General features: G+C 67.2%; 219 protein-coding genes, 2 tRNA genes and 2 pseudogenes (2 of these 223 running past the window's edge). 121 read left to right on the forward strand and 102 right to left on the reverse strand.

Going from position 1 to position 225,420, the window contains the following annotated elements; translation table 11 throughout:
• Positions 1–156, forward strand: partial view of an ABC-F family ATP-binding cassette domain-containing protein gene (locus ACYVN4_RS00260; protein ID WP_460717169.1) — the final stretch only. 1,641 nt of this gene lie to the left of the window's left edge; 156 of the gene's 1,797 nt are visible here — the last part of the coding sequence; the start codon falls outside the window, past its left edge; the stop codon is at positions 154–156.
• Positions 157–199: 43 nt separating this feature from the next.
• Here ACYVN4_RS00260 and ACYVN4_RS00265 read toward each other — a convergent pair whose 3' ends face one another.
• The 5 genes from ACYVN4_RS00265 to ACYVN4_RS00285 all read right to left on the reverse strand — a co-directional run bounded on the left by ACYVN4_RS00265 (position 200) and on the right by ACYVN4_RS00285 (position 5,099).
• Positions 200–1,102, reverse strand: coding sequence for an endonuclease domain-containing protein (locus ACYVN4_RS00265; protein ID WP_460717170.1), 903 nt, complete (start codon positions 1,100–1,102; stop codon positions 200–202).
• Between the two features lie 43 nt (positions 1,103–1,145).
• The gene (locus ACYVN4_RS00270) at positions 1,146–1,340 is read right to left on the reverse strand and encodes a DUF397 domain-containing protein (protein WP_460717171.1); all 195 of its coding nucleotides are present in this window, start codon (positions 1,338–1,340) and stop codon (positions 1,146–1,148) included.
• Complete coding sequence (locus ACYVN4_RS00275; protein ID WP_460717172.1) at positions 1,330–2,223, reverse strand: helix-turn-helix domain-containing protein; 894 nt, start codon at positions 2,221–2,223, stop codon at positions 1,330–1,332. Before ACYVN4_RS00275 ends, ACYVN4_RS00270 begins: the two co-directional genes overlap by 11 nt.
• 672 nt (positions 2,224–2,895) lie before the next feature.
• Complete coding sequence (locus tag ACYVN4_RS00280) at positions 2,896–3,786, reverse strand: Abi-alpha family protein (RefSeq protein WP_460717173.1); 891 nt, start codon at positions 3,784–3,786, stop codon at positions 2,896–2,898.
• Complete coding sequence (locus tag ACYVN4_RS00285) at positions 3,777–5,099, reverse strand: hypothetical protein (RefSeq protein ID WP_460717174.1); 1,323 nt, start codon at positions 5,097–5,099, stop codon at positions 3,777–3,779. The genes ACYVN4_RS00280 and ACYVN4_RS00285 overlap by 10 nt, the downstream gene beginning before the upstream one ends.
• Positions 5,100–5,448: 349 nt before the next feature.
• Here ACYVN4_RS00285 and ACYVN4_RS00290 point away from each other — a divergent pair, with 349 nt between their 5' ends.
• A complete protein-coding gene (locus tag ACYVN4_RS00290; RefSeq protein ID WP_460718312.1) occupies positions 5,449–6,333 on the forward strand; it encodes an Abi-alpha family protein in 885 nt (294 codons plus the stop codon).
• A gap of 104 nt (positions 6,334–6,437) precedes the next feature.
• Entirely contained in the window at positions 6,438–6,959 is a 522-nt protein-coding gene (locus ACYVN4_RS00295; protein WP_460717175.1) for a nuclear transport factor 2 family protein, read from the forward strand.
• 37 nt (positions 6,960–6,996) lie between these two features.
• On the opposite strand, the gene pth is transcribed toward ACYVN4_RS00295, so the two are convergent.
• Positions 6,997–7,578, reverse strand: a complete 582-nt coding sequence (gene pth, locus ACYVN4_RS00300; protein WP_460717176.1) for an aminoacyl-tRNA hydrolase — start codon at positions 7,576–7,578, stop codon at positions 6,997–6,999.
• 25 nt (positions 7,579–7,603) lie between these two features.
• Complete coding sequence (locus tag ACYVN4_RS00305) at positions 7,604–8,191, reverse strand: 50S ribosomal protein L25/general stress protein Ctc (RefSeq protein WP_460717177.1); 588 nt, start codon at positions 8,189–8,191, stop codon at positions 7,604–7,606.
• Between the two features lie 394 nt (positions 8,192–8,585).
• Here ACYVN4_RS00305 and ACYVN4_RS00310 point away from each other — a divergent pair, with 394 nt between their 5' ends.
• Positions 8,586–9,062, forward strand: coding sequence for a hypothetical protein (locus ACYVN4_RS00310; RefSeq protein ID WP_460717178.1), 477 nt, complete (start codon positions 8,586–8,588; stop codon positions 9,060–9,062).
• 278 nt (positions 9,063–9,340) lie between these two features.
• A complete protein-coding gene (locus ACYVN4_RS00315; protein ID WP_460717179.1) occupies positions 9,341–9,643 on the forward strand; it encodes a hypothetical protein in 303 nt (100 codons plus the stop codon).
• Between the two features lie 70 nt (positions 9,644–9,713).
• On the opposite strand, the gene ACYVN4_RS00320 is transcribed toward ACYVN4_RS00315, so the two are convergent.
• Positions 9,714–10,376: a lysophospholipid acyltransferase family protein gene (locus ACYVN4_RS00320; RefSeq protein WP_460717180.1), complete on the reverse strand. Its 663-nt coding sequence runs from the start codon at positions 10,374–10,376 to the stop codon at positions 9,714–9,716.
• A gap of 105 nt (positions 10,377–10,481) precedes the next feature.
• Between ACYVN4_RS00320 and ACYVN4_RS00325 the strand changes: the two genes are divergently transcribed.
• Both ACYVN4_RS00325 and ACYVN4_RS00330 read left to right on the forward strand, forming a co-directional pair.
• A complete protein-coding gene (locus tag ACYVN4_RS00325) occupies positions 10,482–11,045 on the forward strand; it encodes a TetR/AcrR family transcriptional regulator (RefSeq protein ID WP_460717181.1) in 564 nt (187 codons plus the stop codon).
• A 117-nt stretch (positions 11,046–11,162) separates the two neighbouring features.
• Positions 11,163–12,788 (forward strand): peptide chain release factor 3, encoded by a 1,626-nt coding sequence (locus ACYVN4_RS00330; protein ID WP_460717182.1) that lies wholly within the window; start codon positions 11,163–11,165, stop codon positions 12,786–12,788.
• 3 nt (positions 12,789–12,791) lie between these two features.
• Here ACYVN4_RS00330 and ACYVN4_RS00335 read toward each other — a convergent pair whose 3' ends face one another.
• Both ACYVN4_RS00335 and ACYVN4_RS00340 read right to left on the reverse strand, forming a co-directional pair.
• Positions 12,792–14,438 carry a fatty acyl-AMP ligase gene (locus ACYVN4_RS00335; RefSeq protein ID WP_460717183.1) on the reverse strand — a complete coding sequence of 549 codons (1,647 nt, stop codon included), beginning with the start codon at positions 14,436–14,438 and terminating at the stop codon, positions 12,792–12,794.
• Positions 14,439–14,543: 105 nt separating this feature from the next.
• Positions 14,544–15,716, reverse strand: coding sequence for an aminotransferase class V-fold PLP-dependent enzyme (locus tag ACYVN4_RS00340; RefSeq protein WP_460717184.1), 1,173 nt, complete (start codon positions 15,714–15,716; stop codon positions 14,544–14,546).
• 126 nt (positions 15,717–15,842) lie between these two features.
• On the opposite strand from ACYVN4_RS00340, the gene egtA reads away from it, so the two are divergent.
• The 4 genes and pseudogenes from egtA (at position 15,843) to egtD (ending at position 20,989) form a co-directional block, all read left to right on the forward strand.
• Positions 15,843–17,282, forward strand: a complete 1,440-nt coding sequence (gene egtA / locus ACYVN4_RS00345; protein WP_460717185.1) for an ergothioneine biosynthesis glutamate--cysteine ligase EgtA — start codon at positions 15,843–15,845, stop codon at positions 17,280–17,282.
• A 133-nt stretch (positions 17,283–17,415) separates the two neighbouring features.
• On the forward strand, positions 17,416–18,759 hold the full coding sequence (gene egtB, locus ACYVN4_RS00350; protein WP_460717186.1) for an ergothioneine biosynthesis protein EgtB: 1,344 nt from the start codon (positions 17,416–17,418) through the stop codon (positions 18,757–18,759).
• A pseudogene (locus ACYVN4_RS00355) lies at positions 18,759–19,212 on the forward strand (class II glutamine amidotransferase domain-containing protein); the annotation flags it as partial. The gene egtB and the pseudogene ACYVN4_RS00355, both read left to right, overlap by 1 nt.
• Positions 19,213–20,017: 805 nt before the next feature.
• On the forward strand, positions 20,018–20,989 hold the full coding sequence (gene egtD / locus ACYVN4_RS00360) for an L-histidine N(alpha)-methyltransferase (RefSeq protein WP_460717187.1): 972 nt from the start codon (positions 20,018–20,020) through the stop codon (positions 20,987–20,989).
• Positions 20,990–21,078: 89 nt separating this feature from the next.
• Here the strand turns inward: egtD and ACYVN4_RS00365 are convergent, their stop codons facing one another.
• The 6 genes from ACYVN4_RS00365 to ACYVN4_RS00390 form a co-directional block, all read right to left on the reverse strand.
• Complete coding sequence (locus tag ACYVN4_RS00365) at positions 21,079–21,717, reverse strand: DUF2461 domain-containing protein (protein WP_460717188.1); 639 nt, start codon at positions 21,715–21,717, stop codon at positions 21,079–21,081.
• Between the two features lie 13 nt (positions 21,718–21,730).
• Positions 21,731–22,276: a DUF4190 domain-containing protein gene (locus ACYVN4_RS00370; protein WP_460717189.1), complete on the reverse strand. Its 546-nt coding sequence runs from the start codon at positions 22,274–22,276 to the stop codon at positions 21,731–21,733.
• Between the two features lie 75 nt (positions 22,277–22,351).
• Complete coding sequence (locus ACYVN4_RS00375) at positions 22,352–22,684, reverse strand: hypothetical protein (protein WP_460717190.1); 333 nt, start codon at positions 22,682–22,684, stop codon at positions 22,352–22,354.
• Positions 22,685–22,915: 231 nt separating this feature from the next.
• Positions 22,916–23,896 carry a ribose-phosphate diphosphokinase gene (locus ACYVN4_RS00380; protein ID WP_460717191.1) on the reverse strand — a complete coding sequence of 327 codons (981 nt, stop codon included), beginning with the start codon at positions 23,894–23,896 and terminating at the stop codon, positions 22,916–22,918.
• Positions 23,893–25,395 (reverse strand): bifunctional UDP-N-acetylglucosamine diphosphorylase/glucosamine-1-phosphate N-acetyltransferase GlmU, encoded by a 1,503-nt coding sequence (glmU, locus tag ACYVN4_RS00385; RefSeq protein WP_460717192.1) that lies wholly within the window; start codon positions 25,393–25,395, stop codon positions 23,893–23,895. The genes ACYVN4_RS00380 and glmU overlap by 4 nt, the downstream gene beginning before the upstream one ends.
• A gap of 76 nt (positions 25,396–25,471) precedes the next feature.
• Positions 25,472–25,542, reverse strand: a tRNA-Gln gene (locus ACYVN4_RS00390).
• A 207-nt stretch (positions 25,543–25,749) separates the two neighbouring features.
• Between ACYVN4_RS00390 and ACYVN4_RS00395 the strand changes: the two genes are divergently transcribed.
• Both ACYVN4_RS00395 and ACYVN4_RS00400 read left to right on the forward strand, forming a co-directional pair.
• A complete protein-coding gene (locus ACYVN4_RS00395) occupies positions 25,750–26,379 on the forward strand; it encodes a TetR/AcrR family transcriptional regulator (RefSeq protein ID WP_452399303.1) in 630 nt (209 codons plus the stop codon).
• A gap of 214 nt (positions 26,380–26,593) precedes the next feature.
• Positions 26,594–27,241 carry a TetR family transcriptional regulator gene (locus ACYVN4_RS00400; RefSeq protein ID WP_460717193.1) on the forward strand — a complete coding sequence of 216 codons (648 nt, stop codon included), beginning with the start codon at positions 26,594–26,596 and terminating at the stop codon, positions 27,239–27,241.
• A gap of 52 nt (positions 27,242–27,293) precedes the next feature.
• Here ACYVN4_RS00400 and ACYVN4_RS00405 read toward each other — a convergent pair whose 3' ends face one another.
• Positions 27,294–27,683, reverse strand: a complete 390-nt coding sequence (locus ACYVN4_RS00405; protein WP_460717194.1) for a DUF1801 domain-containing protein — start codon at positions 27,681–27,683, stop codon at positions 27,294–27,296.
• A gap of 109 nt (positions 27,684–27,792) precedes the next feature.
• On the opposite strand from ACYVN4_RS00405, the gene mfd reads away from it, so the two are divergent.
• The 3 genes from mfd (at position 27,793) to ACYVN4_RS00420 (ending at position 33,411) form a co-directional block, all read left to right on the forward strand.
• On the forward strand, positions 27,793–31,410 hold the full coding sequence (gene mfd, locus ACYVN4_RS00410; RefSeq protein WP_460717195.1) for a transcription-repair coupling factor: 3,618 nt from the start codon (positions 27,793–27,795) through the stop codon (positions 31,408–31,410).
• Between the two features lie 220 nt (positions 31,411–31,630).
• Positions 31,631–32,311, forward strand: a complete 681-nt coding sequence (locus tag ACYVN4_RS00415; protein WP_460718313.1) for a nucleoside triphosphate pyrophosphohydrolase — start codon at positions 31,631–31,633, stop codon at positions 32,309–32,311.
• A gap of 119 nt (positions 32,312–32,430) precedes the next feature.
• Positions 32,431–33,411 carry a hypothetical protein gene (locus tag ACYVN4_RS00420; protein ID WP_460717196.1) on the forward strand — a complete coding sequence of 327 codons (981 nt, stop codon included), beginning with the start codon at positions 32,431–32,433 and terminating at the stop codon, positions 33,409–33,411.
• An 11-nt stretch (positions 33,412–33,422) separates the two neighbouring features.
• Here the strand turns inward: ACYVN4_RS00420 and ACYVN4_RS00425 are convergent, their stop codons facing one another.
• The 3 genes from ACYVN4_RS00425 to ACYVN4_RS00435 are packed head-to-tail and all read right to left on the reverse strand — an operon-like array spanning position 33,423 to position 34,758.
• Positions 33,423–33,719 carry an MTH1187 family thiamine-binding protein gene (locus ACYVN4_RS00425; protein WP_460717197.1) on the reverse strand — a complete coding sequence of 99 codons (297 nt, stop codon included), beginning with the start codon at positions 33,717–33,719 and terminating at the stop codon, positions 33,423–33,425.
• Complete coding sequence (locus tag ACYVN4_RS00430) at positions 33,716–34,291, reverse strand: TerD family protein (RefSeq protein ID WP_379359672.1); 576 nt, start codon at positions 34,289–34,291, stop codon at positions 33,716–33,718. The genes ACYVN4_RS00425 and ACYVN4_RS00430 overlap by 4 nt, the downstream gene beginning before the upstream one ends.
• Positions 34,292–34,308: 17 nt before the next feature.
• Complete coding sequence (locus tag ACYVN4_RS00435; protein ID WP_460717198.1) at positions 34,309–34,758, reverse strand: pyridoxamine 5'-phosphate oxidase family protein; 450 nt, start codon at positions 34,756–34,758, stop codon at positions 34,309–34,311.
• Positions 34,759–35,310: 552 nt separating this feature from the next.
• On the opposite strand from ACYVN4_RS00435, the gene ACYVN4_RS00440 reads away from it, so the two are divergent.
• The 8 genes from ACYVN4_RS00440 (at position 35,311) to ACYVN4_RS00475 (ending at position 44,221) form a co-directional block, all read left to right on the forward strand.
• Entirely contained in the window at positions 35,311–36,744 is a 1,434-nt protein-coding gene (locus tag ACYVN4_RS00440; RefSeq protein ID WP_460717199.1) for a stealth family protein, read from the forward strand.
• An 82-nt stretch (positions 36,745–36,826) separates the two neighbouring features.
• Positions 36,827–37,633 carry a DUF4389 domain-containing protein gene (locus ACYVN4_RS00445; RefSeq protein WP_460717200.1) on the forward strand — a complete coding sequence of 269 codons (807 nt, stop codon included), beginning with the start codon at positions 36,827–36,829 and terminating at the stop codon, positions 37,631–37,633.
• A 57-nt stretch (positions 37,634–37,690) separates the two neighbouring features.
• Complete coding sequence (locus ACYVN4_RS00450; protein WP_460717201.1) at positions 37,691–38,071, forward strand: hypothetical protein; 381 nt, start codon at positions 37,691–37,693, stop codon at positions 38,069–38,071.
• Between the two features lie 217 nt (positions 38,072–38,288).
• Complete coding sequence (locus ACYVN4_RS00455) at positions 38,289–39,353, forward strand: substrate-binding domain-containing protein (RefSeq protein ID WP_460717202.1); 1,065 nt, start codon at positions 38,289–38,291, stop codon at positions 39,351–39,353.
• Complete coding sequence (locus ACYVN4_RS00460; protein ID WP_460717203.1) at positions 39,340–40,869, forward strand: sugar ABC transporter ATP-binding protein; 1,530 nt, start codon at positions 39,340–39,342, stop codon at positions 40,867–40,869. The genes ACYVN4_RS00455 and ACYVN4_RS00460 overlap by 14 nt, the downstream gene beginning before the upstream one ends.
• A complete protein-coding gene (locus tag ACYVN4_RS00465; protein WP_460717204.1) occupies positions 40,866–41,897 on the forward strand; it encodes an ABC transporter permease in 1,032 nt (343 codons plus the stop codon). The genes ACYVN4_RS00460 and ACYVN4_RS00465 overlap by 4 nt, the downstream gene beginning before the upstream one ends.
• Entirely contained in the window at positions 41,894–43,078 is a 1,185-nt protein-coding gene (mtnK, locus tag ACYVN4_RS00470) for an S-methyl-5-thioribose kinase (RefSeq protein ID WP_460717205.1), read from the forward strand. The genes ACYVN4_RS00465 and mtnK overlap by 4 nt, the downstream gene beginning before the upstream one ends.
• A 318-nt stretch (positions 43,079–43,396) precedes the next feature.
• The gene (locus ACYVN4_RS00475) at positions 43,397–44,221 is read left to right on the forward strand and encodes a glycosyltransferase family 2 protein (RefSeq protein ID WP_460717206.1); all 825 of its coding nucleotides are present in this window, start codon (positions 43,397–43,399) and stop codon (positions 44,219–44,221) included.
• Positions 44,222–44,240: 19 nt separating this feature from the next.
• On the opposite strand, the gene ACYVN4_RS00480 is transcribed toward ACYVN4_RS00475, so the two are convergent.
• The 6 genes from ACYVN4_RS00480 to ACYVN4_RS00505 all read right to left on the reverse strand — a co-directional run bounded on the left by ACYVN4_RS00480 (position 44,241) and on the right by ACYVN4_RS00505 (position 51,631).
• On the reverse strand, positions 44,241–45,194 hold the full coding sequence (locus ACYVN4_RS00480; RefSeq protein WP_460717207.1) for a metallophosphoesterase: 954 nt from the start codon (positions 45,192–45,194) through the stop codon (positions 44,241–44,243).
• 177 nt (positions 45,195–45,371) lie between these two features.
• Positions 45,372–46,787 (reverse strand): MATE family efflux transporter, encoded by a 1,416-nt coding sequence (locus ACYVN4_RS00485; RefSeq protein ID WP_460718314.1) that lies wholly within the window; start codon positions 46,785–46,787, stop codon positions 45,372–45,374.
• Positions 46,787–48,127, reverse strand: a complete 1,341-nt coding sequence (locus ACYVN4_RS00490; RefSeq protein ID WP_460717208.1) for a PLP-dependent cysteine synthase family protein — start codon at positions 48,125–48,127, stop codon at positions 46,787–46,789. Before ACYVN4_RS00490 ends, ACYVN4_RS00485 begins: the two co-directional genes overlap by 1 nt.
• Before the next feature lie 52 nt (positions 48,128–48,179).
• A complete protein-coding gene (locus ACYVN4_RS00495; RefSeq protein WP_460717209.1) occupies positions 48,180–49,508 on the reverse strand; it encodes an alanine racemase in 1,329 nt (442 codons plus the stop codon).
• 60 nt (positions 49,509–49,568) lie between these two features.
• Positions 49,569–50,558, reverse strand: coding sequence for an ornithine cyclodeaminase family protein (locus ACYVN4_RS00500; protein WP_460717210.1), 990 nt, complete (start codon positions 50,556–50,558; stop codon positions 49,569–49,571).
• Positions 50,555–51,631, reverse strand: a complete 1,077-nt coding sequence (locus ACYVN4_RS00505; RefSeq protein ID WP_460718315.1) for a TauD/TfdA family dioxygenase — start codon at positions 51,629–51,631, stop codon at positions 50,555–50,557. Before ACYVN4_RS00505 ends, ACYVN4_RS00500 begins: the two co-directional genes overlap by 4 nt.
• Positions 51,632–51,875: 244 nt before the next feature.
• Between ACYVN4_RS00505 and ACYVN4_RS00510 the strand changes: the two genes are divergently transcribed.
• The 7 genes from ACYVN4_RS00510 (at position 51,876) to ACYVN4_RS00540 (ending at position 58,672) form a co-directional block, all read left to right on the forward strand.
• Positions 51,876–52,607: a lytic transglycosylase domain-containing protein gene (locus tag ACYVN4_RS00510; RefSeq protein ID WP_460717211.1), complete on the forward strand. Its 732-nt coding sequence runs from the start codon at positions 51,876–51,878 to the stop codon at positions 52,605–52,607.
• 165 nt (positions 52,608–52,772) lie between these two features.
• Entirely contained in the window at positions 52,773–54,059 is a 1,287-nt protein-coding gene (eno, locus tag ACYVN4_RS00515; RefSeq protein WP_452396407.1) for a phosphopyruvate hydratase, read from the forward strand.
• A 103-nt stretch (positions 54,060–54,162) separates the two neighbouring features.
• Entirely contained in the window at positions 54,163–54,804 is a 642-nt protein-coding gene (locus tag ACYVN4_RS00520; protein ID WP_460717212.1) for an FtsB family cell division protein, read from the forward strand.
• Positions 54,801–55,349: a DUF501 domain-containing protein gene (locus tag ACYVN4_RS00525; RefSeq protein WP_460717213.1), complete on the forward strand. Its 549-nt coding sequence runs from the start codon at positions 54,801–54,803 to the stop codon at positions 55,347–55,349. Before ACYVN4_RS00520 ends, ACYVN4_RS00525 begins: the two co-directional genes overlap by 4 nt.
• A 221-nt stretch (positions 55,350–55,570) precedes the next feature.
• Positions 55,571–56,587, forward strand: a complete 1,017-nt coding sequence (locus ACYVN4_RS00530) for a Ppx/GppA phosphatase family protein (RefSeq protein WP_460717214.1) — start codon at positions 55,571–55,573, stop codon at positions 56,585–56,587.
• 155 nt (positions 56,588–56,742) lie between these two features.
• Positions 56,743–58,209 (forward strand): peptide MFS transporter, encoded by a 1,467-nt coding sequence (locus ACYVN4_RS00535; protein ID WP_460717215.1) that lies wholly within the window; start codon positions 56,743–56,745, stop codon positions 58,207–58,209.
• 94 nt (positions 58,210–58,303) lie between these two features.
• The gene (locus ACYVN4_RS00540) at positions 58,304–58,672 is read left to right on the forward strand and encodes a nuclear transport factor 2 family protein (protein ID WP_460717216.1); all 369 of its coding nucleotides are present in this window, start codon (positions 58,304–58,306) and stop codon (positions 58,670–58,672) included.
• 9 nt (positions 58,673–58,681) lie between these two features.
• Here the strand turns inward: ACYVN4_RS00540 and ACYVN4_RS00545 are convergent, their stop codons facing one another.
• Positions 58,682–61,453, reverse strand: a complete 2,772-nt coding sequence (locus ACYVN4_RS00545; protein WP_460717217.1) for an AAA family ATPase — start codon at positions 61,451–61,453, stop codon at positions 58,682–58,684.
• A gap of 288 nt (positions 61,454–61,741) precedes the next feature.
• On the opposite strand from ACYVN4_RS00545, the gene ACYVN4_RS00550 reads away from it, so the two are divergent.
• Complete coding sequence (locus ACYVN4_RS00550; RefSeq protein ID WP_460717218.1) at positions 61,742–63,220, forward strand: MDR family MFS transporter; 1,479 nt, start codon at positions 61,742–61,744, stop codon at positions 63,218–63,220.
• Positions 63,221–63,276: 56 nt separating this feature from the next.
• Here the strand turns inward: ACYVN4_RS00550 and ACYVN4_RS00555 are convergent, their stop codons facing one another.
• On the reverse strand, positions 63,277–64,032 hold the full coding sequence (locus ACYVN4_RS00555; RefSeq protein WP_460717219.1) for a sulfite exporter TauE/SafE family protein: 756 nt from the start codon (positions 64,030–64,032) through the stop codon (positions 63,277–63,279).
• Positions 64,033–64,203: 171 nt separating this feature from the next.
• Here ACYVN4_RS00555 and ACYVN4_RS00560 point away from each other — a divergent pair, with 171 nt between their 5' ends.
• Positions 64,204–64,620: a nuclear transport factor 2 family protein gene (locus ACYVN4_RS00560; RefSeq protein ID WP_460717220.1), complete on the forward strand. Its 417-nt coding sequence runs from the start codon at positions 64,204–64,206 to the stop codon at positions 64,618–64,620.
• 20 nt (positions 64,621–64,640) lie between these two features.
• Here the strand turns inward: ACYVN4_RS00560 and ACYVN4_RS00565 are convergent, their stop codons facing one another.
• From ACYVN4_RS00565 to ACYVN4_RS00580, 4 genes are all read right to left on the reverse strand, one after another.
• The gene (locus ACYVN4_RS00565; protein ID WP_460717221.1) at positions 64,641–65,054 is read right to left on the reverse strand and encodes a DUF805 domain-containing protein; all 414 of its coding nucleotides are present in this window, start codon (positions 65,052–65,054) and stop codon (positions 64,641–64,643) included.
• A 116-nt stretch (positions 65,055–65,170) separates the two neighbouring features.
• Entirely contained in the window at positions 65,171–66,256 is a 1,086-nt protein-coding gene (locus ACYVN4_RS00570) for a beta family protein (RefSeq protein ID WP_460717222.1), read from the reverse strand.
• 215 nt (positions 66,257–66,471) lie between these two features.
• Positions 66,472–66,909: a hypothetical protein gene (locus tag ACYVN4_RS00575; protein WP_460717223.1), complete on the reverse strand. Its 438-nt coding sequence runs from the start codon at positions 66,907–66,909 to the stop codon at positions 66,472–66,474.
• Positions 66,910–67,035: 126 nt separating this feature from the next.
• Positions 67,036–67,623 carry a TetR/AcrR family transcriptional regulator gene (locus tag ACYVN4_RS00580; protein ID WP_460717224.1) on the reverse strand — a complete coding sequence of 196 codons (588 nt, stop codon included), beginning with the start codon at positions 67,621–67,623 and terminating at the stop codon, positions 67,036–67,038.
• A 115-nt stretch (positions 67,624–67,738) separates the two neighbouring features.
• Here ACYVN4_RS00580 and ACYVN4_RS00585 point away from each other — a divergent pair, with 115 nt between their 5' ends.
• The 3 genes from ACYVN4_RS00585 (at position 67,739) to ACYVN4_RS00595 (ending at position 70,405) form a co-directional block, all read left to right on the forward strand.
• The gene (locus tag ACYVN4_RS00585) at positions 67,739–68,587 is read left to right on the forward strand and encodes a CoA transferase (protein WP_460717225.1); all 849 of its coding nucleotides are present in this window, start codon (positions 67,739–67,741) and stop codon (positions 68,585–68,587) included.
• Positions 68,588–68,596: 9 nt separating this feature from the next.
• Positions 68,597–69,757: an acyl-CoA dehydrogenase family protein gene (locus ACYVN4_RS00590; RefSeq protein ID WP_460717226.1), complete on the forward strand. Its 1,161-nt coding sequence runs from the start codon at positions 68,597–68,599 to the stop codon at positions 69,755–69,757.
• A gap of 123 nt (positions 69,758–69,880) precedes the next feature.
• Positions 69,881–70,405 carry a nuclear transport factor 2 family protein gene (locus ACYVN4_RS00595; protein ID WP_460717227.1) on the forward strand — a complete coding sequence of 175 codons (525 nt, stop codon included), beginning with the start codon at positions 69,881–69,883 and terminating at the stop codon, positions 70,403–70,405.
• Between the two features lie 70 nt (positions 70,406–70,475).
• Here ACYVN4_RS00595 and ACYVN4_RS00600 read toward each other — a convergent pair whose 3' ends face one another.
• Both ACYVN4_RS00600 and ACYVN4_RS00605 read right to left on the reverse strand, forming a co-directional pair.
• The gene (locus ACYVN4_RS00600; protein ID WP_460717228.1) at positions 70,476–71,321 is read right to left on the reverse strand and encodes a 3-hydroxybutyryl-CoA dehydrogenase; all 846 of its coding nucleotides are present in this window, start codon (positions 71,319–71,321) and stop codon (positions 70,476–70,478) included.
• Between the two features lie 104 nt (positions 71,322–71,425).
• A complete protein-coding gene (locus ACYVN4_RS00605) occupies positions 71,426–72,316 on the reverse strand; it encodes an RNA polymerase sigma-70 factor (protein WP_460717229.1) in 891 nt (296 codons plus the stop codon).
• A gap of 166 nt (positions 72,317–72,482) precedes the next feature.
• Here ACYVN4_RS00605 and ACYVN4_RS00610 point away from each other — a divergent pair, with 166 nt between their 5' ends.
• From ACYVN4_RS00610 to ACYVN4_RS00625, 4 genes are all read left to right on the forward strand, one after another.
• Positions 72,483–72,974 (forward strand): carboxymuconolactone decarboxylase family protein, encoded by a 492-nt coding sequence (locus ACYVN4_RS00610; RefSeq protein ID WP_460717230.1) that lies wholly within the window; start codon positions 72,483–72,485, stop codon positions 72,972–72,974.
• 124 nt (positions 72,975–73,098) lie between these two features.
• Positions 73,099–73,311 (forward strand): hypothetical protein, encoded by a 213-nt coding sequence (locus ACYVN4_RS00615; protein ID WP_460717231.1) that lies wholly within the window; start codon positions 73,099–73,101, stop codon positions 73,309–73,311.
• Between the two features lie 92 nt (positions 73,312–73,403).
• Complete coding sequence (locus tag ACYVN4_RS00620; RefSeq protein ID WP_460717232.1) at positions 73,404–73,799, forward strand: PPOX class F420-dependent oxidoreductase; 396 nt, start codon at positions 73,404–73,406, stop codon at positions 73,797–73,799.
• A gap of 94 nt (positions 73,800–73,893) precedes the next feature.
• The gene (locus ACYVN4_RS00625) at positions 73,894–74,637 is read left to right on the forward strand and encodes an SDR family oxidoreductase (RefSeq protein WP_460717233.1); all 744 of its coding nucleotides are present in this window, start codon (positions 73,894–73,896) and stop codon (positions 74,635–74,637) included.
• A gap of 69 nt (positions 74,638–74,706) precedes the next feature.
• Here the strand turns inward: ACYVN4_RS00625 and ACYVN4_RS00630 are convergent, their stop codons facing one another.
• Both ACYVN4_RS00630 and ACYVN4_RS00635 read right to left on the reverse strand, forming a co-directional pair.
• Positions 74,707–75,459 carry an SDR family oxidoreductase gene (locus ACYVN4_RS00630; protein WP_460717234.1) on the reverse strand — a complete coding sequence of 251 codons (753 nt, stop codon included), beginning with the start codon at positions 75,457–75,459 and terminating at the stop codon, positions 74,707–74,709.
• A 61-nt stretch (positions 75,460–75,520) separates the two neighbouring features.
• Positions 75,521–78,823, reverse strand: coding sequence for an AfsR/SARP family transcriptional regulator (locus tag ACYVN4_RS00635; protein ID WP_460717235.1), 3,303 nt, complete (start codon positions 78,821–78,823; stop codon positions 75,521–75,523).
• Positions 78,824–78,908: 85 nt separating this feature from the next.
• Between ACYVN4_RS00635 and ACYVN4_RS00640 the strand changes: the two genes are divergently transcribed.
• Positions 78,909–79,937, forward strand: a complete 1,029-nt coding sequence (locus ACYVN4_RS00640; protein WP_460717236.1) for an alpha/beta fold hydrolase — start codon at positions 78,909–78,911, stop codon at positions 79,935–79,937.
• A gap of 30 nt (positions 79,938–79,967) precedes the next feature.
• Here ACYVN4_RS00640 and ACYVN4_RS00645 read toward each other — a convergent pair whose 3' ends face one another.
• Positions 79,968–80,747 (reverse strand): alpha/beta fold hydrolase, encoded by a 780-nt coding sequence (locus tag ACYVN4_RS00645; RefSeq protein WP_460717237.1) that lies wholly within the window; start codon positions 80,745–80,747, stop codon positions 79,968–79,970.
• Between the two features lie 179 nt (positions 80,748–80,926).
• Between ACYVN4_RS00645 and ACYVN4_RS00650 the strand changes: the two genes are divergently transcribed.
• Both ACYVN4_RS00650 and ACYVN4_RS00655 read left to right on the forward strand, forming a co-directional pair.
• Positions 80,927–82,006 carry an alpha/beta fold hydrolase gene (locus tag ACYVN4_RS00650; RefSeq protein WP_460717238.1) on the forward strand — a complete coding sequence of 360 codons (1,080 nt, stop codon included), beginning with the start codon at positions 80,927–80,929 and terminating at the stop codon, positions 82,004–82,006.
• A gap of 78 nt (positions 82,007–82,084) precedes the next feature.
• The gene (locus tag ACYVN4_RS00655; RefSeq protein ID WP_460717239.1) at positions 82,085–82,600 is read left to right on the forward strand and encodes a DUF7691 family protein; all 516 of its coding nucleotides are present in this window, start codon (positions 82,085–82,087) and stop codon (positions 82,598–82,600) included.
• A 29-nt stretch (positions 82,601–82,629) separates the two neighbouring features.
• On the opposite strand, the gene ACYVN4_RS00660 is transcribed toward ACYVN4_RS00655, so the two are convergent.
• The 3 genes from ACYVN4_RS00660 to ACYVN4_RS00670 form a co-directional block, all read right to left on the reverse strand.
• Entirely contained in the window at positions 82,630–83,112 is a 483-nt protein-coding gene (locus ACYVN4_RS00660) for an NUDIX hydrolase (RefSeq protein WP_460717240.1), read from the reverse strand.
• Between the two features lie 289 nt (positions 83,113–83,401).
• Positions 83,402–84,316 (reverse strand): Gfo/Idh/MocA family protein, encoded by a 915-nt coding sequence (locus ACYVN4_RS00665; RefSeq protein WP_460717241.1) that lies wholly within the window; start codon positions 84,314–84,316, stop codon positions 83,402–83,404.
• A 288-nt stretch (positions 84,317–84,604) separates the two neighbouring features.
• Positions 84,605–84,796, reverse strand: coding sequence for a DUF4177 domain-containing protein (locus ACYVN4_RS00670; protein ID WP_460717242.1), 192 nt, complete (start codon positions 84,794–84,796; stop codon positions 84,605–84,607).
• 1,278 nt (positions 84,797–86,074) lie between these two features.
• Here ACYVN4_RS00670 and ACYVN4_RS00675 point away from each other — a divergent pair.
• Positions 86,075–86,593, forward strand: coding sequence for an HD domain-containing protein (locus ACYVN4_RS00675; protein ID WP_460717243.1), 519 nt, complete (start codon positions 86,075–86,077; stop codon positions 86,591–86,593).
• Here the strand turns inward: ACYVN4_RS00675 and ACYVN4_RS00680 are convergent.
• Both ACYVN4_RS00680 and ACYVN4_RS00685 read right to left on the reverse strand, forming a co-directional pair.
• Complete coding sequence (locus ACYVN4_RS00680) at positions 86,579–87,247, reverse strand: YdcF family protein (RefSeq protein WP_460717244.1); 669 nt, start codon at positions 87,245–87,247, stop codon at positions 86,579–86,581. The two genes, ACYVN4_RS00675 and ACYVN4_RS00680, sit on opposite strands and share 15 nt — an antisense overlap.
• Positions 87,248–87,258: 11 nt before the next feature.
• On the reverse strand, positions 87,259–88,023 hold the full coding sequence (locus ACYVN4_RS00685; RefSeq protein ID WP_460717245.1) for a GntR family transcriptional regulator: 765 nt from the start codon (positions 88,021–88,023) through the stop codon (positions 87,259–87,261).
• Between the two features lie 144 nt (positions 88,024–88,167).
• Between ACYVN4_RS00685 and ACYVN4_RS00690 the strand changes: the two genes are divergently transcribed.
• On the forward strand, positions 88,168–88,653 hold the full coding sequence (locus ACYVN4_RS00690; RefSeq protein WP_460717246.1) for a hypothetical protein: 486 nt from the start codon (positions 88,168–88,170) through the stop codon (positions 88,651–88,653).
• 82 nt (positions 88,654–88,735) lie between these two features.
• On the opposite strand, the gene ACYVN4_RS00695 is transcribed toward ACYVN4_RS00690, so the two are convergent.
• From ACYVN4_RS00695 to ACYVN4_RS00710, 4 genes are all read right to left on the reverse strand, one after another.
• Positions 88,736–88,812: transfer RNA gene (locus ACYVN4_RS00695), tRNA-Leu, on the reverse strand.
• A 60-nt stretch (positions 88,813–88,872) separates the two neighbouring features.
• Positions 88,873–89,718 (reverse strand): universal stress protein, encoded by an 846-nt coding sequence (locus tag ACYVN4_RS00700; protein WP_460717247.1) that lies wholly within the window; start codon positions 89,716–89,718, stop codon positions 88,873–88,875.
• A 318-nt stretch (positions 89,719–90,036) separates the two neighbouring features.
• Entirely contained in the window at positions 90,037–90,525 is a 489-nt protein-coding gene (locus ACYVN4_RS00705; protein WP_460717248.1) for a hypothetical protein, read from the reverse strand.
• Positions 90,522–91,769 carry a hypothetical protein gene (locus tag ACYVN4_RS00710; RefSeq protein ID WP_460717249.1) on the reverse strand — a complete coding sequence of 416 codons (1,248 nt, stop codon included), beginning with the start codon at positions 91,767–91,769 and terminating at the stop codon, positions 90,522–90,524. The genes ACYVN4_RS00705 and ACYVN4_RS00710 overlap by 4 nt, the downstream gene beginning before the upstream one ends.
• A 179-nt stretch (positions 91,770–91,948) precedes the next feature.
• On the opposite strand from ACYVN4_RS00710, the gene ACYVN4_RS00715 reads away from it, so the two are divergent.
• Entirely contained in the window at positions 91,949–92,290 is a 342-nt protein-coding gene (locus ACYVN4_RS00715; RefSeq protein ID WP_460717250.1) for a hypothetical protein, read from the forward strand.
• A gap of 56 nt (positions 92,291–92,346) precedes the next feature.
• Here ACYVN4_RS00715 and ACYVN4_RS00720 read toward each other — a convergent pair whose 3' ends face one another.
• From ACYVN4_RS00720 to ACYVN4_RS00730, 3 genes are read right to left on the reverse strand one after another with little or no spacing between them, the layout of a single operon-like run.
• Entirely contained in the window at positions 92,347–93,663 is a 1,317-nt protein-coding gene (locus ACYVN4_RS00720) for an NtaA/DmoA family FMN-dependent monooxygenase (protein WP_460717251.1), read from the reverse strand.
• Positions 93,660–94,796, reverse strand: a complete 1,137-nt coding sequence (locus ACYVN4_RS00725) for an LLM class flavin-dependent oxidoreductase (RefSeq protein WP_460717252.1) — start codon at positions 94,794–94,796, stop codon at positions 93,660–93,662. Before ACYVN4_RS00725 ends, ACYVN4_RS00720 begins: the two co-directional genes overlap by 4 nt.
• Positions 94,797–94,841: 45 nt before the next feature.
• A complete protein-coding gene (locus ACYVN4_RS00730) occupies positions 94,842–95,120 on the reverse strand; it encodes a hypothetical protein (protein WP_460717253.1) in 279 nt (92 codons plus the stop codon).
• A 12-nt stretch (positions 95,121–95,132) separates the two neighbouring features.
• On the opposite strand from ACYVN4_RS00730, the gene ACYVN4_RS00735 reads away from it, so the two are divergent.
• From ACYVN4_RS00735 to ACYVN4_RS00765, 7 genes are all read left to right on the forward strand, one after another.
• Positions 95,133–95,930, forward strand: a complete 798-nt coding sequence (locus tag ACYVN4_RS00735; RefSeq protein WP_460717254.1) for a hypothetical protein — start codon at positions 95,133–95,135, stop codon at positions 95,928–95,930.
• 98 nt (positions 95,931–96,028) lie between these two features.
• Positions 96,029–97,354, forward strand: a complete 1,326-nt coding sequence (locus tag ACYVN4_RS00740) for an MFS transporter (protein WP_460717255.1) — start codon at positions 96,029–96,031, stop codon at positions 97,352–97,354.
• 212 nt (positions 97,355–97,566) lie between these two features.
• Complete coding sequence (locus tag ACYVN4_RS00745) at positions 97,567–99,609, forward strand: ArnT family glycosyltransferase (protein ID WP_460717256.1); 2,043 nt, start codon at positions 97,567–97,569, stop codon at positions 99,607–99,609.
• 209 nt (positions 99,610–99,818) lie between these two features.
• The gene (locus ACYVN4_RS00750; protein WP_460717257.1) at positions 99,819–100,955 is read left to right on the forward strand and encodes a BTAD domain-containing putative transcriptional regulator; all 1,137 of its coding nucleotides are present in this window, start codon (positions 99,819–99,821) and stop codon (positions 100,953–100,955) included.
• Positions 100,956–101,103: 148 nt separating this feature from the next.
• On the forward strand, positions 101,104–103,776 hold the full coding sequence (locus ACYVN4_RS00755; protein WP_460717258.1) for an alkaline phosphatase family protein: 2,673 nt from the start codon (positions 101,104–101,106) through the stop codon (positions 103,774–103,776).
• A gap of 79 nt (positions 103,777–103,855) precedes the next feature.
• The gene (locus ACYVN4_RS00760) at positions 103,856–105,091 is read left to right on the forward strand and encodes a cytochrome P450 (RefSeq protein WP_460717259.1); all 1,236 of its coding nucleotides are present in this window, start codon (positions 103,856–103,858) and stop codon (positions 105,089–105,091) included.
• A 104-nt stretch (positions 105,092–105,195) separates the two neighbouring features.
• Positions 105,196–105,765: a TetR/AcrR family transcriptional regulator gene (locus tag ACYVN4_RS00765; RefSeq protein WP_460717260.1), complete on the forward strand. Its 570-nt coding sequence runs from the start codon at positions 105,196–105,198 to the stop codon at positions 105,763–105,765.
• 10 nt (positions 105,766–105,775) lie between these two features.
• Here ACYVN4_RS00765 and ACYVN4_RS00770 read toward each other — a convergent pair whose 3' ends face one another.
• On the reverse strand, positions 105,776–106,693 hold the full coding sequence (locus ACYVN4_RS00770) for an alpha/beta hydrolase (RefSeq protein WP_460717261.1): 918 nt from the start codon (positions 106,691–106,693) through the stop codon (positions 105,776–105,778).
• 7 nt (positions 106,694–106,700) lie between these two features.
• Entirely contained in the window at positions 106,701–108,164 is a 1,464-nt protein-coding gene (locus ACYVN4_RS00775) for a flavin-containing monooxygenase (protein WP_460717262.1), read from the reverse strand.
• A gap of 140 nt (positions 108,165–108,304) precedes the next feature.
• On the opposite strand from ACYVN4_RS00775, the gene ACYVN4_RS00780 reads away from it, so the two are divergent.
• The 4 genes from ACYVN4_RS00780 (at position 108,305) to ACYVN4_RS00795 (ending at position 111,872) form a co-directional block, all read left to right on the forward strand.
• Positions 108,305–109,345 (forward strand): NAD(P)-dependent alcohol dehydrogenase, encoded by a 1,041-nt coding sequence (locus tag ACYVN4_RS00780; protein ID WP_460717263.1) that lies wholly within the window; start codon positions 108,305–108,307, stop codon positions 109,343–109,345.
• Between the two features lie 168 nt (positions 109,346–109,513).
• On the forward strand, positions 109,514–110,182 hold the full coding sequence (locus ACYVN4_RS00785; RefSeq protein WP_460717264.1) for a hypothetical protein: 669 nt from the start codon (positions 109,514–109,516) through the stop codon (positions 110,180–110,182).
• A gap of 17 nt (positions 110,183–110,199) precedes the next feature.
• The gene (locus ACYVN4_RS00790; protein ID WP_460717265.1) at positions 110,200–111,021 is read left to right on the forward strand and encodes a hypothetical protein; all 822 of its coding nucleotides are present in this window, start codon (positions 110,200–110,202) and stop codon (positions 111,019–111,021) included.
• Positions 111,022–111,032: 11 nt separating this feature from the next.
• Positions 111,033–111,872: a hypothetical protein gene (locus ACYVN4_RS00795; RefSeq protein ID WP_460717266.1), complete on the forward strand. Its 840-nt coding sequence runs from the start codon at positions 111,033–111,035 to the stop codon at positions 111,870–111,872.
• A gap of 2 nt (positions 111,873–111,874) precedes the next feature.
• On the opposite strand, the gene ACYVN4_RS00800 is transcribed toward ACYVN4_RS00795, so the two are convergent.
• Positions 111,875–112,747: a hypothetical protein gene (locus tag ACYVN4_RS00800; RefSeq protein WP_460717267.1), complete on the reverse strand. Its 873-nt coding sequence runs from the start codon at positions 112,745–112,747 to the stop codon at positions 111,875–111,877.
• Between the two features lie 285 nt (positions 112,748–113,032).
• Between ACYVN4_RS00800 and ACYVN4_RS00805 the strand changes: the two genes are divergently transcribed.
• Together ACYVN4_RS00805 and ACYVN4_RS00810 are read left to right on the forward strand one after the other, a co-directional pair.
• Positions 113,033–114,553: an amino acid permease gene (locus ACYVN4_RS00805; RefSeq protein ID WP_460717268.1), complete on the forward strand. Its 1,521-nt coding sequence runs from the start codon at positions 113,033–113,035 to the stop codon at positions 114,551–114,553.
• Between the two features lie 156 nt (positions 114,554–114,709).
• Positions 114,710–114,997, forward strand: a complete 288-nt coding sequence (locus tag ACYVN4_RS00810; protein WP_187703184.1) for a hypothetical protein — start codon at positions 114,710–114,712, stop codon at positions 114,995–114,997.
• 84 nt (positions 114,998–115,081) lie between these two features.
• Here ACYVN4_RS00810 and ACYVN4_RS00815 read toward each other — a convergent pair whose 3' ends face one another.
• Together ACYVN4_RS00815 and ACYVN4_RS00820 are read right to left on the reverse strand one after the other, a co-directional pair.
• The gene (locus tag ACYVN4_RS00815) at positions 115,082–115,729 is read right to left on the reverse strand and encodes a DUF305 domain-containing protein (RefSeq protein ID WP_460717269.1); all 648 of its coding nucleotides are present in this window, start codon (positions 115,727–115,729) and stop codon (positions 115,082–115,084) included.
• Between the two features lie 61 nt (positions 115,730–115,790).
• Positions 115,791–116,210 (reverse strand): DUF6153 family protein, encoded by a 420-nt coding sequence (locus ACYVN4_RS00820; protein ID WP_460717270.1) that lies wholly within the window; start codon positions 116,208–116,210, stop codon positions 115,791–115,793.
• A 98-nt stretch (positions 116,211–116,308) separates the two neighbouring features.
• Between ACYVN4_RS00820 and ACYVN4_RS00825 the strand changes: the two genes are divergently transcribed.
• The 6 genes from ACYVN4_RS00825 (at position 116,309) to ACYVN4_RS00850 (ending at position 123,707) form a co-directional block, all read left to right on the forward strand.
• Positions 116,309–117,226: a ribonuclease Z gene (locus ACYVN4_RS00825; RefSeq protein ID WP_460717271.1), complete on the forward strand. Its 918-nt coding sequence runs from the start codon at positions 116,309–116,311 to the stop codon at positions 117,224–117,226.
• Positions 117,227–117,249: 23 nt separating this feature from the next.
• Positions 117,250–118,926 carry a DUF885 domain-containing protein gene (locus ACYVN4_RS00830; RefSeq protein WP_460717272.1) on the forward strand — a complete coding sequence of 559 codons (1,677 nt, stop codon included), beginning with the start codon at positions 117,250–117,252 and terminating at the stop codon, positions 118,924–118,926.
• Positions 118,927–119,027: 101 nt separating this feature from the next.
• Positions 119,028–120,455 (forward strand): MDR family MFS transporter, encoded by a 1,428-nt coding sequence (locus ACYVN4_RS00835; RefSeq protein ID WP_460717273.1) that lies wholly within the window; start codon positions 119,028–119,030, stop codon positions 120,453–120,455.
• Between the two features lie 120 nt (positions 120,456–120,575).
• Positions 120,576–121,724, forward strand: a complete 1,149-nt coding sequence (locus ACYVN4_RS00840; protein WP_460717274.1) for a class I SAM-dependent methyltransferase — start codon at positions 120,576–120,578, stop codon at positions 121,722–121,724.
• A 14-nt stretch (positions 121,725–121,738) separates the two neighbouring features.
• A complete protein-coding gene (locus ACYVN4_RS00845; RefSeq protein ID WP_460718316.1) occupies positions 121,739–122,665 on the forward strand; it encodes an LLM class F420-dependent oxidoreductase in 927 nt (308 codons plus the stop codon).
• A 157-nt stretch (positions 122,666–122,822) separates the two neighbouring features.
• On the forward strand, positions 122,823–123,707 hold the full coding sequence (locus ACYVN4_RS00850) for a Bax inhibitor-1/YccA family protein (protein ID WP_460717275.1): 885 nt from the start codon (positions 122,823–122,825) through the stop codon (positions 123,705–123,707).
• 94 nt (positions 123,708–123,801) lie between these two features.
• Here ACYVN4_RS00850 and ACYVN4_RS00855 read toward each other — a convergent pair whose 3' ends face one another.
• From ACYVN4_RS00855 to ACYVN4_RS00880, 6 genes and pseudogenes are all read right to left on the reverse strand, one after another.
• On the reverse strand, positions 123,802–124,143 hold the full coding sequence (locus tag ACYVN4_RS00855) for a DUF1330 domain-containing protein (protein ID WP_460717276.1): 342 nt from the start codon (positions 124,141–124,143) through the stop codon (positions 123,802–123,804).
• Between the two features lie 66 nt (positions 124,144–124,209).
• The gene (locus tag ACYVN4_RS00860) at positions 124,210–125,004 is read right to left on the reverse strand and encodes a succinate dehydrogenase/fumarate reductase iron-sulfur subunit (RefSeq protein WP_460717277.1); all 795 of its coding nucleotides are present in this window, start codon (positions 125,002–125,004) and stop codon (positions 124,210–124,212) included.
• Positions 125,001–126,905, reverse strand: a complete 1,905-nt coding sequence (locus tag ACYVN4_RS00865; protein ID WP_460717278.1) for a fumarate reductase/succinate dehydrogenase flavoprotein subunit — start codon at positions 126,903–126,905, stop codon at positions 125,001–125,003. Before ACYVN4_RS00865 ends, ACYVN4_RS00860 begins: the two co-directional genes overlap by 4 nt.
• Positions 126,886–127,671 carry a hypothetical protein gene (locus ACYVN4_RS00870; protein WP_460717279.1) on the reverse strand — a complete coding sequence of 262 codons (786 nt, stop codon included), beginning with the start codon at positions 127,669–127,671 and terminating at the stop codon, positions 126,886–126,888. Before ACYVN4_RS00870 ends, ACYVN4_RS00865 begins: the two co-directional genes overlap by 20 nt.
• Positions 127,668–129,074: an aspartate ammonia-lyase gene (locus tag ACYVN4_RS00875; RefSeq protein ID WP_460718317.1), complete on the reverse strand. Its 1,407-nt coding sequence runs from the start codon at positions 129,072–129,074 to the stop codon at positions 127,668–127,670. Before ACYVN4_RS00875 ends, ACYVN4_RS00870 begins: the two co-directional genes overlap by 4 nt.
• Positions 129,075–129,242: 168 nt before the next feature.
• Positions 129,243–129,515 (reverse strand): annotated as a pseudogene (locus tag ACYVN4_RS00880) (cyclic nucleotide-binding domain-containing protein); the annotation flags it as partial.
• Between the two features lie 186 nt (positions 129,516–129,701).
• Here ACYVN4_RS00880 and ACYVN4_RS00885 point away from each other — a divergent pair.
• The 5 genes from ACYVN4_RS00885 (at position 129,702) to ACYVN4_RS00905 (ending at position 135,271) form a co-directional block, all read left to right on the forward strand.
• The gene (locus ACYVN4_RS00885) at positions 129,702–131,012 is read left to right on the forward strand and encodes an anaerobic C4-dicarboxylate transporter family protein (protein WP_460717280.1); all 1,311 of its coding nucleotides are present in this window, start codon (positions 129,702–129,704) and stop codon (positions 131,010–131,012) included.
• An 81-nt stretch (positions 131,013–131,093) separates the two neighbouring features.
• On the forward strand, positions 131,094–131,861 hold the full coding sequence (locus tag ACYVN4_RS00890; RefSeq protein ID WP_460717281.1) for a DeoR/GlpR family DNA-binding transcription regulator: 768 nt from the start codon (positions 131,094–131,096) through the stop codon (positions 131,859–131,861).
• Positions 131,858–132,823 (forward strand): 1-phosphofructokinase family hexose kinase, encoded by a 966-nt coding sequence (locus ACYVN4_RS00895; protein WP_460717282.1) that lies wholly within the window; start codon positions 131,858–131,860, stop codon positions 132,821–132,823. Before ACYVN4_RS00890 ends, ACYVN4_RS00895 begins: the two co-directional genes overlap by 4 nt.
• A 10-nt stretch (positions 132,824–132,833) precedes the next feature.
• A complete protein-coding gene (locus ACYVN4_RS00900) occupies positions 132,834–134,984 on the forward strand; it encodes a PTS fructose transporter subunit IIABC (RefSeq protein ID WP_460717283.1) in 2,151 nt (716 codons plus the stop codon).
• A gap of 29 nt (positions 134,985–135,013) precedes the next feature.
• Positions 135,014–135,271 (forward strand): HPr family phosphocarrier protein, encoded by a 258-nt coding sequence (locus tag ACYVN4_RS00905; protein WP_460717284.1) that lies wholly within the window; start codon positions 135,014–135,016, stop codon positions 135,269–135,271.
• Positions 135,272–135,328: 57 nt separating this feature from the next.
• Here the strand turns inward: ACYVN4_RS00905 and ACYVN4_RS00910 are convergent, their stop codons facing one another.
• The gene (locus tag ACYVN4_RS00910) at positions 135,329–136,546 is read right to left on the reverse strand and encodes an acetyl-CoA C-acetyltransferase (RefSeq protein ID WP_460717285.1); all 1,218 of its coding nucleotides are present in this window, start codon (positions 136,544–136,546) and stop codon (positions 135,329–135,331) included.
• A gap of 129 nt (positions 136,547–136,675) precedes the next feature.
• The gene (locus tag ACYVN4_RS00915; RefSeq protein ID WP_460717286.1) at positions 136,676–137,140 is read right to left on the reverse strand and encodes a hypothetical protein; all 465 of its coding nucleotides are present in this window, start codon (positions 137,138–137,140) and stop codon (positions 136,676–136,678) included.
• A gap of 81 nt (positions 137,141–137,221) precedes the next feature.
• Here ACYVN4_RS00915 and ACYVN4_RS00920 point away from each other — a divergent pair, with 81 nt between their 5' ends.
• Positions 137,222–138,610, forward strand: a complete 1,389-nt coding sequence (locus tag ACYVN4_RS00920) for a cystathionine beta-synthase (RefSeq protein WP_460717287.1) — start codon at positions 137,222–137,224, stop codon at positions 138,608–138,610.
• Positions 138,611–138,799: 189 nt separating this feature from the next.
• Positions 138,800–139,933 carry an AbrB family transcriptional regulator gene (locus tag ACYVN4_RS00925; protein WP_460717288.1) on the forward strand — a complete coding sequence of 378 codons (1,134 nt, stop codon included), beginning with the start codon at positions 138,800–138,802 and terminating at the stop codon, positions 139,931–139,933.
• Here the strand turns inward: ACYVN4_RS00925 and ACYVN4_RS00930 are convergent.
• Complete coding sequence (locus tag ACYVN4_RS00930; RefSeq protein ID WP_460717289.1) at positions 139,863–140,426, reverse strand: DUF6529 family protein; 564 nt, start codon at positions 140,424–140,426, stop codon at positions 139,863–139,865. The two genes, ACYVN4_RS00925 and ACYVN4_RS00930, sit on opposite strands and share 71 nt — an antisense overlap.
• A gap of 850 nt (positions 140,427–141,276) precedes the next feature.
• On the opposite strand from ACYVN4_RS00930, the gene ACYVN4_RS00935 reads away from it, so the two are divergent.
• Positions 141,277–141,891, forward strand: coding sequence for a transglycosylase SLT domain-containing protein (locus ACYVN4_RS00935; RefSeq protein WP_460717290.1), 615 nt, complete (start codon positions 141,277–141,279; stop codon positions 141,889–141,891).
• 227 nt (positions 141,892–142,118) lie between these two features.
• On the forward strand, positions 142,119–143,189 hold the full coding sequence (locus ACYVN4_RS00940; protein WP_460717291.1) for a mechanosensitive ion channel family protein: 1,071 nt from the start codon (positions 142,119–142,121) through the stop codon (positions 143,187–143,189).
• A gap of 59 nt (positions 143,190–143,248) precedes the next feature.
• Here ACYVN4_RS00940 and ACYVN4_RS00945 read toward each other — a convergent pair whose 3' ends face one another.
• Positions 143,249–143,593: a DUF6401 family natural product biosynthesis protein gene (locus ACYVN4_RS00945; RefSeq protein WP_460717292.1), complete on the reverse strand. Its 345-nt coding sequence runs from the start codon at positions 143,591–143,593 to the stop codon at positions 143,249–143,251.
• Positions 143,594–143,667: 74 nt separating this feature from the next.
• On the reverse strand, positions 143,668–144,843 hold the full coding sequence (locus ACYVN4_RS00950) for an acyl-CoA dehydrogenase family protein (RefSeq protein ID WP_460717293.1): 1,176 nt from the start codon (positions 144,841–144,843) through the stop codon (positions 143,668–143,670).
• Positions 144,844–144,912: 69 nt separating this feature from the next.
• Between ACYVN4_RS00950 and ACYVN4_RS00955 the strand changes: the two genes are divergently transcribed.
• Complete coding sequence (locus ACYVN4_RS00955) at positions 144,913–146,058, forward strand: cystathionine gamma-synthase (RefSeq protein ID WP_460717294.1); 1,146 nt, start codon at positions 144,913–144,915, stop codon at positions 146,056–146,058.
• Positions 146,059–146,164: 106 nt separating this feature from the next.
• On the opposite strand, the gene greA is transcribed toward ACYVN4_RS00955, so the two are convergent.
• Positions 146,165–146,656 (reverse strand): transcription elongation factor GreA, encoded by a 492-nt coding sequence (gene greA / locus ACYVN4_RS00960; protein WP_460717295.1) that lies wholly within the window; start codon positions 146,654–146,656, stop codon positions 146,165–146,167.
• 244 nt (positions 146,657–146,900) lie between these two features.
• On the reverse strand, positions 146,901–147,317 hold the full coding sequence (locus tag ACYVN4_RS00965) for a DUF4307 domain-containing protein (RefSeq protein ID WP_460717296.1): 417 nt from the start codon (positions 147,315–147,317) through the stop codon (positions 146,901–146,903).
• 155 nt (positions 147,318–147,472) lie between these two features.
• Here ACYVN4_RS00965 and mca point away from each other — a divergent pair, with 155 nt between their 5' ends.
• The 3 genes from mca (at position 147,473) to ACYVN4_RS00980 (ending at position 149,674) form a co-directional block, all read left to right on the forward strand.
• A complete protein-coding gene (gene mca / locus ACYVN4_RS00970) occupies positions 147,473–148,354 on the forward strand; it encodes a mycothiol conjugate amidase Mca (RefSeq protein ID WP_460718318.1) in 882 nt (293 codons plus the stop codon).
• Positions 148,351–148,644 (forward strand): hypothetical protein, encoded by a 294-nt coding sequence (locus ACYVN4_RS00975; protein WP_460717297.1) that lies wholly within the window; start codon positions 148,351–148,353, stop codon positions 148,642–148,644. Before mca ends, ACYVN4_RS00975 begins: the two co-directional genes overlap by 4 nt.
• Before the next feature lie 130 nt (positions 148,645–148,774).
• Positions 148,775–149,674, forward strand: a complete 900-nt coding sequence (locus ACYVN4_RS00980; RefSeq protein ID WP_460717298.1) for an alpha/beta hydrolase — start codon at positions 148,775–148,777, stop codon at positions 149,672–149,674.
• Positions 149,675–149,687: 13 nt separating this feature from the next.
• Here ACYVN4_RS00980 and ACYVN4_RS00985 read toward each other — a convergent pair whose 3' ends face one another.
• The 3 genes from ACYVN4_RS00985 to ACYVN4_RS00995 are packed head-to-tail and all read right to left on the reverse strand — an operon-like array spanning position 149,688 to position 151,839.
• Complete coding sequence (locus ACYVN4_RS00985) at positions 149,688–150,143, reverse strand: VOC family protein (RefSeq protein ID WP_460717299.1); 456 nt, start codon at positions 150,141–150,143, stop codon at positions 149,688–149,690.
• A 36-nt stretch (positions 150,144–150,179) separates the two neighbouring features.
• Positions 150,180–151,136, reverse strand: a complete 957-nt coding sequence (locus ACYVN4_RS00990) for an ADP-ribosylglycohydrolase family protein (RefSeq protein ID WP_460717300.1) — start codon at positions 151,134–151,136, stop codon at positions 150,180–150,182.
• Between the two features lie 4 nt (positions 151,137–151,140).
• A complete protein-coding gene (locus tag ACYVN4_RS00995; RefSeq protein ID WP_460717301.1) occupies positions 151,141–151,839 on the reverse strand; it encodes a hypothetical protein in 699 nt (232 codons plus the stop codon).
• Between the two features lie 69 nt (positions 151,840–151,908).
• Here ACYVN4_RS00995 and ACYVN4_RS01000 point away from each other — a divergent pair, with 69 nt between their 5' ends.
• The 7 genes from ACYVN4_RS01000 to ACYVN4_RS01030 all read left to right on the forward strand — a co-directional run bounded on the left by ACYVN4_RS01000 (position 151,909) and on the right by ACYVN4_RS01030 (position 160,289).
• Entirely contained in the window at positions 151,909–153,165 is a 1,257-nt protein-coding gene (locus ACYVN4_RS01000) for a serine/threonine-protein kinase (RefSeq protein WP_460718319.1), read from the forward strand.
• Positions 153,153–153,815 (forward strand): hypothetical protein, encoded by a 663-nt coding sequence (locus ACYVN4_RS01005; protein WP_460717302.1) that lies wholly within the window; start codon positions 153,153–153,155, stop codon positions 153,813–153,815. The genes ACYVN4_RS01000 and ACYVN4_RS01005 overlap by 13 nt, the downstream gene beginning before the upstream one ends.
• Positions 153,816–153,911: 96 nt before the next feature.
• Entirely contained in the window at positions 153,912–154,121 is a 210-nt protein-coding gene (locus ACYVN4_RS01010) for a hypothetical protein (protein ID WP_460717303.1), read from the forward strand.
• Positions 154,122–154,130: 9 nt separating this feature from the next.
• The gene (locus ACYVN4_RS01015) at positions 154,131–155,582 is read left to right on the forward strand and encodes a flotillin family protein (protein ID WP_460717304.1); all 1,452 of its coding nucleotides are present in this window, start codon (positions 154,131–154,133) and stop codon (positions 155,580–155,582) included.
• Between the two features lie 148 nt (positions 155,583–155,730).
• Positions 155,731–156,459: a TetR/AcrR family transcriptional regulator gene (locus ACYVN4_RS01020; RefSeq protein WP_460717305.1), complete on the forward strand. Its 729-nt coding sequence runs from the start codon at positions 155,731–155,733 to the stop codon at positions 156,457–156,459.
• Between the two features lie 5 nt (positions 156,460–156,464).
• On the forward strand, positions 156,465–159,218 hold the full coding sequence (locus ACYVN4_RS01025) for a helix-turn-helix transcriptional regulator (protein ID WP_460717306.1): 2,754 nt from the start codon (positions 156,465–156,467) through the stop codon (positions 159,216–159,218).
• Between the two features lie 33 nt (positions 159,219–159,251).
• Positions 159,252–160,289, forward strand: a complete 1,038-nt coding sequence (locus ACYVN4_RS01030) for a helix-turn-helix domain-containing protein (RefSeq protein ID WP_460717307.1) — start codon at positions 159,252–159,254, stop codon at positions 160,287–160,289.
• Positions 160,290–160,346: 57 nt separating this feature from the next.
• Here ACYVN4_RS01030 and ACYVN4_RS01035 read toward each other — a convergent pair whose 3' ends face one another.
• Positions 160,347–160,781: an SRPBCC family protein gene (locus tag ACYVN4_RS01035; RefSeq protein ID WP_460717308.1), complete on the reverse strand. Its 435-nt coding sequence runs from the start codon at positions 160,779–160,781 to the stop codon at positions 160,347–160,349.
• A gap of 1 nt (position 160,782) precedes the next feature.
• Positions 160,783–161,187: a tautomerase family protein gene (locus ACYVN4_RS01040; protein ID WP_460717309.1), complete on the reverse strand. Its 405-nt coding sequence runs from the start codon at positions 161,185–161,187 to the stop codon at positions 160,783–160,785.
• Between the two features lie 163 nt (positions 161,188–161,350).
• Between ACYVN4_RS01040 and ACYVN4_RS01045 the strand changes: the two genes are divergently transcribed.
• The gene (locus ACYVN4_RS01045; protein ID WP_460717310.1) at positions 161,351–162,361 is read left to right on the forward strand and encodes a helix-turn-helix transcriptional regulator; all 1,011 of its coding nucleotides are present in this window, start codon (positions 161,351–161,353) and stop codon (positions 162,359–162,361) included.
• A 141-nt stretch (positions 162,362–162,502) separates the two neighbouring features.
• Here ACYVN4_RS01045 and ACYVN4_RS01050 read toward each other — a convergent pair whose 3' ends face one another.
• Positions 162,503–162,949, reverse strand: coding sequence for a MarR family winged helix-turn-helix transcriptional regulator (locus ACYVN4_RS01050; RefSeq protein ID WP_460717311.1), 447 nt, complete (start codon positions 162,947–162,949; stop codon positions 162,503–162,505).
• A gap of 84 nt (positions 162,950–163,033) precedes the next feature.
• Here ACYVN4_RS01050 and ACYVN4_RS01055 point away from each other — a divergent pair, with 84 nt between their 5' ends.
• A complete protein-coding gene (locus tag ACYVN4_RS01055; protein WP_460717312.1) occupies positions 163,034–163,408 on the forward strand; it encodes a cupin domain-containing protein in 375 nt (124 codons plus the stop codon).
• Between the two features lie 32 nt (positions 163,409–163,440).
• Complete coding sequence (locus ACYVN4_RS01060) at positions 163,441–163,815, forward strand: cupin domain-containing protein (RefSeq protein WP_460717313.1); 375 nt, start codon at positions 163,441–163,443, stop codon at positions 163,813–163,815.
• 7 nt (positions 163,816–163,822) lie between these two features.
• Here ACYVN4_RS01060 and merB read toward each other — a convergent pair whose 3' ends face one another.
• Complete coding sequence (merB, locus tag ACYVN4_RS01065) at positions 163,823–164,485, reverse strand: organomercurial lyase (protein WP_460717314.1); 663 nt, start codon at positions 164,483–164,485, stop codon at positions 163,823–163,825.
• Between the two features lie 72 nt (positions 164,486–164,557).
• The gene (locus ACYVN4_RS01070; RefSeq protein WP_460717315.1) at positions 164,558–164,761 is read right to left on the reverse strand and encodes a hypothetical protein; all 204 of its coding nucleotides are present in this window, start codon (positions 164,759–164,761) and stop codon (positions 164,558–164,560) included.
• Positions 164,762–164,972: 211 nt separating this feature from the next.
• Between ACYVN4_RS01070 and ACYVN4_RS01075 the strand changes: the two genes are divergently transcribed.
• Entirely contained in the window at positions 164,973–165,746 is a 774-nt protein-coding gene (locus ACYVN4_RS01075; protein WP_460717316.1) for an SDR family oxidoreductase, read from the forward strand.
• Between the two features lie 30 nt (positions 165,747–165,776).
• Here the strand turns inward: ACYVN4_RS01075 and ACYVN4_RS01080 are convergent, their stop codons facing one another.
• Entirely contained in the window at positions 165,777–166,328 is a 552-nt protein-coding gene (locus tag ACYVN4_RS01080) for a hypothetical protein (protein ID WP_460717317.1), read from the reverse strand.
• A 132-nt stretch (positions 166,329–166,460) separates the two neighbouring features.
• Positions 166,461–167,519 carry a zinc-dependent dehydrogenase gene (locus tag ACYVN4_RS01085; RefSeq protein ID WP_460717318.1) on the reverse strand — a complete coding sequence of 353 codons (1,059 nt, stop codon included), beginning with the start codon at positions 167,517–167,519 and terminating at the stop codon, positions 166,461–166,463.
• A gap of 204 nt (positions 167,520–167,723) precedes the next feature.
• Here ACYVN4_RS01085 and ACYVN4_RS01090 point away from each other — a divergent pair, with 204 nt between their 5' ends.
• Entirely contained in the window at positions 167,724–169,700 is a 1,977-nt protein-coding gene (locus ACYVN4_RS01090; RefSeq protein ID WP_460717319.1) for a PTS mannitol transporter subunit IICBA, read from the forward strand.
• Between the two features lie 46 nt (positions 169,701–169,746).
• Here the strand turns inward: ACYVN4_RS01090 and ACYVN4_RS01095 are convergent, their stop codons facing one another.
• Positions 169,747–171,432, reverse strand: a complete 1,686-nt coding sequence (locus ACYVN4_RS01095; protein WP_460717320.1) for a putative PEP-binding protein — start codon at positions 171,430–171,432, stop codon at positions 169,747–169,749.
• A 146-nt stretch (positions 171,433–171,578) separates the two neighbouring features.
• Between ACYVN4_RS01095 and ACYVN4_RS01100 the strand changes: the two genes are divergently transcribed.
• Complete coding sequence (locus ACYVN4_RS01100) at positions 171,579–172,343, forward strand: DeoR/GlpR family DNA-binding transcription regulator (RefSeq protein ID WP_460717321.1); 765 nt, start codon at positions 171,579–171,581, stop codon at positions 172,341–172,343.
• Between the two features lie 19 nt (positions 172,344–172,362).
• Here the strand turns inward: ACYVN4_RS01100 and ACYVN4_RS01105 are convergent, their stop codons facing one another.
• Positions 172,363–173,205: an acyl-CoA thioesterase gene (locus ACYVN4_RS01105; RefSeq protein ID WP_460717322.1), complete on the reverse strand. Its 843-nt coding sequence runs from the start codon at positions 173,203–173,205 to the stop codon at positions 172,363–172,365.
• Positions 173,206–173,351: 146 nt separating this feature from the next.
• Between ACYVN4_RS01105 and ACYVN4_RS01110 the strand changes: the two genes are divergently transcribed.
• Together ACYVN4_RS01110 and ACYVN4_RS01115 are read left to right on the forward strand one after the other, a co-directional pair.
• On the forward strand, positions 173,352–175,028 hold the full coding sequence (locus tag ACYVN4_RS01110; RefSeq protein WP_460717323.1) for a CocE/NonD family hydrolase: 1,677 nt from the start codon (positions 173,352–173,354) through the stop codon (positions 175,026–175,028).
• 66 nt (positions 175,029–175,094) lie between these two features.
• The gene (locus ACYVN4_RS01115) at positions 175,095–175,832 is read left to right on the forward strand and encodes a TetR/AcrR family transcriptional regulator (protein WP_460717324.1); all 738 of its coding nucleotides are present in this window, start codon (positions 175,095–175,097) and stop codon (positions 175,830–175,832) included.
• Here ACYVN4_RS01115 and ACYVN4_RS01120 read toward each other — a convergent pair.
• From ACYVN4_RS01120 to ACYVN4_RS01130, 3 genes are all read right to left on the reverse strand, one after another.
• Positions 175,829–176,722, reverse strand: coding sequence for a M24 family metallopeptidase (locus ACYVN4_RS01120; protein ID WP_460717325.1), 894 nt, complete (start codon positions 176,720–176,722; stop codon positions 175,829–175,831). The two genes, ACYVN4_RS01115 and ACYVN4_RS01120, sit on opposite strands and share 4 nt — an antisense overlap.
• Positions 176,723–176,748: 26 nt before the next feature.
• The gene (locus ACYVN4_RS01125) at positions 176,749–177,897 is read right to left on the reverse strand and encodes a lipase family protein (RefSeq protein ID WP_460717326.1); all 1,149 of its coding nucleotides are present in this window, start codon (positions 177,895–177,897) and stop codon (positions 176,749–176,751) included.
• Positions 177,898–177,991: 94 nt separating this feature from the next.
• Positions 177,992–179,536 carry an acyl-CoA synthetase gene (locus tag ACYVN4_RS01130; protein ID WP_460717327.1) on the reverse strand — a complete coding sequence of 515 codons (1,545 nt, stop codon included), beginning with the start codon at positions 179,534–179,536 and terminating at the stop codon, positions 177,992–177,994.
• A 139-nt stretch (positions 179,537–179,675) separates the two neighbouring features.
• On the opposite strand from ACYVN4_RS01130, the gene ACYVN4_RS01135 reads away from it, so the two are divergent.
• The 6 genes from ACYVN4_RS01135 to ACYVN4_RS01160 are packed head-to-tail and all read left to right on the forward strand — an operon-like array spanning position 179,676 to position 185,014.
• Positions 179,676–180,872: a lipid-transfer protein gene (locus ACYVN4_RS01135; protein WP_460717328.1), complete on the forward strand. Its 1,197-nt coding sequence runs from the start codon at positions 179,676–179,678 to the stop codon at positions 180,870–180,872.
• A gap of 4 nt (positions 180,873–180,876) precedes the next feature.
• The gene (locus ACYVN4_RS01140; RefSeq protein WP_460717329.1) at positions 180,877–181,335 is read left to right on the forward strand and encodes a MaoC family dehydratase N-terminal domain-containing protein; all 459 of its coding nucleotides are present in this window, start codon (positions 180,877–180,879) and stop codon (positions 181,333–181,335) included.
• Positions 181,332–181,745: a MaoC/PaaZ C-terminal domain-containing protein gene (locus tag ACYVN4_RS01145; RefSeq protein ID WP_460717330.1), complete on the forward strand. Its 414-nt coding sequence runs from the start codon at positions 181,332–181,334 to the stop codon at positions 181,743–181,745. Before ACYVN4_RS01140 ends, ACYVN4_RS01145 begins: the two co-directional genes overlap by 4 nt.
• Positions 181,746–181,768: 23 nt before the next feature.
• Positions 181,769–182,599 carry an SDR family NAD(P)-dependent oxidoreductase gene (locus ACYVN4_RS01150; RefSeq protein ID WP_460717331.1) on the forward strand — a complete coding sequence of 277 codons (831 nt, stop codon included), beginning with the start codon at positions 181,769–181,771 and terminating at the stop codon, positions 182,597–182,599.
• A gap of 9 nt (positions 182,600–182,608) precedes the next feature.
• Positions 182,609–183,760: an acyl-CoA dehydrogenase family protein gene (locus tag ACYVN4_RS01155; RefSeq protein ID WP_460717332.1), complete on the forward strand. Its 1,152-nt coding sequence runs from the start codon at positions 182,609–182,611 to the stop codon at positions 183,758–183,760.
• Between the two features lie 54 nt (positions 183,761–183,814).
• On the forward strand, positions 183,815–185,014 hold the full coding sequence (locus ACYVN4_RS01160) for a TetR/AcrR family transcriptional regulator (protein ID WP_460717333.1): 1,200 nt from the start codon (positions 183,815–183,817) through the stop codon (positions 185,012–185,014).
• A 23-nt stretch (positions 185,015–185,037) separates the two neighbouring features.
• Here ACYVN4_RS01160 and ACYVN4_RS01165 read toward each other — a convergent pair whose 3' ends face one another.
• The 8 genes from ACYVN4_RS01165 to ACYVN4_RS01200 all read right to left on the reverse strand — a co-directional run bounded on the left by ACYVN4_RS01165 (position 185,038) and on the right by ACYVN4_RS01200 (position 190,735).
• On the reverse strand, positions 185,038–185,256 hold the full coding sequence (locus tag ACYVN4_RS01165) for a hypothetical protein (RefSeq protein WP_460717334.1): 219 nt from the start codon (positions 185,254–185,256) through the stop codon (positions 185,038–185,040).
• A 101-nt stretch (positions 185,257–185,357) separates the two neighbouring features.
• Positions 185,358–186,167: a tryptophan synthase subunit alpha gene (gene trpA / locus ACYVN4_RS01170; RefSeq protein WP_460717335.1), complete on the reverse strand. Its 810-nt coding sequence runs from the start codon at positions 186,165–186,167 to the stop codon at positions 185,358–185,360.
• Positions 186,164–187,405, reverse strand: a complete 1,242-nt coding sequence (gene trpB, locus ACYVN4_RS01175) for a tryptophan synthase subunit beta (protein ID WP_460717336.1) — start codon at positions 187,403–187,405, stop codon at positions 186,164–186,166. The genes trpA and trpB overlap by 4 nt, the downstream gene beginning before the upstream one ends.
• Positions 187,406–187,498: 93 nt before the next feature.
• Entirely contained in the window at positions 187,499–187,663 is a 165-nt protein-coding gene (gene trpM, locus ACYVN4_RS01180; RefSeq protein WP_460717337.1) for a tryptophan biosynthesis modulator TrpM, read from the reverse strand.
• A 23-nt stretch (positions 187,664–187,686) separates the two neighbouring features.
• Positions 187,687–188,478: a maleylpyruvate isomerase N-terminal domain-containing protein gene (locus ACYVN4_RS01185; protein WP_460717338.1), complete on the reverse strand. Its 792-nt coding sequence runs from the start codon at positions 188,476–188,478 to the stop codon at positions 187,687–187,689.
• 60 nt (positions 188,479–188,538) lie between these two features.
• The gene (locus ACYVN4_RS01190; protein ID WP_460717339.1) at positions 188,539–189,177 is read right to left on the reverse strand and encodes a TetR/AcrR family transcriptional regulator; all 639 of its coding nucleotides are present in this window, start codon (positions 189,175–189,177) and stop codon (positions 188,539–188,541) included.
• Positions 189,178–189,237: 60 nt separating this feature from the next.
• Positions 189,238–190,062 carry an alpha/beta fold hydrolase gene (locus ACYVN4_RS01195; RefSeq protein WP_460717340.1) on the reverse strand — a complete coding sequence of 275 codons (825 nt, stop codon included), beginning with the start codon at positions 190,060–190,062 and terminating at the stop codon, positions 189,238–189,240.
• 46 nt (positions 190,063–190,108) lie between these two features.
• Positions 190,109–190,735 carry a TetR family transcriptional regulator gene (locus ACYVN4_RS01200; RefSeq protein ID WP_460717341.1) on the reverse strand — a complete coding sequence of 209 codons (627 nt, stop codon included), beginning with the start codon at positions 190,733–190,735 and terminating at the stop codon, positions 190,109–190,111.
• 118 nt (positions 190,736–190,853) lie between these two features.
• On the opposite strand from ACYVN4_RS01200, the gene ACYVN4_RS01205 reads away from it, so the two are divergent.
• On the forward strand, positions 190,854–192,623 hold the full coding sequence (locus tag ACYVN4_RS01205; RefSeq protein ID WP_460717342.1) for an AMP-dependent synthetase/ligase: 1,770 nt from the start codon (positions 190,854–190,856) through the stop codon (positions 192,621–192,623).
• A 37-nt stretch (positions 192,624–192,660) separates the two neighbouring features.
• On the opposite strand, the gene ACYVN4_RS01210 is transcribed toward ACYVN4_RS01205, so the two are convergent.
• Complete coding sequence (locus ACYVN4_RS01210) at positions 192,661–193,479, reverse strand: alpha/beta fold hydrolase (RefSeq protein ID WP_460717343.1); 819 nt, start codon at positions 193,477–193,479, stop codon at positions 192,661–192,663.
• A 128-nt stretch (positions 193,480–193,607) separates the two neighbouring features.
• Here ACYVN4_RS01210 and xylA point away from each other — a divergent pair, with 128 nt between their 5' ends.
• Together xylA and ACYVN4_RS01220 are read left to right on the forward strand one after the other, a co-directional pair.
• Positions 193,608–194,786, forward strand: coding sequence for a xylose isomerase (xylA, locus tag ACYVN4_RS01215; RefSeq protein ID WP_460717344.1), 1,179 nt, complete (start codon positions 193,608–193,610; stop codon positions 194,784–194,786).
• A 131-nt stretch (positions 194,787–194,917) separates the two neighbouring features.
• Positions 194,918–196,093 (forward strand): GGDEF domain-containing protein, encoded by a 1,176-nt coding sequence (locus ACYVN4_RS01220; RefSeq protein WP_460717345.1) that lies wholly within the window; start codon positions 194,918–194,920, stop codon positions 196,091–196,093.
• 28 nt (positions 196,094–196,121) lie between these two features.
• Here the strand turns inward: ACYVN4_RS01220 and ACYVN4_RS01225 are convergent, their stop codons facing one another.
• The 3 genes from ACYVN4_RS01225 to ACYVN4_RS01235 all read right to left on the reverse strand — a co-directional run bounded on the left by ACYVN4_RS01225 (position 196,122) and on the right by ACYVN4_RS01235 (position 198,532).
• Positions 196,122–196,703 carry a hypothetical protein gene (locus ACYVN4_RS01225; RefSeq protein ID WP_460717346.1) on the reverse strand — a complete coding sequence of 194 codons (582 nt, stop codon included), beginning with the start codon at positions 196,701–196,703 and terminating at the stop codon, positions 196,122–196,124.
• A 155-nt stretch (positions 196,704–196,858) separates the two neighbouring features.
• A complete protein-coding gene (locus ACYVN4_RS01230) occupies positions 196,859–197,632 on the reverse strand; it encodes a helix-turn-helix domain-containing protein (RefSeq protein WP_460717347.1) in 774 nt (257 codons plus the stop codon).
• Between the two features lie 63 nt (positions 197,633–197,695).
• Complete coding sequence (locus ACYVN4_RS01235; protein WP_460717348.1) at positions 197,696–198,532, reverse strand: hypothetical protein; 837 nt, start codon at positions 198,530–198,532, stop codon at positions 197,696–197,698.
• A gap of 104 nt (positions 198,533–198,636) precedes the next feature.
• Here ACYVN4_RS01235 and ACYVN4_RS01240 point away from each other — a divergent pair, with 104 nt between their 5' ends.
• A complete protein-coding gene (locus ACYVN4_RS01240) occupies positions 198,637–199,245 on the forward strand; it encodes a DUF2867 domain-containing protein (RefSeq protein WP_460717349.1) in 609 nt (202 codons plus the stop codon).
• A gap of 124 nt (positions 199,246–199,369) precedes the next feature.
• On the opposite strand, the gene ACYVN4_RS01245 is transcribed toward ACYVN4_RS01240, so the two are convergent.
• Complete coding sequence (locus tag ACYVN4_RS01245; protein WP_460717350.1) at positions 199,370–199,963, reverse strand: TetR/AcrR family transcriptional regulator; 594 nt, start codon at positions 199,961–199,963, stop codon at positions 199,370–199,372.
• 11 nt (positions 199,964–199,974) lie between these two features.
• The gene (locus ACYVN4_RS01250) at positions 199,975–201,732 is read right to left on the reverse strand and encodes an N-acyl-D-amino-acid deacylase family protein (RefSeq protein ID WP_460717351.1); all 1,758 of its coding nucleotides are present in this window, start codon (positions 201,730–201,732) and stop codon (positions 199,975–199,977) included.
• A gap of 124 nt (positions 201,733–201,856) precedes the next feature.
• On the opposite strand from ACYVN4_RS01250, the gene ACYVN4_RS01255 reads away from it, so the two are divergent.
• A complete protein-coding gene (locus tag ACYVN4_RS01255; RefSeq protein ID WP_460717352.1) occupies positions 201,857–202,450 on the forward strand; it encodes a QsdR family transcriptional regulator in 594 nt (197 codons plus the stop codon).
• Positions 202,450–203,586: a serine hydrolase domain-containing protein gene (locus ACYVN4_RS01260; RefSeq protein WP_460717353.1), complete on the forward strand. Its 1,137-nt coding sequence runs from the start codon at positions 202,450–202,452 to the stop codon at positions 203,584–203,586. Before ACYVN4_RS01255 ends, ACYVN4_RS01260 begins: the two co-directional genes overlap by 1 nt.
• A gap of 9 nt (positions 203,587–203,595) precedes the next feature.
• Here ACYVN4_RS01260 and sigJ read toward each other — a convergent pair whose 3' ends face one another.
• Positions 203,596–204,486, reverse strand: a complete 891-nt coding sequence (gene sigJ / locus ACYVN4_RS01265) for an RNA polymerase sigma factor SigJ (protein ID WP_460717354.1) — start codon at positions 204,484–204,486, stop codon at positions 203,596–203,598.
• A gap of 135 nt (positions 204,487–204,621) precedes the next feature.
• Between sigJ and ACYVN4_RS01270 the strand changes: the two genes are divergently transcribed.
• Together ACYVN4_RS01270 and ACYVN4_RS01275 are read left to right on the forward strand one after the other, a co-directional pair.
• On the forward strand, positions 204,622–205,203 hold the full coding sequence (locus ACYVN4_RS01270) for an NADPH-dependent FMN reductase (protein ID WP_460717355.1): 582 nt from the start codon (positions 204,622–204,624) through the stop codon (positions 205,201–205,203).
• A 10-nt stretch (positions 205,204–205,213) separates the two neighbouring features.
• Positions 205,214–205,630 carry a YybH family protein gene (locus tag ACYVN4_RS01275; protein WP_460717356.1) on the forward strand — a complete coding sequence of 139 codons (417 nt, stop codon included), beginning with the start codon at positions 205,214–205,216 and terminating at the stop codon, positions 205,628–205,630.
• On the opposite strand, the gene ACYVN4_RS01280 is transcribed toward ACYVN4_RS01275, so the two are convergent.
• On the reverse strand, positions 205,627–206,931 hold the full coding sequence (locus ACYVN4_RS01280; protein ID WP_460717357.1) for a class I SAM-dependent methyltransferase: 1,305 nt from the start codon (positions 206,929–206,931) through the stop codon (positions 205,627–205,629). The two genes, ACYVN4_RS01275 and ACYVN4_RS01280, sit on opposite strands and share 4 nt — an antisense overlap.
• 102 nt (positions 206,932–207,033) lie before the next feature.
• Here ACYVN4_RS01280 and ACYVN4_RS01285 point away from each other — a divergent pair, with 102 nt between their 5' ends.
• From ACYVN4_RS01285 to ACYVN4_RS01330, 10 genes are all read left to right on the forward strand, one after another.
• Positions 207,034–207,654 carry an alpha/beta fold hydrolase gene (locus tag ACYVN4_RS01285; protein ID WP_460717358.1) on the forward strand — a complete coding sequence of 207 codons (621 nt, stop codon included), beginning with the start codon at positions 207,034–207,036 and terminating at the stop codon, positions 207,652–207,654.
• Positions 207,655–207,768: 114 nt separating this feature from the next.
• A complete protein-coding gene (locus ACYVN4_RS01290; RefSeq protein WP_460717359.1) occupies positions 207,769–207,912 on the forward strand; it encodes a hypothetical protein in 144 nt (47 codons plus the stop codon).
• A gap of 113 nt (positions 207,913–208,025) precedes the next feature.
• A complete protein-coding gene (locus ACYVN4_RS01295; RefSeq protein WP_460717360.1) occupies positions 208,026–208,571 on the forward strand; it encodes a YceI family protein in 546 nt (181 codons plus the stop codon).
• Between the two features lie 120 nt (positions 208,572–208,691).
• Positions 208,692–210,341, forward strand: a complete 1,650-nt coding sequence (locus ACYVN4_RS01300) for an amidohydrolase (RefSeq protein ID WP_460717361.1) — start codon at positions 208,692–208,694, stop codon at positions 210,339–210,341.
• Between the two features lie 57 nt (positions 210,342–210,398).
• The gene (locus ACYVN4_RS01305) at positions 210,399–211,859 is read left to right on the forward strand and encodes a hypothetical protein (protein ID WP_460717362.1); all 1,461 of its coding nucleotides are present in this window, start codon (positions 210,399–210,401) and stop codon (positions 211,857–211,859) included.
• Positions 211,860–211,936: 77 nt separating this feature from the next.
• Positions 211,937–213,007, forward strand: a complete 1,071-nt coding sequence (locus ACYVN4_RS01310) for a hypothetical protein (protein ID WP_460717363.1) — start codon at positions 211,937–211,939, stop codon at positions 213,005–213,007.
• A gap of 144 nt (positions 213,008–213,151) precedes the next feature.
• Entirely contained in the window at positions 213,152–213,964 is an 813-nt protein-coding gene (locus ACYVN4_RS01315; RefSeq protein WP_460717364.1) for an SAM-dependent methyltransferase, read from the forward strand.
• Positions 213,965–214,038: 74 nt separating this feature from the next.
• Positions 214,039–214,524: a hypothetical protein gene (locus tag ACYVN4_RS01320; RefSeq protein ID WP_460717365.1), complete on the forward strand. Its 486-nt coding sequence runs from the start codon at positions 214,039–214,041 to the stop codon at positions 214,522–214,524.
• Positions 214,525–214,539: 15 nt separating this feature from the next.
• Positions 214,540–215,277 (forward strand): ABC transporter ATP-binding protein, encoded by a 738-nt coding sequence (locus ACYVN4_RS01325; protein WP_460717366.1) that lies wholly within the window; start codon positions 214,540–214,542, stop codon positions 215,275–215,277.
• Positions 215,274–216,113 (forward strand): ABC transporter permease, encoded by an 840-nt coding sequence (locus ACYVN4_RS01330; protein ID WP_460717367.1) that lies wholly within the window; start codon positions 215,274–215,276, stop codon positions 216,111–216,113. The genes ACYVN4_RS01325 and ACYVN4_RS01330 overlap by 4 nt, the downstream gene beginning before the upstream one ends.
• Here the strand turns inward: ACYVN4_RS01330 and ACYVN4_RS01335 are convergent.
• Positions 216,099–217,355 (reverse strand): cytochrome P450, encoded by a 1,257-nt coding sequence (locus ACYVN4_RS01335; protein WP_460718320.1) that lies wholly within the window; start codon positions 217,353–217,355, stop codon positions 216,099–216,101. The genes ACYVN4_RS01330 and ACYVN4_RS01335 overlap by 15 nt on opposite strands.
• 577 nt (positions 217,356–217,932) lie before the next feature.
• Between ACYVN4_RS01335 and ACYVN4_RS01340 the strand changes: the two genes are divergently transcribed.
• Entirely contained in the window at positions 217,933–219,285 is a 1,353-nt protein-coding gene (locus ACYVN4_RS01340; RefSeq protein WP_460717368.1) for an 8-oxoguanine deaminase, read from the forward strand.
• 75 nt (positions 219,286–219,360) lie between these two features.
• On the opposite strand, the gene ACYVN4_RS01345 is transcribed toward ACYVN4_RS01340, so the two are convergent.
• Entirely contained in the window at positions 219,361–220,599 is a 1,239-nt protein-coding gene (locus tag ACYVN4_RS01345; RefSeq protein WP_460718321.1) for a nucleobase:cation symporter-2 family protein, read from the reverse strand.
• A gap of 9 nt (positions 220,600–220,608) precedes the next feature.
• Positions 220,609–220,776 (reverse strand): hypothetical protein, encoded by a 168-nt coding sequence (locus ACYVN4_RS01350; protein WP_460717369.1) that lies wholly within the window; start codon positions 220,774–220,776, stop codon positions 220,609–220,611.
• Positions 220,777–221,022: 246 nt separating this feature from the next.
• Between ACYVN4_RS01350 and ACYVN4_RS01355 the strand changes: the two genes are divergently transcribed.
• Both ACYVN4_RS01355 and ACYVN4_RS01360 read left to right on the forward strand, forming a co-directional pair.
• Positions 221,023–221,658 (forward strand): MspA family porin, encoded by a 636-nt coding sequence (locus ACYVN4_RS01355; RefSeq protein WP_460717370.1) that lies wholly within the window; start codon positions 221,023–221,025, stop codon positions 221,656–221,658.
• Positions 221,659–221,717: 59 nt separating this feature from the next.
• Positions 221,718–222,410: an MspA family porin gene (locus tag ACYVN4_RS01360; RefSeq protein WP_460717371.1), complete on the forward strand. Its 693-nt coding sequence runs from the start codon at positions 221,718–221,720 to the stop codon at positions 222,408–222,410.
• Between the two features lie 61 nt (positions 222,411–222,471).
• Here the strand turns inward: ACYVN4_RS01360 and ACYVN4_RS01365 are convergent, their stop codons facing one another.
• Positions 222,472–223,257, reverse strand: a complete 786-nt coding sequence (locus tag ACYVN4_RS01365) for an IclR family transcriptional regulator (RefSeq protein WP_460717372.1) — start codon at positions 223,255–223,257, stop codon at positions 222,472–222,474.
• Positions 223,258–223,490: 233 nt separating this feature from the next.
• Between ACYVN4_RS01365 and ACYVN4_RS01370 the strand changes: the two genes are divergently transcribed.
• A protein-coding gene (locus ACYVN4_RS01370; protein ID WP_460717373.1) for a thioredoxin domain-containing protein crosses the window boundary here: on the forward strand, positions 223,491–225,420 show its 5' portion. The gene runs 143 nt beyond the window's last position; 1,930 of the gene's 2,073 nt are visible here — the first part of the coding sequence; the start codon lies at positions 223,491–223,493; the stop codon falls past the right edge of the window.

Raw genomic sequence — 225,420 nt, forward strand, 5'->3', positions numbered from 1 at the left:
AAGCTCACCGACCGCGAAGCGAAACTCCACACCGCCCTAGCCGAAGCCGCCACCAACCCCGACAAGCTGGTCTCCCTCGGCACCGAACTCAAGCAGGTCCAATCCGAAAAGGAAGCCACCGAGGAGCGCTGGCTCGAACTCGCCGACGGCGCCTGAACAATCAGGGATGGGGAGCACTCACTGCGGGAATTTGTCCGAATCACGGCGCTGAGTACTCCGGACCCCCTTCGTAAACCGGAATTCCACGAGTGGCCAGCGCATCCTGGAGGCGAGTGAGGATGCGTTCGGGGTGGGTGCGGAGGTGCGCGGCGGTCAAGCGGATGATGATCCACCCGAGGGTTTCCAGCGCGGCGAGGCGGTCGATGTCTCGGGCGCGCTGTTTCGGGTCGGTCCAGTGTTGGGCGCCGTCGTATTCGATGCCGATGAGCCACTCACGCCAGCCCATGTCGACGCGGGCGACGAAGTTCCCATACTCGTCGCGAACCACGATCTGGGTCTGCGGTTTCGGGAATCCATTGTCCATCAAGAACAGTCGAGTTCTGGATTCCTGGGGTGACTCGGCACCCGGGTCCACCAGTGCGAGAATCGCGCGAATCTTCGCCACGCCACGGCCCAAATCATGCGTTGCCGCGAAGTCCAGCACCTGCTCGGGTCGGATTCCAGTAGTGGCGCAATGCGAATCCAGCAGTGGCACTGCCACATCCCGCGAATTTCGACGCGCAATGTCATAAGCAGTCCGGACCGGTGTCGTCACCCGAAACCCGTCGACCTCACACCATTCATCATCGGCAATCCGGCCGCGCACCACCCGCACCCCGCGCGGCGCATGCCGCGAGCTGTCCAATGCGATCTCAGCCGGAAGCCCTTCATCCACATAGGGACTCCCAAACATAGCCATCGCGGAAGCACCCACCAGCACCCCCTGCTTCTTGGCCCAGCACCCCACCGCCATCGCCTTCTCGCGCACCCCGACTCGATACCCCCGCGGCACATACACATCCGGCAACACCCGCACGTACGCCCCACCCCGCAACCCCCACGTCGTCACGACCCCCGCCGCCACCGCCCACGACCCCACAAAGGGCCCCACCAATTCCCCCATACCCCCAAATCCTCCCTCACCCCACCGACACTCCCGCCCTATGTCAGCGCGCCCAGACTCCGCTGCTCAGGAAGTGGTCCCACTGTTCACCCGAGAACACGAGTGCGGGGCCGGCGGGATCCTTCGAATCCCGCACCCCGACACTGGCCGCGCCCAGGAACGCGACCTCGACGCATTCCTGACCTCCGCCGGAGTAGCTTGACTTGAACCAATTCGCTAGAGCCAGTTCATCGTTCACTGTCGAATCTCCTCGCAGCTTCTCGCAGTAGCATCCGGCTGGATTCCGGATCGAGCGCCGAATCCGTGAGTGCCCGATGCGCCCCACGGTACCGATCGACGTCGTTGTGCTCCTCGAAGTACATTCCGCCGGTGTAGTTCTCGGCGAACACAACCGTCGGCTCCGCGCTTCCTCGCGCGTCGGGCGCGAAGTCGAGGATCACGAACGGGGCCATGCCGACTCCGAGTGGCAGTCCGGAGCGGAACGGCAGCACCCGCACGGCGATATTGTCGGCGGTCCCCAGGTCGGCCAGCCGCCTCAGCTGTGCGGTCATGATCTTCGGCGAGCCGACGACCGTCCGGATCACGGACTCGTGCAGTACGACATTCGCGAGGGCGGGATTGCGCGGGCGTCGCAGGATCGCCTGCCGCCGGGTTCGGAGTTCGATGCGACGGTCGCTCTCGGCGGGGCTGTCGTCAGGGAAGTAAGCGGTGTCCAAAGCCCGTGCGTACGCCGCGGTTTGGAGTAGCCCCGGCATTACCAGGGGTTGATAGAAGGACAGGCACGCCGCCTCGGCCTCCAGCCCGAGATAGACATTGAACCCGGCCGCGATCAAATCCGCGAACGGATACCACCAGGATCGCGTGCTCGCCTGGGAGGCAAGGGCCTTCAGCACCTCGGTCCGCTCGTCGGAGAGCCCGTAAAGCTGGCACAGTCCGTTCACCTCACGGGTGCGTACCCGCTCGGCCTGCCCCTTCTCCATCCGCCCGAGCGTGGATTTGCCCCACTCCATATGCTTCGCGGCCTGCTCGAGGGTGAGTCCCAGACCTTCGCGGGCCTCCCTGAGCGCGCGGCCGAGCTGGCGCCGCGGCAACGTCGACCCAACGCCGGTGTCATCGGACATGGCCTGCCCTCCCTTGGTCCGCCACGGCCCCGGGTTTTTCCCATCCTGGGAAATACGTTAGGTCCGGAGCGGGACGGGAGCTGGGGATTCGCAGGGATTTTCCGGGTTCCGCGAGGCACGGCACCACGACCCACCGTCGCGACGACCCTGGCGTCATCACCGATCGAGGAGGCGACGCCATGCAACTCAACTCTCGAACAGCGTCTCGGTCCCAGCGGGGGTGGTCGTAATGGCGTGGGACTCATGGGCACTGCTTTCGATCGCCATCCTCTGCGGCGGCGTGATCCTCTGGTCCTGGTGGGGATTCCGTACCCAGCTCGGCCCAGCCGACCTCCCTACCCTCCGCCTGACGATCATCGGCGGCGGTTACGTGGAAGTCCCGAACCCGAGTGGGTATCCATCTGGGCGACACCGCCTCATGCCAACGCACCGAGCATGACTCCAGCCGAGGTGGCGGTGTTGGATGCGCTCGCGCCCGACCACATCCTTACTCCCGCTCAAATCCGGCAAGTGTCGAACCTGACCGGTTGGCGTACTCGGAATGCGCTGGTCCACCTGCGATCTCGGGGCTTGATTACCGCGAGTCATCTTCCCGGCCGCTGGCGCATTACACACCGCGGCCGCTTGGCCCTGGCCGTGAAGTCGCGCCGCTTTCGCTGACGCCCCGGATGTCTACCCGTGCTGTTCGAGGGCTTGGGCGTCGAGGGTGGGGACCGGGAGGCAGGTGCGGACGAAACCTGCTCCGAAGGAGCTCAGTTCGATGGTGCGGTAGAGGACCTTGGTGCCGAAGCTGGCGCGCTTGAGAAGGCGGCGGACTTCGGGGAGGGCTTCCAGGAGTTGGTAGCGGTTGGGGTTGCCTAGGGCCTCGCGGGTGAGGTGGATGAGGCCGAGGCGGTCGAGGTTGGTGACGTAGTCGTCGATGCGGTTGGGGTAGCGCAGGGCGGCGTCTTCGCCGAGGAGATTGAAAGTGCCTCGGTAGGAAGTTCTTCCGGTGCGGACCTCGACTGCGGGCTGGGGGCCGTCCAGATAGAGGTAGCGCACGATGCGTGCCTCGTCGGGTGCGAGCTCGCCCAGGATGCGGGCGTAGGCGGTGTGGTGGTGGTTGTCGTCCTCGGCGTGGAAATCGGCGGAGCGACGGAGCAATTCGGCACCGCGGGCACGCAGGACGCTGGTGGGGCTGGGCTCGGACGCGGTGGCGTCGACGGCCTCGCCCGCGGTGACACCGAGGGCTTGACGCACCGAATGCCGCACCTGCGCACCGGCTTCGGACAGGATCGTGCGCGGCGGCTGCCCGGCCATGCTGCCGCGCAGCACCACCGAGGTGACCCCGAGTGCGGTGTGCAGACTCCAGAAGCTCGCCTCGACCGCGGCGGACATCGCGACCGCGACCACACCCGCGGTCGCGCGCACCGGACCCGCGGATGCGCGTTTGTCGTTGGGGGACACCGGCACCGGCAGCGCGGACTGTTCGCGAACCACGAGGTCAGCGCCGTCACGGACGGCGATTTCGGTGCCGATCTCGTCGAGATCGTCGTCGCCGCTGCCGGATTCGGTTATAGCCATGCGCTCGCCACTCCTGTTCCGAAGATCAGGAGGTGAGCGTAACCGGCGAAGAGCCCCAGCGCGCCGCCATGGACGAACAAAAGCCATTCATCTTGTTTGATGGCCGATCGCAGCATGTCCACGAACTCCGGCGGGGACAGCGCCGACATTTGTTTGGCGATGTACTCCTGCACCTGCCGCCCCTGCTGGGCGTTGAACGCCGGGTCGGCGAAGGCGATGGGCGCGATGGTCATCGCCTCGGAGGTGAACGAGTCCTGCAGCGAGTCGTATTCGCGGTTGCCGAGGGCGAACTTGACCACCGACTTGGCCGGGCCGAGCGCTCGGTCGGCGGCGGGCTTGAGGGTGTCCTGCAGCATCTGCATGGTGCGGTCGGCGCGCGGCCCGTTGAGCAGCTCGTCACCGATATTGGCCACGGTCATGATCTCGCTGGCCACCAGCGCCGCGTACCCCTCGGTGATCTCGTCCTGCCGCTTGATCAGCAGACCCTGCCGCCACGGGCACCACCACTTCGGGTAGGCCGGTTCGAAGATCAGGTTGATGCCGATCCAGTTGACCACCCAGCCGATGATCACTCCGCCGACCGGCAGCACCACCAGCGACGACCAACCGGTGAAATGCAGGATCGCTACCAATACCAGACCCATGGGCGCGCCGAAGTAGAAGCCGAAGTTCTGCATGAATCGCAGTTCCTTGGCGCCCAGCACCTGGAACACCGAGTTCAGCATCTGCGGCCGCGCCTGGAAGTAGCGGATGGTCATCGACTTCACGTCGAGTAGTTGATCGATGTTCTTGCCGAGTTCATCGGTGAGTTCGCGCAGAATATCGGGCAGCTGTTCCTTCACCCGGCTGTGGATCATCTCCCGGACCCCGGTCGGGAGGTTGTACCAGAGCTGCGGATGTTCGCGTTTGAGGATGTCCTCGACAATGTCGCGAATCTGGAGGTCCGCAATTTCAACAAAATGTTCAGCGAGCTTGTCGGGTTCGAGTTCCCGATAGAAATCCGCGACGCTACCGAGTTTCGCGAGCCCCTTGTCCACCGCGATGCTGGCCATCTTGTCCGCGCGCGACGGCACGATCCCCTGCCAGCCGATACGCCCGTCGTACTGCAGCAGCGGCAGCACCTGAATCCGCTTGGGCAGGAACGGAAAAACCGCCGCCAGACCGGGCAGCCGGAACCCGTGGAACCGGATCGGCTTGAACAGCATCAGTACGCCGGTCCAGTTGGTGATGTAGCCGATCACGCCCGTGAACAACGGGATGGTGATCAATTCCATGAGGATGGTCGGATGTACCCCAAAGACACTCTCTAGCACGACACCCTCCTGCCGACCCGCAACGCACCGCCGTCGGCGTTGACTACCCCATCGGCGATTCGGACCTTACTGGCTATTAAGGAAGGGAGTCCAGCGGCGGAGTGTCTGAGTCGGAGATCTCGGTCACAGTGTCCGGGCAGGATGTTCCTTCCTCTCGATGGGACCACGAGAATGGCGGGGGCCACATCCATATCGTGCCTTGTGCTTGGGGTGTTGGGGGTCATGCGCGTCGTTAGTTGACGAACATGGACTGGGGTAGCCTTCGTCTGACTCGCAGGTTCAAGGTGCCTGAAGGTCCGTCGGGGGCAATAATCTGTGGACGATTGTGTTCACCTGGCGATATTCGGAGATGGACGTGGCGGAAGACAGGATCCCGGGGCAGGACGTGGCCCGTCCGGGACCTCGTGCCGTGGAACGCAGTTCGGACGTGGAGCAGCGGCAGATCAGCAATGAGGCCCGCCTGATCCGAGGGGCGTTCCGAGCGGCCGGACTGGCGGTCGGCACCGCGGTGCGGGGGACCGAGTGGGCGGTCGGCACCAGCTTCGAGATCACCAAGCAGTTGACCCAGGCCGCGCTGGACGGCGAATCCTCGGCCGATATCGCGGAGCGCACCGGGGCCGCGCTGCGGTCCATCGCGCGCAGCGCGCTCGGCGTCACCGAGGGTTCGGTGCGCGAGATTGTCAGCTACGTACCGACTCCCATGGGCGCGCCGCAGCAGGCCATCACCAACGGGGCGCTGCTGCGCTCGGCCACCACCGACGAACTGCGTCGCCGCGGCGATGCGCTGCTGGCTCGCTCGGCCGACGTTTATTTCACCGAGGACGTGCACCCGGCCTACGACCGCATCCTCGATCAGCTCGCCCCCGACGAGGCCCGCATCCTGCGCTTCATGGCGTTGCAGGGCCCGCAACCGGCGGTCGACGTGCGCACCAACCGGCCGCTGGGCATCGGCTCCGAACTGGTCGCGGGCGATCTGACCTCGGTGCCCGAGCAGTCCGGCGTCCGCTACCCGGACCGCGCCCGGCACTACCTGATCAACCTCAACCGCCTGGGCCTGACCACCACGTCGGAGGATCCGGTGGTGCTGTCGCGCTACATGGTGCTCGAGGTGCAGCCGGTGGTCGAGCAGGCGCTGAAGAAGGCCGGTCGGGTGCCCAAGATCGTGCGAAAGAGCCTGCGCCTGACGGAGTTCGGCGAGGACTTCTGCAGCACCTGCTTCAGCATCAACGGCTGACCCCCGGAACTCGCGGAGGCGTTCGGTACCGGGCTGATAGCGATCCGGTACAAATCCGTGCCGATCCCTGAAGGTTTCCTTCACCTGATGGGATTGTGGATGTTATGGATCCCGATGCGGTCGCGGCGATCAGCCGGCTGAAGTTCCGCTACCTACGTGCGCTGGACACCAAGACGTGGGACGAGTTCGCCGACACCATGATTCCGGAGGCCACCGCCACCTACAGCGAGTACCTCCAGTTCGAATCGCGCGACGCCTTCCTGGCCTTCATGCGCAACACGCTGGGACCGCACGTCATCACCGAACATCGTTGCGACCACCCGGAAATCGACGTGGACGGCAACGAGGCGACCGGCACCTGGTACCTGGCCGACACCGTCTTGATCCCGGGCCACAACATGCTGTTGCGCGGCGCGGCCTTCTATACCGACCGCTACGTGCTGTGCGATGACGGTCAATGGCGGATCGCGCACACCGGGTACGAGCGCACCTACGAGGTCGTGCTCTCGCTCTCGGACCTACCGAGCCTGCGCCTGACCTCGAGCCGCTGGGGCCTCATCGCCCGCGACCCGGCCGACACGCCGCGCATGGACCCCAGCAGCGACGGGTCGGGCACGCTCGGCTGACCGGAACTCACTGGGCAGACCGGAATGTGACTGCGGCTCAGTGCAATTGGTTCTGCGCGGGCTCGAGGCCGACGCGCAGCAACAGTTCGACCGCGTCCGCGGTCTGCTCGACGATCACCGGAACTTCTTTGCGTTCCGGCGCGGAGAAGGGCTTGAGGACATAGTCCGCGGGATCCTGACGCCCCGGCGGGCGGCCGATGCCGAAACGGACGCGCAGATAGTCCTTGGTGGTGAGGGCCTGCGAGATGGAACGCAGCCCGTTGTGTCCGCCCTCGCCGCCGCCGCGCTTGAGGCGGATCTGGCCGAAGGGGAGGTCGAGCTCGTCGTGCACGACGATCACCTCGGTGGCGGGCACGGAGAAGAATTTGGCCAGCGCCGCGACGGGCCGCCCGGACAGGTTCATGTAGGTGCGCGGCTTGGCCAGCAGCACCTTGCGACCGTCCAGGCGGGCCTCGAGCAGATCCGCGCCGGACTTCTTGTGCACGGTGAAACGGCCGCCGACGCGCTCCGCGAGCACATCGGCGACCATGAAACCGACATTGTGCCGGGTGCGCTCGTATTCGGATCCGGGATTACCCAGACCGACCACGAGCGCGGGACCGGCAGTTGCCTCGGTCATCGAAAACCGTTACGGGAGTAGGGAGTTACTCCGCGGCGGCCTCTTCGGCAGCATCCTCGGAGGCGGCGGACGGGGCCGCGACGATGTTCACGATCAGGGCCTCGGGATCGCCCGCCAGGGTGACGCCCTTCGGCAGCGCGATGGTGCCGGCCAGGATCTGGGTGCCGGCCTCGATGCCCTCGATGGAGATCTCGATGGACTCGGGGATGGACAGGGCGTCGGCCTCGATGGACAGCACGATGGTGTCCTGCTGGACCAGGGTGCCGGAGGCGGCGTCGCCGGTCAGGACGATGCTCACGTCGGCGGTGACCTTCTCGCCACGACGCACGATCAGCAGGTCGGCGTGCTCGATGTAGCGGCGGATCGGGTGGACCACGACCGACTTGGTCAGCGCCAGCTGCTTCTTGCCGGCGATGTCCAGGTTCAGCACGGCGTTGGTGCCGTGCTCACGCAGGATGGCGGCGAACGCCTGGGCGTTCACGGACAGGTGCTGCGGCTCCTCGTTGTGGCCGTAGAGCACGGCCGGCACATTGCCGTCGCGGCGGGTACGGCGGGCAGCGCCCTTGCCGAACTCGGTGCGAACAGTGGCTTCGAGAAGGTTGGCGTCGGACATGATTGTCTACTCCCTACGGCTCGTCCGGGCTGTAATGTCAGCTTGTCGCCAGGCGACTGGGCCGCCCTGGCAAAGGTTGGTCTGCTCGTCGACGAAGAACCAACATGGACGGCCGAATGGGCCGAGCCGCGTCGATCACGGTGGGCAGTTTGGGGTGCCGCACCCTCGCCGAGACAACCTGAAGACTCTAACACGCGGTGGAAACGGTCCTGCCGTACCCCCTTCGAGGGCGGTTGCCGTAGCGGATTCTCGGGGATTTGTCCCGGGTTTCCCGGCCGACGGACCAAGATTCTGACAAACTGGCTTTTCGCATGGCCCGACTCCGGGGGAATGCTTTGCATCATAAGGAAAAGCCCGTGAAGACGTGTCCGTCTTCCGAGTAAGGAACAGTTGCATGACGAACATCCGCAGCATCGGTGTGAGCGCCGCCGGCATCGCCGCCCTCTCCGCCTCCGTCGCCTTCACCGCCCCGTTCGCCGCGGCGGATACGACCGCCAGCGGTCTGACCGTTTCGGGTAGCTCCTACACGGTGGGCCAGACCTACACCATCACCGTCGTCACCGGTTCGCCCAGCACCACCGCGAACATCTTCGACACCGTCGGCGGCCAGACCGTGTCGCTCGGCACCGCCACCCCGGCCGGTACCAGCACCTCGGCCGCGATCTACTGGACCCCGTCCGCCGCGGGCGCGCACCACATCTCGGTCACCGTGAACGCCGCCAGCCAGGGCCTCACCCTCGGCCCGGTGGATGTCACCGTCGCCGCGGCCTCGACCTCGACGGACTCCGGCAGCGCGAGCTCCATCGTCCCGATCCTGTCCGGCTTGTCCGGAATGTTCAGTGGCTCCAGCGCGAATTCGCGGGTCAGCTGAGCACTTTCGGTCGCCTGGCGTCCGACCGAAAACGGCCGATCGTTCGGATTCCATAGCGAGTCCGAATGGCGGCCGTTTTCTTTTGCATGGATCTCTGTGAAAACCTTGTCCCGAATACTCTGAAGTATTACTGTTTCACAAGTTCCCCGCGGGAGGGAACGCCCTGCACAACAAGGAAATTGCGCGCCGTCGGTCCCCCTCCTCGACGGCACGATCCGCTTCTGGTGCGGGCACTGTGATCGGCTCCCGGCGGCCGGTCTGAATGTAAGGAACTGTGTATGAAGAGCATTCGCCGCTACGGTCTGGGCGCGGTGGGCATCGCCGCCATCGCCGTCAGTATCGCCGCCCCGATCGCCTCCGCGGATGTCGTGGGCCAGGACGGCGGCATCGCCGCCATCGCCACCAACGACTGCGGGCCGACCCCGACCCCCACCCCGACGCCCACCCCCAAGCCGACCCCGTCGCCGTCCGGCACCGGCAGCTCCAGCAGCAGCCTGGGCACCCTGCTCGGCGGCCTCCTGGGCGGCCTCGGCGCCGGACAGGGCGCCACCTCCAGCGGAACCGGTGCCGCTGTCAGCTGACAGCTCGACGGCCGGTTGTTCGGAGCTCGGGGCCGAACAACCGGCCGTTTTCTGTTCTACGCCGCATGTTTTACGCGGCGTTTGCCTTGAAAGTGGCTGCGTAGCAATCGACATAGGGGCGGCCGGAGCGACGCACGATATCGGCCATCAATTCATCGGTGGCCAGGCGCACGGCCTGCTGATCGGCGGGCAGGAAATAGCGGGGGCGGCCGAAGGAGATGCGCACCTGGGCCGGGCGCAGGAAGCGCCGATCGCGCGGATTGACCCGATCGGTGCCGGACAAGACGACCGGGATGACCGGAGCGCCGGTCTGCATGGCCACCCGGATGGCACCGGTCCGCCCGCGATAGATGCGGCCGTCGGGTGAGCGCGTGCCCTCGGGATGGATGCCCCAGATGCCGCCCGACTCCAGAATGTGCACAGCCGCGGTGAGTGAATCCGATCCCGCGCCGCCGCCGCTGCGGTCCACCGGCACCTGGCCGGTGGCGTTCATGACGAAGCGATTGATCCGGCCGCGGAAGCCGCCCTCGGTGAAGTACTCCTGCTTGGCGATGAAGGTGACCTTGCGGCGCAGCACCAGGCACAGGTAGAGCGAATCCACCACGGCCAGATGGTTTGCCGCGATGATGACCGGCCCCTGCGCCGGAACATGCTGCAGTCCTTCGATCTTCGGCCTGCCGAGCAGTCTCAGTACCGGTCCGACCAGCACGTGCTTCAGCAGCCAGTACCACATGAAAAGCCCTCCCGAGCGGCGCGGTAGACAGTGTCTACGGTTACGTTCACCCTGTCTACCGCACCCGAGTAGACGATGTCTACCCTTGCCGTGAGAATGTGAGGCATGACTTCGGTTGAGCCACTGCGGGAACGGTTGGTCGCCGCGGGCGTCGACATGCTCGAGCAGACCGGTGCCGGACAATTGGGACTGCGCGCCATCGCGCGCGAAGCGGGTGTCTCGCACGGCGCTCCACGCCGCTACTTCCCGACGCACAATGCGCTGCTGGCCGCCATCGCCGCGCGCGGGTACGCGGATCTGCGCGCCGACATCGAAGCGGTCCGCGCGAAAACGCCACGCGCGCAACTGGACCGCACGGCCCTGGCCTACGTCACCTTCGCGCTGCGCCGCCCCGAGATGTTCACCCTGATGTTCCGGCACGACCTGCTGGAGGGCTCCGGCGAGAACCTCCGTGAATCGGTGTCGCTGCCGCTGTTCCGGCACTGGCGCGTGCTGGTCGCCGACTGTGTGCCCGACCCGACCGGGGAACGCGCCATGTGCCTGTGGACCAACCTGCACGGGCTGGCCGTCCTGGCCGCCAACCGCAGCCTCGAGGCCGTCGCGCCCGAGGCCGACCTGCTCGCCCTCATCGCCCGCGCCATCGCTCAATACCTGGGCAGCCCGGCCTGAACATCGAGGCAGCACAGCCTGGACATCGGGGCAGCACAGCCTGAACCTGCCGGTCGGGCGCACGGGCCGGTCGCGTACCCTGGTGCGGTTGCCTCGTCCGCACAAAAGGAGTCCCCGTTGAGTTCCCCGACTGCCAGCGCGACCTCAGCTACCTCCGGGCGGCTGGCCGACGAGGCGGCGCGGCGGCGCACCTTCGCGGTGATCTCGCACCCGGACGCCGGTAAATCCACCCTGACCGAGGCGCTCGCGCTACACGCGAAGAAGATCTCCGAGGCCGGTGCCATCCACGGCAAGGCCGGACGCAAGTCCACCGTCTCCGACTGGATGGAGATGGAGAAGGCGCGCGGCATCTCCGTCAGCTCCACGGCCCTGCAGTTCGAGTACGGCGACTGTGTCATCAACCTCGTCGACACCCCCGGCCACTCCGACTTCTCCGAGGACACCTACCGCGTGCTGACCGCGGTCGACGCGGCGGTCATGCTCATCGACGCCGCCAAGGGTCTGGAACCGCAGACGCTCAAGCTCTTCCAGGTCGCGCGCGATCGTGGCATCCCGGTCATCACCGTCATCAACAAGTGGGACCGGCCGGGTCAGGCCCCGCTGGAACTGCTCGACGAGATCATCGAGCGCATCGGCCTGACGCCGACCCCGTTGTTCCTGCCCGTCGGCATCGCGGGTGACTTCCGCGGTCTGATGCGGCGCGGCGAAGAGGGCGTGCCCACCGACTACATCCACTTCACCCGTACCGCGGGTGGCGCGACCATCGCTCCCGAAGAGCACTTCACGCCCGAGCAGGCCGCCGAGCGCGAAGGCGACGTGTGGACCACCGCCGCCGAGGAGAGCGAACTGCTTTCCGCCGCCGGGCAGGACCACGATCAGGAACTGTTCCTGGCCGGGCACACCTCGCCGGTCATCTACGCCTCGGCCATGCTGAACTTCGGCGTGCGCCAGATCCTCGAGACGCTGGTCGAACTCGCGCCGCCGCCGCGCTCCCGCAAGGATGTGAAAGGCACCGAGCGCGAGACCACCGCGCCGTTCAGCGCCGTCATCTTCAAGGTGCAGGCGGGCATGGACACCGCGCACCGCGACCGGCTGGCCTTCATGCGCATCGTGTCCGGCGAGTTCGAGCGCGGCATGGTCGTGACGCACGCGCAGACCGGGCGGCCCTTCGCCACCAAGTACGCGCTGACCGTGTTCGGCCGCGAGCGCACCACCGTCGACACCGCCTACCCGGGCGATGTGGTCGGTCTGGTCAACGCGACCGCGCTGGCCCCGGGCCACACGCTGTTCGTGGACAAGAAGGTCGAGTTCCCGCCGATCCCGTCCTTCGCACCCGAGCACTTCGCCTCACTGCGCGCCAAGACCGCCGACAAGTACAAGCAGTTCCGCAAGGCCATGGATCAGCTCGACTCCGAGGGCGTGGTGCAGGTGCTGCGCAACGACGCCCGCGGTGAGCAGTCGCCGGTGCTGGCGGCGGTCGGCCCCATGCAGTTCGAAGTCGTCACGGCCCGAATGCAATCCGAGTTCAATGTCGAGACGCAGCTCGATCATCTGCCCTACCAGCTGGCGCGGCGCACCGATGCCGAATCGGCCGAGGAGCTCAGCCGTCAGCGCGGTGTCGAGGTCTTCACCCGCACCGACGGCGCGATCCTGGCGTTGTTCAGCGACAAGTGGCGGTTGCAGTACATCACCAAGGAAATGCCGAAGCTGACCCTCGAATTGCTGGTTGCCGGAACGGAATAGCGTTCAGGACAGCTGCGTCGCGGTCGCGGAGCGGCGCAGCTTGCCCGAGGAGGTCTTGGGCAGTGCGCCCGGCCCCAGCACGGTGACGCTGCGGGGGCGGACCCCGACCTCCGAGAACACGGCGTGCACGATGTCGTGCTCGATGCGGCGCACCTCGTCCGGATCCTGGTGATCGTTGGATTCGACGACGACGGCGAAGCTTTCCCGCTTCTGACCCGCGTCCAGGCGGACGGCGACCGCATTGCCGGGGCGAACGCCCTTGACCCGCAAGGCCGCCCGCTCGATATCGGTCGGGAAGATATTGCGGCCCGCCATGATGATGACGTCCTTGATGCGGCCGCAGACGACGACCAGGCCGTCCTCGGTGAGATAGCCGATATCGCCGGTGTCCAGCCAGCCCTCCGGGTCCTGCGCGGGGCGGAAGCCGTCGACCGTCACATAGCCGGAAGTGACCGCGGGGCCGCGCAATTCGATGACGCCGACGCTGCGGGTCGGCAGCGGCCGATGCTCCGCGTCGACGACGCGGCCCTCCAGATTGTCGACCAGATAGCCCAGCGTCGGCAGCCGCCGCACACCGCCGTGATGGTGTTCGGGATCGCGCACCGGCACCGCCTTGCCGAGGGCTTCGAGCAGATCGGCGTCGACGGTGTCGAGGACCTGCCCCAGGCCCGGGTCGGGAATCGACACGGCCAGCGTGGTTTCGGCCATACCGTAGACCGGCGTCAACGCCATCGGGTTGAGGCCGAAGCGTTTTCCGGCCTCGGCGAGGGTGTCCATTGTGTCGGCGTCGACGGGTTCCGCGCCGTTCCACATGTAGCGCACGCTGCTCAGATCGAGCGTGCCGTCCGCGGCATTGCGCAGGCGGCGGGCCAGCAGCGAGTAGGCGAAGTTCGGTGCGGCGGTGACGGTTCCGCGATACTTCGAGATGAGTTCGGCCCACAGGATGGGCCGGGTCAGGAAGTCCAGCGGCGTCACGCACACCACTTCCGCGCCGAATTGCATGGGGACGCTGAGGAATCCGACCATGCCCATGTCGTGGAACAGTGGCAGCCAGCTGATCATCACGTCGTCGTCGAGCTGGAATTTCACCCGATCGAACATGGCGTAGGCGTTGACATAGAAGTTGCCGTGCGTGATCCGCACGGCCTTGGGGGAGCCGGTGGAGCCGGATGTCAACTGCTGCAGGGCGATCGCGTCCTCGCCGGTCGGCACCGGCTCGACGGGTTCGCCGTCGCGCATGGCGTCGATGGTGATGACCGTGATGCCGCGTTCGCGCAGCAGCGGTTCCGCGATCATGAACGGCTCGCCCAGGATCACCGCCCGCGCCTCGATCATGCCGAGCACCGTCTCGGTGTCGCGGGTCCACACCTGCAGATCGGTGCGCGGCGTCGGCTGATGCAGCATGGTGATGGCGGCCCCGCGCATCCAGACCGCCTGGCAGGCGGGCGCGATATCGACCGGCATGCCCGCGAGCACGCCGACCGCGTCGCCCGGGCCGATCCCGGCGGCGGCCAGCCCGCCCGCCATTCGGCATGCGGTGTCATGGATTTCGCCCCAGGTGTGCCGCACCGGGGTATCCGGTTCGCCGGTCACCAGCCCCCGCAGGGACGCCCGGGCAGTCGCGTACATCTCTTCGGTGAAGCGGCTCACGATCGACTCCTCAAACGCGTAACCAGCATCTCCAATATCTCGCGTGGAGTGAGCCCTGTTAACCGTTTCGGAGTTATGCGGCCGGTTATGCGAGGGTTCTGACGGCTATGCGAGGGTCCTGACGGCACCGACGAAGCGATCGAGGTCCTCGAAGCTGACGAAGGCATGCGGGGAGGCCCGCACCACCGAGTTCAGTTCGCGCGCGGACATATCCAGCAGGGTGGAACTGCGGAAGCTGGCCGTCACGGTGATCGACTCGGCGGCCAGCCGCTCCTTGACCCGGATCGGCTCCAGCCCGTCGATGGTGAAGGACACGATGCCCGCGTGCTGGGTGCCACGGTCGCGCACATCCACGCCCGGGATCTCCTGCAGTTCCTTGCGCAGGTACTCGGCGCGCTCGGCGATGGCGGCGTAGACCTGCGCCGGACCCAGCTCGAGCAGGTAGCGCACGGCCGCGCCCAGGCCGAGGCGGGCGGCGACACTGCATTCCCAGAATTCGAAGCGGCTGGCGTCGGGGGAGAGCACGTAGTCGTCGGGCGCGGTCCACTCGGCGCTGTGCAGGTCCAGGCGGGTGGGTTCCAGGCTCAGGGCCAGTTCGGGGCGGACGTAGAGGAAGCCGGTGCCGCGCGGGCCGCGCAGCCATTTGCGTCCGGTGGCCGAGAGCGCGTCCACCTCGAGTTCGGCGACATCGAGCGGCAGCTGCCCGGCCGACTGGCAGGCGTCCAGCAGGGCCAGCGCGCCCACCCGGTGCACGATGCGGGCGGCCTCGGCGACCGGGTTCACCAGTCCGCCGTTGGTCGGAACATGTACCAGCGACACCAGTTTCACGCGTTCGTCGATCATGGCGTCGAGCGCGTCGAGGTCGAGTTGGCCGCTGGAGTCGCTGGGAATTGCCTCGACGGTGGCCCCGGTCTGCCGGGCGCGCTGCAGGGCGGCGATGGCATTGCTGCCGTAGTCGGCGCCGGAGATCAGGATGCGATCGCCCGGGGCGAGCGGGATCGAATAGAAGAAATCGCTCCATGAGCGGCTGGCGCTGTCACTGAGGGCGATCGCCCCGGGATCCGCGTTCAGCAGTTCGGCAATGGCCGTCTTGACGCCGTGCAGGTCGTCGATGCGTTCATTCGCCGCCCGGTAGCCACCGATCTCGGCCTCGCGGCGCAGATGGTCGATGGTGGCGTCGAGGACCACATTCGGCGGGAGCGAGGAGCCCGCGCTATCGAGAAAAACCTGATTTTCACAACCGGGGGTTTCGGCCCGCAACGCCGCGATATCGAGCATACGAACGACCATATCGGTTGGTGTGTTCTCCATTTCGTCAGATTTCTTGTCACCCCCACTCGTTACCCTGGTTTGGGTCGCCGTGCGTCCCCTGCATCGGCGATCCGCATCAGACGGAGGTTGGCAATGGCTGTCACGGCGTCACCGACCGATGTGCTGCACAGTGGCCTGGCCGCATCGGAGCCGGGCGGTGAGTTCTCCTCGAGAGCCGCCGCCGAGGCTTACATCGGCAAAGTTTGTTTCAAACAGGGACCACCGCTGCTCATCGGTGCCGAACTGGAGTGGCTCACCGCGCAAGGTGAACTTTCGGCAACGAATTCGCGTCCGGACCTCAGGGTTCTCGCGGACGCACTCGGACCACATGCGCCACGGTCCATATCCCCTGATTCCCCGGCCGTTCCCTTGCCGGGAGGCAGCCGGGTCACCATCGAGCCCGGCGGCCAGATCGAACTGTCCAGCGCCCCGTTCGGCACCGCCGCCGAACTGTGTGAGCGCTTGCGGGCAGACACGATGCGCCTGCGGGAGCTGCTCGAATCCCGCGCAATCCGAACCTTTTCCGGGGCCGCCGACGCGGTCCGGCGGCCCGCGCGCGTGCTGAAGCTGCCGCGCTATCGCGCCATGGAGCGTTCCTTCGCCGGTATCGGCCCCTTCGGCGCACTCATGATGTGCAATACCGCCGCCACCCAGGTGAGCGTGGACGCGGGCGCGAATCCCGCCGAGATCGCCGCCCGCTGGCACGTCCTGCACGCGGTCGGGCCCGCTCTGCTGGCCGCCTTCGCCTGCTCGCCCGATCTGCACACCGCGCCGCCCGGCGAGTGGGCGTCGCAGCGCATGCGGGCCTGGCAGCGGCTCGACCATCTGCGCACCCGTCCGCCCCTGCTGCAGGACCGGGCCGATCCGATCACCGGCTACGCGCGCTGGGCACTGGATGTGCCGCTGCTGTGCGTCCGTCCCCGGGCGGCCCCCGCGCAGTCGACCCGGAACGGGGCCGCCCCGCGCAATCGGCTCGCGGCGGCCCCGCTGGATCGGGCCATGGCGTCCAGGCCGAATCGGCTCCGGTCGGCTCCGCAGACTCCCGATGCCGCCGATTGGAGCGCACCGCCGGGTGCGACATTCGCCGACTGGCTGTGCGGCGCGCTCGACGCGGAGATCGGCCGCCGTCCCGACCGCACGGATCTGGACTATCACCTCACCACCATGTTCCCGCCGGTCCGCGCGGCGGGGCACCTCGAGGTCCGCTACCTCGACGCGCAACCGGGTGACGGCTGGTCGGTCCCGATCCACGTGTTCGACGCACTGTTGTCGAGTCCTGAAATCGTCACGGAGGCAACGGCTCTGGCCGTTTCCACGGCGGACGCCTGGTCGGAGGCCGCCCGCCTCGGCCTGGCCGACCCGCAGTTGCGTGCCGCCGCGGTGAGCCTGCTGGAGCTGGCCACCGCGCACGCCCCTACCCCGCGAGCGGTCGCGGAACTGGCTGCGGCCACCGACCGATGTCGCCGCGGCCGACCGCCCGGTGCGGGCGATTACCCGACGCCCGGGGAGGGCGAATCCGGGGGCGGCGCATGACATTCCCCCTCGGCCGCAGCGCCCGCGTCAGCGGGATTCATCGGCCGGGGCAGCGCCCGCTGCGCACTATCCGACACTTCGGCGCGGCGGGTGCGGTTCCGGCGCGCCCGATTCACGAATTGGAAGTTCTCTCATGACTGTTCAGCATTTGCCGGGTAGCGATCGGGCGGAGACCGAAGCGCTGCGCGGACGCATTGCCGAGACCCTGGAACGGGCCCGGCGGCGGACCATCGGCTTGACCGAGTGCGTGGACGAGGCCGAGCTGGTGGCTCAGCACTCGCGCATCATGAGCCCGCTGGTGTGGGATCTCGCGCACATCGGCAATCAGGAAGAGCTGTGGCTGGTGCGCGATGTCGGCGGGCGGGAACCCGTGCGGCAGGACATCGATCAGCTCTACGACGCGTTCAAGCACGCCCGTGCCGACCGGCCCGCGCTGCCGCTGCTGAACCCGGTGCAGGCTCGCGAGTATGTCGGCACGGTGCGCGAGAAGGTGTGGGATGTGCTGGAGCACAGCCCATTACGTGGGGACGGCCTCGTCGAGGACGGTTTCGCCTTCGGCATGATCGCTCAGCACGAGCAGCAGCACGACGAGACCATGCTCGCCACGCATCAGCTGCGCACCGGCGACGCGGTGCTGTCCGCGCTGCCGGCCCCGCCCGCGCAGGTGCGGGTGAGCGGTGAAGTCGTCATTCCCGCAGGCGAATTCAGCATGGGCACCGACACCGACCCGTGGGCGCTGGACAACGAGCGCCCCGCCCACCCGGTGCACGTCGACGGTTTCGCGATCGATGCCGCGCCCATCACCAACGAGCAGTACCTCGCGTTTCTCGACGACGGCGGCTACGAGCGATCGGAACTGTGGTCCGAGGCGGGCTGGGCGCACCGCGTCGAGGCCGGGCTGACCGCACCCCAGTTCTGGGAGCAGGACGGCGGCGGCCGTTGGTGGCGACGGGTTTTCGGCACCATGCAGCCGCTGCGCGCGCACCAGCCGGTAGTGCATGTCTGCTGGTTCGAGGCCGAAGCCTTCGCCAACTGGTCGGGCAAACGCCTGCCGACGGAGGCCGAATGGGAGAAGGCCGCCCGCTTCGACCCCGCCACCGGCCGCTCTCGCCGATACCCCTGGGGCGACACCGATCCCACCGACCAGCTCGCCAATCTCGGCCAGCACCACCTGGAACCGGCCGACATCGGCGCATATCCGTCCGGTGCCTCGCCATCCGGTGTCCACCAGTTGATCGGCGACGTCTGGGAGTGGACCGCCTCCGGCTTCGACCCCTACCCGGGCTTCCACGCCTTCCCCTACCGCGAATACTCCGAAGTCTTCTACGGCGGCGACTACCGAGTCCTCCGCGGCGGCTCCTTCGGCGCCGACCAGGTTGCCGCCCGCGGCACCTTCCGCAACTGGGATCACCCCATCCGCCGCCAAATCTTCTCCGGCTTCCGCCTGGCCAGAGACCTGACCCCGGACGAACGCTGATGTGCCGCCACCTCGCCTACCTGGGCCCACCCGCCCCCGTAGGCGAAATCCTCACCCGAGGCCCGCATTCCCTACGCACCCAATCCTGGGCCCCGCGTGAAATGCGCGGCGGCGGCACCATCAACGCCGACGGCTTCGGCGTCGCCTGGTGGCACCACCCCGACGCCGCCACCCCCGACGGCGGCCCGGGCGTCATCTGGCACGGCGGCGCACCCCCGGATGCGCACGCCACACCCGAAACCCCGGTCACGCCAGGCGATCCGGTGGTCAGCCGGTACCGCAACGCGGCACCGATCTGGACCGACCCGGCCGTCGACGAAGTCCTCCCGCAGATCCGCTCCACCGCGGTCCTGGCCGCAATCCGTTCGGCCACAGTGGGAATGCCGATCGAACGCTCAGCCTGCGCCCCCTTCACCCACGGCCGCTGGGCCTTCAGCCACAACGGCGCGATCCCGGACTGGCGGCGAGTACTCACGGAGGTGGCCGCCGAATTCGGCTCACCCCCACTGCTCGAGGCCGAATCCCTCACAGATTCAGCCGCCCTCTGGGTGATCATGCGTGGCCTGCTCGACGGTGATGGCGAGGTGCTTCCCCGATCGGCGGGTCGCCTCACGAACCAGGCTGATCCACACGGTGCTGAACCGCGACAGCGGGCGGGACAACAAGCTGCCACCGCTGCGAGCTCTGGTGCGAGCGCGGAGGATTCGAGCGGCGCGGGATCCGTGCCCTGGGGCCGAGCTGACAAGCGGGCAGGGGCGCAGAGCATCGGTTCGGCGGTGGCGTTCGGGTCGACGGTCAGCATTACGTCGACTTCCGGTGTACCGCCGGAGGTTCGGGCGTGGGGGTGGGCTGCCACATCGGAGGGTGGCGAGGCCGGGTTTGGCGCTACCGGCGGGGGTGTCACGTCGGCCGCCTCCTCGACTGCGTCCGGAACGGGCGGATCTGGTTCCGTTGCGCGGGATTCGGTGACCGGTGGGATGGAGCCGGCGGAGGCGTTGCGGCGGGTCAGTGCGGCGGTGTTGGCGCGGTCGCCCAAGGCGCGGTTGAACCTCTTGTTGGGGGATGGATCGGGGGTTTGGGGGAGTACTTGGCATCACTCGTTGGCCGTGTTGGAGGGCGACGGGTTTGTTGTGGTGGCTTCGGAGCCGTTCGATGACGATTCGCGGTGGCGGCCGGTGGGGGATCGGCAGTTGGTGCGGGTTGTTGGTGGGCGGGTTGCGGTGGAGCCGCTGGAAATCGAGATCGGAAGGGCTGGTTCATGAATACGGCGACTGTGGAGATTCACCTCACCGATGAGGATTTGACTACCGCGCTGCGGGAGGATGTGCGGCGCGGGCTCACGGCGGAGCCGAAGTGGTTGCCGCCGAAGTGGTTCTATGACGCTCGGGGTAGTGAGCTGTTCGAGAAGATCACCGAGCTGCCCGAGTATTACCCGACGCGGACCGAGCGGGCGCTGTTGGAGCGGGTGGTCGGGGAGATCGCGGAGGTCGCTCAGGCCGAGGTGCTCGTCGAGCTCGGGGCGGGATCGGCGGCCAAGACTCGGCTGCTGTTGAACGCGTTGAGCGCCGCCGGTCCGTTGAAGAAATATGTGCCGCAGGATGTTTCGATCTCCGCTTTGCGGATGGCAGCGGACGAGGTGGCCTCGGAGTTCCCAGGGCTGAGCGTGCACGGTGTGGTCAGCGACTTCACCGACGCGCTGGACAACCTGCCCGGCGGTGGGCGGCGCATGGTCGCCTTCCTGGGCGGGACCATCGGCAATCTGGTGCCCGCCGAGCGCGCCGAATTCCTTGGCGGCATCAGGGATGTGCTGGAGCCGGGCGAGCAACTGCTGCTGGGCGCGGGCCTGGTCATCGACGCGGCGGTGCTGGTGCCCGCCTACGACGATGCCGCCGGTGTCACCGCGGAGTTCAATCGCAATGTGCTGCATGTGCTCAACGCCCGCTTGGGCGCGAACTTCGAGCCGGAGAAGTTCGCGCATGTGGCGATCTGGGATGCCGAGCAGGAGTGGATCGAGATGCGCCTGGAAGCCACCGAGGCCATGACCGTCCGCATCCAGGACCTGGATCTGACCGTCGATTTCGCCGCCGGTGAGCAACTGCGCACCGAGATCTCGGCCAAGTTCCGCCGCGAGGTCCTCGAATCCGAGCTGGACGCAGCAGGTTTCACCACCGAGCGCGTCTGGACGGATCCTGAGGAGCGCTTCGCCTTGGTTCTCGCCGAGCGCCGCTGACGTTCGTCATCCCGGCATGCTTTTGGCCGGGATCCACACCGGCAAGGGTGGATTCCGGCCAAAGGCGCGCCGGAATGACGTGGGCGGGTCTACTTCTGGTCGGTGACTGCGGCCAGCCACGCGATGAGTGGCCGCATCTGTTCCCAGGCCGCCCGGATTTCCTTGGCGGCGCGCGGCGTGCTCAGCCACTTGGGCGCGCCGAAATCCTTTCCGGCGGTAATGGATTTGTGCCGCAGCAGTTCGATGCGCGGGTGGTCGATCTCGTAACCCTTGGGTTTGGTGGCCAGCTTGTCGCCGCCGATCCCGTATCCGGCCGAGACGAGTTGCGCGATCAGCCTTTCCAGTTCGGTGCCGCGCACCTCGTCATCGATGGCCACCCGCAGCGCGGTCAACTGAGCGGGCGAGGCGGCGTACATGCCGCCCGCCACCCGCAGTCCGGCCGCGCCGATCTGCACGTACCACCCGGAGTACTGCGCGCTGTACACCACCGCGCCCTGATGGTTCTTGTACGGCGACTTGTCCTTGGCGAAGCGCACGTCCCGGTGCGGCCGGAACATCTTGGCCTCGCCGAAGTCCGGCTCCAGTTCGGCGACAAGGGCTTTCATCGGGTCCCGCACGGACTCCTCCCACACGTGCTTGTGGGCGTTCCAGAAGGCCTTGGAGTTATCGGCTTCCAGGTCTTCGTAGAAATCCAGTCCGGCGAGCGGGAACCCGGTGAATGCGGTCATGGCTAGCCATTATTCATCGTGAGGAATTGAAGACCGCCAGCGATACACCGATTCCGATGACCATGCACACGCCGGCGGCGATGGCGGCCCACTTACCCAGCGGTTCACCCTTGTTGTTGCCGATGACGCCGAGCACGATGCCGACGATGCCGATCAGCGGACACAGCAGCAGGGCCACGCCCGCGCAGACGAATCCGATGATGGAGAAGGTCTGGGTGCCCGACCGCACCGGCGCGCCGTACGGATCGCCCGGATACGGCTGGCCGTAGGGCTGTTGACCATAGGCGGGCGGCTGACCGTACGGCTGCTGCCCGTAGGGCGGCTGCTGACCGGGTCCGAACTGTTGCGGGTAGGGCGGCGGGTTGCCCTGCGGATACGCGGGATACGGCTCGTTCGCGGGCGGAGTTCCGTAGCTCTCACCGGCCGGATACTGTGGCGCGGCGGCGGGATTGAACTGGGTGGGCTCGGGTGGCGGCGGGATCGGGCTGTCGGACTTGGATAGTTCGACCGGTTCGTCGTCGCCGCGTGGCGTGCCGGGTTCGTTCGGTGGCGTGCTCATGTCGCGCCCTCCTCGTTCGGGTGTGGTGACGCCTCTGTACGGGGTATCCCTGAACTGGACTCGCTACGCGTCGATCTAGTCGCCGGGTTCGTCCACGATGTCCATGGCGGCGAGTTCCGCGGGCCGATCGTCCTCGGCCGCGTTGCCCTCGCGCTGCCGGCGTCGCGTCCACTCTTGATCCAGTTCGGCTCCTATCCCCAGCCGCCCGGTGTCCTCGTTCTCGCGATTGCGGATCACCAGGTCTTCGGGGGGATCGGAGATGTACCGCTCGTACTCGCGGATGTCGTCTTCCTGATCGTCGTCGCCGAGGTCGTAGTCGAGATTGTCGACATCACTGTCGAAGACCTGATCGGTGTCGAAGACCTCGTCCATGATCCGGGCGTCGTCCTCGTCGGGCCGGTCGGCCATTCGGCACCACCTCTCCGCGCCATCAGCGCACCAGTAGCAAACCGCGAGTCCGCGTCCAACGCTACCGCGTGTTGTCCGAATCGGGCATCCATTGCCACCCCCATTTCACACAGAAGCGCCCCTCCCGCAGTGCGGAAGGGGCGCTGTTACTCCGTCATCCCAGCGTGCTTTTGGCTGGGATCCATGCTCAGGGTGTGGATTCCGGCCAAAAGCACGCCGGAATGACGAGGGTTATGCGTTCCCGTTGAAAAGGCCGGTGACGGAACCGTTTTCGAAGACCTCGCGGATGGTCATGGCCAGCAGCGGGGCGATCGACAGCACGGTCAGCGTGGGGAACTTCTTCTCCTCGTCGATCGGCAGCGTGTTGGTGACCACGACCTCCTTGGCCCCGCAGTTGGCGAGACGCTCGGCGGCCGGGTGCGACAGGATGCCGTGGGTGGCGGCGATGACCACGTCGACCGCGCCCGCCTCCTTGAGCACCTTGACCGCGCCGGCGATGGTGCCACCGGTGTCGATCATGTCGTCGATCAGGATGCAGGTGCGGCCCTCGACCTCACCGACCACGCGGTTGGACACGGTCTGGTTGGGCACCAGCGGGTCGCGGGTCTTGTGGATGAACGCCAGCGGCGCGTCGGCCAGCGAGTTGGCCCACTTCTCGGCGACCTTCACGCGGCCCGCGTCGGGGGACACGACCGTGATGTTGGACAGGTCGTAGTTGGTGCGGATGTGCTCGGCCAGCTGCACCTGCGCGTGCATGTGATCGACCGGGCCGTCGAAGAAGCCCTGGATCTGATCGGTGTGCAGGTCGATGGTGATGATCCGGTCCGCGCCCGCGGTCTTGAGCAGATCCGCGATCAGACGAGCCGAGATGGGCTCACGGCCGCGGTGCTTCTTGTCCTGGCGGGCGTACGGGTAGAACGGCAGCACCGAGGTGATGCGCTTGGCCGAACCACGCTTGAGCGCGTCGATCATGATGAGGTGCTCCATGACCCACTGGTTCAACGGGGCCGGGAAGCTCTGCAGCACGAAGGCGTCGGAGCCGCGGACCGATTCCTCGAACCGGACGAAGGTCTCACCGTTCGCGAAGTCGCGGGCGGTCTGGGGAGTGACGTGAACGTTGAGTTCCTTGGCCACTGCCTCGGCGAGCTCAGGATGAGCGCGCCCCGAGAACAGCATCAGATTCTTCTGGTTATCGGTAGAGAACGCGGTCACTGACGTTCGCCATCCTTTTTCTCGTCGGATATCTCGGTGGTTCCCGGTTTGTCCGGGAGCTCCGCGAGGGCCACTTCGGCCGCGCGGGCTGCATCGGTGCCGGGGCGATTGCGCTGCACCCAGCCTTCGAGGTTGCGCTGTGCACCACCCGAGACCGCGAGCGCTCCCGGTGGAACATTTCTGCGCAGTACAGTACCCGCCCCGGAGTACGCGCCATCACCCACGGTGACCGGGGCGACGAACATATTGTCGCTGCCCGTGCGAACATGCGAACCCACGGTGGTGTGGTGCTTCTTGACCCCGTCGTAATTGACGAAAACGCTGGACGCCCCGATATTGCTGTATTCGCCAATGGTGGCGTCGCCCACATAAGTCAGGTGCGGAACCTTGGAGCCGGTGCCGATCGTGGCGTTCTTCGTTTCCACGAAGGTGCCGATCTTGCCCTTCTCGCCGAGCGAGGTGCCGGGCCGCAGATAGGCGAACGGGCCGACGCTGGCGCCCGGTCCGATATTGGCCTTCTCGCCGTGCGTGCGGACCACCTTCGCGCCGTCGCCGACGGTCACGTCGGTGAGCGTGCAGTCCGGTCCGATCTCGGCGTCCTCACCGATCACGGTGTCGCCCAACAGTTGTACGCCCGGGCGGATGACGGCGTCGCGGCCGATCACCACGTTCCCGTCGATCCACGTTGTGCCCGGATCCATGATGGTGACCCCGGCGCGCATGTGCCGTTCCAGGATGTAGCGGTTGAGGGTGCGCGCGGCCCCGGCCAGCTGCACCCGATCGTTCACGCCGGTGACCTTGGCGTGGTCGAGCAGGCGCGCGCCGTGCACCGGATGCCCGGCCTCGCGGGCCAGCTTGAGCACATCGGTGAGGTAGAGCTCATGGCGAGCGTTGGCGGTATCGATGCGCGAGATCATGATTCGCAGCACGGCCGCGTCGAAGACGTAGACGCCGGAGTTGACCTCGGTGATGGCGGCCTGCGCCGGAGTGGCGTCCGCGTGCTCGACGATCTCCATCATGCGACCCTCGTCGTCGCGCACGATGCGGCCGTAGCCGTTGGGGTCCTCGGGCTCGAAAGTCAGTACGGTGACGGCGGATCCGTCGGAATAGCTGCGGTGCTCGTCGAGCAGCGCGTTGAGGGTGTGCCCGTCCAGCAGCGGCACATCGGCGTAGGTGACGAGCACGTCGCCGGCGAAATCATCGGGCATGACCTCGAGCGCGCATTGCACGGCGTGCCCGGTGCCGCGCTGTTCTTCCTGCACCGCCAGGGTGATTTGGCGGCCCAGTTCCGCCCCTACCTTGCCGACCGCGTCGCCCACCGCTTCGCGGTCATGGCCGATCACGGTGATGAGCGACGTCGGATCGATCTCGTGCGCGGCATGCAACGCGTGAGCGAGCATGCTTCGACCGGCGAGCGGGTGCAACACCTTGGGTGTCTTGGACCGCATTCGGGTTCCGGCTCCGGCGGCGAGAACGACGACGGCGGTCTGCTGTGGCATGGATCTCCCTCGGCTGCCGGTCATCGTGTGCTGGAAAGCAATGTGCGGGTCAAACCATATAGACCCTGCCTGTGAGCTCCGCCGCCAGGACTCGAACCTGAACTAACTGAACCAAAATCAGTTGTGCTGCCATTACACCACGGCGGATCGCAGCGTCATGCGGGTCTGATCCTCGCATGAACTACCCCTCAACGTCGAACCGCTTACATAGATTCGGACGTGTCTGTCGATAGGCTACCTACCGACACGCGGTGGCCTCGGTCCCCGCACCCCTGGCAGTGGAGCTCGGGGGCAGGGCGAAAGGGCAGGTGGGCGATGACGGGTAGCGAGGGAGCTCGGCCTGCGCGGGCGCGCATGACCGGTACCCAGCGCCGTCAGCAGCTCATCGAGATCGGGCGGGCGCTGTTCGCGGAGCGGGGGTACGACGCGACTTCGATAGAGGAGATCGCGGCTCGGGCGCAGGTGTCGAAACCGGTGGTGTACGAGCACTTCGGGGGTAAGGAAGGGCTCTACGCGGTCGTGGTCGATCGCGAGATGTCGATGTTGCTGGCGATGATCACGGCCTCGCTGAGCAACAACCGGTCGCGGGTGCGGCTCGAGCAGGTGGCGCTGGCGTTGCTTACATATATGGAGGAACGCACCGACGGGTTCCGGATTCTGATGCGGGATCAGCCGGTGTCGGCGGCGGAGGGGACGTATTCGTCTCTGCTCAATGAGGCCGTGAATCAGGTGGCACACATTCTCGCCGGGGATTTCGAGCGACGCGGTCTGGATCCGAATCTGGCGACGCTGTACGGGCAGGCGCTGGTGGGAATGGTTGCGACGGCGGCGACCTGGTGGCTGGACGAGCGCCAGCCGTCCAAGGAAGTGGTGGCCGCGCATCTGGTGAACCTGTGCTGGAACGGCCTCACACATTTGGAGGCCGAGCCCGTACTGAAGTCGGAATGGCCGAGCGGCAAGGGGTTATCGAACCCGGCGGTCTGAACTTTGGTCTGATATGTCTGTCCTAGCGGGGCAGAACTGGACAGTTAACCAGCGAATTGCGAAGGAGGACGGGTCGAATGCTCGAATCGGCTGGCAGCGCGCAGCCGGGTGGTACGGTTCACCCATCCTTCGAGTGCTGTTCGAACTGTGATGTCGGTCAACTTCGGGATGTCGGTCTACTTCAGGATGGCTGGTTTGATGACAGGCGGATCTGATGGCTAGGCAAGCGCGTGCGGAGATCACTCGCGATTCCGTGCTCGCGGGCGCGGCGGATGTCTTTTTGCGACTCGGCTACGCGAACGCGTCCCTGTCGGAGATCATCGCGCAGTCGAATGTGACCAAGGGCGCCTTGTACTTTCACTTCGGCTCCAAGGAAGAACTGGCCCGCGCGGTTGTCGATCAGGGCAACGAGCGACTGGTCAGCGCCTGCCAGGGATTCTTCGATCCCCGGGTGCCCGCGCTCGAGGCGTGCATCGGGATCACCTACGTGGTGGCGGATCTGACGATGAACGATCCGATGGTCGGGGCGATGCTCAAGCTCACCCATCAGATCGGCGACTATCGCGGCGCGACGGGCGACAATATCGCCAAGACGTGGGGTGAGACGCACCGTTTGCTCGCCGAACGCGCTATCGCCCAAGGTGATTTGAAGTCCGACCTGGATCCGGAAACCATCGGCCTGCTGCTGCAGGAGATGACCACCGGCGTCCACATCGTCGCGGTCAGCACCGAATCCATCGACCAGATGGCGACCCGGATGGAGCGGGCGTGGTTCTTCCTGCTCCCGAGCATCGTCCCGGACGAGAAGGTCGCCTACTTCCGCGAATTCGCGGCGCGCCGCCTCCGCCGCTACGTGCAATAACCAACTCTCGGGACTCTCAGGGGCAAGCCCCTGAAACGCCGAGAGTCCGGCCTCAGCCCTTCAGTTTTCGCCAGCCACCCGCACGGTTGTTGGCGATGATCGCGCGGAACATGGCGAGTAGGGCTGGGGCGTTGAGGGTTTCGCCCTCGGCGACGGCGATCATGCGGGCGGTCTTGTTGTCGTGGCCGCCGGTGATGATGCCCTCGGGATCGGGGACGATCGCGCCGTCGTAAAGGAAGATGTCGACAGCCTTCTTGGTGCCGAGCAGCGCGCAGATATTGCCGTCGAGCACGAAGTAAGGGCGGTAGGTGCGCTTGATCGTTTCCTCGACAGCCGGGTCCGCTTCGTGGACGAGGTCGCGGACCTGAAGGCAGATCTCCTGCTGCCAGTCGGGCAGCGTGTCGATGTAAGCGTCCACCCGCGGATCGGTCGCATAGGACATACCAACCATCCAAGCACTGCCGGAGCGTCTGCGTGCGGAACCTGTCATTGTGGGTGACTAGACTCGGTTGGTCGTCTGGAACGCCTGTCTGCGCCGAGGAGTCCGCCGCATGTCCACTCAACGTCCACCCCTGGCTGGCCTGGCTGCGGTGGCCGCTGAAGACGCCGCATTGCAGCAGGTCACGAGCCTGATCGGGCGGGAGTCCGCGATGCTGGTCGCGCCCTCGGCGGTGCGGCCGTTCGTGGCCTCGACCATTGCCGGGCAGCGGCCGCTGCTGGTGGTGACGGCCACCGGGCGCGAAGCCGATGATCTTGCAGCCGAGCTCACCGAGATCCTCGGGGATACCGTCGCGCTGTTCCCGTCGTGGGAGACGCTGCCGCACGAGCGGCTGTCGCCGGGCGCGGACACGGTCGGGCGGCGCATGCAGGTGCTGCGGCGGCTGGCGCATCCGGAGGATCCGGGTACGTCGGGTCCGCTGCGGGTGGTGGTCACCACGGTGCGTTCGCTCATGCAGCCGATGGCGGCGGGGCTGGGCGATGTCGAGCCGATCGTGCTGCGCAAGGGCGCGGAGTTCGACTTCGACGAATTGCTGCTGCGGCTGGTGGAATTCGCCTACGAGCGGGTCGACATGGTCGGCAAGCGCGGTGAGTTCGCGGTGCGCGGCGGCATCCTGGACCTCTTCCCGCCGACGGCGGATCACCCGGTGCGCGTGGAGTTCTGGGGTGATGAGGTCTCCGAGTTGCGGGCCTTCTCGGTCCAGGATCAGCGCTCCATTCACGAGGTGCCGGTCGAGCTGGTGGTCGCCCCGCCGTGCCGGGAACTGTTGCTCACCACCGCACTTCGCGAACGCGCCGCCGAGGTGGCGGAGGAGAACGCGGCCGACGCCGCCCTGGTGGAGATGCTGGAGAAGATCTCCCAGGGTATCCCGGTGGAGGGCATGGAGGCACTGCTACCGGTGCTGCAGCCCGGCGAGCTGCAACTGCTGGTCGACGTGCTGCCCCCGGAAACCCATGTGCTGCTGTGTGATCCGGAGAAGGTCCGCACCCGCTCCGCCGATCTGGTGCGCACCGGCGAGGAATTCCTGGAGGCGTCGTGGACGGCGGCCTCCTTCGGTGGGGCCGCGCCGTTGGGCGCGCACGGCCTGGATCTCGCGGCCTCCGGCTATCGCGGCCTGGATGTGGTGCACGCCGACGCCGAGCGTCGCGGCCTGCCCTGGTGGACGCTGAGTCCGCTGGCCGCCGACCATCCCGACGAGATCGTGCTGCCGGTGCTGGCCGCCGCCTCCGCGCGCGGGTCCGAGGAACTGGTCGCCACCATCTTCGCCTCGCTGCGCGCACAGGTCGTCACCGGCGGCCGCGCGGTCATCGTGGTGGCGGGACACGGTACGGCGCAACGCATTCTGGAACGCCTCGCCGACGCCGAGGTGCCCGCCGCGGCCCTGGAGCCCGGTACCGGTCCGGTGCCCGGCGTGGTTGGCGTGCTGTGCGGTTCCCTACACGACGGCATCGTTTTCGACGACGCCAAACTGGTGGTGATCGCCGAATCCGATCTCACCGGCAACCGGGTCACCGCGCCCGGCGAGGGTAAGCGGCTGCCCGCCAAGCGGCGCAACCAAGTCGATCCACTGGCGCTCACCGCCGGGGACATGGTGGTCCACGATCAGCACGGAATCGGCCGTTTCGTGGAGATGATCGAGCGCACCATTGCCGGTGCCCGGCGTGAATACCTGGTCATCGAGTATGCGCCCAGCAAGCGCGGCCAGCCGGGGGACCGGTTGTTCGTGCCGATGGACTCGCTCGATCAGCTGTCCCGGTATGTGGGCGGCGAGCTACCGAGCCTGTCCAAGCTGGGCGGGTCGGACTGGCAGAACACGAAACGCAAGGCGCGCAAGGCGGTTCGCGAGATCGCCACCGAGCTGGTGCAGCTCTACGCCGTGCGCCAGGCCGCGCCCGGCCATGCCTTCGCTCCGGATACGCCGTGGCAGCAGGAGATGGAGGACGCGTTCGCGTTCACCGAGACCGTCGATCAGCTCACCGCCATCGCCGAGGTGAAGGCGGACATGGAGAAGACGGTGCCGATGGACCGGGTGGTCTGCGGTGACGTCGGCTACGGCAAGACCGAGATCGCGGTGCGCGCGGCGTTCAAGGCGGTGCAGGACGGCAAGCAGGTGGCGGTACTCGTGCCGACAACGCTGCTGGCGCAACAGCATCTGCAGACCTTCACCGAGCGGATGGCCGGATTCCCGGTGGTGGTGAAGGGCCTGTCGCGCTTCACCGACGCGGCCGAATCGCGCGAGATCCTGGAGGGCATGACCACCAAGGATGTCGACATCGTGGTCGGCACCCACCGCCTGCTGCAGACCGGCGTCCGCTGGAAGGACCTGGGCCTGGTCATCATCGACGAGGAGCAGCGCTTCGGCGTCGAGCACAAGGAGCACATCAAGGCGCTGCGCACGCACGTGGACGTGCTGACCATGTCCGCCACGCCGATCCCGCGCACCCTGGAGATGTCGCTCGCGGGCATCCGCGAGATGTCGACGATTCTCACCCCGCCCGAGGAGCGGCATCCGGTACTCACCTACGTGGGCGCGTACAACGACAAGCAGGTGGCCGCGGCCATCCGCCGTGAACTGCTCCGCGACGGCCAGGTGTTCTACGTGCACAACCGGGTGGCCTCGATCGACAAGGCCGCCAAGCGGATTCGCGATCTGGTCCCGGAGGCGCGAGTGGTGGTCGCGCACGGGCAGATGAACGAGGACATGCTGGAGAAGACCGTGCAGGGCTTCTGGGAGCGGGAATTCGATGTGCTGGTGTGCACCACCATCATCGAGACCGGCCTGGACATCTCCAATGCCAATACCCTGCTGGTGGAACGCGCGGACGCCCTTGGCCTTTCGCAGCTGCACCAGTTGCGCGGCCGCGTCGGCCGGTCCCGGGAGCGCGGCTACGCCTACTTCCTGTACCCGCCGGAGAAGCCGCTCACCGAGACCGCCTACGACCGCCTCGCCACTATTTCGCAGAACTCGGATCTGGGCGCGGGCATGGCGGTGGCCATGAAGGACCTCGAGATTCGCGGCGCGGGCAATGTGTTGGGCGCGGAGCAGTCCGGGCATGTCGCGGGCGTCGGCTTCGACCTGTACGTGCGCCTGGTCGGCGAGGCGGTGGAGGCGTATCGGGCCGCCGCCGACGGCCGCCCGATCACGGTGGACGAGGAGGTCAAGGAGGTCCGCATCGACCTGCCGGTGGACGCGCACATCCCGCCGGACTACATCGCCTCCGACCGGCTGCGCCTCGAGGGCTACCGCAAACTTGCTGCCGCTCAGGATGATTCGGCCCTCACCGCGGTCGTCGAAGAGCTCGTCGACCGCTACGGTCCGCTGCCCGTCGAGGTAGCCCGCCTGGTCTCGGTAGCCAAACTCCGCCTCCTGGCCCGGGAGTACGCCATTGCCGAAATCGGCGTTACCGGAACCACGCTGAAGGTGTCGCCGCTGCAACTGCCCGACTCCAAACAAATGCGCCTCAAGCGCCTGTACCCCAACGCCACCTACCGGCCGACCACCGGCATCGTCCAGCTCCCGCTGCCCCGGGTCGAGGACAGCGTAGGCGCGTCGCGGGTCCGCGACGTCCAGGTCCTCCAGTTCGTCGCCGACTTCCTGCTCGCGCTGGACGGAAAGGCCCCGGGCGCAGTCGATGTCAAGGTCGCCCCGGAGGTGCTCGCCCCGCGATGAGTGCTGTGCGCCCGACCGGACATTCTCCCCGTCCGCCCCGACCTTCTCGTCATTCCGGCGTGTTCTTGGCCGGAATCCAGACTGTGGGTGTGGATCCCGGCCAAAAGCGCGCCGGGATGACGGAATGGCGGATGGGGGCGTTGGGATGACGGATGGGCATACGCGTGTCGAGGATTCCGTGAGTGGCGGGGACAGCGGCGAGGCGGCGGATATCGCTCGGATGACCGAGGCGCTGGGCGAGGCGGTCGATGTGATGGATCGGCTGTGGAACTTCGGCGGCTGGGAGGTGACGCAGACGCACGATTCGCTGCGGCCCTACCTGCTGGAGGAGACCTACGAACTGCTCGACGCCATCCAGGCCGAGGACGCCGAGACGATCAAGGAAGAGCTGGGGGACCTGCTGTTGCAGGTGCTGTTCCACTCCCGGATTGCCGAGGCCGCAGGCGAATTCACGCTGGCGGAGGTGGCCGCGGCGCTGGTGGCGAAGCTGGTGCATCGCAGCCCGCATCTGGCGGGGGAGCGCGACGCCTACGGTTTCGATCCGGCCGCCGCGGTGGCCGACAAGATCGCGGCGCAGGAAAAGGCTTGGGAGGAGCGGAAATCCGCGGAGAAGGCGCGCCGCTCCTGCCTGGACGGCATCGCCATGGCGCAACCGGCACTGGCCTTGGCGGAGAAGGTTCGCTCACGAGGTATCAAGGCCGGTTTACCCGAGGATCTGATTCCGGACGCGCTGCGGGTGGTCGAGCTGGGCGGCCCGGACAGCGCCGAGGAACGGCTGCGCAAGGCCACTCTCGGCTTCGCGGAACGCATTCGCGCCGCCGAGGACGCCGCCGAACTCGCGCGGAGTGAGCGTCGGGCGCTGGTTGCCGCGGACTGGCGGGAGTACTGGCCGCACCGCTGAGCGAAATCTCGCTACGGCCGAGCTGAATCCATTGCGGTGGCCAAAACGGGCATAGCGGAAGCGAAACCGAGCGATAACGGCGGTGTTGCCTTCGGCTCGTTTCGGCTAGCGTCAGAGGGGTGCAAGCTTCGGGGCGCGAACCGATCACCGAGTATTACCCGTCGAGAGCGGGTGCGGCAGTCGCGCTGGTCTTCTTCCTGCTGATGACCGCGCTGCCCGGATTCGTGGTGTTCGATGGTGATGAGCATGTGGTCATGCGGGTGCTGGGCGGTGTTGCCATGGCGTTGTTCGGTTTCGGGGTGTACGCCATGCTCGACGATCTGCTCAGACCGCAGCCGACGCTGCTGATCACCGATCAGGGCTTCACGTATCGCGGCTATCCGCATGTGGCGTGGGCGGAGGTGGAACGCCTGCGCCTGGGCATCGGCCGGCTGCGCAAGGGCGGCCACACCGAACGCTTCGCGGAAGTCGTGCTGCGCGATCCCGCCGAATTCCACGATCGGGTGCGGGCTCTCGGTGATGTCACCGCGCGCAAGCATCCGGACCGTCCGCTGTACATCGTGCCCGAGCGACTAGCCGTCCCGGTCCCGGCCGTGGTGGAGGCCATGCGCCGCCATCATCCGGACCTGGTGGTGCGGGCCCTCGAGGACGAACCCGCCGAGGCGCCGGACACGCCCGCCATGCCGCGCTCGGCCGACCGCGACATGGTCGAAAGCGCCTTGGTCAGTGCGCTCACCGATGCGCTTCCCGAGAACTGGCAGCTCGCGGTGCTGTGGTTCTGCCTGGTCGGCGACGACGGCCACACCGGCATCCAGGTCGACATCACCGATGCCGACCCCGAGGAATTGCAACCCTCCGAGGAGACCCTGATGCTCCTCAACCGCCTCAAGGAAGTCTGCTACGACCAGATGACCGGCACCTGGCTCAGCGGCCAGGTGGTGCTGCAGGCGTCGTCTTCCAAAGCGCAGTTCACCCTCTCCTTCAAGGAGATCCCCGACTGGCTCCCGCTGCCCGAGCCGGATGAATGCCGTCGCGAACTCGCCACCTACCCCCGAGCCGGTGACGAAATCCCGGACTGGCTGCGCGAACGCATCTCCTGACCCGGCCGGTTTCAGCCTTCGGCGAGGTAGCGCTCGACCGTGTCGACCTTGGCCTGCATGGCATTGGTGACGCCGGGCCGGATATCGGCCTTGATCACCAGGCTGCACCGCGGGGCGACTGCCGTGATGGCATCGGTGGCCTGTTTGACCACGGCCATGACCTCGTCCCATTCACCTTCGATCATGGTGAACATGGCGTTGGTCTCGTTCGGCAACCCACTGGCTCGGACGATCCGAACCGCTTCGGCGACAGCGCGGCCCACGTCCGCGCCGACGCCGAGCGGGGTGACGGAGAAGGCGACGATCAAACGTTCACGCCGTAATCGCGGGCGATACCGGCCAGACCGGAGGCGTAGCCCTGGCCGATGGCGCGGAACTTCCACTCCGGGCCGTGCCGGTAGAGCTCGCCGAAGACCATGGCGGTTTCGGTGGAGGCGTCCTCGGTGAGGTCGAAGCGAGCCAGTTCGGAATTGGTCACCGCGTCGATGACACGAATGTAGGCGTTGCGGACCTGACCGAAGGACTGGCGGCGAATGTCGGCCTCGTGGATGGAGACCGGGAAGAAGATATTGGTGATGGTCGGCGGCATGGCGGCCAGGTCGACATTGATCACCTCGTCGTCACCGTCGCCCGCGCCGGTGAGGTTGTCACCGGTGTGCTCGATGGTGCCTTCGGGGGAACGCAGGTTGTTGTAGAAGATGAAGTGCGCGTCCGAGAGCACGCGCTGGTTGGATCCGCACGCCATGGCGCTGGCATCCAGGTCGTAGTCCGCACCGGTGGTGGTGCGCACATCCCAGCCCAGTGCCACGGCGACCTTGGTCAGGTTCGGGGCTTGTTTGGACAGCGAAACGTTTCCGCCCTTGGCCAAGCTGACAGACACGCGGTCTCCTTAGTTCCTCAGTTCTGATCGGCCGCCATTGCCTTCAGCGTCGCGACCCGTTTCTCCAGATAGCGTAGTTCGGTGGCGTCCTGGACGGTGCGTTGAATTCCCGTGGCGACCTGGAAAGCCGATTGCCGATGGTCGTCGATCACCTCGACGGTCAATTCCACGCCGACATAATCGTCGGCGTCCGGCAGCGGGTCGGCGATCACGCGGGCTTTGCCGCGCGCGCACAGCGCCACATTGCCACCGCCCAGAATCAGCAGGGCCACCTCGGGTCGTTCGCGCAGCCGGGCCAGGGAACCGCGATCGGACTTGAGGCTCAGCAGGATTCGGCGATCCCCGGCGCGCACCGGCCAGGAGACCGGGATGGCGTGCGGTGCGGGATCGGTGGTCACCAGGACCGCGATGGTGTCGAGCGGCCACTCGGGGAGTACGTTGAGCTCAGGGTGTTCCTGTTGGTTCACTGTCGAGGGCTCCTGACGTTCCCGCGCGTCGGCTACCATCCGCGTCACCTCACCATCGGGGTTGCGCACAGCGGGCTGGACTGTGCTGTCGCAAGTGTATGCCGTTGCGCCGCTGGCTCGCTGGCGTCCGAATCGGGCATGCGATACGCCGGACTCGTCGGTTTCGTCGGTTACGTCTGTGAAAACACAGCCGGACCTGCGGGGAAACAGATTGACGAGAGGCGATAACGGTTGCATCATTCGTTACAGTCCCTCGTCTGAACGAGGTCATGCGAGTAACCGGCCGATGACCGCCCGGTGAAGTACGCAGCAGTTTTCCCACCGACGCGACAGGCGTCACCCAACCGAGTGAGGTGAGTGCGAATGGCATACCGGCCGTATCAGCGACGACCGTGGACCATGCCCCGCACCACCCTGTCAGCTCCGTTCTTCTGACTGCACAACGGTTTTCACGGTACGCGCCGCCTCCGGAACCCCGCCGGGCCGGCGCGGGGCCGTGTCGGCGCGCGGGGTGCAGGCGTGTGGTGCAGTGCGAACAGAGCGGAGACGGTGATGGTGGATGAGTTGGTGGGTCGGGCGACCGTGGCGAATCTGGTGGTTTCGAGCGCGGTTTTGGACGATCTGCGCTATCTGCGCGGCGAGCTGACGATGGCCGAGGTGCCGTACCTGCTGGTACGCGACGCCGACCATCGATTGGTGCTGGCCGTGGACAGCGGTCACCGGGCGGCCCTGAGACGGGTGCTGGGGGCCGCGATGGTGTCCGGATTCCGCTTCAATGAGAAGCAGCACAATGTTTTCCGGCTCAGCCGGGATCTCGATCCGGCCCACCACGTGGATATCGAGCTGTGGGAGTACCACGGTGACACGGTGGAGTGCCCGCGGCCGAATGCGTTGACCCGCATGGTCTTCGACGTGGCCGATGTGGAATCGACCACGGTGTTGCTCTACGACGCCAGCTGGCCGACCCTGGCCGGGATGTTCACCCCGCATCCGACCGATGTCGGCTTCGATATCGACCTGGTGTTCTCCTGGGTGGACGGCACCGACCCCGAATTCCGTGCTCGCCGTGCGGGAATGCTGGCGCAGGTGGTGGTCGGCGAGGGTGACGAGGCGGATGCCCGGATCCGTCAGATCGACGAATTGCGGTACGCGCTGCGGTCGGTGTACAAGAACGCGCCGTGGATCCGTCGCATCTTCATCGCCACCGATTCCCGCGTGCCGGACTGGCTGGCCGAGGACCCGAGGGTGACCGTGGTGCGGGCCGTGGATCACTTCTCGGATATCAGTGGGCTGCCGGTGTTCAATTCCCATGCGGTGGAATGCCAATTGCAGCACATCGAGGGTCTGTCGGAGCATTTCCTGTATTCGAACGACGATATGTTCTTCGCGCGGCCCGTCCGCCCGTCCATGTTCTTCACGCCCGCGGGTATCAGCCGGTATATCGAGGCGGGTACGCGAATCGGCCCGGGTACCAATAACGAACGGCGCAGCGGCTTCGAGAACGCGGCCCGCGTGAATCGTGCGCTGCTGACCAGTCGGTTCGGTCACATCATCACCCGCCACCTCGAGCACACGCCGGTTCCCTTGCGCCGCAGCGTACTGCTGGAGATGGAGCAGGTTTTCGCCGAAGACTTCGCCCGCACCCGCGCCAGCCGTTTCCGCGCGGCCACCGACATTTCGGTCACCAATTCCCTCTACCACTACTACGCCCTGCTCACCGGCCGCGCGGTCCCGCAGGAGGCGGCGAAGGTCCGCTACGTCGACACCACCATGTATACCGGCCTCGCGCTCCTCGACGGCCTCGCCAAGCGCCGCAATGTCGATTTCTTCTGCCTCAACGACGGCAGTTTCCCGGAGGTCCCGGAGGCCGAACGGGTGCGCGCCGTCTCCGAATTCCTGGACACCTATTTCTCGGAACCGGCGCCCTGGGAGAAACCCGATACCACCGCGGGGACCATGACGGCTTTCGAATCGGGCGCTGCCTAACGGGGATGAGCCACACCCTGTGAGACGCTGACCGTGAAACGTCACCTTTCCGTCTTTACGGACCAGGAAGCGAGTGCGTGTCATGGATCAGTACCAGGGTGTGCAGCAGTGGCCGGAACCCATTGTCGGGCTCGATGTCTTTCCGCCCGAGCAGCATCGACGCTGGACGGTGCTGCTGCGCGCGATCCTGGCCATTCCGCAGCTGCTGGTCCTGGTCGTCCTGGGTTTGGCGACGGCGGTGGTGGCCGTGATCGGCTGGTTCGGCGCGCTGTTCCTCGGCGCGCTCCCGGCCTGGTGTGGTGATTTCCTGCGCTCCACCCTCGCCTACACCATCCGGGTGCTGGCCTACATGTACCTGCTGGTGGACGTCTACCCGCCGTTCAGCCTCGATGTGGACGCGAATTATCCGGTGCGCGTGCAGTTCCCGGCGCCCACGCCGTTGAACCGCTTGGCCGTGTTCTTCCGCTTCATCCTGGCCATCCCGATCCTCGCGCTGTCCAGTTGGTTCAGCACCGGCTGGACGGTGATCGCCGTAATCATCTGGTTGATCATGCTGATCACCGGCCGCATGCCCGCCGCGGTCTTCCAGGCCACCGCGGCGGTGCTGCGCACCCAGGTCCGCACCGACGCCTACTGGCTGATGCTCACCCCGGCCTACCTGACCGGCGCCTTCGGCGACGGCCCCACCCCGGAACCGGGCATGCTCCCCGCCCCCGGCTACGCCCCCGCCTCCCCGACCCGCCCGCTCCTGGTCTCGCAAGCCGCAAAGGTCCTGCTCTGGATCATCCTGGTACTGGGCATCCTCTGGAGCTTCTTCAACCCCACCGGGAACTACTCCTCCGACGACACCCAGTCCTCGGCCGTGACAATGACCGACAGCGGGCTGTGACGAGCCCCAATAGTCTTCTGTTGGAATCCGATTGGTGGCGCCCGCGACCCTTTGGTCATGAACAAGAAATTCCTCGCCGCCGCCGTCCTCGCCGCCGCCTCCACCGCCACCATCCTCGGCACCGGTCCCGCCTCCGCCGACGACGTGCACCAGATCTACTTCGCCTACAACACCGACAACGGCTACGTCTCCGGCCACCTGCAGGGCTTCAGCCACGACACCTACCAGGTCGACGCCCGCGGCGGCCAGGTCATGATCGTCGACGCCGGCCCCGACTGGTCCGACACGGTAGTCACCATCACCGGCCCCACCGGCACCCTCTCCTACGAGCACCAGTGGTCCCGAGTCGTGTTGCCGTGCGACGGCTCCTACCAACTGCGCGTCTCCTCCCCCCACCACAACACCACCGACTACGGCATGAGCGTCAAGATCGACTGAATTCCCCTGACTCCAAACCGAAGTGGAGCGCACCCCGGGTGTGCTCCACTTTCGCGCGAGCTGGATATGGCCGTCGCCGCGTTTGGGACGTTGTGTCACGGGTTCGGATCACGGGGAGTGAATTCGGGGTCAGGTGGGGTGGGGGCGGGTAGTTTGCCGGGGGTTGCCCATCTAGTGTTCGGAGCCTTCTGTGACTCGCTTTTCGGCTGGTTTGGCCGTGTCTGTGGTGGCCGTGGGGTTGGTGGCTAGCGGGTGCTCGCAGTCGTCGTCGAACTCCGGTGCGCCGCAGGCGTCTACGGCGGCGGTGGTGCAGGCGAGCGGGAAGAAGCCTGCGCCGTTCGATCAGGGTGGGGTGAAGGTGGCGTTGGTGCGGCAGAGTGGGGCGGGGGACTACTTCGAGCAGTGGGGGAATGGGGCCAAGGCGCAGGCCAAGGCGGTGGGGATTGATCTGACCGTGTATGACGCGCAGGCGGATAACGCGAAGCAGGCGACCGATTTGTCCACGGCCATCAACTCGGGGGCCAAGGCGATCATTGTTGATCATGGGTTTCCGGCGACCATCGCGCCGTTGATCGATCAGGCGGTCGACAAGGGGATCACAGTGGTGACCTATGACGTCGAGTCGAGCAATCCCAAGGTGATCGCTACTCGGCAGAACGATGCCGATATCGCATCGGTGGCCATCACTGCGCTGGCGGCGGCAGTCGGCAAGAACGTGCCGGTGGGGTATGTGAATGTGGCCGGGTTTGCGCCGTTGGACAAGCGGGATGCGGTGTGGCAGCAGGCGGTTGGGGCCAACGGCTGGAATCAGGTCTTCAAGGTTGGCAAGGTGACGGACTCGACGGCTACCGACACCGTGCCGTTGGTCAGTGCCGCGTTGACGCAGCACGGTGAGGTGAAGGGGATCTTCGCGCCGTACGACGAGTTGGCCAAGGGCACGGTGCTCGCGGTGCAGAACAAGCATCTGGAGAACTCGGTGAAGGTGGTGGGTGCGGACATTTCGAACGCCGACATCCAGATCATCACGGCCGACAACAGCCCGTGGGTGGCGACCGCGGGGACCGATCCGTCCGCGGTCGGCGCGGCGGTGGTGCGGACGATCGCGTTGCAGATCGCCGGGCAGCTCGGTAAGCAGACGGTCGAGTTCCCGGCCGTCGCGGTGAGCCGGGATCTGCTGGTGTCCAAAAAGATTCAGAACCTGGATCAGCTGCGGGCGGCGTTGCCCGAGTTGAACCTCGGGCAGGTCAGTGCTGCCGACTGGATCACCGTTGTCGCTCACTGACGGTGGTGTGGCGGGGGTTTCGCTGTGTGATATCGGAATGTCCTTCGGCGGCAAGACTGTTCTGGACGGGGTGAGTCTCGATCTCGCGCCGGGCCGTGTGGTTGCGCTGCTCGGCGCGAACGGGGCGGGGAAATCCACGCTGATCAAGGTGCTGTCCGGCGTGCACCCCGGTCACCGTGGGCAGGTTGCTGTCGACGGTGTCGCAGCGCGGCTGCACAATCCGCTGGCCGCGCGGCGCCTCGGTATTCGCACCGTGCACCAGCACGTCGCCGCCGGAGTGGTGCCGGGGCTCTCGGTGGCCGAGAACCTGGTGTTCGAGGAGTTGGCGACGGGTCGCGGCACCCCGCTGCTGAGTGGACGGCGAATCCTGGCTCGGGCCAGGGAGATTCAGTCCACACTCGAACTGGGCTGGGACGACCGCACGCTCCGCCGCGATGTCGCCGAATTGGGCATCTCCGATCAGCAACTATTGATCCTGGCACGAACCTTGACCACCAGGCCCCGGCTCTTGATTCTCGACGAGCCCACCTCGGCCCTATCGGCGGCGGAGGCGAGCCGCCTGTTCGCGATCGTCGAACGCCTGCGCGCGGACGGCATCGCCGTCCTGTACGTCTCGCATCGACTGGGCGAAATCGATTCGCTCGCAGACCGATTGGTGGTGCTGCGCGACGGTCGGGTGACCGCTGATCTGCCGCGGCCCTTCGACTGGGACACGGCCCTGCGCGCGATGCTCGCCACCGCGCACACCGCGACGACACAACGCCCCGACAGCGCCGGGGCGAGCGGCGGCGAGGTCGTCCTGTCGGTGCGCGGGGTCGAGCTGCTGCCCGACCGCCGCCCACAGGATCTCGATGTGCGCGCGGGTGAAGTGACCGGTGTCGTCGGGCTGCTCGGGGCAGGGAAGACCGAGTTGGCCGAAGGGCTGTTCGGGGCACAGCCTTTCGCGAGCGGAGTGGTCGAGCTGGATGGCAAGCCGTACCGGCCCCGGCATCCCGCGGACGCGATCCGCGCGGGCGTGCACCTGGTCCCGGAGGACCGGCATGCGGATGCGCTGATACCGGGATGGTCTCTCGCCCAGAACCTTTCGCTGCCGTTCCTGCGCTCGATCTCCGGTGTCACCGGGTTGATCGCCCGGGGACGGGAGGCCGAATCGGCCCGCCGGACCATCGAGCGGCTCGGCGTCGTGACGCGCGACGAGCACAGCCTCATCGAGGAGCTGTCCGGCGGCAATCAGCAGAAGATCGTGGTGGGCCGCTGGCTGGCCCACCGCCCGCGAGTGCTGGTGCTGGACGAGCCGTTCCGCGGCGTCGACATCGGCGCCCGCCGCGATATCGGCCGCCAGGCCCGCGCGCTCGCGGGTGACGGCGCTGCCGTGCTGGTGCTCTCCGCCGACATCGACGAGGTGCTGGAAGTGGCCGACCGGGTGATCGTGCTCGTGGACGGCGACATCCGCCTCGACACCTACGATCCCGAACCCGACCGCATCCTGCACGCACTCACCGGAGAGGTGCGATGACCACCACCGACCGACCCGTACTCGCCATCGCCACAACGGATTCGACAACACGGATTCGTGAGGGCGTCGTCAAGTACGGCTTCATCGTCGTCACCCTCGCCCTGTTCGCCTACTTCCTGGCGAGCGAACCCACCTTCCGGAATTCCGCGACCCTGCTGGACATCCTGCGCTACGTCTCCGTGGCCGCCATTCTCGGTTTGGGCGTCACGCTGACCATGGCTGCAGGCGGGCTGGACATGTCGGTCGGCGCGGTCGCCGGTCTCGGTGTCTCCGTCGCCGCCGAAACAATGGTGGTGCACAACCAGGTAGGAGCAATTGCGGTCCTGGTCGTACTCGGCGCCGGTGCGCTGGCCGGGCTGGTGAATGCCGCCCTCGTGGTGCTGCTGCGCGTGCCGGACATGCTGGCCACCCTCGGCACCATGTTCGTCATCCAGGGCCTGAAGCTGATCATCGTTGACGGACAGTCGATCTCGCCGGGTATGACCTTGTCGGACGGGACGACCGCACCGGGCAAGTTCACCGCCGGATTCCTGTCCATCGATCGCGGCAGCGTTCTGGGAATCCCCGCATCCGTGCTCATCTTCGGGTTGTTGACCGTACTCGCCTGGATCTTCCTCGCCCGAACCCGGTGGGGGAGAGTGTTGTACGCGATCGGAGCCAATCGAGAAGCGGCGCGCCTCGCAGGCATCCGTGTCGGCGCGTACCGAAGCCTGGCCTACGTCCTGTCGGGCGTGCTGGCCTCGATCGGCGGGCTGATCCTGGCCGCCCGCATCGGCCAGGGCGATGTGTCCGCCGGTAATTCGCAATTGCTCGAGGCGGTGGCGGTCGCCCTGGTCGGCACCTCGGTGCTCGGACGCGGCAAGCCGAATGTGTGGGGCACGGCCCTGGGCGCGGTGCTGATCGGCATCATTTCCTCGGGCCTCACCATCGCCGGATTGCCTTATTACACACAGGATGTCGTCCAGGGTGGAGTGCTGGTGCTGGCGCTGATATTCAGTTTCACACTGTCGGGAGGCAAACGCGCATGACCGTGGACTATCGAATTCTGGAACCCGGCGATATCCCTGGTTATTTGCGCGAGCGTGGGCATTTCGCCGGAAAACCCTTCGAGGACAGCGATATCGACGTCCACGAGGTGTCAGACGGAAATCTGAACCGGGTATTCATCGCCACCCATCGTGGAGACGGCCGCAGTCTCGCGGTGAAGCAGGCCCTGCCCTGGGTGCGAGTAGCGGGACCGTCCTGGCCCATGAGTCCCGCCCGCGCGACCGCGGAGGCCCGCGCCTACCGCCGCGTCGCCGCCGTCGCACCGGAAACCATTCCGACAGTGCACGGTTACGACGCCGAGAACTACGCCCTCACCATGGAGAACCTCTCGGATCTGCGGGTGCTGCGCACGGTCCTCAACGAGGGCGGTGGCTTCGGCGGCGCATCCACCGCGGTCGGCGTCTTCGTCGCCCGACTCGCCTTCGCCACGAGCGATTTCGGCATGACCTCGGCGGAACGCAAAGCGCTGCTGGCGGAATCGGTGAACCCCGAGCTCTGCAAGATCACCGAAGACCTGGTGCTCGCCGAGCCCTACGTCGGCCATGAGCACAACCACTGGCACGAATCGGTCGCCGACCTCGCCGCCGCCTACCGTGTCGACAAGCAGCTGCGCACCGAAATCGCTGACCTGCGACACACTTTCATGTCCGGAGCGCAGGGCCTGGTCCACGGCGACCTGCACACCGGCAGCATCATGATCGGCGAGCGTGACGGCGCGGAAGTGGTCCGCATCTTCGACCCGGAATTCTCCTTCGTCGGCCCCGTCGGCTTCGATCTCGGCCTGTACTGGGGCAATGCGATCGTCGCCGAGACCCGAGCCCGCGCCCTCGGCAGCACCGGCACCCACACCGACGAAATCGACCATGCCTGGCGGGCCTTCGACTCCGAGTTCCGCGCCCTCTGGCCCACCCGCCTCGACACCTTCTTCGACGACGCCTACCTCGACCGCTTCCTGGCCCGCGTCTGGACCGACGCCCTCGGCTACGCGGGCGCCGAAATCATCCGTCGCATAGTAGGTTTCGCCCATCTGTCGGATCTGGACTCGCTCCCGGATCCGGGCCCAGCCACTCGCCGTGCACTGCTGATCGGCCGCGAACTGGTCCTGCAACGCGCCGGGCTACCGGACCCCCACGCCGTGCGAAAGCTCATCGACCAGTACTAGCGGGCTTTCGGGAACGGGCATCGTCGCCGCCACCGCGCCGCGTCCGGCGATCGAAACCGTGCCACGCGCCACAATCCGATTGCTCATCACCGGGGATCCCTTCATCGAGATTTCGGACACTCGACCAGTTTGTGTCTCGACGGTAGAAACCGCCGCTTGGCAGGGATTATCGGATTTCCAATGGCACGAAGAGGAATGCCAGTATTTATCACGGCTTGCTGGAGTCCGCGTCCCGTTGCAGGATCGCTGCAACATCTTTCGCCGCACGAAAGCCTTTGACTCCCAATGACTGTCCCAGCAAGACAGATTCTGTCCGTCGTGATCCCGGTATTGAACGAGGCGCAGAGCATCCGGGCCACCCTCGACCGGCTCACCGCGCAGGACGCCATCGACGAAATCGTGGTGGTGGACAACGGCAGTACCGATGAAACCCCCGACATTCTCGCCGCCTACGCCCTCGACAATCCGAAGGTGACGGTGGTCGACGAACCCGAACGCGGTGTCGCGCGCGCCCGCAACACCGGATTCGACAAGGCCCGAGGCGATTTCCTCGCCCGCACCGACGCCGACACCATCGTCGCCCCCGACTGGGCCGAGGTGATCCGGAGCAACTTCACCGACCACCCGGAGTACGCCGCCCTCACCGGCATCACCCGCTACTTCGATTCTCCGGTCGGCTTCTTCCTCGACCTCGGCTACTGGCTGCAGGCCAAGCGCGGTCAACTCGGCGGCCGCGTCGGCAATATGCACGGCCCGAACATGGCCATCCGCGCCACCGCCTGGGACCAGGTCCGCGCCGACACCTCCGTCACCCCCGACGTCATCGACGACCTCGACCTGGCGCTCTGCCTCACCAAGCACGACCTGCACATCGAGCAACTGACCACGATGCGCGCGCAAACCTCGGCCCGCCGTCGCCGCACCAGCCCGGCGAAATGGTGGCAGTTCCAGCTGACCGGTCTCAACACCATCAGCAAGCACGGCTACCACGTGCGGCCCTATCACCGCGTGATCATCAGCGGCGCTTGGCTGTCACACACCGTCCAGTGGCCGATCTACCGCCTCTGGGATTTCGACCGCCGCCGCTTCACCTTCCGCCCCGGCAAGGAGCGGATGTACCCGCTCGCCCACGGCGCGGCCTGACGTCAGATCCGGTGGCCTCTCACAGAACCGTCTCGCCGTCGGACTCGGAGGCCTCGGTCCGGCGGCGGAGGACGTGTGGGATGCGGGCCGCGGGGGGAATCACGATGCCGGCGTCGGCCAGGCGGTGGGCCGCCTGCTCCGGATTCGCGGGCTGGCCGACGGTGGGGCCGTGGCCGATGGGAACCACCGAGTGGACGATGGTGTCCGGGTAGATGTGCACGTAGTTGAAGGCCTGCGCGCCGTCGCGGCCGCGCTGACCGCCCTCGGCGGCGGCCATGTCCTGGCTGTAGCAGGTCGCCGAGGCCACCGAGACCGGGATGCCCGCGAAGGTGGCGTGGCTCGAAAGATGTAGGTGCCCGGCCAGAATCGCGCGGACGTCGGTGCCGTCGAGCACGTCGGCGAGGCGGCGCTGGTCGCGTAGCTCGACCAGGACGGCCAGGTCCTGCACGCAGGGGATGGGCGGGTGGTGCATGGCCAGCACGGTGCCGAAGGGCGCGGGTTCGGAGAGAACGTCACTGAGCCAGGCCAACTGGTTGTCGGTGATCTCGCCCCAGTGGTGGCCGGGAACGGTGGTGTCGAGCGCGATCACGCGCAGGCCGTCGAACATGTGCACGGCGTCGAACGGTGCGCTGGAAGGCTTTTCGTCGAGCAGGTGCTGCCGCAGCGTGCCCCGCTCGTCGTGGTTGCCCGCCACCCACACCACCGGCGCGCCGATCCGCTCGGCCCACGGCTCCACCAGATCGCGCAGCTTGCGGTACGCGTCCGCCTCGCCGCGGTCGGTGAGGTCGCCGGTGAAGACGATGGCGGTCGGCGCGATGCGGCTGGCCTCGGCCTGACCCAGCAGGCTCTCGAGGCGCGCCTCGGCGTCGACCGCACCGTAGAGCTCGGTGTCGGCAGCGATCAGATGGGTGTCGCTGAAGTGGAAAAGCACGTGATCCGGCTTGGGATACTCGGCCACTCGCGTGATGTACACGGACATCCTCCCCGGCGTTGGTGTTGCGCCGTTGCTTGCCAACTCTGTCGTCACAGCTTTGCGATGCTGACGATTGCGCTTGCCGATATCGTCGCCAGAATAGCCAAACCCGTTTCTTTCAGGTTGCCCGCGGCCAGTGACGGCATGCTTGCGAGAAGGTGAGGTTTGGGTGTCGGGCTAATGCCCCGGGCTACCCGCCAGCACCGGAAGATGTTCCTGCTCACGCACATGCAGCAGAGCCCGGAATCGGCGCAGCATCAAGGTAGCGGTGGTGGCGAGACCGGCCGTCAACCCGAGCCAGACGCCCACCGCGCCCCAATGCAAGGGGAAGGCGAACAGCAACGCAGTGGGCAATCCCACACCCCAGTAGCCGACCAGGGAGAGCCGGAACCCGGCCTTGGTGTCCTTGAGCCCGCGAAGCAGACCGACCGCAATGTTCTGTGCCGCGTCGAAGAACTGCAGCGCGATGGCGACCCACAGCAGCGTGTGCGCCACGTGTTCGGTCGCGGAATCACCGTCGGTCAGCAGCGGCCGCAACACCCAGTTCGGGACCAGCACGTAGACGACACCGGTCACGAGCGCGACCACCAATGCGTACTGCAGCGCCAGCCGCGCCACCGACCGCGCGTGCGCGAACTCGTCGCGCGCCACCGCCCGGCTCACCAGGATCGACGCCCCGTGCGAGAGCCCGATCGCCACCTGGAACACGATGTAGGTGATCTGATAGACGACATTGTGGGCGGCCAGCGCCGCCGCGCCGATACTGCCCATGACCAGCGCCAGCACCGAGAACATGCCCGCCTCGGACCCGTAGGTGAGCGCGATCGGCGTCCCCAGTCGCAGCTCCTCCCACACCGTCGCCCGGTGCACCGGCCACATCCGGACCGGCAGTGTCGCACCGAGTTTCGGGTCGCGGCGCACCATCGCCCAGAACACCCCGAAGGTGATCAGGAAGACCAGCGAGGTCGCCACGCCGACCCCGGTCAGCCCCAACTCCGGCAGCCCCGCCCAGCCGTGCATGAGCGTCAGCGCCAGCACCAGGTTCAATGCCACCGACCCGACCGTGACCAGCAGCAGCGCCTGCGGCCGCTGCATCCCGACCGTGTACTGCCGCAACACTTGAAACCACAGGCACGGCAACAGACCCGGCGCCAGCGCCACCATCATCGGCCGCGCCTCAGACAGCACCGCCGCGTCCTGGCCGAGCCATTGCAGCGCCCACCCGAGCCCGATCAGCAGCAGCCCGCCGAGCACCCCGGCCAGCGTCGCGATCAGGAAACTCGACCGCACCACCCCGAGCACCTGCGTCTCATAGCGTCGGCCCTGCTTCTCGGCGCGGCTCACCACGGTCGCCACCTGATTGCCGGTCCCGGTGATCAACCCGACGCACATGGTCCGAATCTGGTTGAACAACACCAGCGCCAGGCCGCCGGCGGCCACCTGCTGCACCCCGAGCGTCCCCATCAACGCGATATTGGTGGTGGATACCGCCACTTGAGCCAGCTGAGTCAAGGCAATGGGCGTGGCGAGCGAAGTCAGCTGTCGCCCATCGGATTGCCGGTGCCGTCGAGCGGATTCCCGGGCCGTTCCCATCATTTCGCGGCAGCCCCGCTCACGGCCGCGTCGGGGACATGAATGGTGTGCGTGGTGGCGGACGTGCCACGCAGGACCGAGATGAACTGCGTCAGCAGGGTGGCCTCGTCGGCCAGCCGCTGCCGATGCTTCTCCAGCGCCAGGCAGACCTGGTCGTCGGTGCGGGCCAGCAACTCGCCGATCTCGTTGGCGGGCAATCCGATCGCGTGCAGCGTGTGGATCAGCGCGACCTGCTCGGTGTGATCCTCCCCGCCGGGGTGTGGCAGCGCGGTATCGAGATGCCGCAGCACCTCGATCTCGTGCGGATCGATGCGCCGCGGCGGCCGATGCCGCTCCAGCAGGCCGACGATCTCGAGCTCCCGCGTCCGGTCGAGCAGATGCCGGTCGTTCATCCACTTCTCGTCGAAGACGGTGTCCAAGTACTTCTCGCCGTCGTCATTGATGATGACGACCACGTTCGAATGCGGCGGATACTCGTCGAGGCGCTGTAGCGCCGCGAGCACCGAACTCCCCGACGAACCGCCGATCAGCAGGCCGAGTTCCGCCGCGAGCGCGCGGGCGGTCGCGAAGGCGTCGACATCGGAGACCTTGATCCGGTCCCGCTCGTCGATCAACCGCAGGTCCCGGTCCACATGGAAGCCGGGCGACGCGCCCTCGGGCGTGCCGGTCCCGGACTGCCAATAGTCGTGCGCCGGACCGCCGAACGCGATCGACCCCTCCGGCTCGACACCCACCAGGCGCGGTTCGCAGCCGCGATCCCGCAGCCCACACGCGGTGCCGAACAGTGAACCGCCGGTGCCGACCGCACCCACCAGGATGTCGACCTTCTCGAGATCCCCGAGCAGCTCCTCGGCCAGCGCGTAGTAGCCGATGCCATTGGCCGGATTGTCGTGCTGCGCCGGGAAGAACGCGGTCGGACCCTCCTGCTCGGCCAGTTCGGCCGCGCGCTCCTCGCGGGCGGAGGTCGACAACCCGTCATCGCCCTCCTCGGACACGAACACCAGCTCGGCCCCCATGGCGCGCATGGCATTCAACTTGGCCGCGGACGCGTGATGATCGACGACCGCGGTGAACCGGTACCCGCGTTCCCGCGCCACCACCGCCAGCCCCAGCCCGGTATTGCCCGACGTCGATTCGATGATGTGCCCGCCCGTCGGTAGCACCGCCCGCCGCTCGGCATCCAGCACCATGGCGCGCGCCATGCGAATCTTGGCGGCCCCCGTCGGGTTCATGGTTTCGAGCTTGAGGAACAACCGAGAACCGGTGGTCCGGCTGACGGCCAGCTCGAAAAGCGGTGTCCGTCCGATCAGATCGGACACGCGCCTGGCGATAACCGGCATCGAGGGCTTCTCCTTAGCAGAATCGTGAAACGCTGGTCGGGGATGAACGCCGCTATCGGGCGTCGCGTCGATCGGGCTCACGTACCCAATCGAATTGTGGCCCACTCGCCGAATAACTCAAAATAACCTTCGGCGGTACGGGCAATTCGTGAAATTCCGACTCATTCGAGTCCATCTGATATCCGGCCGTATTCGGGTAGACGAGCAGATCGCCGACCACCGCGGCCCGGGGGAGTGGGATGCGCCGCCAACTGAGCATGTCCGATTCCAGGCAGGAGGCGCCGCCGACACAGGTCGGCGTTGTCGATCCTGGCCGCTCTGGCCAAATGACCGGGTCCGGAAGGTATTCGGTGTCGAACCACTGTTCGGACAGGCTGAGGCTGGTGCCGTCGACGGTGAGAATGTCGTACGGAATGCCCTGAGCGTGCCTGGTTTTGCTGCCCTGTACCCGGAATACGGTGCTGCCCGCGCGGTCCAGCAGAGCGCGACCCGGTTCGATGGCGAGGCGAATATCGGCCGCTCGCAGGCGATCTCCCAGCCCGCCGTATTCGAGAATGGCGGTCAGCATCGCCGGTCCGGGTACCGGGCAGTGATACGGATAGTAGGAGTCCGGGCGTGGGGTGCGTCCCGAATGGAACCAGTCGGGCCCGACCCCGGCGAGAAACGATTCCCACTGTTCGGCGGCAAGGTAATTCACGCTGAAGCCGCCCCCGATGGAGATCAGGTCGGTGTCGTGGCCGCGTTCACGGGCCTCGAGGCAGCGGTCGATCAACAGCGCCGCGAGTTCGGCGCGGGGGGACACCTGGTAGCCGCCGAGGTGAAAACTGAAGCCCCGCAGTCGGATTGCGGCGGTGTCCAGCAGCCTCCAGGCGCTGTTCAACTCCGCGTCGGTCATGCCGAACCGGCTGGCGGAATCGGCGGGAAGTACGCGCAGGACGACGCGGGCCACGACGCCGCGATGGCGTGCGAGCCGACTCAACCGCGCGAGCTCGTCCGGGCTGTCGATGGCGATGGTGGCGTTCACGTCCGCGGCCAGCGTCAGCAGTTCATCCGATTTGGCCGGTCCCGTGACCATGATGTCGATCCCTTGGATGCCCTCGCGCAGGGCGGCCTCGAGTTCGGGACCGCTGGCGACATCGACCCCGATCCCGGCCCGGGCGCAAGCCGCTGTCACACAAGCGGATTTGTTGGCCTTCTTGCCGTAGTAGATGACCCCGTCCACCTCGCTACCGGTGAAAGCGTCCTGGAATCCGCGGATGTTCTCGACGATCTGCTCGGGGAACATCACATGGAACGGGCCTGCGACGGCGTCGGCGATTTCCCGCAACGGCCCGTCGTCGGCCAGCAGCCTCTTCTCCCATTCGCGTCGGTCCGCGCGCATAGGCGCCGCGGTAATCCCGGTGCCGGACAGGGGAGTTCCTTTCGTCGAATCAGGGGGAAATCAGTCCCAGAGCGAAACCTCGGTGCCGCGACCCTCCGCGATGGCCCGATTGGCGAGGGCGTGTGCTACCGCGATATCGGTGAGCACCAGCCCGCTGTTGTAGACGAAAATGCGCTCGTCATCGGTTAGTCGGCCGACGGCGCGGTGGTCGAGAATCTGGGGTAGCTCGGCGTCCACCCTGCGTAATCGGCCGTCCGGGCCCGCCATATCGGTTCCGGTCAGCGCCATCTGCTCGGCGCTGGTGGCCACCACCCGGTCGGCCTCGGTCAGCGTCGAGGGTGCCAGCCCATAGCCGACCAGCACCACGGTCGCGCCGGGCGCGACATCCTTGGCGTCGATGGCGACCTGTGTGCCCGGTCCTGCGGTGGCCAGAATGACATCGGCCTCCCGCGCGGCGACGTTCGGATCGCTCACGATCTCCAGCTCCGCCTGCGGATGATGCTGCAGCAGTTGCTGATACACCGCCTCCAGCCCCTCAGGATGGGTGCCGTAGAGCATCAGCCGATTGAGATTCGGATTCGCGGCCAGCAGATGCGGCAGCGCGTTGCGGCCCTGCGTGCCGGTGCCGATCAACAGCACGCTGCGCGCGCCCGGGCGGGCGCATTCGCGCACCAGCAGCGCCGACACCGCGGGCGTGCGCAGCGCCCCGACCCGCGCACAGTCCATCAAGGCGATGGGTGTGCCGGTGGCGTCGTCGTAGAGCGAGATGGTGGTGAAGTAGCGCTTGTTCGACCGATCGTGATGTGGGTCGAACTTGTAGCTGGTCTTCATGGCCACCACCCGGCGGCGACCGTCGCGGCCCAGCATGGCGTAGGCCACCGACCAGCCGTCGGGATGCGCCACGCTGAGCTTGCGGGGGTTGTCCGAATCACCGCCCGCCAGTGCGAGATACGCGTCTTCGACGGCGCGCACCACCTCGGCGGGGGAGATCGGGACATCGGCCAGATCGCTGCGCGAAAGGACCCGCAGCGGGGTTAGTCGAGCATTCACGTTCTGCTTCCTCGGCTCGTGCGGAACGGCGCCACCACGTGCTGGCCGTATCCGTCCTCGGCCGCTTCCGCCGTCCGCCGACGCTGCGGCAGCCGGATGTTCACCCGCTTGAGCCAGCGGTCGGTGCCGTCGTAGCGCGGGGTGAAGGGCACACGCCCGTGCACCACCACGTCATTGTCCACCAGCAACAGTTCACCGGGGGCCAAAGCGGCGGTGATGCAGACCCTTTCGAGCTCGTCGGCCAGGTGCCGGTACGCGGAGCGGAATTCGGGATCGGCGGCGTCGAGCGGGGTGTAGGCGGGGTCGAAGCGCAGGGTCAGCTGCCCCTCGTCGCTGCCGAGGGTGGCGACCGCCGGTGCCGGGGCATCGTCGAAGCCGGTGCCGTAGGAGACGTCGGGCAGGATCGGCAGTTGCGGTCGCAGCAGCGTGTCCCGTTGTGCCGCACTGAGTTCGGCATTGCGCACCGAGGACACCGTGGTCCCAACCCGGTCCGGGTTGCGCAAGCAGCCCAGCATGAGCAGGTTGGCGCGGTCGGGATGGAAGGCGTCCTCGGTGTGCGGGCTGAGCAGCGTGGTGCTGCTCGCCCCCGACTGTTCGTGCTCGTGTCCGGGCGTCGGCACGATGTTGTTGACCAGCCGTCCGCCCTGCTGCCCCTGCCAGCCGAAAGGCTCACCGGCACAACGGGCCAGCAGCAGCATGGCGATGTCGAGTTCGAAGGACGCCGAGCGGTGCGCGCGGTCACCGGCCTGGGTCGCGGCCTCGCGCCAGTCGTGCGGGGTGGCGGCGAGTTCGTCGTCGCTGATGGGCAGCGGGCGGACGATCGTCACGCCCGAGGCGGTGGCGGGCGGCCGCATGGCCTCGTGCACGGCGTCGGGCAGCCGCCCGTACTTGGCGTCGATGTGGCGCAGCAGGACCGGATGCGAGAGCGTGGCAGCTATCTCCGGATGGGCGCCGACTGTGACCGCTATCTCAGCCGCCATGTGGCGGATCGCGCGGGCGGCGGATTCCGGCAGGTCGCGGCGTTCGAGGTTCGAGGGGTGAAGCGTGTGACGTTCGGAGAGAACGCTTTTCACCAAGGGAAGGGCCTTCCTGGCTCGGTGGTGACGAGGTGATCTAGCTCCGGCCAACGACCGTATTCGGCCCCGGTTAATTTGGCAAGGCTTACCTAAAGGCGTGTTGAAGAAATAGCTGATCGGTATCAGACGGTAGCCGGGAGATTAGCTGAAGCGGATCGGTAGCCACGATTCGGGCGAGCCGCGTTCACGTTCCTCGCCCCGCGACCGATCCATCTGGATGATGAGAGGAGTGCGAATCCGAATGGCCGACCTCCGGGCCCGATCGACCCGCGCCGGCCTGTTGGGCACGGCGGCCGCGCTGGTATTGCTGACCGGTTGCGGCGCAGTGCATCTCACCCCGGTACCCGACGATATGCCGCCCCCGGTGGGTGCGCCGATTCCGGCGATCGACCTGGATGCGCCGGGGCGCAGCGCGATTCAGCTGGAGGGTTGGGCGAAGGAACAGCACTCGACGACCGGGATTCCGGTGACTGCGCTGGAGGCGTACGGCTACGCGGCGGCGGTGCTCGCCCGCTCCAAACCCGAATGCGGCATCGGCTGGACCACTCTCGCCGGGATCGCCAGCGTGGAGAGCCAGCACGGTTCACACGGCGGGTCCCATCTCGCCGACGACGGGACGGTGTCGCCGCCGATTCGCGGACTGCCGTTGGACGGTTCGCCGGGCCGGGCGCGCATCCTGGATACCGGTTCGACCGAAGCGAATCCGGTCTACGTGCGCGCCATGGGCCCGTTCCAGTTCATCCCCGAGACCTGGCAGCGTTGGGGCGTCGACGCCAACGGCGACGGCAAGATCGACCCGGACAATATCGACGACGCCGCCCTCACCGCCGCCCGCTACCTGTGCGCCATGGGTGGCAACATGACCACCGTCGACGGCTGGCAGAAGGCCCTGCTCACCTACAACCAATCGACCAGCTACATGAGCACCGTCCGGTACCGCGCCGCCGCCTACAGCGTCGGCCGTAGCGCCTGATCCGATTCGGGCCCGGCCCGATCCGGTCCGGGCAGCCCAGCCGGTTTATATCTTGTGGCCACGCCGATGGGGGGATGCGCAGGCCCGATTCCGGCACAGTAGGCTCGTCAGCGCACGGGTTCGCCGTGCGACCTGCCGAGTCAGCAGCCGAAGGAGTGTCGTTTCGTGGCCATCATCGAACAGGTCGGAGCTCGCGAGATCCTGGATTCGCGTGGCAACCCCACCGTCGAGGTCGAGATCGCTCTCGACGACGGCACCCTCACCCGCGCGGCCGTGCCTTCCGGCGCGTCCACCGGTGAGCACGAGGCCGTCGAGCTGCGGGATGGCGGCGACCGCTACCAGGGCAAGGGCGTGCAGAAGGCCGTCGAGGGTGTCCTCGACGAGATCGCCCCGGCCGTGATCGGTCTCGACGCCGTCGAGCAGCGCACCGTCGACCAGACCCTGCTGGATCTGGACGGCACCCCGGACAAGTCGCGTCTGGGCGCGAACGCCCTGCTGGGTGTTTCGCTGGCGGTGGCCCGCGCGGCCGCCGAGTCCTCGGGCCTGGAGCTGTTCCGCTACGTCGGCGGCCCGAACGCCCACGTCCTGCCCGTCCCGATGATGAACATCCTCAACGGTGGCGCGCACGCCGATTCCGGTGTCGACGTGCAGGAATTCATGATCGCCCCGATCGGCGCGCCGACCTTCAAGGAGTCGCTGCGCTGGGGTGCGGAGGTCTACCACACGCTGAAGTCGGTGCTGAAGGCTCAGGGCCTGTCCACCGGTCTGGGCGACGAGGGCGGTTTCGCGCCGTCGGTCGCCAACACCCGCGCCGCGCTGGACCTGATCGCCTCGGCGATCGAGAAGGCCGGTTTCAAGCTGGGCAGCGAGATAGCGCTGGCCCTGGACGTGGCCGCCACCGAGTTCTACACCACCGGTGAGGGTTACAAGTTCGAGGGCAAGCTGCACACCGCGGCCGAGATGTCGGACTTCTACGCCAACCTGCTGACCGCCTACCCGATCGTCTCGATCGAGGACCCGCTGTCGGAGGACGACTGGGACGGCTGGGTCTCGCTGACCGACTCGATCGGCGACAAGGTGCAGATCGTCGGCGACGACCTGTTCGTCACCAACCCGGAGCGCCTGGAAGAGGGCATCGCCAAGGGTGCGGCCAACGCACTGCTGGTGAAGGTCAACCAGATCGGCACCCTGACCGAGACCCTGGACGCGGTCGACCTGGCCCACCGCAACGGCTACAAGACGATGATGTCGCACCGGTCCGGCGAGACCGAGGACACCACCATCGCCGACCTGGCCGTGGCCGTCGGCTCCGGTCAGATCAAGACCGGCGCCCCGGCTCGCTCGGAGCGCGTCGCCAAGTACAACCAGCTGCTGCGCATCGAGGACGCCCTGGGTGACTCGGCTCGCTACGCCGGTGACGTGGCGTTCCCGCGTTTCGCGTTCGAAGGCTGACATAGTCGAAAGCTGAGCCCTTACGGGCTCCAAGGGAATTCAGGGGGCCGTGCCCCCTGAAACCCCGGGAGTTTGGGCAATCGGCCGATATTCGAGGTGTGACATGACGGAGCGACGGGCGCGCGGTACCAGTCCGGCAGGACGCGGTGATCGCCGCCCGTCGCGCTCGTCGCGGGCCACGCCGAAGAAGACCACGAAAACGGCTCGGTCGGAGTCGGGTTCCGGGAGCATCGGGCAGCGGGTGAGCAAGCGCCGCGCCGCCGCCAAGGCGACCCGTGCCGCGAATTCCGAACGGCACGAACGCAAGATCCTCGGCCTTTCCACGGGCCGGGCGGTGCTGCTGGCCGCGGTGCTGTGCGGGCTGGCGCTCACGCTGGCGGTGCCGCTGCGCACCTACTTCACCCAGCGCTCCGACGCCCACGAACTGGCCCTGCAGCATCACCAGCTGGAGCAGGACGTCGCGGATCTGCGCGATCGCCGTGCCCAGCAACAGGATCCGAACTACATCCGGGCCGAGGCGCGTGACCGCCTGCGCCTGGTCATGCCGGGTGAGACGCCCTATATCGTGCAGATCCCCGATATCGAGCAACCGGCCATCCCGCCCCCGGCCACCAAGGCCAAGGCGCCCGACCCCTGGTACACGCAGGTGTGGCACAGCATTTCGTCGCCACAACCGGCTGCCACCCCGGGCGCCGCCGCCACCCCGAACCCCCCGCCGCCCACTCCGGAAGGACAACCCAGGTGACCGCAGCCGAGAACGAACCCAGCGAGCGCGATCTCGCGATCGTCGCCGAACAACTGGGCCGGACTCCGCGCGGCGTACTGGCCGTGGCCTACCACACCCCCGACGGTCGGCCCGCGGTCGTGAAGACCGCGCCGAAGCTGCCCGACGGCACCCCCTTCCCGACCCTGTACTACCTCACGGACCCCCGCCTGACCGCCGAGGCGAGCCGCCTCGAGACCACCGGCCTGATGCGTGACATGTCCGAACGCCTCACCCGCGACCCGCAACTGGCCGCCTCCTACCGCGCCGCGTACGACAGTTACCTGTCCGAACGCAACGCCATCGAGGACCTCGGCACCGACTTCGCCGGCGGCGGCATGCCCGACCGCGTGAAGTGCCTGCACGTCCTCATCGCCCACTCCCTGGCCAAGGGCCCCGGCCTCAACCTCCTCGGTGACGAAGCCGTTGCCCTCGCCGCCGACCACGGCCTGCGTGGCACCGCGATCCCGGCCGACTGGCCGAAATCCGAGGAATACAACACTGATTCGCCCGCCGACGGCGAATAGGCGTCCAGCCGCGGTGGCAGCTGCCTCCAGCGGCTGCCCCGAGGTTCGATTTGCTCACAGCGGCGGCATGGGACCGTCGGGTCGGTAGGCTGCCTGATGTCCGAGACGGGCGTACCTGGCGTGCCGAAGTGGCGGCGTGGCCGCTGGCAGTCGCAGGGCCGCGGCGGTGCGGGCGGGTCCGGCGGAATGTGTTCAGAACTAGTCGAATTCAGAGGTCAGGCATGAGCAACGCGGAATTCGCCCAGAGTGCGGCCGGGGCCGGGAGTGCGGCGGCCGAGGGGCACGAGCGGATCGCGGCGGTCGACTGCGGGACGAATTCGATTCGGTTGCTGATCGCCGACGTGACGCGGGACGCGGACGGCAAGCCGTATTTGATCGATGTGCATCGGGAGATGCGGATCGTGCGGCTCGGTCAGGGCGTGGACGCGACCGGCGAGCTGAATCCCGAAGCGATCGAACGCACTCGGGTGGCCCTGCACGACTACGTCGAGCTGATGTTGAAGCACGGCGTGGCGCGGGTCCGGATGACCGCAACCTCGGCGACGCGGGATGCCGCCAATCGCGAGGACTTCTTCACCATGACCGGTGTGGAGCTGGGCCGCGTGGTGGAGGGGGCGCAGGCCGAGGTCATCTCCGGAGATGAGGAGGCGCGGCTGTCTTTCTCGGGGGCGGTGGGCGAACTCTCCAGTGCCGATGGGCCTTTCGTGGTGGTGGATCTCGGCGGCGGGTCCACCGAGGTGGTGCTCGGCGACGCCTCCGGAGTGCAATCCGCGTACTCGGCCGATATCGGCTGCGTGCGGATCACCGAGCGCTGCCTGCACGGCAATCCGCCGACCCGCGAGGAGGTCGCGTCGGCACGGTTCTTCGCCTCGGAGCGGCTGGCGCAGGCGTTCGGCGTGGTGCCGGTGGAGCGGGCGCGGACCTGGGTGGGCGTGGCCGGGACCATGACCACGATCGCCGCGGTGTCGCTGGATCTGCCCGAATACGATTCGGAGCGGGTGCATCTCACCCGGCTGCCGCTGGCCGAACTGCGCAAGGTGTGCGATCGGCTGATCGGCATGAACCACGACGAGCGGGCCGCGCTCGGGCCCATGCATCCGGGCCGGGTCGATGTGATCGGCGGTGGCGCGGTGATAGCCGAAGTGCTCGCCGATGAGCTGGCGCGGCGGGCCGGAATCAGCGAGCTGATCGTCAGCGAACACGACATTCTGGACGGCATCGCGCTCTCCATTGCCTGATCAGGGCGGGCTGATCGCCCGATCAGGGCACTTATCAAGCAGATTGAGGGCTTTTGTCCTTCGCCCTGCTCGTCCTCGGCTTTCCCCGGGCAATTGTGACGTAGGTTAATACCTGAGGTTGCTGTCAGATTGCCCTATATGGGAGGGTCTCGGGTATGTCAGGAGTAGCTAACCCCGCGAAACCGGCCACCGAACGGACCTTGTTCGGCCACCCCATCGGTATCGCGAATCTGTTCGGTGTCGAGCTGTGGGAACGATTCTCGTTCTACGGCATGCTCACGATTCTCGGCTACTACCTGTACTACACGGCCGCCGACGGCGGTCTCGGCATCTCCAAGTCCACCGCCACCGGCATCGTCGGCGCGTACGGCGGTCTCGTCTATCTCTCGACCGTGCTGGGCGCGTGGGTCGCCGACCGCATCCTCGGCTCGGAGCGCACCGTCTTCTACGGCGGCGTCATCGTCATGGCGGGTCACATCGCGCTGGCGATCCTGCCCGGCCTCACCGGCGTTGGCGTCGGTCTGGTGCTGGTCGCGCTCGGCTCGGGCGGGTTGAAGGCGAATGCCTCCTCGTTGCTGGGCACCCTCTACGACAAGGACGACCCGCGCGCGGACGGCGGCTTCACGCTGTTCTATCTGGGCATCAACCTGGGTGCTTTCGCCGGTCCGCTGATCACCGGTCTGCTGCAGGACCACGTCGGCTTCCACTACGGCTTCGGCGCGGCCGCCGTCGGTATGGCCATCGGCCTGACCCAGTACGTTGTCTTCCGCCGCAATCTCGGCGAGCACGGGCGCGATGTGCCGAACCCGCTGCCGCGCACCGCGATTCCGAAGGTGGTCGCGGCCTTCGCGGCCATCCTGGTGGCCATCGCCATCGCCTGGGCGGTCAAGCTGGTGACCCTGTCGAATCTGCCCGACGCCACCACCGTGGTGATCATCGCCGCCTCGATCGCCTACTTCGCCATCATGCTGACCAGCGAGAAGGTATCCGCGATCGAACGCACCCGGGTGCGCGCGTACATGCCGCTGTTCGTCGCCAATGCCGTGTTCTGGTCGCTGTTCCAGCAGATCTTCACCGTCCTCGCGGTGTACTCCGACGAGCGCATGAACTGGTCCATCTTCGGCTGGACCGCGCCCTCGAACTGGATCGGCTCGATGGAGCCGGTGTGGATCATCGCGCTGTCGCCGCTGTTCGCGGTCATGTGGACCCGCCTGGGCCGCCGGGCCCCGAGCACCCCGCGCAAGTTCTCGCTCGGCGTGATCGGCATGGGCGCGGCGTTCCTGCTGTTCACGCTGTTCTCCGGCAGCCACGGCAAGTCGGTGTCGTTCGTGATCGTGTTCTTCATCCTCGGCGCGTTCGCGATCTCGGAACTGATGCTCTCCCCGATCGGCCTCTCGGTCACAACCAAGCTGGCCCCCAAGGTCTTCCGCTCGCAGATGATGGCCCTCTACTTCTTCTCCGTCGGCATCGGCACCTCGATGTCGGGCGTGCTCTCGAAGTTCTACGACCCCTCCCACGAGCTCGCCTACTTCGGCATCACCGGTGTGGTGGCCATGATCGTCGGCGCCTGCGTCTGGGCCGTCGCGCCCTGGATCACCCGTCACATGGAGGGCGTGCACTGAGACCGGTCGTCAGTACTTAAGTACGACAGATTCCGGGGCGCTCGGATCTTCATAACGTTGTTCTCATCAAGTTCGGAACAACGAGGAGAACACCATGAGCGACATGAACGAGCTGGTCGAGCGCTACCTGACCGCCTGGAACACCACCGATGCGAGCGCCCGGGCGGCCCTGGTGGCCGAGCTCTTCACCGAGGACGCGGAATACACCGACCCGCTGGTTTCGGTGCGCGGCCACGCCGGACTCGACGCCACCATCGCGGCCGTGCAGGGCCAGTTCGCGGGCCTGGAATTCAGCCTCGGCGCGGCGGTCGACAGCAACCACCACATTGCCCGGTTCACCTGGAACCTGGGCGCGCCCGGCGCGGAGCCGCTGGTCGTCGGGTTCGATGTGGCGGCCATCGCCGAGGACGGCCGCATCGAGCGGGTGTACGGGTTCCTCGATCAGGTGCCCGCGGGGCTCTGAGACCGGATGTCACCTCAATTGCGCGGCAAGCTCTTTCAGCTCGCCGCGCGAGGTGACACCGAGTTTCGGATACGCCTTGTAGAGGTGATAGCCCACGGTGCGGTGGCTGAGGAACATCTGCGCGGCGATATCCCGATTCGACAACCCCTGGGCGGCCAGCCGGACGATCTGCAACTCCTGCGGAGTAAGTCCGGTGGCCGCGTTGGGGGTTGGCGTCGTATCGGCCCCCACGGCATCGACGGCCTCGGCAGCTCCCGCGGCGGTCAACTCGTTGCGCGCCCGCCGCGCCCACGGGGCCAGTTCCAGTCGCTCGAAGACTTCGAGGGCCTCGTAGAGCCGGGTGCGGGCCTCGGATTTGCGGCGGGCCCGGCGCAGCCATTCGCCGAACAGCAAAGCGGTGCGGGCGAATTCGATCGGCCGGGCCTCACGATCGTGAATCTCGAGCGCCCGCAGGTACAGTTCCTCGGCTCGCTCGTCCTCGAGCAGTGCGCGGCAGCGCAGCGCCAGGGCCTCGGCCCAAGGCTGGCCTACCGACTGCGCCCAGCCTTCGAAGTTCGCGGCGGGCGTCTCGGCGCGCTCGGCGGCACCGAGCCGAACCGCCGCCTCCACCAGGTCGGGGATCGAGCGGGTCGCGCAAATGTGATGGTTGAAGGGCGATTTCGTCAAGCGCTCGAAGCGTGACAGCGCCGCTTCGGCGCGTCCGGCTCCCAATTCCAGCAGCCCCAATGACCAATGCGCCCACGGCGCACCGGGTGCGGTGGCTCCCGGGGTGTCCCCGGTGAGCCCGAGTTCCGCATACGCCCGGCACTCGTCCTCGTCCCCGCGCAGGGCCGCCAGCTGCGCCAGGACACTGCTGAGTTGGCGTACCCACTGCTGCTGCCCGGTGTCGCGCGCGAGATCGCGGGCCTCGATCGTGGTGGCGCGCGCATCCCGCAGCCGCCCGGTGAATATCTCGGCCTCGGCCGCGAAGAACAGCACGGTCGGCAGCCGCCCGGCCGCACCGGCGGCGCGATACCCGGCCTCCAGCGACCGGGCGAGTTCCGAAGCCGGCCCATCCTGCCCGCGCGAGAGCGCAATCCCGCACAGGATCAGCAGAACCTGATCCGAAACCGTTCCCCGAGCGCGGATCTCGCCGAGAATATCGTCGAGTGCCAGGGGAGTGCCGGGGCCGCGGCCGAAGAGTCCGCCGATGAAACGCACCACCGGCGTCACCGGCAACTCGTCCGAGAGCCGCAGCTCGGCAAGCTGTTTCAAGACCTCCCGCAACTCGGCCTCGCCCAGATACCATCCGGTGTGCATGGCCTGCACCAGCATGTCCGCCGCCTGCTCGGGCGCGGTGGCCGCGATGCTCGCCGCCGCGTCGGTCAACAGCCGGTGTGCGTCGGGAAACTCGCCCTGCCAGAAGCGGGCCAGCGCCTGTACCTGGGAGAGGCTGGCGCGCAATGCATCCGAGTCGACCTCGCGTGCGGTGCGCCGGGCCAGCTCACCGGCGCGTTCCAGCTCACCCGACTCCAGCGCGGCCTGCGCGGCGAGGGTCTGCCGCCGGGTCCGATCCGCGGCCTGCTCGCTGAGCCGGGCCGCTCGCTCGTAGGCGGCGGCCGCGGCCCGGAATCCACCGCGCTCGCGAGCCCGAATCGCATTGCGCTCCAGGGCATTCGCCACCTCGGCGTCGGGGCCGACCGCGGCCGCCGCGCGATGCCACGCCTGTCGGTCGGCCTGTTCGGGTGCGTCCAGGGCGTCGGCCAATGCGCGGTGCACCGCCATCCGCATTCCCAGCGGGGCGCGCTGGTAGACGGCGGCGCGAATCAATGGATGCCGGAAGGTGATCGGCGAATCGATGCCCACGCCCCGGTGTAGCAGCCCGGCCGCCTCGGCGGGTCCGAGGTCGTCCACACCGGAGCCGAGCGCGGTGGCGGCGCGCAGGATGACGGCGGGTTCGCAGCTCTCGTCGACGGCCATCACCGTCAACAGAGTCCGGGTCGGCTCGGGCAGGCGGCTGATGCGGCCGTGGAAGGCCAGCCGCAGCCGATCGGTCAGCGGCAGTGCACCGGCGCTGAGGTCGGCGGTCGGCTCGGCCGCCATGGCCACCGGCAGTTCGCGCAGGGCCAGTGGATTGCCCTGAGCCTCGGCCAGCAGCCGATAGCGCACCGCCGGGGTGAGCGCGTGCTCGTCCAGCAGCGCCGCCGACGCCTCGGGCGACAATCCCGTCAGAGGTGTTTCGGGGAGGCCGGTCGTTTCGAAGGAGCCCTCGCCCTCGCGGACGCCGAACAGCAGCGCCACCCCCTCGGCCTGCAGACGGCGGGCCGCGAACAGCAACGCGTGCTGCGATGCCCGGTCCAGCCATTGCGCATCATCGACGACGACCAGCAACCCGGTGCCCTCGGCGTACTCGGTGAGCAGTGAGAGCACCGCCAAACCGGTCAGCATGGGCTCGCCGCCGCCGGGGCCCAGCCCCAGGGCGCCGGTCAGCGCGACCCGCTGGGGTTCCGGCAGACCCGGCAGCCGGTCGAGGGCGGGGCGCAGCAGCAATTGCAGCCCGGCGAACGGTAATTCGGCCTCGGCCTCGATGCCGGTGCCGCGCAATACCCGGAGGTCACGCGCGTGCGCGACGGCGTAGTCCAGCAGGGCGGTCTTGCCGATGCCCGCTTCGCCGCGCAGCACCAGCACGGCGCTGTGCCCCTCGCGCGCGCCCGCGATCAGTGTCTCGAGTGTCTGTTGCTCGCGCTCGCGTCCCCGCAGCTGCGGAATATGTACGGCCACGGTCGTTCTCACATCCTCCATCGGTCACCATCATGGCGGTTTCCGGTCGCGGCGGACGTGATCTGGCTCACCAAGCGATCTTGATGATGGTGATATCACCTGATAGGGGCCGGTTTTCGGGGTGGTAGCTGGTTGTCGAGCCCGCATTAATCGGGTGAAATTTGTCGGACCCCGACGGAATACTGGGTCGCGACCGATGAGTTGTGCGTGCTGTCCCCGTCTGTACCGGTGTGGCACCGGACAGTGCAGTCGCCGACTCGACATCGGTCCACGTAACCCCTCGAACACGATTAGCCGGAGGTTCTTCCGATGCCCGACATATCCGCTAGCTCGACCAAGCAGCGGACGCCAACCGTCATCCGGTTGTTGGTGCTCGCGACCTTCACGGTGATCTTGAACGAGACCATCATGATCAATGCGATCCCGCGTCTCATGAAGGATCTGCACGTCTCCAGCGAACTGACCGCCCAGTGGGTTTCTACCGCGTTCATGCTCACCATGGCGGCGGTCATCCCGGTCACCGGTTGGTTCCTGCAGCGGGTCACCACCCGCCGCGCCTACGCCCTCGCCATGGGAACCTTCCTGGTCGGTACCGCGCTGGCCGCGGTCGCGCCGACGTTCGCGGTGCTGCTGGTCGGCCGTGTGATCCAGGCGGGCGGCACCGCGGTCATGATGCCGCTGCTGATGACCACCCTGATGACCGTCGTCCCCGAGAACGATCGCGGGCGGGTCATGGGCAATGTCACCCTGGCCATCTCGGTGGCTCCGGCCATGGGCCCGGTCATCTCCGGCCTGGTGCTGCAGATCGGCTCCTGGCGTTGGCTGTTCGTGCTGGTGCTCCCCATCGCCGCGGCGGTGACGGCCTTCGGCCTGCGCAATCTGGAGAATGTCGGTGAGCCGCAGCCAGGTTCGATCGACTGGCTCAGCGTGCTGTTCGCGGCCTTCGGTTTCGGTGGACTGGTGTACGGCCTGAGCAAGTTCGCCGGTGGCAGCACGGCCGTTCCGGCGCTGATCGTCGCCGGTGGTGCGGCCCTGATCGCCATCTTCGCCTTCCGGCAGATTTCCCTGCAGCGCAAGGGCACTCCGCTGCTGGACCTGCGTGTCCTGCTGGCCCCCACCTACACCAAGTCGCTCATCCTCATGGCGGTGGCCTTCCTGGCCATGATGGGTTCGATGATCCTGCTGCCCCTGTACCTGCAGAACCTGCGCGAGCTGACCCCGCTGAAGACCGGTCTGCTGGTCATGCCGGGTGGTCTGGCGATGGGTCTGCTCGGCCCCACGGTCGGCAAGATCTTCGACCGGTTCGGTGGCCGGGTGCTGGTGATTCCCGGCGCGATCGGCATTACCGCCGCGCTCGCGGGCTTCACCCAGCTGTCGCTGACCTCGCCGTACGTCCTGCTGGTGGCGATGCACGTGCTGCTCATGGTGTCGCTGGCGGCGACCTTCACCCCGGTCTTCACCCTGGGCCTGGGCGCGCTGCCGATGCACCTGTACTCGCACGGCAGTTCCATGCTGGCGACCCTGCAGCAGGTGGCGGCCGCGTTCGGTACCGCGCTGGTGGTGACGGTCATGACCTCGCGGGCCAAGGATGTCGCCCAGACCGTCTCCAACCCGCTGGAGGCGCATCTGTCCGGTATGCGGATGGCGTTCGCGGTCTCCGCGGCCCTGTCCATCGTGGTGATCGTGATGGCGGTGCTGCTGCCCAGTCGTTCGGCGACGGGGCATCACGGTGCCGAGATCCCGGATGTGGTCGAGGATTCCGAGCTACCGGAACTGGTCAAGGACTGACGCTCGTAAGAAGTTGAAAGCGCCCACGGCGGAATGCCGTGGGCGCTTTCGCGTTGTCAGACCGCGAATTTCACCGCGAGGGCGATACCGCATCCGGCGGCGATCACGCGCAGGCTGTTGCTCGGTAGCCGCCGCGCGACCACCGGGCCGACCCGCCCGCCCAGCAGGAAGCCCAGGGCCAGCGGTGCGACGTAGGCCCAGTGCACGGGACCGTAGAACGCGAAACCGATGGCGGCCGAACCGTTCGCGCACATCGAGGTGATGCTCTTGACCGCATTGGCGCGCTGCGGCGACCACTCCGGATACATGGCCGAGATGAGCGCGAGGATCAGAATCCCGCCCGCCGCACCGAAATACCCGGCGTAGATAGCGGCCCCGAACAGCAGCATCCCCAACAATCGGTTGCGCCAGGTTCTTTCGGCGTGGCTCGTGTGCTGCCAGCGGCGAGCCAGATGCGGTTGCGCGAGCAGGAACACCGAGGCGCCGCCGATCAGGAACGGCACCACCACCTGGAAGGTCGATGCGGGCGCGACCAGCAGCAGTACCGCCCCGATCGCGCCGCCGACCGCCGCGACCACCCCGAGCCGCAGCACCGTGCGCCGCGTTCCCGCGAGTTCCTGCCGCGACCCCGCCGCCGCCCCGACCCCCGTGAAGATCAGCGCCACCGTGTTGGTGACATTTGCGGCGACCGGCATCAAGCCCATACCGAGCAGGGCCGGATACGACACCAGCGAGGCCAGACTGACCAGCACACTGACCAATCCGGCCGCGAAACCCACCGCGATCAACTCGACCGCCACGACCGCGGTCACCGACGTTCACCGGGCCGGGAACAAGAACACCCAGCACTCACCCGGACATCCTACGAATTCGCCGCGACCGGTTCGCGCGGGCATCCCCGGCCCGGACGATAACCATTCCTTATCGCTACGAGCGCGGGTTGCTCATTGGCCGACGCGGTGATCTCCGGTGAACTGAATGCCATGAGCAGCACAGCAGAAACCCGCACCGTGATCGAGAACTACATCCGCGCCCTGCAGACCGGCGAGGCCGTCGAACGCCGCCGCGAATTCTTCACCGAAGATGCCACCTGGACCCTGGCGGGCGACCTCCCCACCTCGGGCACCTGGACCGGCCCCGACGGCATCTTCCACGGCTTCCTCCCCGCCATGCTCGCCCGCTTCGACACGACCCAGCCGATGAGCCAGGACGTCCGTGGGGTCTTCGCCGACGGTGACCACGCCATCGCCGAATGGACCACCCGCGCAACGACAGTGGCGGGCGAGGAGTACGTCAACGCCGTGGTGATCGCCTTCCGCGTCGCGGACGGCCGCATCGCGGAAGCCCGCGAATACTTCGACACCGCCTACGCCGCCCGACTTCTCTTCCCCGCAAGCTGATTTCGGCGATCTGCGCGGTGTCAGTAGTAGGTGGGTGCGCCGAAGTCGATGGGGGCGCGGTTCTTCGGGTCCGGGCCGTATTGGTTGGGACCGTAGTTGCCGTCCTGCAGCGAGAAGACGAGCAGGGTGATGCCGCCGATGAACGGCACAATGGCGATCAGCAGCCACCACCCGGAGTAACCGGCATCGTGCAGGCGGCGCACGCGCACCGACACCGATGGCAGGAACAGACCGATGAATACGACGATGAACAGCAACGACGCCGGTGAACCGTCATCGGACGTCGCTCCCGAGAGCGCCCCGCTGAGCACCGCGCCGCCGATAATAATCAGGTAGTAGAACAGCGTGAACCACCAGAACTCGCTACGCGTCGCCCGCCCACTGAAAGTGGCGTACTGCGAAAACGCAGCCTTGATAGCCGCCCCGAAACCCATGAACCCTCCCCGAAAAGCAATCGAACCCGGGCATTAATTCACAGCCTGGTCCAGCCCGCAACTCGGCGTTTCGCGTCACCTCAAGTGGGGGAAGTGCTTTCGGGCGGTGGATCCCCCTAAGGTTCTCCTGCCGTTGCGAGACGGTCCAGCACGAATCCGATGTGATGGCTGGTGCCGATGGCTCGCCACGTGGATCCGTTGCCCGGCCCGTTCAGCGTGGCAGCTCGATCGCCGTGATCCTGCCAGGCTCGACTCGCGATTTGCTCATCGCCCCAGGTCAATCCACGCGTGAACTCCGACCTCGCGGCCATCTGACTGCAGATATCGAAGAATCGGGCGAAACCGTCGGTCCTGCGGTATTTCAGAACGAGCCACGACCCAGCAGCGGTGTACCGAAGCTGTGGAGGCGGACCGTGACCCTTGCCGGGTGGAAGTATCGGATGCGCGACACCATAGTCACCGAAGGTCGGAATTCTGCTGTGTCCGAGCAGTTGTCGCCGGACATCGCGCCAGAGGGTGACTTCCTTGCGGTCGATTCGAGTGAGGAGCTTCGGCTCGACGTCACGGAGATCGGGCGGAAATGCCCCGCCTGCAAGTGTTATGGACATCCATTCGTCGAGATGCGGTAGGCCGAGCACTGCCGTCAGGGCAGCTCGGGTCTTACGGTCGACGTCTGCATCATCGGAGATACATCCGAAGTCGAGTACGAGATGAACTCTGCCGCTGGGCATTCCCAGAGCAGCGAGGGCTCTGCTTATCCGCACTGCGAGGAGGTGAATGTTACGGCCGGACAGGTCTGGCGATGTGAGACGCAGGCAGACCGGCTGATGCAGCGATCGGCGTACGGCCTCCCCGACCTCGTGGAGAACCTGCTGTGAATCCGACAGTCGTACAGCGGGAATGACGCCCAATTGAGCACTGCCGAAGCAGTTCTCGACGACCTGCGCCGTAGGATTCCAGTCGGCTGCCGGAGGCAGGTTGTGGACATCGACGATCAGATCGAGACAAATCCTCCAGTGTTTGCGCAGTGCGTCCAAGGTCGTATTGAGTGCGAGTTTCAGTATCGTCGGCGGTGGTCGAGGTTCGATACGCATCTCATCGGTGGGGACGATCTCGATCAGCGGTACGCAGAACTCGCCGAGGCCTGGCTTCATGTTCTCGAGAGCGGTTAGCTCACCGCGCCGACTCTTCAAGATCGGCATATACCGTGGCGTGGTGTCCATCTGCGGGCTACCGACCGGGGGTGGCGACGATGCCTGGCATCCGAATCACCTGTCCTACAAGCGGTCCGCCTCGATCGCACAGCTCGAGGCGCTGCTCGTAGTATCCGGCTGAGTCGCAACCCGCGGGTGTCGTCTCGGCACGAGGTTGGACGGATGGCCAAATCCGTCACATGCCGGGCACTCGAGGTCAGTGTTCAGCCCAAGTGGGGGAAGTGCTTTCGGGCGGTGACTACCGGGGAATTCGGGGTCAGCTGGAGGACGGAGACGGTGACGTCGGTGGTGGAGCCGGATTGGAATTTGGTGGGCTCGCCGAACAATTGCAGCAGCTGAACGGGATTCACCGCGACTGTGGCCTGTTGGGGTTGGCCGATGCAGGTGGCGGGGGCTAGGGCGGTGCCGGTGACGCCGGGGCCGTTGATGCCCGGGGCCAGGAAGGGGGTTTCTCGCACCGTGACCGATAGTTCTGCGCCGAGGCCGGGGGCGCATTGGTAGGAAATGCTCACCACGGCATTGCCATTGGACGCGATGGCGGTGTCGACGGTGAGGGGAGCGTCTGCGGCTGCGGTAGCGCAGGTCAGGGCTGTGGCGGCGGCTAGTGCGCCGAGAACGACGACGAGATGTGGTGCGCGCACGGGGATTCCTTCAATGCCATTGGCCTGCACGATTTTTCGAGATTCGGCGGTGGCTCGGGACAGACAATAGCGGATAACGGACCAACCGTGACGAATTTTTGGTGGTTATTCCTGGGTAGGGCCCGGCTATTCCTCGACGGTGATGGTCAGCCGGGGTTTGCCGGGCTCGTTGTCACCGGCGACCAGTTGCCAGACCGAATCGATCATGGGGGCCAGCAGGAGTTCGCCGAACTGGCGGACCAGTACCGCGACCACCTGGGTGGATTCGCGGCGTGCGGTGGAGGCCAGGCCCGCCTCGCGCAGTTGCAGCACCTCGCTGCGGGTCAGCTCGACCAGGCGCTCCAGGAATTTCAGCTGGGTGGGCTCGGGTTCGAGGACGGCCCGGCGCAGGTAGTTCACCACCGCGGGGTTCTCGCGCAGCATCTGCCGGACGGCCTCGTCGCGGGCGGCGGCGACCTCGGTGGCGGTGCCGACGCCCGGCACGGAATGCACTGCCTGATAGAAGAATTCGCTCACCAGCTGGTCGACCGCGTCGCGCAGTCCGGCCTTCGTCTTGAAGTGGTGCTGGACCAGGCCGAGGGTGACACCGGCTTCCGCGGCGACCGCGCGCAGCGAGACCCGGGATTCGCCGTACTGGGCGAACAGATCCATCGCGGCATTGCGGATGCGCGCCTTGGCGGTCAGGTCCTCATTGGTGGCCCGTGGATTCAGCATCGCCCCTCGACTGGTCGGTGATCGGGTCAGTCTACGTCGCGTAGTGATAGCTGGTCTTTTGCATAGAGAAGCCTACTGTTGACCCATTGACTATACAGCCGTATCGTTCGCTGCCATGGAGGTATTAAAGCCGCGCCCCCTGGATGGCGTCGAAGTCGTCTCGCTGGCGGTCAACCTGCCCGGCCCGTTGGCCGCCGCTCGGCTGGCCGAACTGGGTGCGACGGTGACCAAGGTCGAGCCGCCCGCCGGTGACCCGCTCGCCGCGGCCGCGCCGGACTGGTACAGCGCGCTCATCGCCCCGCAGACCGTCGTCACCCTCGATCTCAAGCAGGAGGCCGATCGCGCCAAGCTCGACGAGTTGCTCGCCACCGCGGACCTGCTGATCACCTCGATGCGCCCCAGCGCGCTCGCGAAACTCGGTCTCGCGCAGCCGCAGGAGCGTTTCCCACGCCTCTCGCTCATCGAAATCGTCGGGCACGCCGAGGATCCCGAGGTACCCGGACACGATCTGAACTATCAGGCCGTGCACGCCACCCTCACCCCGCCGCATATGCCGACCGTCCCGGTCGCCGACATGCTGGGTGCCGAACGCGCCGTCTCCACCGCGCTCGCCGCCCTGGTCGCCCGCGCGAACACCGGCGCGGGACAGCCCTTTCGGGTCGCGCTGGAGGAGGCCGCTGCCCGGGCCGGTGACGCCGTCCGCTACCGCCTGATGGGTCCGGACGCGATCCTCGGCGGCGCGTTCCCGGGTTACGGCATCTACGCCTGCAGGGACGGCCACATCGCGCTCGGCGCGGTGGAGCCGCACTTCTTCCTCGGCACCATCGCGCTCTTCGGCGCCAGTGGCGATCACGAGAGCCTGCGAAAAGCCTTCGCCGACCGGACCATTGCCGAACTCGAGGCATTGGCCGCCGAGCACGACCTACCCATCAACGGCCTGCGCGCCCCCGTCGCCGGAAAGTAGAGCACAACGATGTCCGAACTCTTCCCCGATTACGTCCCCGTCTGGGAGACCGAACAGCATCGCGAATTGCGCAAGCACGCGCGGGAATTCTTCCGCAAGGAAGCCGCGCCCAATCGCGAGCGCTGGACCAAGCAGCACATGGTCGACCGTGAGTTCTGGAACAAGGCTGGTGACGCCGGGCTGCTCGGCCTGGATCTGCCCGAGGAATTCGGTGGCGCGGCAGGCGATTTCGGCCTGCAAGCCGTGGTGCAGGAAGAGCTGGTCTACGCGCACGACAACGGCTTCGGCTTCTCGGTGCACTCGCCGATCGTGTCGCACTACGTGTACCACTACGGCAATGATGAGCAGCGCGCGAAGTGGCTGCCCGGCATCATCAGCGGTGAGCTGGTACTGGCCATCGCCATGACCGAGCCGGGCACCGGATCGGATCTGCAATCGGTGCGCACCACCGCGATTCGCGAGGGCGACCACTACGTCGTCAACGGCTCGAAGACCTTCATCTCCAATGCGACCCACTGCGATCTGCTGGTGATCGTGGCCAAGACCGACCCGTCCAAGGGTGCGGCGGGCGTCTCGCTCATCGTGGCCGAGACCAAGGATCTGCCGGGCTTCGAGCGCGGCCGGGTGCTGGAGAAGATGGGCCAGCACGCGCAGGACACCCGCGAGCTGTTCTTCTCCGACATGCGGGTGCCGGTCGCCAATCTCCTTGGCGCGCAGGAAGGGCTGGGCTTCTACCAGCTCATGGAGCAGCTGGCCCGGGAGCGACTGATCATCGCCAGCCTGTGCTCGGCGCTGGCCGAGGCGGCGGTACTCGAGGCGCTGCGCTACTCCAAGGAGCGCGAGGCGTTCGGCCGCCCGATCGGCAAGTTCCAGCACAACGCGTTCACGCTGGCCGAGGTCAAGACCGAAGCGCTGGCCATCAAAACCCTGGTCGACTACGCGATCAAGCAGTACATCGACGGCAAGAACGACCCGTCCACCGCCTCCATGGCCAAGCTGTTCGCGGCCGAGACCAGCGACAAGATCGTCGACCGCTGCCTGCAACTCTTCGGCGGCTACGGCTACATGATGGAATACCCGATCGCCAACATGTACACCGGCTCCCGCGTGAACCGCATCTACGGCGGCACCAGCGAGATCATGAAGGAAATCATCTCCCGCTCACTCTGAATCCCGTTGTGTAGGTGGCGGAACACCTCGTGGTCCGCCACCCGCACGGGCGGTGGCGCGGATTGTCCGGTATTGGCGCTCGCGGCGCGGATTCACCGGCGGCACCGGTTATAGGTTCGGGTCATGTCGGACAAGCAGACCTCGAGTGTGACCGATCGGGCCCTGACCGCGCCCGCCCACGACGTGCCGGCCGTGCTGGCCGAGATGCGAGATCGCATCGAAATCGCGGACGCCCTCTATCGTTTCGCGCTGGGCCAGGACCGCAAGGACAGGGAGCTGTTCGCCTCGGCGTTCACTGTGGACGCCGAGCTGGACTTCCGTCCCGCCGCCGATCGCTGGGGTGCGGCCCCGCCCATCATGACCGGGCGGGACACCATCGTCGACACGATTCTCGCGATGTTCACCGGCCGGGTGATCACCACTCATCAGGTCACCAACCCGCGCATCACCATCCAGGGCGACACCGCCCACATGACCGCCCTGGTGGAAGCTCAACACCTGCTCATCGACGCCCCGGAAACCCGTGCCCTACTGAAGAATCCGTACATCCTGGAGTTGCACCGCGACGGCAACCGCTGGCTCATCCACCGCATGCGCATCGAAAACACCTGGTACACCGGCAATCCCACCGCCATCTTCGGCGGCTGAATCGCAATGTTGCCGATCGAATCCTTTCCGGCCGCCACTCGGCGGCCGGAAACGTTCGAAGAGCGGAAACTCAGTAGGTGTAGAAGCCGCGGCCGGTCTTGCGGCCGAGGTAACCGGCGTCGACCATGCGGCGCAGCAGCACCGGCGGCGCGTACTGGGGCTCGCCGAATTCGGCGTAGAGGGATTCGGCGACGGCGAGGGTGACGTCGAGGCCGACGGTGTCGGTCAGGCGCAGCGGGCCCATGGGGTGGGCGCAGCCGCTGACCATGCCCTCGTCGATGTCCTCGGCGCTGGCGAAACCGGTCTCGTACATGCGGATCGCATTGCAGAGGTACGGGATGAGCAGGGCGTTGACGATGAACCCGGCCTGATCCTTGGATTCGATGGTGCGCTTGCCGAGCACGTCGCGGGCGAAGGCGGTCACCTTGTCGACGACCTCGCGGTCGGTCTTGAGCGTCACCACGATCTCGACCAGCGGCAGCACCGGCACCGGGTTGAAGAAGTGCACGCCCACCACGCGGCCCGGGTTGGCGGTGGCATTGGCCAGCCGGATCACCGGGATCGAGGAGGTGTTGGTGGCCAGGATGGTCTCGGGGGAGACGATGGCGTCGAGCTTGGTGAAGAAGTCGGCCTTGAGCGACTCGATCTCCGGCGCGGCCTCGATGACCAGCTCGCGGTCGGCGAAGTCGTCGATCGAGGTGGTGAGCACGACCCGGCCACGAGCGGCGTCGGCGTCGGCCTGCTCGAGCCGACCGGACTTCACCGCCCGCGCGAGGGACTTGTCGATCCGCGTCTCCGCGGCCGCGGCCGCCTCGGCATCGCGTTCCAGAATCAGCACCGAGCTGCCCGCGCGCGCGGCCACCTCCGCGATGCCGGCACCCATGGTTCCGCCGCCGATCACACCGATACGTTCCACTGTCGACCTCTCCTCATACTCGAGTTACTCGCACCCATCTTTCCGGCTGGCCCGGACCCACTCTCGGCTGGGCAGGCATTGTGAAGTTGGTAACCGGCCGGTGCTCAGCGGTGCAGGGGAGTCGCCTCCCGCAGACGGGTGAGTTTGTGCGGGTTGCGCACGGAGTAGAGGGCCGTGATGCGGCCGTTGTCGATGCGCAGGGCCAGGACCGTATCGATCTGATCGCCGAGCCGCAGGACGAGTGCCGGGTGACCGTTGACGGTGGCCGGTTGCGCGGACCTGATGGCGAGATTGCGCCGGCCCGCGGCCAGCAGCGCGGCGACCTTGTCGGCGCCGACGATCGGGGTGAGCGCGGCTCGGGCGACGCCGCCGCCGTCACCCAGGAAGACGACATCGGGGGCCAGAATGTCCAGCAGGTGTTGCAGGTCACCGGTATCGACCGCGCGCTGGAAGGCGGCGAGGGCCGCACTGGTGTCCGCGGCGGAGACGACGCCGCGCGGGCGGCGGGCGGCGACGTGCGAGCGGGCTCGATACGCGAGCTGACGGACCGCCGTGGCGGATCGGCCGACGGCCTCGGCAATTTCCTCGTAGTCCAGGTCGAAGACTTCGCGCAGCACGAACACCGCGCGCTCGATCGGCGTCAGCGTTTCCAGCACCAGCAGCATGGCCATCGAAATGTGTTCGGCCAGTTCGACATCGTCGGCGACATCGGGCGCGGTGAGCAGCGGTTCGGGCAGCCACGGCCCGACATAGGACTCCTTGCGGCGGCCGAGGGCGCGCAGCCGGTCGAGCGCGCGGCGGGTGACGATTCGGACCAGATACGCGCGGCGGTCCTGCACGGTGTCGAGGTCGACGCCGATCCAGCGCAGCCAGGTCTCCTGCAGCACGTCCTCGGCGTCGGCGGCCGAGCCGAGCATCTCGTAGGCCACGGTGAACAGCAGATTGCGGTGCGTCACAAAGGCTTCGGTGGCGGGATCGGGGGTCGTCGCTGCCATGGTGCCTGCTTCCTGTTCGGCGGTCCTACCCACTCGACGCCGGACCGGGCCGGTTCGTAACACGGATTCCGGATGGTTCACATCACAGTGCCGCGGTGTTATGCCGGTCCGTCGCCAGTCGTCTGGTGATCGTCCAATTCAGTACCGCAGGAGAGGAACACCTCCGATGGAACCCCGTTTCGACATCAATGCCAACGAGCTCGGTGCCAAGTTGGGCAAGCGTTTCGCGAACACCAGCATGGCGATCATGCAGGGGCCGCTGCCGAAGTCCCTGATCGAGCTGGTCGAGTTGCGTGCCAGTCAGATCAACGGCTGCGGATTCTGCGTCGACGCCCACACCAAGGAGCTGGCCGCCGCGGGCGAGCCGGCCGTGCGGATCAATCTGGTCGCCGCCTGGCGGGAGTCCACGGTGTTCACCGACACCGAGCGGGCCGCGCTGGCCTTCGCCGAGGAGGGCACCCGGATGGCCGACGCGAATCATGGTGTCTCCGAGGACACTTGGGCCTCGGTGCGCAAGCACTTCGACGACGATCAGCTGGCGGCGCTGGTCTATCTGGTCGCCATGATCAACGCGGCCAATCGGCTGGCGGTGATCACCGGTCTGAAGGGCGGCGGCTACCAGGTGGGGGCCTTCGAAGCCGCCGGCGCCGCAGGGTAGGCCGCAGGCATCAAGGAACCGGAAATTTCGGCTGCCGGTCGGTAATGAACCTGCAAGGGGCCGGGGGCCGAGCGGGCCTGCGGTAGCAGGATCGAGCTTCCGAGCCAGATCGGCAGAAGAGGCAATGGTGATGGGAAGCAACGGCGGAGCACTCCTCCTCTCGTCTTTCGACGTGCGGTGGTCGTTGGCGGATTCCGCGTTCATCGCACGATCCGACCAGCATCCGGGTGTGGTCGCCCGTGACGAGTGGTCGTCGCTGGCGGCGCTCGAAGGTCTGATCGATCTCATCGAACAGCAACGCCCGCAAGGTCATTCGGCTGATCGGTCTGCCGCCTGACCCTCGAACTCTAGCAACGCTAGACGAACTAGCGCGACGATGGTATCGTCGCTCTAGTTCCTAGCGATGGTAGAAATCGAGGAGTGATCGAGATGACCTTCACCAGCAATGAGCAGCAGTTCCTCGCCGAGGCCGGGATCGGCCGACTGGCCACGGTGTCGCCCGACGGTGTCGTCCAGAACAATCCGACCACCTATCGGGTGAATGACGACGGCACGATCGATATCGGCGGCCAGCGGATGCGGGCCAGTCGAAAGTACCGCAATGTGGAGGCCGGTAGCCGGGTTTCCTTCGTTGTCGATCAACAGGTTTCCTTGGAGCCGTACGTGATTCGCGGTGTCGAGGTACGCGGCACGGCCGTGGCACTCGACGATCAGGAGCCGCCGTTCCCGCCCCAGGAACGTGCGATCATCCGCATCCACCCCGACCGCATCATCTCCTGGGGCATCGACGGCGAATCCTTCGACTTCACCAGTCGCGGTGCCTGACCGGACACGTGGTGTGCTGACAGCGCTGTGACAGTCTGACCGCCGAGAGTCGTCGCTGCCGGAGCGGTTCCGGCCTCGAATTCGAAGGAGCATCATGCGAATCGCCGTTGCCGGGGCATCCGGGCATATCGGGGCCCTGACCGTCGACGTGCTCGACAAGGCCGGGCACGAGGTGGTGCGGATCAGTCGTGCTGCGGGCGTGGATCTTTCGACGGGCAGTGGGCTCGATGCGGCATTGGCCGGTGTGGACGCGGTCGTCGACGTCACCAATTTCACCGTGATCGAGCGGGACGAGTTGGTGGCGGCCTTCGGCGGCGCCACCCGCAATCTGCTTGCCGCCGAGCAGCGGGCCGGGGTCCGGCATCACGTGCTGCTGTCCATCGTCGGCATCCACGGGGTCGACGGCAATGCGCACTACGCCGGGAAACGCGAGCAGGAACGACTCGTCTCCGAGGGACCGGTGCCGTGGACGATCGTGCCCGCGACGCAGTTCCACGACTTCGCCGCCATGGTCGCGAGCTGGACCGAAACCGACGGCGTCGCCACGATCGCTCCGCTGCTCGTGCAACCGATCGCCCCCGCCGACGTGGCCGACATCCTGGCCGAAATCGTCACCGGCGCACCGCAACAGCGATACCGCGACATCGCGGGCCCGGGCCCGCAGGACCTGGTCGACATGGCCCGCCGAACCAATGCGGCGCGAGGTCACACCGTCGAACTCGTGCCGACCTGGTCGGGGCTTTTCGGCCCGGAAATGGCGGGACCGGTACTGCTCCCCGCCGCGGACGCGCGCATCGCCCCCACCACCTTCGACCGCTGGCTGGCCGACCAGCGTTGAACCCCGTTCTGAGGGTTGCGGTCTGCGGCGGCCGGAGGTTCGACGAACTTCCGGTCGCCGCAGGTGTTTTCAGCCCTGGACCGTGGGGAGTACGACCAGGTCGGCGATGTTGAGGCGGCGGGGGAGGGCGACGGTGTGGGCGATGAGGTCGGCGATGTCGGAGGCGGGGAGGCTGTGGTTCTGCTCGCGCCACTCGGCGAGGGCCTCGAACTGGTCGCGGTCCTGCATGGCGTCACCGAGTTCGGTTGTCACCAGGCCGGGTTCGACATTGTGCACGCGCAGGCCGCGGGGACCGAACTCGGCGCGCAGGATGCGGCTCAGGTGGGAGACGGCGGCCTTCGTCGCGCCGTAGACGCCGTAGTTGGGGAACACCGCGTGCGCGCCGATCGAGCTGATGTGCACCAGATCCGCCGCGCGGCCGTCGGCGGCGGCCGCGAGCAGATCGTCGGTGAACGCCCGGCTGGTGTAGAGCAGGCCGTTGACGTTGGTGGCGATCATCTGATCCCACTCCCCGGTGTCGGCGGCCTCGAAGGGCGCGGGCAGCATCACCCCGGCATTGGCCACCACCAGATCCGCGCGCCCGAGCTCGGCGCGGACGACCTGCGCCGCCGCCAGCACGGAATCCTGGTCGCGCACATCGGCTTCCACCGCGATACCCGAGATATCCGCGGCGAGCTCCTTGATGCGGTCGGCCCGGCGCGCGACCAGCGCGACGCGTGCGCCGTCGGCGGCCAACCGGCGTGCGGTTGCCGCGCCGATCCCGCTGGAGGCTCCGGTGACCACCGCGATGCGGCCGGCGAGAGGGGCGTTCGAGACAGTCATGACTGCGGTACTCCTGTGAGTCGGGAAGCCGGAACCGTTCCGGCCGAGTGACTCTCGGCGATCACACTGTCAGTGGGCTGTCACCGCGCAGGTAGGGCTCGGTCTCGCTCGCGGGGGCGCGGTCGAGGAGGTCGATGATCTGTGGGTTCTCGGTGGCCGCACCGATCGCACATGCGGCGGCGAAGCGCTCGGGGGTGAGCGCCGTGCGGGCCCGATCCCGTGCGCGGCGCAGATCCGCGCCGACCAGCCGAATTCCGGTGCGCTGGTTGATCCGTTCGACCACGCCCACAATCCGGGCCGCGTGCTCGAAAGCGCCGTGGGCCACCTCGAGCAGGGCGTACCCGCCCGCTATCGCGGCCAGCAGCACCGGGAACGCGGGCTGGGCCAGTGCGCGGACGGATGCCAGTTCGCGGGCGGCGTCGTCGAGCTGGCCCGCCTCGGTCAGGGCGGCGGCGTAGAGCAGCAGGTGCTCGACCGGGTCGATGACACGAATGGCGTCGTGCGGGACCAGCGGCGCGCGTCCGGGCGGGAGCAAGGAGCCGGGCAGCTGCCGGAACAGCGCGATCGCGCGCTGCGGATCGCCGCGCAGCAAGGCCAGCTGCGCCTGATTCGCCGCCAGCGATTGCCGCACGACCGGGGCGAGCCGATCCGCGGGCAAGTCCTGTGCACGGGCGAGATACGGTGCGCCGCCGTCGATGTCGCCCGCGTACAGATGCATTCCGGCGGCCTGGCTCAGCACTCCGACCTGTTCGGAGACGCTCAGTTCGTCGACGAGCAGGTCCACGGCCCGCGCGATGATCGGGGCGGCGGTGTCCAAGCCGGAGAACCGGATGTGGAAGCGAGCGCAGGCGATCAGCGCCCGGGTGTGCGAGCGCGGATCTCCGTGTCTGCCCAGGCATTCCACCGCCTCCATCAGCATCGGCAGCCCGGAACGGGGTGTGTCGCCGCCGAGTGCGTCGTAGCTGTGCAGGAGCAGAGCATTGCCGCGCAGCCAGCCGTCCTCGGCCGCGGTGCATTCGGCGAGCAGCTCGCCATCGCCGTCGACCTTCCGGCGCAGCGCCAGAATCAGCACGAAGATCGGATGCGGCGGGTGGGCCTCGGTCATGGCGGTTCGCACCAGCCGCTCGAATTCGACTGCGTCGCCGTCGATGCGCATCCACCAGATGCCGAGCACCTGGGGCGGCAGGCCCGCCGCGTAGCGGGAGGCCAGATAGGCTCCGGCGCAACCGTCCGGCGGGTGATCACCGATCAGCGCCAGCACCTCGCCGCGGTAGGCGGTGAGGACTTCGTGATAGCCGCACAGCACCCAGAACCAGGCGAGGTTGCCGTGCAGGCGAAGTGCGCGTGCGCCGTCACCGGTGCGGATCGTCCAGCGCAGCGCGGCCTCGAGGTTGCCGTGGTCGGCGGACAGTCGGCGCAGCCAGTCGTGTTGAGCCGGGCCGAGCAGCCCCGTCGCGGCGGCATCGGTGAACTCGATGGCATAGTCGGCGAACGTGCGGGCCAGCAGGCCGGACTCGCCGGAGAGCTCCAATTGCCCTGCGGCATAGGCTCGGACGGTCTCGGCCATGCGGTAGCGCTCGCCGTCGAATTCGATCAGCGACTTCGCCACCAGTGCGGCGAGGACGTCGATCGTGTCCGCGCCGCAGGTCCGGAGGATCGCAGCGAGGGTGGCGCCGCAGGCGAAAATCGAGAATCTCCGGGCCAGTTCGGCTTCCGGCTCGGTGAGCAGTTCCCAGCTCCAGGCCACCGCCGCCAGCAGGGTCCGATGACGCGGCACGGCATACCGGGCGGAACTGGTCAGCAGTCGGAATCGGTCGGTGAGGCGGGCGGTGATCTCGCGCAACGGCAGGGCCTGCAGGCGCGCGGCGGCCAGCTCGATGGCCAGCGGCAGCCCGTCCAGGCCGCGCACCAGCGCGCACAGGTCGGCGCAATTGTCCTCGGTCACTGCGAAATCTGGGCGGACCGCCGCGGCGCGATCGGTGAACAGGCGCACGGCGGCCGAGCTTTCGGCCTCGGCGCGGGTCGCATCGGCGGCGGGCAGGGGCAGGGTCCGCACCGGATGCAGGCGCTCGCCGTCGATGCCGAGCGCCTCGCGGCTGGTGGCCAGCACCGTGAGCAGCGGAAGACGTTGCAGCAGTGCGGATGTTACCTGTGCCGTGGACGCGGCCACGTGTTCGCAGTTGTCGAGCATCAGCAGCATCCGGCGGTCGCGCAGGGTGTGGCACAGGGTTTCGAGCCAGCCGCCGCCGGGTTCGGAGCGCTGGTCGACGTGGCCGAGCGCGGTGAGGATGGTGCGACCGACCACGGCGGGGTCGGCCCGGCCGGGGCGTTCCCGTTCCAGCACAGCGAGTTCGACGAACACGCAGCCGTCCGGCCAGTCACCCGCGTGCGCCTCGATCGTTTCGGTGGCCAGCCGCGTCTTCCCGACTCCGCCGGTCCCGACCAGCGTCACCACCCGGGACACGCTCAACATCAGAGCGATCCCGTCCACGTCGGCGTCGCGTCCGACGAAACTCGTGAAACGCCGTGGCAATGCCGAAGGCAGGGGATTGCTCACGGAGGGCAGAGCGTTGCGGAGCGAGGGTAGAGCCTCGATCGGTGAGGACGGGTCCGGCCGCACGGAAGATGATTGCCATGCAGTCGATTTGGTGTCCTCGCCATCATTCGGCGGCGCGTCCCGGACCTCGGCCAGCGCCTCGCGCAGGACGGCGGCGGGCGCGGTGCCCAACTCGCCGCGCAGTAGTTCCTCGATGCGCACGAACGTCCGAATCGCCTCGGACCTGCGGCCGACCGCGTGCAGCGCCGTGATCAGGCGGGCGGCGAGAGTCTCCCGGAAGGGGTGCGCGGCCACCTCGGCGGCGAGCTCGTGTAGCACCTCACCGCTGCGGCCGAGCGTGCGGTACGCGTCGGCCCGCAGCTCGATCGCGGCGAGGCGCTGATCGGTCAACTCCAGTGCGAGAGTGTGTAATCCGGGGGATTCGGCGACATCGGCCAACGGGGCGCCGCGCCATTCGCCGAGTGCCGCGTCCAGGCGTTCGGCCGCCCGTTCGGCGTGTCCGGCGGCCAGCAGCGCGCGGCCCTCGGCGAGCGCGGTGGTGAATCGGTGGACGTCGGCCGCCTCCGGATCGAGGGTGAGTGAATAGCCGCTGTCGTGCCGGATCACCCTGTCCGGCAGCCTGGTTCGCAGGCGCTTGACCAGGGTTTGCAGGGCGTTCACCGCATCCACCGGCAGGTTTTCGTCCCAGATGCGGTCGATCAGGCGCGCCACCGGTACCGGCCGCCCGGCCTCCAGGGTCAGCAGGGCCAGCAGCGCGCGGACCCGGGGACCGCCGATCGGGATCTCGACGTCATCGGTCGCCGTCACCGGCCCTAGCAGCCTTACCTGCATGAATTCGTCCCCTTCCCGATCGAGACAATATTGCGTCCGATGGACACTATTGTCAAATGCGGTGCGCCGACAGTCCATTGCCAGCGGGCCCGGCGAGGCTGCGGCCATGAAGATCACCCCGCGTTCCCTGCTACCGACCCTGGCGAGCGTCGTCCTCGCCACCAGCCTGCTGACGACCGCCTGCTCGGCCTCGAAATCCGACTCGCCGACCCCGGTTTCGCCGGTCGCGGCGGCGCCCCTGCCCGGCTTCACCGAGGGCACCGCCGACAATGGCGGCGTCGCAGTCCATTACGTGGTGGGCGGCCACGGTCCTGCGGTGGTGCTGCTGCACGGCTGGCCCGAAACCTGGCGTGCCTGGAGCAAGATCGCGCCCGACCTGGCCGCCGACCACACCGTGGTCGCCATCGATCTGCGTGGTTTCGGGGATTCCGGATTCGCCCCGAAGGATGACGGCGGCTATACCGCCCTGGCCGTCGCCTCGGATGTGCATGCCGCCGTGCAACAGTTGCAACTCGGCCGCATCGATCTGGCGGGGCACGACTGGGGCGGTCAGATCGCCCTCGCCTATGCGGCGCGCTACCGCGACGAGGTCAAGCACCTGGCGATCTACGAGGCCCCGCCGGGGGCCGACTATCTCGGCATCGTGCAGGCCAAACCCGGTGTGATGTGGTGGGATTGGTTCAGCAAGGGGCCGGGCGACGATCTGCCCGAGCGCCTGGTCGCGGGGCACGAACGCGACTTCTACGGCCATTTCTACGATGAGTCGGCCGGTGCCATCGACGCTGCCGAAACCGGCCATCTGATCGATGCTTTCAGCCGCCCCGGCCGCACCCATGCGGGCTTCGAATACTTCCGCCAGCAGGATGTCGGTCTGAAGGAGGTGGATGATCTCCTCGCCCGCGACGGCAAACTCACCATCCCGGTCCTCGGTGTGGGCGGCGAGCGCAGCCTCGGCCCCGCTGTCGGTTCCCTCCTGCCGCGAGTGGCGGACCACCCCGCCACCGATGTGGTCCCCGGCGCGAATCACTGGGTGCTGGAAGAGAACCCGACCTATGTGCTGACTGCCCTGCGTAGATTCCTCACGACCTGAGTGTCGCGGGTCGGCACCGGGCGGGCCGAATCAGCGCAGGCCGTCGAGGAATTCTTTGACCGCCTTGGCGAACCCGTCGGGGTCGGCCGCGTACACGAAGTGGTCGGTATCGAGTTCGACCAAACGGGTGTGCGGCCGCCGGTCGACCATGGCTTGCGCCTGCTCGGCGGGAATTGCGCCCCGGGCGCCGCGGACGATCAGGGCCGGGCATGTGCTCGCCAGCCAGTCGGCCCAGTGGTCACCGTGCACCAGCTCCTCGGAGTCGATGATGTCGAGCGGGTGGAACGGCAGGCTCCAGGAACCGTCGGCCCTTTCGCGGACCAGGGCAGCGAAATGCTGTGCGAAGGGCCCCATTTCGGTGATGAGCTGGTCGCGGGTGGCGGCCTCGTAGGGCAGGGCGCGTAGGAATTCGAACGGGTTGGGCCCTTCGAGTCCGAGTGAGACGGCCGCGTCGGCGTTGATGATCGCGTCGACGCGGCCGGGGTGACGAGCGGCCAACTGGTAGGCGTTGATGCCGCCGACGGAATGTCCGAGCAGCACAGCGCTTTCGAGACCGAGGTGGTCCAGCAGTGCGGCCACATCGGCGACATAGCCCTCGCGGGAGTAATCCGCCGGGCGGTCGGAGTGGCCGTGTCCGCGCTGGTCGAGCGCGATCAGCCGCCACCCGTCGGCGAGGCGCTCCGCGAGTCCGGTGAAGCTCTCGGCGTCGGACATGTGGCCGTGCAGGGCGATCAGCGGACGTCCGGTGCCGCCGGAGTCCAGGTAGGACAGGGTGCGACCGGCGATGTCGAGGGTGGCGCGAGTAGTCATTGTCAGCTCCGTTTCTGTTGTGCTGACACGACTGTAGCAATGTCTTAGACAAATGTGCAATACATTTGTGCAAATGGGTTCGGACCTGGGCGGATGCGGTTCTGTCAGCCGTGAACAGGGCCGTGACAGTGCCCGGCCGCAGAGTCTGCGGTCGGTATCGGCACTATCCAGGAGACACAATGCTCGGCCTTGTTCTGATCGCGCTCGTGGTCGTCGTCGTCGGCGCGCCCGTTCTCGGGTTGCTCGGCTATCGGCAGGTCAAGCGCGCGATCAATGCCAAACGGCTGCGGATCACCGATCCACGGGGAGTGGACGAATCCGGTTTCGTCCGCATCGGCGGCCTCGCCCAATGGATTTCGATTCGCGGCGACAATCGCGGCAATCCGGTGATCGTCGAGATCCAGGGCGGACCCGGCGCATCGAACCTGGTGTTCATGCCCCGAACCCGGGACTGGGAACGGGATTTCACGATCGTGCGCTGGGATGTGCGCGGCTCCGGCAAGACCTTCGCCGCCGCGCCCGCGGACCAGGGCGAGATGAGCCTGGAGCAGATCTACCGCGACGCGCTGGAAGTCATCGCCAACGTGCGTCAGCGGATGGGGGTGGATCGAGTCCTGTTGGTGGCCAACTCCTTCGGTACGAATATCGGCCTGCGGCTGGCCCGCAACCACCCCGAGTTGTTCCACGCCTACGTCGGCACCGACCAGAACATCCACGCCGGAGGCCGCGAACGCTCGGCCTATGAGGCCATGGTCGAGCGGCTGCGAAAGGCGGGCAAGAAGAAGGAACTGGCCGAGGCCGAGGCCATGGGCCCCGACAAGTCCACGTGGACCCCCGAACAGTGGTCGCAGTACAACAAATTCGTCCTGACCAGCGACCCCCTGTCCTTCGACACCATGAAAACCGTTGTGATCCGCTCACTCTGGTTCTCGCCCCTCCACAACCTCCGGGGCCTCCGCCTGTACCTGAAGGGCATGACCTTCTCCGAACAAATGGGCGTACAAGCCGTCACCATCGACGAATGGACCGAGGGTCTCCATTTCCGCCTCCCCTTCTTCGTCTTCCAAGGCGACAGCGACGCCCTCACGCCGCCCACCCCCGCCCGCGCCTACGTCGACGCGATCACCGCCCCACTCAAGGATTTCGCCCTCATTCGCGACGCCAGCCACTTCGCCAGCTTCCGTCACCCCGACCAGTTCCAACACCTGCTGCTCACCAAGGTCCGCCCCCTCATCGCCGGAGAAACCGCCCACCCTTGAGAAGCGGAGCTCTGATCTTCATGTCGCTGTTTATGATCACGCACTGCCCGTTGCTCGGTGGGTCGCTAATGTGGCGGCGTGGGACAGGTGATGCAGGTTTACTTGGGCGATAAGGCACAGCTCGAGGGAGTGATCGGCAGTAAGGATGAGGCGTTGCTGAGTCGGCTCCTCGACGCCGGTGATGGCACGGGCGACGCGATCGATCCGAAGGTGTTGCGGGCGATCATCGATGGTGGGCCGTTCGATGAGGAGGACGCGGACGAGTACACCGCAGCCATGCATCTCATTTGCTCGGTCCTCGGTGGCCAGAGCATCGATTCCGTGGTCTTCCATTTCCAAAGCTGCCCGGACATCGTCGACATCTTCTACGACTGGGCCTTCGAGGATCTGCTGCCCGAACCGGAAGACTCCGGCTGTGCCATCTGGACCAAGGAGAGCAACGCCGAGCAACTCGACGAGCGGAACGCAGACAATGGCGCCGAGCTCATCGATGAGAACAGCGAGGGACCAGATCGGGATGAGGTCGACGAGACCTACTGGATGAGCGAATCCAAACTCGCAGGCAAGGACCTCATCTTCTTCTGGGGCGTCTAGTCTCGGCGGCCGCCAGAGAAGTTGCTTGCTCAGCTGACTTCGGGATCTATGTGGGGCTCGGGTTCGGTCAGGGCCCAGTCGATGCGTTTGCGTTGGCTCGGGTCCATTGCCAGGGATGGAATCTGGTCGATGGGGACCCATTCGACGGAGGTGCTCTCATCGCTCGTCGTGGGCTGGCCGCCGATGGCCTCGGCGCGGTAGATGATGGAGAATTCTTGCCGCACTTCGTCATTGCTCGTGTAGTGGATGAGGTGGGTTGGGTCGGTGAAGATGCCGACGATGCCGGTCAGGCGGATGTGGACGCCGGTTTCCTCGAGGGTCTCACGGATTGCTGTGCGGCTGAGGGACTCCCCTGGATCGTGCGCACCGCCGGGCATTGCCCAGTTGCCATTGTCGGAGCGACGGATCAGGAGTACTTCGTCGCTGCGGCGGACGAAGGCTCCGGCGCTGGGCCGGACGCTGTTCGCGGTGGGTGCGTTCGGGTCCTGGTGGTAGTCGATACGTCGGCCCATGCGTGCAGGGTACTGAGACGATGCAGGGTCGCGGCCATCAAATGGGCCGAGCGGTGCTGCTATTCGGCGAGTACGCGGCAGATGAATCCGGCCTCGACCAGACGGGCGTATGCCTGCCTCACTTCGTCGGGCACCTCTTGCTCGATGGCCCAGCTCCGAAATCGTGGCCGCCGAGACCGATGCCGAGGTCGACCGGGCTGGGTTCGTGGTGGAGTTGGTGGTAGTCCCAGAGGATTTCGACATCTGCGCGGTGATCGGCGGGCACGCTCGGTCGGAACGTCATCGCGGCTCAGCCGTTGAATTCGCGGACTATTTGTTCGCAGAGTTCGTGGGTGTGTAGGGCGTCGGTGGCGTCGAGGCGGTGGCCGGTGCGGATTGCGGTGAGGAAGTGGGTGACTGATTGGGAGATGCCTCGCTGTTGGCCGACCGGGGTCCAGTCGCCGCGGGGGTGGGTGGTTGTTGCGCCGTCGGTGTAGGTGATGGTGTCGGCGAGGTTGGTTACCTTGTATTTGGCATTGCCGCCGGAGATTTCGAGGGTTTCTTCCGTGATTCCGCTGCAGCGGTTCATGATTCCCATGGCGGTGAAACCATTGCCGGAGAGCTGTAGGGCGATGTGTTCGAGCTGGCCGGTTTCGGGAGTTCGGCGGCCACGGACTTGGACGTCGGTGACCTTGTCGGGGGCCAGGAAGCGCAGGGTGTCCACGACGTGGATGAAGTCGTCGAAGACGAAGGTGCGGGCGGACTCCGGTTGGGCGTGGCGGTTCTTCTGCAGGATGATCATCGATCTGTTGCGGCGTGCCGCCTCGACGTAGGCCGGGGCATACCGGCGATTGAATCCGACCATGAGGCTGCGTTGCAGGGTCTCGGCCAGGTCGACCAGGTGGCGTGCGCCGTCCAGGGTGTAGTCGAGGGGCTTGTCGACGAAGACATCGACCCCCGCTCGCAGCAGGGCATCGACCAATTCGACGTGTGCGCTGGTGGCCGCGTGTACGAAGGCCGCCCGGATGCCCGCGGCCAGCACAGAATCCAGGCTAGTATGCCGGTTGGGCAGCCGGTAGCGGTCCCCGATCCGATCCAGCCTTCCCTGGTTGCGGGTCATCAGATGCATATCCAACCCCGGCTCGGCCGCCAGCACCGGTAGATAAGCCTTCTCGGCGATATCGCCCAGCCCGATCACTGCCACGGGCAGCAGATTGCTCTCCATACCAGCCAGCTTGCCATGCGGTTATAACCAGTCGCCACAGGCCGCTATTACTCACACAGTTCGCTACCGGACGTCACTACACACCTTGTAGCGCAGCGTTTTTGGTGCCCCCGCTGGGGTTCGAACCCAGACTGTGCGGATTTTAAGGTGGCCTCTCTCGGTGTTTGTTGTCGACGGGCCGCACTGGCAGACAACGAAGTTCGGCACCTGAGTTGGGGATCAACCGGGTTGTATCGTTGGTGTGCGTTGGCTCGATGTGGCGCGCCTGCGGACTGTCTGCGGATGCACCTAGCCCCAGATGAAGGTGATGAACAGACCGTTGTAGCCACCGGTTTCGCCAGCTGTAACGGAGTGGACTCCCCAACCCTCAGTGGCCATGGCGTTCATTACCTCAGAGATGTTGTCCATGGCGATGCCGTTCGGTGCCCATTTGTTTCCCGACTGGCTGTCGGTAACCCAGATGACGCGGTACTGAGGCATGTCTGGCAGCTATTCGTCCTTGGTAGTTGAGCGAGCCTGTTTGTTCGCGTCGCTGTGTGACTGTTCTTCTCCCGGCCTCCTCAAACTGAGTTGCGTTCGTGGCCAGTGTTGAAACGGACTGGTTGCCCTCTGCTGGCCTTGGTCTTTGGGCGTGTTTTGTTGGGGCGCTTGATGGGTGGACTGGGGTGTCATAGGTCGGAACTAGTCGACATCGTCCAGTAGAGTGACGTCCAGGAGTTCGGCGGCGTCACAATGACTCGCTGGGGTCCTACTCCCTTCCCTCGGGGGTGAGGTGGCGGCCAATGCATCTCGTTGGTCGGCCGCTAGCTCGCGTTCGAGAGGAGGTGAGAAAGGAAGATGCCCAAAAAGCATCGGAAGACGGCGAAAGCCCCGGCCTTGCAGGTCGGAGCCTTCGTCTCGTGTCCGGGCCAGTTGCTGACGCTGCTCGTGGTATGGCTGCTCATGCACTGACCTTCTTGGGTTCTGGCATCGTTGCCGCGGTGCCAGAACCTGCCTTCACGCCACCTGGCCCACAAGGGCTAGGTAGAGTTTCGACATAGCCACCCTACAACAGAATCGTGTAATCGTGTACGTACACCATTACGTTCGGTAGGTGTGTATGTCACACGATTTGTCGCTGGTGGGAGCGCCTTTCGGGCGTTGGTCCATCGGGTGTTATGCACACCGACGTTCGTAATGGTTGGCCCTGGGGTGGTTGGGCACGTGTCGACGGGGCAGGTACCTACCGGCCCGTTAGGGCCTGGCTTTTCCGCGCTGTCTGAACCTGCCACGGCGCGGCCGAGTCTCTGGCGACTTCTCTTTCCCCTGGTTCCTCATACAGGCGGACCTCAGTGGAGGGAGGGCGTGTCAAGGGTGCTGTAGGCATCGCGGAGCGACGCGACGGAGGAGCGTCCTTTACTCGTCCGAGTGGAGCGAGATCATGGGCCGATGAGGAGGCATGGACAGCCGAGCATGAATGCGTTCCGGCCTTCGCCCATAGCTCCGAAGTAGTTGGGCAGCTGGCTGTTCGAGGACTCCGGGGCGAGTAGCCGGACGGTCGCCGACGCGCCTGTGCCGCAGCGAGGACACCGCGGCGTGGCGGCGGCCGGTAGGCCGCCGCCCTTGAGTCTGTATAGCCAGTTTCGGCAACGACTCGTGAGCGCCACCTCTCGCGAGGGCCGTGCAGGGGAGGCATCGGCGGACGATGGCAACGGCGTCGAACGCTGGGACGTGGGTCGCACCCGGCGCGTAGCATGGCCGCTCGTTGAGGCTTCCCTGGTGGAATTGCTGGCGCCGCTGACGGACTCGCGGCGTGCACATACGATCGCAGTGGGGCGCAGGGTTGAACGGATCGCCAAGTTGATTCCCGAGCATCTGCGGGACGAAACCGTCACTGCGGCTTATCTTCACGACGTCGGATATGGGTATCCGGTGCTCGGGTTCCATCCGATCGACGGCGCTCGGCTATTGGCCGACGGCGGGTACTCGGCCGTTACTTGCCACCTGGTGGCTTTCCACTCAGCGAGCACGGTGGAGACCGACGTGCGCGGGATCGCCTCGGATGTCTTCGAACCCTTTGTGCTGGAGGATATTTCGGGACTTGATGAGGCGAACGATTTCGTTGGGTGGGCCGACATGTCCACAGGTCCGACCGGTGAGCCCGTGGCGATAGACCACCGGCTGGCCGATATCCGGGTTCGTTACGAGGCAGGCAGCATCGTTCACACCGCCATCGACAGAGCAGAACCGTTGTTGAGAGCGGCCGTTCGGCGGGTGTCTGCTCTACTCGGGGAGTAGGCGGCGTGTGAATCCGGCGTCGACGAGGCGTGAGTAGGCGGCTCGGACGTCCTGCGGTACGTCCTGTTCGATAGCCCAGCCTTTTGTCGGGTAGACCCAGATTCGTTGGGTGTCACCGACGAGCATGTTCATCACGCGATCAACATCGCCAATGCTGGCCACGTAGTCGTCCAGGGCGAGAGGCAACGATCCGCAGACCACATCCACGTCGGGCCAGCGCTTCCGGCAGATGGCGTAGCTGCGGCGCTGCTGGTACGGCCGGGAGATCAGCATCACCGATTTGATCGAGTCCAGGTAGCCGCGCTCGCTCAGTAGGGTGCGGGTGAAGTCGATGTTGTCGCCGGTATTGGTCGCATTGGGCTCGACCAGGATTGCTTCGGCTGGCACTCCGAGTTCGATGGCTCGCTCGCGGAAGTGCACTGCCTCGCCGCGCGGGAACCGGTCCACGGTGGTCGGCGCGTTCGCGCCGGTGAACACGATCAGCGGGAAGACGCCCGCGTGGTAGAGATCGGCTGTGTAGGTGGCGACTCCGAAGTCATGGCCTCCGAGGCCGACGCCGACATCGACCGGGCGCGGCTCGTGATGCAGCTGGTTGTAATCCCAGAGGATTTCGACATCTGCGCGGTAATCCGCGGGCAAGGTCGTGGTCGGCATCGGTGGCTCCTCTACTCGGGCAGCTTGAAGTCGTAGGTCCACGAGAATCGGGATGCCGCGTGGACGCCGCGGGCGAACTCGATCAGAACATCATTCGCGGTGTAGGTGCGACGCGTCAGAATCATCACCGGTTCTCCGGCAGGCAGATCCAGAGTCTCGGTCTCCTCTGGAGTGGGCATGCGCGCGAAGATCGTTTCCGACATGTGGTCGGGTTCGTAGCCCTGCAAAGTGAGAACCGCCAGGCCGCCGCCGGGGCCTGCGGGGCCTGGCGTGGGATCCACGAGAGGCGTGCCCTCGACGATCTCCGGAAGGTAATAGCTCGCTAGCGTGTGCGTCGGCCGTCCAGCGTCCCGAACGGTGCGTGCACGCTCGTAGACGAGTGAACCCGGTTGCAGCCCATAGGCTTCCGCGACCTCCGCATCCGCTTCGATGAGCGCGACGGTCTGCGTCTGGTCGGTCCGCTGCCACGCTCGGCCGGATGCTTCGCGGTCGGCGATGAACGCGACCGTATCGCCGTACTTCCACTTCTTCTTCGAGTACCGCTCGGTGCCCAGCCGTCGCATCGGTGGACGCTCTCGCACCACGGTCCCGCGCCGCCTGATCGGCGTCACCAGCCCTTCCGCCTCCAGCTGCCCAACCGCCTGGCGAATGGTCTTGATGTTGACGCCGAAACGCTCGGCTAGCTCCTCTTGCTTGGGAAGTGTTGTCCCCGGCAGGTATTCGCCCTGATTGATGGCCTCGCGCAGGTTGGCCGCAACTTCTCGGTATCCGCTCATATCGCTGGGGTGCTCTCTCGTCGCGGTGGTGCGAACTGAACGAGTTTAAGAGTAGCTCTAACTGGGTTCATCGACGGCGAGCGTGTATAGAACAGGCTCTATTGCGCGGCGGGGCAGGCGCTGATTCAATAGAACCACCTCTATATGGCGATCCGGTTGGGTGGAGGCGAAGTGAGTCGGAGGACCAGGTTCTTCGAGTTCCCAGGTGGTCTGCTGGAGGTCGAGGCCGACCAGGGTGAGGAAGGCGACAACGCAGGCTTCTACCTGGAGTGTTTCGGGTGCTGCGATGACCATCACGACGAGCGACTGCAAGGGGAGGTAATGCGGTACAGACCAACGGCGTTGGGGTATTTGAGGGCGGACGTGTCCGGGATCGGGCAGCTCTGGGATGAGAGCCGGATTCGGCAGACGGCTGCGCTGTTGGGCTTCGATCTGGCTGGGATCGTCGTCTACGACCCTCTGTCCGGCAGACCGCCGCTGGCGCGGTTGAAAGCTCAGGCAACGCGGCTCGATGCCGAGGCTGTCATCGTTCCTGAACTCGCACATTTCGAGGGCGGTCAACTGCCGGGATCGATCCTGCAAAGGCTGGAAGTGATCACGGTGTCTCCAGCGCACACATTTGACGGATAGGCGAGGACGGCCCGCCTGCCTCAAGGGCGATGGCGTTGCCGAGGTAGAGAACGCCGCTGCTCATGCTGTAGCGCAGCGTTTTTGGTGCCCCCGCTGGGGTTCGAACCCAGACTGTGCGGATTTTAAGTCCGCTGCCTCTGCCAATTGGGCTACGGGGGCGTCTGGGTCAGACTACCGAGCCGTACGGTCGTGCTGGTAGCAGGTATTCAGGGGGGAGGGTTAGGGGGTGGGGGTGATCATGATGGGGGTTTGGACGGAGAGGAGGAGGGATTGGCTGGTGGAGCCGAAGACTTTCGAGGTGAAGCCGCGGCGGCCTCGGGTGCCTACCACCAGGAGTTGGGTGCTGGTGGAGAGGGTGAGCAGGGAGCGTTCGGGGGTGTCGTGGCTGGTTTCGCGGTCGATGCGGACATTGGGGTAGCGCTCTTGCCAGCCGGCCAGACTTTCCGCGAGGACGTAGTCGTCGAGGGCGTCCATTTCGGGGTCGTCGGAGGAACCCTCGGCATGCAGGGCGATGACGGCCACCCCGCGCGCGGCGGCCTCGTCGAGGGCCGCGGCGATGGCGGCTTCGCTGATCTTGGTGCCGTCGACGCCGACCAGGATCGGGCGGGTGGCCAGATCGAGCGGAACGGGGACGCCGTCTCGGACAACCACGAAGGGGCAGTGCGAGCGACGGGCCAGCACCGAGCTGACCGAGCCGAGCAGGGCGCGGCGCAGGGTGCCGCCGCCGCGGGCGCCGCCGACCAGCATGCGCGCGGAGCGGGTGCGCTCGAGCAGGGTGGGGATGATTGCGCCGGTGGCGAGTTCGGTGGTGACGGTGAGGCCGGGCTCGGCCTTGGCCGCCTCGGTGGCGGCGGTCTCCAGGAGCCAGTTCGCGTGTTCCTCGAGCCGACCGTAGTCCTCGGTGGTGAGGGTGGTGCCCAGGCCCAGCCCCTGATCGGGGGTGACCTCGAGCACGCGCAGCAGGTGCAGGGGCGCGTGGTGCAGGGCGGCGGTGTGGGCGGCCCAGGCCACCGCGGATCCGGCCGATTCGTCCACCGCGACGATGACGGCGTCCCCGTTCGACATGCTGTAGTCCTCTCCATCCGAATTGCGTGGCGCGGCTACGTGATAGCTGAGCGGTCGCTACCGACCCTACGCCGGAGTGCGCGCCGCGTCGCCGAGCGGCATGCTGTCAACCCGGCCAACGGCAGGACGACAACTCACCGAGAGACATACTGCCAACGGTCGCGCGAGGGTTGATTGCCCAGCGAGCTCGACGAGAAACCCAGCGTCCCAGCCGAGGGGTGTACGGGACTCGGCGAGGACGCGGGACCGGGCTGGAACAGCCCATGCACGCATCCTCATACCTCGAGCCCGGTTGAGGTCAAGTGGTGTCGGGGAAGATCACGGCCGACTCGCCCCCTCCGGCCAGAGCACCGTCACGGGAATCGCGCGCTCCCGCGCGGTGGCCACCACGTCCGCGGTCCCGCCGAACCCGCGCGCGGGCAGCCCGTCCCACACGGCCACCAGTTCCGTCGCCTCGTCGAGCATGCGCAGGCTACCGGCCTGGTGCGCTTCGGAATTCGACTCCTCGCGATCCAGCGCGATGACCCGATCCGCGGCCGCGAGCAGCCGGTCGTAGTCGGCGTGATGACTCGGCGGCAGGCTCGATCGGTACCCGCGGGCCGGAATCACGGCCGTCAACCGCCCGCCCGCATCCAGAATCGCCTGTGCGAACAGCGAATCCGGCCCGTCCGCTAGGCAGCTCACCCCGAGCAGCGGCGGTCCGCCCGGCTGGATGCGCAGCGCCACCTCCAGCCGCAGTTCCCGATCCACCAGTGCGAGCGTGGCCGCGGGCAGGCCACGATGCCCCGTGATGGCGACGCTCGTCATTGATCGTCTCGTCCGTAGAGGGTGGCGAGGGCATCGTCGAGTGCCCTGGCCTCGACGGTACGCGCGGGCAGTCCGGCCCGGAATGCCCTGGCCAGCCGGGTGATTCGCTCACTGTGATAGGTGAGACCGACCACCAGCGCCTCGGCGGCCAGCGCGCACCCGCCCTCGATGTCGCCGGAGCGCGCCAGCACCTGCGCGTGCTCCACCTGGGCGAGGGCGCGCGGCTTCTCCGCGGTCAGCGAGGCGTCCGCGTTCTGGAAGGCGATGTGCGCCGCGCGATGGTCGCCCAGCCGGGTCAGCGCGCTGGCCTGATAGCGGGCCGCCTTGGGGCCGTCGAAGACGAATACCCACGGCCACTGCGGTTCTCCGCGCTGCCGATCCACCAGCCGTTCGGCCCGCCGCAACGCCCCGAGCGCGCCCGCGCGATCCCCGGTCGCGGCGTGCGCGACCGCCAGCAGCGACGACATCCACGCACCGGCACTGTCGGGCACGTCGGGCCCCAATTGCGAGGCGGCGGTGCGCAGCAGCGTCAAACCCGCTCGCGCGTCGCCCATTTCGACCGCGTAGTGCCCGAGACTGGCCGTCATGTACGACACCAGCAGCGGATGATGCGTCCGCTCGGCATGCCGGATGGCCTCCACGTACCGCCGTCGCGCCGCCGCGTCGTCACCGCGATCGGCCGCCAACCAGGCTGCCAGCCCGGCGATTTCGGAGAGCGCCCGAAAACCGCCGGAGGTGCGCAGCCGATCTCGCACCACCCCGGCCACCAGATTGAGGTGCGCGTCGACCACCGGCGCCAGTCGATCCGACGGGATCGAGGATTCCATCCGGCGGTAGTTGGCGGTCGGCCCGGCCATGGTGTCGATGAGCTCGGATTCCGTTGGCGCGGAATTGGACAGCACCACATTGGTGGTAACCACCAGGGCGCTGGTGAGGAATTGCTTGCGGTTCACGCTCGCGTCATCCGTCGCATGATGCGGCGTGCGGAAGCCGAGTTCGGCGTCGGTCGCCACATTCAGGACCGCCCGCAGGGCGGCCCGGTAATGCTTTCTGGGCCATGTTGTTTCGCCTCGCTCCCACTTGCCGACGTGTCGTTCGTCGACGGCCCCTCGCTTGCTGGTGGCCCGGAAAACCTGGTCGTTGACGGCGTCCGCCAACTCCCGGCGAGTCATCGATTGTCCCGGCGCTCCGGGGGATTCCATGCGCAGCCGAGCCTCGATGAGCAGCTCGTTCCGTCCGGTCACGGCATGCGGCCTCTCTGCAGGACCTCTCCCGAGAATAGGTCTTCCAAGGATTTGCCGCGCCGTCGTGACCCTTATTTGCCCCGTACTTTCCCCATCGCACGCCATCGATCAATTCGGGCGCGCGGACCAACGTTGAAGTCGGCACAGTCACCGGCAGTGAAAACCCCTGAGGGATAGCCATGACATCGGAACCCAGCGCCATCGGATGGTTGCGGAGTGACATATCCGGCGAACGTCAGCAATGGGACGAGGCCCGGATTCGCATCATGGCGCACCGGCTCGGCTACGACCTGCGCAAGACGGTGGTCTTCGGTCCCTGGACCGACCGACCGGTCCATCGGCTGCGCGTGCTGGTCTCCCGGCTAACGCTGGACGCCGTCATCGTGCCCAGCGTGGAGCACTTCGACGGCGGCTGCGTCCCGGCGGAATTGGTGGCGGTCACCGACATCATCACGGTGACGCCCGAGAACACCTACGCGCGCTACGCCGCGGGTAACCTGCCCGAACGCTTCGAGGCATAGCGGCGGATTCGCCACCCGCCGCGAGGGGTGCGGGCAGCGGACCGTCGGGTTTGCGATCAGCGGCGCGTGAGTGGCGGGCGGAGCCCGAGGTGTTCACGCAGCGTGGTGCCGGTGTAGGAGGTCCGGTACGAACCTCGTTCCTGGAGTTCGGGAATCAGCAGATCCACGATCTCGTCCAGACCGGTCGGCACCCGGTACGGGGTGATATTGAAGCCGTGGCTCGCGCCGTGCCGCACCCAGCGGGTCAGCTCATCGGCCACCTGGCCCGGTGTACCTGCGAAACCGAAGCGGGCGGTGGTCTCCACGGCCACCTGCCGCAGCGTGAGGCCCTTCGCATCGGCCAGCGCCCGCCACTGCGCCACGATCGCCCCGCGATCCTGGCCGTCGCGCTGCGCCCCGCGAGTGGACGAGATTGCCGACTGCTCCGGATCCTCCACCGGCAGTGGACCATCCGGATCCAGGTGCGAGAGATCCCGCCCCCACACCTGACCCGCCAGCGACAGCGCGGTCGCGCCGGTGATCTGCTGCTCGAGCACCCAGCGCTTCTTCTCCTCCACCTCGGAGGCGTGCTCGGCGAGCACGATCTGCGTGCCCGGCAGAATCCGGATGTCGTCGGCGGGACGACCGGCGGCGACGAGCCGGGCGCGAATATCGTTCGCGAACTCCAGCGCCGGATCGAAGTGAGTTCCGAAGGGGGAGAAAATGACCTCCGCCTGCGCGGCCGCGAAATCCCGCCCGGCGGGGGAGACCCCGGCCTGGAAGATCACGGGGTGACCCTGTGCGCTGCGTGGCACGGTCGGGGTGATGCGTACGCGGAAGTGGGAGCTGTCGCGCTCCACCGCGCGAATCTCGCTGTCCGACCAGGCATCCCAGATTTCCCGGGCGAGACCCAAGAATTCGGCGGCCCGCTCGTAGCGGTCCGCGTGATCGAGAAACCCGCCGCGGCGGAAGTTTTCACCCGTCCAGGCATTGTCGGTGGTCACCACGTTCCAGCCCGCGCGTCCGCCGGACAGGACGTCCAGGCTCGCCAGCCGCCGTGCCAGATCGGCCGGTTCGTTGTAGGTGGCGTTCTGGGTGGCCACCAACCCGATCCGCCGGGTGATCCCGGCCAACGCCGCCAATTGCGTGATGGCGTCCGGCCTTCCGGCGATATCGGTGTCGAGCAGCTGCCCGTCCTGCTCGCGCAGGCGCAGTCCCTCACCCAGGAAGAACGCGTCGAACAGCCCGCGCTCGGCCGTGGTGGCCACACGGCGGAAGGTCTCGAAGTCGATCTGCGACCCGCTGCTCGGATCCGACCAGATGGTGTGGTGATTGACGCCCTGGAAGAAGACGCCGAAATGCACCTGGGCGTCGGGGAACGGGACCTCGGTCATCGGGCGAACTCCTTCGCGTAACGGTTGACGGGCCGCGCCAGACCCAGATTCGCGCGCAGCGTCGAACCGGGCACCGGGCGGTTGGCGAGCCCGGCGCGCAATAGCGCGGGCAGGACGTGGCGGGCCAGGACCGGCAGATCTTCGTCCAGCCGGGCGGGGTGCAGCCGCACGCCGTCGGCGACCGGCGCGAGCTCGGTGAGCAGGGCGACCAGATCCGAGGCTGCACCCGAAAAAGCCAGGCGGCCAGTCGATTCGCGGGCGGAGGCCGTGCCCGCTGATGGGAGGCCGCCGGATTCGGGATCGGAGGCCGCGCCCCGCACGTCGTCGGTGGGTGCGAGTGCGGTGGTCCGGGTGTCGCCGTACCCGTGGCGCTCCCGCGCAGTCGTCGTCGGCGTATCCAGAGTGACGTCGAGATCCACCAGGACCCGCGGGATTCCAGCCGCTCGCGCCGTGCGGACTGCGGCGAGTGCTTCCGTCACGGTGGAGCCGCTGACCAGGGCTACGTCGATGCCCTCGGATTCGCCGGTGCCGTAACCGAAGACGACCACCTGGCCCTGGGGCGGGCGGGGGACGATGGCGGGGCCCTTCACCGAGAAGGTTTCGCCGATGAAGTCGATGTGGTGCAACTTGTCGCGGTCGAGGAATTTCCCGGCGGAGTAGTCGCGGATGACGGCGTCGTCCTCCCATGAATCCCACAGGCGCCGTGCGGCTTCGATGGCGTCGACGCGCTCGCGGCGAAGCTCGGTCTCGGTGACGCGCGGGGTGGCTCCCCAGATCGTGGCGGTGTCGGGGTCATCGGCGGCGAGCCATCCGGCGCGCCCGCGTGAGGCGTAGTCCAGGGTGGCCAGCTGGGACGAAATATGGAAGGGCTCGGCATAGGTCGGTGCGATCACCGGGACCAGGCCGAGGGTGCTGGTGGTGGCCGCGACGAAGCCCGCGCGGACGGAGGCGTCCAGCCGGGCGGTCGGTTCCGGGCCGGGGGGCTGCAGGGAATCGTCGATGGTCGCGAAGGTGAAGCCCGCGTTCTCGGCGGCGTGGACGCGGGATCGCCACGCGTCGGGGTGCAGGTCCTGGCCGTCGAGTTCGATTCCCAACGCGAACAGGCCCGTTCGGTATTCGCTGTCACTCGCCATAGGTTTGACGATCGTCGAACTGTGCGCGGCGGGCCACGGTTGCCGTCAACGTGATCCGAAACCGGTGCCGAGGGGGTGACCCAGGTCACCGACGGCCATCTTGCATATACCCCTAGGGGGTATTAACTTGATCTTTCGTAAGGCACGAAAGCAGTTGAGAGGGACGAGAAAATGACCACCGAAGCGCACGCCGGACACCACAACCACGCAGCTCACGGCGACCACGCACAGCACGCCGAGCACGCGGGCCACGTCGACCATGCCGCTCACGCTGCCGCCGCTGCCCACGCTGATCACGCAGCCCCTGCCGCTCACGCTGCGCATGCGGATCACACTGTGCACGAAGGGCATGCAGCCCATGCCGGGCATGATGCGCACGCCGCACACAGCGGCCATGCGCATGGCGGACACGACGCCGGTGTACCGGGCGGGCTGCAGGTCACGCAGGACGGCTACACCCTCGATCTCGCCGAAAAGATCGTCGCCGCAGGCGAAACCGAGTTCCGCTTCCGCATCCTGGGTCCGGACGGCGCGGCCGTCACCGAGTTCGACGCCATCCACGACAAGGAACTGCACCTGATCGTCGTGCAGCGCGAACTGACCGGCTTCTGGCACGTGCACCCGGTGCGGCAGGCCGACGGCACCTGGACCGTGCGCCTGAACCTGCCCGAGGCGGGCGCCTACCGCGCCTTCACCGATATCGCGCCGCGCGCCCTCGGCAAGACCATCACGCTCGGAGCGGATTTCGCCATCCCCGGCGACTACCGGCCCGGCACCGCGCCGCAGCCGGAGCGCACCTTCACCGTTGACGGCTACGAGGTCACCCTCGACGGCGATCTGGTCGGGGGAGCGGGTGAACTGCTCACCCTCACCGTGCGCAAGGACGGCGCGCCCGTCACCGATCTGCAGCCCTACCTGGCCGCCTACGGTCACCTGGTGATCGTGCGCGCCGGAGATCTGGCCTACGTCCACGTGCACCCGAACGGCGAGCCCGGCGACGGCGTCACCGCGCCCGGCCCGGACGTCACCTTCCACACCGCCGTCCCCGGCCGCGGCCTCTACCGCCTGTTCCTGGACTTCAAGCACGGCGACAAGGTCCGCACCGCCGCCTTCACCCTGCCCACCGCGAACTGAACCGCCCACCGAGAACCACTCGAACGGAGAAGCCATGTGCGCCTGTCGATGTCACCGCAGCCGTGATCCACCTTCGAAAACTCAAGGAAGTGTTCCCCATGCGCACCATGCCCCTGGCCGTCTGGGCCCTGGTCATCGCCGCCTTCGCCATGGGCGCCGACGAATTCGTCGTCGCCGGAGTGGTGGAGGAGATCGCGAACTCCCTGCACGTATCCCTCGGCGCGGTAGGCAGATTCGAGAGTGCCTACGCGCTCGGCGTCGCCATCGGCGCGCCCCTGTTCACCGCCATCGGCAGCCGGGTCAGCCGGCGGTTCATGCTGCTGGCCACCACCGGTGTGTTCCTGGTAGGCAATATCGTCTCGCTGCTCGGCCCCACCTACGGCGTGATCCTCACCGGACGCGTCATCGCGGCCTTGGCACACGGCGCCTTCTTCGGCATCGCGGCACTCTTCGCCGCCGAACTCGTCGCCAAGGCGAAGCAGGGCCGGGCCATCGCCACCGTCTTCGCGGGCTCCACCGCCGCAACGATTCTCGGCGCACCCATCGGCGCGGCCGTCGGCAAGGTGTTCGGCTGGCGCGCCGCCTTCGGCACCCTCGTGCTGTTCGGCCTGATCGCGGCCATCGGCCTGATCCTGCTGATCCCCAAGACAATCGGCCGTGAACGAGCCCGCGCTGTTCAAACTCATGACCACAGTCATGACTCGGCCCACGACCAGACTCAATCGCACGCGGCCGACACGAATGCCGATGAAGCCGAGCTGGACGCCCATGCCCGGATGCACCTGGCGGGCGGCGGCTCTGCACCGCTGCGGGATCAGCTGCGGGCGTTGCGGCGGCCCGCGGTGTGGATCGGACTGCTGACCACGTTGCTGGGTTACGGCGGCGTCTTCACCAGCTACGTGTATCTCGCGCCACAGCTCACCGAGGCCACCGGGCTCGGAAGGCACTGGGTGACACCGATGTTCCTGCTGTTCGGCGTGGGCCTGTTCGCGGGCAATCAGCTCGGCGGCAAACTGGCCGACCGGAATCTGCGCCTGGCGCTGGTGGTTTCGATCGGCGGGCTGGCGGTTGCCCTGTTCGCGCTCACCCTGCTCATCCACAACCCGATCACGGCGGCACTGGGCCTGCTGGCCTACGGTGTGGCGGCGTTCTCGGTGGTGGCCCCGCTGCAACTGCGGGTGCTGCAGCAGGCCGGTGACGCACCGGATATCGCCTCGGCCGCGAATATCTCGGCCTTCACCCTCGGTTCGGCCCTGGGCATCTGGCTCGGCGGCGTGGCCATCGACGGCGGGCTCGGCGTCACCTCGGTCAACTGGGTGGGCGGCAGCATCGCCGCGGCCGGTCTGGTGCTGGCCGTGGTCTCGCTGAGACTGGACCGGCAATCCGCGGAACATGAGCCGATCCACCCGGCACACCACCACTGAACAACAGCCGAGCGGCCGGTGAACATCCGTCCGCACGACACCCCGAAGGGCACTCGAATCCGCCGCTCTTCGGGGTGTTTTCGCAGTTCACGCCCCTCGCCCCCAGGCTCACAGGCAACTCCCAGCCGCCTGGCAGCTCCCCGGCAAACCCGCCACATATGCTCCCGGCCGTCAGTGGGAATTGGCTGGGTAAACAAAGGAAGGCGGGTGGCATGTCGACCATCAGCGTCGCGGATGATGCGGCGTCGACCGGTGGGAGCGATGCAGGGCCCCTCGGTGACATCGATACGTCGTCGAAAGACGACCGCACGTCCAGATGGTCGATGCTGCTCGCCCCACCCGGGCGGCCGGTCTGGGAACGACCGGCCACCCTGGCACTGCTGATCGCCACGGCGGTCATCAATCTGTGGGGCTTGGGCGGCGCGGGCTGGGGCAACGGCTATTACGCCGCCGCCGTGCAGTCCGGCACCCAGAGCTGGAAGGCGCTGCTGTTCGCCTCGCTGGATCCGCAGAACGCCGTCACCGTCGACAAGCCGCCCGCCGCCATGTGGGTGATGGGCCTGTCCGGCCGGATCTTCGGCTTCAACTCGTGGTCCATGTTCGCCCCGCAGGCCCTCATGGGTGTCGCGGCCGTGGCATTGCTCATTGCCGCGGTGCGGCGCTGGGCCGGACCGGCCGCCGGTCTGATCGCGGGCACGGCGCTCGCGGTAACCCCCGTGGCGGCCTTGATGTTCCGCTTCAACAACCCCGACGCCCTCATGGTGCTGCTGCTGGTGGGGGCCGCGTACTGCACGGTCCGCGCCATCGATGCGCACGGTGACCGCTTCCTGTCGGCCAGCACCGGCTGGCTGGTTGGTGCGGGCGTGCTGATGGGCTTCGGCTTCCTCGCCAAGATGATGCAGGCATTCCTGGTGCTGCCCGGACTGGCGCTGGTGGTGCTGGTCGCCGGTGCGGGCGGATGGCGCACGCGCATCGGGCAATTGGCGGCCGCGGGCGGGGCGCTGGTGGTCTCGGCGGGCTGGTATGTGGTGCTGGTCGAACTGTGGCCGGCCGAATCCCGGCCCTACATCGGCGGCTCCACCACCAACAGCCTGTGGGACCTGGCCGTCGGCTATAACGGCCTGGGCCGCGTCCTGGGCAACAAGAGCGGTGGCCACGGCCCCGGCCCGGCGGCAGTGCCCACCACCACGGCTGTACCCACGCCGACCGCGGTACCCACCCCGACCGGAGGGGCCACCCCAACCCCGGCCCCGAACCAGATGCACGGCGGCTTCGGCGGATTCGATTCGCACCCCGGCCTGACCCGCCTCTTCCACGGCGAGCTCGCCACCGAGTTCTCGTGGCTGCTGCCCGCCGCCCTGATCGCGCTGCTCGCCGGACTGTGGCTGACCCGCAAGGCCGCCCGCACCGACCGCGTGCGCGCCGGTCTGCTGTTGTGGGGCGGTTGGCTGCTGATCACCGCGGCCATGCTCAGCTACATGAGCCGCAGCTTCCACTCGTATTACTCGATGGAGCTGGCCCCCGCCATCGCCGCGTTGGTCGGCATCGGGGCGACCCAGTTGTGGTCGCGCCGAAGCCATCTCGCCGCGCGCAGCACACTCGCGGCCATGTCGCTGCTCACCGGCCTCTGGTCGTTCGCGCTGCTCGGGCAGACCCCCGACTGGCTGCCGTGGCTGCGCTGGGCCGTGACGGCGCTCGCGGTGCTCGCCGCGGCGCTCCTGCTGGTCACCCCGCAGCTGCCCCGATTCGCCCTCGCCATCGGCGTTTTCGCGCTGTCGGCCGGGCTGCTCGCCCCGACCGTCTACACCCTCGAAACCATCACCCAGCCGCAGAGCGGCGGCAGCCCGATGGCGGGCCCGGCGCGCGAGAGCGACGACGGTCCCGGCCCGGGCGGTCCCGGGCAGCTCGGCGTCTCCGACCCGCGGATCATCGACCTGGTCAATGGCAGCGACGCCCGCTGGGCAGCCGCCGCGCGGGGCGCCCAGGATGTCGACGTCCTCGAATTGACCACCGGCAAGGCCCTGCTCGCGGTCGGCGGCTTCAGCGGTCGCGATCCGTCCCCGACGCTGGCCCGGTTCCAGCAGTACGTCGCCGACCATCAGATCGGCTACTACCTGATCCGCGAGCGCAAGCAGGACGGCGGCCGCCAATGGAACCAGGAGGATGACTCCAACTCCGCTCAAATCGCCGCCTGGGTCAAGGCCAACTACCCGGCCACCAAGATCGGCAATGTAGAGGTCTACACCCTCAACTGACCCGGCCATCGCGTCACCATGCGCTGGTGCAGGCTTTGCACGGAAAACGCCTGCACCAGTGCATGTTCATCGCTCCAGCCGCGGGAGTGGAACGAAATGGGCGTCGGGACCGACCAGTCCGGTGGAGGAATTCGGCGGATGGGATGGGCGGGGCGGCCGTGGAAAGTTACAGTGGCGGGCGAGAAGTGGGGCCGGGCGGGAGGTCGGCGATGGGTGAGGTGCGGGCGCAGGTGGGGATGCTCGGGCCGGTGCAGTTGACCATCGGCGGCGTCGAGCAGCAATTGGGTGGACCCAAGCAGCGTGCGGTCCTGGCCTATCTGGCGATCAATGCCAACCGTCCGGTATCGGTGGAGGCCCTGGCCAGCGCCGTCTGGGAGGACAATCCGCCGCCCGACGTCCGGGTCAGCCTGCACGCCATCATCTCCAACCTGCGCAAACCCCTGCGCGACGGTGGCATCGACGCGCGCACCGTGCTGCAGCACATGGGCACCGGCTATCGGATCGTCATCGAGGACGCGGCCTGCGACGTCTTCCGCTTCCGCACCCGCCGCGAAGCCGGACTGCGCGCCCTCGCCGCCGGTCGCTTCGCGGCCGCCACCGACGCCCTCTCCGACGCCCTGGCCCAATGGCGCGGCCCGGTGCTGTCGGATCTGCGCGGGCTGGGCTTCGCCGACGCCTACGCGGTGGCCCTCGACGACGAGCGCATCGGCGTGATCGAGGCCCGCGCCGAGGCCGATATCGCCCAGGGGCGCGCCGAGAACGTGGTGCCGGAGCTGAGCCTGCTGGTGCGCGATCACCCACTGCGCGAATCGCTCTGGGAACAGCTGATCACCGCGCTGTATCTGACCGGTCGGCAATCCGACGCGCTCGAGGCGGCCCGGCGGCTGCGCGGCATTCTCGCCGACGAGTTGGGCATCGACCCCGGTCACCGCATCCGAGAACTGGAATCGCGCATCCTGCGCCAGGATCCGCTCAGCGTGCGCGCGGTCGGCGCGGCATCGGCCACCCGCGCGACCACCATCGTCGACCGCAGCTGGCACGAACCGCAGGCCCTGCTGCGGGATCGTTTCGGCCACATCTATCCGATCGTCGGCTCCACCACCCGCATCGGACGGCTCTCCGACAATGAGATCGCGCTGGCCGACGGCCGGGTCAGCCGCCACCACGCGCTCATCATCGACAACGGGCACACCTGGGTGCTCAAGGATCTGCAATCCTCCAACGGCGTCTTCATCAACGGCGCGCGGGTACTCGACAGCGGTCTGCTCTCCGACGGCGCGCTGCTCCGCATCGGCGACACCGAGCTGGTATTCGTCTTGGTACGCACGGATGACAACGCCGGCTGAACAGGAGTGAACCCCACGTGACCGGAGTGCGACCTCCCGAGCCAATGATTAACTGACCCTTCATTGGTGAGCCCCCTCACCGCCACGAACCCCCAAGCTCGGTCGGCGATCCTCAGTGATAGCCGTTCCTATGCTCACAGGGGAGATCATGGATCGGAGGCGCTTTCTGAAGCATGCTGCGCAGCTGGGTGGCGCGGCCGGAGCCATGTCGATGCTCCCGCCGAGCCTGGCCCAGGCATGGGCCGAACCGGCCCCGCCCGGCGGCTGGGACAACATCGAGCACGTGGTGATCCTCATGCAGGAGAACCGATCCTTCGACCACTACTTCGGCGGCATGCCGGGCGTGCGCGGCTACGCCGACCTCAACGCGCTCCAACTGTCCACCGGACGCTCGGTCTTCCACCAGCCCGACGGCGGGCGCACCGTGCTGCCCTACCTCACCACGCTGCAGAACATCGACGGCACCGATCATGGAACCCGCACCGGCCATGACGCTTTCGCCTTCGGCAAGCACGACGGCTGGATCCCCGCCAAGGGCGAGGGCACCATGGTCGGCTACGACCGCGACACCCTCGGCTTCTACTACCAGCTGGCCGAGGCGTTCACCGTCTGCGACGCCTACCACTGCTCGGTGAACGGGCCCACCGACCCCAATCGCATGTACCTGTTCACCGGCACCGTGAAAAACCCACTGGCCCTGGACAATTACGCGGAGTCGCTGCAGGTCTCGCTGTTCGCCGACGATATGAAGCTGCGCTGGATGCGCAGCCTGCCGGTGAGCGGGATCGTGGACTCGGTGCTCGGCATGGTGCACGGAATGACCAGTGCGCTACCGCAATCCGTCACCGAGGCGCTGGCCGGGCTGGTCGCGCCGCGCACCGGCAATCTGTTCCTCTACGACGCGCTGCTCTCGCCGGACGCCGGACGCTACGTCAACGACGTCATCTTCGGACTGCCCTGGACCACCTACGCCGAACGGCTGCAGGAACGCGGCATCGGCTGGCGGGTCTACCAGGAGTGGGACAACTACACCGACAACGCGCTGGACTTCTTCCTGCCGTTCCGGGAGGCGGCGCGGGCCGCGCTCAAGCACACCAACGGCGGGCGCGGGCTCGCCTTCGAGAACTTCTTCCGCTATTACACCGACCTGCAACGGGATCCGAGCCTGGAACCCGCCTACACCGCCGACCTGAAGCGGGGACTGGACGAGCTGTCGGCGACGCAGCGGGCGCTGGTGGAACAGGGGCTGCTGCGGTCGCGCACAGGCACCCTGGTCGAATCCTTCCGCACCGACGTGGCCACCGGGCGGCTGCCCACGGTCTCCTGGATCGTCGCGCCCTACGTCGACTGCGAGCATCCGGTGATGGGCCCGCGCAACGGGCAGGCGCTGGTACACGGCGTGCTGGAGGCGCTCGCCGACCATCCCGACGTCTGGAACAAGACCGTCTTCATCCTCAATTACGACGAGAACGACGGGTATTTCGACCACGTCCCCGCGCCGACGCCACCGCCGGGCGCGAGCGGTGAGTACTTCGGCAGCCATCACGTCGGATTGGGGGCGCGGACGCCCGCGATCATCGTGTCGCCGTGGAGCAAACAGGCCGTGTGCTCCGAATTGTTCGACCACACGTCGGTATTGCGATTCCTCGAGCGGGTCACCGGCGTGGCCGAACCGAATATCAGTCCGTGGCGGCGGCAGGTGTGCGGCGACCTGTCCTCGCTGTTCGACTTCGGCGCGCGGCGCACCCTCTTCGTCCCCGACACCGCGCCGCGTGCGCAGCAGTCGAATGACGGTGCCGCGCAGCCACTTCCGTTCGTTCAGCGCATGCCCAAGCAGCAGGGCGGTACTCGGGTGCGGGTGCCGCTGCCGTATCGGCTGCAGGCGCGGTGCGTACCGGGAGAGCGGGGCGGGGTGGCGCTCACCCTCGACAACGCTGGTTCCGGTACCGCGCACTGCCTCGTGTATACGAATGCCTTCGCGCTCGACTACACCCCGACACGATTCGACATCCCGGGCGGCGGCACCGTCTCCCGTGAATTCCCTGCCGCTAATGGGCGTTACGACTACTCGGTGTACGGTCCCGACGGGTTCCAGCGCCGCTTCGCCGGTGAGCTGCGTGGGCCCTGCGCCGACCTGCGGGTCACCGTCACCACCTCGGCCGCAGGGCCGCGAAAGCTGGGTCTATTGCTGGATAATGGTGGGAAAGAACGGATCTCGGTGCAAGTGGCGGCCAATGCCTACCGCCACGACGGGCCTTGGCTCATCGATGTCGCCGCGGGCGGCACCGAACGCCGGGAGCTGGCGTGTGCGAGCGACGCCGAAGGCGCGGGCTGGTACGACCTCTCGGTGAGCGCTGCATCCGATGCCGGATATCTGTGCCGGGCACGGGGATTCATCGACAACGGTGAGGCCGGTCGCACGGCCGACGATGCCGCACCCTTCGACCGGCTGCTACTGGACCGGTCGCTGTACGAGCCGGGTCGGGACCTGGTCGTCAACTACGGCCTCGCGCAGGCGGTAGCGGCGCATCGGCTCGCGGTGTACCCGGATCCGGGCGGATTCGCGACCGCGGTTCCCGCGGGTCCCGCGCTGCGCACCCTCGCGCTCGGGGACGGGGTGCTCCGCGATGAGGTGGTCCTGCCGGTGGTCGCGGAGTCCGGTACGCCGGATGCGGCCGTCCCGGTCGCGGGCATCCGGCAGGTCGGCGCGGTCGCCGACGCCACTCGCTCCGGGCAACTGCCCACCGGCTCCTACCTGCTGCATCACCTCGACGACGGGGGTCGTCCGCTGGCCAGGCCGGTGCGTTTCCGCGTGTTGTAGAGCGACCCGGGTCCGGTACATTCAGGCCATTCTGCAACGAGTTCTAGACAGATCGTGTCTTTTGTCTTACCGTCGGTTCATGAGTTCAACGGCGTCTCATGCGGTGCGATTCGAGCTGCGGTCCGGGGAGACCTGGCGCGACCCCTACCCCATGTATTCCCAACTGCGCGAGCATGATCCGGTTCACCGGGCAGTTCCCGCGGATCGTCCCTCCGACGACTTCTATGTCCTGACCCGGCACGCGGACGTCTACGCGGCCGCACGAGACCCCGAGACCTTCTCCTCGGCCTCCGGGCTCACCGTCGACTACGTCGATCTGCTGGCCGCTGGATTCGGGGCCGCCAAACCCTTCGTCTTCATGGACCCGCCCGAGCACACCGACTTCCGCCGCCGGGTCTCACCGGGATTCACACCGCGACAGGTGAATTCGGTGGAGCCCGAGGTCCGCGCCTTCGTCATCGAACGCATCGAGCGGCTGCGGGCCGCCGGATCCGGCGACATCGTCAAGGAGCTGTTCAAGCCGCTACCCACCATGGTGGTGGCGCACTATCTCGGTGTGCCGGAACAGGATCGGGGCAAGTTCGACGACTGGACCGAGAATATCGTCGGCGGCGCGGTCGCCGGGGCGGGCCTGGCGGCGGGCGACCAGAACGCCTTCACCGCGGTCGGCGAGATGGTCGGCTACTTCAGCGAACTCATCGACCGGCGGCGCAAGGAGCCCGGCGACGACACCATCTCGCACCTGCTGGCCTCCGGGCTGGGCGCGGACGGTGACAACGAGGGCCTGCTGGCCATGCTCGGCTTCGCCTTCACCATGATCACCGGCGGTAACGACACCACCACCGGAAATCTCGGCGGTGCGGTGCAATTGTTGACCACCTTCCCCGAACAGCGTCGCGTGCTGGTGGACAACCCGGCGCTCATCTCCGACGCCGTCGAGGAATTCCTGCGCATGACCTCGCCGGTGCAGGGCCTGGCCCGCACCACCACCCGCGATGTCGAACTGCACGGCGTCACCATCCCCGTCGGTCGCCGCGTCCTGCTGTGCTACGGCTCGGCCAACCGCGACGAACGCGAATTCGGCCCCACCGCAGCCGAACTCGACGTCCGCCGCAACCCCAAACGCATCATGACCTTCAGCCACGGCCACCACCACTGCCTCGGCGCGGCCGCCGCCCGCATGGTCGCCCGCGTGGCCCTGGAGGAACTCCTGTCCCGCTGCCCCGACTACACCGTCGACCTGGACGCGGTCCAATGGGCCCACGGCAACTACGTCCGCTGGCCGATCTCGGTCCCCTTCCAAGCGAGCGCGTAACCCGGTGACTCTGCCCGTTCGCCGCACGGGCAGAGTATCTGCGAGTGATTCCGGCGGCGGCTGCCGTTGCCGCCGGAATCATGAGTGAATCGAAGGGAGTTCCGATGAGCCGAGGCTGGCTGGCCGATGATCGCGCCGACCTGGCGGCCGAGCGCATTCTGGATGCCGCCGCGCGACTGTTCGCCGAGCGCGGGGTCGCCACCGTCGGCATGGGCGATATCGCCAAGGCCGCCGGGTGTTCTCGCGCCACGCTCTACCGGTACTTCGAGAACCGTCAGGCCGTGCGGCTGGGCTTCGTGCATCGGGCGACCCGCCGCATTGCCGCGGAGGTTTTCGCTCGGGTCGCCGAGATCGAGGATCCGGCCGAGCGGATCAGCACCGCGATGCTGGGCGCAATCCATGCCGTGCGCGCCGATCCGCTGCTCATTGCCTGGTTCCGGCCGGGGGAGTCCGGCGCGGCCGGGCGCATCAGCCAGGATTCCGATGTCATCGAATCCATTGCGGCGGGGCTGTTCACGTCCACCGCGCTGACCGATCCCGAGCGCAGCCGATTGGCGCGCTGGCTGACCCGGATCATCGTGTCGTTCCTCGCCTCGCCCGGCCGCGACGACGACGAGGAGCGTGCCATGCTCGAGGAGTTCGTGGTCCCGATCGCGGCGCGCGCCTTCGCCTGAGTCGCGCGCCTCAGCGGCCCGCGCGGTAGCCCGTGCGGTGGCCGTAGACGCCGTCGGACAGGGCCGACGCGAGATCCGCGACCGCCTCGTGGGCGACCTTCATGGGCATGGCGTGGAAGACGTGCCACAGGCCGCGATACTCGTGATGGCGCAGGGGCACACCGGATTTCGCGGCATGGTCGGCGAAGCGTCGCGCGTCCCCGGCCAGCAGGTCGTCGCCCGCCGAGTGCATGACGATCGGCGGCAGGCCGGTGATATCGCGGTACAGCGGGGAGCGGGCGCGGCGTTCGGTCTCCGGTACACCGGGCACGTAGGCGTCCATGAACTGGGTCATCAGCGGGGGATTCAATAGCGGTTCCCGGCTCGGATCGCAGTGGAAGGCAGAGGAATCCGCCGACAGGTCCAGCACCGGGCAGATCAACCCGAGGATGGCCGGTTGCGGCCAGTGCTTCTTACGCAGCCGGAATGCCAGGTCCAGTGCCAGTCCGCCACCGGCCGAATCACCAACCACCGCAATGCGTTCGGCCGGGATACCCTGAGCGAGCAGGGCGCGGTAGGCGGCCAGGGTGTCGTCGATGGCGGCCGGGTACGGATCCTCCGGGGCCAGGCGGTAGTCGAGAGCGTGCACGGTGGTGCCCATGGCCGCGGCGAGCGCGCCGGTCAGAGTGCGCACCATGCGCGGCATGCCGATCACATAGCCGCTGCCGTGCAGGTACAGCACCGCCGCATCGGCGGGAGCCGCACGGGGCGTGAGGGTTTCGACCGGAACGCCACCGAGTCGGCCGGTCTCGACGGTGATCCCACGCGGCGCGCGGGCGAAGGTGGTGCCCGCACCGACGCGGGCGCGGACCTTCGTCCAGTCGGGAGCCGGATCGAACCACCAGCGACCGACCAGGCGAGAGGCGAAGCGCCACAGGGCTATTTCCATGATCGCGTCACTTCCCGATCGCGACGCGCTGCCGCAGGTCGTAGTCGACGGGGTCGGGAGTGCTGCGGATCAGCTTCTCGTATGCGCCCGGCGTCCACGGCCACAACTCCGGCAGCCCGTCCTTGCCCAGGTACCAACTCTGGCAGCCGGTGGTCCACACCGTGCTCGGCGCGGCTGCACGCATGCGCGCGTTGAAACGATCGGTGGCCGCCCCCGTGGGTGCGATGGTCGCGAATTCGCCTGCCTGCCAACGCCGCAACCAGCCGACGATGCGGGAGGACTGGGCCTCCGCCACCGCGGTCAGCGGATGGTTGGCGAACGGGCTGTGCGGGCCGACGAGCATGAACAGATTCGGGAAGTCCGGCATCATGACGCCCTCGAAGGCGCGCGGTCCCTCGGCCCACGCCTGATCCAGGGTGCGGCCGCCGGTGCCGGTGATGGCCATCGGCCGCATGAAGGCGTGCGAGTCGAATCCCGTTGCCAGCACGATGATGTCGAGCTCGTGTCGCTGCCCGTCGGCGGTGACGACGGCGTCCTTCTCGATCCGGTCGATACCCTCGGTCACCAGTGCGACATCGGGCCGCTGCACGACCTGGTAGAAGCGATCCGACACCACCAGCCGCTTGCACATGGCCTGATAGTCGGGGGTCAGCTTGCGGCGTAGTTCGGGATCCTTGACCGAGCGCAGATTGCGTTCCACCACCCACTGGATCAGCCTGCGCACCCGGCCCGGATGCACCAACCCCTGCGAAAACACCGCGAAGGCCGCGCGATTGAAGAGGTAGGGGAGCTGCCCGAGTGCCGGGATCGCCTGGTACAGCCGCTTCGACACCGGCGAGTAGGCCCGGTTGACGGTCGGCAGGATCCACTGCGGCGTGCGCTGGAACATCACGACCCGCGGGACCTTACCGGCCAGCGCGCTGACCAACTGGGTGCCGGTGGATCCGGTGCCGATCACGCCGACCCGCTTGCCGGTCAGCTCGACGTCGTGCTGCCAACGCGCGGAATGCATGACGGTGCCGCCGAATTCGTCCAGGCCGGGGATGTCGGGCCGGTTCGGGTGATGCAGGAATCCCGTGGCGCACAGGACGAAATCGAATTCGCGGGTACCGCCCTCGGAAGTGGTTACCTGCCAGGCGCTTCCGTCGAACACCGCGCCGGTGACCTCGGTGTCGAAGCGGGTGCTGCGGTGCAGCCCGTGCTCGCGCGCCACCCCCACCAGGTACTGCCTGATCTCCGGCCCCGCCGAATACAGGTGCGTCCATTCCGGATTCATGGCGAAACGGAATTGGTAGTACCGCGACGGCACATCGCACACCAGGCCGGGATAGCTGTTGTCCCGCCACGTGCCGCCGTAGTCGGCGCCCTTCTCGTAGATGGTGAAGTCGGTGAATCCGGCCCGCTGCAGAGCCACTGCCATGCAGATCCCGGAGATTCCGGCCCCCACGATGGCGATCCGCGGTGAGTTCATGGGACGGCAGCGTAGACACGTGTCCGGGGTTCCGGAAGGGGTTTCGCGAAATTCAGTAGACATTCCGTCATTCGCTAGACGGACTGTAAAGCGAGTGTTACCGTGTGCCCCAGATCACAAGCTCGAGGCGAGGAAGCACGATGCGCGCACTGCAGTGGACCGGACCGGAAAAGGTGCAGATCAATGACATCCCGGTACCGGAGATCGGACCCACCGACCTGCTCGTCAAGGTCGGCGCGGCCGGGGTCTGCCACTCGGATCTGACGCTGGTCAACTTCCCGTACCAGCTGCGCGAGGACCCGCTCACCCTCGGCCACGAGATCGCCGGCACCATCGAGGCCATCGGTTCGGACGTGAACGGCCGCGAGGTCGGCGAACGCGGTGTCGTGTACCTGTTCTGGACCTGTGGCGTCTGCCGTGAATGCGTCAGCGGCAATGAAAACGTCTGTCTCGCAGCGGGTCGCGTCGCCATGCCGCCCTGCCCCGGCCTCACCCTCGAGGGCGGCATGTCGGACTACGTGCGCATCCCGGCGAGCTCGTTCGTGCCCATCGGCGACCTCGACTTCCTGCAGGCCGCCCCCGTCGCCGACGCCGCCCTCACCGCCTACCACGCCATTCGCGGCGCGCGAGAAGCCTTGCGCCCCGGCGGAACCGCGGTCGCCATCGGCATCGGCGGCCTCGGCCACGTGGCCCTGCAAATCCTGCACGCCATCTCCGGCGTCCGCGTGATCGCGGTCGACCAGGCCCAAGAGAAGCTCGATCTCGCCGCCGACTGCGGCGCCGACATCGGCTTCCTCTCCGGCGACGACACCGCCAAGCAGATCCTCGACCTCACCGACGGCCGCGGCGCGGACGCCGTCTTCGACTTCGTCGGCGTCAACGCCACCGCCAAACTCGCCTGCGAATCCGTCGCCCCCAACGGCGCCTACCGCATGGTCGGAATCGGCGACGGCGCACCGGAAATCACCGCGGGCCCCGCCGGCGGCCCCGGCCTCCCCTGGGGCGCAACCGTCCGCAAATCCCTCGGCGGCACCCGCTCCGACCTCCACGCCTGCGTAGCCCTCGCCCAAGCAGGCAAACTCCACATGGAAGTAGAACCCTTCCCCCTCACCGACGGTCCCGAAGCGCTCCGCCGCCTCGACGCCGGCCAAATCCGAGGCCGAGCCGTCCTCGTCCCCTGAACCCCTTCTCGCAGCAGAATTTCCGTTGCCACGCCAGCTAATCTCGTTGGCATGGGGAGGATCTGGCCGATTGTGGCCATCACAGCCTGTGTTCTGCTTGTCTCCGCCTGTGGGCACGACAGTCCCGCGGCATGTCCGTCGACCACGAAGGCGGCCGTCACGAGTCCCGTGCCGTCGGTAGCCGCCGGCAAGCCGACGGCCACGGCGGTGCCGACGGCGGAATTGCCGATGTGTGCCGATGCCAAAGGCTCTGGGGCGCCGCTGTACATGCCCGGTAATTGCAAGTTGATCTCGCACGACAGTGCGGGCTACACGTTCATCGTGCGCCACGAGACCGGGCTCGGGGCGAAGATCCAGACGATGATCGACGTGACGGGAAGAGACGGCGCGGTTCTCCAGACCTTCTATGCGACGCCCGCCGACCGTCCCGAAGAGCCGTTCCTGGCGGATCTCGTCGGTGACGGTCGGGACGAATTGATTCTGCAGTCGGACGCGGGGGCGGTCGGCAATGGCGGCTACGAGGTATACCGGCCCAAGTCGAACAAGCCGGAATATGTCAGGGCCGGAAGCATTTTCGGCAAGGAACTCGACCGGACCGCCGACGGCTACCTCGTCTCCCAAATCCACGGCGACGCCGAGCACATGTACATCGACTTCGAAAAGTTCCAAGCCACCCAGCTGGTCTTCGTTGCCGGAATCATCACCACCTCGGGCACAACCGAACCCCCGTGCTCCGTCAACAACGGCCAGAGCGCCCCGCAATCCGAGCTCACCGATGCCGAAGTCCTCCAACGCTTCTGCGGTGCGCAATATACGAAGGCGGAACCGGTGCACTGACCGCTACAGTCGCCGTCATGGGGAGGATCTGGCCGGTTCCGGCCGTCATTGCTTGCGTCATGCTCACCGCGGCCTGCGGGCATACCGATGCGGGCGCGAAGAACACGACGACGACTGCGGCTCCGACCACGAGCGCCGCACCGGTGAAGGAACCGACGATCGATATCGCGACGCTGCCGCTGTGCGGCGACGTCAAGGACGCGGGGAAGACGCCCATCCCGGACTGCAAACTGGTGTCGAAGGATTCGGCCCACTACACCTTCGTCGTCCGGCACGCGGCGGTCGAGCGCACCTCGGCCGGGGGCGATACCAAGGTCACTCTCGTCGACGTGATCGCCAAGGACCTGGTCGACAACAGTGACTATGCCGCCGGACGCACGATGGTGGAGACCGGAGACCTCTTCATGAACGGCGAACCGTCGCTGCAGGATCTCGACGCCGACGGCCGTGACGAACTGCTGATTCCGGTCGGCTCCGGGAGCGGCGGTGTCACGGAAGCCGTCTACCGCGACACCGCTCCCGACCCGGCCGCCAAGGACCCGAATTTCGTGCGGATCGGCGAGATCAACGGCATCGACCTCGAACACACCGACAGTGGATACATCGCGACCGTCGGGAAGGGCGGCGCGGCCGAGAAGGAAGTCTCCTTCATGAAGATCGAGAACTCCCAACTCGTCGAGAAGGTCCGCGTCGAGATCGATATGACGGAGGATTCCCAGGGCCACGGGCACGGCACCTGCAAGGTCATCAGATCAGGCGGCCTCGCGGGATCCGGTCTCAGCGATAGCCAAGTGACACAACGGTTCTGCTCGGAACCCATAGTTCTGAAGTTCACGTAGGGGGCGCAGTCATGGGGAGGATCTGGCCGGTTGCGGCCGTTGCCGTGGTCGTTCTGATCACGGCCGCCTGTGGGAACGACACTCCGGCGGCCGTTCCGGCGAGTCAGACAGCGCCGGGTACGACTTCCGTTGCGTGTGCGCTGGTCCCCGGCGCCTGTACGAAGGGCACTCCGGTCTCGAGTGAGCCGACCGCCACCGGTACCACCGCGGCGGTACCGGTGCCGGTGGCGGCGCTGCCGATGTGTGGTGATGTCAAGGGATCCGGGGTGCAGGGTGCGATGCCTGCCGACTGCAGGCTGGTTTCGCACGACAGCGCGGGATACTCGTTCGTCGTGCGGCACGAGGCCGGATTCAAGTTCGGGAGCGCGGCGACGATCGACGTGACCGGGCGTGACGGGACCGTGCTGCAGACCATCGTTTCGGAAGATTCCGATGATCCGCGCGAGCCGTTCCTCGCCGCTCTGACGGGCGACGGGCGTGATGAGCTGATCGTGCCCTTGAATCTTGTGATAGTCGGCAACGGCACCTTCGAGGTGTTCCGGCCCAAGTCGGGGGCGGCGGAATTCGCCAGGGCCGGAGAGGTATTCGGAATCGGCGTGGATCGCACGGCCGACGGATATATCGTCGGCCAGGCCAAAGGCGGTGCCGCGCACTGGTATATCGAGTTCGACAAGTTCCAAGGGTCCCAGCTGGTTTTCGTGGCCGAGATCATCAAGTCGTCCGACGCCAGCGGGTCACCACCGTGCGCGGTCGACAAGGAGCAGGGTGCCCTGCAATCCGAGCTCGGTGACGCCGAGATCCTGCGGCGGTTCTGCGATGCGAAGATCCTGCGCACCGCCCCTGTGAGCTGACTTCAGGGCAGGTCGGTCATCTTGTGCCGCAACCAGTCGCGGTGGTCGGCGTCGTGGGTGTGGCGCAGGATCTTGCGGCGGGCGGTGGGGGACAGGGCGGACAGTAGGTGCGACAGGTGGTCTTCGGTCTCGTCGCCGAGTAGGTAGCGGACCGCGCCCGCGGTGGCGCGGTCATCGGCGATCTCGACGGCGCGGGCGAAGTCGGCGGGGCTCTCGAGGTCCAGGAAGTGCTGGGGAATCTCCTCGTGCAGGGGATAACCCGAGTAGTCGCCGGTGCCCGAACCGAACCAGGTGCACAGGCGCAGGACGCGGTCGACCGGGTCGGGGTGCGCCGCGAGCAGCGGTACGCGCATTTCGTGGATCTGGGCGGCGGTCAGGTCGCGGCCCGTGCGTGACGTATCGAAGAACAACTCGAGGTAGGGCGACAGGGCGGCCGGGGTGTCGGATTCCCACAGTCGGTCGGTGCGGGCGCTCTCCACCCGCGCCTGCTCGGTCTCCCGGTACTCGCGCAGCGGTTCCGAGACTCCGCGCACCGCAAGCCATTCCAGCACGCGCACGCCGTCGGCCAGCAACGCGTCCTCGTGCCAGCCCGTCCAGCGGACCGAATACCCGTGGTGCAGGGTCACCATCGCGAGCCGCGTGCCGGACCGGGCGAGGAACTCCAGGGCCGCGTCGCCCTGGCATCGGCAGATGAAGCCGGGCATGTCGGCGACGCGCAAGGCCTCGCGCAGCGCCTGTACGGCAACCAAGTCGCGCTCGATCAGCAGCGGCACCGAATCGCCCGGCATCTCGCGGACCCGGACCTCGTGCGCGTCGGCCAGGATCCGGTCCAATGCATCCACGTCCTTGCCTGCGGACCCACCCCCGAAACCCATACCGGAAACACTAATCCGACCTTCCGGTCCCCGGCGTGGCGTCGACGCGGCACGCGGGCGGGCCCTGTTGTCCATATGGTTGCTGAACTGGTACGTACCAGCTGGTGATACGGTTCCGTGTGACGCCGATAACTCGGACTCCGATCAGAGTCCGAACGCAGTGACGGGGCTGGACCCAGCGAGTCTTTCTGCAGGCCACCAGCGAAAGTGCACCGACCGGGAGCTGAACTGTGGCTGACCGGTGAGAACTGCATTGTTGCCGAGAAGCCAGATATAGGAGAGACAGTGGCGATTTCGGATTCCCAGCGGGGTGCGGCCGGACCCGCTGCCGGGCGCACCACCGGACTGTTCCGCACCAAGAGCGTCGAACAGTCGATCCGTGACACCGACGACCCCGACGCCAAACTCCGCAAGGACCTGACCTCCTGGGACCTCACGGTCTTCGGTGTCGCGGTCGTGGTCGGCGCGGGCATCTTCACCCTCACCGCGCGCACCGCGGGCAACGTGGCCGGACCCGCGGTCTCGCTGGCTTTCGTGTTCGCCGCGGTGGCCTGCGGCCTGGCCGCGCTCTGCTACGCCGAGTTCGCCTCCACCGTGCCCGTCGCGGGTAGCGCGTACACCTTCTCGTACGCCACCTTCGGTGAGGTCGTCGCCTGGATCATCGGCTGGGACCTCATCCTCGAATTCGCGCTCGGCACTTCGGTTGTCGCCAAGGGCTGGTCGCAGTACCTGGGCACGGTCATGGGCGGGCATCAGCCGATCTGGCACTTCGGGTCGGTGAAATTCGACTGGGGCGCGGTGCTGCTGATCGCCATCCTCGGCGTGCTGCTGGCGGCGGGCACCAAGCTGTCCTCGCGGGTGTCGGCCGTGGCGGTCGCCATCAAGCTGGCCGTCATCGCGCTGGTGGTCGTGGTCGGCGCGACCTACTTCAAGGCCTCGAACCTGAAGCCGTTCGTGCCCGCGTCGGTCCCGAACGCCGACTCCGGCGGCGCGAGCAAGGTGCACCAGACCCTGTTCCAGCTGGTCACCGGCGGCGGCAACAGCCACTTCGGCTGGTACGGCCTGCTGGCCGCGGCGTCGATCGTGTTCTTCGCCTTCATCGGCTTCGACGTGGTCGCCACCGCCGCCGAGGAGACCAAGAACCCGCAGCGCAATGTGCCGCGCGGCATCCTGGGCTCGCTGGCCATCGTGACCGTGCTGTACGTGGCGGTCTCGCTGGTGCTCACCGGCATGGTGTCCTACAAGGACCTGCAGGGCGACGACGCCACGCTCGCAACGGCTTTCGCCATCCACGGCGTCACCTGGGCCAAGAACATCATCTCGATCGGCGCGCTGGCCGGTCTGACCACCGTCGTCATGGTGCTGTTCCTCGGGCAGACCCGGGTGCTGTTCGCCATGGCCCGGGACGGCCTGATGCCGCGCAAGCTGGCCCACACCGGGCCGAAGGGCACGCCGGTGCGGATCACCGCGATCGTCGGCGTCATCTGCGCGGTGCTGGCCGGGTTCGTGGACTTCGGCACGCTGGAGGAAATGGTCAATATCGGCACGCTGTTCGCGTTCGTGCTGGTGTCGATCGGCGTGGTCATCCTGCGCCGCACCCGCCCGGATCTGCCGCGCGGCTTCCGGGTGCCGCTGGTGCCGTTCGTGCCGATCCTGTCGGTGATCGCGTGCGCGTGGCTGATGTTCAACCTGTCGGTGGAGACCTGGCTGCGATTCGTCATCTGGATGGCGATCGGCATGGTCGTGTACTTCGCCTACGGCCGCAGGCATTCGCTGCTGAACAAGGCCGCTGCTGAGACGAAATAGGTAGCTGATCGGGTGCTCGAGTTCGGTGCTGGTGGTGTGTCGTCGCTATGACACCCCGGTGGATGCGGTTCAATTGCTCTGAATAGTGAGAGTTGTGCCACAAGATCCGCCGCACCAGCACCGATTCAGCATCCCGAGAGGAACCCGATCGTGAGCATGCTCCTCGCAGTGCATGACGCCTACAACACGGTTGTCGCGCAGATCGGCAACCCGACCCCGGAGACGCCGCCGGTGGCGGACAAGCTGATGAAGCTGGTCCGCTACTTCACCTGGTTCACCATGCTGTCGGGCGTCACCGCCATCACCTATGGCGGCGGCCGCTTCGCATGGGAGAAGTGGAGCGGCGGCGGTCTGGAATCGCCGAAGATGGTGGCCGGAGCCATGATCGGCGGCGCGACCGCCACCAGTGCCGGGACGATCATGAACGCCGTCATCGGCAGTTGACCCCGTCATTCCGGCGTGTTTCTGGCCGGAATCCACGCTGTGGCTGTGGATCCCGGCCAAGAAGCGTGCCGGGATGACGAACGACTAGCTCTGGCCGAGCATCGTGTTCATCTGGCCGATCTCCTGCTGCTGCGCGGTCACGATCGACTGCGCCAGCGCCTTCGAGTCGGCGTTGCTGCCCTGTGCCAGTTCGGTATTCGCCATGTCGATCGCGCCCTGGTGGTGCTCGATCATCATCTGCATCCACATCTTGTCGAACTCCGGCCCGGACGCGGCCGCGAGCTTGGTCATTTGATCCTTCGACATGATCCCGGGCATATCGTGGTTCATTTCGCCGCTCGGCACCGGCTTGCCGAAACTCTGCAGCAGCGTCGTGATCTGCTGCATCTCCGGCGACTGTGCCTGCTCCACGGCCTTGGCCAGGGTGATCAACTGCTGGTTCTGCGAGCGGGACGGCACCAGCTTCGCCATCTCCACCGCCTGCGCGTGATGCGGATACATCATGGTCAGGAAGGTCACGTCGGCATCGTTGAAATCACTGCGGGTGGCGGCGGGCGCCGAAGTGGTGGCCGAGCCGTGATCCATCCCGGGCATGCTGCCGTGCGCCATGGCCGTGGTGGAAGTGGTTGCGGCCTTCGAGGTGTCGCTGTCGTTGCTGCTACACCCGGCGGCAATCAGGGCGGTAGCGGCGGTACCGGCGATCAGGGCGATTTTGATACGGGTCGTGAACATGATTGAGCTCCTTGGGAATTGGTGACGAATCGAAATTCGGGTACGCGAAAGGCGCGGCCCATCAGATCCGCAGAATTGCCAAGTCGGCCAGGGTGAGCACCGTCCACGGGGGTGGCCGGGCCGGATGCGTGCGCGGCAGGCGCAGGTGCGCGGTGATCGCGTCGCGGCGGGCGAGCCCGACCCAGGCCAGCAGAGCCAGGCCCAGACCGAGCAGCAGCGCGGACAGCACGAACAGGCAGCCGTGCAACCCGGCATGACCGCTTGCGCAGTCGCCGCCGCAGCCGGGCATGGACGCGCCGTGGTCGTGATTCATGACCATGTCCTGGCTCATGACCATCGCGGCGGGAGCAGGCACGGCGTGATCGGTGTGCCCGTCGCTCATGCCCAGCACGAGCGCGTGCATGGCCACGATTCCCGCCATCAGTGCGAGCAGCCCGAACGCCCGGAGGTACCGGGTGCTCCACGACGGCTGTTCGATCACGGCGGCCAGTTTACCCGCATACCCCCTGTCGGTATCGGAGCGGGACGCGCCGGTTCGCCACCGCGAGGATCACCGGGCCGGACGGTAGCCTGGCGGCCGTGTCACAGCGCGAACTGGTCATCCTTGGAACGGCCAGCCAAGTACCGACCAAACAGCGCAACCACAATGGCTACCTGCTGCGCTGGGACCGCGAGGGGCTGCTGTTCGACCCGGGGGAAGGCACCCAGCGGCAGATGAGCTTCGCGGGCGTGGCCGCCAGCGGGATCACCCGCATCTGCATCACCCACTTCCACGGCGACCACTGCTTCGGCCTGCCGGGCGTGCTCGGCCGCATCAGCCTCGACGGCGCGCTGCATCCGGTGGACGTGTACTTCCCGGCCTCGGGGGAGATCTTTTACGAGCGGCTCATCGATTCCTCGGCCCACAATCGCCAGGTCGAGCTGCAACCGCATCCGATCACCGGCAATGGCGACCTGCCGCCGCCGGGAGCCGATTTCACCCTGCGTGCCGCCCAGCTCTCGCATCCGGTGGAGACCTTCGGCTACCGCCTCGACGAACCCGACAGCCGCCGCTTCGTCCCCGAACGCCTGAAGGAGCTGGGCCTGTCCGGCCCGGTGGTCGGTGAGCTGCAGCGTCGCGGCGAGGTCCAGGTCGGCGGCCGCACCATCACCCTCGACGAAGTCAGTGAGGCCCGGCCCGGACAGAGCTTCGCGTTCGTCATGGACACCCGCCTCTGCGACGGCGTCTACGACCTCGCCCGCGGCGTCGACATGCTGGTCATCGAGGCCACCTTCATCGACGCCGACGAGCAACTCGCCGTCGAATACGGCCATCTCACCGCCGGACAGGCCGCCCAGGTCGCCGCGAAGGCCGGGGTCCGCACGCTGGTGCTGACCCACTACTCCCAGCGCTACCGCACCCTCGATCAGCATCTCGCCGACGCCCGCGCGCATTTCGACGGCGAGATCGTGGTGGCCGAGGATCTGATGCGTATCCCGGTACCGGCCCGCCGCTGATCACTGCGGGCATGATGGTGCCCATGGACGCGCACGAGGAACTCATCGCACTCGCCGACCGGTACTGGGATGCCATGCTGGAGTCCGCCCCGAGCGAGGCGACCCTGTTGGGGGACAGGCGATTCGACGATCGCATCGAGGATCTGTCGGTGGCCGCGGAGGAGCGGCTGCTCGGCACCTGGCGGGGCCTGCTGGCCGAGGTGGACGCCCTGGATTCGGCGGGCCTGGGCGAGGAGGATCGCACCACGCGCAGCCTGCTGCGCACCGAATTGGCCGCCGCCGTCTCGCATCTGGAGTGGCGGCCCATCGAAATGGCCTCGGATCAGATGACCGGCGTGCACGCGGGGATGCTGACCATGGCGCCGCAGCTGAATGCGCCGGAACCCGAGAACGCCCGCCACCTCCTCGACCGCTACCGGCAGTTCGGGACGCTGATGAGCCAGGCCGGGGACCGCTTCCGGGCGGGTCTCGCGGCCGGGCGCACGCCCGCGCGCATCACCATCGAACGTTCGCTCAACCAGCTGGACGGCTACCTGGCCTCCGGCCTGGCCGAGGACCCATTCGTCACGCTCGCCGGACCGGCGGACTGGGATGGCGAATCGGCCTGGCGCGCAGAGCTGTCCGAGATCGCCCGGGACGTGATCCGGCCTGCCTTCGCCGCCTACCGCGCGGTGCTGGCCGACGAGCTCGCGCCCGCCTCCCGCCCGGACGACCAGCCCGGCCTGTGCTGGCTCGGCGACGACGGCGCGGACATCTACGGCCGCCTGCTGCGGCACCACACCACCCTGCCCGACCTGGGCGCGGACGAGATCCACCGGCTCGGCCTGGACGAACTGGCCGGACTGCGCGCCGAATACGAGGAAGTCGGCGCCCGCCTGTTCGGGCTCTCGGACCAGACCGCCATCTTCGCCCGCATGCGCGAAGATTCGGTGTTGCGCTACAACGAGGCCGACGAGATCATGACCGACGCCCGCGCGTATCTCGCCGCGGCCCAGGCAGAAATGGGCAACTGGTTCGGGCGGCTGCCGCAGCAGTCCTGCGACATCCTGCCGGTCCCCGACTTCCTGGCCGGTGACGCTCCTGCCGCCTACTACTTCCCGCCCGCCGCCGACGGTTCACGCCCCGGCGCGTACTACGTCAACCTCCGGGAACCCAAGACCCGCAACCGCTATGAGACCGCCGCCGTCGCCTACCACGAGGCGATCCCCGGCCACCACCTGCAGCTCACCATCGCCAACGAGCTGGACCACCTGCCGCGGTTCCAGCGAATGTCCTTCTCCAACACCGCTTTCGTCGAAGGCTGGGCTCTCTACACCGAACGCCTCGCCGACGAAATGGGCTTGTACACCGACGATCTCGCCCGCATCGGCATGCTCGCCGCCGACTCCTGGCGCTCCTGCCGCCTGGTCGTCGACACCGGCCTGCACGCCAAGGGCTGGAGCCGCCAGCAGGCCATCGACTTCATGGCCGCCCACGCCCCCGTCGGCCTGGAGGAGATCCGAGTCGAAATCGACCGCTACATCGCCATGCCCGGCCAAGCCGTCGCCTACAAGGTCGGCCAACTCGAAATCCGCCGCCAGCGCACCGAAGTCACCACCCGCCTCGGCGCGTCCTTCGACATCAAAACCTTCCACGACAAAATCCTGAGCTCCGGCTCCGTCAGTCTCCCCGTCCTCCGAGACCTGGCCGCCTCGCTCTGAGTCGCCGAGCCGAAGCCCTGCCCCGGGCCGGTGGGAATACCGGTCCGGGGGGTGTGTTCGACTCGGGTAATGGTGAGTTGGGCTAACGAAGGGGGTCGCCGGTGACTGCCACGGATCTGAAGTCGTCGATCGGGTTGCGGTCGGAGCGGGGGCCGATCCTTGCGGCGATCATGCTGTCGACCTCGTTGGTCGCGTTGGACTCCACCATCATTGCCACGGCGGTGTTGACGATCACCGATCAGCTCGGTGGGTTTGCGCAGTTCCCTTGGCTTTTCAGTATCTATCTGCTGGCGCAGGCGGTGACCGTGCCGATCTACGGGAAGCTCGCCGACATGGTCGGGCGGAAGCCGGTGATGCTGTTCGGGATCGGGGTGTTCGCGCTCGGGTCGTTGTTGTGTGGGCTGGCCACCAGCATGATCGGGCTGATCGCGTTCCGGGCGGTGCAGGGGATCGGGGCGGGGGCCGTGAGTCCGATCTCGATGACCATCGCGGGGGACATCTACACCGTGCAGGAGCGGGCCAAGGTGCAGGCGTATCTGGCCAGTGTGTGGGCGGCCTCATCGGTGTTGGGGCCGTTGCTGGGCGGCGTGTTCTCCGAATACGTCAGCTGGCGTTGGATCTTCCTGATCAACCTGCCGCTGGCGGCGCTGGCCGCGTGGATGATTCTGCGGAAGTTCACCGAGAGCGCGCCGCGGCAGCGCCATCAGATCGACTACCTGGGTGCCGGACTGCTCACCGTCGGCGCGGGCGCGCTGATTCTCGCGCTGCTGGAGGGCGGGCAGGCATGGGCGTGGACCGCGCCGCCGAGCCTGGCGCTGTTCGTGGGCGGTGCCGTGGTGCTGGTGGCGTTCGGGCTCGTCGAGCGCCGGGCCGCGAATCCGATTCTGCCGCTGTGGGTTTTCACCCGCCGGATCGTGGTGGCCAGCAGCCTGGCCTCGCTGCTGGTCGGTGCCATCCTGCTGGGTCTGACCTCGTACGTGCCCACCTTCGCGCAGGGCGTGCTGGGCAGCGGCGCACTGCTGGCGGGACTCACCGTCGGCGCGCTGACCTTGGGCTGGCCGGTGTCGGCGTCGCAGGCCGGAAAGGTCTACCTGCGCATCGGTTTCCGCTACACCGCCGTGATCGGCAGCGTGCTCGCGGTGGCGGGTGCGGCATCACTGTTGCTGGTCGACGCGGACTCCGGTCTCCTTCAGGTGGCCTTCGGCTGTTTCATCGTCGGCATGGGTATGGGTCTGGTGGCCAGCCCCACCCTGATCGCCGCGCAGGCCAGTGCGGAATGGTCCGAGCGTGGAGTCGTGACCGCCACGAACATGTTCGCCCGCTCGCTGGGCAGTGCGGTCGGGGTGGCGGTCTTTGGGGCGATCGTCAACGCGCGGCTCGGCAAGATCGATCATCCGGCCGCCGCCGACCTCGCCCCCGCGGTGCATCTGGTGTTCGTCGGGGTGGCGGCCATGGCGGTGGTGCTCATCGGCGCGGCCGCGGTCATGCCCGGGCGAAGTGATGGCAATCCGGAAACCCATTCGGCGTGAACCGAATCGGCAAGTCTTTTGTCAGGTCGCAGAATAGTGCCGGGCCTCATTTCATTCCGACAAAATCCGCTCGACCGTGCCGAATGGAATAGTGCGGCAATGATCTAGCACACTGTAGGTGTGGTTGAGGTCGAGGAAGTACTGAGCCGGTTGCGCCGGTATCCGGATGTGGAAGCGGTGAACCTGTACGCGGTGGACGCCGCGGACCGGTTCATGCTGGATGTCGCCGCGGATTCGCTGGCGGCCGCCGGTGACGGCCGGGTCGCGGTGATCGACGACGGGTACGGTGCGCTGACCCTCGGCGCGATCGCCGCGCATGAACTGCGCGGCGTGCGCGTGCATCAGGATTTGCTGACCGGTGAATTGGCGCTGACCAATAACGCCCGAATTGTCGGACTGTCCGATCGTTTCACCACCCGCGAATTGGGCCCGGAATTACTGAGCGACGTGCGCGTGGTGCTGTGGCGGCTGCCGCGCGCCCTGTCCGGCCTCGCCGAGACCGCCGAGGCCATTGCCCGCTACGCCGCCCCCGAGGTCGAAGTCTTCGCCGGTGGCCGCGACAAATATCTGACCCCGGCCATGAACGAGGTGCTCGCCGAATCCTTCGCCTCGGTGCGCGCCAGCCGCGGCCGCCAGAAGTCCCGCATCCTGCTCGCCGCCGACCCCAAACCCCTTGGCGATCCCCGTTTCCCGATTCGCAACCGCCTCGAGGACCTGGATCTCGAGGTGGTCGCCCACGGCGCCGCCTTCTCCGGCCCGCGCCTGGATATCGGCACCCGCTTCCTACTCGACTACCTCAAGCGCATGAAGCCCGATGCCCGCGACGCCATCGACCTGGGTTGCGGCACCGGCATTCTCGCGGTGGCCCTGGCCAAGGCGCGGCCCGGCATCCGAGTGGCCGCGACCGACCAGTCCGCCGCCGCGGTGGCCTCCGCCCGCGCCACCGCCGACGTCAACGGCGTGTCCGACCGGGTCACCGTGCTGCAGGACGACGCCATGTCCGCCACCCCGGACAACAGCGCCGACCTGGTGCTGTGCAACCCGCCCTTCCACGTAGGCGCGGCCGTGCACACCGGCTCGGCCATCAAGATGTTCCAGCAGACCGGCCGGGTGCTGCGCCCCGGCGGCGAACTCTGGACCGTCTACAACACGCACCTCAACTACCGGGGCGTCATGGAGCGCATGGTCGGCAAAACCGATGTGATGGGCCGCAATCGTAAGTTCACGGTGACCCGCTCGGTCCGCGGTCTGCACGACGTCGAACAATAGGACCCATGGGACGAATCGATCTTCGAGTCTTCACCGAACCCCAGCAGGGCGCGACCTACGACACTCTCCGCACCGTCGCCAAGACCGCCGAGGACCTCGGCTACGACGCCTTCTTCCGCTCCGACCACTACCTGAAGATGGGTGACGTCGACGGCCTGCCCGGCCCCACCGACGCCTGGATCACGCTGGCCGGGCTGGCCCGCGAGACTCGCCGCATCCGGCTGGGCACGCTGGTCACCTCGGCCACCTTCCGTCACCCGGGCGTGCTGGCCATCGAGGTGGCGCAGGTCGACGCCATGTCCGGCGGCCGCGTCGAATTCGGTTTCGGCGCGGGCTGGTTCGAGTCCGAGCACACCGCCTACGGCATCCCGTTCCCCGCCGAGAAGTTCCCGCGCTTCGAGGAACAGCTGGCCATCGTGACCGGCCTGTGGTCGACCCCGGTGGGGGAGACCTTCTCGTTCGGCGGTCAGCACTACACGCTCACCGACTCCCCGGCGCTGCCGAAGCCCGCGCAGTCGCGCATGCCGGTCATCATCGGCGGCATGGGCGCCAAGCGCACCCCGCGCCTGGCCGCGCAGTACGCCACCGAGTTCAATGTGCCGTTCCAGTCGGCCGAGGCCAGTGCCGAGCAGTTCGAGCGAGTCCGCAAGGCCGCCAAGGACGCCGGACGCGATCCCTCCGACATCACCTTCTCCAATGCGTTGGTCGCCTGCGTCGGTGCTTCGGACGCCGAGGTGGCCAAGCGTGCGGCGGTGATCGGCCGCGAGGTGGACGAGTTGAAGGCCAACGGTCTGGCGGGCAGCCCGGGCGAGGTGGTCGACAAGATCGGCCGCTACGCGGAAATCGCTGGTACCAGCCGGATCTACCTGCAGATCCTGGATCTGTCGGATCTGGATCACCTGGAGCTGATCGCGCACGAGGTGATGAGTCAGCTGGGCTGACGGGCACCTGACGGGCGGCACGTTCGGTAAAGCTCAGGTAAAGTCCAGTTAGTCCGATCTATGGGGGTTCGGGAACTCCGGACCCCCGTTGCGCGTTGGACGAGTAGCTTCACAGGCCACGACCTACGTGAGCCGCGACTCCAGAAAGGGACGCACAGTGCGCTCCACATCCAACCCGGTTTTCCGGAACTTGCAGCCGCAGCAGGGTGGCTACGCCGGCTTCGGCCAGGCACCTGGAGCCGGACAGTTCCCCACCAATCCGTACGGTCAGCAGCAGCCGGGCTACGGCCAGCAGCCGCCGCAGTACCCGGGCTACGGCCAGCAGCCCTACCAGCCGGCCATCCCCACCACCCGCCCGATGACCATCGACGACGTGGTGCAGAAGACCGGCATCACCCTCGGCGTGGTCAGCCTGATGGCGCTGGTGTCCTACGCCCTCACCGCGAGCAACCACGCACTGGCGCTGCCGTTCCTGCTGGTCGGTGGCCTCGGCGGCCTGGTGCTGGGCCTGGTCATCTCCTTCGGGCAGAAGTACAACCCGGCCCTGGTGCTGAGCTACGCGGCGCTGGAAGGTCTGCTGCTGGGGTCGTTCTCGTTCCTGTTCACCAATGTGGCCATCGGTGGCGTCGGCGGTTCGGGTCTGATCGCGCAGGCCGTGCTGGGCACCTTCGGTGTGTTCTTCGGCATGCTGGTCGTCTACAAGACCGGCGCGATCCGCGTCACCCCGCGCCTGACCCGCATGGTCGTGGGCGCCCTGATCGGCGTCTTCGTGTTGATGCTCGGCAACATCATCGCCGGCTTCTTCACCCCGGGCGGTTTCGGCCTGCGTGACGGCGGCACCATGTCGATCATCTTCAGCCTCGTGGTCATCGGTGTCGCGGCGTTCAGCTTCCTGCTGGACTTCGACGCCGCCGACCAGCTCATCCGGGCCCAGGCTCCGGAGAAGGCGGCCTGGGGCGTGGCGTTCGGCCTGACCGTCACCCTGGTCTGGCTGTACCTCGAGATCCTGCGTCTGCTGAGCTACTTCCAGGGCGACCGCTAGTCCCCGGAAGGGTTGACGCGCAACCGAATACCTGACGTGGGCGGGCACCGGAATCCGGTGCCCGCCCACTGCTGTGTAGCCAGCCTGAGAGCCTTCAATCGTTGATCACCACCTCCTTCAGGACGTCGGTAGCTGCGTGGTTCTCGCCGCAGTTGTCGGTGAGAAGCGCGACGCTGGCGCAGTTTCGGGTGCGTAGCGGCAGGATCTCCTGGTAAGCCGCCGACTCGTACCAGCCGTTGACGGCCTCGTAATCCGGGAACTCGATGACGATCACGTTCGCGTTCGCCGAGCCCTCGATCACCCGCTGGCGGGGACCGCCGTGCACGATGAACTTGCCGCCGAACGGTTCCAAGGTCGCGTCGATGCGCTCGAGGTATTCGACGATTTCGGCGTTCACGTCGACGTCCCACAGGGTGGCGATGGCGTAGGCGGGCATTTCGGGCTCCTCATCCGGGATTGCTGTGCTGCCCTCGATATTTCCGCTCCCAGGGAACGAAGTCGATTACCTGCCAGGTAATGCGGTACCCGGAATGTGCTTCGCCTCCAGGTGTTCCCGGCGCAGCAGCTTGCTGCCCAGCCAGACCAGCGGATCGTATTTGCGCGAGATGACCTGCTCCTTCAACGGAATCAGGGCATTGTCGGTGATCTTGATGTGCTCGGGACAGACCTCCGTGCAGCACTTGGTGATATTGCAGTAGCCCAAACCCAGCTCGTCCTGGGCGAGCTTGCGGCGATCCAGCACGTCGGCGGGATGCATCTGCAATTCCGCCACCCGCATGAGGAAGCGCGGACCGGCAAAGGCGTGCAGGTTCTCCTCGTGGTCGCGAATGGCGTGACAGGTGTTCTGGCACAGGAAGCATTCGATGCATTTGCGGAATTCCTGGCTGCGCTGCACGTCCTCCTGCATCATCCGATACTCGCCGGGCCGCATCGCCGGGTCGGGCTGGAACGGCGGCACCTCGCGCGCCTTGATGTAGTTGAACGAGACATCGGTGACCAGATCGCGAATGACCGGGAACGCGCGCAGCGGGGTGATGGTGATGGCGTCACCGACCACCGCCTGGGCGGCCTGGCTCATGCACATGAGTCGCGGGAAGCCGTTGATCTCCGCCGAGCAGGAGCCGCACTTGCCCGCCTTGCAGTTCCAGCGCACGGACAGATCCGGGCACTGGGTGGCCTGCAGCCGGTGCACGACATCCAGGACGACCTCGCCCTCGCTCACCTCGACCTGATAGTCCTCGAGCGCGCCGCGGCCGCCGTCGCCGCGCCAGACCCGCACGGTCACTGTCTTTTTCATCGGTTCACTCCCAGCTGGACCAGTTCGGATTCGGTGAAGTACTTGCGCAGCTCCTCCGGCTCGAACAGGGCCACCAGATCGGCCCGCATGGGGGGTGCGATGCGCCGCGAGAGGTGCACGCGGCCGTCGTGATCGCGACAGGTCAGCGATACGCCGCGCCAGGAGGGGTCCATGGCGGGGAAGTCACCGCGGGTGTGACCGCCACGAGATTCATTGCGCTCCAAGGCCGAGCGCGCCACGCATTCGGCGATGAGGGCCATATTGCGTAGGTCGAAGGTCAGGTGCCAGCCGGTGTGGTAGAGCCGATCGCCTTGCACCTGAACGTTTTCCGCGCGCTCGCGCAGCAGTTCCAATTCGCCGAGCGCCTTGGTGAGTTCGTCGCCGTCACGAACGATGCCGACCAGCTCGGTCATGACGCGCTGCAGGGCCTGATGCACCTCGTAGGGGTTCTCGCCGTCCTCGCGGTCGTAGGGTGCGAGGGACTCGGCGAGGGCTTCCGCCACCGCCTGCTCGTGCACCACCGGCCGGGAATCAGCCAGGCCGCCAAGATATTCCGCGGCTCCGGCCCCGGCGCGGGCGCCGAAGATGAACAGGTCCGACAGGGAATTGCCGCCCAGTCGATTCGAGCCGTGCATGCCGCTGGCGCACTCCCCGGCCGCGAACAGGCCGGGCACGGTGGTGGCCGTGGTGTCGGCGTCCACGCGCATGCCGCCCATGACGTAGTGCGCGGTCGGACCGACCTCCATCGGCTCCTTGGTGATATCCACCCCGGCGAGCTCGGCGAACTGGTGGTGCATGGCGGGCAGCCGCCGCCGAATCTCCTCGGGCGTCATGCGCGTGGAGACATCCAGGAACACGCCGCCGTGCGGCGAACCTCGACCGGCCTTCACCTCGGAGTTGATGGCCCGCGCCACCTCGTCGCGCGGCAGCAGTTCCGGTGGCCGCCTGTTGTTCTCGGGATCGGTGTACCAGCGGTCGGCCTCGGCCTCGTTATCGGCGTAGATGGCCCGGAACACCTCCGGGATGTAGTCGAACATGAAGCGACGGCCCTCGCTGTTGCGCAGCACCCCGCCATCGCCGCGCACACCCTCGGTGACCAGGACGCCGCGTACCGACGGCGGCCACACCATGCCGGTCGGATGGAACTGGATGAACTCCATGTTCACCAGCTCCGCGCCCGCGCGTAGGGCCAGCGCGTGGCCGTCGGCGGTGTAGTCCCAGGAATTGGAGGTGACCGTGTACATCTTGCCCAGGCCGCCGGTCGCCAGAATGACGGTCGGGGCGTTGAGCACCACGAAATCGCCTGTCTGCCTGACATATCCGAACGCACCGGAGATGCGGCCGTCGTCGGTGAGCAGGCGGGTGATGGTGGTCTCGTCGAACACCTTCAGCCGTGCCTCGGGATCGCCGAACTGCTCGGCGTCCTCGCGCTGCAGGGCGACCAGGCGCTGCTGCAGGGTGCGGATAACCTCCAGCCCGGTGCGGTCGCCGACGTGCGCCAGGCGCGGATACTCGTGGCCGCCGAAGTTGCGCTGCGAGACCAGACCGTCTTTCGTGCGGTCGAACAGGGCGCCCCAGTGCTCCAGCTCCCAGATGCGCGCGGGCGCCTCTTTGGCATGTAGCTCGGCCATCCGCCAGTCATTGAGGAACTTGCCGCCGCGCATGGTGTCGCGGAAGTGGACCTGCCAGTTGTCCTTCGGATTGCCATTGCCCATGGCCGCGGCGGCCCCGCCCTCGGCCATCACCGTATGTGCCTTGCCCAGCAGGGTTTTGGTGATGACGGCGGTGCGCAGGCCGCGGGTGCGGGCCTCGATGGCCGCGCGCAGTCCCGCGCCGCCCGCGCCGATCACCACCACGTCATAGTCGTGCCGGATCGGTGTGTCAGAAGAATCGAAGGTCACTGATGACTCCCATCGAGAGCAGCCGGACGTAGACGTCCGTGAACGCCACCCAGATCAGCGAGATCCAGGCCATGCGCTGGTGATGCGGGTTGATCCGGCTCACCCAGGTCCACAGCCGGTACCGGATCGGATGGTTGGAGAAATGCTTGAGACGGCCGCCGATGGCGTGGCGGCAGGCGTGGCAGGACAGGGTGTACATCCACAGCAGCGCCGCGTTCACGATCAGCACGACCGTGCCCAAACCCATGTGGCCCCAACGACCGTCGTAATCGCGGAAGGCGATGACGGCGTCATAGGTGAGCACCACGTTCAAAAGTGCTGCCAGCCAGAAGAAGTAGCGGTGCATGTTCTGGATGAACACCAGCGGGAACTTCGATTCGCCGGTGTACTTCTTGTGCGGCTCGCTCACCGCGCACGCCGTCGGCGACTGCCAGAAGGCGCGGTAGTAGGCCTTGCGGTAGTAGTAGCAGGTGAAGCGGAATCCCATGGGAATCCAGATGATCAGGATCGACGGGGTGATCCAGGCGGGCCAGCTCACCCAACCCCAGCCGTGCATGCCGACATCGGTCAGATTCGGCGAATAAAACGGCGACAGATACGGTCCCGACGCGTAGTGATCATTCGCCAGGATGACGTACGCCGCGTACACGATGAACGCCGACAGGATCGAGGCCGTCACGATCGGCTGCGCCAGCCAATTGTCCACTCGCAGTGTGCGTTGCGGAATCTGCGCGCGGGTCCGCTCCCGCTCGGGCGTCGCTGTCACAGCGTGCGGGCCCGGGGCGCGGTCATGTTCTCGGGGCGCATCAGCTCATCGAGCGCCTCCTGGGTGAGCGCGCCGCGCGCCAGCACCAGCTGGTAGACGCTGCCGCCGGTCTGCAATGCCTCCTTGGCGATCGACGCCGCCTCCTCGTAGCCGAGGGCGGGGACCAGCGCGGTGATCAGGCCGATGCTGTTGTTGACCAGTTCCCGGCACCGCTCACGGTTGGCGGTGATGCCGGTGATGCACCGATTGGTCAGCGTCACAGCGGCATTGCGCAGCATGAGCGTGCCCATCAGCAGGTCGTAGGCCATGATCGGCTCGGCCATGTTCAGCTCGAGCTGGCTGGCCTCGGCCGCCATGGTGACGGTCATGTCGTAGCCGATGAGCTGGAAGCAGACCTGGCTGACGACCTCCGGGATGACCGGATTGACCTTGCCCGGCATGATCGACGAACCCGGCTGCATGGCAGGCAGATTGATCTCCGCCAGTCCCGCGCGCGGACCCATCGACAGCAGCCGCAGGTCATTGCAGATCTTCGACAGCTGCACCGCGGCGCGCTTCATAGTCGCCGACACCGCCACGAAGTCGCCCGAATCCTGGGTAGCCTCAACCAGATCCACCGCCGGGCGGATGGGCAGACCGGTGACGTCGGCCAGCTTGGCCGCGCACAGCTCCGCGTAGCCGGGCGGGGAGGTGATGCCGGTGCCGATGGCGGTCGCGCCCATATTCGTGACCAGCAGGTCCTCGGAGATCCGCTTCAGGTGCGTGATGGCCTCGCCGACCATGACGCCGTACGCGCCGAACTCCTGGCCCAGGGTCATCGGGACGGCGTCTTGCAGCTGGGTGCGGCCCATCTTGATGACGTCGGAGAACTCGGCGGCCTTGGCCTGCAAGGCCTTCTGGAGTTCGGCCAGCGCCTCGGCGGCATCGTGCAGCGACAGGTACACGCCGAGCTTCACGGCGGTCGGGTACACATCGTTGGTCGACTGCGAGCAGTTCACGTCGTCGTTCGGGTGCAGGAACTGGTACTGGCCCTTGCCGTGGCCCATGAGTTCGAGGCCGCGATTGGCGATGACCTCGTTGGCGTTCATATTGGTCGAGGTGCCCGCGCCGCCCTGCACCATGTCGACGACGAAGTCGCGGTGCAGCTTTCCTGCCAGGATCTCGTCGCAGGCCAGGCTGATCGCCTCGGCCTTCTCGACGTCCAGCGCGCCCAGCTCGTAATTGGCCAGGGCAGCAGCCTTTTTCACGTAGGCCAGCGCGTCGACCAGGTGGCCGAACTTGCGCAGCTTGATGCCCGAGATCTGGAAGTTCTCCAGGGCGCGCAGGGTCTGCACACCGTAGTACGCCTCGGCGGGGATCTCCCGCTCGCCGAGCGAATCATGTTCGCGCCGAATGCCGCCCACCGCGGACTGCGAGACCACGGCCTCGGCCAGGCGACTCGATACCGACTGCAGGCGGGCGGCCACCAGCTGCGCGACCCGGGCCACGATGCGGTGGTAGCGCTCGGGCTCGCGGGCCGACAGATCCTCGATGGCCTCGCGGGTGACGATGAGGACTTCCGCACCGCCCGCGGTGCGCGCGGTGGCCATGTGGGTGCCGCCGTCCAGCAGCGTCATCTCCGAAATCATCCCGCCCGCACGGACTGTGCCCAGTTCGGTCTCGTGTCCGGTGAGTCCGGTCACCATCTCGATGCGGCCGCGGGTGACGACGCCGAACCAGTCGCGCGGCGTGGACTCGTGGAAAATCACTGCCCCCGCGGGGTATTCGCGGTACTGGGCGACCACCGTGAGGGCCTGTAGGTCCTCGACGTCGATCCCGGTGGCGATCGAGGTGGCCTCGATCATGTCGGACAAGGTGTCCACGTTGACTCCTACTTCGATGGGCTAGTCTCTTCAACGGGAGCAAACCGTCAGCAAAATTATTGAACAAATCGATCTGTCATTTCGAGTCCAAGCCGATAGTGAGGGCATTTGTCCCGGGACTCATGACGGATGGAGATAATTACCGAGGCGGTTCTTCCCATGATTCAGATGCTTCTCGAGTTAGCGGTGGTACTCGCCGCGATCCTGATCGGATCGCGCGTGGGCGGCATCGGACTCGGCGTGTGGGGTGCGGTGGGCGTAGTGGTGCTCGCCAGCGTGTTTCGCGTCGCACCCACGTCACCACCGGTCGACGTCTTGCTCATCATCCTGGCGGTCGTCATCGCGGCGGCCACCATGGAAGCGGCGGGCGGCGTCGACTACATGGTGCGCATTGCCGAGCGCATGATCCGCAAGAATCCCAAGCGGATCACCTTCGTCGCACCCGTCGTGGTGTTCCTGTTCACCGTCGGCGCGGGCACCGGCCACCTGCTCTACCCGCTGCTGCCCGTCATCCACGAGGTGTCGCGCGAGGGCGGGGTGCGGCCCGAACGGCCGATCTCCATGTCCGCCATCGCCAGTCAGTCGGCCATCGTCGCCAGCCCGGTCTCGGCCGCCATGGCCGCCGCGGTCGTGGTGCTCGGGCCGGATGGCTGGAGCATGGTCAAGATTCTGGCCGTCACCGTCCCGTCGGTGCTGATCGGCCTGATCGCGGGCTCGCTGTCGGTGTGCCGTCGGGGCAAGGATCTTGCCGATGATCCGGAGTATCAGCGCCGACTCGCCTCCGGAGAACTGCAGCCGGTCAACGCGAATCCCGCCGATCGTCCCGAACTGCCGCGCACCGCAAAGCTTTCCGCGCTCATCTTCCTGATCGGCGTGCTGGCCGTGGTCATCTCGGGTGCGTTCCCCGGACTGCGGCCCCCGGGTGCGGACGGCAAGGCGCTGAGCATGCCCGAGACCATCGAGGTGCTGATGCTCGCGACCTCGGCCGTCATCATTCTGGTCTGCAAGGTCTCGGCCCCCAAGATTCCGAGCACCCCGGTCGCCAAGGCGGGACTGGTCGCGCTGGTCGGCGTCTTCGGATTGGCTTGGCTGGGTGACAGTTTCATCAAATCCAACGAGAAGATGATCGTCGGCAACCTGGGTGATCTGGCCAAGCAGCACACCTGGCTGTTCGCGGTCGTGCTCGCGCTGGTCTCGGCGCTGGTGCTGAGTCAGGCGTCGGCCACCAAGATCATGCTGCCGCTCGGCCTGGCCCTCGGTATCTCGGCGCCGCACCTGGTGGCCATGCTCCCGGCGCTGTGCGCGCTGTTCATCCTGCCCGTCTATCCGACCAGCATCGCGGCGGTGAACTTCGACCACTCCGGCACCACCAGGTTCGGCAAATTGGTGCTCAACCACAGCTTCATGCTGCCGGGCATTGTCACCACCGCCGTGGCCGTGGCCGTGGGATATCCGCTGGCGGCCTTGATCGGTTCCTGAGAGAACACCGTTTGGATCTTGACAAAACAACACAATCGGGCATAAAACAACATAAAGCAACAACGATGTGCGGAGGTTCGGATGTACGCCGAGGAGCGGCAGCAGGCGATCGCGGCCTTGATCGGGCAGCGCGGTCGCGTCTCCGTGATCGAGCTCGCCGAACAGTTCGAGGTGACCACCGAGACCGTGCGCCGCGACCTGGCGGCCCTCGACCGGCTCGGCCTGGTCCGCCGCGTGCACGGCGGTGCGGTACCGGCCGCCGCCCTCACCGCCATCGAGCTCGGCACCGGCGAGCGCGAGCACACCCGGGCCGGGGAGAAGGATCGAATCGCCAAGGCCGCTTTGGCATTTCTCCCGCCCACCGGCGGCAGTGTGCTGTTCGACGCCGGGACCACCACGGGCCGGATCGCGGCCCAGCTGCCCGGCGACCGGGAGCTGGTGGCCGTGACGAACTCGCTGCCCATCGCCACCCGGCTCAGCGGCGCCGCCGGGGTCCGGCTGCATCTGCTGGGCGGGCGCGTGCGCGGTGTCACCCAGGCCGCCGTCGGCGCGGACACCCAGCGCATGCTCGGCGACCTGCGGGTGGATGTGGCCTTCATCGGGACCAACGCGCTCACCGTCGGGCACGGCCTGTCCACGCCCGATCCCGACGAGGCCGCGGTCAAGCGGGCCATGGTCGCGAGTGCACACCGGGTAGTGGTGGTCGCCGACTCCAGCAAGATCGGGCGCGAGGATCTGATCCGATTCGCCGCCATCGCGGATATCGACGTGCTGGTCAGCGACGACCAGCTGTTGCCCGCGGTGCGAAATGAACTGTCCGAGTTCGGTATCGAGGTGGTGACCGCATGATCGTCACACTGACCGCCAATCCCAGCATCGACCACACGGTGGCGCTGTCGGAGCCGCTGCGCCGCGGCGACCTACAGCGGGCGCGCGCGGCCACCTCGTACCCGGGTGGCAAGGGCGTCAACGTTTCTCGCGTCGTCGCGGGCGCGGGTGCGCGGACCGTCGCGGTACTGCCGGGCGATCCCGGCGATCCGCTGCTGCGGGCGCTCAATGAGACCGGCCTCGATTATCGGGCGGTGCCGTGTGGCGGCCCGGCGCGCACCAACATCACGCTCACCGAGGCCGACGGCACCACCACGAAGATCAACGAACCGGGCACGCCGTTGACGGCCGATGAGCGAAACGCGTTGGCGGAGTTGCTGGTCGAGCTCGCCCGGGACGCGTCCTGGGTGGTGCTGTCCGGCTCGCTGCCGCCCGCGGTGCCGACGGACTGGTATGTGGAGTTGCTGTCGCGGCTGCGTCGGCCGGGACCCGGCGGCATCAAGGTCGCGGTGGACACCTCCGACGGCCCACTGCTGGCCCTGGCCGAGCATTTCGGTTCCACCGCACCGCATTTGATCAAGCCCAACGCCGAGGAACTGGCCCAGCTCACCGGTGGTGACCCGGCCGAACTACAGGATCCCAACGCCGCGGCGCGGGCGGCGGCGACCCTCGTGGACCGCGGCGTCGACACCGTGCTCGCCACCCTCGGCGGGGCCGGAGCCGTGCTGGTCAACGCCGCCGGGGCCTGGCACGCCACCGCACCGGCCATCACCGCCCGCAGCACCGTGGGCGCGGGCGATTCCGCGCTCGCCGGCTACCTGCTCGCCGATCTGGATCACGAAGCACCGCAAGACCGTTTGCGCCGCGCCGTCGCCTACGGCAGCGCTGCCGCCGCACTCCCGGGGACCGGCCTGCCCGGCCCGCACCACACCGACCCGAACGCCGTGCGGATCACGGCCCTGGACTTCCAGCCCCACCACTGAAGGACCCGCGATGTCCGACCCGATCATCACCACCGACCTGATCGCCCTCGACGCCGACCTCGGCGCCGAGAAAGCCGACGTGATCGGGGCACTCGCCCAACGCCTCACCGACGCGGGCCGCGCCACCTCGGCCGCCGACCTCCGCGACGCCGCCCTGGCCCGCGAATCCCAGTCGGCCACCGGCCTTCCCGGCGGCATCGCCATCCCCCACTGCCGCTCCGCCGCCGTTCTCACTCCCTCCCTCGGCTTCGCCCGCCTCGCCAACAAGGCGGATTTCGGCGCCCCCGACGGCCCTGCCGACCTGGTCTTCCTCATCGCGGCCCCCGAAGGCGCGGGCGCAGAACACATGAAGCTGCTCTCGGCCCTGGCCCGCGCACTGGTCCGGCCCGAATTCCTGGCTGCGTTGCGCTCGGCCGCCACACCCGCCGACATCGTCGGCATGGTCGCGGATGTCGTGGAACCGGAACCGACGCCCGCTCGAGCAGCAGCTTCCACGCCCCCGCCCGCCGACGCCCCTTCCGGTGTGGATTCCCCTCGTCATTCCGGCGTGCCCTTGGCCGGAATCCAACGCGCACAGCGAGATCCCGGCCAAAAGCATGCCGGGATGACGGAGGAGACTCAGGCCGGGATGGCGGGGGAGACGTCGGCCGAGTCGGGTGAGCCATCGGCTTCGTCGTCGCGAACCCTCGTCGCAGTCACCGCGTGTCCCACCGGGATCGCGCACACCTACATGGCGGCCGACTCCCTGGTCGCCGCGGGCCAGCGCGCTGGAGTCACGGTGCGGGTGGAGACTCAGGGGTCCAGCGGCAGTACGCCTTTGAGCGCGGCGGATATCGACTTTGCGGACGCAGTCATCTTCGCCACCGACGTCGGGGTGAAGGGGCGGGAACGGTTCGCGGGTAAGCCGGTCATCGAGTCGGGTGTGAAGCGGGCGATCAATGAGCCCGATGTCATGGTGGCCGAGGCGCTGGCGGCGGCGAAGGATCCCAACGCCGCTGTTGTCTCCGGTGCTGCGCGCACCGAGAGTGGTTCCACCACAGCAGATGCCGGGTCGATCGGCTGGGGGACTCGACTACGGCAGATCCTGCTGACCGGCGTCAGCTACATGATCCCGTTCGTTGCGGCGGGCGGCTTGCTCATCGCGCTCGGGTTCCTGCTCGGCGGGTACGAGATCGCGGGCAGTGCGAAGACCATCGTGCTGGACAACTCGATCACCGATCTGCCCACGGGCGGGTTGCCCACCTACCTCGGTGCGGTGCTGTTCCAAATCGGTTCGCTCGCATTCAGTTTCCTGGTTCCGGCGTTGGCCGGATACATCGCCTACGCGATTGCCGACCGGCCCGGTCTCGCACCAGGTTTCACCGCCGGCGCGGTCGCCGTCTTCGTCGGCGCGGGCTTCCTGGGTGGTCTGGTCGGTGGTCTCATCGCCGGATTCGCCGCCCTGTGGATTGCCAAACTCGGTGTGCCGCAGTGGGCTCGTGGCCTGATGCCGGTAGTCGTCATCCCGCTGTTCGCGTCGCTGGTCGTCGGCATGCTCATGTTCATCGTGCTCGGCAAGCCCCTCGCGGCCGTCACCAGCGGACTCACCCACTGGCTCAACAGCCTGTCGGGCACCTCGGCCATCCTGCTCGGCATCATCCTGGGCCTGATGATGTGCTTCGACCTGGGCGGGCCGGTCAACAAGGCCGCCTACTCCTTCGCCGTCGCCGGGCTCAACGTGAATGACACCGCCTCACTGAAGATCATGGCCGCCGTCATGGCGGCGGGCATGGTGCCGCCGCTGGCCATGGCACTCGCAACCACGGTGCGTCCCAAGCTGTTCACCACCGCCGAACGCGAGAACGGCAAGGCCGCCTGGCTGCTCGGCGCATCCTTCATCTCCGAGGGCGCGATCCCGTTCGCCGCGGCCGACCCGCTGCGCGTCATCCCGTCCATGATGGCGGGCGGCGCGGTCACCGGCGCCCTGGTCATGGCCTTCGGCACCACCCTCAGTGCACCCCACGGCGGCATCTTCGTCTTCTTCGCCGTCGGCGGCATCGCGGGCTTCCTGATCGCCCTCGCCCTCGGCACCGTGGTCGGCGCGGCCTGTGTCACCGCGGCCAAGCAGCTCCGAAAAGCGCCCGCCACCAAGGAATCTCCCGCGGATCTCGTAGCCGCGTAACAACCCCTCCCACCCACAAGGAGTCGATCATGCCCAGCACCACCGTCGTTGTCGGTTCGTCCGTCGGCCTGCACGCCCGCCCGGCCGCCCTCATCGCCGAAGCCGCCGCAGCCGCAACCGTTCCGGTCACCCTCGCCCTCGTCGGCGGAGCCCCGGTCAACGCCGCCTCCGGCCTGATGATCATGACCCTCGGCGCCACCCAGGGCACCGAAGTCATCGTCACCAGCGATGACCAGGCCGCCGTGGACAAGATCGCGGGCCTGATCGCCGCCGACCTCGACGCCTGAGCGAATGAAAAGGGCCGCACAACCGTGAGGTTGTGCGGCCCAATCAGTTTCGAGCTATCAGCTCAGGCGCTCGATGATCATCGCCATGCCCTGGCCGCCGCCGACGCACATGGTCTCCAGACCGAACTGCTTGTCGTGGGTCTGCAGGTTGTTGATCAGCGTCGCGGTGATGCGGGCACCGGTCATGCCGAAGGGGTGGCCGAGGGCGATGGCGCCGCCGGACACGTTCAGCTTGTCCACGTCCATGTTCAGCTCACGAGCCGAACCCAGAACCTGAACGGCGAACGCCTCGTTGATCTCGTACAGGTCGAGGTCACCGATGGTCATGTTGGCGTTCTTCAGGGTGTTGCGCACGGCCTCGATCGGGCCGAGACCCATGATCTCCGGGGACAGACCCGAGACGCCGGTGGCCACGATGCGGGCCAGCGGGGTCAGGCCCAGCGCCTTCGCCTTGGTGTCGGACATGACGACCAGCGCCGCGGCACCGTCGTTCAGCGGACAGGCGTTACCGGCGGTGATGGTGCCGTCCGGGCGGAAGACCGGCTTCAGCTGCGAGATCTTCTCGTAGGAGGTGCCGGCACGCGGGCCGTCGTCGGTGGTGACGACGGTGCCGTCGGGCAGGGTCACCGGGGTGATCTCACGCTCGAAGAAACCGGACTTGATGGCCTCTTCGGCACGGTTCTGCGAACGCACACCCCAGTGGTCCTGGTCCTCACGCGAGATGCCGGTGAAGGTGGCGACGTTCTCCGCGGTCTGGCCCATGGCGATGTAGACGTCCGGGAGGATGCCCTCCTCGCGCGGGTCGGTCCAGGTCGCGTTGGACTCGGCGGTGGCCTTGGTGCGGGCCTCGGCGTCGGCGAACAGGCCGTTGTGGGTGTCGGGCCAGCCGTCGGAGGTGCCCTTCGGGAAGCGCGAGACGGTCTCCACACCGGCGGAGATGAACACGTCACCCTCGCCGGCCTTGATGGCGTGGAACGCCATCCGGGTGGTCTGCAGCGAGGACGAGCAGTAGCGGTTGACGGTGACGCCCGGCAGGGTGTCGTAGCCGAGCTGCACGGCGACCGAGCGGGCCATGTTGAAGCCGCCCTCACCGGCGGGCTGGCCGCAGCCCAGGTGCAGGTCGTCGATGTCGGAGACGGAGAGCGAAGGCACCTTGTCGAGCGCGGCGCGCACCATCTGGGCAGCGAGGTCGTCCGGGCGCATGCTCACCAGAGAACCCTTGCCAGCGCGGCCGATGGGCGAGCGGGCGTACGAAACGATGACGGCCTCAGCCATGAGGACTCCTTTTTTGCTGGGGTGATCCTCTTCGAATTTACGACGGGGGTGTGGCGGGGCGAACATCCGGTGTGCCCGAATCCCATCCACTGAGCTGTGGGATATCGCTCACTCACAACGCGGGGTGGGTCAGCCCGGCACGTCGAAGGCGCTCTGCGCCGGGATGTTCGGCATGTCCGTGTAGACGGTGACCACGATGTGGCCCGGCCCGGTGTCCTGGAACAAGGCGTAGTGCTCGCTGCCGTAGAACCCGGCCAAGATCGGAACTCGATATTCGCCCGCGGCACCGGTGTTCATGTTGCGCCAGGCGACCGTGGCGGTGGTCTCGCACATCGGCGCGAAGCTGTACTCGCCCGGATCGAACCCGCCGACCGGTAGCGCCTGCACGCTGATGATGGCCCGCCCCGGCCACTGTGGCCCGGTGTCGGCCCAGGATCGAATGTTGCCGCCGCACAGCACCGCATCGTGGTACATGCTCTGGACCTGCGGAAATTCAATGGTCGCGGCGTGTGCGGGGGCGCTGATGATGATCATGGTCGCGCCCGTGAGACAGGGGAACAGGGAGGCGGCCCTCAGGCTCGTCGGCTTCCTCATGGGGCGATGGTAATTTCCGGCATTCGTGATATGTCCGACGTGCGCGAAGGTGCGCATCTCCTTTCTGCAACGATGAGGGGTATGCGCATCGCTAACCATGTCGTCGATCTGATCGGAAACACCCCGCTCGTTCGGTTGAACTCCGTGGTGGGTCCGAACTCGGGACTGGTGGCGGCGAAGGTGGAGTACCTGAATCCGGGCGGCAGCTCGAAGGACCGCATCGCCGTCAAGATGATCGACGCCGCCGAAGAGGCCGGGCTGCTGAAGCCTGGCGGCACGATCGTCGAACCGACCTCCGGTAACACCGGTGTCGGCCTCGCCCTGGTCGCGCAGCAGCGCGGCTACAAGTGCGTGTTCGTCTGCCCGGACAAGGTCAGCGAGGACAAGCGGAACGTGCTGCGCGCCTACGGTGCCGAGGTCGTGGTCTGCCCGACCGCCGTCGCGCCCGAGGACCCGGACAGCTACTACAACGTCTCCGACCGCCTGGTGCGTGAGATCCCGGGCGCGTGGAAGCCGAACCAGTACTCCAACCCGGGCGGCCCCGAATCCCATTACGAGACCACCGGTCCCGAGATCTGGCGCGACACCGAAGGCAAGATCACCCACTTCGTGGCGGGCGTCGGCACCGGCGGCACCATCACCGGTACCGGCCGCTACCTCAAGGAGATCTCCGGCGGCAAGGTCAAGGTCGTCGGCGCGGACCCGGAGGGCTCGGTCTACTCCGGCGGCACCGGCCGCCCGTACCTGGTCGAGGGTGTCGGCGAGGACTTCTGGCCGACCGCCTACGACCCGGCCATCCCGGACGAGATCATCGCCGTCTCCGACGCCGACTCCTTCGAGATGACCCGTCGCCTCGCTCGTGAAGAGGGCCTGCTGGTCGGCGGCTCCTGCGGCATGGCCGTGGTCGCGGCACTGAAGGTCGCCGAGCGCGATCCCGATGCCGTGGTCGTGGTGCTGCTGCCGGACGGTGGCCGCGGCTACCTGTCCAAGATCTTCAACGACCAGTGGATGAGCTCCTACGGCTTCCTGCGCTCGCGCCTGGACGGCTCGCACACCGAGGTCCATGTCGGAGATGTGTTGCGCGGCAAGTCCGGTGAGCTGCCGGACCTGGTGCACACCCACCCGCAGGAGACCCTGCGCGACGCCATCGAGATCCTGCGCGAGTACGGCGTCTCGCAGATGCCGGTCGTCGGCGCGGAACCGCCGGTGATGGCGGGCGAGGTCGCGGGCTCGGTCACCGAGCGCGATCTGCTCTCGGCCGTGTTCGAGGGCCGCGCCAAACTCACCGACCCGGTGTCCAAGCACATGAGCCCGGGCTTCCCGCTCATCGGCGCGGGCGAGCCGGTCTCGGCCGCGACCAAGCTGCTGGAGTCCACCGACGCCCTCATGGTCGTCGACGACGGCAAGCCGGTCGGTGTCATCACCCGCCACGACCTGCTGGGATTCCTCAGCGAAGGCGTCCTCGCCTAGCAGTTTCTGTGCAGTTGCCGCCCGCCGGATCCCTTCCCTTGGATCCGGCGGGCGGCTTGCTTTCACCCGTGTGATTTATGGCCTGGGACAAGCCCATCCGATTCTGCATCGGAGATCACAGTGGGAGCTTCGGTCGGGATAACTGGTGTGTTACCAGAGGTTCATCCGCGCCGGGCACTATTGATCCATATGAGTCCGAGACAGGTGGCGGTATGGATCGCGTTGCTGGGCGCGGTGCTCGGTGGTGCGAAATTACTGGACCGGATCGGATTCCCCGCGCCGCAAATGATTCTCGCGATCGTGGTGGGTGCCGGTTTGGCGCTGGCCGGGAAGTTGCCCGCGCCGCTGCCCCGACAGGTGAATGTGAGCGTGCAGGCCCTGCTGGGCGTGCTGATGGGCAGTTACCTGCAGATCTCCCTGCTGACCTCGATCGGGTGGGGGCTGCTGCCGGTGCTCGCGGTCACGGCGGCGACGGTCGTGGTGAGTGTGGGCGTGGCACTGGTTTTCGCGCGCGCCACCAAGGTGGATCTGCCGACCGCGACGCTCGGCATGCTGGCCGGTGGTTCGGCCGCGGTCGTCTCGGCGGCCGACGAACTCGATGCCGATCCGCGCCGGGTGGCGTTCATGCAATACCTGCGAGTCGCTCTGGTGGCGCTCAGCGCACCGGCCATCGCCGCGCTGCTCGACAATGAGGAGCGCATCCCGTACGGCCCTGGGGCACCGGGTGATTCGGTCACCGACCCCAGCCTGCCGTACTGGATGATCATGGGCCGCGGGGACCAGTTCGCCGGGCTGTGCATCGCGATCGTGTTGTGCCTCATCGGGATTCGGGTCGGCGCGCGCCTGCGCCTGCCGAATGCCGCGCTGCTGGGCCCGATGCTGGTCACCGCGATCGTGACTGCGCTGGGCCTGACCCACGGCTACGCGCCCACGCACCTGTTCAAGGATCTGCTGTTCGTGCTGATCGGCTTCGAGGTCGGCACCCGCTTCACCCGGCAGGTGGTGGGGGAGATGGCGCGCATGCTGCCCGCCATGACCGCCGCGGTGCTGGCGCTGTCGGCGATCGTGGCCGGAATGGCTTTGGGGCTGGCCTATCTGGTGGATCTGCAGATGTCGGACCTGTACCTGGCGACCACGCCCGGCGGCATCAACGCCGTGCTCGCCACCGCCGACACCATGGGTGCGAATCTGCCGCTCATCACCAGCGTGCAGACCATCCGGCTCCTGGTGATGATGGCGTTGCTGCCACTGCTCATCTCGCGAATCCGACGGTATGAAACCACCAGAAAGCCGCCAACGTCCACGCCAGCACGAAGCTCGTGAACACCGTCGCGCCGAGGACGGGCAGCAGCCAGCCCGGGGTCCGCTTCAACCGCAGCGTCAGCATTTTCGAGGCGAAGGCACCGTAAAAGACCACGCCCGCAATCGAATGCGCCATCACCCGCGTCGAGGTCGCGCCCTGGCCGACCTGAAAACCGAAGCTGTAGAGGCAATAGAAGGCCACCGGCAGGCTGAGCAGGAACGCCAGCGCACCGGACAGGCGGTGGAAAACGTGCACCGGCTTGGGTGCGTGGAAGCGGTAAATCCATACGGCCGTGAGCAATTGGCCGATGATCAGCACCCCCACCACGCTGCTCAGGTACGCCTTGAAGATCTGCGGGGCGGAGAAGCCCCACGTGGGCAGGGGCTGGGTGCCGGGCCAGTAGTGAATTCCGGCCATTCCCAACGCGACCGAGACCGCGGCGCCGGTGAGCAACACCGGCACCGCGATCAGGTTGCGCCGGGAGACGGTGACAACGTCGGTCAGCAAGGACATATCTGGAGGTACTACCCGGGGTTACAAGCGCTGACCGGGGGGAGTGTCCGTACGGCCGCCTGTGGCGGTCCCAGCCGCGGTGCCAGGGCTCGGCTGGCGTTATCCCGCCGAGCGGACCTCGAACGGCGCTCCGGCGGGCGATGCGGTGGCATAACGGCGGGCCAGCGCCCCGGTGACCCGGGTTTATGCAGTGGTCGAACCCCGATCCGGGTTTCCGGTGATCGCGGGACGATTACGGTGCGTGACAAATGTGACTGATGTGAATTGAGTAAACAAATGTGATTTGTCGCAGCGTTACTTTCGGAATGCGAAACGCCGATAGGTCGTGGGCAAATCGGGCAAATATCTGTATATCGCGATCTTGGGGCTAAATTTCTCTGTGATCTGAAACACTTTGTGTTTCGAATTGAATGACCAGGTCAGCGCTTGTATTAATGCAGGTCCCGAAGCTGCCACTCGGGTCGGTTCACCGTGTGTTCACTTTTGGTTCAGACCGTGTTAACTATGCGCTATCAAGCTGTGACCTTGTCGGAAACAGACCACGAGTCTGAATGGCGCAAGGAGATGTGAACACACATGCGGAACGTGATCACCACATCGGTGCGATGAGGCAATCCACCTCGGTGGGTTAGGACAGAGCGGCCGGGAGGCCGCGAACGTCTCCGCAGTTCTCCGCGCAGAGCGTCAACTCCATTGACGACGGAGCGCCAATTCCATTGACCCGGACAGGGTTTCACAACAGCAACCACAACAGCCCCGCAGTGCCTCGGTGAGCGTCGGGAGACGCCGCCTGGTCGAGTGCTGCCTCCTTCAGGCCCACGGGCCCGAAACCGAACAGGACGAAATTGTTATGACTGCTCTCAGTGACCCCGCTAGACGCAGCAAGGTGATGGCCACCGCTCGTACGGTCGGCACCGCCGCGCTCGCTCTCGGCGTCTTCGGCTCCATCATCACCGCCGCGGGCTCCGCCAACGGCGATGTCGAGCCCGCCGCACTGAAGGCCACCCTGGTGGCCGCCGCGGCCCCCGTGGCCCCCGCGGTTGCTCCGGCCAACGAGCAGCCCGCTCCGGCCCCGGCCGCCGCGGTTCCGGCCCCGGCCCCGATGCCCGCCCCGGCTCCGGTCCCGCCGCCCGCCCCGGTCTACGCCGACAACCTCGACGGCTGGATCCGTCAGGCGCTGGACATCATGTCCCAGCACGGCATCCCGGGCAGCTACGACGGCATTCTGCGCAACATCCAGCGCGAATCCAGTGGCAACCCGCAGGCGATCAACCTGTACGACTCGAACGCGGCCATGGGCATCCCGTCCAAGGGCCTGCTCCAGGTGATCGACCCGACCTTCAACGCGTACCACGTCGAGGGCACCTCGACGAACATCTGGGACCCGGTCGCCAACATCGTGGCTGCCTGCAACTACGCAGCGCACCGCTACGGCTCGATGGACAACGTCTCCAGCGCGTACTGATCCACTCCGGCGCGAATCCGGACGAATGACGCGATGGCTCGCCGATGAGGGGTGGGCCATCGCGTTCTTTCGTTGACCGCCGTGCTATTTCGCTGACTGGCAAACTGTTGGCATTCGATTTGGCAACACTTTCGCAAACGTACGAACTCGAAGATCAACAAGGCGTATAACGACCCCGTGGAGCAGTTCCGGCACTCGGCCGGGACAGATAGCGAAGGGACGGGGTCATGCACACCTCGGTATCGGCTATCGATATCCAGATGGGGCTCTCGGACGCGTGGAGTTCCATCGCGACCTGGGTGCCCAAGTTCGTCGGCTTCCTGGTCATTCTGCTCATCGGCTGGTTCGTGGCCAAGGTCGTCGCCAAGGTGGTGACCCGGATCCTGAACCGTGTCGGCTTCGATCGGCTCGTCGAGCGCGGCGGCATCAAGGACATGCTGGCCCGCGGTCGCTACGACGCCACCGGCATCATCGCCAAGCTCGCCTACTACGCGGTGCTGCTGATCGCGCTGCAGCTCGGCTTCGGCGTCTTCGGCCCGAATCCGGTGTCCACCATGCTGAACGGCATCGTGGCGTGGCTGCCGCGGCTGGCGGTCGGCATCGTCATCGTCTGCATCGCGGGCGCGATCGCGCGGGTCGTGCAGGACATGGTGTCGAACATGCTCAGCGGCCTGGAATACGGCCGGATGCTGGGACGTGTTGCGGCCGTGTTCATCTGGGGCATCGGCATCATCGCCGCGCTCAATCAGATCGGCGTCGGCACCTCGGTCACCATGCCGATTCTCATCACCGTGCTGGCCACCATCGCCGGTGTCCTCATCGTCGGCTTCGGCGGTGGACTCATCCGCCCGATGCAATCGCGTTGGGAGGGTTGGCTCGACACCATCGAAGGCGAGATGCCGGAGGTAAAGGGTCATGCGCAGGCGTATCAGCGCGGTCGTGAGGATGCGGCACGGCAGCGGCAGGCGCAGGAGGCGGCCATGCTCGCGCAGCGGGCGGCCATGATGGGGCAGCCCATGATGGCCGGGCCGGGCATGGGTCAGATGCCGCCCGGCAAGTGGGCGGAACCCGAGGGTGGTCAAATGGGTTACGGCCCAACGGGATACGGCCAGCAGGGCGGCTACCCGCAGGGTGGTCAGATGCCGCCGCAGTCGGGGCAGATGCCCACGCGGCCGGGAATGCCGGAGCCGGGCGGACAGCCGATGCCTCCGGCGCAGCAGCCCTCACGGCCGGGCGGACAGATGCCGAGGCCCGGTGCGCAGCCGCCCGATCAGGGCAACCAGGGCGGAATGATCTAGTAGTCAATCGAAAACAGCCCCGAGGACTACCTGTCCTCGGGGCTGTCTCGTTGTCGGTCTCAGGCCGGGCGGGCCAGCGAGCAGACGGCGGCCAGGCGCAGGTGCAGCCAGTCGGCGTCCTGCCAGTCGAGCGGCGACAGCGGGACGTCGGCGTCCGCGTCGCGCAGGTCTTCGAGAATCCCGCGGGCGTAACCGGCCAGCAGCACACTGGCCGGGACCACGCTGGAGTTCTCGACACCCAGGTCGAGGATGTCGCGGATGGCCGCGGCATGCTGATCGATCTCCGCGCAGACACCGGGGAAGAGGGCCGCGGCCTCGGCGGCGGGGGCTCCGTGGGTGCGCTGCAGACGGTTCAGGGTCTTACGCGCGGAAACGACGAGCAATGCGGAGCCGGGCACAAACACTCGGTGATGCTAGCAACCGGTTCGCGTCTGAGGGGCCCGCTGTGACAAATCGCGCATTCGCGCGAAATGCCTGGTCAGCGGAACGCTTTCGAGCCGGTAAGGGCCTCGCCCAGCACCAGCTGATGCACCTCGGCGGTGCCCTCGTAGGTCAGGACCGACTCCAGATTGTTGGCGTGCCGCAATACCGGGTACTCGAGCGTGATCCCGTTCGCGCCCAGAATCGTCCGGCATTCGCGTGCGATCTTGATGGCCTCGCGGGTGCTGTTCAGCTTCCCGGAACTGATCTGCTCATTGCTGATCTCGTGCCGATCCTTCAACCGGCCCAGGTGCAATGCCAGCAGCTGCCCCTTACCGAGCTCCAGCGCCATGTCCGCGAGTTTGGCCTGGGTGAGCTGGTAGGCGGCCAGCGGTTTGTCGAATACCTCGCGGGTGCGCGCGTATTCGATGGCGGCGGTCAGACAGTCGCGAGCCGCGCCGAGCGCACCGAAGATAATGCCGAAGCGCGCCTCCGACAGGCAGCCCAGCGGCGCGGCCAGCCCGCGCGCCTCCGGCAGCTGCGCGTCGGCGGGCAGTCGCACACCGTCCAGCGACAGCTCCGCAGTAATAGAGGCCCGCAGCGACAGCTTGTGCTTCATCTCCCGCGCACTGAATCCCGGTGTGTCCGTGGGCACCACGAACCCGCGAATCACATCCCGCTCACCCTCGCGCGACTGCGCCCACACGATCGCCACATCCGCCACCGACCCATTGGTGATCCACATCTTGGACCCGTCGAGCACCCAGTCGTCCCCATCCCTTCGTGCCCGAGTCCGCATCCCACCCGGATTCGACCCGAAGTCCGGTTCGGTCAACCCGAAACACCCGATCACCCGCCCCGCCGCCATCTCCGGCAGCCACCGCACCTTCTGCTCCTCGGACCCGTACTTGTGAATCGCCGTCATCGCCAGCGACCCTTGCACCGAAACCATGCTCCGCACACCCGAATCCACAGCCTCGAGCTCCAGGCACGCCAGTCCATAAGCCGTAGCCGACGTCCCCGCGCAGCCGTACCCCTCGAGATGCATCCCCAACAGCCCGAGCTTCCCCAACTCCGGAGCCAACTCCCGAGCCGGAAAAGTCCCCACCTCGAACCAGTCCGCGATATGCGGCCGCAACCGTTCCCCCGCGAACGCGCGCACGGTGTCCCGTATCGCACGCTCCTCATCGTCGAGCAGGGAATCGATCGCGAACAGCTCATCCACGGTGACCATTCGCCCACCCTAACCCGGTCGTAAACCCCGGAGCGGGGGCTTCATCCGGGTGTCCTTAGGCTGTTCGGCATGAGCGATCAGCTGGGTTTCTCCACACGAGCGGTGCACGCCGGGTTCGATCCGGACCCTCAGACCGGTGCGGTGAACGTGCCGATCTACGCGAGTTCGACGTTCGCCCAGGACGGGGTCGGCGGGATGCGCGGCGGGTACGAGTACGCGCGCACCGGAAACCCGACGCGGACGGCGCTGGAGGCGAATCTCGCGGCGCTCGAATCGGGTACGTACGGGCGGGCTTTCGCCTCCGGCATGGCGGCGACGGACTGTGCGCTGCGGGCGAACCTGCGGCCCGGCGATCACCTGGTGATTCCGAACGACGCCTACGGCGGCACCTTCCGGCTCATCGACAAGGTGTTCACGCAGTGGGGGATCGAGTACTCGGTCGCGCCGGTGTCGGATGTGGACGCGGTCGCCGCGGCCATGCGGCCCAACACCAAGCTGGTCTGGGTGGAGACGCCCACCAACCCGCTGCTGAATGTCGGCGATATCGCGGCGCTGGCCGATGTCGCGCACGCCGGTGGCGCGAAGCTGGTGGTGGACAACACCTTCGCCTCGCCGTACCTGCAGCAGCCACTGCTGCTGGGCGCGGACATCGTGCTGCACTCGACCACCAAGTACCTCGGCGGACACTCCGACGTGGTGGGCGGCGCGCTCATCACCAATGACCAGGAGCTGGACACCAAGTTCGCGTTCCTGCAGAACGGCGCGGGCGCGGTGCCCGGCCCGATGGACGCCTTCCTCACCCTGCGCGGCATCAAGACGCTGGCCCTGCGCATGGACCGGCACTGCGACAATGCCGAGACCATCGCGGAATTCCTGTCCAACCACCCGAAGATCGCCCAGGTCATCTACCCCGGCCTGCCCGAGCACCCGGGTCACACCGTCGCCCAGAAGCAGATGCGCCGCTTCGGCGGCATGATCTCGGTCCGCGTGCACGGAGGCAAGGAAGCCGCCCTCGACTTCTGCGCCAAGACCAAGATCTTCACCCTCGCCGAGTCCCTCGGCGGCGTGGAATCCCTCATCGAGCACCCGGGCGCGATGACCCACGCCTCCACCGCGGGCTCCGCCCTCGAGGTCCCGGCCGACCTGGTCCGTCTCTCGGTCGGCATCGAGGACATCAGCGACCTGCTGGCCGACATCGAGCAGGCTCTCGCCTGAGGCACGTACACCAAAAGAAGCGCCGCACCAGAAATGGTGCGGCGCTTCTTTGTTCTCACGACCGATGCCTTCGAGCGTCACGACCTCGCTCTCGGGCGGGTATTGCTCAGCTGTGGTACGGCTCCGCCGACACCAGCGTCACCTTCATGACGTTGCCGTTGGGCAGCTGGTATTCGCGGGTCTCGCCGACCTTGGCGTTGATGAGCGCGCCACCCAACGGAGAGTTGGGGGAGTAGGTCTCGAGGTCGGTGTTGGTGAGGCCCTCTTCACGGGTGGCGATGAGGAAGGTTTCGGTGTCCGACTCGTCGCCGTCGTAGTAGACCTTGACGACCGAGCCGGGCAGTGCGACGCCGGACTTGGTGGGCGCGACGCCGACCTTGGCGTTGTTCAGCAGTTCCTGCAGCTGACGGATGCGGGCCTCCTGCTGGCCCTGCTCCTCACGGGCCGCGTGGTAACCGCCGTTCTCCTTGAGATCGCCTTCTTCACGGCGCTCGTTGATTTCGGCCGCGATGACGGGACGGTTGGCGATGAGCACGCCGAGTTCGCTTGTGAGCCTCTCGTGCGACTCCGGGGTCAGCCAAGTCACGGTCTCAGTCATCTCGATCACTCCCTAGTAGTTGTCCCCGGCAAGCCGGGATTCCCTGATGCCCGCTACCGTGGCCATCCGAAGACAGGCACGACAGCAGTGGACAGCCAGAGCGATCCCTGGGGAGAGTCCCGACAGCGCCGGCCGTCAATGCAGCAAACACGGCTCCGAACTCCGGAACCGTGTATCGCGTCATTTTAGCACGATTCGGAAAGGCGCAGGTAGAAGCGTCAAAGCGAGCCGTGTACCGGACTTTTCACCCGGCTCGCAGGTAGGCCGGCACGTGGTCGCTGCAGCCGTAAACATTGCCCGCGCCGGCCCGGCGGGTGGTCTTGATCGTGGTGACGACCCGGACGGTGCCGGCGTCGGAACCGGGGACCAGGATCTCGCGGCGGCCGACCTCGTCGGTGTCGCCGTCCATGGCGCGTACGAAGCAGACGACCGCTTGGCCCGGATCCTTGCGTGTCACTTTGAAATCCACAGTGGTGGTGTGGTCGTCGACGATCTCGTAGCCGATCCGGTCGGGTTCGATGGCCTGCGGACCGTAGGTGCGGTAGCCCAGGTAGGAGACACCGAGCCCGGCGAGGATGACGACCGCTCCGAGGGCCCAGGGCAGCCAGCGGCGGTTCTTCCGAGGCGCGATCCCGTACCGGTCGGCCGGTCTTTCACTCATGTCGGGGACGCTCCCGGGGGGTAGGTCGGAACAAACAACGATCGGATGGAACTATAGGGAATGCATATCCGACGCCCGTGCCTGGACTCGGCTCATTAGCTACGGAGTAAAAACGTGATCGGTGAGGTGAACGAGAAGTGAGTGGTCTTCGCCTCATGGCGGTGCACGCCCACCCGGACGACGAGTCCAGCAAGGGCGCGGCGACGACCGCCCGCTACGCCGCCGAAGGCAACGAGGTGCTGGTCGTCACCCTCACCGGCGGGGAACGCGGCGACATTCTCAATCCCGCCATGGACACCCCCGGCATCAAGGACCGCATCAGCGAGGTCCGCCGCGAGGAGATGGCCGCCGCGGCAGAAGCGCTGGGCGTGCGTCAGACCTGGCTCGGTTTCGTGGATTCCGGTCTGCCGGAAGGGGATCCGATGCCGCCGCTGCCCGAGGGCAGCTTCGCATTGGTGCCCCTGGAGGAGGCCACCGAGGCGCTGGTTCGGGTGGTGCGCGAGTTCCGTCCGCACGTCATGACCACCTATGACGAGATGGGCGGCTACCCGCACCCGGACCACATCATGTGCCACAAGGTGTCGGTCGCGGCGTTCGAGGCCGCGGGCGACCCGGACAAGTTCCCGGATGCCGGCGAGCCGTGGCAGCCGCTGAAGCTGTACTACAACCACGGTTTCAGCCTGACCCGCCTGGAGGTGTTCGCCGACGAGTACGAGCGTCGCGGCGAGCCGTTCCCCATGCAGGAGTGGATGGATCGCATGCGCAAGTACGCGGCCGAGCGCGGCGACATCATGGGCCGGGTCACCACCCAGATCGAATGCGCCAAGTACTTCCCGCAGCGCGACGACGCGCTGCGCGCCCACGCCACCCAGATCGACCCCAACGGGGCCTTCTTCGCGGTGCCGCTGGAAATGCAGCAGCGGCTGTGGCCGACCGAGGAATTCGAGCTGGCCAAGACGCGGGTGAAGACCGCGATTCCGGAGACCGACCTGTTCGCGGGAATCGACGATGTAGATACCGAGGACGCTGACCGATGACGCTCATGCTGCTCGCCCAGGGCACCAACAATTCGCCCACCGGACCGGAATTCGGCAAGGCCTCGCCGCTGGGTCTGGTCATCGTGCTGGTGCTGCTGGCGGGCACCATCCTGCTCATCATGAACATGAACAAGCACATCAAGCGGCTGCCGGCCGAGTTCTCCCCGGAGCATCCGGAGCCGGATCAGGAGGCCGACGAGGGCACCGAGCGCGGTGTCATCGAGCATGCGGACGACGAGTCCGAGGCGGGTAGCGAGTCGAAGCCGGAGAAAGCCAACGGCAACGCTTGAGGCCCTGTGCTTCTCACGACCCCGGTCCCGGTGACCGGGGTCGTTTCGTATCCGGGGGCCGGAACAATTTCCGAACGTGCCGAGTTGGCTCGACACGAGATCGCAAGACCTGAACCGAAGGGGAATCACCATGCCGAGCCCGCAGATGCAGGAGTTCATCGAGAATTTCGAGCGGCAGCGCGCGGAGCGGCCCGCCACCCGGCCGTCGCTCGAGCAGATGCGGGCCAACTTCCTGCCCGCGGGTAAGCGCTTCGATATTCCGGAAGATGTTCGGGTGAGCGATGTTTCGGTGGCGGGCGTTCCGGCGCACTGGGTGGATGCGCCGGACGTGTCGGCCGATCGGGTGCTGGTGTACATCCATGGCGGCGGGTTCACGCTCGGCTCGCTGGCCAGTCACGGTGAGTTGGCGGCGCGACTGGGCAGCGCGGCCGGAGTGCGTGTGCTGTTTCCGGAGTACCAATTGGTTCCCGAGCAGGTGTATCCGGCGGTGCTGACCGATGTTCGGACGGTGTGGAACTGGTTGCGTGAGGACCAGGGTGTGCCCGCGAGTTCGATTGCGCTGGCGGGTGATTCGTCGGGCGGCAATCTGATTGCGGCGCTGCTGCTGGAACTGCGGGACGCCGGTGCGGAACTGCCCGCGGCGGCCGTGCTGCTGTCCCCGGTCACTGACCTGACCGCTTCCGGCGCTTCGATGACCGAGCGTGATGGGCAGGACCCGATCTTCAAGCCCGCGATGATCCGCGGCATCTTCGCCGACTACCTGGCCGGTGCGGATCCCCGGGAGCCTTCGGCCTCACCGCTTTTCGGTGATCTCACCGGTTTGCCGCCGACGCTCGTGCAGGTCGGTACGGCCGAGCTGATCCTCAGCGATTCGGAGCGCTTCGCCGAGGCCGCGCAGGCCGCCGGTGTGGACGTGACGCTGAACGTCGGCGAGGGCCTGCCGCACGTCTACCAGACGATGCACGGTACCCCGGAGGCCGCCGCCGCGACCGAGGAGATTGCGGCCTTCCTGCGCAAGCACTTCGCCTGAGGGGAGCCCGAATTCAGCCGAGGGTCGGGGTGTCGTAGAGGGTGAAGCCGCCCTGACCGTCGGTGTCCACGCCGAGGAATCGATCGGCACGAAAGGGATTGTTCACCAGCAGCCGGAGCACCAGGTTGTCCGGATCGATGATGTCCAGGGCCGCACCGTTGTCGCCCAGATCGAATACCTCGCCGCGGGTGTATTCCAACTCGTCGGCGCGGGCCGCGAAGGCGTGCAGTTCGTCGACCGACTCGACCTCGAGAGCGAACACGTCGAAGCCCGCGAGATCCGGTTTCCCGGCGCAGTATTCGCGTTCGCGCAGGGCGATCCCGAAGCCCGACGGGTGCATGAGTTGCGCGCCCCGCACCTCACCGTGCTCCCGGAATTCCCCGGCGAGCCGCAGATCCAGGAGATCGCAGTACCAGGCGACGCTGCGGGCGAGGTCGCTGACGGGCAGTTTGACGTGGCGGATGCGCATGGTGTCCTCCTGTCGAGTGGTGCCGTGGCAGGAACGCTACGTGCCGGAGAGCCAACGGCGCAGGCGGCCGGGCGATTTGCGTGCGCTGGGCGGTGTGCGGGTGCGGTCGAGCCAAGCGGGGAGGGGTTCGCGGGCGGCGAGCCAGGTGTCGGGGAGGCCGCCGGGGCCGGAGCCGGTGTGGGTGGCGACGATGCCGCCGACGATGGCGGAGGTGGTGTCGGTGTCGCCGCCCGCGGCCACGCAGGTGGCCACGGCGGCCCGGTAGTCGGCGAGGTGGGTGGCCGCGACCCACAGGGTGAAGGGCACGGTGTCCTGGGAGGTCACCCGGATGCCGGTGCCGAGTTCGGTGGCGACATGGTCGTACGGCGCGCCGAGTAGCGCGCGGGCGCGGGCGATGCCACGGGTGGTGTCGGCGTTGTCCAGGCGGTCCAGGACGGTGGTGAGGAATTGTTCGGGGGTGGGCCGGATTCCGGTGACGCGAGCCTGTCCGGCGGTGGCGGCGGCGAGGGCCACCGCGACCGCGCCGATGATCCCCTCCGGATGCGAGTGCGTCACCTGCGCGGAGTGGATCGCCTGGGCGGCGGTGGTTTCCGGGTCGTCGGCATAGAAGGCGCCCAGCGGCGCGACCCGCATGGCCGCGCCGTTGCCGCAGGAGCCTTGGCCGCCGAACGCGGCCGCGGCCACCTCCCGCCAGGGTGCGCCGCGGCCGATGCGGCCGAGTGAGTCGACGGTCATGAAGCCGTAGTCGCGGCGGGTGTCGATGTGCGCGGCGAATCCGGCGACCAGGCGATCCGGTTCGATCGCACCGTGTTCGAGCAGTTCGGCGACCACGCCGCAGGCCATTTCGGTGTCGTCGGTCCACTCCCAGCGGCCGGCGGGCAGCGGCCCGTCGCGGAGCTCGCCGAGATCGCGGCGCAGTACCGGGAATTCGGCGCCGACCGCGTCCCCGACGGACAGGCCGTCCAGGGATTCGAGCATCAGATCGACGTGCATCGGGTCAGGGCCTTCCGGTGGTGAGGTGGTGGTAGGCGGTGTCGAGGGGGATGTCGACGGCGAACCAGGCCGCCGGGCGGTCGTCGTCGCGGGGGCACCAGGCGGTGGCGATGCACAGTCGGGCCACCTCGCCGGTGGCCAGGCCGGGCAGATGCCAGGCGAGGGCGACCCGGTCGCCGTAGCGCACACCGAATTCGGTGTCGCTGTCATCGCCGTCGGCCGGTAACTGCTGGGCCCAGGCGGTGGGCATGAGCCGGCCGTCGGCGGCCTGCATGGCCAGCAGCTCGGTGTCGGGGCCACCGATCGACACCATGAAACGCTCGTTCTCCGCGCTCACGGCCGCGAGGCATTCGCCGGAGTCGGGGCCGCCGTGCACGTCGGGCGGCAGGTCGTCGAGGGCGGCGGCGACGATCAGGCCGGGCACCGCGGTGGCGGCGCGCACCTGGAAGATTCCGGCCCACATCGGGACCGGCGCACCGCCGTCCCAGGCCGGTACGTCGATGCGGCCGATCAGCAGATCCACGGTCGCCACCTTGGGGCGCCAGCGTTGCAGCAAGGTGCCGTTGGGCAGCTCCCACACGGTTTCCGGCCGGGCCGGTAGCCGCTCCGCGCCCAGCGTGAGACTGAACTCCACGATGCCGAGCGGCGTGTCGATCACCGCGGGGCGAGGGTCGGTGCGGGCCAGGTCGTCGGTGGGGAGCATGCGCAATATCATGCCCGCTGTAAGCTGTAGCGCGGCAAGGCGATAGGTGTTGACAGGGGCGCGCGGGTGATGCGGCTGGATCCGGGAGCTGACTTCGCCGGCTTCGGCATCGAGCGCGTGCTCGGTGCGGGCGGCATGGGGGTGGTGTATCTCGCCCGGCATCCGCGGCTGGATCGTCATGTGGCACTGAAGGTTTTCGGCGGTGCCGGGGTCGGGCCCGCGATGTCGCTGGACTCGCCGGGGCGGGCGCGCTTCGACCGGGAGGCGGCGCTGGCCGCGCGACTCGAGCACCCCGATATCGTGCCGATCTACGATCGCAGCGCGCCGGGGGATGAAATCCCGTGGCTCTGTATGCGGTACATCAGCGGCGGGGATATCGCGGCGCTGCTGTCCTCGGCCGGCGGTCGGCTGCACGCGCCGGACGCGGTGCGGTTGATCACCGATGCCGGGCACGCGCTCGATTACGCGCACCGGCACGGGGTGCTGCACCGCGATGTGAAGCCGGCGAACATTCTGGTGGATGTGTCCGATCGCGACGGCGGTCGGGCCGTGCTCACCGATTTCGGCATCGCCCGCGCCTTCGACGACACCCTGACCCTGACCGGCACCACCGCCACGGTCGCCTACGCCGCACCCGAGCGCTTCGGCGAGGCCCCGGCCGACCATCGCGCCGACATCTACTCCCTCGGCTGCACCTTCTACGAAATCCTCACCGGCAGCAGACCTTTCCCCCGCTCCGACCACGCCGCCGTGATCTCCGCACACCTCACCGCCCCACCCCCACGTCCCACCGACCTGGTTCCCGACCTCCCGCCCGCCCTTGACGAGGTCATCGCGACCGCCCTCGCCAAGCTGCCCGGCGACCGTTACCCCGACTGTTCCGCGCTGGCCGAAGCCGCGCACCTCGCGCTCGCGGGCGGCCGCCCCGTGCGGGCCGCCCCCGCCCGAAATGTCCATTCGGACATCACTGTCCGCGCCGACCGCGCCACGGACAGTGGCATTGATGGCGCTGCCGACGGCCGCGTGGATGGCGCTCTGGACGGTCGGGCCGTTGTGGCAGGGGAGGGATCTCCCCCGGGGCAGGTGTCCAGCGGCCGGGTGGCGGGCGAGGTTCGGGAACGGGTGATCGACTTCGTCACGTTGCTGGCCGGGTTGGCGGCGGTTGTGGGATCGGTGTTTCTTACGGCCGGGTTGATCGCGCCCTTCGCTCAGGATGACGATGGGGACCGGTCGGTGGATTCGGTGCTGTTCCATGGGCATTACTTCTTCTTGGTGCTGGCCGTTGTCGGGTTCTTCGCGGGGGCGGCCACGGGGTGCGGACGTTGATTCCGCAGCTGCCCCGGGATTTCTGTAATCCGGTGCTCATCGGGGTGGGGTTGACCGGGGTGTGGAGTACCGCGATGTTGTTGCGGCTCAATGCGGTGTGGGTGGGTGGTAACCGGGCGACGGTCGCGGAGTCGATCCGTAGCGCGTCGGGGGAGCGGATCGCGTTGTTCGGCATGCTGTCGCTGGTGCTGGGCGGAATTCTCGCGGCCGTCGCCTTGATGCTGGGTGATACTCCGCATCCGCGTCCCGGGCTTCCGCGTGACGGCTACTCGATCGCGACCCTGTTGCTGTCGCTGCTCGCCTGTGCGGCCGTGGTTTCGGTGCGGCTGCCGTCCGGGGACGACTGGCATTTCCTGGGTGACGACTACCCCTGGCTGATCAACTGGCTCGCCGTCACGGCGGCCTTGCCCGCGCTGCTGTCGTTCCTGCGCCCGCATCGGGCCGTGCGGGCGCTGGTCATCGGTTGCGCGGCGGGCGGTCCGGCCGGGGCCATGTTCCTCTACTCGCAGGGGCAGCCGCTGGACGCCGCCGATTTCGCGGTCGGCATCAATGCTGCGGCCACCGCGGCGGGCCTGCTGGCGGCCGCTTCGCTGGGTTTGCTGGTCGTGAATTCCGTTGCGCTGACCAAGATCACGAACGCCGCGCGATAATGGTGACAACGACTTCGTAAAGAGATTGCTGGCTGTCGGTGGCCGGGTCTAGCGTGTGGTTGGTCGTGCATCTTCGGTTTCCGGGGGGTGGTGTTGATGGCGGCGGACGTGATCGGCAAGTACGCGCGTGTGACAGCGGCAATCACACCCGGCCATCTCGGTGAGGTGGTGATCGAGGTGCGGTTCGGAACCGAACGATTCCTGGCCCGCGCCGCCGACGATGCCTCGACGATTCCCAAGCACGCCCAGGTCCTCGTGGTGAACAGCCTGGGCGGTCGCACAGTCGAAGTAGTTCTCGTGAAATGAAGGTGCACCGTGGACGTCCTGGTCTTTTCCGTGGTCGGGGTGGTAGTCCTGCTGGCAGCGGCCGTAACCCTGTTTCGAATGGCCTGGCGGGTCGCCGAACCCGATGAGGCGCTGATCATCTCGGGCTTCCGGGCGGGGACCGGTCCGGGAGGGTCGGGGGAGAGTATGGGGTTCCGCATCGTCACCGGCCGCGGCTGTCTGGTGGCGCCCGGTCTGACGAAGGTGCGCCGGATCTCGCTGGAGGCACACGAATCCCAGATCGTGGTGCCGTGTGTGAGCCGCCAGAAGATCAACCTGCAGCTCACCGGCGTGGTGATGTACAAGGTCGGCGACGACTACTCCTCGATCGCGAATGCCGCCCGCCGCTTCCTGGACCGGCCCGCCGACGAGTTGGAGACCAAGGTCCAGAACGTCTTCATCGGTCACCTGCGCGCCATCGCGGGCTCGATGACCGTGGAGGACATGATCAGTGATCAGGACAAGTTCTCCGAGCAGGTGCGCGATCGCTGCTCGCACGAGATGGAGTCCTTCGGCCTGGTGATCGACTCGTTCCAGATCCAGTCCATTGCCAGCGAGTCGAATTACATTGCCAACCTGGCGGTTCCGCATCAGGTCGAGGTGGAGCAGCACGCTCGCATCGCCCGCGCCCACGCCGAGCGCGAGGCCATCTCGCAGGAGCAGACCGCGCAGGCGCAGGTCGCGCTGTCGGTGCGCGACACCCAGATCAAGAAGGCCGGATACCAGGCCGAGGTGGATCGGGCCACCAAGGAAGCGCAGCAGCAGGGCCCGCTCGCCGAGGCCACTGCCCGGCAGGCGGTCGTCGAGGTGGCGACCCGGGTCGCGCAGCTCGAGGCGCAGCAGAAGGAGCAGCAGCTGCAGGTGGAGATTCGCAAGCCCGCGGATGCCGAGGCCTACCGGCAGACCACCCTCGCCGCCGCGAGTCGCGACGCGCGCATCAGCCAGGCCGAGGCCGACGCCCAGGAGACCCGGTTGCGTGCGGAAGCCGCTGCGGCACAGACGAAGATGCAGGCTCAGGCCGAGGCGGAGGCGATCAAGGTGCGTGCCGCCGCGCAGGCCGAGGCCACCCGGCTCAACGGTCAGGCGGACGCCGATGCCATCCAGGCGCGCGGTTTGGCCGAGGCCGAGGCGATGCGGGCGCGGATGGCCGCGGAGGCGGCCGGTATTCAGCAGCGGGCCGAGGCGATGAGCAAGAACCAGGAGGCGGTGATCGCCCAGCAGGTCGCCCAGAACCTGCCCGAGATCGTGGCCGCCGCCGCGAAGCCCTTCGAGCATGTCGGCCAATTCACGGTGCTCAACGGTGCGCAGGGCGTCACCTCGGCGCTGGCCGAGATCATCCAGCAGGCGGGCACTCTCACCTCGATGGCGCGGGAGTCGCTGCTGCCCGCGCTGAAGGTCGAGTCCGCGACCAATGGCAACGGTGAGGTGAAGCAGCCCTCGTAATTCGGGCACGAGGACGAGCGGGCACGGCGGATCAACCGCCGTGCCCGCTCTGCTGTTTCCCTTGTGCGCGATCGTTGTTCGCAGATGCGAACACTGTGCGCTAGATTGGGCGGGCGGGATGCCGAACCTCCCGTGGGGAGGGGGCCCGGTGTCCGAGGTGCAGTCGAACGCGACGGTATGGGTACGACAGCGGCGGGAACGTTCGACACTGACGGTGGAACGCATTGTGGCCGAGGCAATTTCGCTCATGGATGCCGAGGGAATCGATGCGCTCACCATGCGCGCCCTCGGTGCCCGGTTGCAGGCCGGGGCGACCTCGATGTACCGCCATGTCGCGAGCCGTGAGGAACTGCTCGAGCTGGCGGTGGACGAGGTCTACGCCGAAGTCGAGGTGCCGCACTGTGATTGCCCGCAGGACTGGCGGGCGTCGGTGAGCGCCTGCGCGCAGAGCATCCGGTCGATGGCGGCGCGGCACGGCTGGCTGCCCGCCGCCCTGCCGTGCGTGGGGCTGCACTATCTGGGCCCGAACATGCTGCGGCTCAAGGAAAGTCTGTTCGGGGTCTTCGGCGCGGCCGGATTCCCCGGCGACGAGATCGACACCGCGATCGCCTGCGTGCTGAGCTATGTGATGGGGGTGGGGATCGCCGAGGCGGCCTGGCTGGCCAAGGTCGCCCGCAGCGGAAAGACCGAGCAGGAGTGGCTGACCGAGTTCCGCCCGATGCTCGAACCGATGCTCGCGACCTATCCCCGGCTCGCGAAATCCCCCGTGGTGCGCGGCGAGACCGAGGTGCGCGCGGCCCGGGACGCCAAGTTCCGCTACGGCCTGGATCGGATGCTGGACGGCCTGGAAAGCAGACTGATCGATTCGGAAGGTTGAGCGACGTGCTGTTCGGGCGTGAGGTGGAGATCGGGTGGATCGAGGATCTACTGCGCAATGCCGAGTCCGGCCACAGCGGCACCCTCGCGTTCATCGGTGACGCCGGCGAGGGCAAGACCGCGCTGTTGGAGCACGCCGCCCACACGGTCGGCGCGGACTGGCAGATCCTGCATTGCGCCGGTGTGGAATCGGAGTCCGAACTGCTGTTCGCGGGCCTACAGTGCCTGCTCGGGTCCGGGCGCACCGGCGACCTGCCGATCGACAGCCTGCCCGACAACCAGGCCGCGGCCCTGCGCGGCGCGATCGGGCTCGCGCCGCCGACCGCGCCGGTGGATCGGTTCCAGGTCGGGCTGGCCACCATGTCGCTGCTCGCCGAATTGTCCACGGCCGGACCACTGTTGTGCCTGATCGACGATGCCCAGTGGCTGGATCAGGCGAGCGCCGACGCGCTGCGCTTCGCGGCGCGGCGGCTCGGGTCGGAGACCATCGTGGTGCTCTTCGCGGGGCGGACCGGATTCACCGTCCCCGGGGTGCGCACCGAACACCCCGCGCCGCTGGATACCGAGGCCGCGCGCCGGCTGCTTGCAGACCGGTGGCCCGAGCTGGAAACCGAGGCCGCCGCCCGCATTCTGGACGAGGCCATGGGAAACCCGTTGGCGCTGCTGGAACTTCCGGCCATGGACCCGGATGTGCTGCGGGTCGGCCCGCTGCCGCTGCCCGCCCGGCTGCGCAGCGGTTTCGAGCATCGCATCGCCGCGCAGCCCGCGGCCGTGCGCACGGTGCTGCTGGTGGTCGCCGCGGAGGAGACCTGCGATCTCGGACTGATCCTGCGCGCGCTGGCCGAATTGGGGCTCACCGACCAGGATCTGGCCGCCGCCGAGGTTTCGGGCATGGTCGTCGTGGATGACGGCCGAGTCCGCTTCCAGCATCCGCTGCAGCGGGCCGCCGCCTATCACAGCGCGGCCTTCACCGATCGCCGCGCGGTCCACGCCGCCCTCGGCGCGGTGCTGTCCGGCGATCCCGATCGGCGCGCCTGGCATCTCGCGGCGGCCGCATCCGGCCCGGACGAAACCATTGCCGCCGCACTGGAAATCGCGGCCGAGCACGCGCGCGAGCGGGCCGGTTACTCGTGCGCGTCCACTGCCATGGAACGCGCCGCGGGGTTCACCCCCGAACCCGATCGGCGCGGTGCGCGGCTGGCGCGGGCCGCCGAATGGGCTGCCGAGGCGGGCCGCTCCGAGCGCGCGATGCGGTTGGCCCAGGCCGCGGAGGAGCTGCCGCTGGGTCCCGGGGGCCGGGCTCGGATCGGGGCGGCCCGCGCCCTGATGGCCTTCGACGCCTGCGCCCTCGGCCGGGCGCGGGCGCTGTGGATGCGCGCCGGCGAGGAAGTCGCCGCGACCGACTCCGAGCGGGCCGCGATCATGCTGGTCGCGGCCGCGCGCGCCGCCTACATGCAGGGCGATCTCACCGGTGTCCGGCAGGCCCGGGAGCGACTGGCGATGCTGCGGTTGCCCGCGGCGGCGCGCACGACCTTGCTCGGCGCGCTGGACGGCCCGCTGTCGATGGCCGGCGGCGACCTCGACACGGGGATCGGAATGATCCGCGCGACGGTGGCACGCACGCGTTCGATGAGCCTGGACGTGCCGTCGGTGCCGTTGAACCTGGCCGGTCAGGCCCTACTCATCGGTGATGTCGCCGACGCGCGCGACCTCATGACCCGATTGATGGAGGAGGTCCGGGCACGCGGCATGATCGGCTGGTTCCCGGCCACCTCCGCCTATCTGGGCAATGCGGAGCTCATGCTCGGCCGGTTGTGTGAGGCCGGCACCGCGCTCACCGAGGGCCTGCGCATCGCCCGCGACGTCGACCAGCCGACGTGGGTCGACTACTCCGAAGCCGTGCTCGCGGTGCTGGCCGCCATGCGCGGCGACGAGCGGACCTGCCGCGCACTGGCCATCCACGGGCTGAGCTCCGGTGAGGACAACTTCGTCAATATCACCCACACCGAATGGGCCCTCGGGCTACTGGATCTCGGCCTGGGCAACTACGAGGCGGCGTTGGACCGGCTCGAGGCGCTGCATCGGATCAAGGATCGGGTGCGCGGGCACTGGGTGCACCTGCTGCGCGATCTGGTGGAGGCCGCCGTCCGGCTGCGTCGTCCCGAGCGGGCCGCCGACGCCATGGCCGAGATCGAGCGCTGGGCCGCCGCCCTGGGCTCCCCCTTCGCCGAGGCCATCGCGCTGCGCGGCCGCGCGGCCCTGCACGGCGACGGCGCGGCCTACGAGCAGGCGCTGAAACTGCAAGCCGCCGAGGGACTCTGGTACGACCACGCCCGCACCGCCCTGCTCTACGGCGAGTGGCTGCGCCGCGAACGCCGGCGCGCCGACGCCCGCGTCCATCTGCGCCGGGCGGCCGAGATCTTCGAGCGGATGGGCGCGAGCCTGTGGGCAGAGCGCGCCCGCACCGAACTGCGGGCCGCCGGGGAGAGCACGGACCCCACCCCGTCGACCGACCGGACCGCGACCCTCACCCCGCAGGAACTGCAGGTGGTGCGCCTGGCCGCCGCCGGGGCCACCAACAAGGAGATCGCCGCCCGACTGTTCCTGAGCCCCAAGACCATCGGTCATCATCTGTATCGCGCCTTCCCCAAGCTCGGCGTGAGCAGCCGCATGGAGTTGGCCCGCCTCGGACTGGACCGCCCCGCCGATGTCACGGGCCCGACTCCGCCGTTCCGGGACAATTCGCGCCAAACCGACTGATTCGCGGGTCTTTTCACGCCTTAGGCTCGGCGGATGATCGACGGCACCATCCCGACCCGCATCGCCGCGCTGATCCGGGCCACCGCGCTGCGCGTCGGGGTGACACCGGCCGAACTGGCCGCCCTCGATCCCAGCCTCGAGGTGGCGTTCTTGACCGACGACCTGCTGCGGGTGCCCACCGAATGGGCCTGGCGGGCTTGGGAATTGATCGATGCCGCGGCCGGGCCCGGCTCGGGGCTGCTGGCGACGGCCGCGGCCGATCGCGGCGGCCTGCACGTGTGGGACTACCTGTTCACCAGCGCGCCGACGCTCGCGGAAAGTCTGCGCACGGTCGTCTCGCTACGAGGCGTGGTCACCGATCCGGGGGTCGGTTGGGAGGTGGTGGAAAGCGGTGGGCTGCTGACCGTTCGCGAGTCCGCGCCCATCGAGCCCCCGGTCGTGCTCGCACCGATCGAGGAGTTCATGCTCTCGATGATGCTGCGCCGGGTGCGCGAGGCGACCCGCGCGCAGCTGATCCCGGTGCGGGTCGCGTTCACCCATCACGACAGCAGTCGATACCGCAGTCTGATCGACGAATTCGGCACCGGGCGCATCGATTTCGGCGCCTCGCATGCCGAGATCACCTTCCTCGACGCGGCCGCGCTGCCGACCGGCGCGGACGCGCAACTGGGCACCATGCTGCGGCATTACGCGGAACTGGTGCTGGCCGGTTCCCGGGTGATTCCGGGCGAACGGGATTCGGTGCGCGCCGTCATCGCCGCCGCGCTGCGCGACGGGGACCTCACCCTCGAGGGCGCGGCGCGCCGGCTGTCGATGAGTCCCCGTACGCTGCAACGGCGTTTGGGGGAACTGGGGACGAACTGGCGGGCCGAGGTCGAGTCGGTGCGGCACGAGCAGGCCGTCGCGTTGATTCGTGATACCCGGTTGCCGGTGCAATCCGTCGCGACCCGACTGGGTTACACCGACGCGCGCACCCTGCGCCGCGCCTTTCAGCGCTGGACCGGGCAGGCGCCCGACGAATTCCGGCGCCGCGCAGCGGATTCGCCTGATAGTCGACCGGATTCGCGCTGAACGCACGAGGTGTCCGGGGCCACCCCTCGTGGACCTCGGACACCTCGGCACATCGGTTCAGGAGTGTTCGACGCGCTTCTTCAACGCCTCGTTGAGGGCGACGAAGCTCTCCTGGGTGTTCTGGATGGAGCCGCCGACGAAGGGCACGATCAGACCCGAGAACTTCTCGGCCTGAACGACTTCGGTGCCGCCGTCGGCGGTGTCGGTGAGGGTGAAGGAGTGTTCACCGTCGAAGATGCCGGGCAGCAGCAGGCGCCCCAGCCAGCGCACCTCGACGCCGGGCCGCGCCACCAGCACGGTCGGCTCGAAGGTGGTCGGCCGCCCGCCGGTCACCGGAAACATGCGCAGGTACAGCGTGCTGCCGACCGCGATCTCCCCGTGTGCCTCCCGGATGAACGGATTCCACTCCGAGTAGGCGCCCAAATCGACCAGGACCTCCCAGACCCGCATCGGCGGCGCCTGGATCACGATGGCAGCGGAGATCGATTTCATCTCAATCCCTCCCGACGGGATCGTGGCGCAGGCGCGCCAGCTGGGTGACGCCGTTGTAGCCGTAGCTCTCGCCGTCGAGCTCGTAGAGCGCGACATAGACCGCGTCCGGCAGGGTGCGCAGATGCCGGGCGAGCAGCCAGTAGGCGCGCTCGATGAACTCGGCCTTCTCCGCGGAGGTGTTGGTTCCGGCGGTGATGCTGACCTCGAGGTGGGCTCCGATGGCCCCGTCGAGCGGCTGCCCGCCGACGAACCATCGGTCCGGGGCGGTCATATTGATGTGGACGACCGCGTGCGCGGCATCCTTCAGCAGAACCTTGTCGAGCAGGTCGGTGATCTCGGTGACGAGCAGGGAGCGGGTTTCGTCCGCGATGTCCGCGGCCGCGATGGTGAGTCGGGCGAATGGCACCTTGCCGAATCTACGGACCGTTCGCGGCGGTGGACGGGACGAAATCCGCCGAGCCCGGGACATTCCGCGCCACACTCGATACGGAATACCCGATACGGAATAGTGCGCGCCCGGACCGGGTTGTCGGGCGAACGACGAACTTTCCACGATGAGGTGATGTGAGATGACCGCCCCGGTGAGCACCGTGTCGACGCATATTGTGGGAGTTCTGGTGGACGCGGCCCGGGCGGCCGGTGCGAGCGAGTCGGAGATCGCCCGTGCACTGGGTGGCGATCCGGCGCTGGTGGTCGATCGCGGGGTGCGGGTGGCAACCACCGACTCCACGAGGCTGTGGGCGCTGCTGTACGAGCTGGCCGGAGCCGAAGCCGGAGTACTGGCCACCGAACACGCCGAACATGGTCGGCTCTACGTGTGGGACTACCTGATCAGTACCGCCCCGACTCTGGCGGAGGGGTTGCGCGCGGCGTCGGTCTACAACGCAACCATCTGCGATCGGCGGGTCGAGCTCGAGGTGCGCGAGGATGGATCACTGCTCACCGCACGCTATTCCGGTGCGCCGCACCGTGAACCCTACGGCGCCACCCATCGGGAATTCGCGATGGTGGTGACCGCGCAGCGGGCGCGGGCGGGCTTCGGTGAGGCGGGAATCCCGGTGCGCGTGGACTTCTCGCACCCCGCGCCGCCCGACCGCGACTATTTGGTGCGCGCGTTCGGCACCGGCAATATCCACTTCGGCCAGGACCGGGACGCGCTCACCTTCCTCGGCGCCGCCGCCCGGCCGAATGATCGCTTCCTGCATGCGATTCTGCGTCGGCACGCCCGGCAGGCGCTCGACGAGATCGGCCCGGAACTACCGTGGCTGGAGGTCTTCCGCGGGGTGCTGCGCGGCCAGCTGTCCACCCTGCCCGCCGCGAAACTGGAGGACGTGGCCAAGGAACTCGGCCTCAGCGGCCGCACCCTGCAGCGGCGGCTGGCCGAGCACGGCACCACCTGGCGCGCGGAGCTGGAGACGGTCCGCCGTGAGTTGGCCATCGCCCTGTTGCGCGATCGCACCGACTCGGTCGGATCCATTGCCGCGCAGCTGGGTTATCGCGATCACCGGGTGCTGGCTCGTGCCTTCCGGCGCTGGACCGGCCGGGCGCCCGCCGACTTCCGTCGCATGCCGCCGGAGTGAACCGGCCGCCGCGGTGGCGTCGAAAGTCTCGGGATTGGCGTCCGGCGTCCCGGGGTGAACGGTGGCGCGCTTCGTAGATTCGGTTGCGGCCGAACGAGGGAAGCGGGACCGGTGACGATGCGGCGTTGCGGCGCGGGCCGCCTACAGCGGGCGAAAGGCGCGATCCATGCCGGAAGACGGTGCGGCGGCGGCGATGTCGCCGAGGATGGTGCGGACGGTGGCGACCTGATCGGCGCCCACCCGGGCGATCAGGTCGCGCTCGTAGGCGGCGTGGAATTCGCGCACGGTGGCGAGCATGTCGAGGCCGCGGTCGGACAGGTGCAGCTGTTTGGCGCGCTTGTCGACCGGGTCGGGGCGGCGCTCGACGTAGCCCTGCTTCACCATCTCGTCGACCACCTTGGCCGCACCCTGGGCGGTGATGCCCAGGCGTTCGGCCAATTGGCTTGCGGTGAGCGCGTTCTCGGCCAGCGCGCGCAGTACGAAGCCGTAGGACGCGCCGAGCACGGCGTGGCCGCGCTCGCCCAGCCGGGCGTGCAACTCCAGTACGAAGGCCGAGTACGCCTGGCCGAGCAGAATCCCGAAATCCATCCCTTGACCCCTTCCCATCGATATGTTCAACTGTAGTTGTTCAACCGATGTTGAACACCTTGGTTGAAGTTTAGGAGACACAGCATGCCACTCGTCAAGTCCGCCGACGCACCCGTGTTCGAAGGCCCCGGAATGACCGCGATCGGCCTCGCCGCGCCCAGCCGGGGATCCGTCGAGAACAGCGTCTGGCGCTTCACCCTGGAACCCGGCAATCCCGGCCACGCGCACGCTGTTTCCCGGGAGGAGATCTTCATCGCCCTCGCCGGGCAGGCGCGGATCACGCTCGAGGGCGAGACTCGGGACTTCGTTGCCGGTGACGCGCTGGTGATCCCGGCGCACACCCTGTTCCACCTCTCGGTGCCGGGCACCGAGCCCTTCGAAGCGGTGGCGATCCTGCCGGTCGGCGCCTACGCCCAGGCTCCCGGCGGCGATCCGGTCAGCCCGCCCTGGGCGCAATAGCCCCCACACCCAACGGATTTCAGAGGAGAGTCATGCCACTCATCACCGCCGACGCCGCCCCCCGCTTCGAGAACGAGCACGCGAGCTTCCTCGGACTGGCCGCACCCAGTCGCGGCTCCAAGGAGAACTCCGCCTGGCGGCTCACCATCAAACCGGGCACCGACGCCCCCGCGCACGCTCTGGACCGCGAGGAGATCTTCATCGCGCTGTCCGGGTCGATGAACGTCACGATGGACGGGGAAACCTTCACCGTCGCGGCCGGCGACGCGCTCATCGTCCCGGCTCATCAACTGTTCGCCATGGCCAATCCGGGCGCGGAGCCGTTCGAGGCGATCGTGGTGCTGCCGGTCGGCGGCCAGGGACTCATCCCCGGCCAGCCGCCGGTCATCGCGCCCTGGGCCCGCTGAGTGCCGGTCAGAACATATCGGCGAGTTTGCGGGTGTCGTCGAACAATTCCTGCAGCGGCGCCGCGGCGATCTGCGGATCCGCCGCGGCCGCGGCTTCGGCACCCGCGCGGTCGGTGTACATGTTCACGCGGTCGCAGTACACCTTGCGGATTTCGCCGCCGTGCGCCGGCGCCAGCGTGAACCACACATCCGGATGGGACACATTCTCGAAGCGATCCGCGGTGACCGTCCACGAAATCTTTTCGCCCGTACGGGGATCCAGCGTGGAAACGTCCGAACGCACCTTCATGACCATCGGGAACATCACGATGTCGCAGACACACCAATTGTAGAAGCGGCGATCCTCGATAACCGAGATGTGCCCCTTGGACTTTTCATCCGCGATCAGCGAAATCCCAGCTCCGACAATATCTCCCGCCGCATTAACTTCCAGATCGTAATCCCGCTCGGCAAAGTACCGAACCATCCCTTTCGCGCGATCCTCCGCGGTCGGCAACCAAGTGTCGGCAAGCGCGGCGGGCAACGGCCCGTGCTGGATCAGATGAGAGGTGATCTTGGCGCCCTCGCGGATCAATTCCACACCCGACGGCTGCTGCCATTTCCACACCAGTTGCGCTGCGACATCATGCAGCTTCGCTTCCTGTGCGGGGGTCATACCGTTGGCACCCATGAAACTCAACCTACCGGACGCGCGGCGCACGTCCGGGCAGTGAAAAGTCTCACTTTCCGCGCGAAAGGGGAGCTACTTGTCTTCTTTGTCTTCGCTCGAGGCGTCCAGGCCGAGCATTTGGAGTAGGTAGGCGCAGTCTTCGGCATCGAGGGCGTGACCTGCGACGGTGTGGGCGGCCATGGCGTTCTGTTTCTCGCAGGCGAGCTTTTCCGCTGCCCGGGCCGCGCCGAATTCGCTCTGCTCGTGACGAAGGGTGGTTTGTCGTCCGGAGTTCATGTGAACACTTCCCGCCGATGGCGCCGGGTCACCGAATCCGAATGACGCGGGCCGACTGCTTCGCCCCTCACCCTACGGTGTGAGGTTCGTTCCCGAACAGCAACCCGGAACGGAAGCCGAAGATCGGTGGTGAGCGCACGGTGAGCGTTCGGTGAGCGCGGTCGGCGAAGGTCTGTGTCGAGGAAACAACCCCCCAGCACAGGAGCTCCCCATGTCTCTCAACGGCAAGATCGCACTCGTCACCGGCGCTTCCCGCGGCATCGGCCGCGCCATCGCCCTGCGGTTGGCGGCGGACGGCGCGGTGGTTGCGGTGCACTACGGGCACGATGACGCGGCGGCGGCGAACACGGTCGCGGAGATCGGTGCGGCGGGTGGGCGGGCCTTCGCGGTCCGCGCCGACCTGAGCACGCCCGCCGGAATCGAGGCGCTGTTCACCGAGCTGGCGCCGAGCCTGCCGGACGGCCGCCTCGACATTCTGGTGAACAACGCGGGCGGCGGTGGCGGCAACGGCTCGATCGAGCAGCTCACCCCGGAAGCGGTGGACAGCCTCTTCGCGGTGAATGTGTCCGCGCCGCTGTTCATTTCGCAGCGGGCGATCCCGCTGCTGCGCGACGGCGGACGCATCGTCAACATCTCCTCCTGCGCGCCGCGGGTGGCGGCCCCGTCCCAGATCGCCTACGCCATGAGCAAGGGCGCGATCGATGTCCTCACCAAAACCCTTGCGGTCCAACTCGGCCCGCGTGCCATCACCGTGAACGCGGTGGCGGCCGGGGCGACCGAGACCGAGGGCATGGCCGCCTTCTTCGAGGCCAACCCGCCTGCCCGCGCGGGCATTGCCGCCATCACCGCCCTGGGCCGCGTCGGCCAGCCCGCCGACATCGCCGACGCGGTGGCCTTCCTCGCCTCCGACGACGCCCGTTGGATCACCGCGAATGTGGTCGACGTCAGCGGCGGCACCGCCATCAGTCCGGCCATCGGCCACTGACAGCTGCCCCGGCTGTGACACGTGACCTGGTTACGCGGCGAGGGCCTTGCCGCCGGTGGGGTTCACGGCGAACCAGGTGCCGCCGACGCCCTGACCGTTCAGGTCGCCGGGGTTCTTGTCCTTGGAGAAGTAGTAGACGGGCCAGCCGCCGATGGTGATCTGGCAGGAGCCGTCGGCGCGCTCGATGAAGCCGGTGCGGTTCGCATCGATGCCGTCGACATAGAGGGACTGGCCGCGGCTGACCAGCAGCGGCGGCCAGGTGGTGGCGCAGTCGCCGTTGCAGTTCGACTTCGAGGGGTCGGCGGTGTCCTTGTCGAAGCGGTAGAGAGAACGGCCGTCCCGGTCGACGACCCGCAGCCCGACCTTGGCATCGGTGACCACCCGCAACTGGATCGCGTTCACGCCCTGCGGGGCGACGCCGCTGTAGATGCTCAGCCAGCCTTGGGTTTTCGTGGGCGCCGGTGCGGAGGACGTCGGTGTGGCGGGCTGGGCGAACGCAGCAGGGGCGGCGGGCAGGGTCAGGGCGGCGGTGGCGGCGAGGGCGGCCAGCGCGCCGCCGAACAGGGTGGTGACCTTCGACATGAGCTGTTCTCCAAACGGATCGTGTTGTCTGCGAACACAATTCTGTGGAGAAATGCCCCTGCGGTCTGTCGCCGCGATGACGGCCGTTGTGTATCCGTGCCGACACAACGAGAGCGCCGACACCGTGAAGGCTCAGGGTTCGACCGTCACCTTGATGGCCTCGCCCTGCTCGACGATGCGGAAGGCGTCCAGCACCTCGGTGAGCGGCACCCGGTGGGTGATGAGGTCCAGCACCGGCACCTGGCCGTTCGAGATGTATTCCAGCGCACGGCGATTGTGCTCGGGCGCGGATCCGTTGGCCCCGTGGATGTGCAGCTGGCGGTAGTGCACCAGGTTGGAGTCGCAGGTGATGGTGGGGTTGGTCTTGGGCAGGCCGCCGAAGAACGAGATGCGGCCGTTGCGGGCGGCCATGGCGATGGCCTGCTCCTGGGTGATGTTGGCGGCCGTCGCCGTGATCACCACGTCGGCGCCGCGGCCGCCGGTCAGTTCCATGACCCGTTGCACCACATCGACTTCGGTCGCGTCGATCACCTCGTCGGGCTTCACCGCGTGCGCCGACAGCTTCAGCCGGTCGGCGTTCACATCGACGAGATAGACCGGACCGCACCGATGTACGCCACGTGCGACCCGAATGTGCATGCAGCCGATCGGTCCGGCGCCGAAGACGACGACGGTGTCGCCCTCTTCGATGCCCAGTAGCTCCTGCGCATTGATCGCACAGGCGAGCGGCTCGGCCGCCGAGGCCGCGTCGTAGCCGACATTGTCGGGAATCCGGTTGAGCCCGTTCACCTTCAACACCTGGGCGGGCACGATCATGTACTCGGCGAAGCCGCCGTCGTACTGGTAGCCCACCGAGGTCTGGTTCTGGCACACCGCCATCCAGCCTTTGCGGCATTCGTGGCATTCCCCGCACGGCACCGCGGCAATGACCTGTGCGCGGTCGCCGACGGCCCAGTCGGTGCCGTAGTGGTCGTTGACCACCGCGCCGACTTCGACGATCTCCCCGGCGATCTCGTGGCCGAGGGTGCGCGGCGGCGTGAGGTTCTGGTGCCCGTTGTGGCGGATCTTGACGTCGGTGCCGCAGGTCGAACAGTTGCGAACGCGCAGCTTGATCTCGTCCGGGGCGCAGTCCGGCTCGGGGATCTGCTCGAGCCGGAGATCCTCGGGTGCGTAGTAGCGCAGCGCCTTCATGGCTGATGTTCCTTCCGCGTCTGGGTGCGCTGGTCGGCGTACCCCTCGGGGACCACGGTAGCGCCAATCGGGCGTAAACCAACACGAATTCGTGCCCATTTGTGCCCGATTGCTTGCCATTGTGTCCGATTCTGCGGTCTACTACTTCAGGAGATGTGGTCCGAGTCACATCATCTGCTTGGTTGTTCAGAGGAAGTCGGTCAGATGTCAATCGCCCCACCGGAATCCCGCATCAGCACGCGGGTACGCGTGCAGAGAGTCGGTTCATTCCTATCGAACATGGTCATGCCGAACATCGGCGCATTCATCGCATGGGGCCTGCTCACGGCCCTGTTCATCGAGAAGGGCTGGATCACCTCCCTCACCGGTCACCTACTGGGAAAGGGCAGTTGGGTCGCGCACATCGGCGGCTGGGGTGATTACGCGAGCGGCGGCATCGTCGGCCCGACCATCACCTATCTGCTGCCGATCCTGATCGGCTACACCGGCGGCCGGATCGTCTACGACACCCGCGGCGCCGTCGTCGGCGCCATCGCCACCATGGGCGTGATCGCGGGTGCGAACGTGCCGATGTTCCTGGGCGCGATGATCGTGGGCCCGTTGGGCGGCTGGGTCATCAAACGGCTGGATGCGCTGTGGGACGGCAAGATTCGCCCCGGCTTCGAAATGCTGGTCGACAACTTCTCGGCGGGCATCGCCGGCGGGCTGCTGGCCACCCTCGGATTCTTCGGCATCGGCCCGCTGGTCTCCGCGTTCAGCCGCGGGGCGAGCAATGTGGTGAACTTCCTGGTCGATCACGACCTGCTGCCGCTGACCTCGATCTTCATCGAACCGGCGAAGGTGTTGTTCCTCAACAATGCCGTCAACCACGGGGTGCTGACCCCGTTGGGCACCACCCAGGCCGCGCAGAACGGCAAGTCGATTCTGTTTCTGCTGGAAGCCAATCCGGGACCGGGCCTGGGTCTGCTGCTCGCCTTCTGGATGTTCGGCACCGGGATGGCGAAGAGCTCGGCCCCGGGCGCCGCGCTCATCCACTTCATCGGCGGCATTCACGAGGTCTACTTCCCGTACGTGCTGATGAAGCCGAAGCTGATCCTGGCCACCATCGCGGGCGGCATGACCGGCGTGTTCATCAATGTGGTGTTCCACTCCGGATTACGCGCGCCCGCCGCCCCCGGATCGATCATCTCGATCTATGCGCAGACGGCCAGCGGCAGCTACATCGGCGTCACCCTGTCGGTGCTCGGCGCGGCGGGGGTCACGTTCGTGATCGCCGCGCTGCTGTTGAAAACCGATCGATCCACCGGTGAACTCGATCTGACGCAGGCCACCGGCGCGATGGAGGCCATGAAGGGCAAGCGCTCCGTCGCCTCGTCCGCACTGCTCGGCGGTTCGGGTGGGCTCGCCACCTCGACGGCCGTCTCCACCATCGTCTTCGCCTGCGACGCCGGGATGGGCTCGTCCGCCATGGGTGCGTCGGTGCTGCGCAAGAAGATTCGGGAGGCGGGCTTCGGCGAGGTCACGGTGGTCAACAAGGCCATCTCGAACCTGACCGACACCTACGATGTCGTCGTCACCCACCGGGACCTGGCCGAACGTGCACGTGCACAGACACCTTCGGCCGTGCACGTCGAGGTCGACGACTTCATGGCCAGCCCGCGCTACGCCGAGATCGTCGAGCTACTGTCCCGCTCGAACGGCAATGGTGCGGCGAGTGGGCCGGAACCCGCTGTGGCGGAGCCCGAATCGGACGCCGAGGTGCTGCCGTTGGATTCGATCGTGCTCGGCGGCACGGCCGGAACCAGCGCGGACGCGATCACCGAGGCGGGGGAGTTGCTGCTGGCCGCCGGTGCGGTCGACCGGTCCTATCTGCCCGCCATGCACGAGCGGGAACGCCTGACCACCACCTACATGGGCAATGGCCTCGCGATCCCGCACGGCACCGATGCGGCGAAGGCCGGCATTCGCCGGGCCGGACTCTCGCTCGTGCGCTACGCCGAACCCATCGACTGGAACGGCAAGCCCGTCGAATTCGTCATCGGCATCGCAGGGTCCGGCGACGACCATCTGGCCCTGCTGAATCGGATCGCCCAGGTGTTCATCGACGACAAGCAGGTCGAACGCCTGCATACGGCGCGTACGCCCGCGGAGGTCAAGTCCGTGCTGGACGGCCGGGACTGAAAGGTACTGTGCCCCCGCCGGATCGGCGGGGGCACAGCCGTGTGGGTCAGAGTCCCAATGCCTTTCGCGCCGCCGCCCGCGCGTCCGCCGGATCCGTCGTGCCGAGCACGGCCTCGGCGGCGCGGCGGCAGTCGGCGAGGGTGGTCGCCGCCAGCGCCGCGCCCACGCCGGTGACGGCGCTGGCCGCGGCCGAGAGCGAGGTGACCCCGAATCCGGTGAGCACGCAGGCGAGCAGCGGATCGGCGGCGGCCTCACCGCAGACCCCGACCGGTTTGCCGAGCACCCGCCCGGCGGTGGCGGTGCGGGCCACCAGACTCAGCACCGCGGGCTGCCACGGGTCGGTGAGCGTCGCCAGCAGCGGGGACATGCGGTCGGCGGCCATGGTGTACTGGGCCAGGTCATTGGTGCCTATCGAGACGAAATCGACGTGCTCGAGGATGGCCTCGGCGAGCAAGGCGGCGGCGGGCACCTCGACCATCACGCCCGGCACCAGGCCGCGAGCGCGCACCAGGGCGGCGAACGACTTCGCCTCGGCCGCAGTGGAAACCATCGGAGCCATCACCCAGGTGGGTGCGGTGCGGGTGGAGGCGGCCGTGGCGATGGCGTCGAGTTGATGCTCCAGCAGCCCGTTGTCCGTGGTGATGCGAATGCCGCGCAGTCCGAGCGCCGGATTGGCCTCCTCGGGATGCTCGGCGAAGCGCAGCGGCTTGTCCGAGCCCGCGTCGAGGGTGCGCAGCACCACCTTCGCGTCGGGGTAGGCGTCGAGGACCTCCGTGTAGACCGCGGCCTGCTCGGCCGGGGTGGGCTCGAATTCCCGGTCCAGGAAGCACAATTCGGTGCGGAACAGCCCCACTCCCTCGGCCGGGGTGTGCCTCGCGGCACGAGCGCCCGCGCCGTCCTGCACGTTCACCAGGATCTCGACCCGGTGCCCGTCGGCGGTCGCTCCCGGCCCGGTCCAGGCGGCGGCGCGGTCGGCGGCGACGCGGTGCTCGGCGGTCGCGAGCGCGACGGCTTCGGCGCTGGGCCGCACCGTGATCCGTCCGGCCGCACCGTCGAGCAGGATGTCGGTCCCGGCGGGGATGTCGTCGAGCCCGGCCACCGCCACCACGCAGGGCAGGCCGAGCTGGCGCGCGATGATGGCGGTATGGCTGGTCGGCCCGCCCAGCGAAGTCGCCAGTCCGAGTACGAGATTCGGATCCAGTCCCGCGGTGTCGGCGGGGGCGAGGTCGGTGGCGAGCAGGATCGACGGGCGGTCCGGGACCGGAACCCCGGGTTCGGGCGCGCCCGCCAGCTCCGCGAGCACGCGGTCACAGACGTCGCGCAGATCGGTGACCCGCTCGGCCATCAGCCCGCCCAGGATGGTGAACAGGTCGGCGAAGTGGTCGGTGGCGGCGAGGGCCGCCGCGCCCGCGGGCAGGCCGACCGCAATCTGCTCGGCGGCCTTGTCGAGCCAGCCGGGGTCGGCGGCCATGGCGGCATCGGCCGCCAGTACCTCGGCGGCCGCGCCGTGTGCGGCGGCGGCGCGGCCGCCGAGTCGGTCGGCCACGGTCGCGGCAGCGCGGCGGAAGGCCGCGAGCTCGGATGCCCGATCGGACTCGGCGATCGGCTCGTGCGTGACCGCCACGTGCACCCGCGGTCCGGGGCGCACGGTCGGCGCGGCCACCACGCCCGGCACCGCCGGGGTGCCGTACAGCACGGCCGATACGGTATTTTCCTGCACTGATCGGGACATTGACGGCAACCTCCACGCACTACCTGACCGAGTTCGACCCGTCGAACGGTCATAATCTGATGTGATCCAGGCTACCCATGCCGGTCGGCAAAGCCATACGTTCGGACATAAACCAACATAATCAAACATCACTGTGGAGGATCGGTATGTACGCCGAGGAGCGGCAGCAGGCCATCGTCACCCTGGTCGAGCAACTCGGCCGGGTCGCCGTCACCGATCTGGCCGAGCGCTACGACGTCACCGCCGAGACCGTGCGCCGCGATCTGGCCGTGCTGGACCGCATGGGCCTGGTGCGCCGGGTGCACGGCGGCGCGGTCCCGGCGGGCGCCCTGACCGCCATGGAGGTCGGCACCACCGAACGCGAGGGCAGCCGTTCGCCGGAGAAGGATCGAATCGCGGAGGCCGCCTTGGATTTCCTGCCGCCCTGGGGCGGCAGCGTGCTGTTCGACGCGGGCACCACCACCGGGCGGGTGGCCGTGCTGCTGCCCGCCGATCGCGAACTCGTGACGGTGACGAACTCGCTGCCGATCGCGACCCGGCTCTCCGGACATCCCGGCGCGCAAGTGCATTTGCTCGGCGGCCGGGTGCGCGGCGTGACGCAGGCGGCCGTCGGGCCGCAGACGCTGCGCGCCCTCGAGGAGCTGCGCGTCGACGTCGCCTTCATCGGCACCAACGCGCTGACCGCCGGTCACGGACTGTCCACCCCCGACACCGACGAGGGTGCGGTGAAACGCGCCATGATCGCCACGGCTCACCGGGTGGTCGTGGTCACCGACTCCAGCAAGCTCGGGCGCGAGGACTTCGTGCGGTTCGCCGATCTCTCGGATATCGATGTGCTGGTCACCGACGCGGTGCCGCCGCCGTTGGGTGATGAACTGGAGCAGTACGGGATCGACGTGGTGCTCGCCTGACGGCCCTGGCCCGCTTGGTTCAGACGCTGGCGCGCATGACGCCGTGGGCGTCCACGGAGGCGACCAATTCGCCGGTGCGCGTGAAGATCTGCATGCGCTCGTACATACGGCCGCTACCTGCGAACGGGCTCTCACAGCGCAGGAGTAGCCAGTCGTGGAGGGTGAAGGGGCGGTGGAAGGTGATGGTCTGCGCGAGTAGGGCCGCCGCGCCGCGGCCACCGCGGCGGGCGATCTCGGCCTGAGGGTACGGGCGCATCGCCACCGGGCCCAGGAAGGCCTCGCTGCCGTGCGCCAGGAGGGCTCGCGCGATGCCGGGGAGATCGGGGGCCTTGTCGCACCGCATCCAGATATCCAGCGTTGGTGGCGCGGACAGGTCGAGTGCCACCGCGTCGGCTCCGCCGAAAGTTCTTACTTCCCAGGGCAACAACGCGCACGGCAGTTCGGCGCACTGCTCGGGCCCGGGCACGTCGGCGGGCAATGCTGCGCCGTGCGCGAGGAAGTCGGGCTCCTCGACGCTCAGCATGGCCAGCACCCGGGCGTGCTCGCGCGCATCCTGCCGGAACGTCACCTGCACGGTCGCCAACGCTCGCCCGGACTGCACGACCTCGACCTCCACGTCGACCTCGCGATCGGCATATCCGCCGCGCGGGAACACCCCGTGCAGCGACTGCACCGCCATGTGCGGCACGGTGCGTTCGGCCGCCACCACCGCCTGCGCCAGCGTCTGACTACCCAGCGTGGACGGCAGCGTCGAGCTCACGTTCCGCGCGCGAAACCGCCCCGGCCCGACCTCGCCGAGATCGAGCACGTCGAGCAGATCGGCCAGATCCACCACCGGCCACAATTGCGTTCCACCAGCCACCGCGCCATGCTCGCACACCCCGGGAGCCCCGCACCTGCGCGGGAGCGGTGAGTGGGATGGGCTCGGGCGGGCCACTTCTCGTGAAATTACCTCGTGTTAATAGAACTCCATTACAAAAACGGATGGTGTTTGTAGTATCGACCGGTATGGGAACAGCTGGAATCTCCGACACGACGACCCGCCTGATACACCGTGCCGAGGGTCTGATCATGGGCCGGCTGCTGCGGCTCCCACCCGCCGTCACCCGGGATGTGAAGGTCACCAAGGGGATTCGGATACCCATGCCCGACGGCATCGAACTCGTCGCCGATCTGTACGAGCCGAATGTGCCCGACGCGCCGACGGTGCTGTCCCGCACCCCCTACGCCCGCGTCGGGATGCTCGGCCGCGGCACGGCCATGCCGCTGGCCGAGCGAGGATTCACCGTGCTGATCCAGTCCTGCCGGGGCACGCACGGCGGGTCGGGTGGCGTGTTCGAGCCGTTGGTGAACGAGGAGAAGGACGGCCTGGCGACGCTGGATTGGATCGAGCAGCAGCCGTGGTTCACCGGCAAGCTGTTCCTGTTCGGAGCCAGCTACGTCGGGCACACCCAGTTGACCCTGGCGGTCGCGGCCGGGGATCGCGTGGCCGGGCTGCTGCCGACCGTGACGACCGCGTCGTTCTCCGAGGTCTTCTTTCCGGGCGGAGCGATCTTCACCGGCCTGATCCTGCAATGGATTCGGCGCATGACCCTGCTCGAGCGCAGCGCCTTCCTGGCCGACTTCGTCGAGACCGTCGGCGACCGGGTGGCGCAGCGCGGAATGTGGAATCTCCCGCTGACCACGTCCGATATCGTCAACTGCGGCAAGCGAATCGGCTTCTATCAGGACTGGCTGCGGGTCCACGACACGGACGACGGCGGCTACTGGCTCGACCATCGCGACTACCGGCACCGCCTCGCCGACATCACCGCGCCGACCCATCACGTCACCGGCTGGCAGGACCTGGCCCTGGTCGGACAGCTGCGGGACTACGAGGTGATGCGGGCGGCCGGACGTGCACCGCTGCTCACCGTCGGGCCGTGGCATCACGTCGACACGAACATGCTGGCGGGCGCACACGCGGAGGCACTCGACTGGTTCCGTGCCCTGGCCGATGATTCGGGAGCGGTGCGCAAGCACCCGGTCAAGCTGTACATCCAGGGCGCGGACGAGTGGCGCGGCTACGACGCGTTTCCGCCGCGGGGGATGGCCGAACAACGGTGGTTCGCCCGGACCGATGGTGGCTTCGCCACGGTGGATCTCGACGGGGGTGAGCCGCACCGATTCCGTTACGACCCAGTCGATCCCACCCCGGGCATCGGTGGTGGCGGCCTGGATCCCAAGCAGTCGGGGCGTCGCGATCAGGCCGCGCGTGAGCGCCGATCCGATGTCCTGGTCTACACCAGCGCTCCGCTGGAGCAGCCCTTCGAGATCATCGGTCCGGTCACGGCCGGGATCACGTTGCGCACCAGCGCTCCGCACGCCGATGTGTTCGTGACCCTGTGCGACGTGGACCAGAACGGTGTGTCGACGAATGTCTGCGACGGCATCCAGCGCACCACCCCGGCCAGTCATCCTGCCGCTGCGGACGGCACGCGGACCGTGGCGATCACCCTGTGGCCCACCGCATTCCGGTTCAAGCCGGGACATCGGCTGCGCTTGCAGATCAGCGGCGGCGCGTTCCCCCGCTTCGCACGCAATACCGGTAGCGGGGATCCGGCCGCGACCGCCACCCGGCTGGTCCCCGTCGACTTCGAGATCCTGCCCGGGTCGTCGATCCTGCTGCCCGCCATGCCCTCCTGAGCCGCCCGGGGCGATCCGTCGCTCTGCTTGCAGAACGGCATTCCATTAATGGGTACGATTCGCCGGGTGACCCCGAACTCGCCCGCCAGCTCCCCGCGTCAGGATCGTCGCAAGGCCCGCACCCGCGGCCGCATCCTGGACGCGGCCGAAGAGCTGTTCCTCGGCGATGGCGCGCAGGCCACGATCGAGCAGATCGCCGAGACCGCGGATGTCGCGATCGCCACCATCTATCAGCACTTCGGGGGCAAGGACGATCTGCATTTCGCGGTTGTCGAGCGCGCGGTGGAGCGCAATGAGCAGTACCTGCTCGCGGTGTACGAATCCGACGGTGATCCGGTCGAGAAGCTCATCGACGCCGGCGGCGCGTACACCCGGTTCTTCCTGGAGTCGCCGCGGCTGTTCCAGATGATCCAGTGGCAGTTCTCCACGGCCGCCACCGGATCCGGCTCTGCCGCGGCGCAATTGGTGACCGAGCGGATCACCAGGATGAATACGATGCTGGAGGGCATCCTGTCCGACGGCATCAAGCGCAAGGAGATGCGCCGGATCCCGGTCAAGGAGACGGCCCGCGCGCTGTGGGGGTCGATGAACGGCATCCTCGCGCTGGCCGTGCGGCCGGATGCCCTGCGGCTCACCGAGACCGAACTGTTCGCGGTGCTGGCGCAGGCCGTGGAGTTGTATCTCGAGGGCCTGGTCACCGACGAGTGTCGTGGCGCCGACGGCCGCCTCGCGCGGCGGCTGCGGCAGCGGGTGAAGACCGCGATCGAGACCGCGGCCGCCACCGCGCTGCGGCAGGGCGCCTAACCGCCGATGACGATGCGCTGCTGGCTGATGTCGTCGAGCCAGTAGGCCCCGTTCTCGTCAACCACGAGTAGTTCCTCGAACTTCGCGCCGAAACCGTCGGCGCGCAGGTGCGGCTCGATTGCCCAGATCCCGGTCTTGGGCCCGGAATGCTTGGGGCCCAGCACCTCCGGGAAGATTGTGCGCCGAATCTGCATGCCGAGGAAGCCGAGGCTGTGCCAGCTCAGCATGTAGCCGACGAGGCGCTCCGGCAGGAACCACGGCAGCCGGTCGTTGAGGCGGCCGTGGTGGTAGACGCGGTGTCCCAGCACGTTTTCCGGGTATCCGGCGGCGGCATTGCCGTAGCCCGCGGCCCGGATCTCGTCGTCGACCCACTCGAAGACATGCTGTGCCAGCGCCGGATCGGCGAAATGCCGGGGGATCTCGGCGCGCAGCCGGGCCAGGAAGTCCTGCGCCCGCTCGACCTCCGGATTGTGGCCGACCGGGACGGTGTAGGCGATATCGCCGGTGAATCCGTCGACGACCGGGGCGCAATCGAGAATGACCACATCGTCGTCGCGCAGGGTCGCACCGGATCCCTGTGTCACCGGCCCCCATTCGCCGTCCGGCGCGATCGACCGCTCGTGGAAGACCGCGATCGGCTTGTGCAGCATGGTCTTCACGCCGTGGTCGTAGAGCCACTCGATCATCCATGTGCCGGTGCGGGCCTCGGTCCAGCCCGGCCGCATCTCGGCTGCGGTGGCCTGCGCGCAGGCGAAGCCCAGCCGCTGGGCCTGGCGAAATCCCTCGACCTCGTCGGCCGTCAGCGGATTCGCCGAGGGGGTCCGGCGACCCGAGAGCCAGCGGGTGAGGAAATCGGCGTCCTTGGAGATCGGTTCGGTGAGTTGTGGCATGGCACGGCCTTTCGAGAAGGGACTGGTCAACCGCAGGTGGGGGATACCGGTGCGCCCTCGAACCGTTCGCCCAGATAGTCGAGAGCGGCGGGCAGTCCGGCCAGGCCCGAACCGATGTGGGTCGGAACGCCGGTCCGGACGTAGGTCAGTTGCCCGCCCGCACACCAGGACGTCGCGAGCCGGTCGTCGAAGGCGATCGGCAGCACGTCGTCTCCGGTGGAATGCCAGAAGTAGGTGGGAGCCGGGGGAGCGGATTCCGCCACCGAGATCTCGGCCGCGATCTCCCGCAGTGCCGGGTTGTCGCCGATATCCGGTGCGGCCGTGTAGTCGTCGATATCGGCGAACATGTACTTCGTCACGAAGTCGAATCCGCAATCCCCGGTCGTTTCCGCGAGCATCCGGCGGCCGCGGTCATTGAGCAGCGCCGGAATGTTCGCTTCGGGGAAGAGCCGGTCGAACGCGGCCAGGGCGAGAATGCCCAGGCCCGCGTTCTGCGTGCCGCTGATGGTGCGGAACACGGCCGGAACGTCGACCGGGACACCGCCGACGGCTATGCCGGCCAGCGTCAATTCCGGTGCGTAGGAGGGTAATTGCTGAGCCGCCCAGGTGGTGGCGAGTGAGCCGCCCGAATATCCCAGCATGCCGATCGGCGAGCTCGACAGGTCTGCCGGAGCGAAGGCTCGCGCGGCGCGCAGGCCATCCAGCACGCCGTGCGCGGCCTGATTCTTGTCGAGGAACCGCTCGTGCGGCCCCTGGTAGTCCGGAAACGCGACGGCCCAGCCGCGCTGCAGGGCGAGGGTCGCCGTCGCGGCCTCGCCATTGCTGTTGTTCAGGCCGTCCGCCAACCCCTTCTCGATGGAAACCGAAGGTGCGCACTGCGTTCCGAGACTGTCTTCCGCCAGCTGATAGCTCAGCAACGGTCGCGCGCCCGGACCGGTCCACGGCGTCGTCGGCTCCACGATCGTGACCAGCCCGGTGTTCGGCTGATCGTTCTCGTCCGACGAGGCGAACCGAACCTGCCAGGCCTGCACGGGCAGGGGGAGTCCGTACGGGCTGATCGGGTGTGAATCGATGACCGTGCCGTTGGGTGGGGGTGCGGCCGCTCCCGCGGTCGTGGGGGCGGCGCACAGCGCGGCCGCGAAAACTAGGGCAGTACAGGCGCTGCGGCGGTTCATGGCAGTAGGTTAATCTGAAAACAGAATGCCATTATGAAAACGGCAGAAGTTTTTACAATCGGACTTCCGCGTGAAACGCCCGCCGTGGCCGGGGTCAGTGCACCTGACGGTCGGTGTCGCCCCAGTACTGCTTGCGCAGTTCGCGCTTGAGGATCTTCCCGGCCCCCGAGACGGGCAACCCGGCGACGACTTCGATGCTGCGCGGGGCCTTGTAGCCTGCGATGAGCGTTTTCGTGTGCTCGCGAATATCGGCCGTGGTGACCGTGGTTCCGGGGACGCAGACGATGACCGCGTGGACGCGTTCGCCCCATTCCTCGTCCGGCACCCCGATCACCGCGCAGGCCGCGACGCCGGGATGGGCCGCGACGGCGTTCTCGACCTCGGCGGAATAGACGTTCTCGCCGCCGCTGACGATCATGTCCTTGATGCGGTCGACGACGTAGACGTAGCCGCGCTCGTCCATGTAACCGCCGTCGCCGGTGTGCATCCAGCCCCCGCGGAGCGCGTCGGCGGTTTCCTCGGGCTTGTTCCAGTACCCGAGCATGACGTGATCCCCGCGCACCACGATCTCGCCGACCTCGCCGCGCGGTAACTCCCGATCGTCGGGGTCGACGATGCGCACTTCGGCGTGTGGTGCGGACCGCCCGGCCGAGCGCAGCAGGCCGGCCGCGTGGTCGGCGGGACCGAGAAGCGTTGCCACCGGGGCTACTTCGGTCATCCCGTACGCCTGGGTGAGTCCGGCTCCCGGGAACACCTTCATGGCGCGTTCGAGCACCGCCTGCGCGATCGGTGAGGCGCCGTAGAGGATCCGCTCCATGCTGGACAGGTCGTACTCGACGACCGCCGGGTGGTCGATGAGCAGCTGGATCATCACCGGCACCAGCAAGGTGTCGGTGACCCGGTGTGCCGCAATGGCTTTCATGGTGGCCACCGGTTCGAAGGCCGGAATGATCACGTGCGTGCCGCCCAACAGCACCTCCGACAGCCAGCCCGCCAGGTCGGCGAGATGGAACATGGGGGCGGCGTGCAGGTAGGTGCCGTTCGGCTCGAAGACGTAGCCGCTGGCGATGGAGCCCAGCGCCGAGGTGAGCAGATTGTGGTGACTGAGCATGACGCCCTTGGGAAATCCCGTGGTGCCGCCGGTGTAGAACAGGCCCGCGAGTCGATCGCCGCCGCGCCGTGCGTCCGGGATCGGCTCGGTGGTCGCGATCAACTCCTCGTAGGACAGCGTGTCCTCGGGGGTGGGGCCGTCGCCGCAGTGCACGACCGCGAGCGGTCCCGGGTACTGCTGCCGGATGTCGGGTAGTAGAGGAGCGAAGGCATCGTCGACGAATAGCACCGTGGTGCCGGAATCGGCGAAGCTGTAGACGATTTCGGCCGTGCTCCAGCGGATATTGACCGGGTTGACCACCGCGTCGGCCCAGGGGACCGCGAGCAGGTATTCGCTGTAGCGGTCGGAGTTCAGCGCGAGTATCGCGACGCGGTCCCCGCTCGTCACTCCGAGGCCGCGCAGGGCGCCCGCCAGCCGGGCGACTCGATCGGCCACCTCGCGGAACGTCCTGGTGCGCTCGCCGCAGATCGTCATGATCCCGTCCGGATGCTGCTGGACCGCACGGTGCAGGCCTTGGGTGAGATACATCGGCGTCTTCCTTCGTCCGAGCTATGTGAACGAGCGATAATGTAACAGCGCTCACATATCCGCGGGAAGTGTCGATTCTATTGCGGGTCGTACCTCCATCTGTTCCACTAAGTGAATCACGCCTAGTTAATGAACGGGGATGGTTCGAGTGAGTGGACGCGTTGTGGTGGCAGGTGTGGGGATGATTCCCTTCACCACGCCGAGCCGGAGTGAGACCTACGACGTCATGGGCACCGCGGCGGCCCGGGCCGCGTTGGCCGATGCCGGTATCGGGTACGAGAAGATTCAGCAGGCCTACGCGGGATATGTGTACGGCGACTCGACCTGCGGGCAGGCCGTTGTTTACGGCCTCGGGCAGACCGGGATTCCGGTCGTCAATGTCAACAACAACTGTTCGACCGGGTCGTCGGCGCTGTATCTGGCGCGGCAGGCCGTCGAGTACGGGATCGTGGATGTGGCGCTGGCCGTCGGATTCGAGCAGATGCAGCGCGGTGCGCTTGCCATGGCGTATACCGACCGGCCCAGCCCGTTCGTGCGGTTCGACGAGGTCATGGACGAGATCCAGGAGCGCGACCAATCACCATTCGCGGCACAGATGTTCGGTGGTGCGGGACGGCAGTACACCGAGAAGTACGGCACCGCGCCCGAGACCTTCGCCAAGATCTCGGTGAAGTCCCGCAGGCACGCCGCGAACAATCCGTATGCGGTGTTCAAGGATCCGGTGACGGTGGAAGAGGTGCTCGCCTCACCGCACATCTACGGCCCGCTGACCCGCCTGCAATGCTGTCCGCCCACCTGCGGTGCGGCCGCGGCCGTGCTGGTGAGCGAGAAGTTCGCGAAGGCGAACGGCATCGATGCCTCGGTCGTCATCAAAGCGCAGGCCATGGCCACCGATCTCCCGTCCACCTTCACCGAGAAGGACATGACGAAGATCGTCGGCTACGACATGAGCAAGGCTGCGGCACAACAGGTTTACGAAGCCTCCGGGGTCGCGCCGACCGATGTGCGGGTGGTGGAACTGCACGACTGCTTCACCGCGAACGAGCTGCTCACCTACGAGGCGATCGGGCTGACGCCGGAGGGGACGGCCGAGAAGTTCATCAATGACGGTGACAACACCTACGGCGGGCGGGTGGTCACCAATCCGTCCGGCGGCCTGTTGTCGAAGGGACATCCGCTGGGCGCGACCGGGCTGGCGCAGTGCGCGGAACTGGTGTGGCAGTTGCGTGGTCAGGCCGAGGCGCGGCAGGTCGACGGCGATCTGAAGGTGGCCCTGCAGCACAACATCGGGCTCGGTGGCGCGGCCGTGGTCACCCTCTACGAGAAGGTGAGCTGAACCAATGCCCTTGGATCCCAGTGTCATCGGTCGGCAGTTTCCGTCGACCACCCTGGCGGTAGAGGCCGGACGACTGCGCTTCTTCGCCCAGGCGATCGGCGAGACCAACCCGATCTTCACCGATCTCGACGCGGCGCTCGCGGCGGGCTACTCGAATCTGCCTGTGCCTCCGACCTTTCTGTTCGGCATCGAACTGGAGAGCCCGGACTCGTTCGGCTGGATGGCCGAACTCGGTATCGACCTGCGCCGGGTGCTGCACGGCGAGCAGTCGTTCGTTTACCACTCCACCGCGGTGGCCGGTGACGTGCTGACCTCGACCCCAACCATCGGGAACGTGTACAGCAAGCGCGGCGGGGCGCTCGACTTCATCGAGAAGACCTCGACCGTCACCCGCGCCGACGGCACCCTCGTCGCCGAACTGAAGTCCGTGATCGTCGTGCGCAATCCGGAGGCCGCGAAATGACCGACATCGCTCCCCTCGAGGTCGGAAGCGAGCTGCCGCCCTTGAAGATTCAGCCGATCTCCCGCACCACGCTGGCCCTGTTCGCGGGCGCGTCCGGGGACCACAATCCGATCCACATCGATCTCGACTTCGCGAAGTACGCGGGGCTCGACGATGTCTTCGCGCACGGCATGCTGTCCATGGCCTACCTCGGCCGACTGCTCACCCACCGCTTCGACCCGGCCGCCATCCGCTCCTACCGGGTGCGCTTCGCCGCGATCACGCCAGTGCACGGAAAGCCCACGGCCACTGGCCGAGTCACCGCCGTCGACGAGGTCGACGGCGAGCGCCGCGCCACCCTCGAACTCACCGTCACCCTCGACGACGGAACCGTCACCCTCACCGGTGATGCCGTCGTCGCGCTGCCCTGAATACCTGAAAGGAAATGAGCACCATGGGAAATCTGGATGGCAAGGTCGCCATTGTCTCCGGCTCCGGCCGTGGCATCGGCCGGGAGATCGCGCTGAAACTGGCCTCGGAGGGTGCACGCGTCGTGGTCAACGACCTCGACGCCGATCCGGCCAAGGAGACTGTCGCCGCCATCGAAGCGGCCGGGGGACAGGCGCTCTCGTGCATCGGCAGCGTCACCGACGAGGACTTCGGCGAGCGTTTCGTGCAGACGGCGGTCGAGGGGTTCGGCGGGCTGGACATCATCGTCAACAATGCGGGCTACACCTGGGATTCGGTCATTCAGAAGATGACCGACGAGCAGTGGGACGCGATCCTCGACGTGCACCTCAAAGCCCCCTTCCGGATCCTGCGCGCGGCGCAGCCGGTGATCGCGGCCGCCGTGAAGCGGGCCAAGGAGGCCGGGGAACCGATCCCGTGCCGCAAGGTCGTCAATATCTCCTCGCTCGCGGGCACCGGAGGCAATGCGGGACAGGCGAATTACTCCTCCGGCAAGGCCGGTGTGCTCGGTCTGACCAAGGCCCTGTCCAAGGAGTGGGGCCGCTACAACGTCACCGTGAATGCCGTCGCGTTCGGGATGATCAAGACCCGGCTCACCGAGGCTCCGGCCGGTAGCGGCGGCACCATCGACGTGCAGGGCAAGGAGATCAAGGTCGGCGTCAACCCGCAGTTGCTGGCGGCCATGGAACAGATGATCCCGCTCGGTCGCGGCGGCACCCCGGCCGAGGCGGCGGGCGCGGTCTACCTGCTGTGCACCCCCGAATCCGACTACGTCAGCGGTCAGACCCTGGTCTGCGGCGGCGGATTCACCATCTGAGGACGTGACGTGACCACTCCTGTGTACCGGTCGGCCTGGGTCGACGATGAAGTGCGGGCCTTGAAGGACATGGCGACCAAGTTCTTCGAGGCCGAGTTACTACCGCATCAGCAGCGTTTCGCGGATCAGAAGCATGTCGACCGCGAATTCTGGTTCAAGGCGGGCGAACTCGGCCTGTTGTGCGCTGCCGTCCCCGAGGAGTACGGCGGTGGCGGCGGTACCTACGCGCATGATTTTGCCATCTTCGAAGCGCAATTCGGGCTGGGCGACACCGGTTTCGGCAACCAGGTGCACAGTGGGTTGGTCGCGCACTACCTGCTCGCCTACGGCACCGACGAGCAGAAGCGGCGCTGGCTGCCGGGGATGGCCTCCGGTGCGCTCATCGGTGCCATCGCGATGACCGAGCCCGGCGGCGGATCCGATCTGAAGGCGCTGCGCACCACCGCGATTCGCGAGGGCGATCACTATCTGCTCAACGGCGCCAAGACCTTCATCTCCAACGGCAGCATGGCCGACATCATCGTGCTGGTCGTCAAGACGGACCCCGCCGCGGGTGCCAAAGGGGTCTCACTGATCGTGCTCGAGACCGCCGACGTACCCGGATTCCGGGTTGGCCGGGTGCTCGACAAGGTCGGCATGAAGGCGCAGGACACCGCAGAGCTGTTCTTCGACGACGTCCGGATCCCGGCCGGCAACCTGCTCGGCGAGGAAGGCGCCGGATACGGGTACGCCATGCGGCAACTTGCGCACGAGCGGCTGGTCGTGGCGGTCTGCGCGGTCGCCGCCACCGAGGCCGCGGTCGAGCTGACCGTGCGATACACCAAGGAACGCCACGCCTTCGGCGGCCCGCTGTTCGATATGCAGAACCCGCGCTTCGAACTGGCCGACTGCGCGACGCTGGCGCGGGTCGCGCGGGTCTTCGTCGACAACTGCGTCGAACGGCATCTGCGCGGCGAACTCGACCCCACCTCCGCGTCCATGGCCAAGGCCTACTGCTCCGAGATCCAGGGCCAGGTCGTCGACCGCTGCGTGCAGTTGTTCGGCGGCTACGGCTACATGCTCGAATATCCGATCGCGCGGATGTACGCCGATGCCCGGGTGCAGCGCATCTACGCGGGCACGACCGAAGTGATGAAGGAGCTCATCGCCCGGTCGCTGTAGCGGCGGTCTGCGGCCGGGTCGCTAAACTCGGCCGCAGCGAGAAGGAGATATCGAATGGTGAACGGGCCGGACGTGGTCCGCCCGGCCCGCGGCACCCGCCCGGCGAACCGGCGGCAATTGATCGTCGATGCCGCGACGGACCTCTTTTACCGCAAGGGGTACGCCAATGTCGGGATGGGCGAGGTCGCGGACGCGGTCGCCATCGGCCCGTCCGCGCTGTACCGGCACTTCCGCGGGAAAGGCGGCCTGCTGGCCACCGTCGTCCATGCCGCGCTGCAGAGCTTCGACGACGCCATCGCGGCGGCCGCCGACGAACCCGAGGCCGTGGCCACCGCCATGGCGGCCACGGTGATCGGCGGCCGCAGTGCCGGTGTGCTGTGGCGGCGCGAGGCGCGGCATCTCGAGGACAGCGACCGGGCCGCGTTCCGGGTGCAGGCGCGCGGCATCGGCGCGCGATTGGCGGGCATCATCGCCGAGCGGCGGCCCGAATTGGTTGCGGCGCAATGCGATCTGCTCGCCTGGGCCGCGCTCTCGGTCGGCAACAGTGTGTCGTTCCACCATCTTTCGCTGCCCGAGCCCGACTTCACCGAGCTGCTCGCCGGACTCATCCGCGCGGTGCTCGACGCGCCCGTGCCGGAGCTCGGCACCCCGATTCCCGATGCGGACCGGCGCACGCCGCTGGTGTCCCGATCGCGGCGCGAGGTCATCCTTACCGAGGCCACCCGGCTGTTCGCCGAGCGCGGCTTCACCGGCGTGAGCGTGGACGATATCGGCGCGGGTGTCGGCATCGCCGGACCCAGCGTCTACAACCACTTTCCAGGCAAGGCCGACATCCTGACGGCGGCCATCTTCCGCGGCGACGAATGGCTGCGCATCGACCTGCATCGCGCCCTCGCCAAGGCCGCCGACCCGCGCGACGCGCTGCGGCGCCTGCTCGACGGCTACGGCACCTTCGTGTTCGAAAACCCGCATCTCACACAGATTCTGATCTCCGAGGCTCAGCATCTCCCTGACGCCGAGCAGCAGCGCGCCCGCCTCACCCAGCGCGCCTACATCGCCGAATGGGTGCACCTGCTGCGCGAGGTGCACCCGGCCTGGGATCCGATCTCGGCCCGAATTCGAGTCCAGGCGGCGCAGACGGTCTGCAACGACATGGCGCTCACGCCGCACCTGCGGAATCTGCCGAACATCGAGGCGGCGTCGACGGTCATCGGTGCGGCGATACTCGCGATCGCCGACGCCACAGCTCGCTAGCCTCCGTCGCGGAGAGTAGCCGCTCAGCGGTCGTGATCGTGCTCGTTGTTGCCGGGTCCGATCCGGTCGTGGTCGTCGTTGAACTGGGTGCAATCCGGATTGTTGACGTCCGGATACGGGCAGAGCTGGGAATTGGGGTCCGGGGTCGGATCGTCCGGGTCGGCGTGGGCGATCGCGCCGGTGAGGATCGAAGCGGTGATGCAGCCCGCGGCGAGGGCCGCGGTGAGCTGTCGAATTCGCATGGTGCTTCCTCTCGTGATCAGGGACGCGAAGAGGTGGAGCGACGACGCGATCCGAGACTACGCCCGCCCGGGGACGGGCGTAGTCGCTGGTCCGGATGCCGCTAGCGCCGGACGGCGGCGGCGAGCTCGGCGGTCAGGGACCGCAGCGCCGTGTGGCCCGCTGCTGCGTCGGGTGCGTTCAGTAGCGCCGCGACCAGGGCCGAGCCGACGATGACGCCGTCCGCGTAGGCGGCGACCTCGGCGGCCCGGGTGGCATCGGAAATCCCGATGCCGACGCACACCGGTAGATCGGTCGCCGCCCGCACCCGCCGGACCAGGGTGTGTGCGGCCTCGCCCGTGGACTCGCGGGTGCCGGTGACGCCCATCAACGCCGACGCGTACACGAATCCGGTACCGGCCGAGGTGATTTCGTCCAGGCGCTCGGTGGTGTTGCTCGGCGCTACGACGAAGACGGTCGCCAGATCATGGGCGGCCGCCTGGGCGCGCCACGCCTCGGATTCCTGGACGGGGAGGTCCGGCAGGATGCAGCCCGCGCCACCGGCTGCGGCCAGTTCGGTGGCGAAACGTTCGATGCCGTAGCGGGACACGGGATTCCAGTACGTCATCACCAGGACCGGTTTGCCGGTGGCTCGATGCGCCTCGCGGACGGTGCGCATGACATCGGCGATCTTCAGGCCGCCGCGCAGGGCGATATCGTCGGCCGTTTGGATGACTGGGCCGTCCAAAACCGGATCACTGTGCGGCAGACCGATTTCCATGATGTCTGCGCCCGCGTCCAGGACCTCGGTGATCGCGGCGATGCCGCCGTTGACGGTCGGGAAACCGGCCGGGAGATAGGCGATCAGCGCGGCGCGGTTGTCCGCCTCGGCCTTCGCCAGGGTGGTCTGCAGTAGCTGGATATTCCCGCTCACTTGGTGCCCTCCTCGGCCTTGTCGCGGCCGAAATACTCTGCGGCCGTTGCCATGTCCTTGTCGCCGCGGCCCGAAAGATTGACCAGGAGCAGTCCGTCGGGGCCCAGTTCACGGCCGACCTCGAGGGCTCCGGCCAGTGCGTGCGCGCTCTCGATCGCCGGAATGATGCCCTCGGTCGCGGACAGCAGCCGAAACGCCTGCATGGCAGCGTCATCGGTGATCGGGCGGTATTCGCCGCGTCCGGAATCGTGCAGGAAGGCGTGTTCGGGGCCGATACCCGGGTAGTCGAGTCCGGCCGAGATCGAATGGGCCTCGGTGATCTGACCCTCCTCGTCCTGCAGCACGTACGAGCGCGAACCGTGCAGGATGCCGGGTTCTCCGGCGGACAGGGAGGCCGCGTGCTTGCCGGACTCGACCCCGTGACCGGCGGCTTCGCACCCGATCAGCCGGACGTCCGCGTCCGCGAGGAAGGCGTGGAACAGGCCGATCGCGTTGGAACCGCCACCCACGCAAGCGATTGCCGCGTCGGGCAGGCGCCCGGTGCGTTCCAGCAGTTGCCTGCGCGCCTCCACACCGATGACCCGCTGGAAGTCGCGAATCATGGCGGGGAAGGGATGCGGGCCCGCGACGGTGCCGAAGATGTAGTGGGTGTCCTCGACGCTGGAAACCCAGTCGCGGAACGTCTCGTTGATGGCGTCCTTGAGCGTGCGGGATCCGGAGGTCACCGGAATGACCTGCGCACCAAGCATTTCCATCCGGGCGACATTGAGCGCCTGGCGCTGGGTGTCGACTTCGCCCATGTAGACGACGCATTCGAGGCCGAACAGCGCGCACGCGGTCGCGGTCGCCACCCCGTGCGAGCCCGCCCCGGTCTCGGCGATGACGCGGGACTTGCCCATGCGCTTGGCGAGCAAGGCCTGCCCCAGCACATTGTTGATCTTGTGCGAGCCGGTGTGATTGAGGTCCTCGCGCTTGAGGAACACCCGCGCGCCGCCCGCATGCGCGGCGAAGCGGGGCACCTCGGTGAGGGCCGTCGGCCGTCCCGCGTAGTTGGCCAGCAGCTCCTCGAGGTCCGCGACGAAGCCGGGATCGATCTTGGCCTTCTCGTACTCGACGGCGACCTCGTCGACCGCGGCGACGAGCGCCTCGGGAATGAATTTGCCACCGAAATCGCCGAAATACCCTTCGGCGGTGGGGATTCGGGCCTCAGGGTCCGGGATGAAGAATTCTCTGGTCATGGTCGACCCACTCCTGATCCGGGGCTCGGGCCCCGGTGATGCGGCTGATGATGGACACGAGAACGCGCCGATCCGCACCGAAAAATGGATCCCTCAGAAACCCCGGACGATGCGCGGCGCACAAAGCCATCGCATCCCGTTGACCTGACCGGGCTCGGACCCGATCACATACCGCACCCGGCGTCCGTGCACCCGCCGCGCAGGCGCCCGACAGCCGCGCGGGCGGCATCCGGGAGCGAGTCGTGCGGCGATGGGCATGCTGCCGACAATAGCCCATGCCCTCAGACGAGGTCGATCGCGTCCAAGAATCGGGTGGCCACTTCGGTATCTCCGGTGATGGCCACATCACACTCGCGCCAGGGTGCACGGGTGGTGGCCCACAGCGGGAATTCCGTTGCGGGCGTGACAATTCGAGTCGCCGCCCCCTCCGGCGCACCGCGCTCGACCCGGATGGTTCGGCGCGGATCGGGGTGAACGCCCCAACTGCCGCCGCCCGGCCCGGTGAAGGTCAGTGCGACGGGTGCGTCGAGCCACGCCAGGCGCTCGCGCTGCGATTGTTCGAGCAGCACCGTGAGCCAGTCCAGAATGGCCGCCATGCGCGCTGCGTCGGTCGGCGGATGCGGCCGCCCCAGTGCCGCCGCGATGTCGTGGCGCAAATGGGTATGCCAGTCGAACACGTACAACGCCGGAAAGATCCGTAGGGGATAGCGCCCGAGCTCACCGACCCGCAGCGGTACCCGTTCGATCCCGGGCCCAGTCATCACCCTCAACGCGGCGACCCCGATCCGAGTCCACCGCGCGAAGTACTCCATCACCCCCTGCGGCGACCGCCCCCGCAAACCCGCAACCGCCTTCTCGTTGAGCGTCTCCACATCATCGGTCCGCATGAACGCGACAGCCGCCGGCGTCACCACCGTCCGCATATCCGAAGCCATATGCGCGACAACATCTTTGACGCTCCAGCCGTCGGCTGTGCTGTCCGCCCGCCACTCGGCGTCACTGAGATCCCCGCAGAATTCCAGCACGGCCTGCCGCTCGGCCCGCAATGCGGCCAGATACTCACTGCTCAGCATGGAACTCACTCCCGGTTTTGGTTCGATTCCCACGGTCTCACAATGCGCAGTGCCGCAGTGCTATTCGCCCGAGGTGCCCGCCGGGTTGAAATGCTCGGTGATGATGGTGTGGGCGAAGGCGAGGAGGCGGGGGCGGGTGAAGACTTCGGGTTCGGAAAGGATCATGCGGCCGGCTTCCCAGGCGAGGGTGAAGATGACTCGGGCGGTTACTTCGATGTCGGTGCCGGGTGGGGTGGGGGCCTGGCGGAGGTAGTCCTCGAAGAGGGTGGTGGCGGCCTTGCGTTGTTCTTCTACTCGGCGGCGGAATTTCGGGGTGGCGCTATCGACCAGGCTGAAGGCGGCTCGCCAGCGGTCGGGGGCGGCTAGGACGGCCGTGAGGAAGCCGTCGAGGTATTCCTGCAGGGCGGTGGCTGGATCGTCGGATGCGCGCAGGGCGTCCATCAGGGGTTGCACCTGGGCGACGGCGGCGGCCTGCTCGCGGTCGAGGGACGCGCGCAGGATGTTGTCGGTGTCGGTGAAGACGCTGTAGACGACCGGGCGGGTGACGCCGACCTCGCGGGCGACGGTGTCCATCGAGACCTTGTGAATGCCTTGTTCCACAATGATTTTCAGGACGGCGTCCAGTAGTTGCTCGCGACGTTCCTCGGGGGACATGCGCGGCGCGTAGGCCTTGCTCCGTCGTGGCGGTGCGCTGGTCACGGTGCTCCCTTCGCTACGAATACTGCACTCACTGTAGCTACTGGGCTTCGGGCGGTCGGCTCAGCTGGCCCGCTGCGCGGTCGTAGCGCGGGTAACCCAGTCGATGATGGTGCCGGTGACCATGGCGGGATCGTCGAACATGGGGACGTGGCCGACGCCGGGGTGGATGTGCCAGGTGGCCGTCGGGGCCAGGGTGCGCCAGGGGTCGGAGTAGCGGGGCATGGTCAGGAGGCGGTCGTGCTCACCCCAAGCCATGAGGATGGGGATGCCGAGGTCGCCGTAGGGCTCGGTCTGCGCGAGCATGGGGCGGGGCAGGTCCTCGAGGAGCGTGCAGGCGAGCGCGTCGTAGCAGGTGTCGAGCGCCTGCTGGGCCGTGAGCCGATCGCCGTGCTCGCAGACGATGCGCATCAGGTTGCGGCGCAGCGCGGGCACCCGCATGACGGCGGGCAGCGCGAAACGACCGAGCAGCAGGTTGCGCCGCATCGTGTGGAAGATCGCGGGGACACGTTTTTCGGCCGGGGTCCAGCCACCGGCGGGGGAGAGGGCGACGACGCTGCGGGCGCGACCGCGGCGGGCCAATTCCATGGCGCCCCAGCCGCCGAGGGAATTGCCCACGATGTGGGCGGTGGCCAATCCGGCCTCGTCCATGGCGGATTCGACCGCCGCGACCATGCCGTCGATGGTGAGCGGTCGCACGCCGGGATGCCCCGCGTGCCCGGGCAGGTTCGGGGCGAACACCTCGTAGCGGTCGATGAGGTTGGGCAGCAACGATTCCCAGCAGCGCCAGGAGCTGGTGGCGCCGTGCAGCAGCATCAGCGGCTCGCCGGAACCCGCGTGAAAGTGCGGGAGGGGAGTCGGCCGCAGCCGTCCGTCAGAGTTCGTCATCGTTGACGAGTCCTTTCTGTATTTGTTGCTGCCCAGCGTCTTTCGACTAGGCCGTCGAGGGAGGATCGGGTGCGATGAGCAGGACCTTGGACAGCTCACCGAGCGAACGGGCGGTCTCCGCGGGTGTACCGGCGGGCCGCAGCATGTGGCTGAACACGAGCCGGATCACGCTCTCGGCGAAAAACGCGACGTCCACCTCCGGGCGGATCAGGCGGCTCCAGTGCTGTTCGGCGAAGGCGACATAGAAGTGGGTAGCGGCCGTGACGTAGGGCGCGGAGCCGGTGGTCACCAGCGAGAGCAGCTCGCCGGGCTCGTCGGCCGGGGCGTCCAGCACGGAACGGAAGAGCGGGTCCTCCGTGGCGGCGGTGAGCAGGAATTCCGTCACCGTCTCGATCGCTGCGACCGGATCGTCGCGGTGCTGTTCCAGTAGCGCCCCGGCTTCGCCGAGATAGTGGTTCGTGTACCGCCAGGCCATCGACTCCAGCACTCCGGCCTTGGACTCGAACTCGTTGAAGACCGTCCGGCGGCTGACGCCCGCGCGCTCCGCGATATCGGTCATGCGGATGCTCTTCCACTCCGCTGACCCGGCCAGTTCGGTGGCCGCCGCGAGGATGCGCTCGCGCACCAGCTCCCGGGCGGCGGCGCGCAGGGAAGGGGTTCGGCTGCTCGTCACCGTCGACATTCTTCCCTCCCGTCGTCGTCCCGGATTGCCTGTAACCAGTCGTTGCACTCTTACGTACCAATAGTGCACGCTTAGCACTATCTGGTCAACGAAGTGCAGAGGATTGGGTATGAGCGACACCTTCGCCGCGGCGGCACCGACGATGTGCGCGGCGTTTCAGGACACTGTCCGGCGACATCCGGACAAGATCGCGGTCCGCACCCCCGGCGAGGGGGTGGCCCTGACCTTCCGGGAGTGGGACGAGCAGGTGCGCGCCCTGGCTGCCGGGTTCGCCGCACTCGGCGTCACCCGCGGCGACAGCGTGGCGTTGATGATGACCAACCGGCCCGAGTTCTATCCGATCGATGTCGCGCTGCAACACCTCGGCGCGGTCGCGTTCTCGATCTACAACACCTCTTCTCCGGAGCAGATCGGGTACCTGCTGGGCGACTCGGGCGCGAAGGTCGTGGTCTGCGAGGAGCAATTTCTGACGAGAATCCTGGCGAGCAAGGACCGTGCGGTCACCGTCGTCTGCCTAGGCGACGCGCCGGAGGGCGTCATCGCCATCGACGATGTTGCGGCCCAGGGCGATCCGAATTTCGACTTCGACAGTGCCTGGCGGGCAGTGCATCCCGAGGACGTGCTCACCCTGATCTACACCTCGGGTACCACCGGCGACCCGAAGGGCGTGCAGCTCACGCACGCCAATGTGCTGGCGATGGTGGATGGCACCGAGCAGAAGGCCGGTCTGACCGACGCCGATCGCCTGCTGTCGTTCCTGCCGTCGGCGCATGTGGTGGACCGCTGGTCGGCGCTCTACAACCTGCAGGTCGTGGGTGACCAGGTCACCACCGTCGCCGATCGTGGCGACTTCCTCACCGGTCTGGCCGATGCGCGACCCACGATTTTCGGTGCGGTGCCGCAGGTTTGGCAGAAACTCCGCGCGGGCATCGAACAGCGGGTCGCCGACTCGACGGGCGCCCGGGCGGTGCTGGCCACCTGGGCGCTGCGGGTCGGCCGGGCGGCCTCCGACGCCCGCCTCGACGGCGGCGCGCCGAATACCCTGCTGGCGCTGCAGGAACGGGTGGCCGACACCCTGGTCCTGGCGAAGCTGCGCGCCGCGATCGGCCTGGACGATGTCCGGATCGCCATCTGCGGCGCGGCCCCGGTCTCACCGGATGTACTGCGGTTCTTCCACGGCGTCGGTATCCCGCTCTCCGACGGCTGGGGCATGTCGGAGCTGTCGGGCATGGCCACCTTCAGCCCGCCCGGGCAGATCCGCCTCGGTACCGTCGGCACGGCCCTGCCCGGCAGCGAGCTCATGATCGCCGACGATGGCGAGGTCCTGGTGCGCGGCCCGGTCGTCATGAAGGGCTATCTCGGCAAGCCCGAGCAGACCGCGGAGGCTCTCGATCCCGAAGGCTGGTTGCACACCGGCGATATCGGCGAACTCGACGCCGCCGGTTATCTCACGATCGTCGACCGCAAGAAGGAACTCATCATCAACGCGGGCGGCAAGAACATGTCGCCGTCGAACATCGAGAACTGGATCAAGGCGTTCTCGCCGCTGATCGGTCAGGCCGTCGCCATCGGTAACAGTCGCAAATACAATGTCGCGCTGATCTCCCTCGATCCCGACAGCGCCGCCGCGTACGCCGAGAAGTCCGGCCTGACAGCCGATCCCGGCGTGCTGGCCAAGGATCCCGGTATTCACGCGCTCATCGAAGCGGCTGTCGCGCAAGCCAATGCGAAGCTGTCGCGGGTCGAGCAGATCAAGAAGTTCACGATCGTCCCGGACTTCTGGGAACCTGGTTCCGACGTCCTCACCCCGACCATGAAACTGCGCCGCAAGCCCATCGACACCCGCTACGCCGACGCCATCGAGGAGCTCTATCGCTGACGCGTAGAAGAGCTCTCTCGCTGGGCAAGGCGGTCGGTCAGGACTTGATGAAGTCCAGGATGTCGGCATTGAGCTGTGCCGCGTGCGTGATCATGATGCCGTGACCGGTCCCCGGGTATTCCTTGTAGGTGTTCACGGGGATGAGGTCCTTGGTCTTGCGGCCGCAGATGTCGATGTTTGCGGAGGCGTCGGCATCGCCGTGAATGATCATGGTGGGCACCGTGACTTCCCGCAGTTCGGCACGGAAGTCGGTGGTGAAGATGGTCTCCATGATCTCGTCGGCCGCCAGCAGTGAGCAGTCCATGCACTTCTGGATCATCCAGGCGATGCGTGCGGAGGAGACCTGGTTGCCCAGGTGAGTCGCGAAGAACGCCTGGGCATTCTGTTCCATCCACAGCGGACGGTCGGCGGCGCGGGCGGCGTTCACCGCGTCGGCGATGGCCTTCGGGACGCCGTCCGGATTGTCGGCGGTCTGCGCCGGGAACGGCAGGGTCGCCGAGACCAGCATGATCCGGTTGATCCGCTCGCTGCCGTGCCGGGTCAGGTACCGGATGAGCTCGCCGCCGGCCATGGAGTGCGCGACCACCACGACATCACGCAGGTCGAGGTGTTCCAGGAAGGCCGCCAAATCCTCGGAGAGGGTGTCGTAGTCGTATCCGTGCCCGACCCAGTCGGACTTGCCGTGGCCACGCCGGTCGTAGGACAGCGTGCGCAGTCCCTGTCGGGACAGCGGCAGCATCTGCAGTTCCCAGGAGGTGCTGCTGAGCCAGCCGCCGGCCAGGAACAGCACCGGCTGTCCGGTACCCCAGTCCTGGTAGTGCAGGCGGGTGCCGTCGTGAGAGTCGAAGTAAGGCATGGGATTCTCCTGCTCTTTCCACGTTGTTCGTACTGATCACAACGTTATTGAGGTGCGACGGGCAGGGAATCTGTCGCGCTTAGGTAGTTTCGACCGGTACCTGTCGGTCCCAGTCGTAGCATTGCTTGATGAGGCCGACGCTCGCGGACAAGTTCTCGTTCGGATTGTGGACGGTTGGGTGGCGGGGGCGTGACCCGTTCGGGGACGCCACGCGGCCGGAGTTGGATGCGGTGGAGGCGGTGCATCGGCTCGCGGAGTTGGGGGCCTACGGTCTGAGCTTCCACGACGATGACCTGATTCCGTTCGGTGCGTCCGTGAGTGAACGGCAGCGGCGGGTCGAGCGGTTGGGAAAAGCCTTGGCCGAGACCGGATTGGTGGTGCCGATGGTGACCACCAATCTGTTCACTCATCCGGTGTTCAAGGATGGCGGGTTCACCAGCAACGATCGGGGTGTGCGTCGGTTCGCGCTGCGCAAGGTGCTGCGCAATATCGAGTTGGCGGCCGAGGTGGGTGCGCGGACCTATGTGTTGTGGGGTGGGCGTGAGGGTGCGGAATACGACAGCGCCAAGGATGTGCGCGCGGCGCTGGATCGTTATCGCGAAAGCGTCGATGTCCTCACCGAATTCGTGTGCGATCGCGGCTACGAGATGCGTTTCGCGATCGAGCCGAAACCGAACGAGCCGCGCGGTGACATCCTGCTTCCGACCGTCGGGCATGCGCTGGCGTTCATCACGACGCTGGCGCATCCGGAGTTGGTCGGGGTGAATCCCGAAGTGGGGCATGAGCAGATGGCGGGGTTGAATTTCGCGCACGGTATCGCGCAGGCGTTGTGGCAGGGCAAGCTGTTCCACCTCGATCTCAACGGTCAGCGTGGCATCAAGTACGACCAGGATCTGGTCTTCGGGCACGGCGATTTGATGAACGCCTTCGGTTTGGTGGATCTGTTGGAGAATGGCGGACCCGACGGGACACCCGCCTATGACGGTCCGCGGCATTTCGATTACAAGCCCTCGCGTACCGAAGATAGTGCGGGGGTGTGGGATTCGGCGGCGGCCAATATGCGCACGTATCTGTTGTTGAAGGAGCGGGCCCGCGCGTTCCGGGCGGATCCCGAAGTGCAGCAGGCGTTGTCGGAGGCCGGGGTCGGCGATCTGCGCACCCCGACGCTGGCCCCGGGCGAGAGCTACGCCGATCTGCTGGCGGATCCGGAGTTGGCAGACTTCGACCCGGATCGTGCCGGGCAACGCGGGTACGGGTTCGTCCGATTGAACCAGCTCGCACTGGAACACCTGCTCGGCGCGCGGTGACCGGAATCATCCGCCCATCGGCCCGTCCGCGAACTCACGTTGCGAAACTCGCGAAATGCTCATAGCCTGCGCAAAGAGGCTCGAAACACGCCAGCCGAACCACTGGATCTCCTGACGCCCCGAGGCGGTTCATGACCGACGCTCGCACGCTGTATCGAACCTGGTGGCGCGACCGGGTCGATTACCGCTGGCTGGTCGACACCCTCCAATCCCACTCCGCACTACGCGGTTTCAAGATCATGCTCGGTGCCGGGGGCATCGTCATGCTGCTGATCGCGGTGCTGGCGGCCGTCGCACAGGGCGATCTCTCGGGACCGTTGGGCTGGCAGGGCGCGGTGGAAGCCACCGTCGCCGGGGTGTGGACGTTGCGCTGGTGGTTGCTGCCGTGGCCGCGGGAGATCGAATCGCTGGTCTGGATCGCCCTGTTCGACCTGGACACCGCCGCCAATGATCTGCTGGCCCACGACCGGGTCGTCGCCGTGCTGGGCATCGTGCTGCTGATGGCGATGGGCGGCTACGTGACCGTGTTCCACGGCCCGCGGGTACTGGCCCTGCATGTCGCGTGGTCGATGCTGACGGCGGTGATGCTCGGCGGACTGATCGCCGCGGGCCGACTGCCGAGCACCGGGCGCGGCGAGGCGGGCGGCGGCCGCTACCAGGATCTGGCGCTGGGTCTCGACATCATCCTGGTGATGGTCGTGGTGGTCGGCGTCATCCTGCCGTTCGTGCAACTGTGTCACTGGATCGTGCGGGTGGACGCGCTGTCGGATCCGCTGACCACACTGCTCAATCGCCGTGGCCTGGATTCCTCGCTGGTCGCGCACGTCGGCCGCTGCGGCCGCCGGTCGGTGTACGTCGCCTCGATCGATCTGGACCGGTTCAAAACCATCAACGACACCTTCGGCCACCCCTTCGGTGACGAGGTGCTGGTGCAGACCGCGCAGCGCCTGCGGGCGAACGCCGACCCGGACGACCTCGTATCCCGCACCGGGGGTGAGGAATTCGTCGTCGTCGGCTGCCTGCGGGAGAATCCCGCGGCCATCGGTGAGCGTCTGCGGGCCGCCATCGCGACCACGCCTGGCCTGCCCGTCACCATCACCGCCAGTGTCGGCGTGGCGATCCTCGACGCCTCCCGACCGGACGCCGAATGGACCGAGTCCGCCTTCCGCCGCCTGCTGCACGCGGCCGACTCGGCCATGTACCGCGCGAAACGCCTGGGCGGCAACACCTTCGTCGTCGCCGACGGCGACGAACCGATCCCGAATTTCACACCCCATCCCCTCCCCGAGCTGCGCCGGGCCGAATGAGGCAGCGCGCTCGGGTGGGGGTGGATGGTCAGGGGAGCACCCAGCCGATCAATGCGCCGACGGCCGCGCCGATGACACCGCCGGGAATGGCTCCGATCACGCCGAACGGCAGGCCGAGCAGGATGCCGATACCCAGACCGATCAGCGCACCGACGCCCGCGTTGTACTGGTGCCGGTTGAGATCCGCTGCCGCATCGACGAATTGGAGCTCTGCCTGCGGGCGCTGCTCGGGCGTCAGCAGCGGAGCGCCGACCGGCGTCAGGGTCAGGCTGTGCCCGGCATCGGTGATGAGGGGTGTCAGCGGGTAGGTGGCGCCCGCGAACGTGACGGCCAAGGGCAGGGAGTCGATTCGGGTGCCGGTCGCGTCGAGCAGTGACACCGTCTTGCCGTCGTCGGACGGGGCGAATCGTCCCGTGTCGACGGTGGTGGTCACGCTGCTGTCCACCGGGTTCAGGCTGGTGGCGAACGGCAGGTCGTGATCGATCCCGTGGGCGGCGGCATCCGATCGGGCCGGCTGGATCGTGACGGGCCGGGCGTGCGCGATGCCGGCGGTGAGGCCGGTGAGAGCGGCGGTGAAGGTGGCGGTGGCGGCGAGCATCCGGAACTTCATGGGGTCTCCAATCGTCGGTGCCTGGGGGTGATTGGAGTAAGCATCCGGGCTGGTCAGGGGGTGGTGCAGCAGCCGTTTGGCCGGGATTGGGGGTTGTCGGCGCGCCGAATGGCGGGTGCAATTGGACGTTTGATCAGGATGTCCGGGTGGGGTGGCTATTCGAGCAGATCGTTCTCCCGCAGGCGGCGCGCGGTCAGCGCGGCGGCGAGGCGCAGCAGGCCGAAGGATTCGCGCACACTGAAGCCGAGTTCGGCCTCGGCGCGCTCGATCCGGGTGGCGACCGAGTTGTGGTGCAGATGCATTCGGCGGGCGATATCGCGCAGCGAGGCGCCGCCTGTGAACACCTCGAGCGTGGCCAGTAGGTCTTCCCCGGTGGATTCGGCCGCGAGTCGGTCCAGCGCCTCCACATCCGCGATCCCCGTGATGTCGGCGCTGGCGACGTGCCGGGCGATCAGCTCGAACGCACCCATATCGGCCTGGTAGACCACCGGCCAGGAGATCGGCGAATGCCGAAAAGGCTCGGTGCGCAAAGGGATCGAGAACCGCAGACAGGCCAGCACACTCCGCCATGCCGCCGCGCACTCCGATGCCTCGCGGGCCGGGCCGACCGCGATCCGCGCATCCGGAACCGGGACGATGTCTCGATCGACCCGCGCGGTAGTGGCAATGATGTCGACCGGTCCCAGCGCCGCTGAGCGAGACCAGATCCCCGGACCGGCGATTTGCTCGCTCACCGACTTGGTGGCCGAGACCGGTCCGGCGACCGCGATCAACGCCACCTTGGTGGAGGGCGTGATGCCGAGCAACCGCAAGGCCCTTGCCCGATCCGATATCGCGCTCCCGGCGCTGATCACCACCTCCAGCAGTGCTGGATCACCCAGTGTCAGATCCGAATCCTCGAACCCGTCCCGACTTTCCTTCGCACCCATGCCCACCACCTCGTCTAGCGGACGACCTCGGCGTATTAGCTAAACATTAACCGCACGGGTGACTTATCGATCGCGAGTGTCCGCGGTCGCAGCGGTCAGTAGGCGGATGAGGGCGTCGGTGCGAAAGGCGGTGGGCGGGACGGTCGGTCCGGCGTAGCGCATGGCGCCGTCGGCGATGAGGGCGGGGAGGCGGGGTTCTTGCAGGGTTTCGGCGGCGAAGCTGTAGATGTCGTCGAGTCTCGGCACGATCAGGCCGTAGTCGATCATTCGGGCGATGCGGCCTTCGAGGGCGATCACGGTCTCGACGGAGATGTCGTGCAACGGGTAGATCTCGGGGAACACGTTGCGCAGGTTCAGGAACAGGCCGACCGACCGGGTGCGCGGATCTCCGATGCGAGGGCCCAGCCGGGCGAACCGGCCGAGGGCCAGTTCCGGCCGCTCGATCAGTGCGTGTGTGAACAGCATGCGCACCAGCGTCACATTGATCATGAATCGCTCTGCCGCACACTCGTTTTCGGCCAACTCGACCTGGTCGAGATAGCCCGAGACGACACTGCGGTTGTGGGCCCGATACCAACTCGACGGTGACGGCGTGGCCAGAAACTCCTGCCACCCCTGTGCCCCCGCCGTCGACGCCGTCCCGCCGTCGGCGGCGAGGATCCGCCCCTCGACCTTGTCCAGCAACAAGCGGTCGTTGACCGCCCGCCACCAGGGGCTGCCCGTCTCGGGATCCAGCACTCCGCGAGCCAATTCCCAACGTAGGAAGGCCAATTCGGCGCGTCCGTAATCCGCCAGCTCGGCCGGGTAGGATTCGGCCGCGAGCGCGACCCGACCGGTGGGATCGTCGCGAACGGCGTCGACCCGCCGTTCCGCCTCATCGGCCGCGAACCTGGATTTCATCACCGCTCAGCGTACCGGCGGCCGGGTCCGGTGCGCGATGACCGCGGCGACCCGCCGATCGGTCGAAAGGGTCTCGAAGGCCTGCGAACTGCGAGACTCGATGAATGGCTCGAACCCAGCTGAGGTTGCCGAAATCCGCGCACACGGCCCGGCGTTGGCGGATTCACCAGATTGCCGATGACTTCCGCCTCGAGGACGTGTGGGCGTTGCCGACGCCCGGCGGCGCCGACGACTTCCCCCGCCTGGTGCGGCAGCTCGCCGCAGGCGCCGGGGACGACGGTTCCCGGATGGTTCGTGCCCTGTTCGCCGTTCGGTGGAAGCTCGGACGATTGTTCGGCTGGGACCGACCCGATTTCGCGGTCGGTGTTCGGGTGCCCACCTTGCGTGACAGGCTGCCCGCCGATCTGCGCGATGCTCCGCCGGGTCCGGACCTCCACGCGATCCCGTTCACCTCGGTGTACCTGACGCACGACGAGTGGGTATCCGAGAGCGCCAATCGGACGGTGCACGCGGTGCTGCATGTCGGCTGGGTGCCGGATGAGGTGCCCGGTGTCTACCGCGGCCAGATGGCCATGTTGGTGAAACCCAACGGTGTGCTCGGGCTGGCCTATATGGCTGTGATCGCGCCGTTCCGCCGCCTGATCGTGTGGCCGTCGATGATCCGGAAGATCGGGCGTGAGTGGCAGAATCCACGAAATCCATCGGCCGAGTGAGGGAATTCACGCCCTCGGCGTCACTCGCGCGTCCGATAGAATCGAATTCGCAAGGGCGGTGCGGGTCGAGAGATCCCGATTGCCTGCTTGTCCCGCCGGTGAAGGCCGCCGACGCAGCCGTGCACTAGGGGATGAGTGCGTCGATCATGGTGGTGAGCAAGCGGATTCGGCGTTCGGTGAGTTCCGGGTACGGGCGCACATGCCGGAAGAGATGTTCGGCGTCGAACATGTCGCTGACCATGAACACGGCGGTCATGAAATCGGCCGGGTCGAGTTCGGCGGGTGGCTTGATGACATCCAGGGCGAGCTGCAGGATGGCGGCGCCGTAGCCGAGCAGGGCGGGCTGCAATCCCGCTCGGAGTTGTTCGTCGGTGCGGGCCGCCAGCTGCAGTTCGAAGATCACCGTATTGGTGCTGTTGCCCGCGAGCTCGTAGTGCAGCCGCAGCACGGTTTCGACGGTGCGTTCCGGTTCCGGGATGGCTTTGAAGCGGGTGTCGAATGCTTCGAGTTGTCGCCGGAACGCCTCCTCGACCACCGCGATCATGAAGTCGGTCGCGGTTTCGAAGTGCCGGAACAGCGCGCCGTACGACAGCCCCGCCTGCGTCGAGATCGTCTTGACCGAGGCCCGGCCGTAACCCTTCTCGGCAATGATCTCCATCGCCGCGTCGATCAGCTTGGCGATGGTGGCTTCGCGCCGTTCGCGCTGTGTGCGGCCCATGGCCGCTGATCCTAGGGTTTGCGGGCGGGCTGATGCGCACGCAGGAACTGCCCGGTGCCCCAGTCCGCTCCGAAACCGCTGCTGAATTCCCCACGGCGATAGACGGTGACGCCGTTGACGAGGGTGGCGACGACCGCCGCGTCGTTGCGATTGACCATGCGGGTGAGCCCGAACTCCGGCATCGGGTTCTCGTGCAGTTCGTGCACGGTCCGATCGAGACCGTTCGGGTCGACGATCACCACGTCCGCGCGGTCACCCTGGCGCAGGTGCCCGGCATCGAGCCCGTACCAGTCCGCGAGCTCGCCGGTGAGGCGGTGCACGGCGTGCGCCACGCTCATGAACGGCTTCCGCTTGCCCTGCGCGGCCCGCACCCGTTCGAGCAGTCGCAGATGGTAGTTGTAGAAGGCCATATTGCGCAGGTGCGCGCCGGCGTCGCCGAAGCCCATCTGCACGCCGGGGTTGGTCGCCAGCTTGTCGAGATACTTGGGGCGATCATTGGCAATCGTGGTGCGCCACCGCAGTTTCGGGCCGTACTCCACGACCAGATCCAGGTACGCGTCGACCGGGTGCAGGCCGCGGTCCCGGCCGACCCGACCGATGGATTTGCCGATCACGCTGGCATCCGGGCAATCCACGATGGTGGCGTCGAAAAAGTCCCGATGCCAGATCCGCGGACTGAACTTGTTGTCGTAGTCCTTGCGGAACCGGCGGCGATACTGCTCGTCGCGCAACAACGCGTTGCGTTCGACCTCGTCCTTCAGGTGCAGGGCCGCCGCGCCCGCCCCGAACTCTTCGAACACCACCAGGTCGATGCCGTCGGCGTGGACGGTGAACGGCACCGGCAGGTGCTGCCAGCGGAAGTCGGTGCGCGCGAAGCGATTCAGCAGCGGCGCCGCGTACATCATGAAGTACACGATCGGCGGGTACGCCTTCGAGTCGGCCGCCGACAGCAGCGAGGTCCGCAGCGCGGGCCGCCGGAACAGACCGGAGCTGGCGGCGAAGAACTTCGCGATATTGGGCCGGAAATTGATGGTGGGCGCGCTCTGCAGGATGCGGCCGGTGCGGCGCAGAACCGCATTCAGCGCACGGAATTCCCGGCCGCGGGCATACGTCGACGGCAGTGAGCGAGAGCGGTAGATCTCGCCGTCGATCTTGTCGAGGGTATTGGTCATCGAGGACATGCCGAGGAAGCCCGCGTCGACGGCCTGCTCCAGAAGTGTTTGCATGCGCTCGATTTCGGCCGCCGAGGGCCGGGTGGCGCGGGTGACCGCACGCTCCAGCCCGAGCACATGCGTGCGCAGGTCCGAATGTCCCAGGAACGCGGCCACATTCGGCCCCAGCGGCAGCCGCTCCACCGCCGCGACATACTCGGCCGGACCGCTCCAGTCCCGATGCTGTTCCAGCACACCGTGAACCGCCTCGCGGGGCACCGCCTCCACCCGGCTGAAGAAGTCCGCGCAATCCTCGTTGGACGCCAGGATCGTCGACAGCGAGCAGTTCCCGATGAACACCGTGGTCACCCCGTGCCGCACCGATTCCGGCAGGCCCGGCTGCGCGAGCAGTTCCGCGTCGTAGTGGGTGTGCACGTCGACGAACCCGGGCAGCACCCATTTGCCTTCGGCATCGATCACCTCGGTATCCGGGCCCGCTGTCAGCGGTCGTTCGGACACGGACTCCAGGATCCCGTTCGTAATCCCCAGGTCGCGCTGCTGCGGCGCCGCTCCGGTCCCGTCGAACCAGAGTCCGTTGCGCACGATCGTGTCGAACATGGGGCATGCCTCCCGGTAGGTCGTCCGGTGCTCACGCTAACAAAGATGGTGACCGATCACCATCTTTGTCGGGCAGTGCAACTGATGCTTGATTTGCTGCAATATATCTGAGTATGTTGCATTCATGAGTGGTCCCGGTCACAGCAAGGTTCTCGGCAATCAGGCGGTCGACCTCGCCCGGCGCAAGTTCTTGCTGGGTGACCGGCTGGACATGCAGAAGCTGGCCGCCGAACTGGGGGTCGACCGGTCGACGCTGTTTCGGTGGGTCGGCAATCGAGACCAGCTGCTCGCGACCATCCTGTGGTCGCTGGCCGAGCCGACGCACCGCGCCGCGGTGGCGGCGACCGATCGCCGCGGTGCCGCCCGGATCGCCGACGTGACAGGAACTTTCGCGCAGGCGCTGATCGACGCACCGTTCTTCCGGATCTATCTGCGCCGCGAGCCCGAACGCGCGCTGCGGCTGCTCACCACCAAGGACAGTCCGGTGCAGCACGAAATCGTCGCTGCCATCGAGCGTTTGGTGCAGCAGGAGCTGGACCGCGGGCATCTCATCCACCCGATGTCCGCGCACGATCTGGCCTACCTGATCGCGCGGATCGCCGAATCGTTCATCTACGCCGATCTGATCACCGGAGAAGACCCCGACGCAACCAAGGCCGCGATCGCGGTGGCGGCGCTGCTGGGCGATCCGACCTATGTGCCGAAAGGGATTTCCTAGTGAGTGTGTACGGGCAATGCGGCCCTCGATTCGATGCCCTGAGAACGGTTTTCGAGCAGAATCTGGCCTCGGGGGAAGAGCTGGGCGCTTCGATGGTCATCGACATCGACGGCGAGATCGTGGTCGATATGTGGGGCGGCCACGTCGACCAGGAGCGAACCCGGGCGTGGGAGCGCGACACCATCACCAACGTGTGGTCCAGCACCAAGACGGTGACCAGCCTGGCGGTGCTGATGCTGGTGGACCGTGGCGTGCTCGACGTGCGCGCACCGGTCGCGAAGTACTGGCCCGAGTTCGCCGCCAACGGCAAGGAACACATCGAGCTGCGTTACCTGCTCTCCCACACCTCCGGAATCTCGGGCTGGGAACCACCTTTCGGGCTCGAGGACCTCTACGACTGGGACCTGTCCAGCACGCACCTGGCGGCCCAGACGCCGTGGTGGGAACCGGGAACCGCCTCGGGATACCACGCGCAGAACTTCGGACAGCTGCTCGGCGAGATCGTCCGCCGGGTGACGGGAAAGTCGCTCGCGGCGTTCGTCGCCGAGGAAATCGCGGCACCGCTGGGCGCTGACTTCCAGATCGGCGCGCGCGAAGCCGACTGGCCACGCATCTCCGATGTCGTTGCGCCGCCGCCACTTCCATTCGATCTCAGCGCGCTGCCCGCGGACAACCTGTTGCGCAAGACCCTCGGTACCCCGCCGCTCGACGCGGATGCCGCGAACACGGAGGCGTGGCGGCGCGCGGACCTGGGCGCCTACAACGGTCACGCCAATGCGCGCTCGCTCGCCCGGATCATGTCGGTCATCCCGCGCGGCGGAACCGTCGACGGCACAACGCTGTTGAATCCGGCCACCATCGAGCTGATCTTCGAGGAGCAGAGCAACGGACCGGACATGGTCCTCGGCGTCCCGTTGCGCTTCGGCATCGGCTACGGGCTTCCCGACCAGCGCACCGTGCCCTACATCCCCGAAGGCCGGATCTGCTTCTGGGGCGGCTGGGGTGGCTCGATGGTCGTGATGGATCTCGACCGTCGCATGACCGTCACCTACGCCATGAACAAGATGGGCGCGGGCCTCATCGGCTCTCCGCGCAGCGAGGCCTACCTGCGCACGATCTATCGGATCCTCGACTGACCTCGAGCCCTATTCGGTTGTCCACAGCCGCAGCTTCTCCGGGTTGCGCATGGCCCAGATGCGGGTGATGCGGTTGTCGGCGATGTCGAAGGCGTAGACCGAGATGATGGTGTCGCCGAGTTGGGCTACCAGGCCCGGCTGGCCGTTGACGGTGCGTTCGATCAGGGTGACCTTGGGGCCGCGGGCGGCGATCTCGAGCCAGGCGTGGGCGATCCGGTCGCCGCCGGTGATCGGATCGAGGAAGGCGAGGGCGAGGCCGCCGCTGTCCGCGGTGGCGACGGCGGTCGGGTCGAGCAGGCCGATCAGGGCCGCCAGATCGCCTGTCTCCCAGGCGCGTTTGAAGTCGCGGACCACGTCGGCGCGTTCGGCGCTCGACGGGCTGCGCGAGGTGTCGATGCGGCGGCGGGCGCTGGAAGCCAGTTGACGGCAGGCGGCGGGGGTGCGGCCGACGATGTCGGCGACCTCGGCGAAGGAGTAGCGGAAGACGTCGTGCAGGACGAACGCCACCCGTTCGGCGGGCGTCATGGAATCCAGGACGACCAGGAACGCCATGCTGATCGACTCGTCCAGGGTGACCCGGTCGGCGGGATCGGCGGGCGCCGGACCGCCGAACCATTCGACATGGCCGGGCACCGGTTCCGGAATCCATTCGCCCACATACTGTTCCCGCCGGGCGCGCGCGGAGCCGAGCTGATCGAGGCAGATGCGGCTGGCGACCGTGGTCAGCCACGCGCCCGGCTTCACCACCTCCTCCCGCTGCTGATCGGACAGCGAATACCAGCGCGCGTAGGTCTCCTGCACCACGTCCTCGGCCTCGCTGAGCGAGCCGAGCAGCCGGTAGGCGAGATTGATCAGTTGACGGCGTTCGCTCATCACCGCGCTCAGTTGCGGATCGGTCATGGGGTTCGGCTCCTTCGGGCGATGCGGCTCCATCGAACTCGACGAAACAGCGTCTCGAATTGTCAGGCCTGACATTCCGTGGGGCTGTGTCGTCGAGGTGGATGAAACGCTTTCGACACAGCAGGAGTCCCGGACATGACCAAGATCGGCATCATTCTCGGCAGCACCCGGCCGGGCCGCAACGGCGCGCAGATCGCCCAATGGGTCCTCGACACGGCGACGGCGCGCGGCGACGCCGACTACGAACTGATCGACCTGCGCGAACATCCGCTGCCGCACCTGGACGAGGCGGTACCGCCGATGTTCGGGCCGTCGGTCAACGCGCACACCCGCGCCTGGGCCGAGCGGGTCGCCCCGTTCGACGGCTTCGTCCTGGTGACCCCGGAATACAACGGCGGCTACCCGGGCGTGCTGAAGAACGCCCTCGACCACGTGTTCGCCGAATGGAACCACAAGGCAGTCGGATTCGTCTCCTACGGCGTGAACGGCGGCGCCCGCGCGGTGATGGGGCTGCGGACGGTCGTCGGCACACTGGGCATGGCCGACGTCGGCTATCAGGTGTCGATCTCGGTGCTCACCGATTTCGAGAACAACAGCACCTACATGCCGAATGATCGGAATACCGACGCGCTGCACAAGACGATCGATCAGATCATCGCCTGGACCACCGCGCTCGCACCGCTGCGGGCCACCGACACCACGCTCGTGAATTCCTGAGGAGCCGACCATGTCCGAACTCGTCAAGCACATCGACAAGGTGATCGAGGCGCTCGCCGCCAAGGATCTCGACGCCGTCGGGCGGCTGTACACCGACGATGTCGTGTCCTTCGATATCGAGCCGCCGCTACAACATGTCGGAACCGCGGCGAAACTCGCGAACTGGGCGCGGGTGTTCCTGTTCTTCGAGACCGTGACCTACGAGGTCCGCGACCTGACCTTCACCGAAGGCGGCGATGTGGCCTTCGGGCACGGATTCGCCCGTCTGAGTGGCACATTGAAGGACGGGACGGCGACGAGCGGCATGTGGGTCCGGGTCACCTACGGCATGCGCAGGATCGACGGCGCCTGGTTCATCGCCCACGACCAGGTCTCGGTGCCGCTCGACGTCGCGAGCGGCAAAGGCGTCGTCGACCTCGAGCCTTAACCCCAGGCCCGGCGGGTGGCGGGGAATCCGGAGCCACCCTCGGCGGTGGGGACGACGCCCAGGACCTGGTGCAGGCCGAGGCCGCCGTCCTCGAATCCCAGGGCGGAGGCGGCCATGTAGATGCGCCAGATGCGGGCACGGCCCTCACCCGCCAGCGAAACCGCCTGGGCCCAGCCGGATTCCAGGTTGGCGACCCACTCGCGCAGGGTGAGGGCGTAATGCTCACGCAGGGATTCGACATCGCGGACCTCGAATCCGGCCCGTTCCATCGCCAGCACCACCTCGCCGACGTCCAGGAGTTCACCGTCGGGAAAGACGTAGCGGCCGATGAAGGATCGGGCGCTGATCTGCGACCCGCCGATCGACGAGATGGCGTGGTTGAGCAGGCGGCCCTCGGGGCGCAGCAGCGCGCGCAGGGTGTCGAAGTATTCGGCGGCGCGATTCGCCCCTACGTGTTCGAACATGCCGATCGAGGAGATGGCGTCGAACTGCTCGCCGCGCAGGTCGCGGTAATCGGTCAGCCGGATCTCGATTTTCGCGGAGAGCCCGGCCTCGGCGATGCGTTTGCGGGCGAGCTCGGCTTGGGTACCGCTGATCGTGACGCCCACGACCTGCGCGCCGTACGCCGCGGCCGCGTGCATCGCCATCGAACCCCACCCGCAACCGACATCCAGCAGCCGCATGCCGGGCCGGTCGGCCAATCCGAGCTTGCGGCAGATCAAATCGTGCTTGGCGCGCTGCGCATCCTCCAGTGAGACGGCGGGGTCAGCGGCGGTCCGGCCGTCGTCGTCCTGGGCCGCGAACCGGGCGCACGAGTAGGTCATGCTCGGCCCGAGCACCAGACGGTAGAAGTCGTCGCCGACGTCGTAGTGATGGCTGATCACCGCCGCGTCGCGGTGGCGGGTGTGCCGCGGGCCGCGCGGGGGCCGGGCCTCCTCCGGCGGTGGCTTCGGGCGATGGCCGAGCGCACCCAACTGCCGGGCCGCACCGGCGGCCTGCCAAGCCCCGGCGAGGCCGAGGCGGCCACTGTCCGGCACCGCGGACTGCAGGGCACGCAGGATCCGGAAGATGTCACCATCGAGATCCACCGCGCCCGAGACGAAGGCACGGCCCAGCCCGAGTTCGCCTGGGGCCCAGACCATATGGCTCAGTGCATCCTTCGATCGGATCCGCATGGTGCCGGGCGGATCCCCCTCGGGTTCCACCACGCTGCCGTCCCAGAATTCGAACCGCAATGGCGGCCGCGACCCGAACGCGAGTCGCAGCAGCGGGGTGAAAGCGTCCGCGACCGTTTTGCCCATACACCCACTATCACTCGAAACCGACCGCGCGGCGGGGAGATCCACCGCGCGCCCCCGTTCGAACCTCATGGATTTGTCGGTCGCCCTTGGTACCAAGGTGATATGAGCACGTTCATGCTGATCCCCGGCGCGGGATGCGATGCGGGCTACTGGCGGCACGTGGCGGACGAGCTGCGCAGCCTCGGCCACGATGCCGTGCCGGTGCAACTGCCGTGCGAGGACGACACCGCCGGGCTACGCGAATACGCCGACACGGTGGTCGAGGCCATCGGCTCCCGCCGCGACGTGGTCCTGGTAGCTCATTCCTTCGGCGGCTTCACCGCCCCGCTCGTGTGCGACCGGGTGCCGGTGGAGCGAATGGTGCTGGTGTCCGCCATGATCCCGACCGCCGGCGAGGCGCCCGGCGACTGGTGGGCCAACACCGGCCACAAAACCACGGGCGACGAAGACGTGTTCTACAACGACCTGACCCCCGAACAACGCTCCGCCGCCGAGCAATTCGAGCGTGGCCAGTCCGCCACCCCGATGACCCTGCCCTGGCCCATGTCTTCCTGGCCCGACGTCCCCACCCGATTCGTCCTCCTTCGAGACGACCGCTTCTTCCCCGCCGACTTCATACGCAGACTCGTCCGTGACCGACTGTGCATCGACCCGCTGGAAATGCCCGGCGGCCACATGGCCATGCTCTCCCGCCCCACCGAACTAGCCCGCCTCCTGCTCTGAACGGGATCATGCGTAGAGGCGAGCCTCGCCTACTTCGCCTTCGGCGATCCGGACACCGGCCGCGCCAACGTCCACGACTACTACTCCGCACTCGCTCCGCAGCAAGCCGACTTCATGGCTTCGGGTGTCAACAGCACTTCCGACGCTCTGCGCGAAACCGTGCGGATCTACACCGACCTCGGTGTCGACGAACTGATCTTCAACCCGGCCACCGACCACCTGGACGACGTGCGGCGTCTCGCCGACGCCGTGCTGTAGCCGAACACGACCCGCTGCCGGGAATAGCCGCGCGCAGCCCGCTGTTCATTTGGTTGTCACGTCCACAAAATTCGGTACGGCTTACACAGCTGCCAAAACCCAAGGAGCACTTCATGACCGGCACCGCCACCGCCCTGACATCCGGCACCTGGGTCATCGATTCGGTGCACTCCACCCTCGGTTTCTCCGTACGTCACATGATGGTGAGCAAGGTCCGCGGCCGCTTCACCGACTTCTCCGGCAAGCTCGTCATCGGCGAAGACGGGTCCGCCGCCGCCGAGGCCGAAATCCGCGTCGACTCGGTGACCACCGACAACCCGCAGCGCGACGCTCACCTGCGCACCGCCGACTTCTTCAGCGCCGAAAACTTCCCGCTCGCCACCTTCGAATCCACCGGATTCCACGTCAAGGGCGACGACTTCGTGGTCGACGGCGAATTCAGCATCGCGGGCGTCACCAAGCCGGTCACCCTGGACGTCGAATTCCTGGGCGTCAACCCGGGCATGGGCCAGGGCCCGGTCGCGGGCTTCGAGGCCACCACCGTCATCAACCGCCGCGACTTCGGCATCACCATCGACATGCCCCTCGCCGACGGCGGCGCCGTCATCGGCGACAAGATCACCCTGACCCTCGGCATCGAGGTCACCAAGCAGGACTGAGCGTTCCGCTCGTGTTCGGCTGCGGGCCGCGCGGCACTGCGCGGACAATGGTTCTGCGACCCCGGTTGCGTCGAATGTTGTTCGACGCGACCGACGTTCATCACAGAACAGGGGAAATCGATGGCTATTTCAGGGATTCCCGAGGTTGAACAGGTGCACTTGTTCACGGGCGGAACGATATTGACCGTTGATCGGGACTTTTCGATTGCCGAGGCGATTGCGATTCAGGGCGATCGGATCGTGGCGGTCGGTACGGAGGAGGCGGTCCGAGACATCGTGGGGGTGGGGGCCACGGAGGTCGAGCTGGCGGGGCGGACGATGGTGCCGGGCTTTGTCGATGCGCATACCCATGTGTTGACCGGCAGTATGGTGGCGGCTCTGATGGAGTACGTCGGGATGGCGCGTTTCGGCACCGTGGGAGAGGTGCTCGAGCATTTGACGGAGATGGCAAGGCAAGCGCCCGAAGGCAAGTGGATCCTCGCTCGCAATTTCGATCCGGCCGTGCAACCGGATCTGCCGGCGCTGACGTTCGCCGAGCTCGACGCGGTGTCCACCACGCACCCGGTGTTCGTTCTCAACGCCTCCGGGCATATCGCCTACGCGAACTCTGCGGCGTTCGCCGCGGCGGGTATCGGCGAGGATGTGCAGGATCCGGACGGAGCCGAGTTCGTGCGCGATGCCGACGGAAAACTCACCGGGACAATGAAAAACGGTGTCGCCTACAACCAGGTCCTCGGGAAATGTGACGCCGCTGCCGGATTGAACCCGGTCGATGCGCTGATCGATCTACTCGAGAGCTGGCGGCAGGTCGGGTTGACCACGGTGAGTGAACTGGGGTTGGGCACCTTGAGCCAGACGCCCGACGACCTCATCGTCCTGAGGCAGGCCGCTGCCACCGGCAAGCTCCAGACCCGAATTCGCGCCTACCCCTTCTACACTCTCGGGACCGACACCTGGGACGCGGCGGGGGTGCGACCCGGCGATGGCGACGCGCTGGTGCGGATCGCGGGCTACAAGCTCGTCGCCGACGGCTCCAACCAAGGATTCACCGGCCTACAACGCGAGCCGTACCTCGGTACCGACAACTACGGAATCGCGTACATGGAGCCCAAGGTGCTTGCCGCGGAGGCGGTCGACCGCGCGAGCCAGGGTTGGGCGCTCGCGATCCACGGCAATGGCGACGCCGGTATCGACAACATCCTGGATGCCTGCGACGCGATCCGCGATGCCGGGGTGGAGCCGGGCGCGGTACGAGTGCGGATCGAGCACTGCTCGATCCTGCACGACGATCAGATCGCTCGCATGAAAGACCTCGGCGTATCCGCAAGCTTCCTGATCGGGCATGTCCACTACTGGGGTATTGCGATGCGCGACACGGTCTTCGGCCCGCAGAAAGCATTGCTGCTCGACCGGTGTCGCAGTGTGGAGGCGGCGGGAATCGGGTTCACGCTGCACTCCGACTTCATGGTCACCGACCCCCATCCACTGCACATGATCCAGATGGCCGTCACCCGCCGTACCTGGAAAGAACCCGACTATGTGTTGGCGCCCGACGAGCGCATATCGGTGGAATCGGCAATCCGCGCGGTGACATCCGAAGCGGCATGGCAACTCTCCTCCGAACACGAAGTCGGCAGTCTCGAAGTCGGCAAATACGCCGATTTCGTCATCCTCGACCAAGACCCCCGTGCCGTCCCGCCGGACCGGATCAAAGACATCGCAGTCCTGGAAACCTGGATGAACGGCAACCAGGTCTATTCGGCGAGCTGACGAATCCCGCTGAGCGCGAGCATTGCCCGCCGGTTACGGCCGATAGGCTTCCGGCTCGTGAGAGTCTTCATCGTAGTGTGGCTCGGGTATGCCACGGCCTTGCTGGCCAGCAGTCGTGATCTGTTCAGCAGGATCGTGTTCGAGGAGGGGGATACGGCGACCGTCTCGATTCAGGTGTTGGCGGCGAAGGATTTCGAGCTGCTGGTCGGCAACTACTCCCGGGTGGGGTTTCACCATCCGGGACCCGCGTTCATTTACGTGCAAGCTTTCGGTGAGTGGCTCTTCTACGACGTACTACGAGTGGTGCCGTCACCCTGGAACGGGCAGGCGATCTCGATTCTGCTGCTCAATGCCGCGTTGCTGGCGCTGGTGCTGAGTATCGTCCACGACTGGTATCCGTCCCGAATGCTCCTTGCCGCGCTCGGCGGGACAACCCTGCTCTTCCTCACCGTGTATCGCGACCTGATCAGCGGACTCTGGTTTCCCTACGTGTATTTCGCGCCGTTCCTGCTGCTGCTGGTCGCGGCGTCCTCGGTGGTGGCGGGCCGCACCCGGCACCTCTGGATGGTGGCGCTGGCGGGCGGGCTCCTCATTCACGGGCACGCGGAGTTCCTGTTCTTCGTGCCGTTGCTGGGCGGTGCGGCACTGTATCTCGTGTGGCGGCGCAAACTGGCTGTCGCCAAGCGGGATTGGTGGCTCTTCGGCGGGATCGCGGCCGTATTCGCGTCGACGATCGTGCTCGACGCAATCCTGCATTTCCCAGGGGAACTCGTGAAATATGTCGGCTACGGCGGCGGCCACGCCATGCACATGCCCTGGACCGCGGCTTCCTACACGGTGCAATTCTGGGGCCCGAACCGCGTGCTCGGCGTCATCATCCTCATCGCCCTTTTCGCCCTCGTCGCGCTGCTGGCCCGCGGCGACGAATTGCTGCGTACCGGCTCGGCGTTCTGCGCGGCCGCGGTGTTGCTCATGTGCATTTACGCGTCGATCGGCATCGACCAGATCGACGAGTCCTACATCGGCTACTTCTCCTACGCCGTGCCGCTGTTCATGTTCGTGCTCCTGCTGATCGGTGTCGCCCGGCGGGTCGGCCGGTCGCGAACCGTGCACGCGAAGTATGCCGCGGTCGGCCTGCTCATCATCGGCATCGTGGTGAGCGGACTGACGCACTCGCTGACCAACCGTCGCTACGAGATGACCGGCATACCCGGCACTTTGGACGCGATGGTCGGCGTGGCCGGAACCCGGCCGATCGTTCTGGAACGCCGCCCGCACGAGGCGTGGGCCGAGGTGGTCCCCCTCGTCCTGATCGGCGCCCGCACCGGCGTCCGCGTCTGCGCCGTCGACCTGGAGCTGCTGGTCACCGCCGCATACGCCTGCACCGCAACCGATTTGGCCACCGGAGCCCGTTTCGCGGTGGTCCGGAAGGACTCCGGTGATCCGCCCGGGCAGTTCGTCGGCGAGGTGGGCCGCGTGGGCGGCGATCACCAGAGTTGGGTGAGGGCGCTGAGCTGACCGTTTGCAGATCTCGTTCGTAGCCGATCCCGATATGCGAGACTGGCGAGGTGCAGCCCCAGCGTACGGTTCACTTCGTGGGCAGCCTGCCCGCACAGTTGGACAGTCCGGAGAAGGCGATGGCGTTCGCTGTCGACACGGCCGGTGAATTCCTGGATGGCATGGTTCCGGGCGGTGAAGCGGATCCCTATCGCGCCCAGTGGTACGTCAGACCCATCATCGACCGGCTCGGCAGCATCCCGGCGCTGGCGCCGGTGCGCCGCGGTGACTGGTCGACGCTGCGTTCCCGCGACACCTTTCGGCTGCGGGCGGGCCGATCACTGACCGAAGCCGATATCGACGCCGCGCTCGGCTATGCGGCGGAGGCCGAGCGTGCCGGGAAGGCGTTGGCCGAACTGCGCCGAACCGATCCCGGACTTCGTTTGCAGGTAGGCATACCGACACCCTTCGTCATCGGTTTCATCGCCTTCGAGGCGCGCATGCTCGGGTGGCGTCGGGGCTTCCCCTACTACCGCCCGATCCTCGACGCCACGGTCCGGGAGATCGTCCGGATCCATGAGGCGTTGGGGGACAACGTCGTATTCCAACTCGAACTGGCAGCCGAGACGCTCCTCTGCGCGGCGACACCGCCGGTGCTGCGGCAGGGCCTGGCCACGGCGGCCGGTCGAGCCATCGCACGCCTCGTCACCCGGGCCCCCTACGGTGCCCGATTCGGGGTGCACCTGTGTTACGGGAGCCTCGACGACAAGCCCGCCGTGACACCGAGGTCGACGGCCGGGGTCGTTGCGCTGGCCAACGCGATAGCGCGATACTGGCCGGCGGGGCGGCCGCTCGACTTCGTCCACATGCCCATCGGCGACGGTAAGCAAGCGCCGGTTCGGCCGCGGTACTACGCGCCGCTGGCACGCCTCGAATTGCCTGTCGATACGCGGCTTATCGCCGGACTTGCGCATCCGGCGCAACCGCTCGCGCAGGCACGACAGGCGCTGGCGACGGCGGAGTCGGCCTACGGCGGCCGACTGGACGTCGCGTCCCCTTGTGGTCTGGGCCGTTATGCGACCGTCGACCGGGCGCGGGCGGCGGTCGCATGCGCCGTCGCCTTGGCTGAAACAGATCCGAGTCCGATTCGCGAAGGCAGTCGGGAGTAGGCACTTGCCGCCCGGTCCTCGAGTGTTGGATCGTGTTGTGTCGGAGCGTGGTTCGCCGATGGCTCCGCTTTGCGCCAGGTCCGTGCGACGACAGAATTCCGGAGTCACGTACACCCGGGGTGGCGTTCGGTTACGGTTACACCTGTGGTCGAGGAAGCCGAAGGGCCTGCGTCGGAGCGCGAACGGATACCGCACTCGCTCGACCCTGGTGAGCTGAATTCCGCCCGGGTTTACGACTACTTGTTGGGCGGAAAGGACAATTACGAGACCGACCGGGCGATGGCCGGTCGGATGCTCTCGCAGGTACCCGAACTCAAGACCTTGGTCTGGTTCACCCGGGGTTTCGTGCTCAAAGCGGTCGAGATGGCCGTCGAGGCGGGTATCCGGCAGTTCCTCGATCTGGGCTCGGGTATCCCGGTCACACCCGCCGTGCACGAGGTGGCTCAGAAGCTCGAGCCGTCGGCGCGGGTGGTCTATGTCGACTACGACCCGGTCGTCGTCGCCCACAGCAATGCGCTGCTGGCCGGACCGCCCGGAGTCGCCGCCCTGCTGGGCGATATTCGTTCTCCCGGCGACATTTTCGATCAGCTCGACGACAGCGGGCTGATCGACTTCGACGAACCGGTAGCCATCCTGCTCTCCGGTGTACTGCATTACGTGATGGACCACGAACACCCCGCCGACATCGTCGCCACCTTCCGTGATCGGGTGGCATCGGGTAGCTACCTGGTGATCAGTCATGGCTCCCTGGATTCCTCCCCGGAGATACTCCAGGTGCTGACCGGCACCGCCGACACTCCGGCGCAGGTCACCTTCCGAACCACGGCGCAGACCGAGGCCTTGCTATCCGGTTTCGAGTTGTTCGAACCCGGTGTGGTGCCGGTCCAGCAGTGGCTCCGCCCCGACTTGCCCGACACTCGGATGGTCATGCTCGGTGCCATCGGCCGCAAACCCTGAGGAAGCCGCCGTGAGCACGAGTACTCTTGAATGCGCCAAATTTGCGCTGTCCCAGTTGATCAGAGGATGAAGAGATGAAGTCCTTCAACATTGTCGCTGGTGTCGTGTCGTCGATCATGACGGTCGCCGTGGTCGCGACCGGCGCCTCAATTGTCAATGCCCCCGCCGCCTTCGCCGCTCCCGGCGACTTCCTCATCACCAAAGACGTTCCCACCCTTGACGATCTCCACGACCAGGTGGTGTTTCTGATCGAGACGCCCGGCGTCTCCGACCAGGCCAAGGCGGCCAATATGGAAGGCGGTATGGGGGCGGTCGCGGTCGCGGACGCCCTCTACGACACCGGCCTGTTCCGGGCTCCGTACGGGTCCAACGAGATCACCGGTCCCGAAACCCAGGACGGCAACGTGCACACCGCCATGCTGCGTACCAGGTCGGTCGGACGACCGGATATCACCGCGCGCGTGGTCTGGAAGCGGATCGACGGTGTCTGGAAACTCTCCAACAGCTCGGTATGCGAGGGCATCCAGGCCGTGGGTCTGTCGATGTCCTGTGACTTCTGACCGGCTCCGGGCACCGTGATCGATATTCGTGACCTCACCCTGAGCTACCCGGGCGTCACCGTCCTCGAAGTCCCGGAACTGACGGTGGCCGACGGGGCGCTCACCTACCTGATCGGTCTCAACGGCACCGGCAAAACCACACTGCTGCGGTGTATCTGCGGCCTCATGCCACCCGCCGCCGGGACCGTTCGGGTCGACGACACCCTGGTTCGAGCCCATCACACCACACCCGCATCGCTCGGAATGCACCTCGACTATCGGGCTTTCGACCCACGCCACACCGCACGTCGGCATCTACGCTGGATCGCTCGTGCCCGTGGCCTACCCACCGGCCGGGTCGGCGAGGTCCTCGAGATCGTCGACCTCGTCCGGGTCGCCGATCGCCGGCTCGGGCACTATTCGCTCGGCATGCTCCAGCGCGTCGGCATCGCCGCCGCATTGCTCGGCCAGCCTCGGACCCTGCTGCTCGACGAACCGCTCAACGGCCTCGACATCGCGGGTATCCGCTGGATACGCGAATTGCTGCGCGAGCTGGCCGATGCCGGGACCTGTGTCCTGGTCGCCTCGCACCTGCTCGATGAGGTCGAACGCAATGCCGACCACATCGTCATCCTCGGCGGCGGGCGGGTGCTGGCCGATCAGCCTCTCACTCACCTCAGGAGCACGCTCGAGCCCGGTGAGACCGGCCTCGAGGACGCCTACGTGCGAATTGCCGGGCTGCCAACCCGTCTCGCGTCCGGCACGGCCCGATGAACAGTCCCGGTCCGGCCACCCTCATCTACCGCGGCGTCGCGGCCGAATGGACCCGCACCACCGGACGTAGTTTCCTGTGGGCCTTCGCTGTCCCGCTCGCCTTCGTGCTGCCGCTGGCGGTCACCTTCGGAATCGCCGCTGTCGCAGAACGACTCGCCACGCTCCCCGGACAGCGTTTCGTGGCCCCGGTCTCCACCACCAACTCCGTGTACTGGGTGATGACCTTTTCCGTGTCGATCATGATGGTCACCGCCGCCTACGCCCACGGCACCCAACGACGCGGTCAGGCAAGCGATCTCAACACCTTCCTGTTCCCCAGGTACTGGACGGTCGCCTTGGCTCGGTGGATCTACTACGGCGCCATCGCGGCGATATCGACGGTGGTGCTGCTGACCGTCGTCATGATCACGCTGCCGCACGAGTTTCCCGAACTGTATGGGGCCGTGGACATCACCGATGCCGCCGGCATCCGGTTCCTCTGGACCGTCCCGATCTACGCGTTCGCCGCCTGCGGGGTGGGCATCGCGGTCGGGTCGCTGATTCGCACTCCGTCCGCGGCCGTCGCCGTCCTCCTGTTCTGGGTGTATGTGGCCGAGAGCGCGATGAATCTGCTGCCCCATGGATTCACCCTGCAGGCCTACGCCCCGTTCCTCAATGCCGTCGCCGCGACAGGCCAGCAGGTCGCCTTCCGCCCTCGCTTCGGCCGCACCGGATCGCTGCTCTACTTCATCCTCGTCGCCGTCGCCCTCTTCATCGCCGCGGCCGTCCTGCCCATCCTCATTCGCCGGATTTCGGCACTGCGCAGGACGGCATTCACCACATCAGGCAAAGGCTGAGACCGGGCGAACCTCGAGCGGAAGCCTGCCCAACCCGGGGATCGGACCCATGACCCGCGGGAGCCGCTCGCTCGCGACCGGCTGGAACTCCCATTTCGACAGCAGGCTGTGGAGAGTTGTCTGCAGTACCGGCCAGGCGAAATTTCTTCCGATACACATCTGATTGCCCATGCTGAACGGAACGAAGCTCCGGCATTTCGACCCGGATTTCGACGACGACCACCGATCGGGGTCGAAGGTGTTCGGCTCGGCGAAGATATCCGGGTTGCGGTGCACAGCAGCGATGCTGTAGCCGATATCGGTCCCGGCGGGGAATTTGAAACCATCGAGTTCGACCGTGGTGATGCTGCGTCTGGTCTGCAGCAGCGGTGAATGGATCCGCGTGACCTCGTTCAGGAAACAGTTCAGGTATTCGAGCCGGTCGAGACTTCCGGGGCTGAACTCTTCCGCGTCGGAAATCTCTTGCCGCAGTTGCGAAGCCACCGGCGGACGCTGGGACAATTCGTACAGAGCCCAGGTGAGCGTGGCGGTCAAGGCGTCGATCCCACCGAAGAGAACCGTCACGGCCTGCTCGGCCAGGAACTTGTCGTCACGGTGCTCGACAGCCGGTGAATTCAGCAGGAGATCGATCAGGTCGGTCCGGCGCTCACCGCTGTCGCGGCGCGCGACGATCAGTTCCCGGCAATACTCCCGCAATTGCGTTCCAGCGGACAGGAATTTGCGGTTCACCGGCAATGGCAGAGTCGCCAGTCGCTTCGGCAGCACGCTGCCCACGATGGCGCCGCCACCAATGGCCCCGATCAGACTCGAGATGAGTCGCAACTCCCCGCTATCGGGTTCGTGCGAGAACATGGACCCGAGTAGGTCGGTGATCACCATATCCAGGAGCACGGAACGCATCTCGACAATCTGGCCCGGCCGCCACGAACTCGCCAACGCATCGGCGTTCCGTTTGACGATCGGTGCGTAGTTGTCCAACTCGGTGCGATGGAACGCCGGTTGCAGCAGCCGGCGAAGATCCCTGTGCTGCTGACCATCCGCGACGATCAGCGATTCCTCGAAAATGAGGCGTATGCGATCGAAGAGGAGCCCGCGCTCGTAGGTGTCGGAGTCCTCCACCAACACTCGGTGCAGGAGTTCGAAATCGGTAATGACGTAGACAACGCGACTGCCGATATCGACGCGCGCTATTTTCCCGGCGCCGGCCAGGTCCACCATGAACTGGACCGGATCACGCCACATCTTCCAGCCGTGCCCTAGCACCGGCAAATGTCCGGGTCCGCACGGGACGTCACGAAGATCCACTACAGGCTGCCTTTCCCTCGGCAAGCTCGATACACCCGGCTATGAGAAGCGGTCCTCTGACCAGGTCGATCACCACTGAGGCCCTGTCGTCCATCAACAAGTTACGTTAGTCGGGATCATGGACCGACCACCACCTTTTGACCGAAACGCCAACAACCCGAGCCTCATTCGCAGTAGAGGTGATGGCGCAAAGCACCGCAGCTGACGGCGCACCCGGCTGGCAGCGTGATCGATCGGGTGCTGTGGGGCCGGCCGAGCCGGCAGAGCTACCTTTGGTGTCATGTCATGATTCAGGTCGCCGATCATGACAAGTTTCAACCCCTTTCGGGATGCTCGGTAAGAATGATTGAAAGTGTCTGGACCTTGTTCACATCTTTCGCGACAGTTTCTGGATAAATCTACAAATGCTGCCGAGTGAACCGGTTCGCAAGTTCGGACGAATCGTCGTTTTTCGCGTGTACGCCGGCCGAGTTTAGTTGTCGGAACACGCAATACGGACAGAAGATGGGCACGAATGAGCAAGTTGGTCATTGAAAACGCTTATATCGCACCGGTTGTCGGTGACGAGATCCCCAACGGCTATCTGATCGTCGGTGACGATGGTCGGATCGAAGCTCTCGGCGCGGGACCTGCGCCGACGGTGGTGGGTGCTGACCGCCTCTCCGGCACCGGTTGCCTGGTAACCCCGGGCCTGGTGAATACCCACCACCACCTCTACCAATGGGCCACCCAAGGGTTGTTTCAGGACGCGACCCTGTTCGAGTGGCTGACGGGTCTCTACCGGCTGTGGGCGACCATGGACGCGGAGATCGTGCACGGCGCAGCCCAAGCCGGGCTCGGCTGGCTGGCATTGACCGGCACCACCACCTCCACCGATCACCACTACATCTTCCCCAAGGGGCGCGGTGACGTGTTCGAGGCGGAGGTGCGTGCGGCGCGTGAGATCGGGATCCGTTTCCACCCGTGCCGCGGTTCCATGGATCGTGGGCAGTCGCAGGGTGGGCTGCCGCCGGATGAGGTGGTGGAGGACCGCGACGAAATCCTCTCCAACACAGAGGAGATCATCCGCACTTATCACGATCCGTCCTTCGATTCGATGCTGCGGGTGGCTGTCGCCCCCTGTTCACCGTTCTCGGTGTCGGAGGGTTTGATGGTGGAATCCGCCGCGTTGGCTCGTCGGCACGGGGTCCGCCTGCACACTCATCTCGCCGAGACGCTCGATGAGGAAGAGCATTGCATCGAGCAGATGGGCTGCACGCCTGTCGAATACATGGAGAAGCTGGGTTGGCTCGGCGACGACGTGTGGTTCGCGCACACGGTTCACCTGCACGACAAGGACATCGCAGCCTTCGCCAAGACCGGCACCGGCTCGGCGCACTGCCCGACCTCGAATGCCCGTCTCGGTGCCGGGATCGCGCGGGTGACCGATCTGCTGGCCGCGGGCGCGCCCGTCGGACTCGGCGTCGACGGCGCCGCGTCGGCGGAGTTGACTTCCATGGCCGGTGAGATGCGTCAGGCGCTGCTGTTTCAGCGCGCCGTGCGTGGTCCGCGGGCGATGACGGCGCGTCAGGCGCTCGAGGTCGGCACCCTGGGTGGCGCTCGGAACTTGGGGCGGCACAACGAGATCGGCTCGCTCGAGGTTGGGAAATTGGCCGATATCGCGGTCTGGCGGGTGGACGGCTTCCGGGCCGCGCTCGAGGATCCGGTGTGTGCGTTGGTTTTCGGCCCGCAGCCTCCTTTGGCCCGGCTGCTCGTCGGTGGCAACACCGTCGTGGCGGACGACGAACTCCGGACCATGCCGCACGACGCGGTCGGTACAGCAGGCGTCGATGCCCGCAAGCGCATCATGCGACAGGGGAACCGATAATCGCCTGCTGAAAAACGAAGGGCCCCATATCCATTCGCGGATATGGGGCCCTTGCGGTTTGGCGGACCGTGCGCGTCAGTGGTGGCCGTCGGGAATCCGGGTCTGCTCCGGCAGCCGGGCGTCCGCGTCCGAGGCGGCGGCGAATACCGAAGCGCCGGGTCGGCGACCGAACTTCCATTCGTTGAAGGCCAGGTTGAGCAGCACCGCCACGATGGCGGTGGCGCTGATACCGGAGTTCAGGACCACGCCCACCATATTGGGGAAGGCATCCCAGAACTTCGGGGCGGCAACGGGAATGAGGCCCACGCCGACACCGACGGCGACGATGACCATGTTGAGGTTGTCCTGGAAGTCCACCTTCGCCAGGGTGCGGATGCCGCTGGCGGCGACCGAACCGAACAACACCAGACCGGCGCCGCCGAGCACCGGGTACGGGATGCCCGCGACGACCGCGCCGACCACCGGCAGCAGGCCCAGCAGCACCAGGATCAGGCCGCCGGTCGCCACCACGAACCGGCTCTTGATTCCGGTCAAGGCCACCAGGCCGACGTTCTGGGCGAACGCGCTGCAGGTGAAGGACCCGAACACCGGCGCGATCGTGGTCGAGAGCATGTCCGCGCGCAGGCCGTCGGCGACCCGACGCTCATCGACCGGGGTCCCCACGATCTCACCGATCGTCAGGATGTCGGCGGTCGTCTCGATCAGGGTCACCAGGATGACGACGGTCATCGCAATGATCGCGCCGATCTCGAAGGTCGGTGTGCCGAAGTGGAAGAGCTGCGGCGGCGCCACGATCTTCGCGGTGCCGACACTCGAGAAGTCGGTCTTGCCTGCACAGATGGCGACAACCGTGCCCACTCCCAAGCCGATCAGAATCGACAACCGGGAGATCGCCCCCTGGAACAGGCGACTGATCACCAGGATGATGATCAGCGTCAGCCCGGCGAAGCCGATATTGCCCATCGACCCGTAATCGGGCTTGCCCGGATCATTGCCCATCGCCCAACCGAACGCGACCGGCATCAGCGACAAACCGATCACGGTGATGATCGAGCCCGTCACCACGGCCGGGAACAGCCGCACCAACTGGGCGACGAACGACGACAGCACCAAGCCGATCAGCCCGGCCACGATGATGGACCCCAGCACCGGGCGCAGTCCGCCGGTGGAGGCGGTCGCCACCATGGTCGACACACCCGCGAACGAAATGCCCTGCACGATCGGCAGTCTGCTGCCGAAGGGACCGAAACCCAGCGTCTGCACCAGCGTGGCCAGTCCCGACACGAACAGGCTCGCGGTCACCAGCAGACCGATATCGGTGACCTACAGGCCCGCCGCGCCGCCGACGATGATCGGCGGCGCGATCACGCCGCCGTACATGGTGAGAATGTGCTGGCTGCCGTAGGCGAACAATTGCCAAGGCGTGTGCTTGGCGTCCTCCGGCCGCTCGGATTCCTCCGGGGAACGGCTGCGCCTCGTGAAAATGCTCATGGAAACTTCCTCTCCACCGCGGAACTACATTTCCGCCGACCAGCAGAGTGGCACGCATCACTCGCCGTCAACAGGCAATTCAACTTCATATATTGTGGTGTGCGTCACAGCATTTCAAAGAAAGAAACCTCGCTTGACGAGTGCGCGAATTTCCATGTTGGAAATCGATAATGATGCAATTCATCGGCCCGTTTACTGTTCGCCGCAGCGCGTAATTGGTACGTGCTGATTCAGTGAGGACAGTAGATGAGGGATTACCGGAATGTGGCTGTCGCGGCGGCGGTGACCGCGGCGGTCGGACTGCTTTCGATGGGCACGGCGCACGCGGACGCCTTCGTGCCATTGCCGGACGGCCACATCACCGAACCGGGCGTATCCATCGACAGCGTGGGCAACAGCGTTGTGATCTCACCGTCGCTGGCTGCCAATGGCGCGGGCCGGGTGGCTTGGTTGTCGTCGCACATCACCTCGAATGTCGATACGCCGCCGGGCAAGGTCGGTCCCTGGAACGGTCCCGCGAACGGGGCGGGCACCAACGATTCGTCCACGCATGGCGCCTCCACCATGTCGGTCGGCTACCTGGTGGGTTGTCAGGTGGCGCTCGGCAGCCTGTCGGCGGGGATCTCGGCGGGGATCAGCTCGAGTCCTTCGCTGTCGGGGTCGCTGTCGCTGCCGTTGGGGCCGGGTGAGGTCAAGTGGGTCAACTTCGATCAGAAGGACATGGTCGAAAGCGGTGCGTACCACTTCGATCTGCAGGACCAGCAGATCGAGATCCAGGGCTGTGCGGGCTACGCGCAGGCCCGTCAGGTGGTGACCGTGGAAATCGTCGGACCCGACTATTCCAAGACCACCCTCTACGGCCAGCCCTTCAGCATCGGCTGAATTCTCCTGGCAGTCATAGCTTTTCGATTCGTCAATACTGATATTCGAGGAACGCGCACATGAACAACTCGAGCACGGGCACTCTCGCCCGCCTGGCCGGCTTCGCGCTGAGCGCCGCCGTCATCGGATGCCTCTCGGTCGCCCCGGCGAACGCCGACACCATCGTGCCGCTGCCCGGTGGGCACATCACCCAGACCATCGGCGACGGCACGGTCGTGGATGTCGACCTGACCGGGGAATCGGCCAATATCAATCCCTCGCTCGGCGCCACGCCCCTGCACCGCAACGCGTGGACCAGTGGTCACGGTGCGGTCGATCTGAGCGGCGGTGCGGCGGCCGATCCCGCCACGTACACCAAGCTGAACATCGGCTACATCGTCGGCTGCCAGGTCGACCTGTCGGCGGGCATGACGGCCGGTGTCGATGCCTCCGCCACCGCCGACCTCAGCTCCGGTCAGGGGACGATCACGCCGAGCGGCGGCGCCTCGACCTCGCTGACCTTGGCGGCAGGCCAGGCGAAGGTGCTCAACCTGCTCGATCTGGAAGTCCCGGACGACTACAACAAAGAGAGCCACTACTCGGCGCCGCGGGTGTCCGGGCCGCATCAGAGCGTGACCTGGCACGACGAGACCTTCGCGGTGAACGGATGCGGCGGCTACGCGCAGGCCCGGTCGTTCGTCCAGGCGAAGGTGTACACCCCGACCACGGTCGGCATGGTCACCCTGTGGGGTGAGCCCTTCAGCCTCGGGTGAACGAAGGATGAGCGAACTCCTGTCGCGCAATCGAGTTCGGCTGCGCGACAGGAGTTTTCCGCTATTCCGAGGGGAGCTCGGCGTGGATCTGCTCCCCGACCAGGGCGCGGCCGATCTGCAGCCCCGTCGCGTGCAGTGCCGCTGGAACGGCAGCCGTGCGGGCGGTCTCGGCCCGGGGCATCACCACCGACAGAGCCGCGACCACTTCCCGGCCGGGCAAGCGGAGCGGTACCGCGATGGCGGTGGATTCCGGATCGCCCACCGCCGGACGGAATGCGACACCGGTACGGCGGATCTCGACGAGTTGCGCCCGCAGGGAGTGCAGATCGGCGCCGCCGCCGAGGGACACCATCGGCGGCGGGTCCGAAAGGAAGCTCTCCTGGAAAGACATCGGCGCGTGTGCGAGCAACACCCGCCCCGGCGCGGACACGTGCAGCGGGAGCCGGTCGCCGGGCTCGCGGACGAAGGCCGGGACCGCCGCGGGCGTGGACATCAATTCGACGAAAATCACCTCATTGCCCTGCCGCACACCCAGTTGGACATTCTGACCGAGGCGGGCACTCAATTCCGTCATATACGGTCGAGCGACCCGGCTCAGATTGCGCGTCGGTACCGCGCGGACCCCGAGTTCCCACATTCGCAAACCGAATACCACACGGCGGTCGGCATCGCGTTGCAGCCAGCCTTGATCGACGAGATCGGAAACCATCCGCGAAACGGTGGGCAATGACAGCCCCGTTCGTTTCGACAGGTCCGAGACGGTGGTGAACGGCGTGTCGTCATCGAATGCTTCGAGGAGACGGACCAATCGCGAGAATGCGGACTCGCCGTTGGAATATCTGGCCATCAGGACTTGCCTTCCGAACTGAAGATGCTCGGGCCTCCCGGCCCACCGGTCATCGAAATCCGTTGCATCCTTATCGATTACGAGACCGCCGGAGGCGACGCGTCAATTCCGACGGGCCCATGGCCTCCGGGTCCGAATTGTACTCGGCGTCGCACCTTCCCACGACAGAGAGTTTCGAATGCCGCAGTTCTTGCCCAATCACGCCACACCGCCGCGTGTGGGAGGCTGAGGGTATGAACCGTTTGGGCAGCGCCACCTCGCCTTACCTGCGTCAGCACGCCGACAATCCGGTGGATTGGCGGGAGTGGGATGCTGCGGCGTTGGCGGAGGCGGCGGAGCGGGATGTGCCGATTCTGTTGTCTATCGGGTACGCGAGTTGTCATTGGTGCCATGTGATGGCGCATGAGTCGTTCGAGGACGAGGCGACTGCCGCGCTGATGAACGCGAACTTCGTGTGTATCAAGGTGGATCGGGAGGAGCGGCCTGATCTGGATGCGGTGTACATGAATGCGACCGTGGCCATGACGGGGCAGGGTGGGTGGCCGATGACCTGTTTCCTGACGGCTGAGGGGGAGCCGTTTTATTGCGGGACCTACTACCCGAAGACGCCTCGGCATGGGATGCCTTCGTTCACGCAGGTGCTGACCGCCATCGGGGAGACGTGGCGGAATCGGCGGGATGAGGTGAATACGGCGGCGGCGCAGGTGGGGGAGGCGTTGCGGCAGCAGACGGCGGGGTTGCCGGATGCGGAGATACCGCTGGGGGCGGAATTGCTCGCCCATGCGGTGAGTGCGGTGCTGAAGGATGTGGACCGGGAGCAGGGCGGGTTCGGGGGTGCGCCGAAGTTTCCGCCGTCGGCACTGCTGGAGGGGCTGCTGCGGCACTATGAGCTGACCGGGGATCTCGGTGTGCTGCAGGCTGTTTCGTTCACCTGCGCGGCGATGGCGCGGGGCGGGATCTACGACCAGCTGCGGGGTGGGTTCGCGCGGTATTCGGTGGATGCCGCCTGGGTGGTGCCGCACTTCGAGAAGATGCTCTACGACAATGCGCAGCTGCTGCGGGTGTACGCGCATCTCGCGCGGCGAGACTTCGACACGGCAGACGCGGGCCGGGAGTCGTTGGCGCTGCGGGTGACTCGCGAGACCGTGGAGTTCCTGCTGGCGGATCTGGGCACGGAGCAAGGGGCGTTCGCGTCCGCGCTCGACGCCGACACTCATCTGGAGCCGGGGAGTCCGGGAGTCGAGGGAGCCACCTATGTGTGGACACCCGCCGAACTCAACGGGGTACTGGGCGCGCTCGACGGTGCTTGGGCCGCAGAGCTTCTGGGGGTGACGACGGCCGGGACGTTCGAGCACGGGACCTCGGTGCTCACCCGGTATCACGATCCGAAACCGGTCGACCACGATCGATTCGAGGGCATTCGGGCCCGGCTGTCCGCTGCCCGCGACCGCCGCCCGCAACCCGAGCGGGATGACAAGGTCGTGACCGCCTGGAACGGTATGGCCATCGTGGCACTCGCGGAAGCCGGTGCCGCACACGGACATCCGGAGTGGGTCGCCGCCGCCGCGCGCTGCGCCCGCTACCTGCTCGACGCTCATGTGTCCGACGGTCGCGTCTGCCGCGCGTCGCTGGGTGGAGTGGCGGGGTCGGCTCCGGGCGTGCTGGAGGATTATGCCTGGCTCGCGCTCGGGCTTCTGGCGTTGCATCAGACGACCGAAGGGGAGTGGCTGCCCGTCGCGCAGGCCCTGATCGATGCCGCCATCACCCACTTCGCCGATCCGGAAACCCCCGGCAGCTGGTTCGACACCGCCGACGACGCGGAAACCCTGCTGACCCGCCCGCGTGATCCGCTGGACGGTGCCACTCCTGCCGGAACTTCGGTGCTCGCAGAGGCATTGGTCACCGCCGCCGCACTCGCCGACACCGATGCGGCCGCCCGCTACCGGCAACTGGCCGACCTCACCCTCACCCGCGGCGCGGTCCTGCTGGCCCGCGCTCCCCGCTCCGCCGGACACTGGCTCGCCGTCGCCGAGGCCGCCCTGCGCGGCCCCATCCAGGTGGCCGTGGTGACCGGCCCCGACGGCGAATCCGGCAGTGCCGCAACCCTCTTGGCTGCGGCCCGCGCAGCCGCCCCCGGCGGCTCGGTCATTGTCTCCGGCGCAG

The sequence above is a fragment of the Nocardia heshunensis genome (assembly GCF_054782115.1).

Coding starts and splice junctions, on each gene's coding strand:
- ACYVN4_RS00265 (WP_460717170.1), bottom strand. CDS start 1,102: ATGGGGGAATTGGTGGGGCCCTTTGTGGGGTCGTGGGCGGTGGCGGCG.
- ACYVN4_RS00275 (WP_460717172.1), bottom strand. CDS start 2,223: ATGTCCGATGACACCGGCGTTGGGTCGACGTTGCCGCGGCGCCAGCTC.
- ACYVN4_RS00280 (WP_460717173.1), bottom strand. CDS start 3,786: ATGGCTATAACCGAATCCGGCAGCGGCGACGACGATCTCGACGAGATC.
- ACYVN4_RS00290 (WP_460718312.1), top strand. CDS start 5,449: ATGGACGTGGCGGAAGACAGGATCCCGGGGCAGGACGTGGCCCGTCCG.
- ACYVN4_RS00295 (WP_460717175.1), top strand. CDS start 6,438: ATGGATCCCGATGCGGTCGCGGCGATCAGCCGGCTGAAGTTCCGCTAC.
- pth (WP_460717176.1), bottom strand. CDS start 7,578: ATGACCGAGGCAACTGCCGGTCCCGCGCTCGTGGTCGGTCTGGGTAAT.
- ACYVN4_RS00305 (WP_460717177.1), bottom strand. CDS start 8,191: ATGTCCGACGCCAACCTTCTCGAAGCCACTGTTCGCACCGAGTTCGGC.
- ACYVN4_RS00310 (WP_460717178.1), top strand. CDS start 8,586: ATGACGAACATCCGCAGCATCGGTGTGAGCGCCGCCGGCATCGCCGCC.
- ACYVN4_RS00315 (WP_460717179.1), top strand. CDS start 9,341: ATGAAGAGCATTCGCCGCTACGGTCTGGGCGCGGTGGGCATCGCCGCC.
- ACYVN4_RS00320 (WP_460717180.1), bottom strand. CDS start 10,376: ATGTGGTACTGGCTGCTGAAGCACGTGCTGGTCGGACCGGTACTGAGA.
- ACYVN4_RS00325 (WP_460717181.1), top strand. CDS start 10,482: ATGACTTCGGTTGAGCCACTGCGGGAACGGTTGGTCGCCGCGGGCGTC.
- ACYVN4_RS00340 (WP_460717184.1), bottom strand. CDS start 15,716: ATGCTCGATATCGCGGCGTTGCGGGCCGAAACCCCCGGTTGTGAAAAT.
- egtA (WP_460717185.1), top strand. CDS start 15,843: ATGGCTGTCACGGCGTCACCGACCGATGTGCTGCACAGTGGCCTGGCC.
- egtB (WP_460717186.1), top strand. CDS start 17,416: ATGACTGTTCAGCATTTGCCGGGTAGCGATCGGGCGGAGACCGAAGCG.
- egtD (WP_460717187.1), top strand. CDS start 20,018: ATGAATACGGCGACTGTGGAGATTCACCTCACCGATGAGGATTTGACT.
- ACYVN4_RS00365 (WP_460717188.1), bottom strand. CDS start 21,717: ATGACCGCATTCACCGGGTTCCCGCTCGCCGGACTGGATTTCTACGAA.
- ACYVN4_RS00370 (WP_460717189.1), bottom strand. CDS start 22,276: ATGAGCACGCCACCGAACGAACCCGGCACGCCACGCGGCGACGACGAA.
- ACYVN4_RS00375 (WP_460717190.1), bottom strand. CDS start 22,684: ATGGCCGACCGGCCCGACGAGGACGACGCCCGGATCATGGACGAGGTC.
- glmU (WP_460717192.1), bottom strand. CDS start 25,395: ATGCCACAGCAGACCGCCGTCGTCGTTCTCGCCGCCGGAGCCGGAACC.
- ACYVN4_RS00395 (WP_452399303.1), top strand. CDS start 25,750: ATGACCGGTACCCAGCGCCGTCAGCAGCTCATCGAGATCGGGCGGGCG.
- ACYVN4_RS00400 (WP_460717193.1), top strand. CDS start 26,594: ATGGCTAGGCAAGCGCGTGCGGAGATCACTCGCGATTCCGTGCTCGCG.
- ACYVN4_RS00405 (WP_460717194.1), bottom strand. CDS start 27,683: ATGTCCTATGCGACCGATCCGCGGGTGGACGCTTACATCGACACGCTG.
- mfd (WP_460717195.1), top strand. CDS start 27,793: ATGTCCACTCAACGTCCACCCCTGGCTGGCCTGGCTGCGGTGGCCGCT.
- ACYVN4_RS00415 (WP_460718313.1), top strand. CDS start 31,631: ATGACCGAGGCGCTGGGCGAGGCGGTCGATGTGATGGATCGGCTGTGG.
- ACYVN4_RS00440 (WP_460717199.1), top strand. CDS start 35,311: ATGGTGGATGAGTTGGTGGGTCGGGCGACCGTGGCGAATCTGGTGGTT.
- ACYVN4_RS00445 (WP_460717200.1), top strand. CDS start 36,827: ATGGATCAGTACCAGGGTGTGCAGCAGTGGCCGGAACCCATTGTCGGG.
- ACYVN4_RS00450 (WP_460717201.1), top strand. CDS start 37,691: ATGAACAAGAAATTCCTCGCCGCCGCCGTCCTCGCCGCCGCCTCCACC.
- ACYVN4_RS00465 (WP_460717204.1), top strand. CDS start 40,866: ATGACCACCACCGACCGACCCGTACTCGCCATCGCCACAACGGATTCG.
- mtnK (WP_460717205.1), top strand. CDS start 41,894: ATGACCGTGGACTATCGAATTCTGGAACCCGGCGATATCCCTGGTTAT.
- ACYVN4_RS00485 (WP_460718314.1), bottom strand. CDS start 46,787: ATGGGAACGGCCCGGGAATCCGCTCGACGGCACCGGCAATCCGATGGG.
- ACYVN4_RS00490 (WP_460717208.1), bottom strand. CDS start 48,127: ATGCCGGTTATCGCCAGGCGCGTGTCCGATCTGATCGGACGGACACCG.
- ACYVN4_RS00495 (WP_460717209.1), bottom strand. CDS start 49,508: ATGCGCGCGGACCGACGCGAATGGGAGAAGAGGCTGCTGGCCGACGAC.
- ACYVN4_RS00510 (WP_460717211.1), top strand. CDS start 51,876: ATGGCCGACCTCCGGGCCCGATCGACCCGCGCCGGCCTGTTGGGCACG.
- ACYVN4_RS00520 (WP_460717212.1), top strand. CDS start 54,163: ATGACGGAGCGACGGGCGCGCGGTACCAGTCCGGCAGGACGCGGTGAT.
- ACYVN4_RS00530 (WP_460717214.1), top strand. CDS start 55,571: ATGAGCAACGCGGAATTCGCCCAGAGTGCGGCCGGGGCCGGGAGTGCG.
- ACYVN4_RS00535 (WP_460717215.1), top strand. CDS start 56,743: ATGTCAGGAGTAGCTAACCCCGCGAAACCGGCCACCGAACGGACCTTG.
- ACYVN4_RS00540 (WP_460717216.1), top strand. CDS start 58,304: ATGAGCGACATGAACGAGCTGGTCGAGCGCTACCTGACCGCCTGGAAC.
- ACYVN4_RS00545 (WP_460717217.1), bottom strand. CDS start 61,453: ATGGAGGATGTGAGAACGACCGTGGCCGTACATATTCCGCAGCTGCGG.
- ACYVN4_RS00550 (WP_460717218.1), top strand. CDS start 61,742: ATGCCCGACATATCCGCTAGCTCGACCAAGCAGCGGACGCCAACCGTC.
- ACYVN4_RS00560 (WP_460717220.1), top strand. CDS start 64,204: ATGAGCAGCACAGCAGAAACCCGCACCGTGATCGAGAACTACATCCGC.
- ACYVN4_RS00565 (WP_460717221.1), bottom strand. CDS start 65,054: ATGGGTTTCGGGGCGGCTATCAAGGCTGCGTTTTCGCAGTACGCCACT.
- ACYVN4_RS00570 (WP_460717222.1), bottom strand. CDS start 66,256: ATGCCGATCTTGAAGAGTCGGCGCGGTGAGCTAACCGCTCTCGAGAAC.
- ACYVN4_RS00580 (WP_460717224.1), bottom strand. CDS start 67,623: ATGCTGAATCCACGGGCCACCAATGAGGACCTGACCGCCAAGGCGCGC.
- ACYVN4_RS00585 (WP_460717225.1), top strand. CDS start 67,739: ATGGAGGTATTAAAGCCGCGCCCCCTGGATGGCGTCGAAGTCGTCTCG.
- ACYVN4_RS00590 (WP_460717226.1), top strand. CDS start 68,597: ATGTCCGAACTCTTCCCCGATTACGTCCCCGTCTGGGAGACCGAACAG.
- ACYVN4_RS00595 (WP_460717227.1), top strand. CDS start 69,881: ATGTCGGACAAGCAGACCTCGAGTGTGACCGATCGGGCCCTGACCGCG.
- ACYVN4_RS00605 (WP_460717229.1), bottom strand. CDS start 72,316: ATGGCAGCGACGACCCCCGATCCCGCCACCGAAGCCTTTGTGACGCAC.
- ACYVN4_RS00610 (WP_460717230.1), top strand. CDS start 72,483: ATGGAACCCCGTTTCGACATCAATGCCAACGAGCTCGGTGCCAAGTTG.
- ACYVN4_RS00615 (WP_460717231.1), top strand. CDS start 73,099: ATGGTGATGGGAAGCAACGGCGGAGCACTCCTCCTCTCGTCTTTCGAC.
- ACYVN4_RS00620 (WP_460717232.1), top strand. CDS start 73,404: ATGACCTTCACCAGCAATGAGCAGCAGTTCCTCGCCGAGGCCGGGATC.
- ACYVN4_RS00625 (WP_460717233.1), top strand. CDS start 73,894: ATGCGAATCGCCGTTGCCGGGGCATCCGGGCATATCGGGGCCCTGACC.
- ACYVN4_RS00630 (WP_460717234.1), bottom strand. CDS start 75,459: ATGACTGTCTCGAACGCCCCTCTCGCCGGCCGCATCGCGGTGGTCACC.
- ACYVN4_RS00645 (WP_460717237.1), bottom strand. CDS start 80,747: ATGACTACTCGCGCCACCCTCGACATCGCCGGTCGCACCCTGTCCTAC.
- ACYVN4_RS00650 (WP_460717238.1), top strand. CDS start 80,927: ATGCTCGGCCTTGTTCTGATCGCGCTCGTGGTCGTCGTCGTCGGCGCG.
- ACYVN4_RS00660 (WP_460717240.1), bottom strand. CDS start 83,112: ATGGGCCGACGTATCGACTACCACCAGGACCCGAACGCACCCACCGCG.
- ACYVN4_RS00665 (WP_460717241.1), bottom strand. CDS start 84,316: ATGGAGAGCAATCTGCTGCCCGTGGCAGTGATCGGGCTGGGCGATATC.
- ACYVN4_RS00670 (WP_460717242.1), bottom strand. CDS start 84,796: ATGCCTCAGTACCGCGTCATCTGGGTTACCGACAGCCAGTCGGGAAAC.
- ACYVN4_RS00680 (WP_460717244.1), bottom strand. CDS start 87,247: ATGCCGACCACGACCTTGCCCGCGGATTACCGCGCAGATGTCGAAATC.
- ACYVN4_RS00685 (WP_460717245.1), bottom strand. CDS start 88,023: ATGAGCGGATACCGAGAAGTTGCGGCCAACCTGCGCGAGGCCATCAAT.
- ACYVN4_RS00690 (WP_460717246.1), top strand. CDS start 88,168: ATGGCGATCCGGTTGGGTGGAGGCGAAGTGAGTCGGAGGACCAGGTTC.
- ACYVN4_RS00700 (WP_460717247.1), bottom strand. CDS start 89,718: ATGTCGAACGGGGACGCCGTCATCGTCGCGGTGGACGAATCGGCCGGA.
- ACYVN4_RS00705 (WP_460717248.1), bottom strand. CDS start 90,525: ATGACGAGCGTCGCCATCACGGGGCATCGTGGCCTGCCCGCGGCCACG.
- ACYVN4_RS00715 (WP_460717250.1), top strand. CDS start 91,949: ATGACATCGGAACCCAGCGCCATCGGATGGTTGCGGAGTGACATATCC.
- ACYVN4_RS00720 (WP_460717251.1), bottom strand. CDS start 93,663: ATGACCGAGGTCCCGTTCCCCGACGCCCAGGTGCATTTCGGCGTCTTC.
- ACYVN4_RS00725 (WP_460717252.1), bottom strand. CDS start 94,796: ATGGCGAGTGACAGCGAATACCGAACGGGCCTGTTCGCGTTGGGAATC.
- ACYVN4_RS00730 (WP_460717253.1), bottom strand. CDS start 95,120: ATGCGCAGCGTGAGCGGCAGGGGCTGCGTGATCAGCGTGGGCAGCGGC.
- ACYVN4_RS00740 (WP_460717255.1), top strand. CDS start 96,029: ATGCGCACCATGCCCCTGGCCGTCTGGGCCCTGGTCATCGCCGCCTTC.
- ACYVN4_RS00745 (WP_460717256.1), top strand. CDS start 97,567: ATGTCGACCATCAGCGTCGCGGATGATGCGGCGTCGACCGGTGGGAGC.
- ACYVN4_RS00750 (WP_460717257.1), top strand. CDS start 99,819: ATGGGTGAGGTGCGGGCGCAGGTGGGGATGCTCGGGCCGGTGCAGTTG.
- ACYVN4_RS00755 (WP_460717258.1), top strand. CDS start 101,104: ATGGATCGGAGGCGCTTTCTGAAGCATGCTGCGCAGCTGGGTGGCGCG.
- ACYVN4_RS00760 (WP_460717259.1), top strand. CDS start 103,856: ATGAGTTCAACGGCGTCTCATGCGGTGCGATTCGAGCTGCGGTCCGGG.
- ACYVN4_RS00765 (WP_460717260.1), top strand. CDS start 105,196: ATGAGCCGAGGCTGGCTGGCCGATGATCGCGCCGACCTGGCGGCCGAG.
- ACYVN4_RS00770 (WP_460717261.1), bottom strand. CDS start 106,693: ATGGAAATAGCCCTGTGGCGCTTCGCCTCTCGCCTGGTCGGTCGCTGG.
- ACYVN4_RS00775 (WP_460717262.1), bottom strand. CDS start 108,164: ATGAACTCACCGCGGATCGCCATCGTGGGGGCCGGAATCTCCGGGATC.
- ACYVN4_RS00780 (WP_460717263.1), top strand. CDS start 108,305: ATGCGCGCACTGCAGTGGACCGGACCGGAAAAGGTGCAGATCAATGAC.
- ACYVN4_RS00790 (WP_460717265.1), top strand. CDS start 110,200: ATGGGGAGGATCTGGCCGGTTCCGGCCGTCATTGCTTGCGTCATGCTC.
- ACYVN4_RS00795 (WP_460717266.1), top strand. CDS start 111,033: ATGGGGAGGATCTGGCCGGTTGCGGCCGTTGCCGTGGTCGTTCTGATC.
- ACYVN4_RS00800 (WP_460717267.1), bottom strand. CDS start 112,747: ATGGGTTTCGGGGGTGGGTCCGCAGGCAAGGACGTGGATGCATTGGAC.
- ACYVN4_RS00810 (WP_187703184.1), top strand. CDS start 114,710: ATGCTCCTCGCAGTGCATGACGCCTACAACACGGTTGTCGCGCAGATC.
- ACYVN4_RS00815 (WP_460717269.1), bottom strand. CDS start 115,729: ATGTTCACGACCCGTATCAAAATCGCCCTGATCGCCGGTACCGCCGCT.
- ACYVN4_RS00830 (WP_460717272.1), top strand. CDS start 117,250: ATGGACGCGCACGAGGAACTCATCGCACTCGCCGACCGGTACTGGGAT.
- ACYVN4_RS00855 (WP_460717276.1), bottom strand. CDS start 124,143: ATGCCCGCCTACGCCATCGCCACCCTGTGGGACGTCGACGTGAACGCC.
- ACYVN4_RS00860 (WP_460717277.1), bottom strand. CDS start 125,004: ATGAAAAAGACAGTGACCGTGCGGGTCTGGCGCGGCGACGGCGGCCGC.
- ACYVN4_RS00885 (WP_460717280.1), top strand. CDS start 129,702: ATGCTTCTCGAGTTAGCGGTGGTACTCGCCGCGATCCTGATCGGATCG.
- ACYVN4_RS00890 (WP_460717281.1), top strand. CDS start 131,094: ATGTACGCCGAGGAGCGGCAGCAGGCGATCGCGGCCTTGATCGGGCAG.
- ACYVN4_RS00895 (WP_460717282.1), top strand. CDS start 131,858: ATGATCGTCACACTGACCGCCAATCCCAGCATCGACCACACGGTGGCG.
- ACYVN4_RS00900 (WP_460717283.1), top strand. CDS start 132,834: ATGTCCGACCCGATCATCACCACCGACCTGATCGCCCTCGACGCCGAC.
- ACYVN4_RS00905 (WP_460717284.1), top strand. CDS start 135,014: ATGCCCAGCACCACCGTCGTTGTCGGTTCGTCCGTCGGCCTGCACGCC.
- ACYVN4_RS00910 (WP_460717285.1), bottom strand. CDS start 136,546: ATGGCTGAGGCCGTCATCGTTTCGTACGCCCGCTCGCCCATCGGCCGC.
- ACYVN4_RS00915 (WP_460717286.1), bottom strand. CDS start 137,140: ATGAGGAAGCCGACGAGCCTGAGGGCCGCCTCCCTGTTCCCCTGTCTC.
- ACYVN4_RS00920 (WP_460717287.1), top strand. CDS start 137,222: ATGCGCATCGCTAACCATGTCGTCGATCTGATCGGAAACACCCCGCTC.
- ACYVN4_RS00925 (WP_460717288.1), top strand. CDS start 138,800: ATGAGTCCGAGACAGGTGGCGGTATGGATCGCGTTGCTGGGCGCGGTG.
- ACYVN4_RS00930 (WP_460717289.1), bottom strand. CDS start 140,426: ATGTCCTTGCTGACCGACGTTGTCACCGTCTCCCGGCGCAACCTGATC.
- ACYVN4_RS00935 (WP_460717290.1), top strand. CDS start 141,277: ATGACTGCTCTCAGTGACCCCGCTAGACGCAGCAAGGTGATGGCCACC.
- ACYVN4_RS00940 (WP_460717291.1), top strand. CDS start 142,119: ATGCACACCTCGGTATCGGCTATCGATATCCAGATGGGGCTCTCGGAC.
- ACYVN4_RS00950 (WP_460717293.1), bottom strand. CDS start 144,843: ATGGTCACCGTGGATGAGCTGTTCGCGATCGATTCCCTGCTCGACGAT.
- ACYVN4_RS00955 (WP_460717294.1), top strand. CDS start 144,913: ATGAGCGATCAGCTGGGTTTCTCCACACGAGCGGTGCACGCCGGGTTC.
- greA (WP_460717295.1), bottom strand. CDS start 146,656: ATGACTGAGACCGTGACTTGGCTGACCCCGGAGTCGCACGAGAGGCTC.
- ACYVN4_RS00965 (WP_460717296.1), bottom strand. CDS start 147,317: ATGAGTGAAAGACCGGCCGACCGGTACGGGATCGCGCCTCGGAAGAAC.
- mca (WP_460718318.1), top strand. CDS start 147,473: ATGGCGGTGCACGCCCACCCGGACGACGAGTCCAGCAAGGGCGCGGCG.
- ACYVN4_RS00975 (WP_460717297.1), top strand. CDS start 148,351: ATGACGCTCATGCTGCTCGCCCAGGGCACCAACAATTCGCCCACCGGA.
- ACYVN4_RS00980 (WP_460717298.1), top strand. CDS start 148,775: ATGCCGAGCCCGCAGATGCAGGAGTTCATCGAGAATTTCGAGCGGCAG.
- ACYVN4_RS00985 (WP_460717299.1), bottom strand. CDS start 150,143: ATGCGCATCCGCCACGTCAAACTGCCCGTCAGCGACCTCGCCCGCAGC.
- ACYVN4_RS00990 (WP_460717300.1), bottom strand. CDS start 151,136: ATGCACGTCGATCTGATGCTCGAATCCCTGGACGGCCTGTCCGTCGGG.
- ACYVN4_RS00995 (WP_460717301.1), bottom strand. CDS start 151,839: ATGCTCCCCACCGACGACCTGGCCCGCACCGACCCTCGCCCCGCGGTG.
- ACYVN4_RS01000 (WP_460718319.1), top strand. CDS start 151,909: ATGCGGCTGGATCCGGGAGCTGACTTCGCCGGCTTCGGCATCGAGCGC.
- ACYVN4_RS01010 (WP_460717303.1), top strand. CDS start 153,912: ATGGCGGCGGACGTGATCGGCAAGTACGCGCGTGTGACAGCGGCAATC.
- ACYVN4_RS01030 (WP_460717307.1), top strand. CDS start 159,252: ATGATCGACGGCACCATCCCGACCCGCATCGCCGCGCTGATCCGGGCC.
- ACYVN4_RS01035 (WP_460717308.1), bottom strand. CDS start 160,781: ATGAAATCGATCTCCGCTGCCATCGTGATCCAGGCGCCGCCGATGCGG.
- ACYVN4_RS01045 (WP_460717310.1), top strand. CDS start 161,351: ATGACCGCCCCGGTGAGCACCGTGTCGACGCATATTGTGGGAGTTCTG.
- ACYVN4_RS01050 (WP_460717311.1), bottom strand. CDS start 162,949: ATGGATTTCGGGATTCTGCTCGGCCAGGCGTACTCGGCCTTCGTACTG.
- ACYVN4_RS01055 (WP_460717312.1), top strand. CDS start 163,034: ATGCCACTCGTCAAGTCCGCCGACGCACCCGTGTTCGAAGGCCCCGGA.
- ACYVN4_RS01060 (WP_460717313.1), top strand. CDS start 163,441: ATGCCACTCATCACCGCCGACGCCGCCCCCCGCTTCGAGAACGAGCAC.
- merB (WP_460717314.1), bottom strand. CDS start 164,485: ATGGGTGCCAACGGTATGACCCCCGCACAGGAAGCGAAGCTGCATGAT.
- ACYVN4_RS01070 (WP_460717315.1), bottom strand. CDS start 164,761: ATGAACTCCGGACGACAAACCACCCTTCGTCACGAGCAGAGCGAATTC.
- ACYVN4_RS01075 (WP_460717316.1), top strand. CDS start 164,973: ATGTCTCTCAACGGCAAGATCGCACTCGTCACCGGCGCTTCCCGCGGC.
- ACYVN4_RS01080 (WP_460717317.1), bottom strand. CDS start 166,328: ATGTCGAAGGTCACCACCCTGTTCGGCGGCGCGCTGGCCGCCCTCGCC.
- ACYVN4_RS01085 (WP_460717318.1), bottom strand. CDS start 167,519: ATGAAGGCGCTGCGCTACTACGCACCCGAGGATCTCCGGCTCGAGCAG.
- ACYVN4_RS01090 (WP_460717319.1), top strand. CDS start 167,724: ATGTCAATCGCCCCACCGGAATCCCGCATCAGCACGCGGGTACGCGTG.
- ACYVN4_RS01095 (WP_460717320.1), bottom strand. CDS start 171,432: ATGTCCCGATCAGTGCAGGAAAATACCGTATCGGCCGTGCTGTACGGC.
- ACYVN4_RS01100 (WP_460717321.1), top strand. CDS start 171,579: ATGTACGCCGAGGAGCGGCAGCAGGCCATCGTCACCCTGGTCGAGCAA.
- ACYVN4_RS01110 (WP_460717323.1), top strand. CDS start 173,352: ATGGGAACAGCTGGAATCTCCGACACGACGACCCGCCTGATACACCGT.
- ACYVN4_RS01120 (WP_460717325.1), bottom strand. CDS start 176,722: ATGCCACAACTCACCGAACCGATCTCCAAGGACGCCGATTTCCTCACC.
- ACYVN4_RS01125 (WP_460717326.1), bottom strand. CDS start 177,897: ATGAACCGCCGCAGCGCCTGTACTGCCCTAGTTTTCGCGGCCGCGCTG.
- ACYVN4_RS01130 (WP_460717327.1), bottom strand. CDS start 179,536: ATGTATCTCACCCAAGGCCTGCACCGTGCGGTCCAGCAGCATCCGGAC.
- ACYVN4_RS01135 (WP_460717328.1), top strand. CDS start 179,676: ATGGTTCGAGTGAGTGGACGCGTTGTGGTGGCAGGTGTGGGGATGATT.
- ACYVN4_RS01140 (WP_460717329.1), top strand. CDS start 180,877: ATGCCCTTGGATCCCAGTGTCATCGGTCGGCAGTTTCCGTCGACCACC.
- ACYVN4_RS01145 (WP_460717330.1), top strand. CDS start 181,332: ATGACCGACATCGCTCCCCTCGAGGTCGGAAGCGAGCTGCCGCCCTTG.
- ACYVN4_RS01150 (WP_460717331.1), top strand. CDS start 181,769: ATGGGAAATCTGGATGGCAAGGTCGCCATTGTCTCCGGCTCCGGCCGT.
- ACYVN4_RS01160 (WP_460717333.1), top strand. CDS start 183,815: ATGGTGAACGGGCCGGACGTGGTCCGCCCGGCCCGCGGCACCCGCCCG.
- ACYVN4_RS01165 (WP_460717334.1), bottom strand. CDS start 185,256: ATGCGAATTCGACAGCTCACCGCGGCCCTCGCCGCGGGCTGCATCACC.
- trpB (WP_460717336.1), bottom strand. CDS start 187,405: ATGACCAGAGAATTCTTCATCCCGGACCCTGAGGCCCGAATCCCCACC.
- trpM (WP_460717337.1), bottom strand. CDS start 187,663: ATGCCCATCGCCGCACGACTCGCTCCCGGATGCCGCCCGCGCGGCTGT.
- ACYVN4_RS01185 (WP_460717338.1), bottom strand. CDS start 188,478: ATGCTGAGCAGTGAGTATCTGGCCGCATTGCGGGCCGAGCGGCAGGCC.
- ACYVN4_RS01195 (WP_460717340.1), bottom strand. CDS start 190,062: ATGACGAACTCTGACGGACGGCTGCGGCCGACTCCCCTCCCGCACTTT.
- ACYVN4_RS01205 (WP_460717342.1), top strand. CDS start 190,854: ATGAGCGACACCTTCGCCGCGGCGGCACCGACGATGTGCGCGGCGTTT.
- ACYVN4_RS01210 (WP_460717343.1), bottom strand. CDS start 193,479: ATGCCTTACTTCGACTCTCACGACGGCACCCGCCTGCACTACCAGGAC.
- xylA (WP_460717344.1), top strand. CDS start 193,608: ATGAGGCCGACGCTCGCGGACAAGTTCTCGTTCGGATTGTGGACGGTT.
- ACYVN4_RS01220 (WP_460717345.1), top strand. CDS start 194,918: ATGACCGACGCTCGCACGCTGTATCGAACCTGGTGGCGCGACCGGGTC.
- ACYVN4_RS01225 (WP_460717346.1), bottom strand. CDS start 196,703: ATGAAGTTCCGGATGCTCGCCGCCACCGCCACCTTCACCGCCGCTCTC.
- ACYVN4_RS01230 (WP_460717347.1), bottom strand. CDS start 197,632: ATGGGTGCGAAGGAAAGTCGGGACGGGTTCGAGGATTCGGATCTGACA.
- ACYVN4_RS01235 (WP_460717348.1), bottom strand. CDS start 198,532: ATGAAATCCAGGTTCGCGGCCGATGAGGCGGAACGGCGGGTCGACGCC.
- ACYVN4_RS01240 (WP_460717349.1), top strand. CDS start 198,637: ATGGCTCGAACCCAGCTGAGGTTGCCGAAATCCGCGCACACGGCCCGG.
- ACYVN4_RS01245 (WP_460717350.1), bottom strand. CDS start 199,963: ATGGGCCGCACACAGCGCGAACGGCGCGAAGCCACCATCGCCAAGCTG.
- ACYVN4_RS01250 (WP_460717351.1), bottom strand. CDS start 201,732: ATGTTCGACACGATCGTGCGCAACGGACTCTGGTTCGACGGGACCGGA.
- ACYVN4_RS01255 (WP_460717352.1), top strand. CDS start 201,857: ATGAGTGGTCCCGGTCACAGCAAGGTTCTCGGCAATCAGGCGGTCGAC.
- sigJ (WP_460717354.1), bottom strand. CDS start 204,486: ATGACCGATCCGCAACTGAGCGCGGTGATGAGCGAACGCCGTCAACTG.
- ACYVN4_RS01270 (WP_460717355.1), top strand. CDS start 204,622: ATGACCAAGATCGGCATCATTCTCGGCAGCACCCGGCCGGGCCGCAAC.
- ACYVN4_RS01275 (WP_460717356.1), top strand. CDS start 205,214: ATGTCCGAACTCGTCAAGCACATCGACAAGGTGATCGAGGCGCTCGCC.
- ACYVN4_RS01280 (WP_460717357.1), bottom strand. CDS start 206,931: ATGGGCAAAACGGTCGCGGACGCTTTCACCCCGCTGCTGCGACTCGCG.
- ACYVN4_RS01285 (WP_460717358.1), top strand. CDS start 207,034: ATGAGCACGTTCATGCTGATCCCCGGCGCGGGATGCGATGCGGGCTAC.
- ACYVN4_RS01290 (WP_460717359.1), top strand. CDS start 207,769: ATGGCTTCGGGTGTCAACAGCACTTCCGACGCTCTGCGCGAAACCGTG.
- ACYVN4_RS01295 (WP_460717360.1), top strand. CDS start 208,026: ATGACCGGCACCGCCACCGCCCTGACATCCGGCACCTGGGTCATCGAT.
- ACYVN4_RS01300 (WP_460717361.1), top strand. CDS start 208,692: ATGGCTATTTCAGGGATTCCCGAGGTTGAACAGGTGCACTTGTTCACG.
- ACYVN4_RS01320 (WP_460717365.1), top strand. CDS start 214,039: ATGAAGTCCTTCAACATTGTCGCTGGTGTCGTGTCGTCGATCATGACG.
- ACYVN4_RS01330 (WP_460717367.1), top strand. CDS start 215,274: ATGAACAGTCCCGGTCCGGCCACCCTCATCTACCGCGGCGTCGCGGCC.
- ACYVN4_RS01335 (WP_460718320.1), bottom strand. CDS start 217,355: ATGTGGCGTGATCCGGTCCAGTTCATGGTGGACCTGGCCGGCGCCGGG.
- ACYVN4_RS01340 (WP_460717368.1), top strand. CDS start 217,933: ATGAGCAAGTTGGTCATTGAAAACGCTTATATCGCACCGGTTGTCGGT.
- ACYVN4_RS01350 (WP_460717369.1), bottom strand. CDS start 220,776: ATGAGCATTTTCACGAGGCGCAGCCGTTCCCCGGAGGAATCCGAGCGG.
- ACYVN4_RS01355 (WP_460717370.1), top strand. CDS start 221,023: ATGAGGGATTACCGGAATGTGGCTGTCGCGGCGGCGGTGACCGCGGCG.
- ACYVN4_RS01360 (WP_460717371.1), top strand. CDS start 221,718: ATGAACAACTCGAGCACGGGCACTCTCGCCCGCCTGGCCGGCTTCGCG.
- ACYVN4_RS01365 (WP_460717372.1), bottom strand. CDS start 223,257: ATGGCCAGATATTCCAACGGCGAGTCCGCATTCTCGCGATTGGTCCGT.